Raw genomic sequence first — 230,686 nt, 5'->3', positions numbered from 1 at the left:
ATATTCCCTTAAAATATCCAATGTTGCCTGAGGCAGCCACTCTCCCGTTTCATTAAACGCCTTCTCTCCGGCCAGTACTTCTTTCCATGAGACTCTTCGTTGGCCTTGGTAGGCTTTCTCTACTGCCTTATCAAAAACACGGACTGCGGCATGCCATAAGTCGGGGCCTATACCATCACCGATAATAAAAGGAATTGTTGGAAAATCCGGAACATGTAAAGTTCCCGTGGTGGACATTGTGATCTTATTTGACATAATCAGCGATTTTAGCGGACAGCAGACTATCCTTTATTAAACATATTTCCTATCTCTTTACTAATCTTCCGGAAGATCGGAGCAGCCTCCACATCCTCATATTCGTCGATATGGGCATTCTCCACCCTACTAGGAAACACCAAAACAAGATTTTCGTTTGCATAGATACGGTCCAATTTTTTAGCAATACCATCCAGGGAATCCCGATAAGATACATCGCCGTTACGCGCCGAAACAAATACAAACATGGCGTCGTCTTGTTTAAATGCCTTTAGTCCGTGCAGATTATCCCAGTCGTCATAGGGCTTGAACGTGACAGGAACTGAGTTTTTTGTTTCGGTAAGATGCGCATCGATTGCAGTAGCTGAACGTTGATTGACCACAAAAGCAATCGAAACGGATAGTTCCTGCGCTAGTTTAATTATTTTTTCAAGCCAATATTCGAAGCCAAACTCGGCCTCACACATGGGCGGCGCAAATACTATAATTGATTTATTTGAAATAAAAGGCTTTTTAAAATGACAAAACATCACATTTGCCGAGGTTCGGTTTAGGATACTCTCAGTTTTCTCGCCGACAAATTTGTCCATAAAATTAGCTGCGCTGGGCCAGCCCAGCACAATACAGTTAGCAGATATTTCCTTAGCCGAACGGGCCACGCCACTGGCGATATTGAGATCGATCGTTGCGCTGATATTCACATTCGTTTCGCTACCGGAAGCATAGCGCACCATACTATCTAAATTTTTTCTGGCCTTTGACATATTCAATTGTGCCTGTTCATTATCTTTTACAACAGACACAATATTTACAGGATAGGTGCATTTTTTACTTTTAATATAGGTCGAGAAATCCAGAATAGGCTCCATGTTGTCCATATTCGCTATGGATATTAAGATATTTTCATCCTTTTCCTTCACAACATCGGTATGTTCTTCATCCTGCTCTCCGTCCATCACCACTTTTTTGGATGCATTTCCCGTCACGATCGTCGCCACGATACAGGTCACCAGAATAAGCAAAATCGTCCCATTTAAGACATTTTCGTCGATAATCCCATTTTTGTGTCCGACCATAATCACGGCTAAGGTGGCTGCAGCATGTGCACTGCTGAGGCCAAAGATCAGATTTCGCTGTCCACGGCTATAACGGAACACCTTCTGTGTAAGCCAGGCAGCAACATACTTGCCGACAATAGCGACAATGGTTAAGGTACCCGCTATAATCAACGCCTGCGGACCTTTGAGAATCACGCTGACATCCACAATCATCCCCACTGAAATCAAGAAAAAGGGAATAAAAATCGCGTTGCCGATAAATTCGATCCGATTCATCAGTGCAGACGAATGGGGGATTAGTTTATTTAAGGCCAGCCCCGCCACAAAAGCGCCGATGATAGGTTCCAATCCGGCGATCTCGGCCAAAAAAGCAGCAAAGAAGACAACCGAAAGAACAAAAATATAATTCGATGTCTTCTCGCTCCCCAACCGTTCGAAAAACCACTTCGCAATCCGCGGGATTATACCGAACATGATAAAGAGAAAGATGGAGAAAGAGATCGCAAGGGTAATCCAGAATTCGTTACCAATGTTGCCCTGGGACACGCCTGTGATGACCGCCAATATGATCAGGACAGCTGTATCGGTCAATATAGTACCGCCAATAGTAATCGCCACAGCTTCCATTTTGGAGATCCCATAATTATTAACGATCGGATACGAGACCAGGGTGTGGGTCGCAAACATACTCGAAATCAACAAGCTAGGAAGCTCGCTATAGCCCAACAGCCAGTGACAGACGGGATAACCAATACTGATCGGGACGATAAAGGTCAAAAAACCAAACAATAAACTTTTATTTTTGGTTTTTTTAAATTCGTTCATATCCAGTTCCAAACCAGCGATAAACATAATGTAGAGCAAACCTATCGTTGAGAATAGCGTAATCGCCGAATTCTTTTCCAGCCAGTTCAATCCGTGCGGGCCGATAATGACGCCGGAAATAATCAGTCCGATAATCCCAGGCACTTTAATCGGCCTTAAGATAATCGGCGAAAGAAGAATGATAAAAAGTACCAATGAAAAGATAAGTACAGGATTTTGTAACGGCGCTTCAAAAGCGTGGGAAATATGCTCAAAAGTCTTATTCATATGTGCTCGTATGCTATCGGTAAAATTTTCTATTCGCCTTCCTTCGCAGCTGAAAAATAGTTAACAGCATTAAAAATACAATTTTTCCGGAAAAATCAGACGTAAAAGAAGGCTTACTTAAAAGAAATTGCTTTAATCGGACTAATCTTGGTAATCAACATGGACGGAATAAACAGCGATATCATCCCGATAAGTACGACAGAAAGGTTCACCAGAATGACGTCTGACCAGTACAGCTTGACTGCAACGTAAGCGATATAGTAGGTCTGCTGATCAAGTTTAAAAAAATGCGTATAGTCTTGAAAAAAATAAAAGCCCAGGCCAATTAGATTGCCGATAACCAGACCAAGTCCAATTAGGTATAACGCGCTATACATAAATACCTGCCTGATGCCGGCATTATGATACCCCAATGCCTTAAGTATGCCGATCATGGAAGTTCGTTCGAGGATGGTAATCAGCAATGCCGAGATCATATTGATAATAGCGACGACTGTCATAAGAATAAAAATGATCTTCGTGTTCATATCGAGAAGATCCAGCCACTGAAAAATATCAGGCACCCGGTCCTTGATATTGATAGCCTGCATATCAATCGGCAGCATATCCTCGATCTGAGCTGTCGTCCGTTCAAGTTGATTAAAATCGTTGATACGGATTTCATATCCGCCGACTTCGTTATCATCTAAATTGCTCAATTTGCGGATAATATCCAGTGAACCGATGACGTACACTTTATCAAGTTCTTCAGATCCGGTGTTAAATATCCCTTTGATCACAAACTTCCGTTTGCGAATCGGTTCCTGTACGAAATACATAATAAAATCATCTCCAACTTTCAGCATGAGACGGTCAGCCAAATATTTAGACACGAGGATCTGATTACCCACATTGTCAGCTTTAAAATCCATTGTACTACCGTCAACAAGCATATTTTTAATGTGTTGTTGATCGTACAGCGAATCAATTCCTTTCAAAATAACCCCTTCCACCTCATCATTAACGTTGATAATGCCGGCCTTTGTCGCAAAAGAATTGATGGAATACACTTGTGGAATACCCAAAATAGCTTTATTGAGCTGAGGGGTCAGTGATATCGGCGAATTTTCATAAGATTTATTAAGATCGTAACGTAACACCAGCACATCGGCAAAAAAATCACGTTGCTTGCTAATAATCTCTCCTTTAAAGCCACGCAAAACTGCAATGGAAATTACAATAGCCGCAATAGCTAGCGCAATTGCCCCTATGGTTACGCGGACGATCAATTTGGAGAACGTACGTTTGCCAGAAAATGCTATTCTATGTGCTAAAAAATAAGGAAAATTCAAGCTTTCAATATATTTATGTAACTTCGCAAAGTTATAAAAATTTGTTATTTACAGAACTGAAATGACAAATAATTAGCAGCCAGTAAGCTTATAGTCTGCGATGGCGCTGTTGTCATTTCGGGGAAATATAAAATCATTCATCGTATGCGTATCATTTTCATGGGAACTCCCGATTTTGCTGTAGCTTCGCTCGAAGCGCTTATTCAATCTGGTGAGCAAGTAGTTGCTGTCGTTACGGTACCTGACAAACCCGCAGGGCGCGGACAGAAAATCCATGAGTCACCGGTCAAATTGTACGCTTTACAACATCGTATCCCCGTCCTTCAGCCTGTAAAACTGCGGGACGAAGCTTTTCTGGCCCAATTGCGGAGCTTTGAAGCAGACCTACAGATAGTCGTTGCCTTTCGAATGCTTCCCGAGGTGGTCTGGAATATGCCGAAATTCGGTACCGTCAACGTACACGCCTCGCTACTACCCCAATACAGAGGAGCTGCTCCGATCAACCATGCGATTATGAACGGTGAGAAAGAATCAGGTGTGACTACCTTTTTGCTACAACATGAAATTGATACCGGCAACGTGCTATTATCAAAAAAAGTGGCCATCCAACAGACCGATACAGCGGGCGACCTGCACGATAAATTGATGGTTGCGGGCGCCGAGACATTGCTCGAAACCATCCGACAACTGAAAGCAGGCACCCTACTGCCAAGGAGACAGGATGAAATGGCCTCGCCGTCACCGCTGAAACATGCTCCAAAAATCTTTAAAGAAGACTGTAAAATAAACTGGAACCAACCAACCAATGTGGTCTATAATTTTATTCGAGGGCTAAGTCCCTATCCTGCCGCTTTTACTTTACTGAATGACAAGGTATTAAAAATCTACACAACAGAAAAAGAACACATCGTAACAGCTGATGCCCCGGGAACCATTCACACCGATAGAAAAAGTTATCTAAAGTTTGCTACACAAGACGGTTACATCCTAGTGTCGGAACTCCAGCTTGAGGGCAAAAAGAAAATGAATATAACAGATTTTTTAAAGGGGTATAGATTCTAATCCAATTTATCCTCATCATCATACTGCAATAAATCCCCCGGCTGGCAATCAAGCGCTTTACAAATCGCCGCCAGTGTATCCAGACGCAATGCCTTTGCTTTTTGATTTTTGATGATGGAAAGATTAGAAAGCGTGATACCTACGCTGTCACTTAATTGGTTAAGTGATACTTTTTTCTCCTTCATGATTTTATCCAGATGAATTATGATTGGCATAGTGTTTTTTTTATTCTTTTACTTTATTCTTGTCACTAAATAAAACAAAAAGATATATGTTTTGTTTTATCATAAAATTATCATTTTAAAATAAATTAGAGGAATGCGGTTTACGTAACATATTTGATATTATGGAATAAAATATTGAGAGCATAAAAAAAATAAAACTTGGTAGCTCTTTAAATATCAAACAGTTGAATATTTACAGCGACGGATGACGTCGAAAAACGAGATTAAATGGAATAGTTTTTGATAGTATATAAGTGGGATACACAAGACCCTAACTCGTTAGATATGAGCGAGTATATAATTCATTTTCCATTAAAAATTCATTTTTTTTTCGTATTTTCGCAAACATTTCTTAGAGAGGAGAATTAATATAAATTAATGAGACAGCTCAAAATTACACAATCTATCACCAATCGTGAGTCGCAGTCTTTGGACAAATACTTACACGAAATTGGTAAAGTAGACTTAATTACAGCAGAAGAAGAAGTAGAATTAGCACAGCGCATCCGCGAAGGTGATCAAGTTGCCTTGGAAAAATTGACTAAAACCAACCTTCGTTTCGTAGTATCAGTAGCAAAACAATATCAAAATCAAGGTTTGACCTTAGGTGATTTAATCAACGAAGGTAACCTGGGCTTAATCAAAGCAGCTAAACGTTTTGACGAAACAAAAGGGTTTAAGTTCATTTCTTATGCCGTTTGGTGGATTCGCCAATCTATTCTTCAGGCAATTGCTGAACAATCACGTATCGTACGTCTGCCTTTGAACCAAGTAGGTTCTTTAAGCAAAATCAGTAAAGCTTTCTCAAAACTAGAACAAGAATACGAACGAGAACCGTCTCCGGAAGAATTGGCAGATATCCTGGAAACTACTGTAGATAAGGTTTCGGACACGTTAAGCAATTCAGGACGTCACGTATCGATGGACGCTCCATTTGTCCAGGGCGAAGAGAACACTCTCCTGGATGTTTTGGAAAACCACGACCCCGATACGGATAGCTCCCTAATTGATGAATCTCTATCAGAGGAAATAAAACGATCATTGGCAACATTGACAGAAAGGGAGCGTGAAATTATCGTTCTTTTCTTTGGCTTAGGTTCTAACCATCAATTATCGTTGGAAGAAATCGGTGAGAAGTTCAATTTGACCCGGGAGCGTGTTCGTCAAATTAAAGACAAAGCTTTACAACGCTTAAGACACACCTCGAGAAGCAAAATCTTAAAATCTTACTTAGGTTAAAAGAAATATTTATTGAAATTTTTGGCAATCCCAATCAGAAATGATTGGGATTTTTTTTAAAGAAAGGCGGCCAGCGATAGCTGGCCGCCTTTTAGCGCAGTAAATTCCAGGCTCTTATTTAGCGTCAGGCAACAAGATAAATTCGAACAGCCGGTCTTTTTTTAGGTATTTTACAGCCAAGTCCTGCACAGACTTCGGCGTAACCTTGTTGAGGTTTTCTAGCCGTCTTGTATATCTGTTGAGATCCAAATCATTTTGATAGGAACTCGAAATATAGTTTAACCAGTAACCATTCTCACGTAAGTTCAATTCATTCTGCCGCTTTTGTTCGGCAACAAATTTCTCAATATCCGCTTGATCCGGTCCGTGATCCTGGATTTTCCTGACCTCATCCAAAGCGGAAGCGATCAAAGCATCATTTTTGTCGACCGCCGATCCGAAGCCTATGGAGAACGCATAGCGCGGCTTCGGTAGCTTCGCGAAGCTAGCACGCGCTCCTACCCCATACACCCCGCTTTCTTTTTCCCGAAGCCGTTCCAGCAATTTAATGGTCAATATGCTTTCTAAGGCTTCCATGTTCACATTTTCACCCTCATTATAGCTGTAATCACCATAATAAGCAAGCTGCGTACTCGCTTTTTCTTCTTTACCTTTATGGACAACTACACGCTCCCCTTTCGTCGGCTCAAGAATGTTTAAATCTTTGTAATTTTCTGCCCGTTTTGTCGCCGGTAAAGAAGCTAGATAAGTTTCAATGAACGGCATTATTTGAGCTTCATCAAACGAACCCACAATCGTAAATACAAAATCTGAAGCATCTGCAAAACGCTCCTTATAAATTGCAAGGGCGCGATCACGGTCAATTTTAGCGATTGTTTCCACCGTAGGATTTTGTCTGCGTACATTGTTGCCGTAAAGTACCGATTTCACTTTATCTGAAAATACATTATTCGGATTGCTGAGCCTATTCTCCAATGCACCTTTCGTTCTGGTCATTGTACTTTGAAAAATATCCTGATCCAATCTCGGTTCTGTGAAATAACCATAAATCAATTCAAAGGCACTTTTCAGACCCTCCTTGTCCGTGCTTCCCGAGATGCCTTCATACCGTTCAGAAATATAGGGTGAGATAGAGATATCTTTTCCTGCCAGATATTTGCTCAGTTCCACGTTGCTCATCTGGCCGACGCCGCTAGCATCAACCAAGGAGGAGGCATTTGACGCAGAAAAATAATCTGCATCAGGATATAAAGACGTTCCCCCAGGGCTATATGCCATGATTTGTATCTCATCATTCTTAAAATCTGTCGGTTTTAAGATCACTTTCACCCCATTGCTCAAGGTCAGCTCTTTGGCATGCACTGCGTCAATCTCTTTTGCAGCCATCAGTCTTCCCCTAACAGGCTCCTTCGAAAGCAACGGAAGTTTTGAGACCTTATCTTCATAAGCTGAAACAACGCCTTCTTCAACTGATTTTACCCATGCTAATACAGTCTGTTCTTTCGGCAAACTTGCTTTATCTTTTTCAGGCCCCATAATTAAGATATCCCGGTTTAGATCGGTATAATACTTCTTGAACAAGGCATTCACTTCCTCCAATTTCAATGTGGGTAACAGTTGCTTTGTCAGACGGTAGGCATCTTCGTTACTCAATGCCGGTTGATCATCAATAAAATAATTCAGATAGCGGTTTACATAACTGTCAGACTTTTGTTTGTCGCGTTCGATATAAGCCATCTCATTAGACTTTTTCATGTCCGCTAATGCTCTTTCCAACTCTGTCTGCGTAAAGCCATACTTCTGAATACGTTCGAATTCGGTCAACATAGCTTTGAAGCCTGATTCCAGTTCGCCCGGTTTGGGAACTACCAGGAGGGAGAAGGTATTCAGATTGGCCAAGAAATCGCCAATACTACCTCCAGCCTGCATAAAAGGAGGATTGGGCTGTTGCATCAGCTCCGAAAATCGGCCAGCAACGAGTTGGTTAAAAACGTTTTTAAGCAGCTCATTCCGGTAATCACTTACCGTAGTGACTTTCTCTTTTTCATTTTTGATCAGGATCTGCGCTACAGTATACGGCAGCTCGGGATCTGAAATCGCTAAAAACTGGTTTTTGTTTAAAAGGTCTACCCGATGTTCTTTGCGTGGCAACACCTTTTTGGGCATCGTCATATCCGAAAATAAGGTTTTCACCTTTTGCTCCATTTCTTGGGGATCGATATCCCCCACAACAATCAGCGCCTGTAGATCAGGACGGTACCAATCCTGATGAAACTTTCTGATTTCAGTATGCGGAAATGTTTTTAAAATCTCCTCGGTACCGATCGGCAAACGTCGAGCATACAGCGATCCATTAAGCAACATCGGAAAATATTGATCTTGAAGGCGCTGCTGTACGCCTCTGCCGCCACGCTTCTCTTCCAGAATGACGCCACGTTCCTTATCGATCTCTTCACCGTCGAGCAAGGCATCCTGTGCCCAGTCACGCATGACCTGAAGACCGTTTTTAAGGAGCTCGGGCTCATCTGAGGGAATCGGAAGCTGATAGACAGTCTGGTCAAAACCGGTGTAGGCATTCAGGTCAGAACCAAAACGCACCCCTGCTTTCTGAAGATAATTAACGAGCTCATTTTTCGGAAAATGCTTCAGTCCGTTGAAATTCATATGTTCTAAAAAATGCGCAAGCCCCAACTGTTTTTCGTTCTCCAGAATAGAACCGGCTTTCATGGCCAGATACATCGTGACGCGGCCTTTTGGTTCAGCATTTTTGCGGATAAAGTATGTAAATCCATTTTTCAATTTACCGGTAACAACTTCGTTGTCAAAGGGCAGCTTTTGGTTTAAAGTCAAACTGTCCTGAGCCAAGATAGCCCGGGCACGGGCAGTTAACGTTGTAGGCATTTTTGCTTCTACGTTATACAACGTAGCAGGCAATAAAAATACTAATGCAAGTGGTTTAATGAATTTCATACAAATGAAGTCTCTATTTTGATCAGTCAATTATTTTTTCAAGCTAAAATTATACAATAATCTTCGAAAAGAACGACAGTTAATTGTAATTTTGTTGCAAATGGATGCAGACAATTGGAATGTTATTAAAAAAGAATTCGAGCAATTTTTGAAGTTCGAACGAGGTCTGAGCATCAACTCAATAGATGCCTACTTAAATGACGTTTCCAAATTTCAGATCTACTGTGAGGATAACCACCTTCCTCTTCATCAGGTTGTGCGTAAGGATATTCAAAACTTTCTACATTGGTTACAGGAATTCAACATTTCGCCTTACACACAGTCACGATTGATATCAGGATTAAAAACATTCTTCAGCTTTCTCATCATTGAACACAATCTGGAAAACAATCCGACAGAGCTCGTGCAAGCCCCCCGGTTATCCAGAAAACTACCCAGCGTACTTAGCATTCATGAAATAGATCAGCTGATTGCGGCGATAGACTTATCCACAGTTGAAGGAGAGCGCAATCGGACAATCCTTGAAGTCCTGTATGGTTGCGGACTTCGGGTATCCGAATTGATCAATCTTAAAATATCGAACCTTTTTCTCGATGTCGAATTTGTTAAGGTAGAAGGGAAGGGCAGCAAAGAACGCCTCATTCCGATCGGACAGCAAGCCATCAAACATCTAAAACTTTACCTAGACACGATCAGGCCGCATATCACCATCAAAAGTGGCAACGAAGATATCGTTTTCCTCAATAGAAGAGGTTCGGCCCTGTCAAGAGTCATGATCTTTTTGATCATTAAAGATCTCGCGCAGAAAATAGGACTACAAAAAACAATTAGCCCACATACCTTTCGGCACAGCTTTGCCTCTCATTTGGTAGAAGGCGGAGCTGACCTACGCGCTGTACAGGACATGTTAGGACACGAGAGTATCACGACTACCGAAATATACACCCATATTGATCGGGACTACCTGCATTCGGTCATTACACAGTATCATCCGAGGTCTTAGTCCTGCACAAAACTCAGGAACAAGCGATTAGCTTAATTGTCGGTAACAACATAGACACACCATTTCAAAACGGCGAAATGGAACATAAAAACCCGGCTGCCGATTCCGCTAAAAAAGATAAAATTTATGCCAAAGATTATTTGTAAGATGTAGAAAATAGTATATCTTTGCGACACGTCCCCGTAGTTCAATGGATAGAATTTCAGATTCCGGTTCTGACGATATGAGTTCGAATCTCGTCGGGGACACTTGTCAAAAAAAGACGATCGTTAGATCGTCTTTTTTTATGACAGATTTCTCTGCAACAATCTGTGTTGGGATGCCGTAAAAATGTTCCGAAATACAATATTAATTTCGCTGTCGGTAGCTGCTCCTGCAATTCCGCTGTGCGGATATAACTTAATGACATTGGCTAACATAGTATCCACAAAGTTTCTGCTTTCATCGGCTATGCGGTCATACCACGGGCTATTATCCTTTCCGTTGACCAGATTTTCCCAAGAATCAGCTGCTAAGTCAAGTAGGCTGATTTTTCTTTGACTGTAGTCCTGTTGTATTCGGTCCAATACGCGAAAAGCCGCTTTGCTTTCAGGACTTTGCCATTTCCCTTCGTTTGATCTTAAGACAAATAATTTATCCATGAGGTCAAGAAACCTACGATACATGCCCATAAAGTTAGCCAGCAAGGTTAATTCAGCAAATGGTATAAAAGGATACTGATAGAGCAGATCGACATGTGTACTTTTTGAGCCATCTATCTGAAAAGAATGATTTTCAGGGACCAACACATCATCTAGCGAAAAAGAATGGGATGCCGTCGCCTCCAGTCCAAATGTATCCCAGTCATAATGGACGAGAACATGATCCCTCGACACAAAGAAAGATTGGGAAATCGGGTTTCCCGCGTTGTCTAGCAGGGGCTTTCCCTGATCGTAAACAAAAGCATTTAAAGTAAAATGAGTCAGGTGTGGTGCGCCAGTGGCATACTTCCAATGTCCTTTTAACCGATATGCAGATCCTTCCCGAGAAGCAATCCCTGCGATCTGTCCACTTCCTCCCAAACAGACCTTGTCCGATACAAAAAGATCGGTGGCTACAGCAGGATCAATATATCCGACAAATAGATTTGCGCCCGCACACAAGGTCACCGTCCAAGCCAGTCCTCCATCCCAATATGCCAATTCCTCCAATAACGAAAGCCCTTGGCTTAAGTGAAGCCCCAGCCCGCCCAAGGATGTGGGCACCCACATCTTAAACCATCTGTTACGGTAGATCAAGGCTAGTTGTTCGTCAGATAAAGTCTTTTGGAGAATACCCTTTCGCTGACAATCCATTAAGCAAGCGATATCTTCATGGCTAAGTTGCATATATTTTTTCGTCATTTAGTATCTTCCTCCAATTAAAATAACCACCAAAAGCCATTACAAACAAAAACAGCGTTAGCCCCGCATAAAGGAACAATCCTTTATGCAACAACAGGGGAACCGCTACAAGGTTGCTCAGATTCAATAAAAGCCAATTTTCCAGTTTACGCTTCGCCAGTAGCCACATGCCTGCCCAAGCTGTGCAGGACACAATGGAATCCCACAAGGGCACATCGGAGTCTGTCAGATGCACGAGTCCAAAGTAAAACGCCAGAAACCCGACGATGCAGATCAATCCGACGATCGACCAGTCGCTTTTCGCACACCGGCTTATTGGTATCACTGTTGCACTGCCATACCTCCAATAAAACCACCCATAAATGCTCATGATCAGATAATAAAGATGGAGTAATATTTCAGCGTATAGCTTTGCATGAAATAAAACATAAACAGAAATTATGATTCCGATTAGACCAAAAATATAGTGGATGGATTTATTCAATCGGGAGAACCAGACCTGTAAAATACCGAAGATCACGGCTAACCATTCTGCGGCTGTAGCCTGTTGTATTTGCTCAGTAAAGGATTCGAAAAAGGAATACTCGGTCATTAAAAAGTGTTTATCTTCTAAATTACTCTAATAAAACACTTAGGAGAGAAAACCAGCTGTTTTCTTGAAATTAGCTCCCTACGCCAGCATTATCTGGATCAGGTATATAAAAGCGATTATACAGGGACTACAATCGCTTTTATTGGGTATAATCTCAGCCCAAAATGATTCATCATTTTAAGCACCCCATAAGTATATCTGTTAAAGCGAATTAATCAAGCAATATCAATTAATTTCAAGGCTTTATGTGTACGAATTCGGGTTTCCCGACAAAGTTCAGCGTCGTCGTTTAAAGATTTCCCATGTGAAGGAATCATTTCGCGCAGCTTTTTACGATACTCATCGGATTTTGCCCGGTCCGGAAAACACTTCTTCAACAGGCTGATCATGATAGCTACCGAAGTAGAGGCGCCCGGAGAAGCCCCTAATAATGCTGCAATAGAACCATCTGCACTCGATACCACTTCAGTACCAAATTCCAGAATGCCCCCTTTCTTCTTATCTTTTTTAATTACCTGAACGCGTTGTCCGGCTTTCTCAATCACCCAATCCTCCAATTTGGCGGTAGGCATAAATTGTTTGAGAGATTCCAGTTTATCTTTAGGTGATTTCATCACCTCCGTAATCAAATATTTGGTCAAAGGCAAATTATCGAGTCCTGCAGACAACATTGGCCGTATATTGGAAAGTTTAATGGATGCCGGCAAATCAAAATAAGATCCCTGTTTTAAAAATTTGGTTGAAAAACCAGCATAAGGACCAAAAAGTAAGGCTTGTTTGCCGTCAATATAGCGGGTATCCAAATGTGGTACTGACATTGGCGGTGCGCCTACCGATGCTTTACCATATACTTTAGCGTGGTGCGCATCAATAATCTCCTGGTTAGTGCATCGCAACCACTGACCACCAACTGGGAATCCGCCATAACCTTTCGCTTCGGGGATGCCAGATTTTTCGAGCAGCAACAAAGAATGTCCACCGGCACCGATAAACACAAACTTCGCTTTTATCTCTCTCTTCACCCCTGTTTTTAGATCCTTCACCTCGACTTCCCAGCGGTCATCATCCTCGCGTTCGATGTCCACCACCTCATGACTCAAAGAAATCGAGATATTATCTTTTTTCGCAAGGTTGGCAATCAGATCACGCGTGAGCGAACCAAAATTCACGTCCGTTCCTAAATCCATTCGGGTAGCAGCCATCTTTTCATCCGCTGCTCTTCCCTCCATCATCAAAGGAATCCATGATTTCAGGGTCTCAGGATCCTCGGTATATTCCATTCCTTTAAATAAATTTTGGGTCGTCAGCGTTTCCCATCTTGTTTTCAGAAACTTGACATCTTTTTCACCAAATACAGCACTCATATGGGGAATGCTCCGGATAAAATTTTCAGGCTGGGGAATGATGCCTTTATCAACCAAGTATGACCAAAACTGTTTCGATACTTCAAATTGTTCGGCAATTTTTACTGCTTTATCAATCTTTACTGAACCATCTTTTTGCTCTGGAGTGTAATTCAATTCGCAGAGGGCGGAGTGACCCGTGCCAGCATTATTCCAAGCGTCAGAACTCTCAGCAGCCACAACATCCAAACGCTCAAGAATTTCAATATTAACGTCTGGGCTTAATTCATTGATCAAGGTACCTAAAGTGGCACTCATGATACCGGCGCCGATGAGAACAACGTCAACTTCTTTATTTGATTTTTTGCTCATGTTTTTGTGATTGATGCAAATTTAATATAGTTTTTGGTAAACGCCCAAGCCTTTTGTCAAAAAACTGTACTTTTTAGAAGCACTTATTCAAAAATACCACTGATTTATTAAAATTATCCTAAGCTAGGCTCAAAGCCTTTGCATTTAATTCTCAAAATAAAGTTCTACGCCGCATGTGCAGCGATAAGGATTGTATGTATCGACATTCCAGACATCAAAGATAAGGACCATGTGCTTGCTTTTTAAATGGTTATTTATCGAAAGATTTTGTGTTATAATATAGTTTTAACATTTTTGCAGAATCGACAAACAACACTATACTCAATATATGAAATTACTTGAAGGAAAAATTGCTTTGGTTACTGGTGCATCAAAAGGAATCGGACGGAAAATTGCTGAGGTGTTTGCGCAACATGGAGCGAATGTTGCTTTCACTTACCTTTCATCCGTAGAGAAAGGACAAGCCTTAGAGAAGGAGCTTCAGACCTATGGCACAAAAGTAGTCGGCTATCGCTCGGATGCGTCTAAATTTGAAGAAGCCGAACAGCTAATCGATGCAATTGTCACTGATTTTGGGAGTCTGGATATCGTTGTCAACAACGCCGGGATCACCAAAGATGGTCTACTTATGCGTATGACCGAAGAAAATTGGGATGATGTTTTAAATGTAAACTTAAAATCTGTTTTTAATATTACGAAAGCAGCTTCAAAAATCATGATGAAGAAACGTAGCGGTTCGTTTATCAATATGTCTTCCGTCGTCGGTGTACAGGGAAATGCTGGACAAGCAAACTATGCCGCTTCGAAAGCGGGAATTATTGGGTTTACGAAATCCGTGGCAAAAGAACTGGGCTCACGTAACATTCGTGCAAACGTTGTAGCGCCTGGGTTTATCCGTACTGAAATGACCGACATCCTCGACCCCAAGGTGATCGCTAACTGGGAAGCAGGTATTCCTCTAAAACGTGCCGGCAGTCCCGAAGATGTAGCCAATGCCTGTCTATATCTCGCTTCAGATTTAGCGGCTTACGTAACCGGGCAGGTGCTTCCTGTCGATGGCGGTATGCTATAACAGACATTATATGGCGTCAGGGAGCCTGGCGCCATTTTTATCTATTGAGGAAGCCGGTCTGCAACGACAAGCTCCATAAGATTTTCCTTTTCAACCATATCATCATATCTCTAAATTTTAGCTAATTTTGTGCATCAAAAAACATATGCTATGGGAAACTGGACGAATATTTTCGGCATTCAAACAGAAGATGACTTCAATCGACATTGTTTAGAAACTTACGAATTCCAGTTGCAGCATTGTCAGGTGTATAGGAATTATGTTTCGTTACTTCGTAAGGAAACGAATAAGCCTCAGCACTATGCAGAAATCCCATTCATGCCGATTGAGTTTTTCAAAACCCAACAGGTCCTCGCTACAGGTATGCGGCCACAGGTGGTATTTAGCAGTTCGGGCACTACAGGAATGGTGACTTCCAAGCATTTCGTTGCAGATGTAAAGCTATATGAGCATACATTTAGAACGATTTTTGAAGATTTTTACGGGCCGCTAACGGATATAGCTGTCTTGGCGCTTCTGCCCTCCTACCTTGAAAGGAGCGGTTCGTCGCTTATTTATATGGTTGATGATTTGATGAAACAAAGCCGGCAGCCTGAAAGCAACTATTTTCTCTATAATCATCAGGAACTTTACAACACCCTCTTACAACTTAAAAATAAAGGTACCAAAACGATTCTTTTTGGAGTGACTTATGCATTGCTAGATTTTATCGAAAGGTACACCCTCCATTTTCCAGAACTTATTATCATGGAAACCGGTGGTATGAAAGGCAAACGAAAAGAGATGATCAAACAGGAAATTCACCATCTTCTCAGCGAAGCTTTTGGAGTCAGGGAAATTCATTCGGAATACGGGATGACGGAATTGCTTTCCCAGGGCTACTCTTACGGTAATGGTATTTTCCATCTGCCAAAATGGATGAAAATCCTCATCCGGGACACGAACGACCCTCTGAGCGTACTCTCTTCGGACAAAACAGGTGGAATCAATGTTATTGATCTAGCCAATCGCTTCTCTTGTTCATTCATCGCAACACAGGATTTAGGGAAAAAGTATCCAGACGGTTCATTTGAAATATTAGGACGCTTTGACCAAAGTGATATCCGCGGCTGCAACCTGCTCGTACAATAAGCATCCTATCGATTAGATATTTCACTGAAAGATGGAAGGTTAAAATACATTAGATACCTTCCATCTATTGACATTACATTGAATAAGTAAAGGACTTTCCTGCGGAATTCAGCTAACGTAAACTTGGGTCTTCAAATGTATTCCCCGCACGCATATCGCCTGAATCATAACCTTTTTTGAACCATTCGCGACGCTGTGCAGAGGTGCCGTGTGTGAACGATTCAGGAACGGCATACCCCTGTGCTTCAGTCTGTAACTTATCATCACCAACAGCTTCGGCTGCTTTCATGCCGTCCATAATATCATTGTAGTCTATTTTAATATCCGTAACTTCGTTTAGATAGTGCGCCCAGACTCCGGCATAAAAGTCAGCCTGAAGCTCGGTCATGACCGATATTTTATTATTTTCACGCTCGCTTAATTTACCCCGTGCCTGATTGGTCTTGGGTAGCAGCCCGACCAGCTGCTGTATATGATGTCCAACTTCGTGAGCAATTACATAGGCCATTGCAAATTCACCTTTCGCGCCGAACTTCTCGGATAGCTCACGGCTAAAACTGAGGTCAAGATAGATTTTTTGATCTCCTGGGCAATAAAATGGCCCATAAGAAGCTTGTCCCATACCGCAACCATCGGTTTGGGTACCTCCATCGTAAAAAACCAAGGTCGTTGGCGTATAGTTCGTCTGCATTTGTTCTTTAAAGAGTTTGCCCCAGACGTCCTCAGTACTTTGAAGTACAGTCAGTGAAAATTCGGTGAGTCTTTTTTCTTCGGGATTCAGTTCTCGCGGCTGCCCAGATTGCTCGGTCTGAGGCCCCATATTTTGGGTCTGTTGCAACAATTGCATCGGATCGCCGCCCATCAGAAAACCAATTACAAGCACAATAATTCCACCGATTCCGCCTAGTGCAATTTTTCCACCACCGGACATCCCTCTTCGGTCTTCAAAATTGCCACTTTGTCTACCTCCTTGCCATTTCATGTGATTTGTTAATTAAAGTCAATAATTTTTTCTCTGAATCGAGTACAAATTCGATACCAATATCTTTGCTGGACAGAAATTTGTTTTTTGTCGTCGATTATAACTCAAACGGGGCCAGCTTATATGATTTATTTATTATTTTTGCGGCCTTATAAAAATAAGATATGAAACTTGATGAACAACTATGGGCGAGAGCGGGCGGAAAATGTGAACTGACAGGTGCCACTACTGAGCTCACGAGCTATACCCTACCTCCAGAGACTCCATCTCAACTGGACAATACGCTGCTGATTTCTGAGCGGCTCGCCAACCAACTCAAAAAAACAGAACAGCTAAACCCAGAAGACTGGAAATTTTTGCCCAATGTGATGTGGTCAGAGCATCCAGCTATACAAATTGTATCCTGGCGTATGTTGAACCGCCTGAAAAACGAAGGCTGGGCATCAGAAGCACTGGATATCCTATATCTTGATGATGAGACCTTAGCTGAAGCTAAAAAAACCGGAGATCACGAAAATGAAGGTTATGTTTCTTTTCATGAGGATAGCATTGGTCAGCGCCTTTTTGAAGGTGACACGGTGGTGCTGACTAAGACCCTTGATGTAAAAGGTTCTTCTCTAAAAGCTAGCTTGGGGACGGTAGTGAAGAATATACGCCTAGTCGCCGATAATATCGAGCAGATCGAAGGAAAAATTGAAGGTCAAACTATTGTTATATTGACCAAATATCTGCGCAAACAGAATTAGTATTTTTCTAGCATATATTCATGTACGGGGCTGCATGAATATATGTAAATATCGAGGGATATCGCTGACCGAGTTATTGCGGATAATTACGCATAAATTCAAAGTGGTAATTAGGGTGCTGTTTAAGGCTATCGATTAAATCGCACAACAATTTTTGGCCTTTTTTTGTCTGATACATGTTATCATGTGTCAGGAGCACTACATTATTCTTCGTATAGGAAGTTCCCTTGCGGAGCAGGTTTTTCATTCGTGTATAGAGCTGGCTAACGGACAGGTCCGGTTTGCCTGTGACACCGTTAATCTTCCATTCGCAGTCCCAGCCCATAATTTTATAACCATTTTGGTGCAAAAGTTCAGCGGTGGACGCGCCGCTCTTCAAATCGATCTTTTTTCGGCTTCCCACATACCATATATTTCTTCCTGGCAACCTGACGATTTTATGTGCTAGACCCAGCGATTGTTCTGCCAGTTCAAAATCTTCATAAGCGGCCTGTGCGTCAGAATAAAAGGAACTATACTTATTATGGGCATGCCAATAACTGTGGTTATAACAGTCTACCAATGGATTATTTTTGTAACGCTCCGTATAACCATGTAATTTTTTGCTCATCTTATCATGTTCCCCAATCAGAAATGCGTTTATTTTCACGCCTTTGGCAGTGGCTATGGAATCTAGATACTGACTCCCATTTAAAGGGCCATCGTCAAAGGTCAAGTAAATATATCGTGGAGATACAGAATCCGTCAGCAAAACGGTCGTATCCTTGGTTCCCTTATAGGAAATAGCAGCCTCCATTTTAAGAATTGAATCCTTGTGTAGGGAGTCGGTTCTACGTATTGAATCCTGCACAAGAATCAGGCTATCTCTCCGCTGCTCTACCGAATCATGTAAAAGCTTTTGTACTCTATTATCCGTGGTATTTTGATTACAGGCACATATCCCAAATCCAACGGCTCCTAAACCCATGATCACAACAATTGCTTTTCCTATCTTATTCATTATAAAAATTAACCAAAACATTACAATTCAACATCAAATGCAAATCAACCTCCTTCATGGCCAATTATTGCTGTCGACACCGCAAAATTAAGATAATTTTCATCAATCATCACTTTAAATTCTTTAATTTATCCGTTACATTTATTTTCCACATTTACTAGCACATGAAAAGTCTATGATAAATTAAGCTCTTCCTTTATTGCGCATAAGTCAACTTAAATTTAAATCCATGTTACCTTTCTTGTGCATAAAAAATGCCCCAGAAAGTGTATAACTTTCTGGGGCACCAAAGAATAGATTCCTTTATGTATACGAAAAAATCGTATAAGATCAACTACTAATCCCAATGTCTTCCATGATGATCATGGCCACGTCCATGTCCTCTTCCTTTATCGTGATGTCTTCTGCTTTCCTGCCACGAAGCGTCACGGCGTCCCCGACGATCGTTTGCAAAAGAATAGCCACTGTGGTGGTGTCTATCCCGGATTGCGACCTGTCTACCACGCACATGAGCATACCTGCTTCTGTAGCGGTCATGATGATGCCAAGGGGTACGATCATTGATCACTACTTTATGAACCCGGTAGAAATCATAATGCCGATATCTTCTCGGTAAACGTGTTCTTCTGACCCATCCTCCATTATCATAATAAACATAGCATCTTGCCGGAACATCGTAGTACATGTTGTATTCCGGAATATAATAGTAGCGAACGTAATCGTATCCAACAGGCCCCCAGCTTGGCTGGCTGCCTATATTCACGCTAATACTGACCTGTGCCTCAGCTGTACCTGCCGTAAAAAGACCAGCGATGACCATAGCTGTACAAAACAATTTTTTCATAAGTAGCTCCTCCCTTAGTAATGTAATTTCTTCTTTACACTACGACATCAAACTGTATGCAAAAGATTAATGATCAAATGTTAATTTTTGTTAACATTTCCTTAATCTACTCGGCATAAACGTGTTAATTCCAAGTTTACAGTAATATCGGGGAAACTTTTTGTGGGATCAAATTGTTCAGCTTCTAAACTATATCGTATATACAATGGCAAATTACAACATAGGAATACTGGTTGGAAGCTTAAGAAAAGACTCCTATAACAAAAGAATCGCACATTTTATACTCGAGCAGCAATCGAATAATTTTCGCTACAGTATCATCGAGATCGGAGATCTACCTTTGTATAATCAGGACTACGACGACCATGGAACTGTTCCTGAAAGTTATATCCGGTTTCGGCAGGAGATTACGCCTATGGATGGTATTCTTTTTATTACACCAGAGTACAATCGCGCCGTCCCCGCGGTACTCAAAAACGCTATAGATGTTGGTTCCAGACCTTACGGAAGAAACAAGTGGGACGGCAAACCCGCAGCGATCATTTCGTCTTCAATAGGAGCATATGGCGGTTTCGGTGCGAATCATCAGCTTAGGCAATCGTTGGTATTTGTCAATCTCCACCCTTTGCAGCAGCCGGAGGCTTATCTCGGGAATATACAAGAATGTGTAGGTGTAGACGGCAAAATTGGTTTACAGAAAACAAAGGATTTTCTGCTCAGTTTTAAAAATGCCTTTGAACAATGGGTGGATCGCATACAACAAACCAAAGGCTGAGCCTAATAACAGCCTCTGATTTGCTTCTTATCTGATATTCAACAAAAATCAATCCTCACTTGAATCATAATTCCATGTCAGTAATTTGTCCTGTAAAATTCTGGATATCCTGTTGAAGTAGCGCTTTTGCTTGTACCCCATTACCCATTGTACGCCCTGTACTGCATTTGTGCAGAAAATTTCATCTGCCCTTTTCATGATCTCAGGACTTATTTGGGCTTCGATCACTTCAATTCCCTCAGCCTTTGCCATATCCATCACAACACGACGCATTACCCCCTCGATACAGCCTTCAGACAGTGCAGGAGTATAGAGAACCTTTTCGTAATACACAAAAATATTTGACGTCAGGGATTCACAGAGAAAACCTTCCTGATTTAGAATCAATACATCGTCAAAAGCCATTTTTTTCTTATAAATACCCGCTAGTACATAGATCTGCGCATTAAGAGATTTTATCTTGGAAAGATCACTATACGGTTTTTTGAATTCATTGTATAAGCCGACTATCAAGCCCACCTTTTTATCCCTAAGATTAGGTTCTAATCTTTGTACCTGCAAAACATATCCTGGCTTATTTGCGGTCGGACTATATAATCCCCCTCCCGCACGGAACACAATCAACCTGATGCGTACTTGTTGCCCCAGCATATTATTCTTCCGAATAAGCTCTTCCGCTTTCGAACGGATAAAAAATTCATCGAACAGATTGGCATCGTCCAAATGAATTAACTCCATTCCCTGCTGTAGCCGTTCGACATGAAAATTCAGAAAACGGATATCGCCATCTTTGTACAGCATGGTTTCAAACAATCCATCGCCGTAACGAAAACCTCTATTTTCTATACTAAATATTTCCTGTTCTTCCGGCACAATATTGCCGTTAAAATTGATATAGTTTGTCGGCATCTTAACTTATTTTTCTAATTTAATCCTTCTCTATAGCCATCGAATTAGCGGCATAACCGCGCCATTTTTCTAAAGCTAAACGAAAATCTTCGGGATATGGTACTTCAAAATACATATTTTCTTTTGAAGTCGGATGAACGAACCCCAAGACTTGTGCATGGAGGGCCTGACGCGGCAGTAGGGCAAAACAATTGTCGACAAATTGTTTATATTTTGAAAACACAGTCCCCTTCAGTATTTTATCACCCCCGTACATTGCATCATTAAAAAGAGGATGTCCGATGGACTGCATGTGGGTGCGAATCTGGTGTGTACGGCCGGTTTCCAATTGGCACTCAATCAATGTCACATAACCCAGCCTTTCGAGTATCCTGTAATGTGTGACCGACCATCGCCCCTTATCTTCACTATCGTACATCGCCATAATTCGTCTGTCCTTTAAATGGCGGCCAATATAACCGGTAATTGTGCCATCTTCTTTTAGATCGCCCCAGACCAGTGCGATATATTTACGAGTGATGCTATGATCAAAAAATTGCTTGGCTAAAAAAGCCATGGATTTTTCGTTCTTCGCGATTACAAGAAGCCCTGAAGTATCTTTATCTATCCGATGAACCAAACCCGGGCGGTCAGAATTTCCCGGTAACTGAGGTAGCTGCTGTATATGATAAGTCAGCGCATTGACCAATGTACCTGTATAGTTATTATACCCCGGATGTACAACCATTCCGGCCTCTTTGTTGACAATTAAAACGTCGTCATCTTCATATTTAATATCAAGTGGAATATTTTCGGGATAAACTTCATTATCGCGCGGTGGATCCGGCAACACCAAAGTAATCAGGTCACCGGGTCTGACTTTGTAACTGGCTTTAATTTCTTTGCTGTTCACCATGACAGAACCCGCCTCGATAGCATGCTGAATTTTGCTACGTGTAGCATTCTCCACCCTGTTCATCAAATACTTATCAATACGGAGCAGCGCCTGTCCCTTGTCTACCTCAATGCGTAGATGCTCAAATAACTCCTGTTCTTCTTGATCATGCGATCCTATTTGTCCTGTCATCCTGCAAAAATAAACCAAATGAAACAATTTCGTTAAATTTGTTTTCATTTAATGTTATGCTGTCATTCAACATCCATAGTCCAGAGACCGAAATCTCATTGCCCGCATGGGAAAGAAAGCACATTCGGGTAACGTTGAAACGGGATGACCTGATTCATCCATTTATTTCGGGCAACAAATGGCGGAAATTAAAATATAATCTACAGGAGGCACAACAGCTTCATAAAAGTCATATTGTCACCTTCGGTGGTGCATGGAGCAATCACCTTCTCGCAACGGCCTGTGCTGGTGCCACCTTCAAATTTAAGACGACTGCTTTTGTACGTGGCGACGAACAAGTTAGTAACCCTGTATTAACGATGTGTCAGCTATTTGGCATGAAGCTTATTTACGTAGATCGCGATGCCTATAAAGACAAAGAAAAGCTCTATCAAGACCACTTTGGCGCTGATGTAACTAGCTTTTGTATTCATGAAGGTGGGTACGGTCTTCTGGGAGCAAAAGGCTGTGCTGAACTCCTGGATGAACTCCAGCAGGACTACCAGCATATCTTTGTTGCCTGCGGTACTGGCACCACCCTGGCAGGTATCGCAAAGGCTGCCGACAAAAAGGATCTCTTTGCCAAGGTGCACGGTGTACCGGTGTTAAAAAATGGCAGTTTTATTCAGAAGGAGGTTAGCGATCTTTATGCAGATCTTCCGGATCCCACATTACATCTGGATTATCATTGTGGCGGTTATGCAAAAACCACGCCCGATCTCCTGAAGTTTATACAGCAATTTATCGCCACAACAGGTATCATGATCGAAGCGACATATACGGGTAAGCTTCTTTACGCGGTCGATGATCTTATCAAACACGATTATTTTACACCAGCGGATCATCTGCTTGTGATCCATACCGGTGGTCTCACTGGACTGCTGGGTATGTACGAGCGTTTCGTTTTTAATTGACCTAGATCAAGAAATATCACTGATGGCATCCTGAAGACATTTCATTGACGTTTTTTTGGCGATTATATTGTAAGTTTGACCCGGTTAAAAATAAAGCTTTTTAAAACATGAAGATATTAGCATTTGCAGGAACAAGCAATAAAAATTCGATCAATAAAACATTCGTGACAAGCACTGCCAAGTATTACAAAGAAGCGGACGACAGTATAGAACTTCTGGATCTGAACCATTATGAAATGCCCATCTATTCATACAATAAGGAAGTAGAACAAGGCATTCCACAGCTCGCCTATGACTTTGCCGCAAAGATGGACGCCGCTGATTTTCTTATCATTTCGCTGGCTGAGCACAATGGCTCCTATACTACAGCGTATAAAAATATTGTGGATTGGGTGTCGCGTATTCCGAGCCGCAAGTTATTCAATGGCAAACCGGTGTTTTTGCTAGCGACCTCACCGGGTCCTTTGGGCGGGGCTACTGTTCTCAATGCGGCGGTAAACCGCATTTCCTGGGATGGGGCCGAGATTCTCGAATCTTTTTCTTTACCCGAGTTCCATAAAAACTTTGAGGAGGGAAAGGGAATCATCAATCCGGTCCTGCGTAGTCAGCTTGAGGCTAAAGTACGCAAAACAAAACGTATTCTTGCTGAAAAATTGACCGTCCAAGGTTAACAAAAGATTGACAAAAAGCCGTTGCGAAAACCTCTTTTAATACGTAAATTGATAGCCTATTAAAAGAGGTTTTTTGATATGGCAAAAAAAGTATTATTACTTGTTGGAGACTTTGTAGAGGACTACGAAGCAATGGTTCCCTTCCAAGCGATGGGATCGATAGGAATAACCGTTGATACGGTGGCACCTGACCGGAAAAAGGGTGATGTGGTACCAACTGCAGTACACGATTTTACCGGCGACCAGACGTATAAAGAATTAAGAGGCCACAATTTCGCGATCAATAAAGATTTTGATCAGGTCAATCCCGAGGAATATGACGGTCTCTACATAGCAGGTGGCCGGTCGGCAGAGTACATCCGCCTCAATTCGCGTGTACTGGAAATCACCAGACATTTCTTTGAGAAAAACAAACCGGTGGCAGCAATATGCCATGGCATTCAAGTGCTGACTGCAGCTAAGGTTTTAGCTGGCCGCACGCTGACAGCCTATGTTGCTGTTGGTCCTGACATTGAGCTGGCAGGGGGCACATGGAAAAATATCCCGGCAGATCAGGCCATCGTGGATGACAATCTCGTTACCTCTCCTGCCTGGCCAGGCCATCAGGCAATTTTGAAAGAATTTTATAAATTGTTAAACATAAACATTACATTTTAAGCGTATTTTAATGAAGAAAAATAAAAAAGTATGGTTGTTGATCATACCGGTTTTAGTGTTGTTGGGTTTTATTTTGAAAGATAGTTTCAGCCAGAAGAGTATAGAAGATCTTCCGGGCGGCTTTAAGGAAGTGGCTTTCGTGAGAAATGAACAAAACAAAGGCGGTATTATTCGTATATACGCCGTTACTGTCGGAGATGTGCTGAATGCTGATTATACTGGCTGCCTTGATCTCATGCCAATTAATGATTATGGTAGTGTCACGACAGTCTACTTTTTTGACCGCAGTGCTCCTTACCCCACTACGCTGATGATCGATCCACCATATTTTGATACAACAAAATACAAAGCCATCCAAATTTCGAAAAAGTACGGAAAGAAAAAATAAAAAAGCATTGCGCGCTAATACCTCAGAAAGCTGTCTCTTTTCTGGGGTATTTTTTTTTGCAAAAAAGGTGAAGAAAACATAACTTAATAATTCTTTAACACGAAAAAATTCATTTATCACCTGTATAGCTCTAGTTTTGCTTCTAAAATTTATTTATATTTAGCTATGGCGAAAAAATTTATTCCTAGAGACGTGAGCTGGCTGAGCTTTAACGGCAGGGTACTACAGGAAGCAGCTGATGAAACTGTACCTTTGCCATTAAGAATCAAATTTTTAGGTATATTTTCCAATAACCTGGATGAATTTTTTCGTGTCCGGGTCGCAGGGCTCAAAAGAGCTATTGACCTTAAAGACAAAATCGCGAATCAAGCATTTTACGAAGATCCACAACTGATTCTGGAAGAGCTCAATATCCGTGTCATCAAGCAGCAAAAGAAATTTGATAGTACCTGGAACCGTGTTCAGAAGGATATGGCCAAACAGAACGTCTTTATTAAAACGAGCGAGGAGCTTAGTCCCGAACAGCAACAGTTTGTCGGCGAATTTTATCAGGACGAAGTAGAATCCAATGTCATTCCACTGCTTTTAGACGATATTCGGCCAATGCCCTACATCCGCGACAAAAGTCTGTACTTAGGCATAGCTATGGGAAAAAGCGAATGGAAATATGAGACGCGATTTGCGGTAATCGAAATTCCTACGAGTCAAAATGGGCGTTTTCTGCAGTTGCCTGCACCAAAAGATGAAAAACACATCATCCTTTTGGAGGATGTCATTAAGTTTAATCTGCCCTTGATTTTTTCCTATTTTGGTTTTGACGTCTTCCATGCGCATGTATTTAAGGTGACAAAAGATGCTGAATTTGACATTGATAATGACATCAACACCTCACTGGTAGAAAAAATAAGTAAGGGTGTTAAAAACAGACGTAAAGGCAAACCTACAAGATTCGTATTTGACCAAGAAATGGATCCAAAATTGGTTGAATTTCTGATCAAAAAGCTTAATCTTTCCAAAAAAGACAGCATCATACCGGGACAAAAAATCCATAATTTCAAGCATTTCATGGATTTTCCAAATGTGTTTAAATCATATCATCAACCGGAGGAACGCACATCTTTTCCACATCCTTACTTCCAAAATTACGAAAGGGTAACCGATACGGTGTTAAAGAAAGATGTACTTCTATCATTTCCATATCACGAATTTAGGCCGATCATTGATTTGTTGCGCGAAGCAGCGATGGATCCTGATGTCAAAACTATACAGATTACAGCCTATAGACTGGCTTCAAACTCCAAAGTTGCGAATGCACTGATCAATGCTGCACGAAATGGAAAGGAAGTCACTGTGATGCTCGAATTACGTGCCCGGTTTGACGAGGAAAACAATTTGGACTGGAAGGAGAAACTCGAATTAGAAGGCATTAGGGTACTTACTGGCATTCCCAATAAAAAAGTGCATGCCAAATTATGTGTTATCAAAAAACGGAGCGGAACGAAAACCATTCAGTATGGTTTTGTGAGCACCGGAAACATTAATGAGAAAACAGCTAAATTGTATGGCGATTATTGTCTGTTAACCAGTAATCGGGACGTCATTGCAGATATTAATAAAGTATTCAATTATCTGAAACGCCCCAAATCAAATCCAGCAGACATCATCAAAAATTGCAAGAGTTTGTTGATCTGCCCGATTGACATGCGACGGGAATTACTTCATTTTATCGATCAGGAAATCACCGAGGCCAAAGCAGGCCGTAAAGCTCATCTTATTGTTAAAGTAAATTCAATGAGTGACAAGGAAATGATCAAAAAACTCTATGAAGCCGCCACTGCCGGCGTAAAAATCGACCTTATTGTGCGAGGAATTTATTGCGCGACCAACCAAAAGACATTTAAATCTCCAATGAACGCCATTTCGATTGTAGATGAATATCTTGAACACGCACGGGTCATGTATTTCTACAGTGCAGGCAAAGAACACTTTTATATCTCATCCGCGGATTGGATGACACGGAATCTTGACCATCGCATAGAGGCAGCCGTCAAAATCACCAGTAAAAAGATCAAAGAAGAATTAAAAGATATGCTACATATTCAGCTTAATGATAATGTCAAAGCGCGTATATTAAATAATTCATTGAGTAACCACTACGTTGAGAATAAAAAAGTGCCATGCCGCTCGCAGATTGATATATACAATTATCTGAAAAAGAAACTAAACGATCATTGAGGCTGTCCTCGCGGTCACGTACTATTGAAGAACGAGCCTTTCATTTTTTTTATTTTATTTATGCCACAAATCGTATCTTCAACCCTATGAAATTCAATTTGTGTCTATCGGTTTGTATCGGTCTTTTTTTATCGGCAGCGAAGGCGCAGCAGCCGTCGATGCCAGCAAATTTCGTTTACGTCAGCGACATCATTCCCAAAATCAGTCTGGATTTGCGTTATTGTGGCACACATAACTTTACAGGAAACCGTATACGAGGTTACGAAAAGCCCGTTGCGATATTGACCAGAAGAGCAGCCCAGGCACTGCAGTTGGTCGAAAAGCACCTGAATAGTAAAGGAATGGGCCTAAAAATATTTGATGCATACCGCCCCCAACGTGCTGTTGATCATTTTAAGGCTTGGTCGCTCGTGCCTGGAGATACAATCGCAAAAAAGGAGTTCTACCCTTCTTTGGACAAAAGAAATCTGTTCAAACTCGGGTATATAGCCAATAAATCGGGCCATAGTAGAGGAAGTACGGTGGATCTGACGGTAATTGACCTGAAAGACGGCGAAGAAATTGATATGGGTGGTCCTTTTGATTACTTCGGTGCGCTCTCCCACCATAATTTCCCCAATCTCACAGCAAAACAAAAAGAGAATCGAAAAATGCTTCGGGAAATCATGGCCAAATATGGTTTTTTAAAGCTTACGATAAAGAGTGGTGGCATTATACATTGATAGATGAACCTTACCGCAAAACATATTTTGATTTTATCGTTAAATAAACATGTTTTCTAAAGCAGCCAGCGATAAAGATTTTTTTGTGTTTCATATCAAAGGAAACAAATCCAAACCTATATTGGATCCTCAGCAGCAATGTGAACTGAGAAATAAAAACCTATATTCTTTTTGTCTGATCAAAAAGGGTGAAACATCCTTTATCATCAATGACGAACGTATACAAGTAGGACAAAATCATCTGTTGCTGACAACACCTACATCTAATGTGAATGCTTCATCGGTAGCCAAATCTTGGGACTGCGAGGTTTATCTAATTTTCTTCACTACGGATTTTGTTTTCAAACTGGATTTTCAACCGGATTTTTTTGACGTCACCAAAAGTTCGCTGGCCATGAACAGGAATCATATCTTGAAATTGTCTGCACAGGACGCCGGCAGTTTATGTCATTTATTCCGGCAGCTTATGCACTATGACCTACAGGAGCGTAATTTTCTGTTTAAGGATCAGATTATTAAATCCCTTTCTCAGGTATTATTTTGCGAAATAGCTCGGTTAGCCAATCAAACAACAAACATCCCCCCTGCCATACCGTCCCGAAAGAGAGATGTTTTGGCCAGCTTCTACCTTTTGTTAAAAAAATCGTTTAAGGCGGAACATCGCGTAAGCTACTATGCTTCCGCATTAGGCATTACCCCAAAGCATTTATCGGTAATTACAAAAGAATTAACGGGCAAATCTGCCATTGAGCTGATCCATCAGCTTTTGGTCGAAGAAGCCAAACACTTACTTAACCAAGGTATGCCGATTGGAGAAATTGCCCAAAAGTTGCATTTTTCCGATCAGTCCTTCTTCGGCAAATTCTTTAAACGAAATGTAGGCATCACACCTAAAGAATTCGTGAAGAGAGTTGGTTAAACAAAGTCCATTAAATCAAAAATTGAAGTAAACTGCCTGTCGGCAGCCTCCGTATCCTGCAGTTTATCCTCGCCCCAGGTCTGACCTTTTAACCACAGTGTCTGGCAGCCAACAGCTTTCGCCGGAGCCATATCTTTATTATAGGAATCTCCGACTACCAAAATATCTCCAGCGGGTAATCCTATCTCTCCGACTCCCAGCGCGTATATCGCGGAATCAGGTTTACGTACACCCACCACAGCAGATTCTACGACAGATTTGAAATAGGATAAAATTCCGAAATCAGCCAATACTGTTCTCAAATTACCATAAAAATTGGAGACCATCACCATGGGATATTTATCTGCTAGCGTTGCTAACAGGGTTTTGACTTGTTCAACAGTATTTTTCGCCAAACTGTATCCGTCAAATGCAATTTCGTAGGCCAGCTCGATATCGAGTTCGTAACCCGCAGCAATTAAATATTCAAACTGAACCTTTAGTTTAGCCTCAAGTACCTGCAAAAAATTAAATTCCGGCTTGATAATAGGATGTATGGCCATCTGCCGTTCAGCATATGCATATGCCTCTTGAAAAGCACTTAGGTTCACAGGTACTTGGTATTTTTCATATCCAGACCATAGGACCGCTCCCCAATGGCCGCCATTGGTATCCAATGTTCCACCGTAATCGAAAATAATACCTTTAATTATAAATTTTTCCATTGTTATTTCTTTTTTACTATACTCATCCAGCCCAGCCCAATCATAATCCATACGATCTCCCGGATTCTGGTGACAATCCCCATAAAAATTCCAACCGAGGCCGGCAAGCCAATACTCATGACAGCCATTGCCAGTCCACCTTCTCGAGTTCCGAGCTGCATGGGGAAGAAAAATACCAGATTAGCAAATAGCGAAGACCCAGAGCTGATAATCATGGCGTCAACAAAATCGATATCGATAGCTAGGGCAAGGCCGATAAAATAAATTTCGAAACACCCCACCACCCTAGCAAAAAATTCCCAAAAAAGAGCAACATAAAAGCGATCTCGCCGGTTTTGAAATAAATTCCTAACCTGTTGATCAACATCATTCAAGGTTTCAAATTTTGCCTGAAGAACTGTATTAATTTTTTTTCCCACCACAGGTAAACGCGATAGCGTAGTCAAAAGGGAAACCGTAATCCCTTTTTTATAGAACCTGGTAAATAACCAGGTACAGACAATGGCCATGATGACGATAACCGCACAAGCCAGATTGACCAACGTGCTCGCCGGTACGAACCACAAAATGAGAAAGACTGAGGCGACCCAAAACAAAATATGCGAAAGAATATGCATGACACCATATAGCAGCACCGAGGAACCCGCTTTGGAACCGCCAACATAATTTTTCAGTTCCATAATCCGATAAGGCTCCCCTCCCAACGCGACAAATGGCGTAATATAGTTGATGGCGTAGCCCGATACGGTCAACTGCAGCACTTTCCAAAATGGTACATCTGTCTGACGAAGCAAAGGCTCTTGGATAATGGCTTTAAAGGCCAGTGCATTCATCCAATAGAGGATAGCCCAACTGCCCAATACCGGCAAAAACCACCAACCAATTTTTTCAAGATTGGTCCAGATCTCCTGTATGCCCATGGCATGTATCATATAGGCCAAGGTACCTATACCGATCAGCATGAAGAGCACTTTATAAACTTTACTGCCCATACGATGGATCATTTGTTAATTTATCGACAAAATAGCCGCTTACTTTTTCCTGCCTGTTGCACATGTAAATTAATATAGGGTTTAACACAAACATGTCGAAGAAAAAATAAATCCACGGCTGACCGATAAACAGCCAAACGAACAAAAAGATAACCCGTGTGTTGAACTGTACAATATTTGTGTACTTCATTAATGGTTTATTTTTCATCCTAAAGTCGACCATTAACTGCGTGGGTAAATTTTCTTTATATCTTGATTTAACAATATGTAGCAATTTCTGTAGCTTAGGAGATAACTTTTCCTGATTTCTGGTGTATCCCATATAACCGTTCAGCACAAACTTGCTAAAAAAGTTTTTACGCCACGAGAGCGCATCGTAATCAGCTTTCAGATCCCGTGTATTATCCAGTTCACTACCGGCCTTACCTTTGATAAAAAATAAGTGCACATTGCGATAGTAATCAGCCATAGCAGACTGAATCATATGAGAGACGCCTGCCAGGACACAAAACACCCAGAGCCATTGCGACCAGCCTTCATTTATACTACGCAGACAAATAGCAATATGGATGGAGGCAAACCAAAAATCGCCGGCGAAACCATCCAAAATTCGGCCGAAACGACTTTTGTTGTCCGTCATCCGGGCCAACTGTCCATCTGCACTGTCCAAAGAATTAGCAAAGACCAATAGCAACATACCGATCACATTGATCCATAAATCGTTATAATAAAATAAGATACCAGCGGCAACGCCAAAAAAGATGCTTATTATAGTTACCGCATTAGGTGTTATTCCGATTTTTGCACACAGCTGTGCTATGCGAAATCCGATGGGTCTATAAAACCAGATATCTATTTTCTCTTCTGTATCGTTGGATTTTAAAGATTGTTCGAATGCACTTAAATTTTCTTCGTCTATTACCTTAACTTGTTCTCTCTGCATTGTGATTCTTTTCAGTAAATTTATGGTAAACCATTTGAGCAATGGCTTCAGCCGCTTCTGTACGGCAGGGCGCAAAACTGGGCCAGTCATTTAAATCAATAATATGGAAGTCACCATTTGAATCGATAATAACGTCGCCGCCATAGATGTGGACATCCAATAGCTCTGCTGCCGAATTAGCAGCCTGTTTCAGTTTGACTAAGTCAAATGGGAAATGGACCACCTCGTCATTGATCTGTTGATAGAGATCATACTTGTGGTGATTATGTTCATAGGGATAAAAATAAAAAAAGAAGTCGGTATCCCTTACGGCATAGAACTTCAGTAAATCACCGCTCAGGTGCTCAGAAATGACAGCTTCTTTGATTCCTCGGAGAGCGTATTCATTCAAAATATGCTGGGCCTCTCTCAAACTGCCCGCAAATGTCACGTCCTCTTTATGGATCGCATGGAAGTCACCACGTTTGATCCAGACCCCTTTTCCTTTGAGTTTTTCAAAAATTGACTGTATATCCGCCACGGTAGAGATCACGATGCTCTTCGGATAGGGAATTCCTCCTTCCAACAGCTTAAGCGTCATATTCTTTCGAAAACAGTTTTCAATTCCAAATCCCGAATTCAGCACGTGAGCACCACTACTCTGAAGTATCTGTAATTTTTTCACTAATGTTTTGGTCCTGCCCATCGTCAGGATATTTTCCTGCTTTACGGTTGTGGCAGCCAAAAACTCATCCTCGTTACAAATTTCAACTGATGCTCCTTTTTCAGTCAACTTCAAAATAACCTCATTGAATATTGCTGCATCGTTTCCGACGTGATTGGGCGAGAATCGGCTTTTACGGGTTACACCTAAAATAGAAATCATTGCGCTCATTGTACTAACTAACTTCCTCACTTAAAAATTGTTCGGCAACAATACGATCTTTTAGGTGATCAATATCTACCACTTTTTCAAAGACAAACGCTTCGACACGCAAATCTTTTTTCAACAATGCTCGCTGAAAATTACGCATTCTGGAATTGCCTGTTTCGACCGATTCTAAGGCACAGTTCATTGCGGCTTTACGAAAACAATAGATACCACCTGAAACAAAACTAGACGCGGGTGTGGACTGATCGACAAAGGCCTCCACCTTTAAATCTTGATCCGTATTTACATAAAGCGGACTCTCATCGTCCACAAATGGGGTTACCGCCATAAAAGCGTCTACGTCAGCTTTGCTCCTAAAAGCCGTTAAATATTCATGAAATTCATGAGGTTTAAAAACGGTATCTGTCGTTGTCAGACAGCAGGACTCCCAGTCCGGATTGTTCTTCACCAATAAAGCAAAACTGTGCAATGAACTAGGCGTATCTTCTTCGATAAGCAGAATGGGGAGTTCAAATGCCGTATTTTGTAAAAATAGTTTTAATTCTGGCGATTGCTTATTTATGATCACATGAACCTTCTTCGCTCCTTCCTGCGCAAACAGACGAATCAATCGTTCAATCAATGGAACCCCATGTAAAGGCAGCATGGGTTTTGGCAAATTAAAGCCCTCCTTTCGCAATCGAGATCCTTCTCCCGCTGCAATGATAGCAAATTCCATTCCTTCTAATTGCAAAATAAAATCATTCATTACAAAAATAAACCCTTTGTTACGGCCCCAGTACATTCGTACCAAGGTCTACAGAGGGAATCTTAATTCCTGGCGGCCACAATCAGGTAACGACCAGAAATCATTTTGAGTTCTACCGTTCGAGTAAGTAAATTTTACCTACTGATAGCAATTGACCGTTTAAAAAGCCGAATGCGAGATGCAAACTCAAAAATCAATTATCTGAAGAAAAAGGGGAAAAATCACATCCAGCAATTATTCCCCTTTATACTAAATGCACTTTATTGGATACTATCTACCAACTCTTGGTAATAATCCAACCCCAGGTGCGTAATCAAATCTTCGCCCATAATGTGGCGTAAGGTATTTTGTAACTTCATCAACTGTTTAAAGATGTCGTGTTCAGGAGGTAACCCAGGCGCTGTCTGAGGTGATTTTAAATAAAATGACAGCCATTCTTGGATACCAGACATACCAGCACGTTGCGCTAGGTCAATGAATAAAGCCAAATCCAAAGCGACGGGAGCGGCTAAAATAGAGTCACGGCACAAGAAGTTGATCTTGATTTGCATTTTGTATCCCAACCAGCCGAAAATATCGATATTATCCCACGATTCTTTATTATCACCGTGCGGAGGATAATAATTTATGCGCACTTTGTGGTAAAGGTCCCCGTATAATTCTGGATTCTTTTTCGCATCGAGAATTTCTTCCAAAACGGATAATTTTGAAACTTCTTTTGTTTTGAAATTTTCTGGATCGTCCAATACCAATCCATCACGGTTACCCAAAATATTCGTGGAGAACCACCCCTCAACGCCAAGCGCTCTGGCCTGAAGACCTGGTGCCACGATGGTCTTCATCAAAGTCTGACCGGTTTTAAAATCCTTCCCAGCAATCGCTACACCAGTCTCTTGTGCCAATTCAACAATAGCAGGCACATCGCAGGTTAAGTTCGGCGCACCATTTACATAAGGAGCACCTTCCTTCAAGGCCGCATAACAATAGATCATGCTAGGAGGTATGCGTTGATCGTCATTATCGATCGCCGCCTCCAGCTTCGCCAAAGTAGAAAACGCATCATTTGTTTCGATATAGCGCTCTGTAGAACCACACCAGACCAAGACAACGCGATCCAAGCCATTTTTTTCTTTAAACTCGCGAATATCACGCTGTACCGCTTCGGCCAGCTCACGACGAGTTTTCTCGGATTTCACGTGTGTCCCATCGAGATTTTTCACAAAATTACGATCAAATACGGCTTTCATTGGTTGAATAGCTTCCAATTCAGCTTTTACGGCATCCAATTGACTCTGTTCCAATACCTGTGCCTTCGATGCAGCTTCGTATACATTATCTTCGTACACGTCCCATCCACCGAATACGATGTCTTCCAACTTTGCTAAAGGGACAAAATCCTTAATCAATGGATTTCTGTTCTCAGTGCGTTTGCCCAGACGGATTCTGCTCAATTGCGAAACGGATCCAATTGGCTTTGAAAAACCTTTGTTTATCGATGCCACCCCAGCGATTAAAGTTGTAGCCACCGCCCCTAATCCCGGAATAAGAATGCCCAATTTACCCTTGGCATCTTTCACTTGTTGTCCCATATTAATTCTATATACTTAATTTGTTATTTAATTGATGTTTTATGATAAAATAATTCTTAAAATTAGCTTAAAAAAACATATTTCATATTCTTCACCACGGAATTTATAAATTCGTGACAAACACAGTTTCTGCTTACGTTCAAAAATGCCAAATATGCTGAATAGTCCAAGCTATCTGCCGCATCAGCATATACTTTCACGTTCCATTTGACTGAGATATAATGCTTTCAGCTCCATGAAGCAAAAATAAATATTATCATAACTAATTTTATTCAATATATTAACATTAAAAAATTAATCCAAATACAATTCAAAAAAAGTTGTTCTTTCCAAAAAATTGGTCGATTTTTCTTTTTACATACCACATAAATATGACAATAAAATTGGAAAATGTTTGCCGGAGCGCTACCTTTAGACTGAAATCTACACCGAGGCAAAACGATTATCTATGGATGTGAACCTGTTTTGATTTAAATACAATCAGGTTATCAAAGAAAATAATGGCGTTGCCCCTGTAAACGAATATGAACAAATACCATTAAACAATGAAAGCGACCATTTCTATAGTAACCTTGGCAATTTTAGGTAGCACGCGGCTATCCGCACAGTCCGCTGCGGATTCGGCCTATGTGAGGGATTATTACGAAAAGACTGAAATAGAAATCCCGATGAGAGATGGCAAGAAATTATTCACGGCCATTTACAGTCCAAAAGACAAATCAAAAAAATATCCGGTTCTATTAAACCGGACACCTTACACTGTAGGGCCTTATGGACAAAACGCATACAAGAAAAGCTTGGGAAACTTCCCTTCCATGATGCGTGACGGTTATATTTTTGTTTATCAGGACGTGCGCGGCAAATGGATGAGTGAAGGAGATTTTGAGGACGTCCGACCGACGAGTTTGAGTAAAGACAAAAAAGCAATTGATGAAAGTACAGACACCTATGACGTACTCGAATGGCTACAGAAAAACTTGAAAAACTACAATGGAAAAGCTGGGCTTTACGGCATTTCCTATCCCGGCTTTTATTCTACTGTGGGTTTAGTCAAAACGCATCCTAGCCTTAAAGCAGTTTCGCCACAAGCTCCTGTGACCGACTGGTATATTGGCGACGACTTTCATCACAACGGGGTACTATTTTTACAAGATGCCTTCACGTTTATGTCTACATTTGGCGTACCTCGACCCAAGCCCATTACACCTGACCAGTTTAAGAACAACATTCAGATTAAAGAAGCGGACAAATATAACTTTTTTCTCCAGGCGGGGACGGCCAGAGAGCTCAAAGAAAAATATTTCGGAGACTCCGTACGCTTCTGGAACAACCTTTTTAATCATCCTCATTATGATGAATTCTGGAAATCCCGTGTAATAACCAATTATATTGGCGATGTCAAACCAGCGGTCATGGTAGTCGGCGGTTTTTTCGATGCCGAAGATGCCTACGGAACCTTTAAGACCTACCAGTCCATAGAAGAAAAAAGTAAAGCCAACAACTCGATTTTAGTCGCGGGTCCCTGGTATCACGGGGGCTGGGTACGTGCCGAAGGTGATTATCTGGGCGACATCCACTTTGAAAAAAAAACAAGCATCACCTATCAGGAGAAATTTGAGCAACCTTTCTTCAGATACCACCTAAAAGGGGAAGGCGACTTTGATGCTGCTGAAGCAAACATCTTTGTTTCGGGAAGCAATGAGTGGAAACAATTTGAGCAATGGCCCCCAAAAAATATAGAGACCAAAAAGCTTTACTTTCAGCCGCAGGGCAAATTGGGTTATGAAAAGGTGCAGCGTACGGATTCGTGGGACGAATATGTGACCGATCCCAACAAGCCAGTACCGCATCAAGGTGGACTTATCGAGAACCGCACACGGGAGTATATGGTCGATGACCAACGCTTTGCCGCTAGCAGGCCTGATGTCATGGTTTATCAAACGGAACCGCTAGCGGAAGATATTACTATAGTAGGACCTATTCGGAATTTCCTGAGGGTATCTTCAACAGGTACCGATGCTGACTATGTGGTTAAATTAATCGACGTATATCCTATTGACGCGCCAAGTTATCAAGGAAAAACCATGGCTGGCTATCAGATGCTGGTTCGCGGAGAGATCATGGCCGGAAAATATAGGAATGGTTTCGAAAAAACAGAAGCCCTGACACCGGGAATGGTCGAAAAAGTGAACTTTGTGATGCCTGATATCGCTCACACATTTAAAAAAGGGCATCGCATTATGATTCAGGTACAAAATTCCTGGTTTCCATTAGCTGAACGAAACCCGCAAGTTTTTATGGAGCCTTATACAGCTACCAAAGCTGATTTTCGTAAAGCTACACAACGGATCTTTCATGATGTCAACAATCCAACTTATATTGAGTTCGATATCCTAAAAAATTAATGGGTCTATACCTTCGGATCGCTTTCAACAATAGATCAAGCTCATTATTCTTTCTAATAATGAGCTTGATGATTCGAACATTAATGCTCTTCCACATATTTGTTATCACCTGCTTTTAAACCAGCAAACAAAAGCACAACAGTACCAGCTGCGAGGAAAAAAAATGAGTATCTCCAGGATGGATCCACTTCATGTAATTTTCCGAAAATCGGTGGCCCGAAAGCAGCAATTAAATAACCTATGGACTGTGCCATGCCTGAAATTTTGATTGCATTGCCCGCAGTTTTGGCCCGTAATGTAAAAAATAGAATAGATAAACTAAATGATAAACCGTTGGAAAACCCTAAAAGTATAGCCGCAAAATAAATTCCTTCAAGTTTATAGAAACAGAATAACAGTATACTTCCGAGCATTCCGATAGCGACAACTGCAGCCAATAAGCGCTGTTTTCTCATACGGTAGGCCATGACAGGGCCGACAAACATACTAGGAATCATCGCAATCTGAATTAAAAACAGCAGCCAACCTGTATCTTTTGACGCCATTCCGTAGTCGATAAGGACCTGAGGAAGCCATGAAATTAAGCTGTAATACACCAGTGATTGGATCCCCATAAAAAGACTAATATACCAAGCGAGCCTTGATCTAAAAATATGTCCGATACCTTTTTGTGTCTTTTGGGATGAAACTTTGATAGCCTGCCGTGTGTGTCGCCAATCAAATAAAATGGCAATAATGGACAATAATACCAGACCCCCCCAAATACCCAGCGATCCCTGCCAACCTAAAGCTGTCCATTCGCCGAGGCGTACGCTGAAACCAGAAGCGAATGCAGCAGTCAAGTTCATCGCTACTGCGAACAGCCCAGTCATCAATCCAATATGATCTGGAAAACTCCTCTTGATATATCCAGGTGCCACTACATTCCCAACGCAAATTCCTAACCCGATCATTACTGAGCCGGCAAATAAGCCGAATAAGCTTCCCGTAACGCGGATGAACAGACCTGCGCCAAGAACGATAAGGCCCGTCAGCAGAAAATGATGCATACCTTGTGCATGTGAATATCTGCTCACGTAAACAGAACAGCTGGCGAACATAAAAAGCGGGATAGCCGTCAATAAACTGCTTTGAAAAGCACTTAGATGAAGGTCCAAACTGATCTCTTCGAGAACTGGCCCCACGGCAGTAATAGGCGAACGCAGATTGGTGGAAACCAAGATAACGACGAGCACCGGCAACCAGCTCCAGGCCACAACAGCTGTTTTTTGATTTTCTTTCATTGTCATTAAGTTTTACGGCTCAGAGCCATCTGAAGAATGTAAATAGATGCATTATCATTTCTTGCAAAGATATACCGAGGTATTTAATTAAATTTGTCATTAATTTAACGCAAAACGACATGAGCTGTTCCGAACATATAGCAATTATAGAAGGCATAAAAAAATCCAGTTTTGTCTGGTTTGAGGAAAACTGGATTCACGATGACCAGCCGCATACACATCGCAAAGCCCAACTTATCTACGTAGAGCAGGGCTTTCAATACTTAACTGTAGAAGGAAAAATGTATCTATTACCACAGAATCACGTGGCTTGGGTACCCGCGAACGCATTACATAAAACCGACACGCAGTCGGAGCGCATCAAGCTGATGATTCTTTTTTTCGACATGGAAGCAGAAGATATTTTTTTCAAAAACGTTCAGATCTTCGCTGCGCCGAGGGTATTAAAAGAGATGATTCTGTATGCTGAAAAATGGTCGAAACTCACAGAGGAGAACGAGCACGAAAATGTTTTTCTGCGTGCCCTATTGAACGAACTCCCCTATTTTGGAGCTAAAGTGGTACATTTGGGCATCACACTCCCCAAAGAAAACAGACTACAGCCTGTCTTAAACCACTTACATGATCACTATATGCAGTCAATCAAAATGGATGAAATTGCATTGTTATCTCATTTATCACTTCGCACCATTGAGAGGCTGTTTAAAAAGGAGACCGGCATGACCTTGGCAAAATATCAGCAATTACTGCGGATTGTTAAAAGTCTTGAACTTTTAAGTACGAAAGATCTGACTATATCACAAATCGCCTATAAGGTGGGTTACCAGAGCTTGCAGGCTTTCACAAATAGCTTCTACGCTGTGATGGGTTATCGCCCCTCGGCATTTGTCGAAAATTAGACGGACCAGTTCATTGTAGTCATAAATTTACATAGATGGAATTATCTCAAAAAAAAATATTAAATAGTTGCAAAAGTGTAAAATACACACTATCTTTGTTCTATCATAATTTAGGTTTATAATTGGTTATTTAAGGTTTTCATTCTCCCCGTTTGAAAACCTTTTTTATGCTTATGCAATCAAAATTCACCGATGTTGTTCCACATGAGGGTCGGATTTTTTCAGTTTTACTCATAATAACAGGAATGCCATTTTTAGTTTGAGTAAATAAAATGACCGAAAATTCATTATTATCCTCAACAATAACGTATTTTAGCCATAAGTTCGAATAAGCTACTTATTTGGAGACTAAACAGTAAAATACATTGAAAAAATAATTAAGTATATGGCAGAACATGGGGACTTACAAATTGCAATATTAATCGATGCAGACAATATGTCTTATCGGAAGATAGAAGAGATTTTGAATGAAGTGAAGAGGTATGGAATACCGACCATTAAGCGAATCTATGGAGACTGGACGAATCCCTATGTCGAGAAATGGAAAGATAAGCTCCTTACCCACGCCATTACGCCTATACAACAGTATAGTTATACGCAGGGTAAAAATTCTACAGATGCTGCTTTAATTATCGATGCTATGGATATTCTACACTCTGACCGAGTTGATGGCTTCTGCATTGTTTCCAGCGACAGTGACTTTACGCGTTTAGCAACCCGTCTCAGGGAGTCCGGCAAATTGGTCATCGGTATCGGCGAGAAAAAAACGCCAAAACCGTTTATCGCCTCCTGCGACAAATTCATTTATGTTGAGATTTTCGAAAAGAATCCAAAAAAAGAATCCAATGCAAAGAAAAAGCAGCAGAACCCACCCAAGCCGATAGATCACCCTGCCAGTATAGCTGTGCTCGATGAAGAAACACTCGAATTGCTAAAAGACACTGTTGACGATACGGCGGATGAAAACGGATGGGCATTTCTGGGTGAAATTGGTAGCCTTTTTAACAAAAGGAAGCCGGATTTTGATGCCCGGAATTATGGCTACGACAAGATGTCTCATCTTTTTAAAGCCTATAAAGAAGACTTTGAAATAGAAGAACGAAATACGGACAAGTCCAGAATCAAGCATTACTATATCCGTAATATCATCAAGCGCCCATTAGCTGCAACGCAGACTTCAGTAGCGGCAGAGGAACGAAAAGAACCTATGCAAACAGCTCCTGTTTCTAGTATAGCAAAAGGAGAAGTCAAACCCTCAGGTCAAAATGCACGCAAAAAAGGCCGTCAGGAAAAAAAACGTCAAGGCATAGTTTCGGAAAATACAATACCTGAAGTAACGGTGGAGCAGCAGCCAGTAGAAGCTCCACAAGAACAGGCTGTCACCGCGTCCGATGCCCCATATCGCATGCTTTTCCCTGCTAAGGGAAATAAAATCACAGCAGACGATGTTAAGAAGTCTCAGATCCGAATTACGAAAGACTTTAAGCCTTTATTTCCCACCAAATCACAAAAATTGAGAATCGCGATTGACACGAAGGAATACGAATGTAACTTCAATTACCGTGGCCGAGGATTCCATGTACTTAAATTAGGAAAGGAAGCCGCGACACAGCTGGGTTTGGCCGAAGGAATTCAACTAGAAATCACCAAGCTCAATGACCATAGCTTTAGCTTCCGGAACTCCACTATTTAAGAAAAAAATTACATGCGCTGATAGCATAGACGTGATCAGCGCATAAAATAAAATTCACTGAAAACAACGAGTATTAACTGAACATTTTCTCATTATATTTGGATTTAAGACGACTGTAAGTGATGAATATGTTTAAATGTTGTATTTCAGCATCTGTAGTACTCGCTGTCTTATTGTGCGGCTGTGATCCAATACGTACGGTGCAAATCCGGCCACAAAAAGAAGATAGGCGCATCTTGGTTTATTTAAAATCAACAGATGTCACACATGTGGGGATCTCCTCTCCAGAAAATCCGATCGACATATCGTTAAGAAGCAGCCCTGAATTTAGGCAACATTACACTATTGGAAAATGGGATTCCCAATCTATTCACGATTTATTGGTCAATCAAATTGATTCCATAGTGATTTTCAATGGCACACAAAAAAAATCCTATAGGACAGCGACTTCGCTTCAGAAGTTTCTGGAATCAAAACGTCAAACATTTTCAAAACATGTTATATTACTAAAATAAACAGATAATTACCTCGGAGATGATGAGGTAGCCATTTGTTTCACTATCGGCTACCTGCAACTTCCATTGTAAAATGATAACTTTCGTCAATCGGAACAACTTTTCTATTTACTTTACAAAGTCACGAACTTGTTCGTTAATCTGTGCTTTTAGCAGTTCTTCGTCAGCGCACTTTGGGTTTCGAGGTAGCACCTCATAGGTGTTACTTACAGTTTTCATCCATTCGACGAAGAGGTTCCATCCAGACTCCTCTGTATTAATCTATTCGTTTAAACTCTTCATCCTTATCCTAAATGTTCAAAATAGGCTATCGCGTTTGAGCCCTGTAGCGTACAACGAATAGCACTGACAAAAGCCGAAATTACCATAATTCTTCCTTTCATCCAAGCAGTCCAGAACAGCGCCCAAAATCATTAAAAGGCATGATCTTTAGAATTTACATATAGAGATGAGGAACCTTACATCATTTTTCACTAATTTTAGCTATGCAACATGAATTAGAAAAACTAAGATATCCCATTGGCCGTTTTGCCGTACCTGACTATATCGATACCCAATTGCTGCAGGATTGGATAAAAACGATTGCCAATTTTCCAACGCGCATTAAATCCGAAGTCAGTGGGCTCACGGACACCGACTTAGAGAAACGTTATAGACCGGATGGCTGGACAATCAAACAAGTGGTGCACCATTGTGCTGACAGCCATATGAATAGCTTTATCCGCTTTAAGCTCGCGCTGACGGAAGATAATCCTACGATAAAATTATATGAAGAGCAACACTGGGCAGAACTTGCGGATGCAAAAAATGTCTCGATTGATAGTTCTGTTAAATTGCTTGAAGGTTTGCATGAGCGTTGGGAAACGCTTTTGACCAATTTAAGCAACGAACAGCTTGAAAGGACCTTCGTTCATCCGGCAACCAAGAGACTGATCTCATTGAAAGTCAACATAGGACTATACGCATGGCATTGCAACCATCATCTGATGCATATCGTGAACGCTAAAAATCGTTAATAGTTTTTACCATAGCGATGTATGAAGTGTTATCGCTATCGAATCGCAATAACACTTCTGTGCTTTATCACAGGTCTAGAGACAGTAACCAGATCACCACAATTAGCCCCCAAAACGTGAGGCCAATCACCCCAGATACCAAAAACATACGTAGATAATAGGCCAGGCTGTTCGTTTTTTTCTGGACAATATGAACTATTCCTAAAACGAGGCTATAGAATACTCCAGCGCTCCCGAAGAGCAACAGAGCAAGATGTATCAGCAAAGATGTAAAATCCAGATTCGCAGAAGATAGCATACCGAACCGTTATTTTTCCACATCTACATTATTCTCTGCTGCAAAATTCAGCCAAAAAGCATATTTCTCACTATTAGCGAAGCTGCTGCCCGTTTGATAGTAGTACAATAGACGATTTACTGCATATGCATACACTGCATCATTGTTTGCCTGTTCATAATACTTTAATGCCTTGGAAATGCTTTGCTTTACACCCAATCCTTCTTCATACAGAATACCATAGTAAATCGCTGCGTACTGTCCCGCTTCATCTTTTTTTAGACAGCGTATCAAATTAGAATAATCCTGTTGCTGGAAGTAAATTTCAGCCATCTGTGCATAGTTGGCAATTCCGCCCTTCTCTGCCTGTTTAAAATAGGAAAGAGCACGTGCATAATCTTGTTCGACATGCTCATCGTCGAAATACAGATTGCCCAGATTGCTCAAGGCTTGAGGTTCACCCAATTCCGCTGCTCTCGAATAGGCTTTTATTGCTTGTTCAATATTCAGCTCCACGCCAAAACCTGTCGCATGGAGGAAGCCCCAATTGGTCCATGCTTTTGCGTGATCCTGTTTCATCGCCTGTTCATAAAACTGCCGTCCTCTTGCGATATCCAGAGTCTCTTCATAATCGGCATCCGTATAAATATTTCCCAACACATACTGACAGTCTGCACTTCCCCTAGAGGCACCAATGGTCAACAGCCGAATGGCGTCTTTTATATTTTGTGTATCATAAAACCGCTGGCCTTGCTCATAGAGCGTTTCATTATCGAAATAACTTTCATATCCAACACCTTTTTGTTTTGTCCATCGCTGATAAAAAGCAATAAAATAACTTTGGTCATGTCCTTGAAGACTGTACCGTTCCTCGTATAAACGCCCAAATGCCGTTTCGGGAATCTCGACAGGATGGCGTGCTGGGTTGAGATAAAACAATTGTGTTCCTTTGAATAACAGCAATAGCGCAGCCTCATTATCCTCCACTTTAGGGTAATAAAAAGGAGCACAAATATAATCATACAACTCACCACGCACATTTACTTTGGTGTCATAATAAAACATGCCATCGGCCTGCTGAATACGCATAAACTCCAAAAAACAATGTTCAATCTTCTGATAATTGGGATCAGGGCTGAGAAGCCAATGATCGTGATAGGCGTCATATATCCCCTGGCCCATCGGCGAGACAATAATGAAAATGTCTTTTCGATATTGTTGTATACTATCAATCAAAACTTTATTAATCTGCAGATCCCGCAGTCGATAATCATGGTGTTTCAGAGACAAGACAAACCAACCTTTTTCCTTAAGATAAGCCACACTACGATAATCGTCCAGTGTAACAATACGGTCAATATCATTGTCGAGAATAGCCCCGTCCGGTTTAATAATAGCGATCTTCTTCTGCAATTTATTAGGTTTAATCCAGAAATAACCATTAAATAGAGGCAATAGGCTATCTTCCAGAAATTCACCTAGATACTTCCCATCCATACGGAAGTACTTTCGCTTCATGCTGCCTTTTTGACGACAATAAAAAAGCTTATGATAATCATAATTAAAAGGCGAAGTCGCAGGCTCACCAACCACCAATGTGCCTTTAGCAGAAAAAAGAAAATTCTGTTCTCCCCGCATTGCATTCAAATACCCGTATGTCAACCAGCTCAATTCGTCATATGCTGCAGGTATACACAGCCGATTACCTTCCACATGTAACAATCCCCATTTGCCCATCACTTCTACTTCGCTGTAATTTATTCCATTGATATACCGTGCATCAAAAGCTTCTACATACTGACAAGGAACCAATTCTACTCCAAGATCATTGATGTATCCAAATAGCTGATCCTGTTGGACGACAGCCACACCAGCTTCATTAAACTCAAATATTTCCTCGTATACGGCAGGAAGCAATAACTCGCCGTTGGCATCTTTTAGTCCGTGTTTTCCATTTTCTTCGAATACTTCAGGACCTCTACCTACGAGAACATCTTCTTCCCATAAGCCAAGTCCGTAATTGATCCAATCCGTCTGAAGCATCTCGAGAAAACTCGCATATCCTGAATTTTGCAATATTGGCAGCAAAGGATCTAAAGACCGTTGTTCTACTGCCTGTGCATATAAAAGTCCATTCGCCTTTATCTCTTCCGCCCAAGCGTGCGCCTGCAGCGTATGCTTCTCCTCGTTCATATTGAAAACGTCCCTCCCATCGACACAAAAGGTATCAAAAGGTAAATTTTCCAAAAAAGCAAACATCCTGTCTACCGGTTCGTAGTACTGTTTTTTATAATGAAGCTGATACTGGTCAGCCAACAGGACAAAAAAGTACCGAAGACGTGCAATACCATCTTGCTTATCTGCATACAGCTGGGTTCCTTTAGACCGAATATTCGACGTAAACAAAGGAAGCATCAGCGCAGGAATTTCATATTTCCATTCGGCCAGATATGATGAAAATCTTTCGTTCGTCTTAAAATCTACATTATAAATATAAATACGGTGTGCCATAGTGTTGTATTGCGAATTCCTATCAAGTTTTATGGAAATTTCAGCAAGGTAAAAATACGGTTAATATAAAAAAAACAGATTCACTGAAAACAGGGATTTTTCTATTGAAATGCAAGCATCTGCACCATTCGCTGCACATTTTTTCCGATATAAATCGGATCTCCGGCAGGATAAGAAATTGTTTTTCGGAGTTCTTTTAGATCTGTAGTACCGTCCGCTAAAGAACCGTTTTACTTGATAAATGTCGCATAGCTATATTTCTTTCGCAGCAATCGGTATAACACTATAAAATTACGTCGGTCGAATTTTTGATCTGTATTCCATATTTTTCTTTCATTGATTCAAAGGCCTGTTGCGTCACAGATTCAAACCCTGAGATCGGCGACATACAATCGATCAACAAGGTTATTCGGGATGTAATGGCTTTATCTTCTTTAAAATATTCCAATATTTGAGCAGCAGATGCGAGCACGCAATGGCTTGATGCCTGCCCCGCAATATAAATGGCATCGTATGCTTGTATGGCATCGAGCACGGCATGGTTAATAAATTCATTAGCGTCATATTCTGCTTTAATAATTCCATACATCTCGGTATATGGATCCTGCCCTTTGTAGACGAGCAGCGGTTTGGCCTTACGCACAGCACTATGAAAATAAAGCATATTGGTAAACTGGGTTTCCAGTTGAGCTCCGAAGCTACCCTCCAAGCAATGGTACGGCCAGATGCACAGCTCTTTTTTACCTTCAGCAGCCAAATTTTTAAGGTAGTTTTTAGACTGCTCTAAGCTATCCGCATAAGTGACGGTCCAGATTCCCTCCACAACATCCTCGTAGCGTATGATCGTAAAAGGCTGGGGGTGGTTACCCGCTTTGTCCATCCACCAGCCGGCATGGAAAATCTGTAGGAGTGAATGTGAGTCAAGGCTACACATGATCTGGGTCAGAGAAGCCATATTTTTGTACATCCAGCGTGTGAGGCGCTGCACATCACTTTTGGAGCCGGTGACGGGAAGGCTGCCGATCGATTCCATAAAATCGTTCTGTACATCAATTGCCAAAAGCAGGTTCCGCTTTTTGTCCAATGCTGCTGATGGGAGATCTTCTTGTTCCGCTAATGCCAATATGTCCTGAATATCGCCTCTTTTTTCAGAGGCGATCTCATTTACATCGACAATCCGTTCATATGTTGTTTTCATTTGTCAATAAATTAGTATCACTTCCACGATATCTATCCATCTTTTGTCCAGCCGGTCATTTTCCATGCTGCTATCTCCTATGCATGCCGATAAGCATGCGGCTAAAACTTAAAACCTGCCAGACCTACTTGCCTGGCAGGTATTTAGCCTTTAAAGACTGGGATAGCCGCAAACTTATGTGCAGACTGTTCCTGGCGTTTGCGGATAAGTTCATCAACCGCTAGATCGCCGGATGTTCCCGTTAAAATAAAAGCATCAATCTGCGCATAAGTCATGCCCAGTTCATCTTCATCTGTCTGACCTTCCCATAGCCCTGCTGAAGGACGCTTCTGCTGAATGGATTCCGGAATACCGAGAAATTTAGCCAAAGTATATACTTCTTGTTTGGTGACGAGTGCCAATGGATTGAGGTCATAGGCACCATCTCCCCATTTTGTGAAATACCCTACGGTAGCCTCAGCCATATTGCCAGTGCCGATGACAAAGCGGCTACCCAGTTGCGCAAATTCATATAGGTACGTCATACGGACACGGGGGCGAATATTAGCTAAACTCAATACACGATGAGGCGTACTCGAAGCTACAATATAAGTCTCATTGCGGATTACCAGGGCATCAACAGCCGACTGGATATCAAAGATATGGTAAGGAAAATTAAACTTATCGATCAGTTCCATGGCATGTGCATGGCTCTTGCTATTGTGCATATCGCTTCCATAAGGCATCATAATCAAATGGATATCCACTTTCGCCATGAGGCAGAGACAAGCAACCACGCTGCAGTCGATGCCGCCGCTCATGCCAAGTACCACTCCACGACGACCAGCGGCAGTCACCTGTTCCGCAATCCAGGTTGCCATTTGCCGTGCATATTGCTCAACATTTTCATCGGTGATGAAAAAAGATTTCCTTAGGTTATTTTCCATATATGCTCTGATTGTTTCCGTTTTAATCTGTTTCTTATCTCCTCAAAACTTTCTATGCTGACAAACATTCCATCTACGTAATTTATCTGCAACAAATTTCGGTCCGTTAATTGAGCACCCTAGTAGGATTGAGATCCTCTTGAAGATATTTTTATTGATTCGCTTTGATAGAGATCATTGGGAATAAATAAACAATGGACAGCCGAGGTAGCGCGCTACCTCGGCTTCTGCAATAAAATAGGTACGCCTCCACTTAATTTACTTTCCTCTGCCGCATCAATAAAGGCACATATCGCCAAGGTTTCTTTCTCATCCACCGGACTGATCCCTGTTTGGAAAAACGGAAGAATATGATCAAGCAGGGGACCGTACCCCATAAACTGTCCTAGATGCACAATTTGATCTGTTAGGAAGACCGTGCCTCCAAAATCATCTTTTCCCTCCCGGATTCCACGTAACGACGCTATCCGGCCATCATCCCACTGCCCAACGTACATGGAAACACCGCGTTCCTGTATAGTGCGCACCTTTTTGCATCCAGCCCCCATTAAAGCAAACAACATTTCCACACCATGGATGCCATACCAGTACAGGTCTTTATGTGATGGATCGGTCACAGCTGGACTATACAGCTCAGCACCTACTACCCGATTTTTGTCTATATCTTGTAAACCGACGATGTAACGGAGAGAACTTGAGGAAAAAACAGGACAATTATACTTCTCTGCAGCTTCAAATATCCTGACGGCATCATCGTATGAATTGGCAATTGGCTTATCTATGAAGAGCGGCTTTCCTGCCCGAATTACCTCTAAGGCCTGTTGCAAATGAAGGTTACCATCGTTTGTTTCCAGTAACACATAATCGACTTTTTTGAGCAGCTGCGCGATACTGGAAACAATTGTGACGCCATATTGCTGGATTTCGGCGGCAATTCTAGGTATTCGTTCAACACTCAGAGGGATTGTCAGACTCCCATAAGGGTAGGCAGCAACAACTGAGAACTGTGCATAGAGACTATCCGGAACAGCGGTATTAATTGCTTTTGTAAAAGCAATTGAATGCGTACTATCTAAGCCTATGATGCCTATCTTTTTCTTACCCTGCATTGACGCCACCGCCAAGGCTAGGTCTGCAGACGAGTGAGTAGCGTTCGCTGGAAAAGATAATCCCAATACCAACATCGACAGTAAAAAATTCTTTCTATCCATTCGGCCGGTTCAATAAATAAATCGTACTGTTCACTAAAGCCGCAATGCCTATTTCGAAAGCTTTTTCATCGAGATTGAACTGCGGATTATGAAGTCCGTACTGGGTGGCACTATCGTTATTGTCTGTACCCACCAACATAAATAAGGCTGGATACCGATATCCGTAATAGGCAAAATCTTCTGCTGCCATCCATATGTCCAGATCTTGCACAACTCCATCTCCCATGCTTTGCTCTATCCCATTCTTGACCTGCCGGGTCAGCTCGGGATCATTATATAAAGCCGGATAACCATGCCGTACCTCGACGTCCACAGCTGCTCCTAATGCAGTAGGCAATGTATGGGAAATTTCTGCAACGGTTTCTAACGCCTCTTTACGCCAGGTCTCATCCATAGTCCGAAATGTACCTGCCAAGCTGACTTGTTGAGGGATAACATTTGCAGCGCCGTCACCGATAAAACGGCCAAATGTCAATACCGAAGGTGTATCCGGATTGGCTTTCCGACTGACTACCTGTTGTAAGGTTGTCAGCAGCTGAGCAGCGATCATAATGGGGTCCACGGCACGGTGCGGTTCGGCCGCATGGCCCCCACTCCCCGTGATCGTCAAATAAAACTCATCGCTAGACGCCATAAAGCGTCCTTCACGCAAGCCTATTTTCCCTAACGGAACACGCGGACTAACATGGATTCCCAAAACAGCCTTGATCTTACCTCCAAAAGATTCCAAGATACCAGACTCCAGAATTTGGATCGCGCCCCCCGGAATTTTCTCCTCAGCAGGCTGAAATAACAACACAATTTTTCCCGAAAATTCAGCAATATATTTCTTTAGAACGGACGCAACACCCAATAGGTTTGCCGTATGGAAATCGTGTCCGCACGCATGCATAACACCTTCATTTACAGATTTATAATCAACTTCGTTCTGTTCATGAATAGGCAATGCGTCCATATCGGCCCGCAACACTACGATATCGTCAGCCCCTGTTCGCTCTCCTTCAATCAGGGCGACGACACCAGTATCTGCCACCACCTCATAAGATATGTCAAGTATAGCCAGCTGTTTTTGAACATAGGCACTTGTTTTATATTCCTCAAAAGATAGTTCAGGGTAACGATGGAGGTGACGGCGGATCTCCACAATCTTTGGGAAAAGCTGTTTAATTTCAGCACTTAAATTAGTCAGCAAACGGTTCATCAGGTCATTATTAGTGTTAAAAACAAGTTATACCAAGATACTTTCGCGCGAATGGTTCATCAAGTTAAGTTAAAAATAACGGATATAAAAATATAGAACCATCACTGTAATAATTAACCACCAGAGGACAGGGTTCTTAACACCTCGTTGAAATGTACGGTCATTCAGCGGCATTTGAAAGGACTCACGGCTCAATACCAAATTTTTCAAGCGCACTTCGGGAACTGCCGGCGTCGATAAACTGACCAGTACACAGGCGACCATACAAGTCCAAAACACGATACCTGTCCTGTTAAAAAAAGGCATTTCTGGAAGAGCATACTCTAACAACAAAGACAGTGGAATGGTCAGCAGACCTGCCACCAAAGCTCCTTGGGCGGTTGTCCGTTTCCAAAAGACACCCATCAAAAACATCGTTGCGATCCCCGGAGTAAATAAACCATAAAGATTCATTAGATATAGAAAAACCGGCTTGTCCGAGAAACTGATCAGTACGACAGCGCTCAAAATGCCAAGTACAATGATAGCTACCCCAGCTCGTTTACCGAAACGCACAGCCTCGCGGTCGCTGGCGTTTTTATTGATATATTGACTATACACATCCACCGTAAGTATCGTTGTACAAGAATTGATAGCTCCCGAGATATGCGACATGATTGCCGAGATCAGGCCTGCCATAACTAAGCCAACCAAACCTTTGGGCAATAGTGTCTCTACCAATGTTGCAAACAGCAGATCCGGCTGATCTAGGTGCGGCAAAAATCTGGGCGCCACCAAAGCCGGAACCGTTATAATTAGCGGAACCAAAAATTTGAGATAATCGCCAAAAATCACTCCCATACGGCCATGCCATTCATTTTTTGCTGCCAAGACACGTTGCACGATAAACTGATTCGTTGCGCAATAAAACACGCTGATACACAATAGGCCTCCCAAATACATAGTCCAGGGAAAATCGGGATCGGAAGCAGGATAGAACATTTTCCAGTTCTTGGAGGAATCTACAACGGACTGAAATCCCCCTGCGGCATTGATAGTAGCAAAAGTGAGCACAATACCCCCAAGAACCAAAATCACAAGCTGTACCATTTCGGTCCAGATAACAGCTTTTAATCCGCCCAAAACGGTATACATGCCGGTTAAAATTGCCATTCCGAAGATACTGTAAAGAAGAGGAATACCAAATAATGCATGTAAAGACAAGCCTCCCAAATACAGAACTGCACCAATTTCAACAAAAACGTAGGTAAACAATATCAATATCGCATAAAGGACACGTGTCGCGTTCCCGTATCTTTTTTGCAAGTATTCAGGAATCGTATAAAAACCGTTGCGAATGTAAAATGGCAAGAATAACCAGAGCAAGGCATTAAAACCGATCAATATCGCCCCCCATTCCAACGTAATGGCTACAAAACCTCGGCTGTAAGCCGCTCCCATAGCGCCGACAAGATGATGACTACTGATATTTGCGGCAATAATACTACCACCGATCATCCACCAGGGCAACTTATCGCCTGCCAAAAAATAGTCCCGTTTGGAAGAAGAACTTTTTTTCGACGCATACAGCCCCAAGACAACGATACCGATTATATATACCGCAAAAATAATGATGTCAATCCAATCCAGTTTCATCAGTCAGCAACGTTTGAATTCCTAATTTTGTTTCTTCTATAAGTATCTCAAGGCTCCCCCGGTCATAGGGGCTTTGCCATACGGCGTATATATCTTTATCATACAGATCCGATGGCGCAAGATAGCCTACATAGCCATTCGCTATGTTGATAAAGATAATGGTATGGTCGGGAAATTCAGCTCTTATTTTTGTCTGGTAACAGGAATAAGCTTCATTGGCCTGAGCCACCAAAACAGCATCCCCCATCTTCCAGAGCCATACAGGAATATGAGCTTCGCTCTGATCGCCTATCGCCCTGCGAGTATTGTACTTTCGCCAGAGACGGTCCTTTATCACCCGATCTGAACATATTTCATATTCTTCAAAAATTGCTTCAAGACTGGGCAATTTTTTATAAGGTACCCGCACCGACAACATGACCTGTCTAAATGCTGTTGCCGGTACCTGCTTTTGAAACCCCCAGCAGGCGAGCGGGGCTCCCGAAATTAACGGTCTTTCAAAAACCCAGTCTTCAACCGCATGACTTTCCTGAGCCAAGCTAGCCAGCACAGCATAGCCTAACTGTCGACCGTTCGCCTCCACCAAAGTCGCATCTTTAACGTACTGACGTTTGGGTGCCAGATCACCTGACGCCCCCTGTAAAAACAAACAGGGCACTTGTAGCGCTCTTTCTACTGTATATCGCATTTCACCTATAAAATCTGGGGAAAGCAACTCATTTTCATGAGCGAAACTTGTTGGATGACAAGCATAATTACATATAACCGCCTTCCGTACTTCCATACGGTCATACAGTTGCCCTACCAACAAGGTATGATCAGCTGTCTGCGAAGGATTAAAACCAATAAGAAATTGGCCATTCACTTCCAAGTCACGGTTGCTCGCCAAATCACAAACTCCGTAATGCCAATGCAGACTACCCTCGAACAAGCCATCTTTTGCCAGCTCAATGCATCGGATCGCCTGTTTTTTTAAGAACTCAAGATAAGGAGGAATCAGCTGCCCTCCCGGCTGGTGTATATCTGCAGAACAGATGCTTGGACCTGCATGCGTATGAGAAAGGGTAAAAACGAGCTGCGACTCAGACAGGTTGAAATAATCAAGCAGTGCATAACGCAGTTTTCGTTCGTCGTCTGCGTTCTTCCACCAACCCAAATCTGCGGTCAATAGAATCGCAGGTGAGCCATACATAGGAGATATATAGAGGCAATGCATCAGTAAAGGCTGATGTATACCGACGGCCTGATCGAAAGTTGCCGCTCCCCAATTTCGCGAATAGATTCCCAAAGGCGGTGTAATATCCAATTGACTGAGTCCAAATTTAGCCTGTAAACTGCCTTTCGTTTCCTTTAAGTATTTTTGTTCCATGGTCTACGGCCTAATTAATGATAGCCCTCCATCCAGCACAACGGCTGCCCCCGTCATATGCCTGCAGTTATCCGAACATATCCAAAGCACCTGTCCGGCTATTTCGTCCGTTTCAATTATGCTTCCCAGGGGCACTACAGTGGCTGCTTTTTTTTGAAGCGCCGCATCACGCGACCAGACCTCTTTGCTCAGTCCGGCATTAACATAACCGGGAGCGAGTTCGTTTACGCGGATGCCATTTTCAGCATATTCCAACGCCATGGTCTGACAGAGCATACGTAGTCCAGCCTTAGAAACACTGTAAGCAGGCAGTTTTCGATGTACTGCGTGTGCAGCCCAGCTACCCAGAAAGATAATATTTCCCCGGACGCCAGCAGCAACAAATGATTTGGCGCAGGCATTTGCGAGAAAAAACGCGCCATCGAGATTGATCGCCATCTCATTTCGCCAAGCGGCAGAGCTCAGTTCTCTTAAGCTCTGGATCGTCACACAAGCCGCATTCGCGATACACACCGACAGCATGCCAAACTTCTGCTCCACACGGGCAACCCAGGACTCCACCTGCTCAGCATCCGCAACATCCACTTGGTCGTAAGTTAAACGGTCCGGGGTATCTGCAAGCATTGGCCATCTCTCCAGGGCAAGCCTTGGCGCAAATCGATCTGCTATACAGACAATGGCGTCCTCATTGAGGAAGGCTTCGGCTATTGCCCGACCAATATCTCCGAGCCCACCGCTGATCAAAACCACTTTATTTTTATATTCTGCTCTCATATCTGCTAAAACTACCAGTCGCCAATACTACCATCCCTGTAAAAGGTGCGTTGCAAAATTTCCTGCTGGAACGGATGCTTTTTCACCTCATCTTCATTGATTTCAATACCAAGACCAGGGCGAGAATTGGGATGCACAATACGGCCTTTCTCCTGCACTGTAAATCCTTCATTAACCACATCCTGCCGCCATTCAACATCTTTATGCACACTTTCACAAATGATATAGGAAGGGGTGGCAAACCCCAGTTCAATGGAGGCGGCTGTACTTACAGGTCCCTGCGGGTTATGAGGAGCCATAGATACCCTGTACGCATCTGCTAATGCTGCAATCTTCCTCGCTTCAGACAAACCGCCACAATGGGTAATATCAGGTTGAATCACACTTACAGCACGTTTTTCAAGCATATCCCTGAACGCATGAACACCAATCAGGCGTTCACCAGACGCAATTGGTGTAACGACTGACCGCTGAATCAGCGCTATATCTTCCATGGTTTCCGGCCAGCATGGCTCCTCAAAAAAATATAAACCGTAAGGTTCCAGCGCCTTAGCGAATTGCATGCCCATACGTGGACTGGGGCGGGCATGGCAATCTACCATAATATCGATATCATCGCCTACTGCTTCCCGCATTGCTTGCACACAAGCTTCCGCATATTTAATCGGCCGAAGTCCCTCAAGAGACATCGTTTCGGGGACTGCCATGGATTTAAAAGCCGTAAACCCTTCATCTACAGCTTTCAACGCCAAATCGCCAAAACGCTTGGCATCGTCCGGAGCTGTTTCGTAAAAATCTTCCATACGGCCGCCGCCCAAGTGGCAATAAAGACGGATATAGTCCCTTACCCGACCACCCCACAACTCATGACATGGAACATGATGAATTTTACCTAAAATATCCCACAAGGCAATATCGATTCCACTAATGGCTGTTCCACGAACAATACCGTTCCCATGCCAAAAGTGCTGACGATACATCATCTGCCACAGATATTCTATACGACGCGGGTCTTCTCCGACCAGTAACTGGGAAATATCTTGAATAGCACCCACGACACTCTTGGTGTGCCATTCCAGAGTCGCCTCGCCCCAGCCCCAGAGCCCCGGCTGATCGGTGACAACTTTGACAAAAATCCAGTTTCGCATGCGCGCATGGCACACATAGGTTTCGATAGCGGTTATTTTCATAGTTAGGATTACAAAGTTTTTATTACACGTGCCGTTGCTTCCAAGGTGCGGTCAATATCATCTTCCGTATGCGCAAAGGAAATACTTCCCTGTTTGATTGCTGCCGGAAAATTAAACACTCCTTCCTTTATCAGATTTTTGCGGTAGCGGATATCCAGCTCAAAATCGTGATTATCCAGGATATCGTGAAAGTTGACAGGCGCATGATCCATAAAGTAAGTACAGAAGGCCGACCCTTGGCGAGCCACATAAAATGGTACACCTAATTTAGGAAATATTTCCCGATATCCCTGTTCCAAACGTTCACCCAGGCGCTCGACATGGCCATACACTTGATGTTCAGGACTTGAAAGTTTTTTCAATGTCGCAATTGCTGCTGCAGTTGTAAGCGGAAAAGCATTGAAGGTACCGGCAATCATAACCTTTTTTCTTTTATCTGGATCCACAAAATAATCCATATATTTTTTCTTTCCGGCAATGACACCTAATGGATAACCATTGGCTACAGCTTTTCCGAAGGTAGAAAGATCGGGTTGAACACCACAGATGGATTGATACCCTCCTAAAGCATGTCTGAAACCAGTTTTTACCTCATCAAAGATCAATAGAAAGCCATGCGCATCAGCCAGTTCACGAAGCCCTTCCAGATATCCTGGCTGCGGTTTAACAATACCGATATTCTGTAGAATCGGCTCCAATAGAATACAAGCGACTTCGTACTTCTGCAGCACGTAATGAACGCTATCCAGATCGTTATAGTTGATGACATGCACTAAACCGCTATGGCTCTGCGGGACGCCTGCACTTAGTGAGTCAAATGGATATTCACAGGGACTTTGATAGTCTCCGATATCGGCCTTTCGGCTAATAACATTGCAGGCTACATCATTATGCCAACCATTATATCCGCCCTGCATAACAATAATGTGATCGCGACCTGTAACCGCGCGGGCAATACGAATGGCATGATAAGTAGCTTCAGATCCTGTTGTGGTAATCTGCAGACTCTCAGCATTGGGTACGGATGCACAGAACAACTGCGCAAACTCGCCCTCCAATAAGGTAGGCCCCGCCCCCATCAACACCTGTTGCTCCTGAAGCGTTTTTAATACTGCAGCATTGACATCCGGATCATTATGACCAAGAAAGGAAGCTGCAAATCCTGCTTGATAGTCTATATAGCTATTTCCATCAATATCCTCTACGTGACATCCAGCCCCTCTGACGAAGCAGATATTCGGGTCCGACTTTCTGTTTAACGACACCACTCCCCCTGGTATCCATTTGGCATTCTCGCGCAGTATCGCGGCTGATCTTTCGTTTTCTTGCATGCTAATAAACATTTTGCTTTGTTATTTTTATAATCGGGACTGCCCCGTTTGCAACATGGGACAAGTCTGTTTTCGTATTCTAAAAATACGTTTCAATTTTATGTATACCAAATTACAATATTTTTGTATACATTTAAAATAAATTTAAAAAATAATTTCTATGAATATACTTATTGATGAGATCGACTTTCCGGAAGGTCCGGCCTTCGACCGACATGGAAATATTTGGCTGGTCGAAAAACAAGCCGGAAACCTTATACGATACAAAGCAGGTTTATATGAACGCATCAGCGTTGACGGACACCCAAACGGAATCGCCATTGCTCCAGACCAGACGGTATGGTTCTGTGACGCATTGCAAAACAGTATCCGCAGATATTCCCCTACCACAAACACTTGTGACACCATCGCAAACGAACTGGAAGGCAAGCCGTTAAAAATGCCCAATGACCTATGCTTCGACACAGCAGGTAATTTACTGTTCACCTGCCCCGGAAGCGAGCTGACAGACGGAACAGGCTACGTCTGCTGCCTACAGACAAACGGACGACTCCGCATTGTATATCAGAACATGTACTACCCCAACGGATTAGCTTTTGCTCCAAAAAGCAACAATCTTTTTATTGCGGAGACAGGCAGCAAATGGATCTGGAAAATGGAATGGAATATAAACACAAGGAAAATGGAATCACCCGAAAAATTTGCGCCAGCAGGTGGCAAAATTGGCCCCGATGGACTCGCTTTTGATGAAGCAGGAAATCTGCTGATTGCTATATATGGCTCACAACATATTCTCCTACTAAATCCAGCCAACAAAACGACCGAAAAGTTAATGACACCCGGACACAATCCGACCAACTGTGCTCTGGACCCATCTGGGGAGCTAGGCCTAATCGTCACCGAGGCCGAAAAAGGACAATTACTGCAGCTGAACTACACAAAAAAGGGGATATTATAATACATCCCCTTCATATCAATATATAAGTTGTCAGACAAGTTCAAGAGCTTCCTGCTCACCTCGATCAAGATGGTGAACAAGAGTCTCATATGCCTTATTCCAATCATCCGCTTTCAGCGCATCCACAATGGCACGATGCTCCTGATCGGTATCCAGATAATCCTCCATCTGCCCCAGAATAGCACCCAACTTCATATGAAACAGAGGAATATTGCTATTTTTATAAATAGCGATCAATCTGGAATTACAAGTACCTTCAATGATACGTTCATGAAAACGGACATCCGCCTCGCAGGCCCCGCCGTAATAACCCTTGCTGACCATGTCGGAAAAATCGTTGCATATCAACTCCAGATCATCAATAAGCTGTTTATCCTTTTTCGAGAATAAGATCTTCAGTGCTCCGACCTCAAGCAGTTCACGGAGCTCACGGATATCCCGGACATCCTCCACTGTCATCTTTTTTACGAAACAACCACCCTTCTCGCCAAACTCTACCAAGCTCTCTCCCGCCAACCGCATAAAAGCCTCCCGGACGGCAACCCTACTCACAGCAAGCTTATCAGCCCAAGCACTTTCAACCAACCGTGCTCCACCGGCCAGCTGGCTGGACAAAATTTTTTTACGGACTTCTAGATAAACCCTATTGGCAAGTGAATCTTCTTTCATATTGTATACAATTTTACACAAAAATAAGAATACAAAATCAATTAAAAAATTTAAACATCATATTGCTTACCGAAACAGTCCTTCACGGGCATCATACGGTCTGCCCGGAGATAAGTAAAACAACTCTGCTCTGGATTTCCAGCTGACTGTATGATTCCCCTTCAAGATATTTATATTAAAGCTACTATTTTTCGACGGATTTTTCACATTCCAAAAACCATCTTGTAGCCCTACAACAACCACCTCATATTCACGATCTGCGGGCACAGCGATTTCAATTGCCTTTTCAAGATAGCGGTCCGGCTTGACCGCCACCACCAATCGGTCTGCGATCCGAACCAAGTAGTAATCCTCCCTTTCCTCATAATGCACCTGCAATTTTGCTTCATCACCTTCCACCATCTGAAAGACTGTCGCATAACTCATTCGATCACTCTTACCTTTAGGACTAACAAGGATACGCGTCCCACGTGCTTCGGGCCAAGGTGATTTCACCTGATACAGATCTCCGAACACATAAGCTGTAGAATCACCTCCAAAGAGCGCCACTTCCCGATCCGCTGCCCGTGGCTTAAACATATCGACGTAAGTCGTACCCTTCATCCCCTTAAACTGACTATTCAAAATAAACCCCTGCATCCCCACTTTGGGCTCGTTAAGTGTGTTAATCTGCCAGAACGGTCGAAATTCATGATTATTGCTTTTTAACTCATCCAGCAATACGATTGCCGCTGGCACATCTTTGCGTTTGAGATTCAAAAAGATAAAACTTTTTGCATAGGTCTTTACTTTAGGCGAATAGGCAGCAGTGAGATCAACATTGAAATAGCTGTAAGATGGCCGAATAGGATCCGGACCGAACGCTGAAGCCCTCACCGCTCCAGTGTGAAACCACGAGTCGCCCAAAACTTCCTGAACAGTTCGCGGAAAGCGTTGACTAAAACGCACTCCCCCATCATTTGTCCGGGTACGGAACAATAATGGTTCATCGGGATCGCGCACCAAAAGCATGCTATGTGCGACGGAACGTTTATTAAAGTTAAAATCGTAAGGTGAACCATACGAAAGATACAGGCCAAGGTCGCCGACCTGAATACCGTGATGATAGATCTGTAAAGCCCCCGCATCGGCATGCTGATGATTCCCGAAATGATAACCACCACCTTTTATTTCAGCAATAACATCACTACTCGTTTTTTCCTCTCCCCAGCCCGTACGAGCCACCATAGACCCGAGGACAGGTCCAAAATCTTTGGTCAAGGGCAATTTTGAGCGATCAAAATCAGCTTTTAGACCAGGATCATTTAACAACAGGAACAATACCGGATTATCCGGCAGACCTCCCTGTTTTAAGAATTCAGCCTTTATCATTGCGTTCCCTGAATAAGCATAACAGAGCAGCATCGTCTGCGGATTTTTCCAATAAAAATCGTCACTGGAATTGTACTTCACGTTGAACATATCCCCATCACGCAGCATCTTACCATCCGGAGTACGCATATACAGCCAGTAGTAAGGCATATTCTTGATATTATCGTCAAAGACAGCATGCCCTAGCATGCGGTAGTACAGCCAGGCCGCATGCATCTCCCAGCCAAATCTGTAACCGCCGTAGTCTACGCCCTGATTATGTCGCGGTGATTGGTATTCAAACTTGCGCATTGGTATCAATTGCTCCAGTACTGTATATGCAACATATTGATAAGGTTCAGGGTCTTCATCATAAACAGCCAGACTCCAGGAGAGCATATCCCGACAGATCTGCGCCTCATTTCCATGCCCATTAATTATACTCTCCAAACCATAAAACGGAGGCCAGCCGACCTCCATATCCATAACCAGCCTCTTAAAGTCCTTTTGCATCTGAAACTTGACATCTGTACTCAATAATGGATAACACCAATCGTAGACCAACGCTCCAATATAGATCGCACGCCCCAGTTCCCGGGTGATATCGCCATATGTCACGTTTCCAAATTGCAAAACCGACAGATAACGCGATACCAGATCTACAGCTTCACGGCCAATACGTTCATCTTGCGTCATCAGGTAATAAAACGCTTTCTGTTCGATGACACGCTCCAGCACCTCGTCGTAAAACATCTCTTGCTGGTTATTGGTCAAAAACCGATACGGTTCCAGAGCGAGAGCTTTCACCTTTGCCCAGGCCGGAGCATTTTCCGCCGACAAAAGCCGTCCGCGGACAACCGGCAGACTCTCTTTATTCACCCATAGCCTTGGTCTCTCTTTTGACGGTACAACAGCAGGCTGGTAACGGATCGCTTCAAGAGGAGCGACCGGCGGGACATAAGGCTTGATACGCAAACCATACAACACCAAATGAGCAGGTAGCCAGATTTTTAATCTTTCTGCCGTATTGGACAGCTCAAATTTACCCAGTTCTTGCCGTCCACCCTTCAGCTTGTCGTATACTATACGCTTGGTCACCCGTTGTTTACCCAGCTGAAAATAGGCAACCGTTGTTAACATCCCTGTGGTATCCTGTTGCTTTAGGCGTTCAGGATCCACAGGCCCTGACTCAGTCTCGAGAATATACCAGCCTGTTTTGGGCACAGCAAGCGTTACCTCGATATCCGCCGGACGGGCAGGATAACCCGCCCCGGGAGCCAAAGCCAGCCACCAGCCCTTTTTTCCTCGGATTTTTCCGGACACAACCATCTTTTTATTGAAGCGGCCATAGCTCAGGTCCACCGAAGCTGCATTGTCCTGACCATAGGAAGCTGACATCACAAGTAGCATCAGAAACAAAGAAACACACCTTTTTATCAAATTCATTACAAAAAAAAATAGAACACAATATTTAAATAACAGACAGAAACCGGTCTACTCCCAGCCCGGGTTCTGGGTCAGGCTTGGATTCACATCTCTTTCAGCTTGGGGAATCGGCCACAGGTAATAATGATCCGGAAATCCACGTTGCCGGATTTGCGTCCCATTAAAATCAGTCATCCAGACCTTATCCACAACATCCTTTGCAATCCTCCAGCGCCGGATATCTGAGTACCGCTGCCCCTCACCTGCCAGTTCCACCATCCGCTCATGCCGTATCCGCTCACGCATTTGCTCCTTTGTAAGAGCAGACGGCAAATCTGGCATCTTAGCTCTTTTACGGACTGCATTTACCGCATCATATACCGTCTGATCGGGAGCACTCAGCACTTCATTCCTTGCTTCTGCATACATCAACAGCACATCGGCCAGGCGGATCAATGGAAAATTCTGAGGCATATTATCCTGCAAGGTATAAACAGAGCCTGTCTCCACAAACTTACGCCAAGCATAACTTCCATTTGTCCATACCGGTACATAAGCATTTGGATCTGTGGTTGCAACTGGAAATTTATACAGATAGGCAACACCACCACGCCCAACAAACGTCGACCATGGCACCACAATTGACTGTTGTAGACGCGGATCACGCTTTTCAAACAGCTTACGGACAGAAGCCTCATCTTTCCAGTCTTCGACACTGTTCGGATTGAATGGCTGACCATTTGCATTGGTATAGTTCGCGAAGTCAAAAGGTGTACCGTCCTCCATTTCAAAAGCATTGACAAGCTTCGGTGTTGGCCGGGTCCGCTGCGATCCCGTGGTCGCCCCGCGTGCATTTCCGTAATTACGGTCAGTCGCAATCCCATGCCCCTGTTCAGCAATATATTGAACATCAAAAATCACTTCACTATTATTATTTCCGGCAACCCGGAACAGCGTATGAAAGTCGGCCAGCAGCCTGCGATCGCTTTTCTCCATCAGCTCTTTAAAATCTGCTGCAGCTTTCGCATACTCCTTTGCCCAGAGATGCGCTTTACCACGCATTGCCAGCGCAGCCCACTTAGTCACACGTCCTTTATTTGAAGCATCATACACCTCCGGCAGAGCCTCGTACGCTTCGGTCATATCCTTTACAATAAACTCATACACCTCTTTATCTGTATTACGCGGCTTATAGGATTCGTCCACATTGACAGGTGTATCATACAAAGGCACCCCTCCAAAATAATCCCACAATTTAAAGTAAAAATATCCCCTAAAAAATTTCGCTTCGCCTATACTTCTTTTTTTTACCGCCTCGCTCATACTGATGGCTGGAATATTTTTCAATGCTGTATTCGCCCTGTACACGCCCTTAAAAAATATTCCCCAGGACGTCAGGTAGAAACCCGCATTAGCAGGAAACACACCTGTCGTCAGCCCTGTCGCAAAAGACTGGTACGAAATATCGGTAAAATCATCCATCATCCCATAAATGACAATACTATTGGTAAATTCTCTATTCGCATGATACAAGGTGTTTACCCCCATCACAGCATCCTGTTCAGATTTCCAAAAACTCTCTTCAGACAAACCGACCAAAGAGTTCCGGTCCAAAAAATCGCTACAGGAGCTCAAAAAAACAAGTGCGAGTGACGCAACTATTATCTTATTATATTTTTTAATCATGGCTTTTCATCTTAAAATGTTACATTTAAACCGATCACCCACTGCTTCATTAAAGGATAGGAAATACTGGCATTTTCAGGATTATACCCCTTGAACTTAGTGAATGTAAAATAATTTTCCAGGTTGGCGAAAACACGGAAACGTTCCACTTTAAACCTTGTTGACATCTCTTTTGGCAACGCATAACCCAATTGCACTGATTTAATTCTCAAAAACGAGGTATTATGCAGCCAATAGTCGCTGTACACCGTGTTGAGTGCACTGCCCGAGGTACGGAGACGCGGATATTCGGTGGAATGGTTCTCAGGCGTCCAGCGATTCAAAATTTCAGCATTCTGCAGGAAACCTTCATTAATATTAAATGTATTGAAACCGTCGTTTCCCCAATACTGTTTCACCCCGCTTACGCCGTGCGCCACAACATTTAGATCGAAACCTTTATAACCCGCATTGATATTCAAACCGTAGGTCACTTTTGGCAATCCCGAATAATCCTTTACAACACGGTCTTCTTCATTAAACACTTTATCGCCATTAACATCTTTGTACAACATATCCCCTGGCTTCGGTTCTCCACCCACGTAAGTACCAAAGGTATACCCCTCGGCCTTCAGCTGATCAATCTCACTTTGCTCTTGAATGATCCGGTCAAACTCCAGCATATAGAAACTGTTGAAAGGCTTACCTTCCATCGTTATATAACTTTCATTGATAGACTTATTACCATTGAATTTCAACACCTTATTACTCAAAAATGATACATTCCCACTGATACCGTAGGACCAGTCCGTTCCGGTTTTTGCAAAATATCCTGCCTGAAAATCGACGCCCCTATTGCGCATTTCGGCAATATTCTGCCAAGGCGGCGAGAAGTTGCCCATCACCATCGGAATAGGAATTTTGGTCAAGATATCCGATGTATTTCGATCAAAATACTCAGCACTGAATGTCAGTCTATTATTTAACAGCGCCAGATCCAAACCTATATTGGAGATCGTTGTCGTCTCCCACCGGATCTTGCTATTAGCAATCTCCTTGGGCGCAACACCCTGAGTTAGCTGACCTCCGAAAGGATATAAGTAAGATCCATAGACAACTTGATAAGTGTAATCCCCAATCCTATTGTTACCGAGCCTACCCCATGAACCGCGGATTTTGATTTCATCGAAGACTGTTTTTAACGGCCGCGCAAATTCCTCTTCCGTCAGTCGCCATCCAGCCGAAAACGACGGAAAAAATCCCCAGCGGTTCTCTTTTGCAAATCGGGATGAACCATCATAGCGCGCGTTTGCCTCAAACAGATATCTTCCTTTAAAATCATAGTTCACGCGACCAAAATAAGACTGTAGAGCATCATCGGTACCCGAACCATTGATAGCTTCGAGATTCGCACCCGCATCCAAAATATAGATTGCATCATCACCCAATATATCGTTCTTTTTCGCGTCAAACTTATCCATCCGGTTATATTGCTGATCAAAACCTATTAGCACAGCCAAATGATGCTGTTCCGCAATTGTTTCATGATAGCGCAGTAGTGAATTCAATACAGTGGTATAATTTCGGATACTCCCGTTGAACAGACTGCTAACGCTCGGCTTCTTTTGATATTCCAATCCCGTTTGCAAATTCCATAAGGAATAGGGCCGCACATATTCCCAGTTCCGGTTATTATTATAATTAAAGCCAAAACTGCTTTCCCATTCTAGATTTTCCATCAAATTCAGAATACCAAAAAACTTTAGCCCTAACTTTTGCCGTTCGTAATCGCCGCGGATATTATCCACATAAGCTCTCGGGTTGGCACCCTGTGGCAAGCCGGGAAACATCTCTCCACCGTACCTTCCGTCCTCATATTGGGGTATTACACCCGGAGTAGTATTGCGGATTGCGGCAAAAAAATTACTCACATCCAGCGGCTGTCGATTAGACCAGGTACCGAAGACATTTCCACCTAAGGTCAGCACATTTTTGATTTTGGTATCCGCGTTGATCCGGAAATCATATTTCTTATAACCCGAATTGTCTACGATCCCTTTATTATCCAGAAAACCCAGCGACATCGCGAAATTACCCTTTTTGCCGCCACCGCGAACCGACAGCGTATGCTCAGTCAGCGGCGACGCCTGCAGCATTTCTTTATACCAGTCGGTATTAGGGTACAACGGATTACCAGCTGCAGACTCTTTACGCCAAGTATCAATTAACTCCGGACTGTATTTTTCACGACCTTCAGACTCGTTCACCAATTCCATATGGGTAGCCATATCGGTAATAAAGTCAATATTTTTCGCTACCTGTTGTCGCCCGAAATAACCATTGTATGTCACCGAAAAATCCTCACCCTTACCACGTTTGGTCGTTACCAGAATAACACCATTGGCGGCACGCGAACCATAGATCGCCGCAGACGATGCATCCTTCAGCACAGAAATACTTTCGACATCATTGGGATTGACATCGTTTAATGCCCCGGGCACACCGTCAATCACTACCAGCGGTGAAGCATCATTCATGGTGCCCTTTCCCCGTACCAACAGATCAAAGCCTTCTGCACCTGGACTGCCCGAAGTCTGCGCGATATTGAGCCCAGAGGCTTTACCCACTAACGCAGATGCCAAATTCATATTTGGGCGGCTTACCGTCGATTCATCAAACTTCACACTGGAAACCGAGCCTGTCAGATTCTCTTTCTTCTGCTGACCATACCCCACCACCACCACTTCGTCCAGCGTACTCTCGACTGCCTCAAGTACCATTACCTCGGCATCCTTTGCCGCCACTACCCTCGTACTAAAGCCGATGAGCCGAAACTGAAGCTGATCCATAGCGGCTGCACTCAGTCGGAAACGCCCCTCCTGATCAGTCACTGTTACCGCCGAATTTTTGAGATTACGCACTTCCACACCAGCCAAAGTGTTACCTTTGACATCGAGCACTTGCCCAATGACCTGCTGCTGAAAATTTACCGCTCCTCCAACTGAAGGAAGAGTACGCTGAATCGGGACCTTTACATAAGAATGAAAAGACGGCGCAGCAGCAAATGCTGCTGCGGAAATAAAAGGAAACCCGACCAAAAGACAATTCCTGTTTATTACATCCCGGATTTTAATCTGTTTTAGTATCATGAATACTCAGGTTAAAGTGGTTAAATAAATGATTTATAAGCTCTTTAGTTTATTGGCAATTTTAAAATGTAGTACTTTGTTTTGTTTTATCAAAACAAAGTACTACATTTTCACTTCATCATAGTGAATACAATAATATATATTTTTTGTATACAATTCAATATTTTTTTTACTTTTTTACAAAAACAACTTTCTTAGAGACGGGAAAAATACCATTATCATCAGCTCGACAACCTACAACAGCACACCATAACATACACCTTTCTAATCTCACATATAAAATTGTATACAAAATAATTTATTTTTTGTATATTTATTTATAATAAACTATTTTTGACCTAACCACATAAATCAAAAAATAACCATTGACCGACAATGAGAAAAAAAATAAAATATGGCTGGCTATTGATACTGTTACCGTTCTTGCACGGCTGTTACAGCGACAAAGAAAAAGAGACGCCTGTAATCAATAGTATCCAACTGAAGGAAAGTGTACTTTCTTTGTCCAAAGAGGCGAGCGGACTCCGGGTTCCTTGGGATTTGCAGTACGATCGTTTCAATCAGACCATTCTATTTTCGGAAATTGACGGAAGCATCCGGAAACTGGATATCCGAACAAAGCGTGTAAGCTTGGTTGACAGTCTAAAAGATGTTTACCATCAACGGACTCTAGGTCTATTGGGCATGTCCTTATATCAGCCAGAGGGCGGACAGGCCTTTCTCTATCTTTCTTATACCAGCAAAAGAGACAGTCTTATTTTTTCAAATTTATACCGTTACCATTACAGTGCTGACGGAAAGTTATCCAATCCCAAACTGATGCTGCAAATACCGGGCAATACGGGACACAATGGCTCGCGTGTCATTGTCTCGACCGATGAGAAAGTTTATTGGGCAACTGGAGATGCAGCAAACGATACGTTTGCGCAGGACAGCAGCTCTTTAAACGGAAAGATCTTACGGCTCAACCTAGATGGCAGCATACCAGCAGACAACCCTATCCCAAACAGCTATGTTTATGCCTGGGGCTTTCGTAATATGCAGGGGCTGACCTATAATGCAAAGGGCACCATCTATTCATCTGAGCATGGCGATGCCATTGAAGACGAAATCAACCTCATCCAACCGCTCAAAAATTATGGCTGGCCGCAGATTGAAGGTAAAATCGATACCGAAAAAGAAAAAGCCATTGCAAAACGAAGCCCCAGAACTGAGCCTATTAAATCCTGGACACCCGTTATCGCACCTTCGGGAATGGCTTATTATGGCTTACAAACTATTCCTGAATGGCAAAATAGCCTCATTTTGGCCACGTTAAAAAATCAGTCTTTACGCATTCTGAAATTATCGGCGGATGGAAAGAACATAATCGACGAGCAGATCTTATTTAAAGACCAGCTCGGTCGTCTACGTTCAGTATTGGTGTTACCGAATGGCGATATATATTTTTGTTCAAGTAACCGCGATTGGAACCCACAAAAGGGATTTCCGAAAGCGGATGATGATGTAATCTATCGCCTCCGCCTTTCAGACAGGGCGACCGCTCCGGTGCTGAAGCCACAAGCTGCTGGCAATGACGCCCTGGAGAAAAAAAACGGTCAGGTCTTATACGATGCCTATTGCGCATCCTGCCACAAAGCCGATGGCAAAGGACTGACCAACACATTCCCCCCATTGGCACAGTCTAAACTGGTGAACGGGAACCCCAAGACACTATTAAAACTGCTTTTACATGGTCTTAAAGGACAAAAGGTCCAAGGCATTAAATACGAAGGAGCCATGCCGGCCTTTGCTTTCCTAAAGGACGAGGAAATCATCGAACTAGCTAATTATATCCGCACACATTTTGGAAATAAAGCCACGACAATTAACCAACAAAACTTAACTTCTTTACGCTAATTTATGGAACAGCAACAAGTTACCAAACCTCCTCTACTCAAGAACTGGCTATCTACTCTTGGCCCAGGGATCATTACCGCCGCGCTGGTCTTCGGTCCGAGCAAAATGACGATTACGTCGAAAATGGGTGCAGATTATGGATTTTCACTGCTTTGGGTAGTGTTGATTGCCATCTGTTTTATGACCGTCTTTACCAATATGGCGGCGCGCATAGGTATCGCCCGTGAGGAGTCGCTTCTGACCCTAATCCGTACTAAATTCGGTAAACCGACAGCCATCATTATCGGTATCGGCATCTTCCTTGTTACCACTTGTTTTCAGTCAGGCAATGCAACGGGTGTCTCGATTTCAATTTCAGAAGCCACAGGCACGAACCCACAAATATGGATAATCGTATTCAACGTCATCGGAATCCTTTTGCTCTTCTTTCGATCTTTCTATGCATTGCTGGAAAAATTAATGCTGGTATTGATTATTTTGATGCTATTTGCCTTTCTCTCCACTGCAGTCATGATTGAAACTCCTGTAGTTGATTTTTTTAGCGGCTTTGTCCCTTGCATCCCAGCAAGTTCAATAGGTCTGATTATCGCCTTTACAGCTTCTTCCTTTTCGATAGTAGGTGCTTTCTATCAAAGCTACCTCGTGCAGTCCAGACGGAAGTTGTCTACGGACCAGCAGACCGTTCAAAGACAGCTGATGGGTAGCCGGATAGGCATCATTATTCTTGGTGTTATGAGTGCGGCAGTGATGGTATGCGCCGCCAACACACTTCATCCGCAAGGAATTAAACTAAGTTCGGCCGCCGAAATGGGAAAAGCATTGCAGCCTCTTTTAGGCACTTATGCCTCACACCTCTTCTTCGTCGGACTCTTTGGAGCATCTTTTTCTTCCTTGATAGGGAATGCGGTATTGGGTGGCTCCTTACTAGGCGATACTTTTGGATATGGCAACAACCTCAATCATCCAAAGGTCAAATTATTTATTTCCCTGGTCATGATCTTCGGTTCTATCATCGCCCTTATTTTTGGAAAATTGCCACTCGAACTGATTGTTTTTGCACAAAGCGTCACCATTTTCCTTGTCCCCTTTATTGGAATCATCATGGTCCTGATCGCCAATGATAAAGCACTCATGGGAAGCTTGAAAAACAAATCACTCACCCAAGTTTGGGCAGTCTTGGGAGTTATGTTACTTATCGTTCTCGCTATTAGTAATTTTTACAATTTAATTAAATAAAACCACCTATGGATAACAACAATTTAGCAGTTTTAGAGCAACAGCTGCTTGCGCCATCGACAGCACTCATTGAAGACATAAAAAAAATCCAGGGCGATATCTTATTTTTGGGTGTCGGCGGTAAAATGGGACCTAGCATGGCTAAATTAGCCGTTCGTGCGATCGAAGCTGCCGGCATCGAAAAAAAAGTCATCGGTGTATCCCGTTTTTCGACCAAAGAACTTCAACAGGAACTGGAAGATTTCGGTATCACTACCATTGCCTGTGATTTATTGGATTCCAAACAGCTTCAACAACTCCCTCAGGTCTCCAATGTCATTTATCTCGCCGGGCATAAATTTGGGACCACTGGAAATGAAGATTTCACCTGGGCAATGAATACCTACCTACCGGGAATGGTCGCCTCACATTTTGAAAAGTCCAATATAGTCGCCTTTTCTTCCGGAAATGTACTCCCTTTTGTGCCCATCAGCCGTGCTGGTGTGTCTGAAGAAACAACGCCTGAGCCTGTAGGTGAATATGCACAATCCTGCTTAGGCCGTGAACGTATATTTGAGTATTTCTCCAAAAAAAATCATACTCCGACCCTGATCTACCGACTGAACTATGCCGTGGACTTCAGGTATGGCGTTCTGTTGGAGATCGCAAAGGCGGTCAAAGCACAGTCCCCCATAGACCTGACCACGGAAAACGTCAATGTCATATGGCAAGGTGATGCCAACGAAATCGCTCTAAGATCTCTATTGCATTGCCAATCTCCTGCCAAGATACTCCATGTCACCGGACCGGAAATTTTATCCGTCCGTTGGATTGCCGAACGCTTTGCCGAACACTTTCAAACGAACCCCGTATTTGTCAATGAACCAGCCGAAACAGCCTTACTTAATAATGCATCCGAATGTCACAGGCTCTTTGGCTATCCAAAGACAACAATCCGTGAAGCAATCGACATCACAGCCCATTGGCTGATAAATGGCGGAGAATTGTGGAACAAAGACACACATTTCCAAGAAAGAAAAGGTAAGTTCTAAATGGACCTGTTGACAATAAAAATAGAAATAACAGACAAGCCGAGGAGCATGCTGGTTGACACTGCAACCAACAGTCATTCAAAAACATCATACACATGAAAAAATTAGATGCCGATTTAAAACAACATCTCTGGGCGGGCACCGTCATTCCAGCCCATCCGCTTGCGCTTCATGAAGATCGCAGCATCGATGAAAAACACCAGCGCTTGCTGACACAATATTATATAGCCAGCGGAGCTGGTGGAATTGCCGTAGGCGTACATTCAACACAGTTTGAAATCAGAGATCCCGAAATCAATCTGTTCGAAACCGTCCTAAAATGGGCGAGTGAAGAGGTAGAGAAAGCAGCACTTCAACGTCCTTTTGTCAAGATTGCGGGTATTTGTGGCCCTACCGATCAAGCCATAAGAGAAGCAGACCTTGCACTTCAATATGGTTATGATATGGGGCTGCTGAGCATGGGAGGGCTTACTGACTGGACAGAAGAGGCGATTCTAGAACGGGTACGCGCAGTTGCAGCAGTCATACCTGTGTTTGGTTTCTATCTCCAGCCTTCAGTTGGCGGGCGTATTTTTTCCTATGCCTTCTGGCGTGAATTTGTCGAAATAGAAAATGTCGTTGCCATAAAGTGCGCCTCTTTCAACCGCTATCAAACCTTGGACGTTATGCGTGCGCTGGCAAACTCCAGCCGCAGTGATCAGATAGCCATGTATACGGGCAACGATGACAATATAATCAATGATCTGATGACCACCTATCAATTTCCAGTCAACGGGAAGATTGTGAACATCGATTTCAAAGGCGGCTTACTCGGCCATTGGGCGGTCTGGACCCAAAAAGCCGTCATACTTTTAGAAGAAATCAAGGCCTACAAACGCAATCCCGACGATCTGAGCGCTAGCCGGCTTTTGAGCAAGGCCATTGCCGTAACCGATACCAATGCTGCATTTTTTGATCCGGCAAATGCTTTTCACGGCTGTATTCCCGGTCTTCATGAGGTTTTGGTTCGTCAAGGTTTGATGAAGGGTATCTGGTGTCTGAATCCTAACGAACAGTTGTCTCCTGGACAAAAAGAAGAAATCGATCGCGTCTACAGGGATTACCCCGAATTAAATGATGATGCATTTGTACAAAATTTCTTACTAACAAAATAACCATCAGCCAAGATTACACTGCTCTTCTTCCTTGTCCGACAGGCGGAAATGGAGATAGTGAAGAAAACCGTCCCGGACAGCCCCCCCCCACGTAAAAGTATCATTATTCACAGCAATGTCAACAAGGCACATTGCTGTGAATACGGTCCGCCATAAAACCTGTTTGATTTTAACAATAATTTGTTTGAATTGTATATTCTTTGTTTCCCATATTGCGATTATTTTTGTCGACAAATTATCAAAATGGAAAATCACATGAACCAGGAAAAATCTTTCATCCCGACCATATTGGCTTTTGCATTAGTTCCCATCACTGGACTAGCGACAGACATCTATTTGCCATCGATGCCACAGATGGCTCAGGAACTCGGACTCAATGAAAGTAAGATCCAGCTGACACTATCTTTATTTTTAATCAGCTATGGAGTAGCTCAATTCTTCACTGGTGCATTGGTAGATGCCTGGGGGCGATACCGGATCAACCTGATATCGCTTTTCCTTTTTATCCTGAGTTTTTGGATCACAGCCACGACAAACGATATCTGGGTAATTTATCTGATGCGGATTCTTCAGGGAATCCTGTCCGCATTTGTTGTTATCGCCAAGCGGGCCTATTTCGTCGATGCGTATGAAGGCGATCAACGAAAACATTATCTCAGTATCATGACGATCGTATGGTCCATTGGTCCAATCGTCGCGCCATTTATCGGCGGCTATCTGCAGACGCAATTTGGCTGGCGCTCCAATTTCCTCGTATTGGCGGTGTACAGTGCGGTACTTTTTGTGCTGGAACTGATCTTTTCAGGTGAAACCATCAAACAGAAAAAGCCGCTCCATCTCAATTATCTTATCAGCGAATTTAAATTGATGCTGCGTAGCAATGATTTCACTCTTGGCGTTTTGATGTGCGGCATTTCCTATGGTCTTGTGATGTTCTATAATCTAAGCGGTCCTTTCTTCATTGAGCACCAACTGGGCTACAGCGCCATTACGACCGGATACACATCCCTGATAATGGGCTTGGCTTGGATGTGTGGCGGTTTCATTGGGAAAGCATTGATCAAAAGAACCCTAATTCCAAAGCTACGCATTGCCAATATGATACAAATCACCCTCGTACTGCTAATGGTACTCGTATCGGCCTATATGGAAAGTCTCTTTTCCCTCACATTTTTTGCGTTTTTGGTGCACTGTACAGCTGGCTTTATCTTCAATAATTATTTTAGTTATTGCCTGGGACGGTTCCCTTTATCAGCAGGTATCGCCGGTGGACTGGTCGGAGGCATAACCTATCTCGTAACCTCCTCGCTCAGTTATACAACAGTTAGTTTAATTGGCCCCACTTCCCAACTTCAGATCGGACTAGGGTATGCCTTGTTTGCCATATTGGGATTGATTATACTGTCTCTCATCAGCAAACTGGCGAAAACAAATAGGCTGTAACTTTTCATATCTGCAAAAAGAACTGTAGAATTTAAGCTACAGCATGAAATATGTTTAACGATTCATTATCTTACAATCTTGAAATTTGCTATGTTTGCATCATCATAATTTAGGTTTATAATTGGTTATTTAAGGTTTTCATTCTCCCCGTTTGAAAACCTTTTTTTATGATCTCTCCCTCGGGCCCTCCTTCTTTTATTTATGGGCTTCTTCTGAAAAGCTTTAATTTCATAATTTCACCTGTTTTTAGTGTTTTCTGATTTATATTTAATGTCCCATTCTGCTCGAAGCAAAATATTAGAATCCTATCCGATCTTAGCAAATCAGTCAAGTCATAGTCGTGTTATCCTCTGTCGTCCGAGTCCAAGGCTGGTAAGAAAGGAGCGGCGAAAACGATCTCAACAAATGGTGGAAAAATAGCTTCTGAAAGGGTATAGACAAGGGTTATTACGTTTTAAATTATTGGGTTTGGGATAAAATCGATATATTGCTTTCCAGATCAATGTAAAAGGGGAGATTCGATGATATCAAAAAAATATAGCCTATCCTATATCTTTTGGTTATGTGCTTTTATCATATTTAGCCCGAACGCGGGCAGAGGTCAGTCCATCATACCTACCGGGACGCCTTTTGTAAAACAATATAAAAAAAGTGAATATAAAGCGGGCAACCAGAATTGGGCATTGGCTGTGGACCAGGAAGGAAGAATCTATAGTGCCAACACCGAAGGATTGCTACGTTTTGACGGTCAATACTGGCGCCTGCATCCACTGCCCAATCATTCCACCGTACGCAGTGTTGCGGTTGGTAAAGAGGGGAATATCTACACCGGCGGTCGCGGAGAATTTGGTTATTGGACGACCAAAGGGTTTGGCGATATGACTTACCATAGCCTGTCTAAATTGGTCAAAGACAAAATTTATTTTCCGAAAGAAGAAATCTGGAAAATTATTGTGGACAACAAGCGCGTATTTTTCCACACCTTTTCCAAATGTTATATTTGGGAAAACAACAGCATTCGGTCCCTCACAGCTGAAGGGGAACCCTTTTTATTCCCACATAAGGTCGGTAAGCAGCTATTTTTTGAACAGCTGCCTAGCGGGCTACATGAATTTAAAGAAGGCAAATTAATTCCTGTAAAGGGAAAAGGAATACTAAAGGACAAAAATGTATTGGCCATATTGCCTTTTGACAAAACTTACTCTCTGGTCGCTACTTCCCTGAGTGGGCTTTACCTGATGGATATGCTGGGCAATATTGCACCATGGTCAGTTCCCGCAAACGCCCTCCTGAGCCAATCTCAGATCAATAACGGGATTTATTTATATGACGGGCAGTATGCATTCGGTACGATTCAGAATGGTGTGATTATCATCAATAAAAAAGGAGAAGTCGTCCAGCATATTAATAAAAATAACGGACTTCAAAATAATACGGTGTTAAGCATCACCAAAGATAAGCAGCAGAACATCTGGGTCGGTCTGGATAATGGCATTGACCGTATTGAAGTCAATTCGTCCCTATCCTTCTACACCGATTTTGCTGGTGAAATCGGCACCGTATACACATCGGTAATCTACAGAGGCAGCATTTATCTGGGAACAAATAAAGGTTTGTTTGTCAGTAAATGGAATGGATTAAATAATTACAATTCACTGAATTTTACACAGGTTCCAAATTCTAAAGGCCAGGTATGGACATTAGCAATATTTGGCGAAGAGCTCATCTGCGGTCACAATGACGGTACGTTTAAGTTATCCAATGGAAGACTGGAAAAAATATCACAGATTACCGGTGGGTGGGTTTTCAAACCCATATTCGGCACAAAGAATATTCTTCAGGGCAATTATACGGGTTTATCTAAATTTACTTTTGACGGAATACAGCTTAAATTTGTAAAACAATTCGCTTCACTCAAAGAACCTGTCCGCTTTCTGGCCCAAAAAGATAACTATTCTTTTTGGATCGGTGATTGGGGACAAGTTCAACTGCTCAATTTTGATGCGGGATACGAGCTGGCTCAAATTCAATTTTCATCGACCCAGGATAGCCTCACTACAAGAAGGCAGTTCATGGGGATATATACCTTGGAGAATAATGTTGTATTTGCGACGGATAGTGGGTTTATGGAGTTCGACAACATTGTCAAACGTTTTAAGTATGCCAATGAATTAAATAAAGCTTTGGGCAGTTATAAAAACGCAAACAAGATTATTCCGATCAGTACCAACAGCTACTGGTTTATCCAAAAAACTAAAATAGCCAAAGTAGATTTCGATAGCAAAGGCAAACTTAAAATAGATTCCAATCTGCTCAGTCCGCTACAGGACCGTATGATGAGCAATTTTGAAAATATCCTTCCGATCGAAAATCAGTACTATCTCATCGGCCTTGACGATGGTTTTGCCATATACCGCCATACTGGCCAAAACGCCAGCCGGATATTACCTGCTCCGCAAGTAGCACAGTTGACGAATCTAGCCACAGGAACCCTGATTATTCCCAACGCCGAATTTAAACTATCCCCCTCTGAAAATAACCTCAGGATCAGTTTTTCCAGCCCGTATTATTCGTCCTCCCCTGTGCAGTACCAATACTACTTAGAAGGCTATTCAGACAAATGGTCCGAATGGAGTGAGACAGCATACCAAGATTTCACCAACCTCCCGTATGGTGACTTCCAGATCAAAATAAGAGCTAGGACCAATTCGGGATTAGTATCCGAAACACAAATGCTTTCTTTTACTATCGAACACCCCTGGTACCTGTCGTGGTGGGCAAAAGCGATCTATACCCTTTCAATGATCGGAATCATTTACCTAATTTATCAGTTCAATCTACAACGGGAACGCAAAAGGCAATTTCAGGTGAGGCGGAAATGGCTGGAGGAAAAGAAAATCGCACTTGAAAGGGAAGCAGAGCAAAAAGAAAAAGAATGGATCAAGCTTAAAAATCAACAGCTCGAAGATCAGCTCAATCTAAAGAGTAAAGAGCTCGCCAATGCTGCTCTGAATATTGTTTATAAAAACGAAATGTTAAACAATCTGCATAACCAGCTGAAACAACTAAAGGATGCCGAAGGCAATAAACTGAGTTCGGACGAATTAAAAAAGATTAATAAGCTAATCGAAGATGCACACAACGATGATCGAGACTGGCATATTTTTGAAAAGAGCTTTAATGAATCACATGAAAATTTCTTCAAGAAATTGAAACAGGAATTTCCAGATCTCGTACCCAATGATCTAAAACTATGCGCCTATTTAAGACTCAATATGTCCAGTAAAGAAATCGCCTCGCTTCTGAACATCAGTACCAGAGGTGTTGAAATTCGACGGTATCGATTACGCAAAAAACTGGGGCTTCCAACCGACAAAAACCTGTCCGAATTCCTAATGGAACGTTAATTTTTTGCTACAATCACTACATCATTACCACACAAGGGTATTAGTGTACCATTAACACTAATACCCTTATTTTTTTTACAAAAAAACTTTAAAAATTGCTAAAGTAGCTTATAGTGTGTAGTTTATAAGAGTGGCAATCGCTGTAGGTAACGATTTAGTAATGGTGCTTATTACACTCCTTTTGATTAAATTTCCATTGTAATACTACAATGACAAAGATAATAAAATTAGTCAGATAGCAATGAAATCCATTGTTCAAAATCAATTATCACCCAAGGTATATCGTTGATTTAGCTAATAATGACGTTCATAAAACAAAAAATAACTTATGCAATTCTATTGCACGAATTTTTTTATTATCTTTGTCAGCAAATATGAAATGGAAGGCAACAATATTTTTGGTTTACATCATGGCACTTTTTCTAGTACCATGTAGTGATGCGAATAATAGTTGCGAAAGTTCTGTCGGAGTTACGAAAGTAACATCTCACGATCATGACCAGGACAAAGATGATTCCTGCACACCTTTTTGTCAGTGTGCCTGCTGTAGTGTTTCAGTAGCATTTTTCAATTTTGAACTGCCAGAATTTGGTATTCTTACACACATATTTACTTCTAAAAAAGTTGTTATCAGGGATTCTAGCTTTATATCCCACTACTCTGGTACAATCTGGCAACCGCCGAAATTTAACGTTTAATTTTATTGGGAATATTATGTCTATTGGCGTAATGTATATTCATATACATTGCCTCTAATGTTGTATTGATACTTAGCACTTCTAATTAGTGTAAATGTTTCTAGTTATCAATATTTCAACCTGATATTAATTTCCATTTTTTCCGCCTTTTCAGTTACAGGTGGATTTCACCTCTATTTCTATTAAATGTTAAATTAATAAAATACATTGTGTTAGACAATATCATAAAATTCAGTATTAAGAACAAGATCATTATTGGCTTAATGACGTTGTTACTTATCATCTGGGGAGCATGGAGTGCAACCAAACTGCCCATAGATGCCGTACCTGATATTACCAACAATCAGGTTCAAATATTCACTTCCTGCCCTACATTGGCTGGACAGGAGGTTGAACAGCTCGTTACATTCCCCATTGAACAGAGTATCGCAAATGTTCCCAAGATCGAAGAAATTCGAAGCATTTCCCGTTTCGGTTTATCGGTGATTACGGTCGTTTTTGATGAAGATGTAGACATCTACTTTGCGCGGCAGCTCATTAATGAAAGATTAAAGGAAGCTGTTGACCAAATCCCACAAGGGATAGGTACCCCCGAAATGGCACCGGTAAGTACGGGACTTGGAGAAGTTTATCAGTACATTATCCATCCCAAAAAAGGTAGTGAAGACAAATACAACGCAAAAGACCTGCGTACAATGCAGGATTGGATTGTGGCAAGGCAATTATACGGAACTCCCGGGATTGCTGAAGTAAACAGTTTTGGAGGTCAATTGAAGCAATACGAAGTTGCTGTGAATCCAGATAAATTAAGAGCAATGGGAGTCAGCATTCCGGAAATTTTCACTGCTCTTGAAAAAAACAATCAGAATACGGGCGGAGCGTATATCGATAAAAAGCCCAATGCCTATTTCATTAGGGGTATAGGATTGGCAACCTCTATTGATGATGTAAAAAAGATAGTGGTAAAAAATTCGGGAGCTGTTCCTATTTATATCAATGACGTCGCAGATGTAAGGTTTGGAAGTGCCGTCAGATATGGTGCATTAACCTATAACGGAGAAGTTGATGCAGTAGGTGGAGTTGTTATGATGCTAAAAGGCGAAAACAGCAATGAGGTTGTTAACCGCATCAAGGAAAAATTACCTACGATTCAAAAATCTCTTCCCGATGACGTGACCATTGAGCCTTATCTCGATAGAACAGATTTAGTGGGAAGAGCAATGAGCACCGTAGAAAAAAACCTTATAGAAGGTGCACTGATAGTAATATTCGTTCTTGTACTATTTCTCGGAAACTTTCGCGCAGGGCTTATTGTTGCATCGGCTATACCTTTAGCGCTACTCTTCGCCCTTGGTATGATGAACGTTTTTGGGGTCAGCGCCAACCTAATGAGTCTCGGCGCAATTGATTTCGGATTGATTGTTGACGGTGCTGTTATCGTTGTTGAAGCGACAATGCATCATCTGGGTCTTCGTAAATCGACGAACAGGTTGACCCAGAGCGAGATGGACGATGAAGTATTTGTATCTGCCTCTAAGATACGTGCCAGTGCTGCTTTTGGAGAGATCATAATTTTAATTGTATATATACCTATACTAACATTGGTAGGTGTAGAAGGAAAAATGTTCCGTCCAATGGCACAGACCGTCGGTTTTGCCATATTCGGTGCGTTAATTCTTTCGCTGACCTATATCCCAATGATGTGTGCTCTGTTCCTGTCCAAAAAGCCAAATCATAAAAAGACATTCAGTGACAAGATGATGGACAAGCTTTCCAGTTGGTACCAACCTATACTGCAAAAGGCAATAAAAATCAAATATATTGTTGTAGGTGCTGCTGTAGCACTGTTTGCAATTTCTTTATTTTTCTTCAGCAGGATGGGTGGAGAGTTCATACCTCAGTTACAGGAAGGTGATTATGCGTTTCACTGTATTTTGCCACAGGGAAGCTCACTGAACCAAAGTATCGAAACGTCGATGCAGGCTTCGCGAATTATTAAGGAGTTTGATGAAGTTAAGATGGTTGTGGGAAAGACCGGGGCAGCTGAAGTTCCTACCGATCCCATGCCTCCTGAGGCTACCGACCTAATGGTCGTCCTAAAGCCACAGGATGAATGGACTTCTGGCAGGGACTATAAAGAACTTGCCGATGCAATGATGGAAAAACTGGAAGTAATACCAGGAGTTTTCTTTGAGAAGAACCAGCCGATACAGATGCGTTTTAATGAGCTGATGACTGGAATCAGACAGGATGTAGCAGTCAAGATATTTGGGGAGAATATCGATACGCTAGCATCTTATGCGCAAGAAGTAAGTGAGGTTATTCAAAGTGTACCCGGAGCAACTTCTCCTCAAGTTGAACGGGTTAGCGGGCTTCCGCAGATCAATGTTGAATATGATCGCACCCGAATTGCCAACTACGGATTGACAATACAGGACGTAAATGATGTGGTAAGTACTGCTTTTGCTGGCAAAAGCTCGGGCCAAGTGTATGAAAACGAAAGGCGATTTGATTTGGTTGTCCGGTTGGATAGTGCACATAGAAGTAGCATAGATGATGTAAATAACCTGATGATACCTACAAGTACAGGCATACAAATACCTCTATCACAGATTGCAAATGTTGAATACAAGTTGGGGCCTGCGCAAATAAGCCGGGAAGCAGGAAAACGTCGTATTGTTATAGGTTTCAACGTTTCGGGCAGAGATGTACAGAGTGTCGTGGAAGATATACAGCAACAATTATCAGCTAAAGTCAAGCTGCCTTCAGGATATTACTTCACCTACGGTGGACAGTTTGAGAATCTGAAAAAAGCGAGTGACCGCTTGATGATCGCAGTTCCTGTTTCACTACTGCTAATTTTTATGTTATTGTATTTCACGTTTCACTCCTTTAAGCAAGCTACATTAATATTTACCGCAATTCCTATGAGCGCTATTGGAGGCGTCTTTGCATTAATGCTTCGGGGGATGCCTTTCAGCATCAGTGCTGGTATCGGATTTATTGCCCTGTTTGGGGTTGCTGTATTAAATGGTATCGTGCTAATAGGAACGTTCAATCAGTTAAAAAAAGAAGGTATGAATGATGTGTTCCAAAGGGTCAAGGAAGGTACGATGACCCGTTTGCGACCGGTATTAATGACGGCAACAGTGGCTTCTTTGGGCTTTTTGCCAATGGCAATCAGTACCAGTGCCGGTGCGGAGGTACAAAAGCCCTTGGCAACCGTGGTAATAGGCGGATTGATTACGGCGACATTTTTGACACTGTTTGTATTGCCACTCCTTTACATCATTTTCAGTTCAAAAATAAAATTAAAAGGGAAAGGCAATATGAAAACGACAGCGATGGTGATTTTGCTTTGCATGATAGGTCTATCATCCGCCAATGCCCAGCAACAACGGATAACAATTGATCAAGCAGTAGGAACCGCATTAGGAAATAATCAACAATATGGCGTTAATAGTGCTCAGATCAAAAGCGCCTCTCTAAACGTTAAGACCGCAACTGATATTCCCAAGACTGGCGTATTTGCAGAAAATGAGGATTACCGTCCCTCAGATAAGGTAGGTATATTAAAAATTGGTGTTTCACAAAGCATAGCCTGGCCGGGGCTATATGCTGCCCGAAAGAATTATTTCAGGGATCAGCTTAAATATGCAGAACTCAATACGGATTATTTAAATGCCGTAATCAAAAGAGATGTACGCACCGCATATTATCAGCTTTGGTATCTACAAGATAAACAGAAACTCTTTCAACGACTGGATAGTATATATACTATGCTGTTCAAGACTACTGAAATCCGGGTCAGAACAGGAGATGTTGCAAAGCTGGATCAGGTATCGGCAGAGGCTAAACTCAGAGAGCTTCAAGCCTTTCTTGAACAGAACAAGAAAGAAATGACAGTGCAGCAACAACAATTAATGATGCTCTTGAATCAAAATGAGTGGCTGCTACCCGTTGCTGACTCGCTTAAAAAGATAGAAGTACAATTGTCAGAAAACAACACCTTGCATCCAGTACTAGCGTTACAGGAACAGAATGTAAATATTGCATCTTCCAATATTAAAGTTCAGAAGAACACGAACAAGCCCGAGTTTTCCGGAAGGTTTTTTAGCCAACGTTTATGGGGTGCTAAAGATCCTTTCACAGGCTTTTCAGTCATGGCATCAATTCCTGTGTTCGGAACCGGAGCTTATCGGAATAAGGTAAGGGTTGCGGTTGCTGAGAAAGAAGTGCAGGAAAAAACACTCTCCTACCAGACACAGTTGTTACAGACCCAACGGGCATCCGCTATTGCTGAAATAGAAAAAAACTATTCCCTGTTAAATTTCTATGAAACCTCAGGTTTAAGGCAATCTGAAGAAATTATCAATGCGGCCAGCCTGAGTTACAGAACGGGTGAGATAAGTTTTGCAGAATTGGTGCAGTTTCTTAACCAGGCAATTGGCATTCGTCAAAACTACCTGGATGTGCTGAATCAGTACAACCAATCAGCAATTCAATTCAATTACTTCAATAACAAATAAGATAAAATGAAAATCATAGGAAAAATATTAGTTGCAGCTATTCTTATAACGTCTTTATATAGCTGCGGTGGAAAAGCTAAAAAGGAAGAAGGCGCTGAAGCTCCAACAGAAAAAAAGGCCGCTGAAGCCAGCGGTGAAGAAGGACATGGAGATGAAGAATCGTCCACTATTGCCTCTCTTACGCAGGAACAGATTAAGGCAGTTGGCATTACACTTGGCAACATCGAAAATAAGAATCTAACGGCTACAGTTAAAGCTAATGGCGCACTGAGGGTACCTAACAACAAGAAGGCAAATGCGACTTCCCTTTATGGTGGTGTTGTTAAAAGTTTAAACGTACAGTTAGGCGATTATGTCCGTAAGGGTCAGGTAATTGCTACTATAGAAAATCCACAATTTGTTCAGCTGCAGGAAGAATACATTACCATTGATAGCAGGATTACTTTGGCACAACAGGAACAAAATCGTCAGCAGGAGCTCAATCAGGGTAGCGCCGGAGCTTTGAAGAATCTCCAAACAGCTACTGCTGATCTGAATGCATTGATGGCCCGTAAAGCTTCGTTGAAAAAGCAGATACAGTTAATGGGAATAAATCCCTCTGGTATTAGCAGAGATAATCTAAAATCTGCATTAGTAGTTACTAGTCCTGTTAGTGGAACTATAAGTAATGAGTTCGCAAAAATTGGAAGTTATGTGGATGTGTCATCTCCTGTAGTGGAAATTGTGGATAACAGCTTGTTGCATCTTGACCTTCAGGTTTTCGAACGGGATCTGCCTTATATGAAGGTTGGACAAGTGGTGAATTTTACTATCACCAATAACCCACAGGTAACTTACAGTGCAAAAGTGTTCAATATAGGTTCTTCTTTTGAAAATGAAAGCAAAACAATTGCTGTACACTGTACAGTGATTGGCAATAAAGCCGGATTGATCGACGGAATGAATATTACAGGAATGGTGAGTGTTGACAATGTTATGGCATCCACCGTACCGAATGACGCTATTGTAGAAGCAGATGGCAAGTTTTATATTTTTGTTCACACAGACAAAGAGCCGGAAGCCGGTCATGAGGAAGGTGGTCATGAGCATGCTGAAGGTGAAAGTCACGACCAGAAAGCAGAGGAAGACCACGATCATAAACCAGGTGAAAAACATGATCACGCGGCTGAAAACAAGCAGAAGGAACTGAAAATGAATTTCGAAAAGATTGAAGTGGCAAAGGGAGTTTCTGAATTGGGATATACCGTGATTACTACTGTGAACGCAATTCCAAAAGACGTTAAAGTTGTTACAAAGGGGGCATTCTTTATCAATGCCAAATTGAGTAACACAGGTGGTCATGAACATTAATTCTCAATATAGGTAAGGCTATGAATGATCTGGTAAAATCAGTTGAAGACTATGTTTCTACATTGTTGAAAGAGAACCTTTCTGTAGACCTTGATTTTCATAGCCTTACTCATACGCTTGAGGTTGTGGAAGCGGCCTTGGAAATTGGACAACTTTGCAATTTGGATGATTCCGAGATTGAAATATTGCTTATTGCAGCATGGTTTCACGACTGTGGGTATATTCATACTTATATCGGTCACGAGGAGGAAAGCAAGCAGATCGCTAAAGGTTTTCTTGATAAATATAATGCCAATACTGAATTAATTAATTCGGTATTGGCTTGTATCGAAGCCACAAAGTTTCCGCAATTCCCTCAAAATAAGATTGAAATGGTATTGTGTGATGCTGATCTGTTTCACTTTACTAAAACCTCTTATCCAAAGTATGCCCATGCAATAAGGAAAGAATTTGAAGTCTTCCTCCAAAGAGTGTATTCGGATAAAGAATGGAAGACGCTAAACTGTGGCATGTTGTTGAACCATAGTTATTGGACTAATTATGGGAAAAACATTCTGGACAGATTTAAAGAAGTCAATATCGGATTGTTGAATTGCAAATGACGGTCAAAAAAGTACGATAAACCTACATTATGAAAAATTAATAAAATTATGGCATTAAAGGAAGAGTTTGAAAAGCAGGGAAACTGGCTTTTCAGATATAGGAGTTATATACCGATTGGTATTTTAATTATTGCCCTTTCCGTATTGGTGTATGAAAACAAACAAAACAATAAGCCTATTTACTGTTCCTCGGCTTATGAAATCATCTGTTTGTCTGTTGGGATCATAGGATTGGGAATAAGGGTTTACACTGTTGGATATACACCTAAAAATACATCGGGGCGAAATACACATGAGGGACAGGTTGCTGATACTTTGAATCAAACAGGTATTTACAGCACCGTAAGACACCCTCTATATTTAGGTAACTTCCTCATGTGGCTTGGACCAGCTTTACTAACTGGAAACATGTGGTTTGTTATGGCTTTTATTTTGTTCTATTGGATTTACTATGAACGGATAATGTTCGCTGAAGAACAATTTTTGGAAAGGAAATTCGGTGAAGTGTACACAAAGTGGGCGGCTAGTGTTCCTGCCTTTATTCCAGATTTCAGTAAGTTCAGGAGACCTGAAGTATCATTCAGTATAAAAAAAGTATTAAAAAAAGAAAAGAACGGATTATTTGCACTTTTCTTGATCTTCGGCGTATTTGATTTTATTGGAGAGTGGCTAAACAACCACGCCCACTTCAATATTTTAATTATTGCCGGTATTGTTATTACCATGCTGATGTATGTCGTCTTGAAATTCATAAAATCCAAGACTAGCTTGTTGAACGAAAGCCGATAAATAAGTTCGAAAAAGCCTGTGTTCAATTGTATATTTAAGTTACAACTATTTAAAAACAGAAAAATGATTATTGTTTCCAAACAACCTCCAATGTTTAGTTATGTTATTAAATCGAAAAATATCAATTTGGTACTTTGTAAATGAAATCAAGGCACAGATTATTCTGATCTGTGTCTTTGCTATATCCATTGGTTTACTGGATATGCTACCGACTTTCAAAAAAGTATCCCTGCCATTGAGTATCCCTGCATTGGTAGGAACTGCGGTTTCCGTACTCCTCGCTTTTAGAACAGCACAGTCCTATGAACGCTGGTGGGAAGCAAGAACTGTCTGGGGTGGCATTGTAAATGATTCAAGAAGCTTGCTGAGGCAGTTCATTCAGTTTGCACCCGAAAATCCAAAATACGAAATTAGGGAGTTTGCTGACAGACAGATCGTCTGGACCTACGCATTGGGCGAATCCCTACGAAATCAGCAATTTTCGCCCAATGTTCAGGCTTACCTGAACATCCATCAAATAAAAGCGCTAAATATACCGAACGCAATCCTGGATAAACACTCTGAGACTATCAAGCAGCTTGCTACTACAGGGGCAATTTCAGATATTCAACAGGTTCAGCTAAATGAAACAATCGCCAGGTTATGTGATAGCATGGGTAAGTGCGAACGTATTAAGAACACCGTTTTTCCAAGATCATACAGTCTGCTGGTGCATACGTTGATTTATGTTTTTGCTGCCATTTTACCCTTCGGGCTCGAAGATTCTCAGCTAACTGTCGAGATAGTAATGACTATCCTCATTCCTACGCTCTTTATTGCCATCGAAAAAACAGCCATCATTATGCAAGATCCTTTTGAGGATACGCCTGTGGATATACCAATGACTTCACTGGCGCAGACGATTGAGATAAACTTATTGGAGATGATCGGAGAAAAAGATATTCCGGCAAAGCCTAAAAGCGATTCTTATTATGCAATGTAGCGTATTTGTAAATAATATAAACCAAAAATATTATGGATATCAATTTTGAACTCTTACTCTCGGCCAAACTTTTGTTGGCTCTTCTGTTAGGAAGCATTGTAGGTATTGAACGGGAAAAAGAACAACAGAATATGGGCATCAGGACTTTTGCCTGTATCTGTGTTGCTTCATGCCTCTTTGTATCTGTTGCTGCCCATCTAACGGAAGACAGATCCGCAACCGCCAGAATGCTGGCAGCGATTGCTACCGGACTGGGCTTCATAGGTGCAGGCATAGGTTTTCGTAGCGAGAAAGGTATGCCAACAGGCTTAACTACGGCAGCTGGCCTATGGACAATTGCTGCCGTCGGAATAGCAATCGCACTGAATATGTTTGTACTGGCTGTATCAGCAACAGCTATTACCCTGCTGATTTTTGGCATGAATCAATTTGCATGGTACAAGAGATTTATTAAAAAATTATCTAACAACAAGAACAGCGATCATGAAACAGAATAATATTCAATTCAATCTGCATCTGCAAAAAATATCCACTTTATTAAAAGAGGCGCAAAAAGAAGAAAACCCTGGCCGTTATCTTTTTCAGAACGATCTGAGAACACCGTTATTCCAAGTTGAAGCATTGGCAAGGATATACCGTGTTACCGGTCCCAAAAAGAAACGGTTCGGTAAGATAGGGGAAAAATTCAAGCAGTTGGAAGACATGCTCGGGAGTATAGATTATTTTGAGGCCATTAGTAAAGAATACTCGGACAATAAGAAAATTCCCGAAGACGTCAGGTCTTACTTTTCCGGTCAAGAAGAAAAGGTTTTAAGAAAGTTCAATAAATTACTCAAAACCAAGAACTGGTTAGACGGGAAGCAATTAAAAAAGATCAGCCGTGACCTTGAAAAAATAAATTGGAAAGGAAAGGACGAGCAGCACAGCCGTCTTGTTAAATTCTACCGGTCGGAAATTGAAAAGATAATGGATTTTGCGAAGAATGGCAAGCAGGCTTTTAAAGATGTGGAGTCGGGAATCCATGAGTTTCGGAGAAAATTACGCTGGCTGAGCATTTACGCGCAGGCGCTACAGGGATGTATTGAACTTGTCGATATCGAACAAGAAAGGTTAGACCTGGAGAACTATCTTACTGACTCTGTTCTGAGTTCTCCTTACAATAAGCTGCCACTTGTGGAAGATAAAAAAATGCATCCCCTGGCCCTTTCTAAATTTTGCTTTTATGCAATCAGCTGGATGATCGAACAGTTGGGCATCCTGAAAGATCAGGGGCTTGGATTGCTCGCTCTAGCGGAAGCGGTGAAAGAAACTGAAGGTATAAAGATCGACAAGGCTATAATTCGGGCAAGTGAATATTTGGATAAGAATGAACCATCAATTGCAGACATATTAAGTGAAGCAAATGGGATTACTAAACAGTTTTTTAAAGATAAAATATTGATAAATCTTTTAAAATAGAATATATGAAATTCTACCATCAACATAGTGCACGTGTTAGAGACTTATGCTTACCGCAGATAAGAAAAGAACTTGAAGAGGCTGGTGAGAAAATATTGACATACAAGATAATGTTATTGACAATACTTCTTATGGCATTTTTGAATCCCGCGAAGGCTGAATCTCAAACAAGAGCTTCGAAATACTGTATGGATAATGTAAAACTCTATAGATCCTATTCGGAGTATAGTGAAGGAAAATTTATTGACAGCATCTGCCTTTCAGGTAAAAAGCACAAATTCAGTGTTTATTATAATAAGCTTACTTTAAAACATGGCCAACAGAAGCAAAAATACCCACACGGTAGTTTATGGGGATACGAAAGAGGTAAAGATGTATTCCGCTATTTTAATAAAGGAACAACCTTTGGCACCTATGGGTATCATAAAATTATTGTGAGTAGTGGATTGATTATCTATTCTAAATACGAACGAGGAGGCTACAGGTACGCAAGTCGCACCTATTATTTTTACAGCAAGGATATAAACGCTCCCCTTGAGAGGCTCAGTGTTAAAAACCTTGAAAAGGATTTTTCCAATCCGTGGTTCATAAAGGAAGTAAAAGCTTTGAAAAGTCTGACCGAATCAGATAACGACGGTAATTTATTAATTAGTGCCATTTACAATAAATACTATCAATAAGAGTAAATGATTGGTAAGCAATTTAATGAACAATAATGAAGTTTATGAATATAGATTAAAAAACGTCTCAAAAACAAAATATTATGGAACACAAGCACAAATACGACGCCCGGGGCAAACAGATTTGTTGTACACAGACCGAAAAGGTCTATACCAAAGCGGGCGCAAAAGAATTGGTGAAAGAAGAACACCAAAAAAATGACGGACACGATCATGGTCATAGCGATGATGATGGTCACGACCACAGTAGTGCCAGCGGGAGTCCATTTAAAATGTTTCTTCCATCCATCCTTTCCCTGTTACTCTTACTTATTGCCATAGCATTCGATAACTGGATGCCTCAGGAATGGTTTAAAGGAACAGTGAGGTTTGTTTGGTATCTGGTAGCCTATGGAATCGTAGGTTTCCCTGTTATTAAAGATGCTGTTAAAAGTATTTCGAAAGGTGAAGTATTCTCGGAGTTTTTTCTGATGAGCATTGCAACAATAGGTGCTTTTTTTATAGGGGAATATCCTGAAGGAGTAGCAGTAATGTTGTTCTATGCAGTTGGTGAAGTCTTTCAAACACTGGCGGTTTCAAGAGCACAAAGCAATATAAAAGCCTTACTGGATCAACGCCCGGATGAAGTAACCATTCTTGAAAACAATCAGACTAAAGTTATTAAAGCTGAAGAAGCACAGATCGGCATGACAATTCAATTAAGACCGGGAGAAAAGCTTGGACTTGATGGGGAACTACTCACGGATACTGCTTCTTTTAATACTGCCGCACTGACAGGTGAAAGTAAACCGGATACAAAAAATAAAGGGGAAACAGTACTTGCAGGCATGATCAACCTGAATACCGTTGCCCAGGTTAAAGTAACTACCGCTTATACGGATAGCAAGCTGAGTAAGATTTTGGAACTGGTCCAGAATGCAACGTCTCAGAAAGCACCTACAGAACTTTTTATCAGGAAGTTTGCGAAAGTATATACACCTATCGTTGTTTTTCTGGCAATAGGCATCTGTTTGCTTCCTTATTTCTTCGTAGACACCTATGTGTTCAATGACTGGCTGTACAGGGCTTTAGTCTTCCTTGTAATTTCATGCCCTTGCGCACTGGTAATTTCTATTCCTTTAGGCTATTTCGGTGGTATTGGTGCTGCCAGCCGTAATGGTATTTTATTTAAAGGCAGTAACTTCCTTGACGCCATGGCGGCCATACAGAATGTGGTGATGGATAAGACCGGGACGATGACCGAAGGCGTGTTTAAAGTACAGGAAGTAATCTTTAATCCTGAATTCGATAAAGATGAAATTCTAAAACTCGTAAATGCCATCGAAAGCCTTAGTACCCACCCTGTGGCAACAGCCATACACGAGTATGTGGGAGATATTGACAATTCCATAAAATTGGAAAATACGGAAGAGATTGCCGGTCACGGGTTGAAAGCCCGGATTAATGGAAAAGAGTTACTGGTCGGGAATTTTAAACTGATGGACAAGTTCAATATCAAATACGATGTGGACCCCTCATCAATCGTCTACACAACTATCGCAGTAGCCAACGATGGTAAATTTGTTGGCTACATTACCATTGCTGACAGTATAAAAGAAGACTCGCAACAGACGATTGATTTGCTGCATAAGCTCAATATCAAAGTAACAATGTTGAGCGGAGATAAAACTACGGTTGTCAAATTTGTTGCCGATAAGCTGGGAATCGATAATGCATTCGGGGACCTGTTACCTGAAGACAAAGTGAACCGGGTAAAAGAAATCAAAACTAAGAACGAAACGGTAGCATTTGTTGGAGATGGCGTAAATGACGCACCTGTAGTAGCCCTAAGTGATGTAGGTATTGCTATGGGGGGGCTAGGAAGCGATGCAACGATTGAAACCGCTGATGTAGTTATTCAAGATGACAGACCATCTAAAATTCCTATTGCAATCAATATCGGAAAGAAAACCAAGAAAATAGTGTGGCAGAATATAACACTGGCATTTGTAGTAAAAGGCATCGTTCTGGTCTTGGGTGCGGGCGGTCTGGCTACAATGTGGGAAGCTGTCTTTGCTGACGTGGGCGTATCATTGATTGCCATATTAAATGCCATCAGGATACAGCGAATGAAGTTTTAGCTTTCAATTCAACAATTGTCCTTCAGCATGGAAACGTGTGTTAAGGTTTAAAGATAAGAGGTTATGCAAAAAGACAAAGATATTTACATCTTAAAAGCTTCCGGTCAGCGCGTGGCTTTTGACAGTAATAAATTAAGACAGTCACTGTCCCGGTCTGGAGCGCCTCCGCAGCAGGTTGAGCTTGTTCTGCAAAAAGTGCAGGACAAGCTTATCGATGGAATGGCGACCCGAGATATCTACAAGACGGCTTTCAAATGGCTAAGAAAAATAGCAAAACCTGCTTCGGCCAGATATAACCTGAAAAAGGCGATCATGGCGCTGGGCCCTACTGGTTTTCCATTTGAAAAACTTACCTCAGCGATATTAGAATCTATGGGATATAGCACACGAACAGGAGTAATTGTTCCGGGGCATTGTGTAAAACACGAAATAGATGTGATAGCGACTAAAGATGATCATCATATTATGATAGAATGCAAGTTCCATAATCGGCAAGGATTTGTTAGTGATGTCAAAATTCCGTTGTACATCCAGTCAAGATTTCTCGATGTGGAAAAACAGTGGCAAGATAGCGGTTGTCACGGTCCCCAGTTTCATCAAAGCTGGATAGTGACCAATGGCCGCTTTTCTGAAGATGCAATTCAGTACGGTACATGTATGAAAATGTCTTTGGTCGGATGGGATTATCCAAGAGATAAAGGGCTGAAGGACCTCATAGACCGTTCCGGGCTGTATCCGGTAACCTGCCTGATCTCCTTAACAGAGAGGGATAAAAAGGTTCTGTTGGCTAATGATATAATTGTGTGCAGCACTTTATTACAACAACAGGAAATGTTAATCCAGATAGGTCTGACACCGGCAAAGATCCGGGAAGTGGTTAATGAGTGCCGTATGCTTTGTGAACAAACAAAATAGATAATAATGGACACCATCAACCATAAAGAAATCAAGACAAATTGGTACGTAATTACCGGGGGACCGTGTACAGGTAAAACCACTGTAATAGAACTGCTGGCAGAACGGGGATATGCGACTATTGCCGAACAGGCAAGACATTATATTGACACCCAAAAGATAAAGGGCCGTACGATAGAAGAAATAAAAAGCAACAAGGAGCAATTTCAAATGGATATTCTGAACATGCAGATTAGTGAGGAATCAACGCTGGACGTAAACCAAGTGGCTTTTTTGGATAGGGCGTTGCCGGACGCGATGGCATACTATGAATTTCTTGGTATTGAATATGACGCAAGACTTGTGACAATGTGTAAGAAGTTCTGTTATCAGAAAGTATTTATCCTTGACAGACTTCCGTTGATCAATGATTACGCTAGACTGGAAGATGAGGATGAGCAGATTCGAATTCATAACCTGATCATCGATGTTTATAACCGCTCCCCATGCCCAGTGATCCAGGTTCCGGTATTGCCACCCGATGAACGTGTTGATTTCATCCTTCGTAATCTTTAAAATTTTTATTAGTGACTATTATCAAATGATTTCAAGAATAATTTTAATTTTTTTTTTACTTACCACATCTAAACTAACCATAGCTCAGGATAATGTGATGACGACCGAACAGCCGGATTCGATTGTTAACGATTCGAATAATTATAAGTTAGGTTATCGTAAACTCATTCTTCCGGTGTCGTTAATCTCGGCTGGCGCAATCAGTTTCGCCATTCCGCCAATGAAAGAACTGGATCTCTCTGCCAAGATAGAGGTTGCCCATGACAGGCCTGGAAAGACAACGTTAGACAATTATACCCAATATTTTCCAGCGGTAATGGTGTATGGATTGAATTTGGCCGGGATAAAGGGTAAGCACGGTTTTAAAGACCGTACAATTATCTATGCAACTTCCCAACTGATATCGGCCGCTATCGTTACACCCGCGAAAAACCTAATTGCAGAAGAAAGACCAGATGGTTCCAATAGAAAATCATTTCCGTCTGGTCATGCAGCCACAGCGTTCTCAACTGCGCATTTTATGTACAGGGAATATAGGGATAACAATTTGCTGTTGAGTTTGTCGGGTTATCCGTTTGCTGCGTTTACGGGTGTATACAGAGTCTTGAACAACAAACATTGGATGACAGATGTGGTTGCGGGAGCTGGAGTCGGAATTCTTTCAACCGAACTCGCTTATTGGCTATATCCAAAGATGAATACCCTGATAAGCGGAAAGAAAAAGAATAACAAAAGTGTGGTCGTTCCATATTATCAGTCGAAAGGGCTTGGAATGTCTTATCTGTTGGTTTTTTAAAGGATTTAGAATGAAAAAAAACAAAAAAATACATAGAAGACGATCACCCGTCAAAAAGCGGAGGACTAATTCATACCAGAGTTCACAGAACCAAAAGTATAGAAAGAAGAAAAAATCCCCGTTTATGATTTTTTTGATCGTGATCATGTCCATCATCCTGATAATTGCAATAATTGTGCAGGGAAAGCATGTTTATCTTCACCTTTCAGGAAAGGGGCATCCAAAAGCTACTGTTCGGTAGGAGCTTTTTGAGTGCAACTTTAGAAATAATGTATTTTACTAAAATTGCACGCTTTTGATTATAATTTAATTCACCGATTTTCAAACAATAAATAATAAACTTAGTGATTGAATATTGCCAAAAACTTATTACCGAACTCGATGAAGAAACCAATTTTTATTCTTCTGAAATTGGAGACACCCTCCAATTGTCGGAAAAGCTCATAGAACTGACTTTAAAGAAGATTTCATTGTTAAAAAGGTTTATCGATGATAAAGGTTTTGAAAAAACTGAAGATGAAATCTACTTCTTTAAAGAATTGAAGCCTAAGATTGTTTCTAAGCTGATATATTACAATGCCATTTATAAGATTGAATCTAAGCGTCCTTACGGAGGAGAACGAAATATTAAAAAATACTTGAATAATGAGCTTTCCAAACTGAAAAGATTTTTTGATAATAATCTTGAATTTTATAAATATTACCGCACTAACAGTAATTATCTTGATCACAAATATTTTGTACGGGGGAATTTCGATATCAAACTTAATCTGGATACTTTCTTTTTCGAGTCAGATCATTCTTTTTCGACATCCCATGACTATAAAGTTTCAAAGATCATAGCTAATGACCTTATACAGGTTTATCTGGAGGACAAACTAATAAATACTCTAGGTCTACCACTAGTGAAAGAAAACAAGGAGCAGAAAATTAAATGGACGGCAAGTAAATCTGCACTGGTAGAACTTATATATGCACTAAATGCCTACGGAGCATTCAATGAAGGACGGTCAGACATTAAAGAGATATCCAGGACATTTGAAACTATGTTTGATGTTGAATTGGGGGATATCTACCATATCTATCTGGAACTGAGAAATAGGAAAATTAACAGAGTGAAATTCCTTGACAATTTAAAAACTGAATTGTTAAAACGAATGGAAGAATTGGATTAACAAAATTGTAAATAAAAACAGGAAACTATATGGCATCTTATTTGTTCTTTTTATATCCAGAAGGACGTAAACATATAGTATTCACTTTTAAATTAAATTGTTATGAACAACGAAGAGCAAAAAAAGGAATCACACAAACATCCTGAGCACCACGAACATCAGGAACACCATCCGCACAAGGAGCATCATGAGGGTAAGGAACACGCTGATGAGATGGAGCATCATAAAGAAAAAGAGCACCATCCAGAGGATGAGCATCATGATGAAAAAGAGCATCACGATAAGAATAAAGAAAAGTAGCACAACATAAAATTAGACTGAACCAAAAGATTCAGTCTAATTTTTTTATATATCTTAACCCCTTTTCCAATAGTAATAATTAAGGGGGTAGCACTAACGCTCTTTACCTGCAGAGAAAAATAGATTTAGAAGTTCCATATCAGATTTATAAAAAAGTTTCTGCCAATTCTAGGAATTCTGTTCCAATCCGCAAAAGTCGTATAGTTACGATCGAATAGGTTCACCACCCCTGTTTTCAAAGTAAGTGCTTGTGGGCCATTGAATTTAAAGCGATTGGCGAGAGAAAGATTAAAGACAGCGTACGCAGGCAAACCTTTTTCACCAAACTCAGGGTTGTAACGTGTATGGCTGGAAGAGCCGTTGATTGACGCATCAGCGGAGAAGGATTTTCTGAAAAATGTTACACCCGAATTATAGGTAAATGGTTGCATCAATGGCAATAACAGGCCATTTTCGCCCGTACCTCTCCGATATCCCAATTGGCCGGTCCATAGAAATTCCTTTGTAACCTGGTACCCTAAGTCAATGGAAGTATTGAGGATGGTAGCGTATTTTAGCTGTTCGTATACTTTTATCCCATAGGCACCAATTGTCATTACGCTCAGGCCGTTTCTTGGTCTGCCTAAAATGTAATCATCTATATAGAAGTACGAACCACTAATTTTGGCCGTAAAGGCTGCTTTCTGATAGGCTAGACTTGCATTTACACTTGTGGATTTTTCATTACGCATATTAGGGTTGCCGATATAATCAAATCGGTCAAAACTGTTGAAAAGATAGAAGCCATAACCTTCTGAGACACTTGGAGCACGCTCTCCATAAGCCGCACCAAAAGTATAGCTCCAATTAGCGGCATCATGTCTAACGGAAGCTGAAAGCCTTTTCAGTAACCGGATTTTGCTGCCGGGCATCTCAGGATAAAATATCCTTAAGCTTTCCAGTCCAAATTGATTATCGATGTTATTATGATGTACCGCCAGTCCCGCACTAAATGTTGCATTCCATCTATCAGATAGCGCATACTTGTCTTCAATGAACAGGTCTCCGTAATAGGTCTGTACTCCCGGCCACGTCAGCATGAACATGTCTTTTTCGTTTGGCGTATTCGAAAACATGGTCATCTCAGCCAATGATTTGTTATAATGACCACTGAGGTTAGCTTTCCAGTCATGCCGGTTGGAAGTGCCCTGCAACATCGAATAAAAGCCAGCAGTCTTACTCCATCCTGGCATATCCATTCTAATGGGTACATTGGGCCGTTTAGTATCGTCCATGACATGTGTAACATCATTGTAATAAACCTTGGTCTGCCATTGATATATCAGCGGCGATATGTGATGACGGGTGTAGGAGACTGAACCAATAAGTGCTTTGGCAAGGGAAACATCCATGGGCAATGCGGGGTAACCTACATCTAATGCCTTGTCATAGATTAATGACGCCTCTATTTGTTGGTGTTCTTTTATTTTATAACCAGCCTGTGCTGAGATATTGTATTTGGTAAACTGTGAGTACTGTATCTCCTGACCGCCCCCTGCACGATAATTAACTGCGTCCCGAATGGTGAAGTCTACATCTGAGAAGAATTTAGGATGTGAGTAATTCAGAGATCCTCCTACTATTTTTTGTTTATTGTTAGTCTCAAATCCGGTAAAAGCCATGCCGTTCAATGCGCTCTGACCAAATGAACCCTTTTTTCTGACAAGATCCAGGGTCCCGGCGATGGTTGATCCACCCGTTGAACTGGCAGATCCGCTGTGGATGGTCGCTCTTGCCAGATTGGTAACCTCAACATAAGATGTAATAGGGTCCATCTTGTCAGTGCAAGCAGCGTAGATCCTCATACCATCAATGGTGATGACACTGCGTTCTGTAGCCATACCGTTCAGAAAAGGTTCCCAGGCATAGCTGCCCCGTCTGATCATATTGACCATACCAGACTTTTCAAGGTAATGGTCCAGTGTTGCCAGAGGCTTGGTTGTGTTATCTTTCAGGTTGCGTTGGGATATAACGATAACCTCCTGTAACTGTTCAGATCGGAGTGAATCTTGTCTCCGTGTTGTATCTGTCTGGGAAAAACCTTTCCCTGACCACAACACCATAGTTATAATAATTATGAATGATCGATACATGATAAAAAAATTAGGTACGATACCGGCAGAAAGCGAAGTCTCTGCCCGGATCGTTACGCACTTTTAGAGAATGTTAGAATTCCAACTCAAAATAAATACTGCTACCTTCGTTTGTTTCCGTTACTTTCTCCCCCTTTATCACTGTACCAATCGAATCAAGTAGCTGTAAATTGATTTTCCAGTACCCGGTCATTGTGAGGCTTAATTTGCCCTGATACATTTTGTCTGTCCCCTGTACCAGGTCTGTATTATTAGGCGAACTATGGTTGGCCATACCGGGCATTCTCGGGTCTATTACAATTTTGTAGTTGTCCACTACAGGAAAATTCATCATCCCATCCATACGGTACAACACGGCTTTCATATCATTAATGGCAACCTTAGGAGCCGTTGGCTCTACCATGGCCAATATATACCGTTTGCTGTCACTGCCCTGAAAAGATTCAACTACCCGTCTGTTTGCTTCAACTACCGATATTCTGTCTTTAATCGTATAATCCTTACCATTTATAGAATAGTTCAGGTTCAGGTCCCAATATTCGCTTTCACTTCCCGCCATCTGGAAGACAATAAAGCCCATGTAGGTAGATGTTGAATTTTTGGCTTTGCTTATCTCTGAATATGGACAGGAATGTTTCATGCTCATCATATTCATTTCCGGAATCCAGGATGCCGTGGCATTATCGATTGTCGTACCATCTGTATTTTTGATCTGAAAAAAGATATTATTGAAGCCTGTTTGTAATTTTCCATTGAGGGTATACAATTCCACCTTATGTGTTGTATTGGATAACGTTGTTACCAATTTCAGGCCATTAAGTTCATTCTCAATAATGGGATTATCATCTTTAGAACAGGAAATAAGGAAGCTGCCCGCAATTATAATAAGAAAGTATTTTAATATTTTTAGAGTATTCATTTTCTGAAAATTTTTATAGTTAACTACGTTTAGCTGGAATCGGATGTATTCCAACTGAAATTTATTTTACCGGGCATATCAAATCTAATAACCGCAAAAAGTTATCAGCTATCTGCACGCCGAAAAAGACAAGTCTGACTGCTGTTTAATCGTAATGCCGCATACCATTAGCATTCAGAACAAAGAAAGTTCTGGTATCTAAACAGCAACCACACCTAATACTATAGAATTATATGGATGTAAAATATTCCGGAGGTTTGTCATTCCTCATAGTGAACAGGAATGAATACAAACTTTGATTGCTCAAAGGATGTTTCCTTTTTACCTCTTCAAACTTTTCCGGTCTGGAAGGATAGGTAAATACAGGTTGGGGATAGTATAACACCTCTGTTTGCAGCTGTTTCAATACTTTTGCTGCCTCTTCTTCTTTCTGCTCTTTAAGCATTTTGGCAAGCTTACACTTCCCATTACACTTGAGTTGAGGTTTATTTTGGTTTTCACAAAACAGGCTGATGAAAAGAGCCGTATCGTACTCATAAATAACATACAACAGATTGTTCCTCATAATTCCAAAAAGCATTATGAAAGCCAAAAAGGGAGTTGCTATTTTAGAGAATTTTCTCAAATCTATCGCCGCATATTTATGGCCCAAAGGTAGCTTTTTTTAATCAATGGATGAAGTTAATAGCGACATTTCACGCCGCATCAAAGTATTCAAGAATAAGATCAACCGAGCATAAAATCCTAATGTCAGCTGCAAATATGTGCAGCAATTTTTCACAACTTGGGTTAAACTTGGGGAAATTGAAAATTAACCATTCAGTAGCAGTTCTATATGATTTAATTCAGCCGACCATTTTTACTACTTGTAAAAAAAAGATAGTAAGAACGGTTCATCGTAAATTAAGAGACAATGACTTTATGTTTGATAAAATCTTACACAAGTTGGGTTGAACTTGTGTGACGTTTGTATATGGAATACTCATCTTTGTAATTGGTAAATAACGCAATTGAGAATCAACTTAAATAAATTAATAGCTATGAAATACATTCTACAAAACGTTATTTTAGAGATTCACAAGAAAGAAGACCTGATTTCTTCGCAAAGTAAAAGATTGATTGATGAAGCTTATGAAATGACAATTTATCTCCAGGATCTGCTATTTTCAATCAAAAAATTTATAGTGGAAGAAGGATTTAAAGACGAAACAGAAGAGATGCATTTCTTCCGTACGATAAAGCCTCAGGTACTCGGTAAATTGATTTATTACAATAAGATTTATCGCATAGAAACGACCTGTCCTGTCAATAATGGAAAAATGGGGATGAGTTATTTTTCGATACAGTTGGCTAATCTTAAACGGGAATATATCGAACATGTCTGCAATTCGGATTTTTATCGGTATTATCGTTCAGGTCGCACAGACAGGGACGAAACTTATTTTAAGCGTGGACAGATCAACTATCACGATGGGTTGAACAGTATTGTGTTTGAGATAGATCCTTCTTTTTCTACTTTTTACGACTACAAGGTAGCTAGAATTATTTCCAACGAATTGTTATATACCTATCTCCTGACGAAAATAAGTCCCGATGAAAATCCAGATTCAATTTTGCAAAATTCGGAAAGTTCAAAAGATGTTTTCTGGACGGACAGTAAAAATGCCCTTATAGAGTTAGTCTATGCGCTTTATGCTTCAGGGGCAATATCGCACGGTAAAATTGGCATCAGAAAAATAAGCCTGATGTTCCAAATTATCTTCCGTATTCCGCTCGGCGATCTACACCATGCTTTTCACCGGATGAAAACAAGAGCAGGCTCACGAACTGCATTTTTAGACCAACTTAAAACCTCATTGGAAGAATATATGGATAGAGACCTTTAGCTAAAGGTTAAACAGTAAATCCAAAGCAGTACACAAAATGTACTGCTTTTTCTTTGCCCATACCTGCCAATTGGCAAGTGTTGGTAAAACTCCTTTGCAAAATATCTTAAATGCTCCAAAACCCTTATTAAACAAGGGTTTTCCCTATTTGTAAAAATTTTTAAAAACCCGCCAAACCAATGGGTAAGGCTTGGCAGACAAACACTGCCACCTTTAGGAATTTTGCATAGTGAATATTTAAAAACTATGCAATGAAAATAATAACTATCGAAGAAGATGCGTGGCAACAGCTCAACAGCCGCATAAACGCGATTGCCGATTACCTGAAAAGATTGGACAATACAAGTTATGATGACTTGTGGCTCAACAACCACGAGGTATGCCAATACCTGCACATCAGCGAAAAGACCTTATGGCGCATGCGGACCAAAGGCGAGATTACTTATTCAAAAATCTATGGGCAGTATTTCTATACCATTGGAGCAATAAAGGATATGCTTAAAGCCAATGCCATACAGAGCAGTGACGATTATGTGCAGCAGCTTATGGCAAAAGGCAAAAGTTATATCGAAAAAGGCAGAAAGCTAAAGACAGACAGAAAATAAGCATGAACCTTTAAAATTATATTCCTATGAATATTGACAGAATGGAATTTTTGGCGTGGATGGAACGCCTGATGGGTCGCCTGGATATGTTGGGCGATAATATAGATGAGCTGCAAAGGAAACGCAACAGTATAGACGGTGAGGAACTGCTGGACAATCAGGATTTGCTTCAGATGCTCAAAATTAGTAACCGCTCGCTGCAACGTTACCGATCCATCGGCAAGCTGCCGTATTATACCATAAGCGGAAAACTGTATTATAAACTATCTGACGTACATCAATTTATACGGGAAAGTTTTAATCCGCCGGCAACTAAGTTGAACGCCATTAAGTGACAAACACTGCCTTTGAGTGCCATATAACAAAATGCGCTCACGGCTTTATATAAATTCGGCTATGAACTTTAAAATTTTCGGAACATGAGCGAGGAAACCAAACATAGGCAAGAAATGCCAGAACAATTCTCAGATATATTGTTGGTGCTGGATAAAGAGAAAAAGAAAATCCAGGCTGTAAAAAGCATTGACGAGAACGGCAATATGGAAACCGTTGATCCCACGAAGAAAAACAAAAATCAGTTTATGCGTGTGGATAAGCATGGAGATTTCTTTTCCAATTTCTTCTCCAATTTCTTCAGCCAGTTGAAGAACCCGACCAATTTCTCTTTTTTCAAGGTACCTGCACCTGTAGCTATTGATACTGCAGATGCAATGCAAAAGCAGGTTGATAAGCCTACTCCTGAAGGTGAGCAACTGATGAAGCAGCATGAAGTGAAGGCTGAAACGCAACAGGATAAAAAACAAGAAAATAAAAATGATATGGAAACAACACAAACAACAACGGACACAAGCGAATATCGCTTTAAGCCGGAACAGATTGATTGGGAAACAATGAACAATCTTGGATTGGGTAAAGATCGCCTTGAAAAACTGAATTTGTTAGACCCTTTGTTGAAAGGCTATAAAACCAATGAGCTTGTGCCCGTAAGTGTAAACCTCGGTGGTGCGATTGTACGCACCGATGCCCGTTTGTCTTTACAGTCTACAGAAGATGGACAAGTGGTGGCAGCAATACACGGTATCCGAAAAGAACCCAATCTGAATTTTGAGTTTTTTGGGCACAAATTCACGGATGAGGATAAAAAAAATCTACTCGAAACCGGCAATATGGGCAGAGTGGTTGATTTGAAAAACACTAAGACGGGAGAAATGATGCCCTCCATTGTCAGCGTGGATAGACTGACCAATGAACTTATTGCTCTTCGGACAGATTTCATAAAAATCCCCGATGAGATAAAAGGGGTAAAATTGGACGACGCACAAAAGCAAACCTTAATGGAGGGCAAACCGCTTCAGCTGGATGGTATGCTTTCCAAAAAAGGAACTGAATTTTCTGCAACGGTACAGTTCAATGCAGACAAACGTTATGTAGAATTTCTGTTTGACCGCAACAACACCAACAGACAAACGCAAAACAACGGACAGAATACGCAACAAAGCAATCAGAACGATCAACCGCAGGAAGCCCCGAAAACATTCAGGGGAAAAGAACTGACAGACGAACAATACAAGGATTTCAAAGCTGGGCAAACCGTTTACATTGATGGGTTGAAGGATAAGAAAGGACAACCGTACCAAGGTTATATTACTTTCAATGCCGAAACCGGAAAAACGAACTTCCAGTTTCCAAGCCAGGTTAAGGCACAGGCAAAACCTGTTGAAACCCATAAAACCCAAACAGCGGTTAATTCGGAAGGTAAAACTAATGAAGCGACCAAGAACATCAAAGAGCCTTTGAAGTCAGGACAGCAAGCCCCAAAAGACAAAAAGCAGCAGGAACAACAGGAAAAACCTCAAACACCCGCAAAATCTAAAGGCAGAAAAATGTAGTATAATATGAAAACAATCATCGCAGAAAAACCAAGCGTAGCAAGGGAAATAGCCGGACTAGTTGGGGCATCCGATAAACAGGATGGCTACCTGACAGGTAACGGCTATTTTGTTACGTGGGCATTCGGTCATTTAATTGGATTGGGAATGCCCGAAGATTACGGTATATCGGGATTTGACAAATCAGCTTTGCCCATAATCCCCAACCCTTTTTTACTGACTGTCCGGAAAATCAAAAAGGACAAAGGTTATACCGCAGATCCTGGAGCTTTAAAGCAGCTCAAAGTCATAGAACGGCTTTTTAACCAAAGCAACAGCATCATTGTGGCTACCGATGCAGGTCGTGAGGGCGAATTGATATTCCGCTATATTTACGAATACCTGAAATGCAACAAGCCCTTTGAACGCCTTTGGATTAGTTCGCTTACCGAAAAGGCCATTAAGCAAGGGTTTGATAACCTGAAAGACGGTGCTGCATTTGACGGACTGTACCAGGCGGCACGAGGCAGAAGCCGTGCCGATTGGCTTGTGGGTATCAATGCCACACAGGCCTTAAGTATTGCCGCGGGAAACGGCATTTATTCGCTTGGAAGGGTACAGACACCTACATTGGCTTTAATATGCAAACGCTATTTAGACAACAAGCATTTCTCGGTAACGAAATATTGGCAGATCCAGTTATTGCACAACAAAGAACTGATAGATTTTAAAAGCATTTCCAAAACAAAATGGGAGGATCAAAAACTTGCCGATGATACACTGAAGGCCATTCAGCGAAATGAAACGGCAACAGTTATATCGGTAGAAACCAAAAGCGTTACAGAGCAACCGCCTTTATTGTTCGACCTTACCGGATTACAAAAAGAAGCCAATAAAAAGTTGAACCTCTCAGCCGAAGAAACCCTCAACATTGCGCAAAGTCTGTATGAAAAAAAGTTCATTACGTATCCTCGTACGGGAAGTAAATACATTCCTGAAGATGTATGGGCAGAAATTCCCAATCTGGTGAGGGCTTTGCAAGATAGGGAAACCTGCAAGCAGGCCGTATCAAAAGTAAAATGGGGGCGTTTCAATAAACGGATCGTGAACGATCTGCGTGTTACCGACCACCACGGATTACTGATTACGGATAAAATCCCGTCAGCCCTGAACGCAAAAGAAAATGAGGTATATGATATGATTGCATTTCGATTGCTCGAAGCGCTTTCGCAAGCCTGTATCAAAGAAATAACCGATGTGGGTTTACAGGTGTTGCATTACGATTTTTCAGCAAAAGGCTGTAAGATTATGGAACCTGGCTGGCGTTCTATTAAAGGAAGTTTTACAGACGATGATACGGAACCTGTACAGGATTTGCCTGAACTGAAAAAAGGCAATGAACTCAAAATAAAAGAAGCCTCCGTTCTCGAAAAGAAAACCAAACCGCCTGTACTTTATACCGAGGCGGGGCTATTGTCGGCAATGGAAACCGCAGGAAAAGAAATCGAGAATGAAGACGAACGTAAAGCCCTTCAAAATATCGGTATAGGTACTCCGGCAACAAGGGCGGCAATCATCGAAACCCTGTTTGCACGCAATTACATCCAAAGGGAAAAGAAGTCCCTGATCCCTACAGAAAAGGGATTGCAAGTGTATGATTTGGTTAAGGATCGCAAAATTGCGGATGTGTCAATGACGGCCGAGTGGGAATTGGCTTTACAGAAAATAGAAAATAACGATGCGGATGTCGGGGCATTCCAAAAGGAAATGGAAACTTATGCGTCTACTATTACCAATGAATTGCTGCAAACTTCCATTGCCCATAACAACCTGCCTCAACTGGTTTGCCCTAAATGCAAAAGTCAGCAACTCATCATTCGTGATAAGATTGTCAAATGTCCTGATGAGGGTTGTAGCTGGGTGCAGTTCCGCAATGTGTGTGGCGTACAAATTTGCATAGCCGATATTGAAAGCCTTGTCAATAAAAAGAGTACTTCGCTTATCAAAGGAATGAAAAGCAAGGCAGGAAAGAAATTCGATGCGTATATCGTATTGGATGATTATTGCAAAACTACCTTTGAGTTTGAAAAGAAGAAAAAGAAATAGTTTATATAAGTTTATTATAACGGCGTTAATCGCCGTTATTTTTTATGGGAGCAATAAAAATATTTATGTAAATTTGTTTTCACGGCGATAATCACCGTCTAAATTAAAATTTATAAATATGGCGCTTAACACTGAACGACGTAAACTATTGGAGCGAATAATGCCTGAAAGTATGATTGTTACGCGAAAGTGGCTGACGGACCAGGCTGCTTTAGATACACATGCTATAGATAACCTGGTTAAGAGTGAACAACTGAAGCTGTTGTGGAAAGGACTTTATATACGGGGGAAGGTTCAGCTTTCGTGGCAAAGTATGCTGTACACGCTACAAACCGTGATGAAAACAGATCTTGTTGCAGGAGGAATGTCAGCACTGGAATTAAAAGGTTTTTCCCATTATCTGCCTACTTCGAAAAAAGAAACAATACAGCTTTATGGCAATGATAAATTACCTGTATGGGCCAATGAACTATCGGAAACGATAACATTTGTTCGCCATACCCGGAATAAACTGTTTTCCGGTATGGAAAGGCAAGTATCCGACAGCTACACTTCTACTGTTTTCTGGAAAGAGGGTTTGGACGAACTTAAAATATCCTGTCCGGAAAGAGCCTGCCTCGAAATGCTGGACGAAGTACCGGATAAAATCTCGTTAGAACACGCTGATCAGCTTATACAGGGTATGACCTCCTTATCGCCCCGCACTTTGCAAAAATTACTGGAAGCCTGTACCAATGTAAAGGTTAAACGGCTTTTCCTTTGGTTCGGTTCACGACACAACTATACCTGGTTTTCAAAATTGAATACCGATAGCATAGACCTCGGTTCCGGAAACCGGGTAATCGTCAAAGGCGGCGATCTCGATAAAACCTACAAAATAACCGTTCCTAAAAATTTCCAATCCTAAGATGAAAAAGGACAGCATATATTACAAACAGGTGCAGTTGTTGGTGCGTATCCTACCGCTACTGGATAGTGAAAAATGTTTTGCACTAAAAGGCGGCACGGCTATCAATCTTTTTTACAGGGAGCTGCCACGGCTTTCTGTAGATATAGATTTATTGTACCTGCCCTCCGAAGGCCGTGAGGAAGCATTGGTCAACATTCGTGCTGCATTAACCCGATTAAGTGAGTTGATTAAGAAAACCATTCCTGGCATTCACATACAAAACGCACACGAACAGGGCAATGCGCTTCGCTTACTTCTGCAAGTGGAAGATGTAAGGATTAAGGTGGAATTGTCGCCGGTGATCCGTGGAACGGTATTCTCCGAAGTACGAATGGAGGTAAGTGAACCAGTGGAGAGGGAGTTCGGATATGCCGAAATACAGGTAGCTTCGTTGCCCGATCTGTATGCCGGAAAGATTGCAGCCGCCCTGGACCGGCAACATCCCCGTGATTTATTTGACGTGAAATTCCTCCTCGAAAACGAAGGCTTTACTGAAGACCTGCGCAAAACGTTCCTTGTATTCCTAATCAGCCATCAACGGCCAATGGCAGAACTTTTGGCTCCTCACCGTAAAAATATAAGAGAAATATATGAAGCAGAATTTGCACAAATGGCCGAAGTGGATATTCCCGTTGAAGCACTGGAAGCCACAAGGGAACAACTCATTGAAATTATCAATACGGATATGACCACTAATGAGCGGAAATTTTTGTTATCGTTCAAAGAGCGAAACCCACAATGGGAACTACTGGGGTTGCCTAATATGGCAGAGGTTGCCCAACTACCATCCGTTCAATGGAAATTGTTCAATCTCTCAAAAATGGAAGAAAAAAAACATAGCCAGGCAGTAGAGAAACTGAAAGAAGTACTGAAGTTATAGAATTGGTTTGCCTTTTCGAAAGTATATACTGAATTGATCATCAATAACAACAAAGTTTACGATCAGAAAATTTTACCCAAGTTAAACCCAACTTTAGTTTTTTATTCAATTATATATTTGAAATTTGTATTTCTCATAATAAGCTCCAATGCTATTGTAAATGATTTCCAGTGAATTGGGAAAACCATTGGCCTATGAAGATACCATATACGTTGTATTCTAAAAATGAGCACGTAAAATCCAAGAATGAGCCTCATAACCTCTCCGAACCGAGCAGGTACCTACTGACCTTTGCCCAGAAAACACATCATTTCCAAATACCTGAAATGGATCTTTTCAGCCAACAACTGAATTACAAGCCTTTTTTTGTCGATCTGGTAGAGATTAATGTTAAAGAGCCAACCCATATTCCCTTTGATATCCATGACAGGCAACTGTTCATGTTCTTTATGCTCAAAGGCAGCCTGCTCTATACCACATCTTCAAAAATTCCTATAATTAAGATACAAGCCAATACATTCCTGATGTCGTACTATGACGAGGGATCATATTTAGCATACGCTGAAAGAGGACAACACATTGCCCTAGTGCTGAGCATACATCCCGATTGGATTGAAAGTATAGATCAGGAGTATTACAATGTGCAACAAATTCTGCAAAGGTTCTTGGATGGTAAAAAATCTTATGAAACAATGGGGCAATGCCGTATGGATAGGAAAATACATCGTTGGCTGTATAAGATTTATAGTTATTCGCAAAATAACAAAGGGGCACTTGATGGCAATCTGCGCAAATACGTAAGTTTGCTGCTGGAGTATTACGATAGCTTGTTGGAAGACCAGGATAAGGATGCGGCTTATCGGATCAAGGGGTTTATAGAAGAGCATTATTGTGATGTCTCCTTAAACGTAAGGCAGTTGGCAGCGCAATTCTTTGTTACCGAGAGAACTTTGCTGAATATATTTAAGCGTACCTATCATGTAAGCGTTCAGCAATTTATCACCGATCTGCGTATTGGCCATGCTTTACTTTTATTGGATCAGGGGATCGGGATCAAGGATGTGTATATGGAAGTGGGTTATGCTGATGAACGGTCCTTTCGCTCTGCCTTGGAGCGTTATCAGAAACGCAAAAAATAGGGATATTCCAAGATATTGTCAAAATCGGAAAATTCTCGACACAAACCTGCTCAATTTTTACCGATTTTGTCTTTCCCACGCTTAACGCTTTAGTGAACTTTGTATCAAAGGATGGTGAGAACCCTCACTAAGATACAAAGGCAATGGAAACAACGGCTATATATCCAAACCAACTCAAAAGAAAACGGATAACACTCAATATCGTTATTATTCTTTTGCTGCTTCTTTGGATACCTGTAAGCATTGACAAAATAACAAACTTTGCAGCATTTAAAAGCGGTATCCTCCGTCAACCCATTTCAGATAGTTTAGGGTACATCCTTATTTACATGCTCCCGGCATTGGAATTAATAACAGTACTGGCATTGATAATGGAAAAATATCGTAAAGCGGGTTTAATCCTCTCAACTGGATTAATGACTGCTTTTACGGCTTATATCGTTGTGGCTCTTATGGGCGCATGGGAAAAGCTACCATGCGAGTGCGGATCGGTGATAAGCGGCATGACTTGGTTGCAACATTTTTTCTTCAATCTCTTGTTCCTTTTTTTAAGCGGTTGGGGGCTTTACTTATGGTACAAATTACGAGGTAGCAACGCTGGAGGCGAAACTACTGAGGGCGGGTCGGCCAAAAGACAAATAAAAAAGTATTCTTTAACATCAAAATTTTAAAGCAATGAAAAAATTAAAAATGAACCTCTTTGCTGTAGTGGCATTAGCAATTGCAGCGGTTACTATGTCATTTAAAATGGCAAGTACAGCAAGCACCTATCATTATACAGATGCAGTAAATCCCGGTGTATTTGCTGACCCTGCCAATTGGCAACCCGGAACTTCAGAGGAATGTGGTTCAGGTGAAGAGTTACCTTGCCAAATAACGGCAGAAAATGAATTGGATTTACAAAGCAAACTGTCGGGGAAAACCAATCCCCAAGTTATGGCTATCGTTGACAGTAAGCGAGAATGATTTCTCAAAAACATTTTAAAAAGCAAAAAAGGGGCATCACAAGCCCCTTTTTATGTTTACTATAATTTATCTCGGATTTTGCTGGATGCCGCCTATTTCTATCACCGTTTCAGGAATAGCAATAGCGTAACGCAAGTCATTGGGTGGCAATGTTATGGTTTGACCGTTTACGGTTCGTGTCAATGTTATATTATATCCGTCCCTGTTCAATCTTTTGATATCTGACCATCTAAGCCCACGATATACCAATTCTTTTCTTCTTTCTATTAAAATCGTATTCAGTGCAGCATCTTTATTAGTAAATGAGTATGGTATAAATTGATTGACATCCCATCTCTTAATCAGTAATTTATTAAGAGTGTTTGCAGCTTCACTAATGTTATCTAATCGGGCATTACATTCTGCAATAATGAGAAGCAATTCACTTGTTGTAATTCCAGTGATTAATCCTGTATTGCCCGTATGTGTACCTTTAAATCTATACTCCCCAACAGCTACTCCACGAAAATAAATACTCTTTCGCAAATCCCCGGCATCATAAAGGTTATAGAGTGATGGTGAAATTCTTGCTACATTAAAGTTGTTAATGGCAGATGAAAACATCCGTGTTTGAAATACGATTTCTTTACTTATTTGATTTACTGACGGTATTGGATAATTTGCGTTTGGGTTCAATCCATTAAAATCAATCAACTCATTACTAATTTCAAATGCCCTTTCTGCATTTTCCAGTGCTTCGACATAATTTCCGATTATCAAATGTGTTCTTGCTAATAGTCCGTAAACTGCCGCCTTAGTGGGCAATGTAGGAGAAGTAATTGTTGCTGGTAACAATGGAAGTGCATCATTAAGGTCTTTTAATATCAAGTCATAGGTTTCCTGTACGGATGACCTAACAGAGGGAATATTTATATCAGGTTCTAACCTTAGCACCATACCCAAGTCCGTATTTGCTGTTGCTCTATTATAAACGGGCGACCATACCTGTACACCGTCCAAATAACGTGCTGCTCTGAAAACCAAAGCCTGCCCTTTGATATAACCTGCTTCTTGTCCAGTCAGGTTGTTCTCCTCAAGTCCTTGTAAAACAGAATTACAGATATATATTACCTTGTAACAATTATACCATTCATCACCATTTGAAGATAGTGGACGGGTTACATAATCCGCTTGCCATGTATATTGACGTTTATCACTTTCGTAATTTAATCCATTGTAATCTGCATCTTTCAAAAAGTGGTCATCACTGCTTGCTTCACCCATTGAGCAAAATACGTGATTAACATCAGAGGCATTATTCAGCAATGATTGCAGGTCACGCAGCGTTGTAGGGATGGCTAAACTTTTATCTGATTTTTCTTCAAGAAACTTTTCGCATCCCGAAATAAGCAATGTCAGGAATAATAGAAACGTTATTATTTGAGTGTTTTTTTTCATTGTAATAGCTTTTATAATTTGGCTTTAAGACCAAGTGAATAATTTGCAGGAGTTTTTAGATTGAAATAGCCTAAGCCAAAGTCAGGGTCAATGCCTGCTTTATTAGCTTTCCATAATAACCCAAGATTACTTGCGTTGAAAAACACCTGTAATCCTTTGATACCTTTTGTCTTGTTTGCTGGCATTATGAAGTCGTAAGCAAGATTGATATATTGGAGCCTGATATGGTCGCCTTTTTCTACCAAAACGCTTGAGCCGTTATAAAAAGCATCCCGGTTGGTATTTGTGGTATATAGATTTACAGGTACGTTGGTATTTACTTCATCACCCGGTTTTTGCCAGCGTAGTGCATAATCGGAATGTCCCCGCCAGTTATAAAACAGGTTGGTATAGTTAATAGAGTTACGTCTGAACCAATATCCAAATTTGAATGAAACGCCAACTTGTAAGCTGATATTCTTGTACGATACCGCATTGATTAACGAACCGAATTTAGTCGGAATAGAAGAACCAAAGTATTCAAGGTCTTCTACGTTAGTGCCTGTGCCTACAATACTGCTATAATCTTTACTTACTTCTCCATTGAGGTATCCCAGTGCTTCACCTGTATTGGGGTCAAGTCCCGCCCATTTATAAGCATAAATGGCATATACAGGATTTCCCTCAATCCCGGATATGGGCGGTGAGGAAACATTGACATATTCCTGTGCCAATGTCCTTTCTACTTGATAGCTAACAATTTTATCCTTGTATAAACTAAAATTCAGTATGGTACTCCACTTAAATGTACGGTCTACGTTTATACTTTTTAGCTGAATATCCCAACCATCCCCTTTCATACTGGCTACATTCCGTAACATATAGGGGTCAACTCCAGTTGTGTAATCCATTGGAGCCATCCCAAAGAGATTAATACCTTTTTTGTGATAATACTCTATTGAACCTGTTAAACGGTCGTTCCGCAGACGAAAATCTACCGCAAGGTTGAGCATTTTTGAGGTTTCCCATTTTAGTAGTGGATTGTAGTAATTATTAAACTGTGCGTATGCTGCACCTGTAAAAATATTCACATTGTTGGGATACCAAATTGTGTTGACTGCAACCATTGCGGGGTCAATATTGCCACTAAAGCCATACGTTGCCCGGAGATTGAGGTAAGGCAAGAAATCAACTTTATAAAAATTCTCGTTCGATAGTTTCCATGCAAACCCTGCCGACCAAAAGGGGTTCCATTGGTCATTCGTTTTTAGACCAAAAAGATTACTTGCATCCCGGCGGGCGCTTGCCGATACGACATACCTATTATCAAACGTGTAAGCAGCATTAGCGAAGTAAGATATAAACCTCGTGGTCGTTTCCCGCAGGTATTGACCTCTTTGAATTAAAGAGGCGCCCCCGCTAATAATTGTTGGATATGTTTTTGTATAATCCACGTTGCCCGTGGTTAAAGTGTTAGGGTCATAACCGTAGAAACGTGCCTGATTTGATTGCATGTTAGCGGAACGTGCTTCCCCACCAATCAGAGCTGTTATATTGTGCTTGCCGTAAGTGTTGTCAAAGTTTAGCTGACCTCGTACATTATTTGCATTTAATAAGTTATTTGATTTATCTAATATGCTACCATTGGGTACGATGTAAACTACATTTCCGTTCACAATTTGGGAAAAGAGATTGATGTAGTCCCTTGCCATATAACTGTTTTCATCGGCAAGGTTGGTATTTAATCCAATTTGTCTTTCGTACTGGTAATTTACGGTTGCATTCAACCCCTTTATGATTTGGTAATCGAGCGTAGCAGTTGCCAGTATATCGGAAACAGTGCCATTAGATGTTTGGTGTTGCCAATCTGTAAGCGGATAATAATTCCAGTCAAGCAATTTTCCATCACCGAGATTTTGGATATAGCTTTGATTGTAGTCCCTTGCAACGGGTAGCGCATTTCCATTCGCATCAGCCATTTGCATATACGGTGCAAAAGTCCCGCCTCTCATTGTTACATTATTATAACCTAAGCGACCCGATTTATTTCTGTTTTGCGTATAATAAAGCCCGGTTGAAAGTGAAAGCTGTCTTATTGGACGATAAGTGTTTTGGAAACGAAGGTTCATGCGCTGGTAAGTGCTTCCCAAATTATCCTTATTGTGGTCGTAACCCACCGAAGATGTCCAAGAAAACTTATCTGCCCCGCCCTGCGCACTTAAAAAATATTGCTGATTGACCAATGGTTTGTACATATATTGATTGAATTGCTTCCTTGCATCTATGGTTCTCAAAGCGGTTATTTGCTGCTGTGCCTGTTCTTGGGTTAATGCTCCACTACGAGCTTTTTCCAAAAGGTCAACTACCGGACTGATTATCGGGTGGCTTGTTGAATTAATATCGCTATTGTAGTAGCCTCTGTTGAACAATTCTTGCTCCACGTCAATATAATCACTGGACGACATCTGACGGATGTAGTCTAAATCGGGTTTTGCCCCGATAGTAAGATTGGAATTGAACGATAAAGTAATCGGTTGATTGAAACGTCCGTTCTTGGTGGTGATAACGATAACACCATTTGCCGCCCTTGCTCCCCAAATGCTGGAAGCCGATGCATCTTTGAGGATGGTTATATTTTCTACAATGTTGGGATTGATATTGGTAATATCACCGTCATAAGGAAAATTATCGACAACAATTAGCGGGTCTTTTTGTCCGCTTATTGTACTCAAACCCCGTATCATCATTTGTGGTGTGCCTTGCTTTCCGGCATCCATTACCATGCTATTAGCAATAGCTGGTAGCCTCGAAAGGATGTCTGTACCCACCTGTTGGTTAAACAGTTCATTGCTTACAGTGGCAAATGAACCTGTTGCCCGTTCTTTGGGTATTTTCTGATACCCTGTTGATACTACTTCTACTTCCTCCAACAAGCGAGTTGATGCTTGTAGAATGATGTTTAAAGTATCTTTATATGGCAGATTTACTGTTATTGTTGTTGGTTCAAAACCCACATGATTAACGACCAAAATAGCGGTACTTGCATTTGTCGCAGTTTGGATGGTAAAGTGTCCTTTACCATTGGTGCTTACTGTTCTGTTGGCTCCTTGCAGGGATACGCTGGCTCCCTCAATAGGTAAACTATCGTTGTGAGAAACAACTGTGCCTGTGATGGTTTGTTGTGCAAACATGCTAAAGGAAGCAATAAGCAATGTAATAATGAGTATAAAAGATTTCATTCATTAATTGAGTTAGATTGTAAAAAAATAGAAGCAGCTACTTGTCTTTTAAGACGAACATATTAAGGCTTCTTTTTGCGGGTACGAGGTCAAGGTTATACCTGTTGAGTTCTTTTTTTAAGCTGGTTAAGTCCTTAATACCTGAAACTTCTATATCAACATTATCTGTATAGCCAGTTTCATCTACTATCGGTAGCGTAATGACTTTTTCCTCACTAAGCATGTTAATCATCGAACCAAGTTTTTGATTAGTCAGGATAGATGGCGAAGCTGGAAAAGTGTTTTTAGGCTTTCCTCCTTTGCTTTTAATTTTGTCTATGGTAGAGGTTCTAATCAAAACAAGACAATCCACCATACGCTTTTCGATTGAGCCTATATAATCCGAATAACGGTTAAGGTCTGCCAACATATAATAGTACAAGCTGTCAGCCTTTTCTTCAGGAACTATAAGTTCGTAGTTGTATAGGTTATATCTTTCGCTTTTACCATCTTCGTTTTTTATAACGTCTAACAATGCTGGCTCTTTTACCTCTATTATCATACGCTTTGAACTAAATTGGTCGCCTTTCTTATCGAATAATTCATATAGTATCGGGTTGTAAATTCGCATCATGGTGGTATTGGTCATTTGCCTGCCATAAATTTCACCATCTTCGGTTTTCTTGAAATTATTTCCTGACGGTAGCCCCGGATAATACCCTTTAACAAAAATAGAATAGGATTTTAATTGCAAGTCGTTACTAAAATGTTCGGAAAGAAACAGGGGTCTATTTTTGTCAATATCGACTTTGGCAACCATCTGTGTTTTTTGATTATCCAAAATGGCTTGTATGTTGGCGGTGGTGATGTCCTCCGCTTGGGTGGTGTTCAGCACTTTACCGTTGGGATTAATCCATGCGATATGGGGTACACTTCGGTAAGGAAAGTATTTTGAAAGAACGCTGTCATTAATTACTGAATTGACGTAAGTGTGTTCTTTCCCTACGCCTGTTTTAAAAAACTTGGCTATTTTATCCGTGTCTTCTTTGGTTATTGCCAACACCTTTATTTTGTCGCCAAATTCATTCTGCAAAGCGTGAAGTTTAGGGAAGTTTTTGATACAATTGCCGCACCATGTAGCCCAAAAATCCAGTATTATCAGCTTGCTTTTATAGTCGGCAAGCGTAGCGGTCTGTTTACCCTGTGGATGGTTCACCACCTGCAAAGGAGTGTTCCAAAGTGCTTCGGGGATTTGGTCGCCGATGTTTAAAGCGGTGATGTTTTGGTTGTTTGCAGTCCCGGGTTCTCGGGACTGCGGACGGGCTACCTCGACACCAAACAACATGAAACAAATTATGGATAGAAAATACCTGCCGCCCGTTACCAGTTCCGGGTGATGGCAGGTTGTGAAAATAGAAATCTTGTTACGTATAGTTTTGCTCATCATCAATCGTAGTTAGGTTACACAATAGAATACTGCTCCGTTAGGAGGTTTTACATGTGCTAATCCGGGCGTTTAATAATAGAGCGAAGACTGAATTTGAGGCAGAAGAACAAAACAATGGCTTTTGCTTGTCCATTAGTGGACAAGCAACAATATTGCTTATACTTGTAGGTCAATCTTCCCATGTTTGTTCTTGTCAATACAAAGGAAATTGTTCAGTCAATTTTTTAGAAGAAAACAGCTTCCCGCATTGGACGAATTTGTACGAACTTGGAAGAATTTGTTCCATATTGGAAGTTTTACTATATTTGGAGAAACAATAAGCATTGAATATGAAAATTGGAAGTAACATCGGTCAGATAAGAACTGCTCAAAAGATTGAAAAAAGTTTTATTGCGCAAGAGCTTAATATCAGTGTGGAAGAATATGAAGCAATTGAAAGTGATGAGCGAGACATAACGCTTTCTATGCTTGACGCAATTGCACGCTTATTATCCCTCGATGTTGCCGATTTGATTACGCTCAATAAACCCGTTACAGGAATTAGGAATTTCTTTTTTAATCATAATGGAAATTCCGGTATCAATATTCATGTACAGGGAATTGACCAAGAAAAAATCCGGATGGCGTACAAAGAACTTTACCAAGAGGAATTGAACAGAATACCAAGATTGGAAAAACTTTTAAGGGATAATAATATCGAATTTAATTTTTGACAACCGGTTATGTGATATTGCAAGCACATCTTTAACGAACATTTTTTATGTAGTTATGAGAGTTGGAGATAACATAAGGGAAATACGGGAAGTTGAAAAAAACTTTAAGAGAAGCCATGTTGCTGAAAGGCTGGAAATTTCTACCCGTGCTTATGCGAACATAGAAAATAATGTTACGGATATTTCTGTGGATAGATTAGAGCAAATTGCAGAAATTTTTGGATGTAGCCCTGAGTATATCCTCCATTACAAAAGTTCAAAAAAGGAGTTCTTCAATTATTTTCATAATAACAATGGAAACAAAGGTGTAAATATCATGTATCAGGGCGGAGAACCAAATCTCGCTAATCAAGAATATCTAAGAACTAAAGAAGAACTTAGAAATAAGGAGAAGTTATACAAATTGCAGCAAGAGTTATTGGAAAGTGAACGTAAAAGAATTTCATTATTAGAGGCTTTGCTCAAAAATAATAGTATTGATTTTTAAACACATAATCAGCATATGAAAATCGGAGATAATATTCGTGAAATACGAGAAAAGGAAAAAAAGCTATCTAAAGAAAATGTAGCAAAAGCGTTAGGCATCACTCCCAAAGCGTATAGCAATATAGAGAACAATATTGCAGACGTTAGCGTTTCAAGACTATACGAATTGGCTGATATTTTTGGTGTTGCTCCGGAGTACATTCTCAATTATCAGGAGAAATCCTCCTTTACTAATCATTTCAACAATTACGAGGGTAATCAGGGCGTAAATATTATGTATCAGGGATGCTCAAATGACCAAATTAAGAATATAGAGGAACAAATTAGAAAGAGCAAACAGGAAGCCAGTCGTCTGCAGGCAAAGACAAGGAATAACTAAATTTCAATAGTCAGATTAAATGACAAACAAAGAGTTAAGCGTATCACAAGTTGCACAATTTGGTCCTCCGTTAAGTTAAGTTTACCCGTTATATCAAATTCATATTTACAACATGTGATTTACATCTTTTAATGTCGCACCTAATTTTGATTGAGCAACTGAACGAACTGATCAAAATTACCATTCATCTTCGGCGTCATCCAATTCATGAGCGTTTTAGCCTGATCTTCGTAAAAATGTTCCTTGGGATCATTTTCCAATGCCAAATACTCCTTAACGCTGATATGCAATATCTCAGCAACTTCTTCTGGTTCTATACCTAATGCTAAGCGTAATTTCAATAAAAAGGGTGCTGCCATAAAGTAAAGTTAAAATTTAAGTTATCTTAATACAAAATGTTCATCAAAATTATTACCACGTTGTGATCGCCTTAATGCCCAATGTTATAATCGCAATTGTGCGGTAATGCTCTTATAATAAACTTTCAGCGCATCACGCTCATCTTTGCCAACATAACTATTATGAGCAACTAAACATCGTATCTTGTACAGTTCATCCACCATGACATTCAACCAGTGTTCATTCTGTTTCGGGAAATACTTTCCGAAAATTGTCCAATTCCCAACAATTATTTTTCCCAACTCTATAAAATCGCAGTAAAAGAGATCACTGTTTCCACGTATGGGCAAATATTTACTTTCCTGCTCACTTTTCTTCAATTTGTCTACAGTATCCTGCACCTTTCTCGGTATGGTTACCGCTTCCGTCTTCATTATTTCCTCGATAAATATTCGCAGCGAATTTTCAATACAATACAGATAAAGGTAAACTTCCGACATTTCCCGTCCTTTTTGTTGTATATCTTGGGGCAAAAGGTTCAGATGACCAAAGTTTATATTTTGCTGTATTTCCTCTATACTGTCCAACAGGGAATTCTCATCAGAGATCAGCGGGTAGAAGAGTTGATTGATATATTTTCTCCTTTCGGCATAGCCTCCTTTGGCCTGCATCTCTCTCCTAAATTCCTGGAGAGTAACACATATTTTAAATTCTTTTGGCTCGTTGGCCTTAAACTTAGCAGATTGTTTCAGTTCGTTTTTTAGCCTTTTATATTCTGCTTCATTTTCACTGGTTATCGTAACATCTGTGGAGGCTCCTGTAAGCAGTATTTTTAAACGTTCAATGTTTTCTGTATAATTCATTTAGATTAATATTTTTGTAGGTTATTCTTCAGTCGTATGTATTTCCTCTTCTTCCTCTTCGAGCATAAATTCAAGGAACAGTAGTTCAGCCTTTGCAGCTTCATTTTCAAATTGCAGATCCCAACGTTCTTCCATAAATTCCAGCAGTTTGTTGCCTCTATCAAGGATAGCATCAGCATTCCAAACAGCATAGCCTGAAACTTCAATTTCAGAATGTGAACCATCAGCATAACCTTGTCTTATTTTCTCTTTCTTCTCGTTATACTTAGCGCTTTTCTTGTCATCAAAGCAATCATTTTGCAAACTAGAATTAATACTCTGTGAGAGTGGCAAGAGATTTCCTAATGTTCCTTGAAAAAAGGGTAGCTGTGATTTTTTATAGCCCTTAAAATTGGATTTCCAACCCGTATGTGTTGGCGTTTGAGGATAAATGTGCTCAATGGAAACTTTGTCTTTTTCGCTCCTTACAAAAAGCTTCCAATCTATTTTTTGACTTCCTCTTCGTCTTACCTTTTCCATTTCATATTCATACAAGAAGTAGCGAAGTCCATTCCAATAATAAAAGCCACCGCCGCTTTTAAATTTCTTGTCGATGAATTTTTGGAAGTAAGTATAGTCGAAATAAGTTTCACTGGAATTTTCTGGCGTATAAAAACAGTAATTCATTCTATCATTCAAACGCTGGATAATTTGCTCAATTGTCAATTCGCTATTTCGCAATTGTCTGGCCGCCCGATAAAACTCACTGTTTCTATACGTAGAGAAAGCCCGGCTAAGCCGGAATGTGATAAATATAAAGCGCTCGATTGCTTTAAATAATTGAACTCGCTTATCCGAATTAACATCCTTGTTCAAGAAAGCCACCGTTACAAGCGGGCGGAAATAGATAATGCCTATTCTGTTCAATCGGTCTATCCACAAGCTTTCCTGTGCAGTCAAGTCTGGATTGTTGACCGGATTATGGGTGTTGTACCAGTGAACGGCAGCAGCTTTTAAACTGTTTACATAGTCTTCAATTTCTTTAGGAGAGAGTTGCGAACGCAATACTGTTGTTTCTTCTTCTCCATTTGTCTCAACTTCTTCCTGATCGTTATCTTCATCTTCCCTGACTTCTTCAAAATCCTGTAAAGAACTAACCTTCACTTCTGTTTTTGCATAAATACTTTGCGGTGTAAATTTCTGCTCCAACAAAAACCTGATATAATCATCGCCTTTTTCTCTTGTGTATTGAAAATACATTATCCAATGGGCAACTAAAAAATCATCATCGTTGAGTGGATTTTGTTTATTCCGTCCCAGTTGATAATAGACTTCCTTCCAGGCATCATTAATTTTCTCACGCAAAGAAATCCGCTCATCATTTTTAAGTTCCTTCTCATCGTATAAGGTCGTTAAATAGATTAGGCGATTTTTAAGAAGCTCTAAATTTGATAGTTTTTTCCCGCGGTTATTCATGGTCTCAAATGCAACGAATACATCAAAGTCATCACTTATTTCATAGACGTTGAACATCAGGTTCTGCGTGACTTTCTTGAATAAGATCTCGATTTCACTTAACCCGTATTTGTCAAGGAAATTTTGCAGATTTTCTTTGAAAAAGCGTTTCGCATTTTCAAGGTTGAGCGTATAGAAGGTTTCTTGGATTGTTCCACTATTGGGTTCCAGAAAAATCCTGTGCCTTAGAAATTTGAAGCTTGGGTTATCAACCTCATAACCAAACTTGTAGGTTGTAATGATCAACTGCGGCGGTCTTTCTATGACCAAATACTCTTCCTTAATCGCCTTCAGGCTAAAAGAGCCCAGATAAATATCTTCATCTTTCTTATCCTTATTTTCCGGAACAAGTCTCAATTGTTCCGAAATAGCCTGAATAAATATGACAAACGTAGTTAGTCTTTGTTGTCCATCAACAATATGAAAAGGCTTGAAGGCTCTGTCTTCAATGAGCCACCGTTCATCATTCCAGTTAGACCAGGTATTCTTGTCCACTTTTTTTAATGAGAGTAGTCCTGTGTAGTGAAACCTATCGGCTGGGAGATTGACCAAATCCTCCCAAAAATCTTTGAGTTGGCGTGTAGTCCAGGCGTACCCACGCTGGTAATCGGGAATTTTAAATAATCTGTCTTTAAAAATGCTCTTCAGAGGTTCTAATTCATTCATTATCTAATATCTGTCGCTTAAAAATGTTTGGTTTGATAACTAACAAAAATACAAATTAAATCCCTCACTACTAAGTTTATTGCGTCAAATCCTGCCTCTAAACGCCAAACACTACCACCTCTTAGATGCCGGGGTCTTCCTGCTTTAATTTTAGACTTCAAGTAGCATTCTAAAATCAAATAATTGTATGGATACACAGCAAAAAGACCTTTCTTATTTCAGGATACGACTGAAGGAATTACTAAACAGTAGCTTTCCCGAAAAGGCAAACGATGAAAAGTTTATAACGCAACGATCATCGTGGGCTGCCAACGCGTATGACGGAGCTTTCCGTTCGGGAAACGCTATAGCGCAATGCGATGAAATTGCCAATTATATCCTTTTTGAAGGCTTATACTTCTCCAAATTCGATACGGTTTTTCAGATCGTATGCAATGAATTTGATACCATCATGGCCGATGAAGAGCTGCGGCCCTTCGCCCTGAAAATGCTTCCTGTTTGCGAGGCTGTTTTTGCAAGATATGAGCTAACCGATGATTTCGCTTATGGCCCGGAGTACGAGCTGCTCTATACCGAAATAACAGGGACCATCGCAATATGGATAGAGGAAAATGGGCTTCAGTAAAAAGCTACATCTCCAACAGAATATCTATGCCCTGCGAATTGCTTTTAAACTGGAAAAGGAGAAACGGCAAGCCTCCGTAGGGGAAAGACTGCCAATGATGCAATACAGCGGATTTGGCGGTCTTAAATTCGTACTGAACCCTATAGCCAGCGCATTAGACATTAATAATTGGAGAAAGACCGAACACGAGCTTTTCCCTGTTACGCAGGAACTTCTCCAGCTGCTCAAAGAAAATTCCGAAGACGACAAGCAATACCGCAGGTATGTGGATAGTATGAAAAGTTCTGTGCTCACGGCTTTTTATACACCTCCTGAGGTAATAGATGCAATTTCTGCCGCTTTTAGAGACAGCGGCCTGCACATCCGCAAATTCCTCGAACCTTCGGCGGGTATCGGTTCATTTATACAATCTTTTTCAGCGAATACAAAAGCAGATGTTACTGCTTACGAAAAGGATCTGCTCACCGGCAAGATTTTAAAGCAGCTATATCCCGAAAGCAATATTCGTATAGGAGGCTTTGAGGAAATTTCCGAAAGGGAACAAAACAACTATGATGTTATAGCCAGCAATATTCCTTTTGGCGACACCTCGGTATTCGACCTTACCTATTCCAGAAGCAAGGACAGTGCGAAGGTACAGGCAGCCCGAAGCATACACAATTACTTTTTTCTGAAAGGCGCTGATATGCTCCGTGAGGGCGGTTTGTTAGCTTACATCACTTCACAGGGTATTCTGAACAGCCCGAAGAACGAACCGATACGCAGGGCTTTGATGCAACAAAACAACCTGGTTTCAGTTGTTCGATTACCTAATAATCTGTTTACTGATTATGCCGGGACAGAGGTTGGCAGTGACCTGATTGTCCTGCAAAAGAATACGGCTAAACAAGGCCTTAACGAAAGGGAAGAACTATTTTGCCAAAGTAAGCAGACCGAATACAATACGCCTGGCAATGCACTGTTTTCAGACAATACACGGATTGTACATACAGACCGCAAACTGGATACAGACCCTTATGGACAGCCAGCGCTCATCTATTTCCATAGAGATGGCACCAGCGGAATTGCCAAGGACCTCAAACAGATGCTTAATGAAGATTTTGGAAAGCACCTTAACTTGAATTTGTACCTAGGCGAACGGAACGAAGAGCCGGTGATACAAATTCCTATTGAACCAAAGGTTACACCGCCGGTTATTGAACCCGTAATCATCCAAAAGGGAATACCATCTCTGTCTGCACAGGTAGCTCATCGTGAAAGTCCACCGGAACTTAAACAACTGAGCATTTTCGACCTTTTTGACACTACGGACGAACCGGTAGCAGTTCTTGCTCCGCCCAAACGGACCACATCAATCAAAAGGCAAAGCACCAACAAAAGAAGAGGTGCAATAGGTCGCCAGCCTGACCTTTTCAGTAGTGCAATGCAGCAACCATACACAACTTCCATTACCAATAAAGCAGTTAATGGAACGCCATCTAACGATGGCAAAAAGCAGGAAACTATCGGAGATTTGTTTTCAGGTGTAAACGGAAGCAGCCAGCCTGTTAAAGCAGCTATTCCCGAAGTTGCCCCGTATAGTGGCGAACTGCAATCGTTCCACCGTAATGATTGCCTTGCCATGGATAAAGGTTGGGTCGGTCACTTGCAAGAAGTGGATACCGCAGAAGGAAACGCCATATTTCATCCCTTGCAACTACCCAGCTTGCAAAGAGCAAGAGCTGAAGCATATATCGAAGTCCGTGATGTGTACCAGCACCTTTACACTAACGAGGCACAGTATCAGGTCGAACAAAAGGAAGAAAGGGAAAACCTGAACCGCCTTTATGATGCTTTTGTCAAAAGGTATGGCAACCTTAACAATGCAGATAATATTAAGCTCATTAAAACAGATAGTTCGGGTAAGGAAATGCCTTACCTGGAACGTGTAATCGGTGGCGTTGTACACAAAGCGGATATCTTTAGCCGACCTGTAAGCTTTTCGACAGTAACCATAGCAATTGACAATCCTGAAGAAGCCTTAGCAGCCACGCTCAATAAATATGGAAGTGTGGATTTGGCGTATATGTCCGAAATCAGCGGTATGAACGCTGACGCCCTGAAAGAAGCCTTACATGGCCGCATTTATTACAATCCTTTGCAAAAGGGATACGAAATAGCCGAACGCTGGACTGCGGGGAACGTTGTAGAGAAAGCTGAAGAGGTACGCAGCTATATCGAAAATAATCCGGAGGATACCGAAGCCAAAACAAGCCTCAACGTTCTGGAAGAGGCCCGACCAAGGCGGATCGAATTTGAAGAACTGGATTTTAACCTTGGCGAACGCTGGATACCCACAGGTATTTATGCCCGTTTTGCTTCCCACCTGTTCGATGCAGATGTTAACGTTTATTACTCGGAAAGCTCCGACGATTTTTCCGTAAAGTGTCACCAGGGCAATATGCACATTTGGGAAAAATATGCCGTTAAGTCCGAAAGCCGGACGTTTGACGGGATAGCCCTGCTCAAACATGCTTTGGTCAATACCACGCCAGACATTACCAAGAAAATGAGGGTTGGCGATCAGGAAGTAAAAGTGAGAGATATGGAAGCCATACAAATGGCTAACACGAAGATAGACGAAATACGCACCGCCTTTACCGATTGGCTACATGCGCAAAACGACCAATTTAAAAACAGGCTGACCGATCAATACAACGACACGTTCAACTGCTTCGTTCGGCCGAACTACGATGGCAACCATCAGGACTTTCCAGGCTTAGATCGTAAGGCTTTGGGTATTGAAGACCTGTATTCAAGCCAAAAGGATACGGTTTGGATGATAAAGCTGAACAACGGTGCTATCTGCGACCACGAAGTAGGTGCAGGCAAGACATTGGTGATGTGCACTGCCGCACAGGAAATGAAACGTTTGGGACTTGCCCACAAGCCAATGATTATTGGACTGAAAAGCAACGTTCACGAAATTGCCGAAGCCTATCGTACCGCTTATCCACACGCCAAGATCCTGTTTCCGGGCAAAGAAGATTTTACGCCCCAAAAGCGCCTGAGGATTTTTGGGGACATTAAAAACAATGATTGGGACTGTGTGATATTGACACACGACCAATTCGGGATGATACCGCAATCGCCCGAAATACAAAAGGAAATCCTTGAAATAGAGCTGGACAGCGTAGAGCGCAATTTAGATGCCTTGCAATCCCAAGGAAAGGAAGTGACCAGGGGAATGCTAGCAGGCGTAATCAAACGGAAAGAAAACCTGGAGGTGAAACTTAAAACCCTTGAACACGATATTGAAAACCGAAAAGATGACGTCGTAGATTTTAAAATGATGGGTATAGACCACTTGTTTGTGGATGAGAGCCACCAATTTAAAAACCTGATGTTCAATACCCGTCACACACGGGTAGCAGGATTGGGCAACATAGACGGCAGTCTAAAAGCCATGAACCTGCTCTTCGCCATCCGTACCATTCAGGACCGTACCAATGCGGACATGGGCGCAACCTTTCTTTCGGGTACTACCATTAGCAACTCCCTGACCGAACTATACTTGCTGTTCAAATACCTGCGGCCAAGGGCAATGGAAAAACAGGGTATCCATTCTTTTGATGCATGGGCGGCTATCTATGCTCGGAAAACTACCGATTATGAGTTTTCGGTGGCTAATAACATTGTGGCGAAAGAGCGTTTTCGCTATTTTATCAAAGTGCCGGAATTAGCCCAATTCTACTCAGAAATCACGGACTACCGCACAGCAAAAGATATTGGCATCGATCGCCCGGTTAAGAACGAAGTGCTGTATAACATACCGCCTACACCAGATCAGGAAGTCTTTATCAAAAAACTGATGGACTTTGCTAAAACAGGTAATGCGGAACTTCTTGGGAGAGCACCTCTATCACAAAGCGAAGAAAAAGCAAAGATGCTTATAGCTACGGATTATGCCCGCAAGATGTCGCTCGATATGCGGATGGTAAGCGGTAGGTATGACGACCATCCCGATAATAAGGCATCGCACTGTGCGGCAAACATCGCTAAATATTATAACCAGTATAATACCCAAAAAGGAACACAGTTCGTTTTCTCTGATCTCGGTACTTACAAGCCTGGCGAATGGAACGTGTATTCGGAAATCAAACGCAAGCTGGTAGAGGATCATGGCATACCTGCACATGAAGTCCGGTTTATACAGGAAGCTAAAAGTGATAAGCAGCGCAAAGAACTGATTAAAGGAATGAATGAGGGAAAGATCCGTGTGTTGTTCGGTTCTACAAGTATGTTGGGTACGGGCGTTAATGCCCAGAAAAGAGCCGTTGCCATACATCATCTCGATACACCGTGGCGACCGAGCGATCTTGCACAACGTGATGGGCGAGCCATCCGTAAAGGCAATGAAATAGCTAAATTCTTTGCCGATAACCAGGTAGATGTGATTATCTACGCTGTCGAAAAGTCTTTGGATAGCTACAAATTCAACCTGCTGTACAACAAGCAGCTTTTTATCGATCAGTTAAAGACCAACAATCTCGGCAAGCGAACTATTGATGAAGGCAGTATGGACGAAAAATCAGGAATGAACTTTTCTGAATATGTGGCTATCCTGTCGGGAAATACAGACCTGCTGGATAAAGCCAAACTGGAAAAACAGATTGCCGGACTGGAAAGTGAAAAACAGGCATTTAACCGTTCCAAATTCAGTGCGAAATATAAACTGCAGGACTATACGGAAATGCTGGAAAGTACGCAATCCCGACTGCATCGAATGAGCCTTGATTGGGATAATTTACAAGGGCGCTTACAAAAACGTGAGGATGGCACTGTTGCAAACCCTGTTTTACTGGAAGGACTACCGCCGAATGCCGATATGAAGCAAATCGGCACCAAGCTTAATCAACTTGCAGACAATGCCCGCACCGGAGGGCAGTATGAAGAAATCGGTACGTTGTACGGATTTACACTATTGGTCAAAACTGAAATGTCTGAAAAGGAGGGCGTGGACATTCGGGTAAACCGATTTTTGGTACAGGGCGAGGGCAATATCAAATATACTTACAACAACGGCATAATGGCCAAAGAACCGGAAACTGCATCCATGAATTTTTTAAGGGCACTGGAAAAACTACCAGGCTATGTAAAGCAGGAACAGGAGAAAATTGCCGAAATAAAAAAGGATTTGCCTATTCTTCAGGAAGTAGTAGATGGTACATGGTCCAAGGAAAACAGATTAGGCGAACTTAAAACGGAACTGGCTGCTGTGGAAAGAAAAATCCAGCTATCTATCATGCCTGAGCCTAAGGAAGAACCCGTGGAAGCGCAAGAGGAAAAGCAAAAGGAAGCTTCATCTGTTTCAGAGGATATTTTAAGAACAAAAGGTGTCCATTTGCCAAAAGGTGTACTATAAGATAGATTGTTAAATTCTTTCCTAATAATCTTTAAAAAAAATAACCGTTAACATAAAATGTCACAGTAATTTTTTATTAAATAATTTAAATGCTTATGTTTGATAATGAGAGCGTTAATGAACGGGGATTAAATCAGGTTTGATTTTTCCCCGTTATTTTCACTCGGATATGTAAATGTCTCCAGCAAAATGGTATATGTCAATAGCAACAATGTATAACTATTGTTTAACCCAGTCTAACTGCAAATGCTTAATATCGAAAGTCTTTCCCAATTTAAAACTATCCCCATAGAGGAAATTAAAACCGGTGATTTTGTTATCAATTTAGGTGAAGTTGTAGAAATTGATAAATTTCCTAATCATATTGATCTCATAATTCTTAGGTTAAATGAGAAATACGTTATAAAATTCAGCCTTGAAACATTAATTGTAATAAAATGATTTTTAATGGCGATAGTCAAACTAACTAGCTTGAGTTTTAGCAATGAACAAAATGAACAGATGATGCTACAAAAATTATCCCTCCTGTACCAAATGCTGCAAATCAGGATCATTCTTTATCCGTTCTATTTCACTCACAACAATATGCAGGATGTCTGACTTTATACGTTTGTAATTGCTTTCAATTTCCTCTTTCATTTGATCTTTTCCCTGCTCATTTACAAAAGAAAGGATTTGTGGTATCTGCTGGTAAGCTTTGGTTTCAGCGGCTACCCTTTCATTGTCCACTACAATTTCTGCATGAAAAATCTTTTGCTCGATACGTTCATCAAAGTTGTCTGATACAGAACCCACAAACATACCTTGTGTCAAGGTTGATATTTTGGATGCAGGTATCAGGCTATCTAATTGTGTGGAGATAGATGTTGATTTATCATTTCTATTGATGGTCATACTCTGACGTTTCTGTAATACTTTTCCAAAGCGTTCCGAAAGGCTCTTTGCGGTCTCTCCTACAACCTGACCACTGAATACATTACCAACGGTATTCTGAATTACCTTACTTTCCTTGTCGCCGTAGTCCCTTGTTAATTGCGAAAAATCTTGAAATCCTAAACATACTGCTACTTTGTTTGATCTGGCAGTTGCGATCAGGTTGTCCAGTCCTCTGAAATAAATCGTAGGCAGCTCATCTATGATAACAGAACTCTTTAGCTGTCCTTTTTTGTTAATCAGTTTGACGATCCGTGAATTGTACAAACCTAATGCGGCAGAGTAAATATTTTGACGGTCAGGATTATTGCCAACGCATAAAATTTTTGGTTCTTTGGGGTTATTAATGTCCAGCGTAAAATCATCACCTGTCATCACCCAATAGAGTTGCGGACTGATCATTCTCGATAAAGGAATTTTTGCCGATGCAATCTGACCTTGCAGTTGATCTTGTGCACCACCTTGCCACGCGTCCATAAATGGCGATAGGTAGTTTTCCAAATCGGGGTACGAGGTAAGAATCGTGAATACATCCGAATACTTTTTATTCAGTAATTCGATGGCGTGTGGGAATGTACAGTACTTTCCATTCTCATAAATTTTCAAATACCAGATTATCGCAGCCAAAAGAATAATTGGGCTTTCCACGAAAAAATCGCCCTGCTTCTGTATCCACGACCTGTTTAGGTTCAGCATTATCGTGTAGGCCGCTTCGTAAGCATCTGAAATGTCCGTCATAAAGTCGGGATTGAGTGGGTTGCACCGATGGCTTCTGCGAGGGTCGTCGAAATTGATGACGTAGAATTTGGGCTGCACTTTGTACTTGTCCCGGTGTTTCAGTAAGTGATTGTAGGCGATGGTAGAAAGGTCGTCGAATTTGAAATCGTATATATACATACTAAAGCCCTTTTCTATCTGTTGCTTGATGTAATTATTTACGATAGCATATGATTTTCCGGAACCTGGAGTACCGAGTACAATAGATGCCCTGAAAGGATTTACAATGTTTATCCAACCGTTGTTCCATTTGCCTTTGTAGTAAAACTTGGTGGGCAGATTGACGGAATACTCGTTTTCCATCAGCTTGGTTTCCTGTTGAAAGCTTTCGTTTTCATTATTGAAAACATCGTCCATAAGATTGGTGCGGAGCAAGCGGCTCATCCATACCCCAGCCATAAGCAAGGCGATATAACCTAACGAAATAGTAAGGATATACAGAAATGTACCTGTTGCGGGAGATAGTATTAACAATGGTGTGTTCAGGAAAAACAGCACAAAACCAACGCCTAAAGCCGCGTAAATTTTTGACCATGTTATTTTTTCATTCTTTACGCCCTTTGTACCTAAACAACTCAAAGCTAACAACACCAGAGCAAATGCTTTGGTATAAAGGGTATGTGAAAACAAACCAGCAGTTCTGTCAAAATTCCCTAATATTTTGTTGATTACTTCCAACGTCCAGCCACGCTCTAAAAAGAAACCGTAGCAGAACCAATAAAGGTGCATCAGTACCAAAAGAATACTCACTGCCCGCATAAAAGCCATTATCTTGGCTAACCCTCTTAAATCATCTTCCCCTTGCATTATTTTAGTTTTAATGTTCGGGCGTGAATTTAAACGCTATAAGGGGTGGCTATAGGAATGTGGCAGCCAGTGGCATCGAGTGGCAGTATTTGGCGGGAAGACTATAATTTTCAGATTGATTTTAGGAATTACCTTCAGCTCCTCTCACCAGAAGTTTGTCGCAGACTTTGCTGCTCAGCATCTCATTTTGTCTTTTATCATAGGAAACCGACATTGTTCCATCGAATGGTTCTATGGACTCAATAAACAAAACAGTACCCAGTACAAGTTCCTTGCTGTTCAGGAATTTCAGCAAATCTTCGGAAGAATGGGAAACTGCCATAAATTCGACCTTATCTCCTTTCTTATGGTCGCTTAACCTCAGATAGTGTTCGGTTGTGATCTTTCCGTTTATGTCCGGTATCGGTGATCCGTGAGGGTCAACATTCGGATGCCCAAGTAATTCATCCATTTTCTCGAAAAATGCCGTTGACCGGATATGTTCGATCTGTTCGGCAATAAGATGAACCTCTTCCCATCCAAAGCCCATCTTTTCCACTAGGAACATTTCGGTAAGCCGGTGCTTCCTGATTATCAGGGCGGCTTCCTTTTTTCCTTTCGCAGAAAGCTTGACTGGCTTGTAGCTTTCATAAATGACCAGCTCTTTCTCGGCAAGGCGTTTCATCATGCTATTAGCTGTAGGTATCTTAACTTCCAATTGCTTACTCAGCTCCGATATATTCACTTCACCTTTGTCAATGGATAAGACAAATAAAGCTTTCAAGTAGTTTTCTTCAGTTTCCGAAATCATATAACAAATCTACAAATTATTAGACCGCTCTAACATTTTAAACAAACTTTATTTGTTAGTATAGTCTAGCTTATTATTTTTGTAAGACTAATTTATATTTTAAATTAGTCTGTGAATATTTTTTAGTATTATCTTATAGAGTATTCCTGTTATTTAATGAGCCAAATTGAAAAGTAATGAATAAAAAAAGTAGCAAATGAGAAAATCACAAATTATCATCGGGGGAATTATAGCCCTGATAGTCGGGATACAGGCCTGCGAAAAGTTTGAGCCCGGATTGCCCTTGGAAGACAGCTTGCTGGACGGTCCGATTGAGGGGCTTAGTCTTTCGGAAATGCAACGCTTCAATGATGGCGACAGAACCTTTAATGATGAAGTATTTACCGTTGAAAAGGGGCTAGGTCCTTTGTTTGTTTCCAACAGTTGCGTGAGCTGCCATGCAGGAGACGGTAAGGGAAATCCGTTCAGCACATTGACACGTTTTGGCCAGGTAGACGAAACGGGTAACCAGTTTTTGCATCTGGGCGGTCCACAGTTACAGAACAGAGCTATCCCAGGCTATCAACCGGAAGTTTTACCTCCGGGAGCGGCCTTTTCAAGGTTTACGCCCCCCGCAGTTACAGGACTGGGGCTTCTTGAATTTGTTCCTGATGATGTACTGCTCCAAATGGCTGATCCAAATGATCTGGATGGGGACGGCATCTCCGGCAGGGTAAACTGGATAAATATCCCATCCTATATCAATCCCCGTAGCGGAAGCGTTTCTCACAATGGCAGGTATATCGGGCGGTTCGGTAAGAAGGCTAGTGTTTATGATCTTCTTCAGCAGACGGTAGACGCACTCGCACAGGATATGGGGATATCTACGCTCTACCATCCCATAGATGTGTATTCCGGGCAGAAAGTAGATCCAGAAATTTCCACCCAGCGAGTGAACAACCTAGGTTTTTATTTACAAACCTTGAAGGCACCCATCCCCCGTAATCAGACCGATGCGGATGTAATAAAGGGGAAAGCCCTTTTTACGCAAGTGAATTGCAGCAGTTGCCACAAACCCAAACTAACTACAGGCAATGCCCCGATTTCGGCACTTGCATTCAAGGATTTTTATCCATACACCGATCTGTTGCTACATGATATGGGTTCGGGCCTGGATGATGGATACACCGAAGGTACTGCAAAGACCAATGAATGGAGGACACCGCCATTATGGGGGCTGGGTCTTTCACCTAATTCACAGGGCGGAAAGTATTTCCTGATGCACGATGGCATGGCAACCAGCATTGAACAGGCAATAGAACTGCACGGAGGAGAAGCGGTAGCTTCCCGTCAGCAGTACAACAACCTGTCTCCAACAGATAAAGCCGCGATTATCAAATTCCTCAAATCATTATAATATGGACAGAAAGCAATTTATCAAACAATGTGGCTTTGCCTGCCTCGGTACAGGTCTGGCACCTGTACTGTTGGAAGGATGTGCTACGGGGAAGTCCATATCAGGTAAGATTATGGGCTCCGATCTTTCCGTTCCGTTGAGCAGTTTCCTTTCTGGTAAGGGCGGAAAGGAAATCTATAGAAAATACATTATTGTGGAACACGGCCAACTGAGGTACCCCATATATGTATTCCGTTTTTCAGAAAGCGAATACAGTGCGGTGCTTATGCAATGCACTCATCAGGGCGCTGAATTACAGGCTTTCGGCGATATACTGCAATGTCCTGCACATGGCAGTGAGTTCAACAACAAAGGGCAGGTACAAAATGGGCCAGCCCGGGAGAGCTTGCGCTCTTTTTCTGTAAATATCGTTAACGACCAACTCAACATATCACTTAAACATGCATAAAAAATACTACGTCACACTTTTAATCAGTGTTAGTCTGTTTGTACCGGCGCTGGTTCATGCTCAGATTGATTCTACCCTGTTCAGGAGAGCGGAAAACAGGGATTCACTGAACAATACAATGAATATGGATGCGATATATAATAGACCAATGCTTTCAGCAGGCAAACTGCCCATATCTGTGGGTGGATATATGGAGGCCAACTGGCAACATATTGGCCAGGACGGGGTAAGCCAAGGAAACCAGTTCCAATTCAGGAGGTTCACCATTTTTATGGCATCCACGATCAGCAAGCGCATCAAGTTCATGAGCGAGCTTGAATTTGAGAATGGTACCAAGGAGATCAACATCGAATTTGCGGCATTGGACATGGAGTTTCATCCTTTGCTGAACTTGCGTGGGGGGATTATCCTTAGTCCGATCGGTGCATTCAATCAAAACCATGACGGGCCTAAGTGGGAGTTTACAGACCGTCCAATTTCAGCGACACAGCTTTTGCCTTCCACCTGGAGCAACGCCGGATTCGGATTGTATGGTAAACATTACGATGACGACTGGATGTTCGGTTATGAAGCTTATGTTTCGGGAGGATTTGATCAATCCATCATTAACAATGAACAGGGCAAAACGTACCTGGCTGCGACAAAATCCAACACCGACCGTTTCGAGTTAAGTCTCACCGGGCAACCACTCTTTTCAGGAAAACTGGCAGCAAGAAATAACAGGATAGGTGAAATTGGCATTTCTTACATGGGTGGTATTTACAACAGGTACGTTGACAATGGCAACGTTATCGACGAAAAACGGACATTGAGTGTATATGCAGTTGATTTTAACACGAAGATTCCGCACATAAAGACTTTTATTACCGGTGAATGGGCATGGATTAAACTAATGGTTCCGGAAAGTTATACTCAACAATATGGTGAGCGGCAACAAGGCGGATTTGTCGATATCGTCCAACCTGTTTTACAACGAAAAATATTGGGATGGCCAAAAGCATCCCTAAGCCTTGCCTGCCGTTTGGAATATGTGGATTGGAATGTGGGGAAGCTTAGGGAAACTGGCGATAATATTGGTGAAGATCTGTGGAGTGTGGTGGGAGGATTGAGCTTCCGTCCAAATTCTGAAACCGTATTGCGATTGAACTACAGGCACCAGCGTAGCCGTGACTTCTTTGCGAATCCGCCTGTATTGCTCGGTGGTTTTAGTTTTGGTATCTCAACCTATTTTTAATTCAGCATCCGTCTTAATATACCAGTGTATTTAATTTGCTTATCCAGAATTTCTGCGGTGTTTTCTTTTCTTTTTCATTTGGTTAGCAAAATCCTGTTCCTCGTAATCTTCGCCTTGAGCTTCGGGAAGCAATCCGCCCAACGCTTCGATCAAACCATCTTCATGTTTGTCAGTATTTAAGAAATTGAACAGATGGTGTGGGGCTTCCTCGGGAAGATCTGCATCATCTGATGTGGGTGTTTTTGACTGTCGTATGCCTGATTCTTTTTTCTCCGATTGACGACTACTATTCCAATAATCGTTAAAAGCGTTGGCAGAAAGTTCTGTTGCCAAACGTGAACCATTCCATACAGCTTTTGAGTTGTGGTCTATAAATGTCATTCCGTATATTCGGCCCGTATCATTTCTTCTTACCACGACATTAATACCTTGTTCTGCCAAATGCTTTTTAAAGCTCAATTCATCAGTTGTAGATTGCAGGGCAATGCTAACGGCGGATTTTAAGGTCTGTTTGGTGGGGCTGGTTTTCAAAGCCGTTTTGCATTTCGCAAAATGCAGTTCCAAAGCCGAAAGCCCTGCGCTCTTCCCGAATAATGAAGCCTTAAACGGATGCCCGGCTCTATCACCATTTTCATTCAATGGAATGTACAATAAGCCCTGCTGCATTTTCCCTTGCAATTCGCCCTCTATTTTCTCGGCGGTAATATTGAACAGGGAAAGCAGGGCATTATATTCTCCCAATGTTTGATATTGGTAATAGTTTGGCAGGTGACGAACGACTGAAGCGATTTGGCTCTTAACATCGCCTGCCCGATAATCAACCGGACGGAAAACCTTATCAGTCTGATTACGCTCTTTGTCGGTGGCGGGTATCAACCCGTGTTGTTTTTCCAGTTCACGGCATACATTCATCGACCGCATTTTCTCGAATTTGTCCGAGATCTTTTTTCCCTGCTCATTCACGCAAACTGATACAATGTGTATATGGCTGCGGCTGGTATCGGTATGTTTGAACACCACAAAAGGCTGTTCGCCGTAACCCATTTCCCGCATATACTGTTCTGCCATTTCCCGATATTTTTCATTGCTTACCTTATCATTCGGGTCGGGATTGAGCGAAATATGCAGCGTATGTTTCTCGGTATTGCGGTTGGCTATTAGGTAAGGCGCAAAAGATTGGGCTAATTGTGCTACGGAATAATGCCCGTTAGCGGTTTCAATCATCTTACTGGCAAACAAAATTTGTCCGTTTTCATGCTCCACTTTGAGTTGATTGTATGCCAATGCCCCATATAAATTTCCGCTTCTACCGATTTTTGCTATCATTTCTAAGCTTGTTTTTTCAGGTGTTTTGCTTCAAATTCTTCGGTAAGTTGAATGATTTTTTGGCATAGCATCGCCATTTCAACCGTCTGTTTTTCCAGTTTGTACAGGAATGCAGCCGCTTTTTTCTCGGTAAAATGCTTATACAGCAGCTTTACAATCTGGTTATAGTTCACACCAACGGAGCGAAATTGGCTATGAAACGAAGTCAATCGCATATAAAAATCAACCGTTCCTTTGTCAATTTTTACTGATTTCATTTCCTTACCGAACAACAAGCCGATGATAAATTTTGCTTTATTGGTCATTCCCGATGCATCAAAAAGCGATAAAAGTTTCGTGTTTTCTTCGTCTGTAAGACGGAAAACGTGGCGGTGGATGCTTGGGTCTGTTTTGGGTGTCCGTCCACCCTTATTCTGTTTTTTGTTTCTGTTCTCGTTCATCACAAATCCATTTTAAAATTCATACAAAACCCTGACTTCGGAAGGTGTTTTCTGCCCCCTGCAAAGGGCAAGTTGTTTTGAGGCACTAACTCGGTTTCGAGTGCCTCAAAACACAACTTGCCGTGTTCCGGTGAACACAAAAATCCGCCCTGCGGGACGGATTGAATGTAACAGGGAAAAACGGCTCGATGCCGTTGCTGTTACCCTCCGATTTGTCAAAAGTCTTTTGCATAAATCCGTTAATAAAAATCATTTTACAAAGTAAGCAACTGTATGTAAGAGTATTGCAATGCAATACCCGGACAAACACTGCCTTTGAACGCCAAACACTGCCATATATCGTACAGCAGGTAAATTATCCGTTTTATTTGCCTTACAGTTTTAATGCAGGCAGTAAAAAATGTATTTAAACAGGAAAGAAAATCGGGTTTGCAAACAGGCAGTTTGCCATAAAAGCATAAGGTTTTAAAAGCATAAAACTATAAAAACGTAAAAGCATAAAAGCGGTAAAGCATTTTGTTTTCTGCAAGGTTTACAACCTGCCAAATCATACTCCTTACAAGGTTGTAGGGAAAGCGTAAAACGGCACAGGAACATTCCAAAATGCCAATGCAGGAATACAGTGAAAAAGGAATATTCCAATAGACAAATATTTAAACCTGTAAAACAAGCAAGGCGTGTAACAATAAATTTTTAAATAATGGAAACAAAGAAGAAAACCTTAAAAATCAGCTTTTCTACCCAAAAAGGCGGCGTGGGAAAATCAACAATGACCACCTTGCTAGCAAGTGTGCTTCATTACCGTTTAGGATATAATGTGTTAGTAATGGACTGCGACTTTCCACAGCACAGCCTGACCAATATGCGTGAACGGGATAAGAAAACCTTGATGCAGAATGACTACCACAAAAAAGCGGCAATGAAGCAATTCCAGACCATCAACAAGAAGGCATATCCGATTATCAAAAGCAAGGCTGAAAATGCTTTGGACAAAGCGTCGGAATATGTAAGCCAGTCGGCAGTTGCGCCCGATGTTATTTTCTTCGACTTGCCTGGAACTGCCAATACTAAAGGTGTATTGACAACCTTAAAAATAATGGACTTTATCTTTTCACCCATTACAGCCGACCGCTTAGTAGTGGAAAGCACATTGGGCTTTACCAAAGCCTTTCTTGAACTGCCCAAAACTATTGAGGGCAATGAGCAACAAGAGCTGTGGCTGTTCTGGAACCAAGTGGACGGTAGGGAAAAAACAGGTTTGTACGAGGCATATCAAAGTGTCATTAAAACACTCAACCTGCCCATAATGGAAACAAGGATAATGGACAGTAAGCGTTTCCGAAAGGAAACGGACGATACCGAAAATTATGTGTTCCGTTCAAGCCTGCTACCCGCAGAACCTCAATTGATGAAGGCAACCAAAATGGATTTGTTTGTCGAAGAATTTTTAAAAATCATACATCTATAAAGTCATTCAGCTATGAGTTCAGATAACAAAAACGAAGATTTTAAAAAGCCAAATGTTGATGAAGATTATTTGATGAACATCATCAGCGGTGATGAGCCAGTTGCTCCACCTCAAAATAATCAGCAACAGGAAGAACCAAACGAAATCAAGCCCAAAACCAGGGAAAAATCCCGAAGCAATTCGTCAAAGAAAGCGGACTATGACGAAACATTTTTGGTCAACCGCTTTCCGTCAGGTCGAAGCGGCAAAGTGGTTTACATACGTCCTGAATATCACGAAAGGCTGCTCCGCATTGTGCTGTTAACGAGGGAAGAAAAAACAACACTCTACTCATACATTGACAATATCCTTGAACACCACTTTAGGGAGTTCGGGGACGATATTACAGATTATTTCAACGAACGCTTTAAACCCATTTTATAATGAAGAATGCAAATAAAAAGAGGAACGCTATTGTTGCAGACAATACTTCCGCCATCACAAAAAACGAAGTACAAACAAGCTATGAGCAAACATTTCTGCAAATGGATACAGTGCAGGCACGAGGTAACAAGAGCATCTACCTAAGCCCGGAGCATCACGAACGATTGACTCGTATTGTACAAATAATTGGCGATGACAAAATACCGTTGTTCGCCTATCTGAACAATATACTTGACCATCACTTTGAAGCGTTTGAAGATGCAATTTCAAAGGAGTATAAAGAAAAATACAAAGCGCTGTTTTAAAATTCTCGATTTATGGAAATAGTAATTGTGATATGCCTGCTAATCGTGATTGTACTGCTTTTGCAGGATAAGATTGTCATTCATAAGAGGTTGGAGCAAAAGCCCAAACAGGAAAAAGTTAACCTGAACCTGCCCGGTATTATGGGACAACCCAAGCCAATAAGAAGCCTTTCACTGCCAAACACTGCCGATGAAAGCCAAATAGCAGAACCGGAAATAAACCCAGCTAATTTAGACATTGATTACGACGAGAACGAAGATGTAAGTATTCAGGTTCCGCAGGAAGAGCTGGACGATGTTTTCAGAAATATGCCTGATTTGGAGGAAGAGGAAGAAGAATGGAACAGGTATGGAGTATCCGGTGGCGATAGCAGTCTTGCCCAAGGGGTTACCTATGAAGAACTAAGCTCCGTAGGTGCATTGCTCCAAAAAGAAAGTTTGGAACAAGCTCAAAAGGAAACAGCGGTAGCCATAGTTCAAAGATTACAAGGGACTGAATTATTCGCCCTGCTGGAAAATTCCATTGAGGGTGCATCCCGAAAGATTGCCGAACTTTTGGACAGCACAATCACTTCTGAAACGGAAGTCCGCTCTTCCTTAATGCGGAAAAATAATCTCGAGGATTTTGATATCGGGGAGTTTGTCTGAAAGGCAATTCCCCTTTATTGTTTATGAACAAATAACAACATACGATCATGAAAAGAGAATTGCCAATCATCAATATTCATGGTACTGATTTCTTTATTGATGTAGAAAGTCTAAGCTTGAAAGAAAGAGCAAATGAAAACAACTTTATTCCTTTTGGTTATATGGCCGATGTACCTGGGGGATATGAATTTGAGTATGGGCTGGATAGCAGGAACATCCATACCATCTGGACAGACGAACAAAGTGTAAGGATAAAAATACCTGAGTTGGTAGAACTTGATCCCTTTGGTATGTCGCAAAGGTATCAAGTACCAATGGAACAGCTAAAAGGGAAAACGGATTTTGAAATTATGGTAGACCAACAGGCCTTTGATCTCAGAGTAAATAAAGGTGTTCTTCCGACCATAGATATTGCAGGAGATTTATTTTATGTGGTGCTCGACAAAGATCGGCTTATTCCGAAGGACGATCCACAGTCCGTGGGAATACCTATACCGTCTTTCACACAGTATGACCAGGTACTCGGAGAGAATGTATTTGCCTACGACCCCAAAAAACGGGAAATAAAAGAACTCGATTATTTGAAGATAACGGAAATTCCAAAAAACCTTATAGCAGTCAGACTACCGTACAGTTTCTCGCTAGATCCTGTAGGCTGGAATTGGCAGAATAATCGGGACGCAAAAACTGCTTTGAAAACATCAAACCTCAGGATGCACTTCAGCTCCCCCAAAATACCCTGGGAAAAAACAGATCTGCCCGATATTATCAAAGAAAATCTGGAAGAATTGAGACAAAGAAAAGTAGAAAAGATAAAATCTGGTCTAACGAAACCTTTAGTCAATAAGCGTAATCGTGGTCGCAGAATGTAATCATTGCAATAATTTAAGTATAGAATTATGATTAAAAAAGATGATCCCGATTATATTCTGGAAGAATATAGAGGGCATATAATAGCAAGTCACAAGAACAATGTACCGGAAAAGTCTACAGACAATCTTATCATCACCTACCGAAAAGAGGACTTTCCTGAATATGGGTATATCGTTGGACTGGACGACAGCAAAATGTCAGGAAGTAGGAAGACATTTCCTCATAATATTGACGACGCAAAGGGCTATATTGATTGGCTGGAAGGGAAGCCGGAAATCGAAATTGACGGAACTAAATATCTTTTCGATATAAACCAACTAGCATTAGTCGAGAAATACCGACCTGAAGAAAGGAAACTGTTTTTTGACGAGATGAAAGACTATGGTACACATTATGAGTTTGTGTACAACAGAAACTCCAAACGCCTTGATGCAGACAGAACAGAAAATGGAATAGATGCCTACATTACCGGAAAACACAGCTTTGCTATTATTACCGTACCAAGAATGGGCGATATTGACCCGACGGGTATGAGCAGTAAGTACAATTGCTCCCTTGACTATATTCGTCAAAATAGCGATTTGGATATAATGATTAAGGAAGCTTATGACATGCGGGTAAACAAGGGGATGTTACCTACGATTGAAATTGAGGAGCACACATTCTATGTGGATTTGCGAATGGATAAACTTAGGCCCAAAGATGATTTTTTATCCAATGGTATTGGGTTCTCCCAAATTGAAGACTATTTCAATGATACAACTGAAAAATATGTCATACCCTATAATCGTCAAAAAAAAGAATTGGGTGAGATAGACTATGAAACCATTACCAAAATTCCTAAAGATCTGGTAGTAGTGGAAATACCAAGCGAGATTAAAATGGACCCGATAGGTTGGAACAGACTGCACGGATTCGATCTTAAAGACGGGTTGAGGGAAACAGGATTACAAATGAATTTTACCGCGAAACAAGCCAAATGGGAAGACATCTATGTTCCTCAAAAAATCAAAGAAAATTTAGCGCAACTAAAAAGAGAAAAGCAGCAGAACAAACCCATTAAAACCTCACAGAACCAACAAAGTAAAAAAGGGCGGAAAATGTAGAATACCTCCCTGGTCAACCAACGTCAAACCGTAAAAAGTTTGGCGTTTTTTTATGGCTAAGCATCTGCTGTAATGCCACTCGCGGCCAAATACTTCCTCTGACTGCCACTTTAGGGCAATGCCTCTTTTTCCATTAGACATTTGTTCCGAAAGCTCGCAAGGTGCGGGATAAACAGTAACAAATTAATGTGTTTCAATTATGGAAAAACAGAGAAAAAAAGTTTTGCTGGCAGCAGTGGCAACGTTGTCAGCAATGGGTGCTCTTGCACAGGGAAATGGTTCTGCAGGTATCAACGAAGCTACCCAAATGGTAACAAGCTATTTCGACCCCGCAACCAAATTAATATACGCCATCGGCGCGGTGGTTGGGCTCATCGGAGGCGTTAAGGTGTACAACAAGTTTAGCTCCGGCGACCCCGACACTTCTAAAACTGCCGCAAGCTGGTTTGGTGCGTGTATCTTCTTGATTGTTGCAGCTACTATCCTGCGCTCATTCTTCCTTTAATCCTGTGCCTTATGAATTATCATATCAATAAAGGCATCGGAAGAACGGTGGAATTTAGGGGCCTCAAAGCGCAATACCTTTTCATTTTCGCCGGCGGACTGCTCGGTACGCTGATCTTCGTGATGGTACTGTATATGGCGGGTGTAAATTCCTACATCTGCTTGTTCCTTGGCGCAGGTGGAGCTTCGCTCATTGTATGGCAGACTTTTTCGCTAAACAGGAAGTACGGCGAACACGGCTTGATGAAAATTGCAGCAAACAAAAGGCACCCCCGCTATATCATTTGCCGCAAGCCTGTACACCGCTATTTAAAATTCACACCTAAACAGAACACCGTATGAGAAACGTAGCAAAAACCACTACACTGGAAAACAAATTTCCTTTGTTGGCAGTAGAGAACAATTGCATTCTTTCCAAAGATGCAGACATTACCACTTGTTTTGAAGTGCGTTTGCCGGAACTGTTCACAGTAGCTTCTGTTGAGTATGAAGTGATACATTCCGCCTGGCACAAGGCGATTAAAACCTTGCCTGATTTTACGGTCATTCACAAACAGGATTGGTACATCAAAGAAAGCTATTCGCCGGATTTGGCAATGGAAGACCAGAGTTTTTTATCAAAATCCTACCAACGCCATTTCAATGAGCGGCCGTTTCTAAACCATTACTGCTACCTATTCCTGACCAAGACTACTAAGGATAGGATGCGGATGCAAAGTAACTTCAGTTCGCTTTGTAAAGGCACACTGATACCAAAGGAAATCAGGAACAAGGAAACGATACACCACTTCATGGAGGCGGTGGCCCAGTTTGAGCGTATCGTGAACGATAGCGGGTTTATAACCCTGAAACGCCTTACAGAAGAGGAGATTATCGGAACGGAGGACACACAGGGATTGTTAGAGCAGTATCTCACTTTATCAAGGGAAGCAGGAACACCGATGCAGGACATCGCGCTCGGTACAGAAGAAGTACGCATCGGAAACAAGAGGCTAAGCCTGCACACGCTTTCTGACACAGACGATCTACCCGGAACTGTATCGGCAGATACCCGTTTTGAAAAGCTCTCTACCGACCGGAGTGATTGCCGTTTGTCATTCGCCGCACCTGTAGGTCTGCTCCTTAGCTGTAACCATATCTATAACCAGTATTTATTTTTAGATAACAGCGAAGACAATTTACAAAAGTTTGAAAAGTCCGCAAGGAATATGCACTCACTGGCAAGGTACAGCCGTGCCAACCAGATCAACAAAGAGTGGATAGAGAAGTACCTGAACGAAGCCCACAGCTTCGGGCTGTCTTCTATCCGTGCGCACTTTAACATTATGGCTTGGTCAGAAGACCCTTCGGAACTGAAACAGCTAAAGAACGATTGCGGTAGTGCGTTGGCGCTGATGGAATGTAAGCCACGCCACAATACCACGGATGTAGCCACTTTGTACTGGGCAGGTATGCCCGGCAATGCAGGCGACTTTCCGAGTGAAGAAAGTTTTTACACATTTATTGAGCCTGCACTGTGTTTCTTTACGGAAGAAACCAACTACCACAATTCGCCCTCGCCGTTCGGTATCAAGATGGCCGACAGGCTTACTGGAAAACCTATCCATTTGGATATTTCTGACCTGCCAATGAAGCGGGGTATCATCACCAACCGGAATAAGTTTATACTTGGTCCGTCTGGTTCGGGTAAATCATTTTTCACAAACCATATGGTACGGCAGTATTACGAACAGGGCGCACACGTACTGTTGGTAGATACGGGTAACTCTTATCAGGGCTTATGCGAACTCATTAAAGGGAAGACCAAAGGCGAAGACGGTGTTTACTTCACTTATACCGAAGATAATCCCATTGCCTTTAACCCATTCTATACCGATGATGGCGTGTTCGACATTGAGAAGCGGGAAAGTATCAAGACTTTGATACTGACCTTATGGAAACGTGACGATGAGCCGCCAACCCGTTCAGAAGAAGTTGCGCTTTCCAATGCAGTAAGCGGGTATATCGAACGCATCAGAGCGGAGAATGTGTATCCGTCCTTCAATGGCTTTTATGAATATGTAAAAGGTGATTACCGCAAGGTATTGGAGGAAAAACAGGTAAGGGAAAAAGACTTTGACATTGCCAATTTCCTGAATGTACTCGAACCTTACTACAAAGGTGGTGAATATGATTACCTGTTAAACTCCAATAAGCAATTAGACTTACTTTCCAAACGCTTCATCGTGTTTGAAATTGATGCCATCAAGGATCACAAAATTTTATTCCCGATAGTGACCATCATTATCATGGAGGTCTTCATCAACAAAATGAGAAGGCTAAAAGGTATCCGTAAGCTCATCTTAATCGAAGAAGCCTGGAAGGCGATTGCGAAGGAAGGAATGGCGGAATATATAAAATATCTCTTCAAAACGGTTAGGAAGTTTTTCGGTGAAGCAATTGTCGTAACGCAAGAGGTCGATGACATTATCCAGTCGCCTATTGTGAAAGAAAGTATCATCAACAATTCCGACTGCAAGATACTCCTAGACCAACGCAAGTATATGAACAAGTTCGATGATATACAGGCAATGCTAGGACTTACCGATAAGGAGAAAGGTCAGGTGCTTTCCATTAATATGAACAACGATGCCAGCCGACTGTACAAGGAGGTTTGGATTGGCTTAGGTGGTACGCACTCGGCAGTCTATGCCACCGAAGTTAGTTTGGAGGAATACCTCGTGCGCCCATAAGGGCATATAGTGAATGTGGTTTGGCAACCACTGGGCAAGTGTTTATAACGCCCATCAACAGCCGACTTATCCGAACGGGAAACCCGACGGGGAGTGTAGCATGTCGGAAAAGCCATAAGTCAACTAATTGTCGTGTTGCGACTGAATGGCGAGTTGAAAAGTTAGATATAAGGATGAAGTCTTGATTGATTGAACGACAGTCCGAACGGTCAGTTCTTAGGCAGTGACGGAAGACAGTTACCAACGTCACTTTGTGGTAATATCCTAATGACAGGTAGTAGTGATAGCATAAACAGACCACAACGTAACTGCAATAAGCAGAAAAGGGCGAACATCGCATCCGACAATCTAACGTGCCAATAGTTGCTGTATGTCTAAATGGGGATTGCCTAAGTCGGAATGCCACAGGCGTGGCTATGGAAAAAGCTCCTGAATATCCGATACGGCAACGGAGTCTCCGTAGTAGTCCGAGCAGGGGAAAGCCCTGTACATGGCGAAGGGAGACAGTCAATTTAGTTTAATACGATTAACGGAAAATGTGAGAGACATTATGAGAAATCCAGAAAAAGTATTGAACAGTCTAATAAGGCACAGCGGAAACACGGACTATAAGTTCGAAAGGCTGTACAAGGTTCTGTTCAATGAAGAGATGTACTTTATCGCCTATCAGAAAATCTACAGTAAAGTAGGCAATATGACGGCAGGAGTTGATGGAAAGACCATCGACGGAATGAGTATATCCCGCATTGAAAGGCTGATTGCATCGTTGCGAAACGAGACCTATCAGCCAAACCCATCCAAGAGGACATACATTCCGAAAAAGAACGGGAAGAAACGTCCGCTTGGTATACCATCTTTTGATGACAAATTAGTGCAGGAGGTTATCAGAATGATATTGGAAGCAATTTATGAGGGTAGCTTTGAGCATACTTCACATGGGTTCCGACCCAATAGAAGCTGTCACACAGCCCTATTAAGCGTCCAACAGTCATTCACTGCTGTACGGTGGTTCATCGAGGGCGATATAAAAGGCTTCTTCGACAATATCAATCACGAAATATTGATTGGTATCCTAAAGGAGCGTATCGTTGACGGCAGGTTCATTCGGTTGATACGAAAGTTCCTCAATGCAGGGTATATTGAAGATTGGGTGTACCACAAAACATACAGTGGCACACCGCAAGGTGGGATTGTAAGCCCCATCCTTGCCAACATTTACCTTGATAAACTCGATAAATATGTCAAGGATTATATCAAGGACTTCGATAAGGGTAAAAGAACTACGGCAACACGCCAGTACAGGCTACACGAACAGAGACGATACCGCTTGGCCAAGGAACTCAAATGTGAGACAGACGAAACTGTCAGAGAGCAGATGATTAAGTACATCAAAGAGTCGAGACAGGAAAGAGACAAATATCCAGCTTATGACAAGATGGATGGCAGTTTCAGAAAGTTAAAATACGTTAGGTATGCGGACGATTTTCTTATCGGGGTCATAGGTAGCAAAGAAGACTGCAAAAAGATAAAGGAAGACATCAAGGTTTACCTTGATGAAAAACTGAAACTTGAACTGTCTGATGAAAAAACTTTGGTGACTAATGCTAAGAAACCAGCCAAATTCTTAGGCTTTGATGTCTCCGTGCGAAACTCCGATGAATCCAAGAGAGATAAGCACGGTAGAACCGTAAGATGTTTCGGAGATAAGGTTGTACTCCGTGTCACAGCAGACGTGATGAAGAAAAAGCTACTGAGATATAATGCCATGAAACTGGTAAATGAAAAAGGCACAGAAGTTTGGAAACCACGCTCACGCTATTACATGAAAGACTTGGATGACTTAGAAATCATCAGTCAGTACAACGCTGAAATACGGGGCTTTTACAATTATTACTCAATTGCCAACAACAGCTCGTTTGTCCAGTCATTATCTTACATCTTGGAGTACAGTATGTACAAAACGTATGCACTTAAATACCAAACTTCAATCAGTCAGGAAAAGACTAAAAGATGTATCAACGGAGTGTTTTCCATTCCCTACAAAGACAGGAAAGGAGATATAATGTACAGACGCTTTTACAAAGAGGGTTTCAAACGCCAAAAAGCTGCCCGTGGTGCTTACGTGGATAGTTTACCCGTCACGGTTACCATTACAGGGGGAAGAAACAGCCTTATAACAAGGTCGCAAAACCAGAAATGCGAATTATGCGGTGCCAACGAGAAATTGGAAATGCACCATATACGCAAATTGAAAGACCTGAAAGGTAAGCAAGACTGGGAAAAACGAATGAGTGCAAGGAGAAGAAAAACCTTGGCAGTATGCTCAAAATGCCACGATAAGATACACGCAGGCAAGTTAGACTGAATAAATTGATGGAGAGCCGTATACCTGGAGACAGGTACGTACGGTTCGGGGGAGAGTTCTTGGAAACCTACCATAGTCAATATGGCAAGGCGCCGGGTCCTTATCCTACGCCTACACGACTGAAGAAACCGAAAAAATAGAAGTGATGCAGCTTGCTGCTGAACTCGACGGCAATGTAGAACTCGCCATTAAGCATATCGCAATGCAAAGGCGTGACAAAGCAAATCAATAGTCATTAACATTTAAAATTTCAAGAACAATGAAAAAAGTATTGTATCTGGTGTGTACGGCCTTAATGCTTGCCGCAGCACCGTCAGCAAATGCCCAATGGGTCGTAACAGATCCGGCTAATCTGGCTTCGGGTATCATCAACTCTGCAAACGAAATCATACAGACTTCTTCGACTGTGAGCAATGTTGTAAAAAACTTCAACGAAGTGAAGAGAGTGTATGAACAGGGCAAGGAGTATTACGACAAGTTGAAAGCCATCAACAACCTGGTGAAAGATGCACGCAAAGTGCAACAAACGGTATTGTTGGTAGGTGATGTGTCGGAAATGTATGTGAACAACTTCGGGAAAATGATGAACGATCCAAATTTCAAACCGCAGGAATTGGTAGCTATCGGCAATGGCTATTCGGCACTGCTCAATGAAAGTGCCGAACTACTAAAAGAGTTAAAGCAGATTGTAACCTCTTCAAGCCTTTCGCTGAACGACAAAGAACGTATGGATATCATAGACAGGGTTTACAAAGAAGTAAAGGAATATCACAGTTTGGTACGCTACTACACCAATAAGAACATTTCTGTGAGCTACTTGAGAGCGAAAAAGAAAAACGATGCCAAAAGAGTGCTTGAACTCTACGGAACTGCTAACCAAAAATACTGGTAAAAATGGAATGGGATAATCTTCACGAACTCCTGCGGTCGCTTTATGACGATATGATGCCGCTTGCAGGCGATATGGCGGCTGTTGCTAAGGGTTTGGCAGGATTGGGTGCGTTGTTTTATGTGGCATTAAAGGTTTGGCAGGCCTTAAGCCGTGCCGAACCTATCGATATGTTTCCATTATTACGCCCGTTCGCTTTAGGATTGTGTATTATGTTTTTCCCGACCATCGTATTGGGAACCATTAATGCGGTGCTAAGACCGGTTGTAACCGGAACCCATGCCATACTGCAAGACCAGGTACTTGACCTGAATAAACTTCAACAGCAAAAAGACCAATTGGAATACGAAGCAATGGTCAGAAACCCCGAAACTGCCTATATGGTATCAGACGAAGAGTTTGATAAAAAACTGGATGAATTGGGTTGGTCGCCATCCGATATTGGTACAATGGCGGGTATGTATATGGACAGGCAAGCCTACAAGATAGAGAAAGCTATAAAAGATTGGTTTCGTAATCTACTGGAAATACTCTTTCAGGCGGCGGCTTTGGTCATTGATACCATACGAACGTTTTTCCTGATAGTCCTCTCCATACTTGGACCAATAGCCTTTGCTATTTCCGTATGGGACGGCTTTCAGTCCACGCTTACGCAATGGCTCACCAGGTACGTCAGCGTTTACCTGTGGCTTCCTGTTTCGGATTTGTTCAGCTCAATGCTCGCAAGAATACAATCCCTCATTTTAGAAAGGGATATAGCGATGCTTGCCGACCCAACCTATATACCTGATACGAGCAATACCGTGTACATCATTTTTATGATAATCGGCATCATCGGGTACTTCACTATACCGACAGTAACAGGTTGGGTAATCCAAGCCGGAGGCGCAGGAAACTTTACCCGCAATGTAAATACAACTGCAATGAAAGCCGGAAACATCGCCGGAGCAGGCGCAGGCTCAACAGTTGGAAACATCGGCGGTAAACTGATGAATAAATAATCATTAATCATTCTAAAAAATGGAATTTAAAACGTTAAGAAATATCGAAAACAGCTTTAGGCAGATAAGATTATATGCCATTGTGTTTGCTGTTCTCTGTACCAGTGTGGTAGGATACGCCGTATGGCGTTCCTATCGCTTTGCAGAAGAACAACGTCAAAAAATATATGTACTGGATAATGGTAAATCCATGATGCTTGCCTTGTCGCAGGATGCGGCCATCAACCGGCCCGTTGAAGCAAGAGAACACGTCAGGAGATTTCACGAACTTTTCTTTACGCTTGCCCCCGATAAGAACGCTATTGAAAGCAATATGAAACGGGCATTTAACCTTGCCGATAAAAGTGCTTTCGATTACTACAAAGACTTGTCGGAAAAAGGCTATTACAGCCGCATCATTTCGGGGAACGTGCAGCAGCGTATAGAGGTAGATAGTGTGGTGTGCAATTTCGACAACTACCCGTATGCAGTGCGTACCTATGCCAAACAGTTCATCATCCGGTCAAGCAATGTAACCAGGCGAAACCTGATTACTTCCTGCTATCTCGTCAACTCCGTTCGTTCCGACAATAATCCGCAGGGCTTCAATATTGAAAAATTTGCAGTCGTGGAAAATAAGGATATAGAGGTTATCGAACGCTAAAAAACAATCTTATGGAAGCATTATCAGATTTAAGCACGTTCGCAAAAATCCTTAGCAACAAAGGATACAACGGGTATTTCCATACGCAGGGTGCGTATGCCGGAAAGCTGAAAGACAGCATCCGCGACTACCTCGAAAGCTGCCAAAAAGGTGCAGACAGTTTGCCTAAACAGGACTTGTTGCTGACAGGCTACCTGCAATGGTCGGGCGATGACAAACCCCATGTAGAGTGTAATATGTGGATAAAGTACCTGAATGGCAAATTCTCACTGAGCCGAATGGAAATAGCCAAGAAGGACGGCTTTGGGCAACTGCTCAAAAAAGCGGAACTGGCAAACCTGTCCGTAATATCTGCACCTAAATTAACGGAAGCGGTCGCATTGGTCAACGATGCGCCGAAGCAACAGGCCGGGAAAAGTCCTAAACGTTTCAAGCTCTAACATAGAAATAGTAAAGCTATGAAAAAATTAAGAGCAAATATGGACAGGTACTTTGACAAGTTGGATGACCGTTGGCGGGCATTGCCAGTACGCAAACAGCACCAATATACGCTGTACTTCTTTGTGGGTTATCTGCTGCTTACCGTAGCGGTCATCGGCAAAGTGATGTACGATACCTCAAAGTCTGGCAACGATATGGTCATAGAGCATATCGAAAACCCTGTCCTAAAAAGTAAAAATCCTGCAAGGTTGCAGGATAGTGTATCAACAATTTTAAAAAATAGGATTTATGAAAGAAAATGAGAACAAAAAATCGGTTGTTCGGGTAACCGAGGGAAATCCGGCTGCAACTGCTGATGTGCTACAAAATGGCGCACAGAATAACAAGGAAAAGCTGAAAAAGCCTTTAATCTTTGGCTTAATGGCGATTGTCTTCGTGGGTTGTATGTACCTCATATTTAAGCCCTCCGAAGATAATAAGACCACTGAGAATATCGGACTGAACGATGCCGTTCCACAGGCAACGGGAGCAGGAATGCCTGACGATAAAGGCAAGGCTTATGAACAGGAAATGTTGGAACGTAAAGACCAGGAAAAACGTAATGCTCTGGCAACGCTATCAGACTACTGGAATTCGGAAGAAAAAGAAGAGCCTACAGAGGAGCTATTTACTAATGAGGAGGAGAATTCTGGCTTTGGCAGTAATAGCAGAAAACCTGGAAGAAACGGAAATCCCACATTGAACAGCTACCGCAATATGCAAAGTACATTGGGTTCATTCTATCAGGACGATAATTCGGAAACAATGCAACTCCGAAGACAAGTAGATGAACTGAAAGAAAAATTATCAGAAAGAGATGTGCCGCCTGTAGCAACAGTAGATGATCAATTAAAATTAATGGAGAAGTCCTACGAAATGGCCGCAAAGTATTTGCCACAAAATGCCAATACCGGGAGCGCTGCCCCCACTGGCGGTACAACTCCCGCTGCTGCGGGTATAAACCAAAAAGAGCATTTTGTAGCGTTTACACCGGCACGGAAAAATACTGTTTCAGCCCTTTATCGAGAACCGACGGACAGTGCTTTCTTAGAAGACTGGAGCCAATCCAAAAATCGGGGTTTCTACAGCGCAGGTGCTACCGGACAGGTAGTACAGCCCAAAAATAGTATTAGAGCCTCCGTACACGAAGCGCAAACGGTTATAGGCGAAACTGGAGTGCGTTTGCGTTTATTGGAGCCAGCCCAAACGCCACAACGTACCATCCCTAAAGGAACAATTGTGACCGCAAATGCCAAATTTCAGGGCGGGCGTTTACAGTTAAAAGTAATGTCTGTAGAACTGGAAGGTAATATCATTCCGGTAGATATTACGATTTACGACATAGATGGACAACAGGGCTTATACGTTCCGTACTCGCCGGAAATGAACGCGCTGACAGAAATGGCGGGCAATATGAGCCAAACTTCGGGGACTAGCCTCATGTTAAGCCGCTCGGCAGGGCAACAGATCGCTGCTGACATGAGCCGTGGCGTAATACAGGGAATTTCTGGCTACTTCTCCAAAAAAGTAAGAACACCGAAAGTTACACTCAAAGCTGGTCATCAAGTCTTCCTTGTATCAAAAAAATAATGTTCAACTCAACTAAATAAGAAATTGAAACCTGCTCCGCACAACGGAATATGCTTCATTACCATTAAAAATTAAATATTAACGACAATGAAAAATCATTTAAAAACCTTTTGGGCTTTTGCCCTTATACTCGGCTTTGCCGTACAGTCTTATGCTCAGGATAGTACCAGAACGCCACTTGCATTAGGTAAGATAGAACCCTACCGTTTGGAAGTCACTTACGACAAAACTTCTCACCTGATTTTTCCGACCGCTATCCGTTATGTGGATTTAGGCAGCGAATACCTGATTGCAGGTAAAGCAGAAGATGCCGAAAATGTTTTGCGTGTAAAAGCATCGGTAAGGGATTTTGAGCCGGAAACCAATTTTTCTGTGATTACCAATGACGGACGTTTTTATAGCTTCAATGTGCATTACAGTTCCTACCCGGAGGCAATGAGCTATGACCTGCTCACGATGCAAAAGGCAGTGGATAAAGCTAACGGTAATGATGTGCTTTTTGAGGAACTGGGTAACAATTCCCCCTCATTGGCCGGATTACTACTGGAAACCATTTACAAGAAAGACAAGCGCATTGTAAAGCATATCGGGGCTAAGAGTTTCGGCATTCTGTTTATTCTCAAAGGCATTTACATCCACAACGGCAAATACTATTTCCACACGGAATTGAGAAACCGTACCAATGTGCCTTACGAGATTGATTTTATCAATTTCAAAGTGGTGGATAAAAAGGTAGCTAAACGCACCGTAGTTCAGGAACGCCCACTAACTCCTTTGAGAACTTACACGCCATTGAATGGCATTGCCGGAAAATCGACCGAGCAAAACGTGTTCCTGTTAGACCAGTTTACCATTGCCGATGACAAGGCGCTGCTGATTGAGATTTTCGAGAAAAACGGCGGCAGGCATCAAACATTGCAGGTCGAAAATTCGGATCTGATCAAAGCCCGTTTGATAAACGACATGTACCTGAAATTTTAATAACCCTTTAAAACAAGAATATGAAAAAGTATATCTATAGTGTGCTGCTTGTTATGATAGGCATCACGGCTGCACAGGCGCAAAGGATGCTGCCAAAGCAGAAAGGATTGGAAATAAGTGCAGGCGTATTATCCAATGATAAAATCGGCAATGATTATTACATCAGTGCTGCAATGACCGTAAACGGAAAGAACGGTAACTACCAGCTCTGGGCGTTTGAATATTCCCATCAATACCACAATTATAAAGATGTGCGTATACCACAAGAAACGTACTCCGCTGAAGGCGGCTATAGTTTCTTTTTGTTGGGCGATGCCCGAAAGAACATCACGCTGAATTTAGGGATAACGGGCGTGGTCGGTTACGAAACCATTAACCGGGGAAAAGCAATGTTGTATGATGGTGCGAAAATATTGAGCGAGGACAATTTCATTTATGGTGCAGGTGGTCGTCTCACCTTTGAAACGTACCTGTCAGACCGTTTTGTATTAGTCCTGCAAGGACGCACAAAAGTCTTATGGGGTACGGATTTACAGCAGTTTCGCCCCTCTGCAGGTGTGGGATTAAGGTTTAACTTTTAAAACGTGAAACAATGATAGCAATATTCAATAAATTCAGAACAGGGCTAATGCCATTATATATACTGTTGGCAATCCTCACAGCCTCGGTAACATTGGTATCTTGCAGCAAAGATGACGAACTCGAAATACAGAACGATTTCCCTTTTGAGGTAAATGTGATGCCTGTGCCAAAAGACGTTCCCAATGGACAGACGGTAGAAATACGTATGACCATAAAACGTACTGGCAATTATAGCAACACGCAATATTACCTACGTTATTTCCAGTTTGATGGTCAGGGAATGTTACAATACTACGATGAACCGCCTTATCTGCCCAATGACCTTTACCAATTACCAAAGGAGCAGTTTCGGTTATATTACACTTCAACATGTGCCGTATCACAGTCCTTTGATGTTTGGATTTCAGACAGTTTTGGGAATGAAAAACAGATAAATTTTCAGTTTAATAGTAGTGATTGACAACCAAACAAATGAAGATGAAAACCGGCTTTTAAAGTCGGTTTTTGCTTTTTAGTTTTCGGCGGGAAAAACTTTCAATTTTGCAACGCGCCCTCTAAACAATACTGTGTTAGCCGTTTGTTATTACTTACATTATGCCAGCGTTTGCTCCTGACATAGTCGCTATAAAATAGTTTACAGAATATATGCCAAGCATTACGAGTAGCATTTCCTCTGGTTTATTTTGATATTCAACGTTATACGAGATGTCATGAGTGTATTGAAACGCTCTCCAATTGAATTTTGACTTAATTTCAATGAGCTTTTCTTTGTCTTTGTTTTCAATGGTGTATTTGTCGGAAAAAATATCGTTCAGTTTTAAGACAAATTCTTGTCCGTCTTGAAATGTAATGATAATCTTCCCATTCCAGCTTAATGACAAACTTGCAATCGGTGTTTCGTTTTGGGTTACAGAAATACTTGTTCCAAAAAATCCAACAGGTGCTACTTTATATTTTTCGGTATTTACAAGATTGATTTCTGCTTTAAGAAAGAATAGATTTTCGTAACTTATTTCTCCTAAACGCTGACCGTTTTCAGTCAGTTGAAAGGTTTTTTTGTCAGTTGAATGTGCATTCATAGCTATATTATGTTGAGTTATTTGAAATCGGTATCTTCTAATTGAAAAATTTCTTCTACCGGTGTCCCAAATGCATGGGCCAATTTTAAAGCTAAAAGAGTGGAGGGAACGAACTTGCTGGTTTCAATCGAGTTCATCGCTTGTCTTGATATGCCAATTTTTTCTGCTAAATCTGCTTGTGTCCAATTTTTCTTTGCTCGCTCAACTTTTATCGTATTTTTCATCTGTATTTGCGTTTTGAAATGAAAAAGCCAATGAAATAGAAAAAGAAGAACAAAGGAAATATGTACAAGTAACTTATGTTATCTAATCCCAAGTTTTTAACTAATCCTACCATTCCTAAAATCATTACCAAAAGCAACGACATAAAAAATGCAACAGATACGGCTTCCAATTGAATTCTGATTTGTACTTCATCCAAAGAGCTTATGCTTCGTATACTTTTGAAGGTATATACCCCGAACAAAAGCGAATTAAACACAATAATTAGCAGTGCTAGCGGTATTGGTAACGAATATTTGGACAGGCAATACACACCAACTGCGAAGCTAACAGAAAAAATCAAGGCCCAAAATATACTTTTAATATGCATTCCATTTTTCATACTAGGTCTTATAAAATTATCATAAAGATAATAAATCGTTACTAAATGTAAACTATATACGACATTTTTTTTTAATTTTCCTATTTTCAGTTATAGGTAAATCGATATGTAACCAATCGTACGATTTGTACCTATTACAAAAGGATTAGCCATCTCTAGCACACTTAAACGACTGCTGTGACAAACATTGAGATTTAGATTTCAGACAGCTTTGGGAATGAAAAACATATGAATTTTCAGTTTAATAGTAATGATTAGTGAATAGAAGAAGTCCTGCCCAAAAGCAGGATTTCTTTTTTAAGGCACCTCGAAGCTATAATTTTTGTAAATTTAAAAGATAGATTTAAAGTGTTTTTGTTATGGTCGCATCATTGGTTATTGGTATCATATTTTTGGTTGCAGGCTTGGGACTTCGCTATTGGATTAACCGGAGAAAATTTTACAGGCGTGGGCCGATGGGCGCAGAAGGCTTTTCCTCTTACGAAAGTTCGGTTTTCATTAAATTGATTGAACGGGTTGGTAAATGGGTAGCTTATGCTTTGATTGTCTTTGGATTATTGTCGTTATGGGTTTATTCTCGTGAGAAAAAAGATAAGGAAAAACAGCAGCCGCAAGTGAAAACGGAACAATTACGATAAGCAATCCAGTAGCTTTAAAAACTACCAACCACAGGATAATGAAATATAGAGAATTAAAACCTACCATAGCATTAGAACCGTATATCCATTCTTTTTGGGAATTAAAGGGCGACGAAACCGATAGCCAATGGGAACGGAATTTCCCCGACGGATGTCCGGGGTTGGTCATCAATTTAGGAAATGAATGTATCACCGACAACGGGGTGCTTCGTATGGATTTCGGTAAAACGTATGCTGTGGGAACGATGACTTCCTTCAAAGACAGTTTTATTGAAGAAGGTACCCATTTGTTTGGGGTATGCCTTAAACCTGCGTCTTTCTCAAATTTCTACAGCTTTGCGGCACTAAACGAACTGACTGGCAAGACGGTTCAGTTTGAAAAGTCAAATTCATTTAGCATTGAAAAACTTATTAGAAATCCAGCCGATTATCTTAACAGTTTTTTTGTCAACAGGCTACAAACCACCCATAATGGCTTACTTCAGTCGGTGATTGCGGATATTCATAGATCAAACGGTCAATTGAGTATAGACCATCTTGCTAAAAGAAACTTCGTAACGGTAAGATGGTTAGAACGGAATTTTAAAACATATATTGGAATTACCCCGAAAGCGTATTCAAATATCGTACGTTTTCAAAATGCCTTTGCCCTGATTAAAAGTTCTTCCAATGAGCAAAGTTTATTGGATATTGCCTTTGAGTGTGGCTTTTATGACCATTCGCACCTTGCCAATGAAATAAAAAGAAACACCGGTGTTTTCCCTTCCCAACTTTAATTTTGTCGCATTTTTCCAAAGTATGAGTATAGACCAATTTCTAATTTTGCTAAAAATAGTTTGATATGAAAAAAGTGATCTTAAATTTAGCAGTTAGCTTAGATGGGTTTATAGAAGGAGCAAACGGCGAAATTGATTGGTGCATTATGGATGATGACATGAATTTTAATGCCTTTATAGAAAGCATAGACACGATGTTTTATGGCAGGGTTAGTTATGATGCCTGGGGCAATTATCAGCCTGATGAAAGTATAAGTCCAGCGGAAAAAACAATGTGGAATGGAATACATTCAAAAAATAAATTTGTTTTCTCGCACCACGATAGAAGAGATCAGAATGCTACTTTCGTCACTTCAGGCATAGCAGATAAAGTAGCTGAGCTTAAACAGCAGGGCGGTAAAGATATTTGGCTTTACGGAGGAGCAAATCTCATAAAGACGTTTATTAATCTGGGACTTATTGATATCTACAAAATATCGGTACATCCGGTTGTTTTGGGAAGTGGGAAACCATTGTTTGAAGATTTGAAAGGCCGCATCGGATTGAAACTAATCAATACCAACATTTTTAAATCGGGAGTTGTTGAACTTACTTACGAACCTGAATAAACAAGGAGCCATTAATAGTCATTTTTGAAATAATAAACACAGCCCTGATTTTTGGGGCTTTTTCGTCTCAATAGTACCAACAGTTCAACTATTGTTCGAGTTTACAGGTTCATTAAAATAGAAAGGAGTGTTTCGATTTTTTTAACTTTGTCAATCTCTGTTAGTGGCGTTCCAGTTGAACCCTGGCTAGAATTGTTAAGCGCAACGGGGCAAAATACTTTTTTATTTCAGAACTTGGACTTTAAATGATTAAAAGAGAAACGCTTGAAGAAAAACAAATCGGCATATATTTTATCACGCTAATAATTAGTGTTTTTGTCGGGCTATATTGGAAGGAGACTAACATACTTGAAAAAGCCATTGAACCAGTAATTGGGATTTTGCTATACAGTATGTTTTGCCAAATTCCGTTTTTACAGTTGAAGCAAGCGCTAAAAGACCGTTCTTTTTTTAAGGCTATATTGTTTGGAAACTTCTTGCTGATCCCTTTATTGGTTTGGATTTTAATAAGGATTTTTCCAACAACGTCAATAATAACGCTTGGAATACTCTTAGTGCTGCTAACTCCCTGCATCGATTATGTCATTGTCTTTTCGCATTTGGGAAAAGGAAATTCTAAAGCTGTTTTGGCTTCCACTCCGTTGCTGTTTATTCTTCAAATGTTATTATTACCTCTTTACTTATGGATATTTCTTGGTAAAGAGACAATAGGGATCATTGAAATAACCCCGTTTGTAAAAGCATTTCTTCACTTAATTGTCATTCCATTTCTGCTTTCTATCATAACACAAGTATTATCGAAGTCAAACAGCAAATCCGGAAAAGCAATTTTGGATTTTTCAGGCTGGTTGCCTGTTCCTTTGATGGCTTTGACCTTTTTTGTGGTTATTGCTTCTCAAATCGGCGTATTGTATAACAACCCCGAACCAATTTTAAAAGTTGTTCCGATTTATGTAGCATTTGCGATAATTGCCCCATTTATCGGGAAATTATCAGCCAAAATATTCAGGGTTAATTTTTATGGATCTAGAGCTATTTCATTTTCAACAAGTACACGAAATTCATTGGTAGTATTGCCGTTGGCACTAGCTTTACCTGCTCCCGAAAATCAATTGGTTGCCGTGGTTATTGTAACGCAGACAATTGTTGAAATTTTCTTTGAACTGCTTTATATAAAAGCAATTCCTCTCTTAACAAAAGCAAAAGACAATTAGCTTTTAAAACGTACTAAATAACAATTCCGTAAGTGGGCCCTCGGTGGAACCTAATCTGATTATCAAACGCCAAACACTGCCTCTCAACGCCAAACCCTGCAACATTCCCCAATGCAGCACTAAGCCTTTATAAATTCGACTTCCACAGCAAAAATGAGCAAACTATGGAAGTTATCGCAATACAAAAATCCACACTGGAGGGAATGAAAAATGAGCTGAAGGCACTTTTGGAACTGACCAAAAATGCCACGAAAAGATACACACCAATTTTCGCAGAAGAACAATGGCTCGATCACCAGGAAGTATGCCTGATGATGAACATTACCAAACGGACTTTGCAGACGTATAAAAACAAGGGCTTATTGCCTTATTCCAGACTGAACCGTAAGAATTATTATAAACGCTCGGATGTGCAGGCTTTGCTTGAAGCCGGGCAGCCGTACAATACCGCCGATAATGGATTTATTGACGAATGACAAAGAAGAAATCGTTGCCTATCAGGAAATGATAATACAGCTAAAAAACCATATCGAAAGTATATTGAAAAATTACCGTCCGGTAATGAACGGGGAAATATACCTTTCGGGCGAAGACATGTGCAAGCTGTTACATATTAGCAAACGTACGTTACAGCAGTATCGTGATGATAATATCCTACCATTTATACAGATTGGAGGCAAGATTATCTATAAGGAAACCGATATTCTACACATACTGGAGCAAAATTATATTTCCACTAAAACCGATCGACAATAACCATTATTGTCCCAAATAACCTTCCATTTAGGAACGATTTTTGTATCTTTGCGGCAACATTTAGAAAAATCTTAAAGTGTTTTTGCTTTAAGTCCCACATTGAAAACTGGTAATTTTTAGACAACGGGACGATAAGGAAGAACGCTCATGCTATAGGCGTGGGCGCTCGCTTATTCGTTGTCGGGTATACCAGTACCTCAATGTGCGTTAAGTGTGGTTGCCTGCGCCTCTTTTTGTGCCATGCTCTACACACAAAACATTGAGATTATGGACAAAAAGGATATTTTTTACCCCGATTTTAATTATGCTGCCCCACAGTTATCAGCATTTAGCCTCTGCATCGATATTTTTATCATTTCTCTCCAAAATGGCGACATTATCCGCTTTAAGCCTCCTGATATTACCAATTTTGGTGATTGGTTAATAGCTAACGGTGTAAGAGATATCGCAGTTGATGACGGGATTACCAGCAAACAACAACCTGAACCACATGTATCTTTAAAATCCAAAAGGAAGACAAAATGAGTATAGTACAAATCATCAGGGTCGCTCTAATCGACGATCATGATCTGCTTAGGGGTGAACTTTGTAAGTGTCTTGAAAGCTTTGGTTTCCAGACCATATTTGAAGCCGAAAATGGAAAAGTAGCTTTAGCAAAAATGGAAAAATGTGATATAATGCCGGATGTATGTATCCTTGATGTGAATATGCCGGTGATGAATGGTATCGAAACCGCTAAGTTTATCAAGGAAAAGTATCCAATGATAAAAATATTAGGTTTTAGTATTAATGATGATGAGAGTGATGTTTCAAGGATGTTGCAATCAGGTATTGATGGATATATTTTAAAAGGTGCAGATCCTGATGAATTGAGAGCAGCTCTTCAAGTACTTTATAGTGGTGGTAGATACTTTAGTCCGGGAGTAAAGGAAATGGCAGAGCAGTATTTTAGGGATGTTCATTGAAGTGATCAGGCAGTAGTGATTTAGGTATTTCCGATATATTTATTGTAAATATTATTAGCTCTTAAGGCAGCCACTCGTTGTATCATCAGGTACACTAGTTTTTGAAGCCTTATCCAATTACATCCATCAATACCACCAAAGGAACCTCTAATTGCACCGATGGAATATCATTTTAGATGTTTTCGATCTTTCTTACTACTCGCATAACGACAGAAATGTGACACCTTTTTGTCTACTTTAATTGTTTCAAAAGCTCACAAAATTTCAAATCCTCGTAATTTGATGGAACAGGAATATTGAATTGATGAAGTCTTGCAATTAAGTTTCGCTTCAGTGAAAAGCTAAAAGCCTTTTGAATTCTTTGAAGCTTATAGCTAGGTTTGTAATAAATAAAACTACTTGATTTGCAGTAACAAATATCAACATCCTCACTACATAAAATGTAAAATTCTTCCCTTTCTTCCAGTATTTTAAAAGCCCTTATAACACTTTTTTTAGATTTTTGAACTAAGAGAAATTGTTTTTTTTCCCATTCTATAATCTTATTAGGAAAGGCATCTTTTGGTAAAACACCTTGTCTGTATAGATTATTTGTAAGAGATTTATTTTTATGCGGTATATGGTACTTATAAACTCCTGGTATTTGAGCTTGCAAAAACATTGGAGAAATAAACAAGATTATAAGTGCCAAAATATATTTAACCATCTTTTTTTGATATGTGAAATTCATTTTTTTGGAAAGTGCGTTCTGTATTTTGTGTTGAATTCACTAATTGCAGTTTGTTTTATCGAGCTACTTTTGTTTTTTGATAAATCCTCAACAGTTGCTTTAACATCAGCAATAAAATCTGCATTCTGTATATCCTTTGCAAGATTACTAATGGTTAGCTCTTTTATTGGAGATTCTAAGTCTTTACTATATTGGTAGTGAATTTTGTATGTTCCCCTAATGCCATAGTTATAACCTTCCCGAAAGATATAAATGAACAATCCATCTGAATCAACTAATTCGGAGTAACCATATACAATTTTAAAAGTTTTGCCGTCGTCAGAATATCTATATAAAGTCTCTCCTATTTGATATCCCCATAAACTGCCATGGCTATATTTTTTCTTTTCTTTTTCTTTTTTGAGTACTATTCTCCCCCAATATTTTTCAAGTTCATTTCCTTGTTTTGATAGACACGCACTATCAAGAACTTTTCCTTTTGAATAGTCTTCATACGATTTGTAAAGCTTAATATTATTTACACAATCAATTTCTTTTACATGTCCTTGAGCAAAAATAAATGCAGGACTCAGTACTAATAAAAATCTAAATAATAATGACATAAAATATTTATTTATAAAAGCATAAGTCAATTAATCGAATTGACATGTGCAAATAATTAACACTTTTTTCTCTGGAAAATACCGCTGCTATTTAACTGACCAATGCTTTACCAACAGCTCCTAGCAAGTTCTAATAATATTAAGGGAGTCACCTAGTTATACTAAGCTCAAGCAAGATGCATGAAATTAATGTTTGTAAAATTTGTTGTAGATATCGTTAATCTTCAGGTTAGAGTCGGCCTGTGTAACCGAAAGCTTTTTCAATTTTTTCAATTCGGCAATAAACTCAGGATTAGGAAAGTCGGCTTCCAAATTCTTTATCGTTAACTTTTTTAAAGGCGAATTCAAATCCTTACTGTAGAAATACAGTTTATACGTTGAAGACATCCGGTAACCACCTGATTCCTTTTTGGAATATATGATGAGCCCTGCTGTATCTATAATTTTGTGATACCCGTACGTACCAAAAGTGGTAGTTTTGTCGAAATAACGAAATAAATCATTGCCTTTTTGATATCCCCATAAACTTCCATGTGCATATTTACGTTTATTTTGTCCATCTTTCAATACCAATTTATTATAGAAAATGCTGAACTTTTTAGATTTACCCGAAAGACAGATGCTATCGTTAGCTTGGTTATTTTCATAGTTCTTAAAGCTTGTGTAAAGCTTGATACTCTCAATGCAATTTCCACCAGCCTTTGTTTGAGAGAATAATAGCAAAGGGTTTAACAGAAGCACAAACAAAATTCTCGATAACATATTTTCAATATATTTGAACAGTAAGGCAATTTTTAACAACTGCCTTACTTAAGTTAGCTTTTTAAGATTTAAATTCAACAGTTATTATTTGATAAAAATCGCTGCTATTGAAGATCCGAGCCCACCACCGATAGCTCCCAGTAATGCCCCTATGCCTACACCAGCCAAGCCGCCACCTATTCCGCCGATAGCACCACCAATTGCTCCGCTTATTGCTCCTTCAGCATCTTTTTTCCAGGGCCAGCTAAACTTTCTTGCAGTTTTGATCTCTTTCCATTTTGAGTTAGAACTCGTTTCCTGTAGTTCACCATATTGGGCACTGTATTTTGCAACAGCTGCATAAAGAAGAGGATAGGATTGTTGTTCGACACTCATCTTACTCGATAGAATATCATTTTCAATGCTGTCGATCTTACTTACTACTTCGCTTAACGATAGATCGTCTGATAAATCATTAATGGAGTTTATAAAATCTATCCCTTCTTTTGTAATTAAATCTTTTTGCTGTAACCAGTCGATCATACCGGACAACTGCAATTTTTCAGTTCTGTTAATTGATTCCGAGATGAATGCGTTCCAATTTACGTATGCCTCAGAACTGGAATTGTCTGACAATTTTTGAACATACGATGCGCAAGACTGAACAATCTGTTCTATGGTGGAAGACGGATTAATATTGCCGATAACAAATTGCATTCCGTCGTTGTGCATTTGCCCAACTTGATTGTAGGGATTGCTTAAAATTGAGGTTGTAGCCATAATACTTAAATTTTAGAAATTAAATAATCATAATTATTCATCATTGTAGCTACCGAATGATCTATTTCAAAATTAGCGCACCCTGAAATCCTGTACAATAGGTAAAATAACTATTTATTCGAGGCAATTGATTTTAAATCAATGATGTTATGGTGGACGCAGTATAATATGGCAGACATGATATTTTCGAAATTGTATTTATGCTGAATGTTTTGTTTGTGTGCGTTTACCGTCTTAGTACTAATGAATAAAGTTTCAGCAATTTCCTTAGCTTTCATTCCCTGAGCAGTTAATAAGATAATTTCAAGTTCACGATCAGTGAATTGAACATTTTGTTCATAGATCTTACTATCGGGATTTGCAAGTATTTCATTTATTACCGAAGTGAGGCTCTTTTCAAAATAGAATCCATTGTCTTCCAATTTCCAAATAACATCTTCCAGCTCTTTGGGCGGGGTATTTTTTGTAAAATATCCTTGTACTCCCATGTTTACAACGTTTCGAATAGTATCGATCTCATTCATAAGAGTAAGTACCAAAATTTTGATGCTGGGATACAATTGCTTCACTTTTCTACACGTTTCAAAACCATCCATTTCTGGCATTTGCAGATCCAGGAGTATGATATCGACAGGCTTACTGTTAAGTTTATCGAGTAGCTCTACGCCGTTCGAAGCTTCGATAACCACAACCATTTCAGAAAAACTATTAATTAAGAGAGCCAAACTTTTCCTAAAAAGTGTATGATCATCCACTATTGCAATTTGTAGCATTATTTTTCGTTTTCTATATGAATTTGTAATTTGTTGCCTGTATCTGTATCCAGCTGAGTCAGATTTGCACCGATATGCCTCATCCTTGAAGTTATGTTTTTAAGACCCATTCCATTTGGTTCTTTTACACTTTTATAAAAATCAAAAGCAGTACCATTATCGGAAATTTCAAAAACGATCCATTTATCAGTCCTATTGACGGTAAAATCAATTCTGCTGGACTTCCCATGCCTGATCATATTATTAATGAGTTCTTGAATTATACGATATAGTTCATAGGCTTTCGAAGAAGGGACGTACACATTTTCTACAACACATTCTTCATAAATTGTTACATTATTCCATTTTCTTATTCTTGAAAAGTAGCTTCTTAGTGTAGAAATAAGGCCTAAAGATTCCAACATCGGAGGCATTAGGTTATAGCTTATATCCTGAACATTTTCTAATACATTTCCTAAGGCTGTCTCAATCTCCAGGAATATTGATTTTTTAAAAGTGTCCTTTTCCTTATTATGAAGTATGGTTATGTAATTCTGGATCGCACTTAGATCCCCACTGATACTGTCGTGCAGATCTGAAGCAATTCGTTTTCGTTCTCTTTTTTCCGACTCCAGAGAGCTGCGCAACAGGCTTTCGGATTCTCTACGATTCACATAATTGATCTTGCTTCTGTATGCAACGATAAGGAGTATAACAGCTAATACAGATAGTGCCATTACTGCGGTTCCTATATAAAAAAGTATTTTCAATTCGGTTTCATTTTCCATACACCAACAGTTAAACAGATTCTTAAAATTATCGTTGCTATAATATTGATCACCCAAAAATCATAGAAGTAATCACTGCTATTTGCTATATAGTAGCCAAACAGGAAAAGTAAAAATGTTATTGAGTAGTACATTGATAGCCCTGTTATAAAATAAAAAGTAGAGGAGTTTTGAGGCGCATCAATAGCCATTTCCCCAAAAAGATCCTTCACCCACATAAATGAAAAGCCAAGTACGAATACTGTAATCGGTAGTTTATTGATAGCCTTTGCCAGCAGACTATTGGTCGAAGTCCAAAAAAAGGCAGAGACGCAGTAAGTAACAACCAAAACGACAAAAGAAAGAATGAAGAGGCTTTTATATTTTCTTTGGAATGTCTTATTATAGAAATAATAAATTGTACACAATTCGAAAAGAGAATAAGCTTGTGACCAATACGAACTATTTACATTCAATAAAAGTGAGCAGAAAAACTCATAAGCCGTTGCAGTAGCTGTGAGGTAGATAAATGGCATAATATGCCCTTTTACTAAAACGGACTTGTATCTAATGACAAGTATTGATAACGGCAATACTCCAGATAATAGCGCTATGTATGTAAGAGCATCATACAAAATCAGGATCAATTAACGGGCTTAGTTTTGAGCAATGGGGAGGACAGGGAAACAAATCTTCCAAAATAATTCCTTCCGAAATATCTTCCCCTTTTTTATCGACACCAACTAAAACAAGATTATTTTTGTCTAACGTTTCATTGTACCCGTTGTATACCCGTATGCCAATACAGTTTTCTTGTTGCAGGATCATGTTAACTTTTTCTGATCCAATAAAGAATGCTTTAATGGAATCTGGGTTGTTTTTTTGAAATGTTGCCGTGTATGACATTGCTTCTTCTAAAGAAATTACCCTACCTGTATTTTCATTTATCGTCATTTTCCTATATTTTAAATAACAAAGTTCTTTTTAAGTAGAGTAAAAAACAATAGGTAAATTACCTATATTATCCAAGCTTTTAGAATCCTGTATGTTCGCTTTTTTAGCTGTAGAAGGTCGCTGTATTTGATAATTTGCAGTCCTTATATATTTTTATGGGAGTCGGTTAACTCATTTTACTTGCGGCATTTTATCATATAAAATGGGTATTTTTCGTTTACTTCCGCTATTTCAAATAGACCGAAATTCCCGAATTCTTCTTCTACAGTTTCTCGATCGTAAAAAAACATTTTAAGATCACCAAACATTTCGAAGCGATCTTTACCAATTTCCTTTCCTTGTCCGTAAGTTATTGCCTCCTTTGTGATGGCTGTAAAAACCATATAGCCGTTTTTAGCTAATTGTTTATAGCAATCAGCAATAAGCTTTGATCTTTCCTTACCATCAAGCAAATGAATTAAGGCATAGCAAAATATTCCGTCATATTCGTTGGTATCAAAAGGCATATCTGTTACAGAGCCATGATGAATGGTCATTTTCGTCCCATAATGTTTTCTCGCAAGTTCAATGGCCGCTTTAGAGATTTCGATGCCTGTTACATCCATTCCGCTGCTTACGAATACCTGTGCGTTTCTTCCGTAACCAATGCCAGGAATAAGAATATTCCTCAAGCCATTTGCTAGAAAGAAGTCTTTTGAGCGTATAGCTGAGTCAGCAGGCTGAAAGCCCCATATAGCCTGTTTTTCGATGAAATTTTCTTCCCAAAATTCTTTCATATTGTTGCCTTATAAAAATCATAATAACAAAGTGTAAACTTGTATCTTTAAGAAACATGTTTCTAAAGTTTCAGCCATATTACTGCCTACATTTTTGCATCTGATATAAGCAGGAAGTAGTCAAGCAATTTAGCGTTGTGGATTTTTGCCAAAATGATATTGCTTCGAAAACTCTATTTTAGGTAAATGTAAGAAAGATTTCAATTGTTGCGACACCATTGCAATAATTTAATGCGATTTATTTGCATTAAATTTGCTATTGAAAATATCAGAAATGAATCGTAGAAATACACCCTCAAAACATGCCGTACTTGATTTATTGGTTAGTGCCGGAAAAGCCCTGAGTCGTGAAGCAATTGAGCAGAAAATAGATGTCGAAATAGACCGGGCTACAATTTACAGGGTCCTTAACCGCTTTTGCGAAGACGGCTTAGCACACAGAATTGTAGCCGAAGACGGAAAGCAATATTTTGCTGCACGTATGAAATTCGATGAGAATAAGTTTACAGATAATCATTTTCATTTCCAATGCTCAAAATGCCAGACTATAGAGTGCCTGGCTATGCCAGTCAATCTACCTTTAGATGCTGGCTACCGTATAGAAAGTGTGAACTGCATACTTATGGGAACATGTAAAGATTGTTCTTTGTAGCAAAGCGTTAATAAAGTTGCTTTCATTGAAGATTGATGTCTTACTGCTTCTGTATGTTTATAAACCAGTACATTTTATAATTAAGCCCATCGTTACACAGATAGTATGGCAAAAATGACCCCTAATCAGGCGGCGTTCTTTTGCTTCTTTTCTTTGGTCGCCGTGTAGAAAGAAAAGAAGTCTGCTAAAACAATGAAGGGATAATAAATATCCCATTAAAGACGTAACAACCTATTTGCTAAAATGCAAAGAAAGGAATATGCGGAGTGGTACATTTTGGCAAAGTGGTTGCACCGCTTAGATGCAAAAAGGCTGCCCCGACCATCGGGAGGGAGTGTCTTTTTGCCGCCCGACTTTTCGGGTCAGGCGACTTTTAGGGGTTGGGTATGAAAATTCTTCAGATTAAGAAAGAACCCCCTGTTTTCGGTCATTCCATAACGGAACATAGACCAAAGTAATGAGCAACCCATTTGAGCCAATGTCGCATTGATATACAAATCCTGCTTTTCTAATGCTTCTGCTAAACTGCAACTTGGCGTATCGTCCGACTGTTCGGATGTCTTGAGCAACTCGCCAAATTCATCCGTAACCATTGGCAGGCTTGCCACGGTTTCGTATTTCTCGGAGTTGGGTTGTTTAATCTCTCCGATAGTGGATAGGATGACTTGTCCTGTCTGTTGGCTGTTACCAAAGTCTAACCAATACTTAGGCTCATCACGGTTGGTTCTGCGTTTGCTCATAGCTTTGAGCATTTCGGCAATGTCAAATCTTGCCTGTACATTATCTACACAAGTAATGTATATCGTTGCCTTTGCATTTTCGGGCAATCTACCCAACACATTATGTTCAAACTTTTGGGTTTCGGCTTTCCAATTTGTTCCCATAAACCGATTGACACGGTTTATCAAGGCTACTGATTTGTACAATCCTGTTTCACTTGGGGCAAATCGCTGTCTTCCCAAATTGGCTTCCGTAATAATATCATCGTCCCATAAACGCACCTGTAAACCTGCGTGTCCCAATTCCGTTAGGCTATGGCCCATTTCCATTAAGGCGGTCAGCACCTTTGAGCCTGTGCCACCTGCACCAATCAAATTGACTTCTATCGGGTTGGTAGGACTTATCAAATAGTTGTCCGTAAAATGGACTGCTGTTTTTACTGTTTCCATTATAATAGATTTTTGAGGGTTTTGTTATTTGTTTTCAATACTTCTTTTGGAAAATTTTTATCTGTGTTAATAAGGTCTTTCCAAAGGTCTACGCAATTTCCTTTTATCGGATTGTGGTTACCTAATAAATGGCTGAAATAGGAATTGAAAAAATAGTATTCCCAAGCCTGTATAAATTCTTCCACCGAAGCGGATTTTTTAATATCTACACTTACCGTTCCCATACAGACTTTACCGTCTTCGTATATATTGAAATATGGTGTATGATACAGCGTTGTTTTTTCTGTTGGTCTTCGATCGCTTGCAAGGGCAAACACACTCAAACTGTTTTTACTCGCTTTCCAAAGCATTGGCGGTACTTGTGCTTTTCCGCTTGGAATGTGCAGACTATCCACAAAATACAATTGCCGTTGCTGTGCTTTGCTGTACCAAATTACCGCTCCCTTATTTGCATTGGGATTGATGTGCAGAATGTTGGTAGGCAATATTCCGTTTGATTTCAGAAAGGCTCTGTTCTTTTCCTGTTCGGTGTTGAGTGCCTTTGCCAATACACTAGCTTCCCTTACTGTCAATGGGTGGGCGTTGATAGGATTGCCGTTTTTATCCATATCAAAATGCTCTACATATACATCGGTATTGTTTCCTTTGGTTTCGTAGAATACCAAAGCGGATTTTGGATGGTACAATGTGCCAAAATCCTTTGTTATATCATTTACCGTTTCCATAATTCCAATTTTAAAAGGTGTGTAAAATATCACTTAGCTTGTGCAGTAGTTCAAACAATCGGTTTTCAAAACAAAGGTTATTGGTAGTTATATCCCTGCCGTCAAACTGTTTTTGGATAATGGGTTCTTCCATTTGTCCATATTCCTGTATTTCGTTGTTAACCGATTCTATGAGCGTTTCATTTAGCCAACCTTTGTGGTCTGCGTAGAAGGATATGTATTTTTCCATTCCGATAATGTTTTCCATATCTTCCTCTGATGCTTCTCCGTTAGGTTTGGCATTGCGGAATACGTTTTCATTCGGGTAGGTCTGATAGAGGGCAAAGGCTTCTTTTGCTACGCTCAAACATTCTCCGTCAATATCATCTTTAACTTTAAACCCATTTATACGCTGTTCAAATACGGTCAGATTAATGCGGTTATAAATCCGCTGTTCCATATAATCCCCGATGTATTCGGCTTGTTTGATTTCCGAAAGATAAACCTCCGTTTCGTCAGTATAGTCGTCCTGTTCAACCCAATCGTTCATCATTTCATACATCCAATACAGATAGCTTGCTTCCTGTCTATAATAAGGAATATCGGCTATATGATAGAGATAGGCACAAACGGACAATAGTAAGTGAGCGTTTGTTTTTCGTTTGGGATTGTGCAACATTCGGTATAGGGAAGCAACGGGAATATAAAATAGTGTTGCTCCCGTATTGTAGCGTTCTTCACTTACAAAATAGGTTTTCTTACTGTCCTGTACTAAACGGATTTCTTCCCAATCCAATACCTTTTGTTTTAGTTTTTCTTCCATATCCGACATTGCCAATGCCATATTGTAGGGATATGAAAATTGTTTACTGTGCATAGGTTCAATTTGGTAATGCTCGGCAAGTTTGGAAAGGGACTGAAAAAAATCCCTTTCCGTTTTATCCGATTTCCTGCAAGCCTGTACGGTTTTTGTTTCTTTCAGTTTAGGTAGAAACGTGCAGTTTAGAAAACCATTGGCAACATTGCTGTCGGTACTGATTTGCGTTTGTCTTTCCGTACTTCGCTTGCATCTTTTGGCTTTTGCATCCAATTGGCGAACTCGTTTAACTGACGGTGCAATTGCCGTTGTCGTTGCTGTTCGGGTATTGTGATAGTTCCCGATAGGATATGTTTGTGCATAGTTCATTGCTTTAAATATTTGGTTCAACCTTTCGTTCCCATTACGCTCTCAAATTTGTATTCTACCGCATCATCTTTTATCTGTGGTGCAGATGCTTTTGCGGTTGTGAGTATCGGGTACATATTGGCGTAAAAATTCATTACGGCTTCCACGCTCCAACGTGGTTCGGGGTCGGTCAGTCTGATGTCCTGTCCTTTATCTTTGAGTATAAAAACTCGTTCTAATTGCGTTGCTAATAACATGACTTTTCGATTTTGGGATTTACACTTTATTCTTCGTCTGTTTCATCTATAGGATAATCGGCTATAACTTCTGCCACCTGTGGCGGTTCGGGTGTTGCTTCTTCCATTGCTCCGAAAAGGTTTGGTGTGGCAAACTTGTCGGACAATGATGTTTTACGTTTGCGTATCTCGTCTGCTTTTTCGGGAAACTCCGCTATATCGGGAACTTTCATCCACGCTTCACGGAATTTGCCCTCTTTCTCCAATTCGTCAGCCTTTGCCATTCCGTCTTTAAACTTCTTGTCTTTGGCTTCCTTTTCCTTTTTCGCCTTCTCGGTTTTTTCTTTTTCCATTGCCGATTGCTGCTTTACTATTTCCATTTGTTTAAGGAATTTATCCATATCGACCATTACACCCGAAATGGTTTGGATAGGTGCTGATATCTGCTGAAAAAATCCCTCGTCAAACTCCTGGGGCGTGGCGTTAAATGTCAATGGGGGAATTAGGTTTTTGGCGTTATCTCCGCACTGCTCGTTGTTGAGCAGAACCGATACGATAAGGTTGTTTTCTGCTCCTTTGGAAATGTTCAGTTGCAATACTCCTGTAAAGTCCAACTGCTGTATCTGATTGAAAAAATTGCTGTTCATCGTTCTGAAATTTTAATTGTTTGCTATTCGTTTTTTTATTGCTGTCAATTTCTCGTGTATGTCCGTCCAATAGGCTTTTTGCCTTTTATCGAACTCTGAGAAACTTTTGTCCACGTGACTGTAGCCTGTGTTCCTTTTAGCTGTCTTGATAGCTTCCCTTAGGTCGGTTACTTCAATTTCGCAACCGTGTAAATCTGTTATTTTCATTACTGGTCTGATTGTTATTTACTGATTTCTGCTATCTGGTCAATCCTGCCGTAAACAATGCTTCTAAGGCTCGTTTTATCGGGAGCATTGTATTCTGCCCAATTGCCGAACTGTTTTACCACATAGGTTTTTAGCACATCTTCAAACCCGAACCGATAACCTTGCAAGGGAATGGCTCTTTTAAAAAAAGCATTTCTGTTTACGGCTTCGGCAAGCCAATTCTTTTCGGCTCTGTTCATCTTTTCGCCTTTATTTAATTTTTCCCTCAATAGATAGACTTTTGCATTTTGCAGGGATTTCAATTCGGGAACATCGTGGCGAACAAACTTTGTAGCTATTACTTTAGTTTCCATTGCATTTGCTTTAAGGTTATGACTGTGATTTCTCAGCGGTATAAGTTCCATTTTCATAGTAACCTATCAGCTGTTCCCATAGCCGTATAAGGCTGTCGGTATCTATATAGAAATACTTGGTTCTGTTGCAATAGATGATGTATATCGCTTCAGCTTTGTATTGCTTTTCAAGGCTCTTGCCTTTGGCCAAACTTTTGGCTTCCTCTATCGTCTTTGCTTTCATTTCATCCTGTATTGTATTTTTATCAATCTGCACTATATCTGCAATGGCACATTCGGGGCAACCCTCTGCGGTTTTTATCTGCTGTATAGCTCCCTGTTTTCCACTTAGTGATACCACTGTCAGCGTTACCGTGCCTGTGTCGTGTTTCAGCGTTGCTTTATAGGTTTCCTTTGTCATAGCTGTTGTTTATAGTAGGCTACCACCGATTAAGGCGGTAGCCTGTGGTTACTTAGTTAAGATTTAGGATTTCCGCACCGTTCAAAGCAAATGCGGTGCACAATTCAAATGCTTTCTGTGATTTGAGTTGAGCAGTACCACCCAATACAATACTCTGTAGCTTGGCTTCATCGTTCTTGTAGTTTCTTACGTTCTGATAGTAGCCTGTCACAGCGTTGTACGCTCCGAACAATGTACCTTTGGTCGTGTCCATTTGTTGTGTGTCGCTTATCATCGCATAGCTAAAAGCATCATCAACCACATTTTTAAATACGGTCGATACTTCATCCTCTGCACCTTTTTTGAGTAGGTCAAGTGTTTCCTTGTTGGGGCAAAGTGCCAATTGGATTAGCTTTTTTACTTCTCGGTCTGATACTTTTACTTTTGTCCACTCGTTGAAAATGCCCTCTAATTGGTTGCTCAACGTGTTGGCAAGTCCCATAATCTTGTGAGCGTTCTCAATACGTTGTTTTGCTCCCGAAGTATGTTTTATACGGACTACGTTGGTCATACTACGTAAGGAGGCATTCAGCGTATTTTGGCATACAATCCTGATAGGAGTAAATGCGGCTGTAATACTTCCGCTACCATCGTGCGAAGTGGTTAGGAAAATGTACTTTTCCGTTACATCATCGCCATTGCCTACACGGATATAGTCGGGCAGTTTGGCTGTGATAAAAATGCGTTCTCCGTTGCCTAACGCTCCTGCGGTTTCGTATAAAATTCCCTCGCCACCGCCTACAATGGCATCAAAGAAATTAAAGGCTTCACGGTTCTGTACGATATGGTAATCTTTACCCACTACGCCCAATACTGCATTGTTATCTGCGCGTATGTTGGCGAAATAGTTAGGTACTTCCAATTCGCTACTGCCTATCTCGATACCGCCCGAAGTTTCGATAATACCCGAACCTTTGGTAAACAGTGGGGATTTTACGACTTCATAATCTAACCCTGCATACTTGATAGCTTCCTCGCTTGTTGGGTATTGTTCTACAATTTGCCCCAAACCGTGCCACGCTTTTTGTTGTACGCTAAAGAATGAATAACGTCCTGTTCTCTCGTTGAAATTGATATTATGTGCCATGATGCTTAAAATTTTGATGTTAAAAAATGATTGAATACTTGTTGTTAAAATGGGAGATCATCCTCTGTGCCTTGTCCCGCTGTACTGTTACCTGCCGTTTGTGCAGTAGCTTGTACGGTTTCTGATTTCTTGCTACCTCCGTGCAGTTTGATGTTTGAGGTATGGAAATTCAGTCCTGCGTGTGCTTCGCCGTCATTGCCTGTCCACGCTCTTGCACTTACCCTGCCTGTGAGTTCCACCAAAGTGCCTTTGGTTAGTATCTTGGCTACTTTCGGGCTTATCCAATAGGAGCAGTCGAAATAGGTCGTTTGCTCTATGCGCTCGCCCTGTTTGTTTCGGTAGCTGTCGTTTGTCGCTATCGAAAAGTTTACTACTTGTCTGTCCTGTGACGTTGTGCGTACATCCGCATCCTTTGTCAGTCTTCCTGTGATGTTCATGATTTCTACTTTTTTGCGTTATGAAATTTGTTCTGATTTGTTTTTTTTAGATTTATTCGGTAATGAGAGGAGGTGCTGAAGTTTCGTTTCACTCTGTTACCATTTCCAATGCTGTATTTTTCCATTACTGACATTTTTTTTATTCGTCTAAAGAGCCGGAGTATGCTTTGTTTCGTTTCACGAGCATAAAAGGTTAGTGTTTAGCAGAAACAAGGTTTTGTCAAACAAATACAACCCGCATGGGTGGAGATTTTTTGTCAAACCCAAGGGCCATGACCTTGTTTCTGGGTTAAGAACACGATCATACCTTTGCTCTTGAAATGGGACAAAACCAGCATACCGGTTCTTGAATAAAAAGCACTGTGGAAGCCTATGGAAAAGGCATTGGGAAATGGTCTAAGTGATTACAAAATCTGCATTTTTAGGTAACAGAATTTTTTAAAGACCTTTTGCTGTTTAGAAGTATTTTGGTCTAGGAAGCTACCTAAACGGTAATGGAAAATGTTGTTGGGGATAGAAGTAAAGATTTTTTTGATTGATCGATACGTTCTTTCAAAGCTTCTTCATGGCAATAGGAGTGTTCCGTAGAAGTGAATGTGCTTTAAGTAATAAGTATGTTCATAAAAAAAGACGGATCAGAACTGTCCGCCTTTAAATGTTATGATTGTGCTACTTAGGCTAACCGAAACAAGTAGCGGGATATTATTTCTACCTGCCCATTAGCTTGAAGCTGGGAATAAGCATCTATAATCTGCTTAAGATACTCTATATCATTACTTACGACATATTTTTTAGCCTGATGGAACATTGCTAAATCCTTATTAAGATAGAATGCAATATTCTGAACACGTTTTGTCTGCGAATCATTGCAAATAAATGTTTCGCTGCTACTAAGTGGTAATATGAAATTGCCAAAATCTTCAAGATTATTAGTGTCGCTTTCTATCAATGGGGCATCGCCAAGAATTGATTTGATGTTGGGATTGGTATTTACATAACTATTGCGGTGTACCTGCAGTAATTTTTCTTTACTGATGTTAAGGTTGTCATAGAAAGGAAGAAAGGGAAAGATCAATTTTTTTGTTTGTTTAAATAATTCTGAGTTCATTAGATATTCCAATGCTTCCTTGTGGTCGGAACCATCCTCCCTTTTGATTACAATGTTGATAGGGAGTTTATCATAAGGGTATTCTTTATGTTTGGCATCAAAGAGATCATCATTTGATGGTAATCGCCATTTCATGGATGATGCCATGACCAATATGGATGTTAACGCCTCTTCAGTAATAATGCCTGTACGTGATATTTCTACTATATCTTTTGAAAATTTCTCATCAAGTTCGGCATAGAGTTTTTCCATGTTGTCATTAGGCGTTCCTTCAAAGTACCAGGTATTTCTGTTCATTTCGAAAAAGACAGATTTGGGACTTCTTTTTTCTTTTGCAAAAGCCTGTTTCTCCTTGTCGTAGAGATAAAGCATATTGTCTTTGTCAGCAAATCGCTTTATGAGGAATTGCGGGATATAGTGATGTCTCTTGGAAATACCCATACTAGCTATTAGTCTGTTTTAGATTTTCCAACTCCTGAAGATACAGGCCATACAGGTTCAGCTCATTAAGAGCCAGCCTGAATGCTATACCATTAATTGGCGGCGGCGTGAACTTTTCAAAATTATCACAATCAGGATCTCTATCAGGAAAGGTGTACTTAGCCTTTTGGTATGCCGGTCTTGATGCAATACGGTTTGTTCGCAGGCTTTCAAAAATTTCGTAAGTAGCCAATATCAACACAGTTGCTTCACCAAAGGTCGTAAGCTTATCGATGAAAAAAAACTGCTTGTCTTTAAGTATAAGAGGCGGCGTAAAGAGGTTTATTATCCTCGAAAGTTCCAGAAGGAATTTCTGTTTGTATTTGATCGTGTTTTCGTCCGAAACAAAGAATGGTCTGACAAAGAAAAAGAAATCATTTTCCTTTACTTTCTGCGCCACGTAAAATTTATCGTAATAATATTTTAATGCCTGTGATATATGGATGCGTCCTTGCTGGGATGTTAGGTCAGCAAAATACTTTATGTTATTGAGTACGTCGTTGTACTGCAGTGTTTCCGAGAAATTAGATAGTAAATATGTCTCTGGGTTTTCCTGAAATGGCTCATAACCACCATCTCTTAATTTTTCCAATATTTCGATAAGGACTACCGGGGGATTTGATGAGTTCAGGGCAAAGTATGCAATAAGAATTTTTTCAAATGCTGAAGGTCTTTTCATTCCATAAAATGAAAGGATTTCGTTAAAAAAGCAATATGGATAAAAAGGCCTTTGACTGAGCATACTCGGATTTATATCCGATAGGTCATTTTCAAAAAGGTATTCATCGATTGCGGAACTTAAAAATTCGTCAATAGCACCAAATGTCAGGTTAAAGCTATGTATATTGATAAGACCTGTAGTATGTATGGTAATAAAGTGTCTTTCCCCCGTATGTTGCACTCCACCTACAATAACTTCCATTGACCGGTGAGTCTTTTCTATGGATGCAATCCCGAATTTTTTATTCGTTGCGTTATTTGTATCCTCTACAACTTTATAATCAATATCATCTTCGGAAAATGTTGCAACTGCATCGTTCCAATAATCTACCATGTTCTTACAGCTTTGAAAAGTGTTTGTGTTGATGGGATACGCATTGATTCCTTCGGTGGCCGTTAAAATGGTTGATGCACGAAACCTGTCGCAAAAATTCAGGCAAAACTGACGAATGCCAGGCAATGTAGCTATGTTGGTAAGGTAATGATAATATTCGTGAATGAATATGGATTGATGTTGACCAATTTGCAGGTCGGTTAGGAAATCCGTTAGATTTTCAATATCAAAACCGTCTAAACAGATATAAAATCTATCAGGATAATATTTGATTTTTGTGAGGTCGATTTCTTCCATTATCTCGTTGTTTTATATCTTCTTTAGAAGCTGGTTTATATTTGCTTTAGCTATGTAAATTTAAAAATATCAGTCGAACTTAATGCAGTATTACATCATGAAATGGCAAATAAAAAAGCAGGACTTAATCCTGCTTCAATTTATACCAAAACAATGGCTCTAAACAAGAACATCACTTTCCATGTCAATAAAGGCAGCTTCCATTCCAGCAAATTTATGAGATACCAAATCCATATCCTTACTGATTTTCTGGCTTGTAATCTTTGCATAGATTTGTGTGGTCGAAATATTTTTATGACCCATCATTTTGCTAAGGCTTTCAAGGGGTACACCTTCAGTTAGAAACATTGTAGCGAATGTATGACGTGCGGTATGGAAGGTAACTTTCTGCTCAGTAACAATCTCAGCCTCCTTAATAAGTTTAGCAACATGGCTATTGCAGGTTGCGTTTGAGGGCATAGGAAATACATAATCATTCCTGGTTAACCCCCGGTATTTTTCTATAATACGTTTGGGGATTTCCAGAAGTCTGACATTTGAAGAAACGTCAGATTTCTTCCTCCTGCTAATGATCCATTGATGGCCATCAAAGAAAGATTGGATGTTACTCCATTTCAGCTTCTTAATGTCAATGTATGAAAGGCCAGTAAAACAACTGAAAATAAAAAGGTCTTTTACAAGTTCGTATTTAGGTTTAGAAAGCTTCAATAACATGAGCTTTTCTACATTTTCCTTTAGGAGATAGCTACGATCAATTTCTTGCATACTGATTTCATAATCTTCAAAAGGATTTTGTTTTATTAGGCCTTTTTTAATTGCTAGATCAGCCAAGGCAATAACAGGCATCGTATAAACCCAAACCGTATTGTGTGTACATTCCTTATCAATGCGAAGAAAAAAATCAAATTCACGAATAAAATCACCTGTTAACTCCCTAAAGGCCATATCATCTCTATGGTATCGCTCTTTGATAAATTCGGAAAGGTGATTGAATACTGTCTTGTATTTATTGTAAGTGTTCTGTGATCGCTTTCCTTTTGAAACCATTTTTTCAAAATCTTCATTTTGCTCTTTAAATACCCTTAAGATAGCGTCTTCCATAACACCCACACCAAGGAAAGACAGCTTTACTTTTTGTGAGGTCGCAAAGCCATCATCTTTCATCATGTCTTCATAGATTTTGTTGATGCGAACGCGTATTTTATCGAGTTTCTGGTTGATGTCGGTTGCCAGATTGCTCTTTCCCAAAACACGACCGTGTTTTAAGTCCCACGTCTCAGGATTGATTTCTAATTTGGTTCCAAATGTTTTCGGAGTTCCATCAATGGTAATACGGCCCATAACAGGGACATTTCCGTTTTTCTTAGGTTCGTTCTTTTTCAAGTAGAACAATAACTTGAAAGTGGATCTTTTCTCACGCTCCATAACTCAAAGATTTAATGTTTAAAATTAATTTTTTATGAGTTACAAGGGAATATGAAAAGAGGTGCAAAAGACTGAAATATAATCACTTATATTTACGTCTATTAATTTAAAACAGGTAATGATTTAGTAACCTAACCCTGCCTATTTAAGCCCCAAACCTATCAGACACCGACTTCCAAACAAAGACTGCTATTTTATAAACTACTGTTTAGTAACAGTTTTAACCGTTTTGCTTACTTTTACTTTTATCTAAAGTTTTTTTTCAAAAAAATAACATAAAAATCTAATAACAAATAAATTACAAGCAAACAAATTATCAGCTGAGAAACCGCATATTTTGTGTAGTAGTGATGTGCAAATGTTAAATTTTGGCAAACTTATACTACATCAACATATTTGCTGTGGGAATAACCAATGAATTTTTTTAAACAAACACCAAAACTTTACGATATGAGGAATCTATCCGCATTATTTCTGACATCCATGGTCGTTTCAGTTGCCTATGGGCAAACTTCCATCCAGGGAGTAGTCAAAGATGGCACCAGCATGATATCCATGCCGGGCGTCACTGTCAGTATCAAAGGAAAGGCTGTATCTACAAAAACAGATGCAACGGGGAAATTTCAGATCAGTGCTGCTCCGACTGATTCGTTAGTATTCAACTTTCTGGGCTATCGGACACAGACGGTCTACATCGGAAACCAAACGCAGCTTAGTGTCTTTTTAGAGAACGAAAATAAGGCGCTTGAAGAAGTTGTTGTCATCGGCTACGGTACACAAAAGAAGGCTGATCTAACAGGTTCTATTAGCTCGTTAAAATCATCCGATATTACCAAACAACCGGCGATGTCGGCCATGCAGTCCATACAAGGCAAAGCAGCCGGCTTAAATATCGTTGCCAACGAAGCGCCAGGCTCATCACCGAATGTTATTATCAGGGGTTTAGGAACAGCTTTATCCGGACGTAATCCACTATATATCGTGGACGGTATTGCACAAGATGATATCAACAATATCAGCCCTTCCGATATCGAATCTATGGATGTTCTGAAAGATGCCTCTTCAGCTTCAATTTACGGATTGAGAGCAGCAAACGGTGTTATCATTGTTACAACAAAAAAAGGTAAAGCTGGATCGGTTAATATCAATTATGAAAGTTACGCGGGTATGAAGAAAATCCTCAACCGCGTTAAGATGGCCAACGGAGAACAGTTTAGGACGTATTTCAATGAAAATTTGTCGTCATTGGGGATAAAGGAGTGGTCACTAAAACCAAATCAACCATTTGAAACGGATTGGTATGACGAACTTATTAAAACGGGAACTGTATTTAATAATGCTATAAATATAGCGGGTGGTTCAGAAAAAATCGACTATTTCGTTTCGGCAAACAACTACACTGAAAACGGGATCCTTGAAGGCTCTAAATATGTGCGGAATACTATTCGTAATAACAACGTTTACAAATTTCTGAACAATCGGCTAAAGTTCTCACAAAATCTAAATCTGACTTTAACCACCTCAACCCCAAAACCTAATAGTGCGTTTACTACAGCCTATAAACAATCCCCGTTGGTCCCCCTACAATACTCCAATGGTCGATATGGTATTGGACGCGTTAATCAATCAACGGGTTTAGTAGGTATAGAAGGGAGTTCCGGCCAGAAGATTGGAAATTTAAACTCCATAGGAAATCCGGTTTATGAAGTACTAAGACAAAACGAACGCCTAAACACCTTAAGGCTTCAAGGAAGTTTTGAAGGAGAATTCAAAATTACAGACTATCTGAAACTGAATTCACGCATCGGTGCTAATAAATTTTATTCAAAGCAGCGTGTTTTTACTGATATAAAAGACAATTGGCTGCAAGCAAACCCTTTAAAAACGGAGGCTAATTTCTATGAAGAAAAAGCCAAGGGTAAACCGGGAAATGTCACTTTTGCTGATAATAGTCTGAAATACGAAAATCTCGAACAGTTCAGATGGTCTTGGGAAACGTTTTTAACATTTAATAAGACATTTGACAAGCATAATCTCGAAGCTGTTCTGGGAATGTCACGTGAAAAATATGATATCAACAGTATGAACAGTCAAACAGGCTACAATGTCCCCGGAAAGGAGCAGTATTGGAATATCGACTTAGCGTCGGATGAATATCAGCTCATCACGCGTCAAACCTATTACACGCCACGTGCATTAGCTTCTTATTTTGGAAGAGTTCAGTACAACTATGATAGTCGTTATTACGTGACAGCAACGCTACGTCGAGATGCATCAAGCGTGTTCCGAAATACAGGCAAATATTGGGGCACTTTCCCTTCCTTTGGCATAGGTTGGACAGCTTCCAATGAACAGTTCATGAAGGACGTCAATTGGATTAGTTTTTTTAAAGTACGAGCTAACTATGGGCACTTAGGAAATCAGAACATTCCATTAAATGTCTTTAATATATTTTCTAGTCCAGTAAGCTCTAATTATAACTACGTCTTCGGTCCAGAGCAGAACATGGTTTATGGAAGTGCCAAGGGGACACCCCCAGTTGACCTAAGCTGGGAGATCACCAAAGAGGCTGGCGCCGGAATTGACTTCACATTATTTAATAATCTGTCCGGATCTGTGGATTATTATCACAAGAAAAATACTAATACGATCTTAGATGTAACGCCCATATATTCCTCACCTGACGAAAAGAACTATTATGCACATGGAGCTAAAGTAGTTAATCAAGGGGTCGAAGTTACGTTAAATTGGAACAAGACAATATCACCAGAATTTAGCTATTCTGTAGGGGTCAACTACGCTTATAACAACAACAAGGTAACAGAAGTTGTTCATACCTTTGACGGCGCAACCGGTGGTAGTTTAAACAATGGCGAAATCACCAAACAACTACGTGTCGGACAACCAATTTATGCTTGGTGGATGTTTGAATCCATTGGTGTGTATCAGGATGAAAACGATGTCGCAAGCCATCCTTCTTTTGGGCCGGCTAAGCCAGGATATCTAAAATATAAAGATCAAAATGGTGATGGTGTAATCGATACACGCGATAAAAAGTTCTTTGGTTCGTTCATTCCAAGCTCCACCTATGGCATCAATCTTGGCATTAATTATAAAGCGATTGACTTCAATGTTTCTGGATATGGCGTGGCAGGCAATAAAATATACAACGGGATGAAAAGCACACGTATAGATGGCGGAGAGAACATTGCACTCTCGACCTTTGAAAACCGTTGGACAGGGCCAGGATCTACGAATGTACATCCGGGGGCCGAGCGGGCAATATGGGCTTCAAATTACTTTCTGGAATCCGGCAGCTATTTTCGCATAAACAATATCACCCTAGGGTATACATTTAATAGGCTTTATAGTACAAAATAAAAATTACGTCTTTACGTGACGGCACAAAATCCATTTATGTTTACCAAATATAGTGGATTCTCTCCAGAACTTGCAGGTGATGGCAGCCCAAATCTAACATCAGGTATTGAACTTTCAGCCTATCCGACAACACGCAACTTCTTAGTTGGACTTAATATGCAGTTTTAATATTTAAAATGAGAGCACTATGAAAATTAATAAACTTTATATAGCGATTGCAATCACAGCAGGTGTAACCTTGCAAGGTTGCAAGGACAGCAAATTTTTAGATGTACCTTCTAGAGAAATTGTAGAAGCAGAAGATAGTGGAGAAGTTTATACTCCAGAGCAATTTGTCAATGGAGTATACGGTATGTTTACCGACTGGGATTATGCGTTCTCTTTCTTGGGAATTACTGAGATGATATCAGACAATGCCGATAAAGGTAGTTCCGCAACTGATTCCGGCGGTGATAAATTACTATTGGACAACCTCACCTATACCTCCACCGCTGGCTCTTTTCAATCGATGTGGGCTCGGTGGTATAAATCCATCGGACGCGCTACCCGAGCAATAGAGTACACCGAAGAGTATGGCCTGACAGATGAATCTTATAAAAATAGACTTATTGCAGAGGCTCGATTTCTTCGCGCCCTTAACTATTTCTACCTCGTTCGTGGTTGGGGCGATGTCCCAATCCAAGAACGCGATTTTATCAAACGCGAACCAGCGGCAGAGGTTTATGCCCATATCGAAGCCGATCTGCAATTCGCTATCGACAACCTTCCTGTGAAGTCCGCTTATGCCGCAAAAGATTTGGGAAGAGCGACCAAAGGGGCTGCTCAAGGATTGCTATCAAAAGTGTACTTGTATCAAAAAAAATGGCAACAAGCTGCTGATATGGCCAATACGGTCATCAATTCGGGGGAATATGGGTTAGAAACAGACTATGCGAAAATCTGGCGTTTAGAGGGTGAGAATGGACCTGAATCACTGTTCGAGTGGCAGGCTCGAGGTACTTCCATCGCACATGGTATAAAACAGTACAGTCAGGTACAAGCTCCACGGGGCGGAACTGTGGCGCTCGGTTGGGGATTTAATATTCCCAGTCAAAATTTATTGGATGCATTCAACGCGGAAAAAGATAATATTAGACGTGATGCAACCATTATTTTCAGAGGTGAGACCCTTTACGACGGCAGGGTGATTGACAACGGCGTAGAAAACCCAATGTATAATGAGAAAGCCTATTCATCAGCAAATGGAGGTGCAGAACATACCGATAAAAATGTGCGCTATCTACGTTTAGGTGAAATTTACCTCATCCTTGCAGAAGCAGCCAATGAGTTAGGGAACAGTAATGAATCGCTTGACGCGTTGAATGCAATTCGCACACGCGTAAAACTGCCCAAAATCACAACGACAGATCAAACCCAACTCCGCCAGTTAATCTGGAAAGAACGCAGGCTTGAACTAGCATTTGAACATGATCGTTGGTTTGACCTTGTGCGGACACAACAGGCTAAAACTGCCATGACAGCCAATGGGAAGACATTTCAGGATAAAATGTATTTATTCCCGATCCCAGAGAATCAACGTATTCAAACACCAGAGATGCCCCAAAATCCAGGCTGGTAAGATGCACAAACACGTATTTGTTCAAACGGCAATGATGCCGTTTGAACATTTTTTTAAGATTTTAAAACAAGAATATCCATGAGAAAACCAACAACATATTCTGCGCTAACCGGTATTGCCTTGGCCCTTCTTTTCAGTAGCTCATGCCAAAACTCATCTAATAAAGACCAAGACAATATCTCTAAAACTGATTCGGGCAGCTGGGAACACAACCTAAATGAAGACTCCTTGCTGACAAGTATTCAGCAGCAGACCTTCCAATATTTTTGGGAGGGTGCCGAACCCACGTCGGGACTTGCCCGTGAACGCATCCACATGGACGGTGTGTATCCGGAGAATGACCGCAATGTCATTACAATCGGTGGTAGCGGATTCGGGCTTATGGGGATGATTGTCGCTATGGAGCGTGGGTTTATTACGCAAGAACAAGGCGTGAAAAAGCTCAACCATATCATGGATTATTTGAGCAAAATAGAAAGATTCCACGGCGCATGGGCACACTGGTACGATGGAGAGCTAGGAACAGCTAAGCCTTTCAGTGAAAAGGATAATGGTGGTGATATTGTGGAAACGGCATTTCTAGCTCAAGGATTAATAGCGGTCCGTGAATATTTAAAAGACAAAGATAATGTGGCTAAGTCGGTGGCACAAAAAGCTGATAAACTTTGGAAGGAAATTGAATGGAGCCATTATACAAATGGAAAAAACGTGCTCTATTGGCATTGGAGCCCAAAATTTGACTTTCAGCAAAATCATCCTATTCAAGGATATGACGAATGTCTGATCACTTATATCTTGGCAGCGTCCTCCCCCTCCCACCCCGTTTCCCCCAGTGTATATCATGAAGGCTGGGCTAGATCGGGAGCGATTAAAAGCGCTGCAAAAAAATACGATATTCCGCTGATCTTAAAACATAATGCCAAGGATCGCGAAGTTGGACCGCTGTTCTGGGAACACTATTCTTATCTTGGATTGAGCCCCAAAGGCTTAAAGGACCAATATGCGGATTATTGGGAGGCTACGAGCAATCATGTGAAAATTAATTTGGCGTATGCAGCCAAAAATCCAAAAAATTACAAAGGCTATGGCGTCGACAAAGGTTGGGGCTGGACTGCCAGTTATTCCATTAAAGGCTACGATGCACATCATCCTGATAATGACCCGGGGGTCATTTCACCCACAGCGGCGCTATCATCCATGCCCTATACACCACATGAAAGCATGCAGTTTGCGCAGTACCTCAATGCGCAACTCGGCAGTAAAGTGTGGGGTAAATATGGCTATTATGATGCTTATAGTGAAACTGCAAACTGGTTTCCGCAACGCTATCTCGCCATCGATCAAGGCCCCATTATTGTCATGATCGAAAATTATAGAACAGGAAAAATCTGGGATCTTTTTATGCAGGCTCCCGAAATTCAACAAGGGCTAAAAAAACTTGGTTTTACTAGTCCTTATCTAAAGTAGTGGCTATATGGGATCATTTTCAATCCGTCACACGTTGAAAATGGTTCCAGCCACAAAAGATAATAGCCGGCAATAGATCCAGTTATCACGCTCATTTCTCATAAGTACAACATGGACGTAACATTACGTTGCGCACAAGCATAAACAAAAGTTAATTCATGAAAAAAGTTGTAGGAACATTCCTTCTGGCCCTTATTTCCTGGCATACAGGGGTAGCGCAGTCTGATCAGAAAATGAATAGGTTCATTGATCAGCTCATGGCCAAAATGACGGTCGAAGAAAAGATCGGCCAGCTCAATCTCGTAACCGGTGGAGAAGCGACAACCGGTACAACAGTTTCGACGGATGTAGAATCCAAGATCCGCAATGGACAGATCGGCGGCATATTTAGCATGAGCACGCCATCTAAAATCCGCAAAACACAGGAAATAGCAATCAAACAGTCAAGACTTAAAATTCCAATTATCTTCGGCATGGATGTCATTCATGGCTACCGTACTGTTTTTCCAATACCATTGGGCTTAGCAGCAACCTGGGATATGGGATTAATTCAGCAATCCGCTCGTATTGCCGCCGAAGAAGCTACTGCGGATGGCATCAATTGGGCTTTTTCTCCCATGGTTGATATTTCTCGTGACCCCAGATGGGGACGAATTTCTGAAGGCGCAGGCGAGGATACTTACCTGACTTCTAAAGTAGCTGAAGCTATCGTTTATGGCTTTCAAGGAGATAATCTGGCCGCCCACAACACCATGATGGCCTGTGTCAAGCATTTCGCTCTATACGGCGCCGCCGAAGGAGGACGTGATTACAACAGCACCGACATGAGCCTTCACCGCATGTACAATGAATATTTGCCACCATACAAAGCTGCAATCGATGCAGGTGCAGGAAGCATCATGACCTCCTTTAACGATATCAACGGCGTACCGGCCTCAGCCAACAAATGGTTGTTAACCGATCTGTTGCGCGATCAGTGGGGCTTCAAGGGCCTAGTGGTGACAGATTATACTGCAGTAAATGAATTAACAGCGCATGGGCTGGGCGATCTGCAGCACGTTTCTTCACTGAGCCTAAACGCAGGTGTCGACATGGACATGGTGGGCGAAGGCTTTCTGACAACCCTAAAAAAATCATTGGATGAAGGAAAAGTAAATTTGGAGGCTATTAACCGCGCATGTCGCTATGTTCTGGAAGCTAAATACAAATTGGGACTTTTTGAAGATCCTTACCGTTATTGCAACGAACAACGCGCTGAATCAATCATTGGATCCGCAGCTAATCATGCCAAAGCGAGAGAGGTCGCGGCCAAATCATTTGTGCTGCTGAAAAATGCAAATCAGCTGCTACCATTAAAAAAATCTGGCACTGTGGCGGTAATCGGCCCATTGGCAAACTCAGGACCAAACATGCCCGGAACTTGGAGCGTGAGTGCAGAGCTCGATAAGACATCCTCATTGGTAGATGGAATGAAAGCCGTATTAGGCAATAAGGTCAACATGGTCACCCACCTTGGAAGCAATCTTCTCGAAGATTCAACTTATCAAAAACACGCGACCATGTTCGGTCGTACAATACCTAGGGATCTCCGAAAAGAAGAAGAAATTATTGCCGAAGCTGTGAAAGTCGCTCAACAGGCGGACGTTGTGGTGGCCGCCCTCGGCGAATCGTCAGAAATGTCAGGCGAGAGCTCAAGCCGCTCAGAGCTGAATGTTCCTAAAAATCAGCAAAACCTTCTTAAGGCCTTATTGGCAACAGGGAAACCAGTCGTGCTAGTCTTGTTTACCGGTAGACCGCTTACACTCACTTGGGAAGACGCGCATGTGCCTGCTATACTCAATGTCTGGTTTGGTGGCACTGAAACAGGCAAGGCGGTAGCAGACGTTTTATTTGGAGATGTGGTCCCTTCCGGGAAAATTACCGCAACTTTCCCTCGCAATGTCGGCCAAATTCCGATTTACTACGCACACAAAAACACAGGTAGGCCATATGGTAATTCGGGCGACTTCGAAAAGTTTAAATCCAATTACCTGGATGTGAGCAACGATCCGCTCTACCCGTTTGGTTATGGGCTCAGCTATACTACGTTTTCTTATGGCGATATCCATCTGGACAACGATATACTTGAAAATAACGGTTCTATTCATGCAAGTATCGATATTACAAATACGGGCAATTATGACGCCGAGGAAACAGTTCAGCTTTATATTCAGGACCTAGTTGGATCTGTAACACGCCCGGTCAAAGAATTAAAGGGTTTCCAAAAAATATTCTTGAAAAAAGGAGAGCGAAAGACAGTAAAATTTGAAATCAGAGTGGACGATTTAAAATTCTTCGACAGCGCGCTCAACTATGTCGCAGAACCTGGAGACTTCAATGTGTATATTGGCCCCAACAGTCGGGACGTCAAAGTAAAAGCATTCAAATTGCTTTAATTTTAAACCGGTACTTAGCAAAAAAAAGGGCGCCTAAAAAATAGGCGCCCTTTTTTTGGAATCAATTCATGTTCCCATCAAAGCGCTCAAATAACAAGCGAAGCTCCGTTGCTTTTTCCGGATAGTCGTTTAAAATATTAGATCTTTCACTGGGATCCCAAGCTATGTTATATAATTCTTCAACGGCGTCGTACCGTTTTCCAGATATCGAATTAATTCCCGCTGGTATCCTACGATACTTCCAGTCGCCTGACCTGACCGCCTCAACCTGTCCATAATTCACTAAAAATATAGGTCTATGGGCACTCTTTAAATCTTCCGACCGACCGTTCAACAAAGAATCGATAGCCTGACCGTCTAGCGCTTTCTTGGGAAGAGGCGCACCAGCCCATTTTACGACAGTTGGCAAAACATCCAGATTACTTATTGCTTGACGTATGACTTTACCTTCTTGCGCATACCCCTTGCCGTAGACAATGAAAGGCACCCGAACTCCGCCCTCTGTCGTTTCGGCTTTGGACCCTCTAAATACACCGGCCGTACCGACATGCCAATTTTTGGTTGCCTGATCGTCTGACATGCGTGCTGGGTAAGATATCCATGGACCATTGTCGCTCGAAAAAATCAAAATCGTATTGTCTGCTAGCCCGTTTCTCTCAACAGCCCTCCAAAGTTCCTCAAAATTGTGGTCCAGTTCACGCATTACTGCTCCAAGAGGCCCAGCATTTTGCTGATCTTGATATCGGTTGTTTTTAGTAGAGAATGCTAAGGGAAGATGTGGAAAATTGTGCGCATAATATAAAAAAAATGGTTGCTCTCTGGTCTGTTCTTCTATAAATTTTAGGCTTTCCTGATGATATAAAGCACTCAAATCCGAGTCGTCAGGAGCAATAACTTCTGGCTTCCTATTTCTAAAAATCTTTATAACCGAATCAGTCTTTACATATGGAGCACGATAGTCATGGCTGTAAAGCATGCCATAAAAAGAATCGAATCCCTGCTGGTTGGGGTGATGGTAAGACTGCTTGTCACCTAGATGCCACTTACCAATTAAAGCGGTTCGATATCCGACTTTTTTTAACAATTCAGCGATTGTTTCTTCGTCGTCCGGCAACCCCAGATCTGAACCGGGCCCGATTGGAGCCGGTAAATTATACCGAGAAGCGTATCTTCCTGTAAGCAAAGAAGCTCTTGAAGGCGTACAGGAAGGTGTAGAAACCATAAAGTTCGTTGCCCGCACTCCTCGACTGGCTATCGAGTCCAAAAAAGGGGTCGAGATATTGGGACTACCGTAACAACCAATGTCGCTGTATCCTAAATCATCGGTAAGGATTAAGATTATATTGGGCTTGTTGTGCTGTCCATTGACATAAGTTATAGCAAGCAATAGGACTAATAAACTTAGAAATTTTGTATACAGCATAATAATAATGAATTAATTGGAATCCTCGGACAAGATAACGAATTTTACCAATTTGAATGCTACTCTAAACCGCAATTTCCGACATGTGTCAAAGTAATCTTTTTTTATGCAATAGACATTGGGGAAGCGAGCGCTTCCCCTGTTGTCAATTTGAGAAAAGATAAGGGAAATCTAAAAATATAAAATTTATTTCATATAATCTACTAAATCTATAGATGTTATTTAAATAATCAAAACTTGTCTCATTCACGAATCATCATAGTTCAGATCTGACATTATTCTATTGCTCGGGACAAAGCACATAGTCGGAGCTGATCCAAAATCGCACCGACGATGGAATGACAACCTTGTCTCCTACAAAAAAAATAATGCTCGGCTGCAAGATACATGAATAAAATGGTTATATTTAGTTGTCATTTAACCAAAATCGAATCCATGGAAGACATGATTCTTTATAATCGGCTCCAGTTTGCCTTTACGATCACATTCCACTATCTGTTCCCCCAATTGACCATGGGATTATCGTTAATGATCGTATATTTTAAATGGAAATTTTTGCGCGCCCAACGGCAAGAATATAACAATGCGTCCAAATTCTGGATGAAAATCTTCGCACTGAATTTTACAATGGGTGTCGTAACTGGTATACCGATGGAATTTCAATTCGGTACTAACTGGGCAAAATTCTCCGAGCTCACAGGCGGGATCATTGGTCAGACATTGGCAATGGAAGGTATGTTTTCCTTCTTCCTGGAATCTTCCTTTTTAGGGATGTTTCTTTTCGGAGAAAAGCTGTTAGGACATAAACTGCATTTCCTGTCCGGTCTTATGGTATTTATCGGTTCTTGGGCCAGCGGCTTCCTGATCATCGCTACACATTCTTGGATGCAGCATCCTGTCGGTTATGAAATTCTTGAAAACGGTAAGTTTGTACTCAACAATTTCAGCGCTCTTTTTAACAATCCTTGGCTGTGGCCATCTTATCTCCATAATCAGGCTGCATCCTTGGTCACAAGTTCCTTTTTCGTTGCTTCTATAGGCGCCTTTTACCTACTCAGTAATCAGCACAGCTCAGCTGGTAAGATTTTCGTGAAAAGCGGCGTAGTATTTGGCGCCATCTCGTCCATATTACTGGCTTTTCCGACGGGCGATCTCGCGGCTAAAAATGTCGTTAGATATCAGCCAGCCGCTTTTGCTGGAATGGAAGGTATTTTCCACACAGAGAAAGGCGGATCCGAAATTATTCTTATCGGTCAGCCTGATATGGAAAACAAAAAGCTGGACAACAAAATAGCGGTACCCAATGTACTGAGTTTTCTGACCTATCAACGCTGGGATGCTGAAATTAAAGGCTTAAATGAATTTGAAGAATCAACGCATCCGACAAATGTTCCGGGGTTGTATTATAGCTATCATATTATGGTTGGTCTCGGCACTATATTCATTGCTATCATGGTGCTGGGGCTGCTTTTACTTTGGCGAAATAGACTATATCAGACCAAATGGCTTCTATGGATTATCATGTTTATGATCCCGTTTCCCTATATCGCCAATACTGCCGGGTGGTATACCGCTGAGCTCGGACGGCAGCCCTGGCTGGTCTATAATCTGATGCGCATGGTGGACGGCGTATCCCCGACAGTGTCTTCAGGGAATACATTATTTACATTGCTAGGATTTGTAGGATTGTATATGCTCCTGGGTTTGCTATTTCTAATATTGGTTTTGAAAATTATTAAAAAGGGTCCCGAACCTTTAATCGCTTTAAACTAATCGCTATGGAAATATTCTGGTTTATCGTGTTGACTTTTATGCTGGGTATCTACATTGTCCTCGATGGTTATGACTTTGGGGCGGGAATAGTCCATTTATTCTTTGCCAGAACCGAGCAAGAGAAAAGAGCCGTCACAAATGCCATTGGACCTTTTTGGGATGCCAATGAAGTTTGGCTTATAGCTGCCGGCGGCGTCTTGTTTTTTGCTTTTCCAACCCTTTATGCGTCATCCTTTAGTGGGTTCTATCTGCCTTTAATGCTGGTTCTATGGCTCCTGATCTTTAGAGCTATGAGTCTGGAACTAAGAGGCCAGGTCCATCACCGTTTATGGGAAGCGTTATGGGACAGGGCGTTTGGTCTGGCAAGCTTCCTACTGGCCTTATTTTTTGGGGCTGCTTTGGGCAATGTTGTCCGTGGTGTCAACCTGGGCATGGTTGAAAATGGGATGTCTACCCAAGAACCACACTATTTTTTTCTTGCACTTTGGAACCCTACATTCGACCCGTTGGCTGAACACCAGGGAATTATTGACTGGTTTACCATCATATTGGGACTAGTCGCTGTAGTGACATTAACCATACACGGTGCAGGGTGGGTGATTTTAAAGACCTCAAGCAGCTTAAACCTACGTCTAAAAAATATTATATTCAAACTCAACTTTGTGTTACTTACGCTGGTTATCCTGTCAGCTTATGTCTGGCATTATGTAAAACCTATTTCTCTGCACAATTTGCAAAATCATTATTGGCTTTGGATTTTTCCTACCATAGCGATGGCTGGTTTGGTCGGGCAATTTTGGATCCGGAGTTTCAAAAAAGACGGCATTGGTTTTCTGTTTTCATCCCTATTTATCCTAGGCAGTTTCGCCACTACGGTGGCTTCCATGTTCCCAACGATGCTTCCATCGACCAATACGCTCAATCCATCTTTGACCATCCACAATGCGGCTGCACATGAATACGGTTTATCCGTCGGACTCGGATGGTTTATTTTTGCTGCCGTATTGGTGGTTGCCTATTTTATCGTTCAATTCCGGGTGTTTAAAGGCAAGTTGGACGATGTTGGCTATGGAGAACATTAACTTCCTGCAGCATTTACATTCCTAGCAAATGATTTTTCATCGCAAGCCGAACCAATTCAATCATATTTTTTACTTTAAATTTTGTGAGCAGATTGCGACGATGAGTTTCTACCGTCACCGGACTCAGAAATAGCCGTTCGGCGATCTGATTACTCGTCAAGCCATCTGCTATCAACTGCAAAATTTCCTTTTCGCGGGATGTCAGCCTTGGTAATGCTCGAAAAGTTTCTTCCGCCTCTGAGTAGAGCTCCCTCGCGCGGTCACTGAATGCTTCTTGCCCCGCCAGCCCAAACCGTATACAGCGCAGAAATTCTTCATTGGAAGCATCCTTTAGAATATAACCGTCCCCACCTTTTTGTATAAACTGGTAGATTAGGTTACGGTCCGCAACATTACTTAATGCAAGCACCGGAATCGTAGGACGGAGCTGCTTTAAACGCACACATACGTCAAGACCGCTTTTGTCCATCAGCTGCATATCCAACAGAACCAGATCAACCGTATTAATCGCCAAAAATGTATGGAGAGTCGCCTCCTGCGAAAAGGGGTACACGGTATAACCACCCTGTTGGCTGAGAAATGCGACGACCCCTTCCAATAATAAAGGATGGTCGTCCAATATCGCTATAGCATTCATAACTTGATGGTCTTAAACGGTGATTTGCATTTCAATTTGTGTGCCTGCTCCGACTTCACTCTGTATAGCCATCGTCCCATTGATCCAGTGAATTCGATTTATCATGTTATTCAGACCTATCCCATGAAATTGTTCCGAAGTATCAAAACCTTTACCGTTGTCTTCTATTAATACACATAACTTCTCTCCCACCTTGCTGACCTGTACAATAATCAGATCCGCTTCCGCATACTTTAACGCATTCGAAATAGCTTCCTGGACGACACGGTATATCACTAAGCCTTTTTTAAAATCCAAGTGGACTTCTGTTTCATAATTTTCGAATTGGATCGTCACCTTATCATTTTTCATGACTAAGCACAACTGGTCCAACGAGGCTATTAATCCAAATCGTTGTAAGGATTCGGGCATCAGATTGTGCGATATTCTTCGTACTTCCCCCAAGATTTCATTCAATTTATTTGGAAGGACATCCTGTAAAACATTTGCTTCGGGATTGCTTCCGGCAATCTTAAACTTCAAACCTGTCAGCATACCTCCGATACTATCATGCAGATCTTGTGCAATGCGCTGCCTCTCCTGCTCTTCTGCCCGGAGCATAGATTCTGAGATTTCCAGCTGCTTTTCTTTGGCTAATTTTTCCAGTACAATCTGATGATTGATTTGGATCTGCTTATTAAGCTTGCGTTCTTTCTTGTAAAAGAACAAGGTAAACAACGCAGCGACAAGCAACAAAACAGCTATGCCTAAAAAAAGGAAAAGCTTAAACTGGCTACGGCTCTTCTCTGCACGTAAATTTAAGATCAGCTTCTCTTTTTCTACAGTTTTATATCTAGCCTCCATCTCATTCATTTTTTCTAAAAGCTGCACCTTTTGTATGCTGTCAGAGAGCTTATTAGCGATATTAGCCATTTTTAATGCTTCCTGATAGTTGCCCATTAATTCGTTGACATTTGTCAATTGCGTGTAGACGATTTTGCTGTTATACAGATCTCTGGTCAACAAGCCGTTTCTCACAATTTCTTCCAGCTGTTGTTTCGCCTGAACATATTTCCCCTGCATTAAATACACGTTAAATTTTCTAAACAGCATCATCTGAAACAACTTCCAATTATTCATTCTCCTTGACCAGTCAAGCCCGATATCCAGCATTTTCAACGCTTTATCTGCCTGCTGCTTCGTCGTAAAATAGAGTGCTTCGTTATAGTAATAATTAGGTAGCTGAGAAGAGTTTGGTTGCTCTCCCATAAGTATCTTAACCTTATCCAGTAATTGGCGCGCGTCACTGGATTTGACCTGATAGCAATAATTACTGACCGCATTTAAATAAGCCGTCAACAAAGCGGCACTCTTTGGCTGTTGTTCCAGCTGTTGGATAGCTTTCTTGTGATATTCTTCGGCTTTATCCAACTGGTTGGAAGACATAAAAGCCACACCGATCATCGAATTTATGGTGCCCTCCATCACTGGATCATGCGCTTTGGCATACGGCATACATTTTCCGTTGAGTATATCCAAAAGGTCCGCAAATCCTTTTTTTGGAAACCGGATCAATCCCAGATTATACCAGGCCTTAGCTAAAAGCTGTTGCTGAAAAGGGTGATTAGCTTCATCGAGCAGATCAACACACTTTTGGGCTGCTATCCCAGCACGGGTTGCGTCCAAAAACTGTCCATAATAAAAACTCTTGTAAAGCGAGCCCATTGCCTGCAGCGTACGAAAAGACTTAGCCAACCTCTCTCCGAGGCGCATGTTTTCCCAGAATTTAAGCGTGTCCCGAAACCTGTAATAATCTGCCAGATAAAAATACTGCATTGCCCGCACACTATCATCTGAACTCGACTTCAATAGCGCTTCTGCGTCAGACCGGTATTTGTTCTCGTCCAGTGGCAAAAAACTCTGTGCACTTGAGAAATGACACGTCAAGCAACAGATAAACATCGCGACCGTCCTACAAAGATAAATTAAACGAACCTTCATGCATCCTATAACATATAAGCGTAAGGCAAAGTCATATTATATCGGCACTTATAACTATCAAAAAGCATTGCACCCTATGATTTGCTCTAGCTACCAAAGATACGTTAAACTTTCGAATCTCTTTATCGTTCTTGTTTCTGAGACTTCCCCATAAGATTGTCTGGGGAAGTCTTCCCGATGTCTTGTCAAGAGCCTGTTCCACGATTAAGGATATACAAACGGCGGGTAGCGTACAATTATGTTTTGATTGACCAATGCATGTTATTGGTCGCAATATCGACTAATACGTCAAACTTGTACGCGTAGCTAGAGGAAATTACTCTTGGAGAAGCACTTTCAAATAGCGTGGACTTTACAATAGGAACGCTAAAAGGCAACGACCAGGCTCTTAGCGATTTAGCTATAGCATCCATAGTGTTGATCCCCTGCAAAGCATGCGCTCCGTCAGCCCAACATATCATCCCCACCCGTTTGTCAGTAAGATAGGCAGGCTTATTCTTCGCACTTACTTCAAGCCAGTCCAGACAGTTTTTCATGACTCCAGGGATGCTTCCATGATACAAAGGAGCCAGCCAAAAATGCACATCTGCTTCCAGAAAAAGATTGTTCATGATTTTGACACTATTCGGGATTCGATGTAGACTCATATCAAACAGCGGAATGCCAGCATCCGCCAGATTAAAAACAGTATACTGGATATCACGCCGCTGCAATTGCCCGGCGATGTATTCCGATACTACGCCTGAAGTAGACTCTAGTCTTCTTTCCAAGGCACCATTAAATATCAATGCTTTCATCATTAATCAATTCGTTTAAAAATTACCTTGGGCATACCGACCTCTCCATACATCAGTGCTTTTACAATTGGAATCAGCCGTCCTGCCGCAAGCAGATAAAGAGATTCTGGGATGTCGGAACGCGCTCTAATAACGACTTTTTGATCTTTATAGGAGCTAAAGTCAGCCGCTAAAATTTGCTTTTTCCATAAATCCAATCTCAATAATTCAACAGTCTTAAAATCATAATAGGCCACGGCTTTATGAAACTTATCTGCTAGAGACAGGTAGATCCACGAGGGAATAATAGCATCAGTGGAGCAGGTGAACGCTACTGCCTTCCCAGCGAAGTTAGCCATATCAACAGCAGCCAAAGCTGCTTTAAATTCTTTCTCTTTGACAATTAAACCTTGAAAAAGCAGGTTTTTAATATCAAACGAAACAATTTCGAGATCGGTCCTGAAATCAATCAGATCTAAAGGCAGGATCCCAGAGTTCTTTACCTTGTTGACAAACATTATATATCCCTTTACCTAGTTAGGAAATTTGCGTAATAACAGATTCATAATTGTTCTCAACTACAGACCAATCCAGAACCGACCAGAATGCGTCCAGGTAATCAGCTCTTCTATTCTGATATTTTAGATAATAGGCATGTTCCCAGACATCAATACCCAAGATGGGATATCCCCTATTTACGATCTGTGTATCCATCAAAGGATTATCTTGGTTTGCTGTAGCAGCGATATTTAGCCCTCCATTATACTTCACGTACAGCCATACCCAGCCCGAGCCAAACTGCATAAGCCCAGCCTCTTTCAATTTCGTCTTAAGCTCGTCCAAGGAACCGAAAGCTGCATTAATTTCATCTGCAAGCCTGCCAGTCGGTTTCTTTTTGGCATTCGGCGACAGTGTTTGCCAAAATAACGTATGATTATAATGGCCTCCAGCATTATTGCGGACTGCATATCCATATTTACTCACAGCTTTTAAAATATCAACTAACTCTGCTTCTTCCACTTCAGTTCCCAAGATAGCCTTGTTCAAATTATCAACATAAGCTTGGTGATGGCGTTGATGGTGGATATGCATGGTCTGCTGATCAAAATAAGGTTCAAGCGCCGCATAGTCGTAGGGCAGCTTAGGTAATTGAAATTTGTTCATGTTGCTTAGTTTTATGTTAGGTCAAAACTAAATAATTGCTTTCAATAAAACAACTATTTAGTTGTTTTATTGAAAGCAATTATTTCCCACTATACTTAGCCGTATAACGCAGTAGCGCTAAAAAACCAAATAAAATAAAAACATTATATTTGTAGATATTAATTAAACAACTTTTTATTTGTAAATGCAAAAAAACCCGACCGATCGGTTATTACTGTTATTGAAAATGCGTACACAGGCAACTGCCGCCTTGGTTGCAACTGAATTGGGTATCACAAAAGAAGGAGCTCGCAAACATTTGCTGAACCTTGCCGAACAAGGACTCATTACATCTGATACAAAAAGTGAGGGCAGAGGTCGGCCATCAACCTACTATACACTTACATCCCGCGGGATGGCAAAGTTCCCAGATAGCCATGCCGATATCACAGTGCAGTTGCTGCAGTCGGTCAAGCAGTTGCTTGGTGAAAATGCACTGGAGCTATTAATCGGCGACCGGGAAGCAAAAGTTTACCGGAAATACGCAGATGCACTGTCCAAAGCCCGATCAATCGAAGAAAAATTACACATCATTGCAAAAAAACGGACTGAAGAAGGGTATATGGCGTCTTGGCAAAAGGAGGACAATACTTATCTTTTTGTGGAGAATCACTGCCCCATATGTGCTGCCGCAACAGAATGTCAGGGGTTTTGCCGTTCTGAGCTAAACAATTTCCAACAGCTCATTGGAGCTGATTACAGCATAACAAGAGTTGAATATATTATTGAAAACGGATCTCGGTGTTCATACCTTATTCAAAAAAAAGATTGATAATCGTCCCTTTGAAAAAAGATATTTTTTTCAAAAATAAACTTGGCAAAGTGTAAAAACAACACTATCTTTGTTCTATCATAATTTAGGTTTATAATTGGTTATTTAAGGTTTTCATTCTCCCCGTTTGAAAACCTTTTTTTATATTCTATCCAACGGCATAAACATGTTCTTAACTGTTTTCCATAAGCGGGACTCCAAAGTCAGATGTTTTTTCTTCAACAGCAATGGAGCAAACATAGAGTTCTGCTACAGCCAAAAAATCATCCAACGGCAGATACAATGCGCCATCTGTAATAGCAGATGAGTGCCAAGATGTCAAACAAATGAATTTAGAGTCTGCTTATATTGTTGCACATATTCTTTAGGATTACATCCCATGATTTGTTTAAAGACTCTGTTAAAGTTGGTGATGCTGTTAAACCCACAGTTATAAGCAATAAAAGACACACTGTCCAAGCGGTCTTCATTAAGCTGATTGCATACCTCTTTAACTCTTATTCTGTTGAGATAAGAGACAAAAGTAACACCACAATGTTTCTTAAAATATCTACAGAATGCCTGAGGGGTAAGATTTGCATAATCCGCCACGTCTTCCAAACTGAGCTCATCTTTATAATGCTCTTTGATATAATTACAGATCAGCTTAACGCGATTGGTACTGGTTACAGTATCAATGTCCACTGCAACTCGCTCTGTACATAGAGCGTCTGCCTCGCGGGAAATATTAGCTAAGGCTCGCAACAAGTAGAAAAAATGCATCAACGTGTCCATTTGATCAGCCGCTTTTAACTGATTGACGCGCTCTGATATCTGAGCAAAATATCTTTCCGGAATCTTAAACCCCCTGGAATTATTATGAATAAACTGATTTAACGATTCAAACTCATCTAAGCAAAATAAATATTTTAGCTTACCATACGGATCAAAGAAAATAGAAATAGATCGCGATTCATTTGAAAACCCATCTGGTGTTGCTGATTTAAAAACATGAGGCTGATTAGCACCTAAAAAGAAAATGTCATTTTCCTTAAAAGGATGCAGGCTATCTTCGACAATCAAAACGCCCTGTCCTTTTTTTATCCACATCAGCTGCGCTTCTTGATGGCGGTGAAAGTAAGGATAAAACGTTTCTAAAACATCTTCTTGTATAGTCAAACTTTGTCCTCGCGTCGTAGGTACATTGAACTGGAGCGTTTTCATAGGTGTCTTAAGTTTATGTTTACAAATGTTTAGTGTTTAGTTAACATAAATATAATAAACTCCAACGAACAATCTTTCTCGAGTGCAATGTGGGAAAATACTATACCAAAATATGTTTAGCATTCGACAATATTTAATAAAAAACGAAGCGGAAAGAAGAATGCGGTTAAAATACAATTAAACTTTGATAAATTGTGCTAATTAAAAGTCGACAGAAAGATTGACCTTTAGTGACGTCGTTATTTATCTTTTATTATGTACCTCCAACCCACCATTAGATGGTAAAACAGCGTGCTATCAATGAAATAATCAATTGCCCTTTCAAGGATATCACTTTGGAGCAGATAAATTTTACGATATTGGCATATAAATTTGCTTAACGCATAGGCTCAATGACCTCGTAAAAATAAAATCTTATGGGGCTGCCAGCAAAAATTGTTTTAATTCCTCTAAATTATGTTTGAGAAATATATATACATGGCCCGGCGCACTCAATTGATGTCGAAAATGATGACCGGACGTATTCTGTTACTGGGTAATATCGAAAACCCAATCAACTTTGAACACAACACTTATCCTTTTCGCCAGGATAGTAGCTTTCTATATTATATCGGAATCAAGAGCCCTAAACTGGCCGCTGTACTAGATCCGGAAAATGGCGAAACAATCTTATTTGGCGACGAAATGTCCATTGATGATATCGTCTGGATGGGGCGGCAGGAAACCTTGGCTGAAAAAGCCAGTCGAGCAGGGATAGATAAAATTCGTCCTTTTGATCAGCTCTTCGAGTACCTGCTTCACTTGGGTACGCGATGTACTATACATTATCTTCCTCCATATCAGTCCCATAACAAATTGCTGCTCGAACAATTGTTAAACTGTCCGGTCAACAAGCTGTATCCATCTATTTCCCTTATACAAGCGGTAGCTGCACAACGCAACATTAAGTCTGCTGAAGAAATTGCCGAAATAGAGAAAGCCGTTGATGTCGCAGTGGATATGCACCGGCTTGCCATCCGCATGGCAGTCCCTGGCTGTTTTGAGTATCAGATCAGCAATGCCATGCAACACTTTGCTCAAGACCAGGGAATGTGTTTCTCGTACCCGCCGATTGTAACAAAAAGAGGCGAGATCTTACACAACCACATGCAATTTCATCAGCTTCATGATGGCGATATCCTTCTTAACGATTCAGGCGTAGAAACACCGTTGGGTTATGCTTCCGATTTAACCAGGTCTTTTCCAGTAGGCAAGCGCTTCACTTCATTGCAAGAAGACATGTATCATATTGTACTACATGCTTTTAAAACAGCAGAACAGTTGTTAACACCCGAAGTTGGTTTCAAAGATATCCACCTAAGAGCTTGTGAGGCATTGGTCGAAGGATTGAAACAAGTGGGGTTTATGAAGGGCAACGTCCAGGACGCTGTGGCTAACCATGCTCATGCCCTATTCTTTCAATGTGGACTAGGGCATCTTCTCGGCCTGGATGTTCATGACATGGAAGATCTAGGCGAACAGTATGTGGGCTATACGGCTGCTGAACCAAAGGATACAAACACTTTTGGAATTAAATCCCTGCGACTTGGTAAGAAATTAGAAATAGGTAATGTGCTCACCGTCGAGCCAGGAATTTATCTTATCCCAGAACTCACCCAACTCTGGGAGCAGCAGAACTTACATCGAGATTTTATCAATTATGATTTTCTAAAAAAACACCTTGGATTCGGTGGCATCCGGATCGAGGATAATTATGTCATCGAAAAAGATGGTGCTAGACGTCTCGGCAAATATCTGGAACGGGAACTTCAGGAAATCTATCAGCTTAAGGACCAATATTTAGATTAGATATATGAACGCATGTAACGATTTGAAAAAATGAAAAGAAATAGAGCTTTTATCGTATTCTTATTGTCTGTAATCCTGTATTTTCCACATCCGGCCAATGCTCAAAGACTCTGGGCCGAATATGGGGATCATTACTATGAATTTTCCGAAAAGGGAATAGAGACTGTAGACCCACGAAATAGGACAAGAACGATTTTTTTACCCCAACAATCGCTGATCCCTCAAGGAACAAATAAACCGATAGAGGTCGAAAACTTTACCATTTCCAAGAATAAGGAATTTATATTAATCTACACCAATAGCAAAAGAGTCTGGCGCGAAAACACGCGCGGAGACTATTGGATCTACAGCCAACGTTCAAAACAGTTAAGACAGCTGGGACAGCAGTTTCCCGCCTCCCAGCTGATGTTCGCCAAGTTTAGCCCGCGAAATGATAAGGTGGCCTATGTAAACAAAGCGGATCATAACATTTACATCGAAGATCTGACAACTGGAAAGATTACAGCGGTCACCACAGATGGTACTGACCGAATAATTAACGGCACATTCGACTGGGTATATGAAGAGGAATTTGGATGCAAAGATGGTTTCAGATGGTCTCCCGACGGTCTCTCAATTGCCTATTGGAAGCTCGATGCCCGCCATATCCGCAACTTTTTAATGATTAATAACACAGATAGCCTTTACTCCTATACTATTCCGGTAGAATATCCGAAGGTCGGACAATCTCCAAGTTCATGCTCTATCTGGATATACGAATTAACCAACAGTCGAAATAACCAGGTCCTTATTCCAGGCACTCCAGACCAAAATTATGTTCCACGAATGGAGTGGTGTATGGATAGCAAACAGCTCATCCTACAACAGCTCAACAGGAAACAAAACGAAAGTAAGATCTATACGGCTTCTGTCACAACGTATGAAGCTCAGCTCATATATCAGGAAAAAAGCGATTCTTGGATTGATATTAAATCCAGATGGAATAATAATGATCCTGCTGGCTGGGACTGGATTCAGAATGGAAAAGCATTTATCTGGGTATCTGAGAAAGATGGCTGGCGAAAAATATATCAGATTGACCTGAAAGGTAAGGAGAAACTGATCACCCAAGCCGATTACGACGTGATCAACCTTGACTTTCTTGATCCAAAGGGAGAAACGATTTATTTCACAGCTTCGCCAACAAATGCAACTCAGAAATACCTATATAGTGTACCTACGAAAGGAGGAATCCCAAAGAGACTAACGCCGATGTCCTATGAGGGAACTTGCGATTATGATATTTCAGCGGATGGCAGCATTGCACTTTTTAGATTCAGCAATCGTGCTGAACTCAAATATGATGCCGTAGTTGCCCTACCTAGCCATCAGGTGTTGACGGACTTTGAACTAAAACGCCAAAAGAAAACAAGCGAAGGTATAGCAGAGTTCTTTAAAGTAAAAACCGCAGACAGTGTGGAACTGGATGGCTGGATGGTTAAACCACTCAACTTTGATCCCAGCAAAAAATATCCAGTAGTATTTATGGTCTATGGTGAGCCGGCGTCGCAAACGGTGCTAGACAATTTCAGCGCGGGCTACAACAGTTTGTATAAAGGAAATATGGCCCAGGACGGTTACCTCTATATTTCGCTCGACAACCGCGGTACGCCTTCCCCTAAGGGCAGTTCATGGCGCAAAAGTATCTATAGAAAAATCGGACTGCTCAATATACGTGACCAAGCGCTGTCGGCACAGGAAATACTGAAATGGCCCTTTGTGGACAGCTCGCGCGTAGCCGTATGGGGCTGGAGCGGAGGTGGTTCCAGTACGCTTAATCTACTGGGACAATATCCACAGATCTATAAAACAGGCATAGCCATTGCAGCGGTCGCGAATCAGCTGCTTTACGACAACGTCTATCAGGAACGTTATATGGGATTACCCCAGGAAAACAAGGAAGACTTCGAAAACGGCTCGCCTTTAAAACACGTTAAAAATATCAGAGGAAATCTCCTCTATATCCATGGGACCGGCGACGACAACGTACATTACCAAAATGCAGAAGTCCTGATCAATGAGCTTATTAGAAACAATGTGCAGTTTCAGCTGATGTCTTACCCTAACCGGAGCCATTCCATTAGCGAAGGCGAAGGTACACATGAACATTTAAGAACATTATTTACGAACTATCTAAGATTACATTGTCCTCCGGGCGGCAGGTAGACCTTCTAAACAATATTGACAAATGAAACGATTATTATATGTATTGGCAATCATCGGTATATTAACTGCAGACTTCCGGACGTCTTTAGCACAGCTAATGGAAGCAAAAAGTGAATTCACAAGAGAGGACTCATTGCGGGGAAATCTTACCCCCTTGCGGACTTGTTATGATATTCAATACTATCACCTGGATGTTAAAGTTGACATCGACAATAAATTTATATCCGGTTCAAACCTCTTCCGATTTAAGGCCACATCAGATTTCAAACGTCTTCAATTCGACCTGTTTGCAAACCTTAAAATCAACAAGATCGTATATAAAGGCGCAGAGCTTCCATTTACCAGGGAATATAACGCTGTATTTGTAGTCTTCCCTACCTCAATAAATCGGGGAACAGAGGATGAATTTACTGTATATTATGAAGGGCACCCTACAGAAGCAGCGAGGGCACCTTGGGACGGCGGTTTTGACTGGAAGAAAGACAGCAACGGAAAACCTTGGGTAGCCACTGCATGCCAGGGAATGGGAGCCAGTGTGTGGTGGCCAAACAAGGACCATCAATATGATGAAGTTGATAGCATGTTGATTTCTGTGGCTGTTCCAAACGAGGTGATGAATGTGTCCAATGGGCGCCTCGTAGACAGGGAAAAATTGCCGGGCGGCTATACGAAATACTATTGGAAAGTCACTAATCCGATCAATAACTACAACGTTGCCATTAATATTGGTGATTATATCCATTTCAAAGAAAAATATAAAGGTGAAAAAGGTCTCTTAGATGTGGATTATTACATCTTGCGGGAGAATGACATCCCTGAAAAAAAAGCTCATCTTCAAAAAAACGCGAGACAGACCCTGGAGGCTTTTGAGCACTGGTTTGGCCCATATCCTTTTTATGAAGACGGCTATAAACTTGTCGAAACACACCATACAGGTATGGAACATCAGAGTGCCGTGGCCTACGGCAATCATTATCAAAATGGATATCGGGGCAGGGATGATTCAGGAACGGGCTGGGGGCAAAAATGGGACTTCATTGTCGTCCATGAGTCTGGCCATGAATGGTTTGGTAATAATATCACTTCCGCCGATCTAGGTGACATGTGGATTCATGAGAGTTTTACCAACTACTCTGAAGCATTATTCATTGACTATTTCTATGGAAAGGAAGCCAGCCAGGCCTATGTACACGGCATCCGACGAGGTATCCGAAACGATGCACCCATTCAGGGCCCTTATCACGTCAATAAAGAAGGCTCAGGTGATATGTATCCCAAAGGAGGTGTCATGCTGAACATGGTGCGTACCATCATCGACGACGACAAGCAATGGCGTTCCATCCTCCGGGGCCTCAATAAGAGATTCTACCACCAACAGGTTGATTACAAAGATATCACCACCTACATCAATCAGACATCGGGAATCGACCTATCCAAAGTATTTGAACAGTATGTAAAACATGCCTCCATTCCTACCCTTGAAATCCAGCAAGATACCAAGGGTAAAATCCTGGGCAGGTGGATAAGTGATGTCACTGGATTTCAAATGCCTATTCACATCGGAATCAGGGGACAGCAAAGGCAACTGATACAGCTGGATCAACAGTTTCGGGAAATTAAGATTCCGGGACTCAGCAAAGAAAATATTGATGTCGACACATTCAATTATTACGTCGGCCTGCTGATAGAATAGCAAATCGATAAGTGCTGTCATCAGCGCATAACGTATCATAAATAAAGGCTGCACTGTACTTTACAGGCAGCCTTCGTAGTATATAATAATTAAAATGGGTACGTTAATCTTCTCTTCCTTTTTTATAAGCGAAATAGAAAGCAATGGGTAAAATGGAAAAAGAAAGAATCATACAGATAATCAGTCCGCCAACAATCATGATAGCCAACGGCTTCTGGATTTCCGAACCCATCCCGTTTGATAGTGCTGCAGGAAGCAATCCCATCGCACCCATCAGCGCAATCATCAAAATAGGCCTGATCCGGCTTTTTACAGCCTCATAAATCGCCGCCTTCAGCCCCATTTTGTTTAATAAATTCTCCTTCATAATTCCAATCAGTACAATACCATCTATTGTTGCTACACCAAACAGGATAATGAACCCAATACCTGCAGATATTCCGAATGTCGTACCTGTGACCCACAAAGAAACAAAACCACCGATAAATGCGAAAGCAAGAGTTAATGAGGAAATCAGCGTATCTTTCAAATTCCCAAAGTTGGCATATAACAGCATCAAAATTAGAATCAGGGATATGGGAACAACCCTGATCAGCTGTTTTGTTGCTCTCTCCTTGCTCTCAAACTCACCGGCCCAAACCACCTTATAAGATTTCGGCAACTTAATATCGCGCTCAACCTGCTCCTTTGCATCAGCAATAGTGCTACCCAAGTCTCGTCCCTCGATATTAAAACCTACCCCAATATAACGCGAGTTCCCCTCTCGATAAATAAACGCCGGCCCGGTGTGATAATCAATGGTAGCGATCTCCCGTAATGGGACCTTCTGCTCATTCATCGTCGGGATAATGATGTTACCAATTTTCTCAGGACTGTCGCGATAGGACTTCTGAAAGCGTAGACGTACATCAAATATGCGTTCATTTTCATAAAAATGCGTCACTGACTGCCCTCCTATGGTCATTTCAATAACCGATTGTACATCTTTCGTCGAAACCCCATATTTAGCCATCTTCGAGTCGTGTAACTGAATACGGAGCTCGGGCAGACCTATGTTTTTGAACACATTAACATCGGTAATACCATCTACGCGTTTGAGCGACTCAGCAAACTTATTGGCTTTGTTCTCCAGATCCTGCAAATCCTCACCAAAAATTTTGATGACCAATGGGCTTTTCACCCCAGCTACATATTCTTCCACATTGTCTTGAATGGGCTGACTAAAGCCAAAATTAATACCCGGAAAAGTCTGCAAGCTATTACGCATCTGACTGATCAGTGTTTCTTTAGTGATCTTTCGCTTCCACTCCCCCTCGGGCTTGAGTTCAATATTAAATTCTATATTAAAAAAGCCCGTTGGGTCCGTACCGTCATTGGGTCTCCCTGTTTGCGTCATGATAAAATCTATTTCATCGAACTGCCCCAATAACTTGGTTTTCATACTTTTGGTAAGCTTAACAGATTCTTCCAGATTGACGCTATTCGGTAGGGTTGCGCGCACATAGATAGCCCCTTCATTCAGTTTTGGAAGAAATTCTGAGCCATAATGGCTAAATCGTATGGCGCAGATTACTAAAACCAAGGCGAAAATAGACAAAGTCCATTTTGGATGATCAAAAGTCTTTCTGAATCCCTTAAAAATAATATGGCGGCTATATTTCGTGATTTTGTTTTCTTCTTCTTTAATATTCCCTTTTAAGAGGTACTTGCACATGGCTGGCACGTATGTCAAACTCAATACCAAAGATCCCAGCAGAGCATATCCAAGCGTAAAGGCCAAAGGTGAGAACATTTTACCTTCAACTTTCTGAAAGGAAAAAATTGGCGTAAGGGCGACAATCAAAATTAACAGCGCAAAGAAAATATACCCGGCTACCGACCCTGCACTTCTTTTGATAATTCCAAGCTTCGCAATTTTATTAAAACGGGCGGTTCCGAGTCGATGGGCTTCTTTTTCCAGCGAAACAAAAACTGTTTCTACAATAACGAGCGTGCCCTCCAGCAATAAGCCAAAATCCAGCGCCCCCATAGAAATCAGATTCGCTGGAAGCCCCTGTATTTTCAACAAAATGATTGCAAATAGGAATGCGAGGGGAATTACAGATGCCACTATAAAGGTGGTTTTCCAGTTGTTCAAAAAAATAAACACGATGATAGAAACCAGTATTACCCCTTCAATCAAGTTCTTTGATACCGTATGGACCGTATTGTTTACCAACTTGGTCCTGTCGATCACCGGTTCGATCTTGACATTCTCTGGTAGGATCCGCTGATTGAGCTCTTGAATTTTATCTTTGAGACGAGCGACCACTTCGGAAGGATTCTCGCCACGGAGCATGATCACGATCCCTTGAACAAGATCGTCGTCCGCATTGAGCCCCACCTGTCCAAGCCGGGGCTTTGCTCCCAACTCAATCTCTGCCACATGTTTAACCAGAATAGGCGTATTCCCCACCACCTTGATTAGAATATTACCGATATCTTCAATTTTGTCCAATAAACCTACTCCACGCACGACATAGGCCTGATTTCCTTTCTGTATGACATCGCCCCCTACATTTATATTCGAACGGGAAACTGCTTCATAGACGTCCAAAGGTGAAAGATTGTAATTGGCCAGTTCGGTGGGATTTATTTTTATTTCATAAATCTTTTCTTCGCCGCCGAAGCTCACGATATCTGCCACACCGGGTACACCGACAAGCTCCCGCTCGATCACCCAGTCCTGAATAGCAGATACTTCCTTGATCGGAAGATCACTCTTAACGACATAACGGAAGATCTCGCCAGTAGCTCCAGAAGGAGGCTCGACCGAACTCTCGGCTCCTTCGGGCAATTCAATTGAACGCATTTTGTTACCCGCATATTGCTGGGCATAAAAATCTGTCACCGTTTCTTCAAACTGAACTGTCACCACCGATAGCCCAAACAATGAAATAGAACGCACCTCGGTTTTTCTGGGTATTGTGTTCATCTCCTTAGTCACCGGCAACGTCACAAATTTTTCAATTTCTTCCGCGCTACGTCCCGGCCATTGAGTGATGATCCGAACACGCGTATTTGTGACGTCCGGAAAGGCTTCAATCGCCGTGTGCAAATAGGCATATATACCGCCGAATAAAAGCACAAGTGTAAAAAAAAGGACGACCAAAGAATGTTTCAATGAAAATGAAACAATATTTTGTACAACTTTCTTCATGCTATCTACTCATCAATTCATCAAACACAATCAGTTCATTTTCAGTAAGCACACGGTCTCCTTCCTGCAGTCCATCCTCCACAAACGCATAGCTCTCATTTTCAGAAACAATAACGACCGGTTTGACCGACATCTCGCAATCGCCTCTGTATGTCACCACATAATTCTGGTTATTATACAAGATGATAGCATCCTTCGGAATAGCTAATAACAACCGCCCGCTGCTCGCCGAAGCTTTTTCAACAAAAACATCCACGCTCATCCCCGGCTTCAGCCTTAAATCTTTGTTCGCCATTTTTACCCTCGCTTTAACAACACGTTCATCTGGATCAAAAAAATTGGCGATCTGATCAATATACCCTTCAAAGTATTCGCCTTTATAGGCTAAAGTGGTCACCCTGACCCGAGCCCCGTTTTTGACAAATGGTAAATTATTAGCGTAGATGTTAACTGCTACCCATACTTCATTCAGATTGCTGACGGACAATAGATCGACATTGTCATCCACTGTCATACCCGGACTGACTTTCTTATCGACTATATATCCCGATTTCGGAGCCCTGATATAAAAAGTTCCGTTTTCTGATGATCCGTTGAGCAATTGCATATTTGACTTCACATGCTGGATGCCTATATTCGCAGCTTTCAATTCGTTTTCCATTTCATCCACTTCGCGCTGGGAGGCCATGCCATCTTTGAGCATGCTCCGCAAGGTATTCAGCTTACTAACGACCAGCCGCCTGCTGTTTTCCAATTCGCGTAGATCCTTTGCAAGGTCATTAACGGAAGTACCTTTTAGTGTAATCAATACTTGTCCCTTCGTGACAAAGTCCCCCATCTTCACCGCCACAGATTGCACAATCCCCTGAACCGGTGTCTTTAGTACAGCGAGCTCGTCTTGGTCGTATTGTACCGCCCCATTTAAAGCGATCTGTTCGGAGACAGCTCTTTTTCGAATCGAATCGATTTTAATGTGCTGCTTGAAATCGTCGTTCAGACAAAATCTTTTCATCTGTCTGTCAGACTTCTCGTTTTCCTGTTCGGATTGACAAGCTATTAGTAAACCTACAAAAAAGACGAAGTATAGTGCTCGGTAACGCTTCATTCTAATATATCCTTTCCAATTAAATAAATGAGTTCTTCTTTATACTGAAGATATTTCGCACAACGTTCAAGAATTGCCTCTTTGTTTTCCATATAATTGTTGATGAAATCCGTAAATTCGACGATGGTAAGTCTCTTTTGCTGAAAGTTGCGTACGTAGCGCTCAAGAGCAGTATCCAACCTTTGGGCAAAGGTGCTATCGGTGGATTTCAGGCTTGTCTCGAGAGCACCAAGACGCGCTGTTAAAAAATCTATTTCCCGTTCGATGTCAAGACGGAACTGCTCGGCTTCGACTTTTTTCTTTTCAATTTCCAGCTGGGCGATTTTGATATTGCCCTGATTACGGTTAAACAGCGGAAGATCCATGCTTACACCGAATCCCACAAAATCGCGCATGATATTTCCGCCACGGTCGTAATTCATGGATACTTGTAGATTAGGGACCCGTTCCGCCCGCTCTATTTCGAACTGCGCTTTTCCCTTTTCTAGTTCATTGCGAACCATTTTGTAGTCGCTCCTATTTTCGAGTGCTGTCAGCTTCCATTCGCCTGGTTTAGCTTGGACAAAATCCGGCAAACTCAATGTGTCGGTGATGCAAAGCATCTTAGCCTGATCACCGAGGTATTGTGCAACTGCGTTTATTTTCTCTATCTTTTCTTGATGGATTTCGGCGAGCTTATTCCTAAAGGCCGTCGCCTCACTTTGGATACGCAGGTAATCCATTTCACTCACGTTCCCCTCCTTCCATTGGTGCTGATAAGATGCACTGATCCGTTCAAATATCTCCATCTGACCATTGTATAACCGCTCTTTCGCCTGCATCACCTGCAAATCCAGCATTTGGTTTCGGAGATCATAACGAAGGTTCCGGAGCAACTCTTCAAATTGAAGTCTGCTGTCTTCTTTTTCCAGGAGCTGCAATTGGACTCTTTTCTTTCGTTTTCCGGCTGTTTCGATCGTCTGTTCCAGCTCCAGTGCGACTTGCTGATATTTGCCATAATTTCCTATGAGTGACGAAAAAGATTCACTGGATGGATTTTTCCAAAGGTTAACCTCCGAAATGGAGACTGTCGGGTTGGGCCATAGCTTTGCCTGCAATATAGCAGCTTCTGCTTGTTTAAGATGAAAGCGCTTGGCCAGCAACGTCAAGTTGTGCTCGAGAAACAGCTGCTCCACCTGCGATTTCGTCAGGCAATCTGTCCTTGGTTCCTGAGCGGATAGATAACTATTGAATCCAAGAAAAAAAATTAATGCAATCTGTATTTTTCTCACGTTGTTCTGATTTTGCACAAAACTAAACGACCAAGATTACAGATGACTTTAAGATAAATTAAAGTTTGATTAGAAAAGGTTAGAGAACGATTAGAGTTTTGGAAAGAAAAGTGAAACGGTAGTTCCGGAATCATCCGAATCAATCTCAAATTCTACTCCCTGGTCTTTAAAAACGATCTGCGCAAAGGATAATCCGATACCACTGCCCTTGATCTCACCTACGTTGGAGGCACGGTAGAAAGTTTGTTTTATCGCTTCCAGTTCGGCAGGCGGAATACCGATACCATGATCAATAATCTGCAATGAAAGCCGATCCGACAATGTCATTAACCGCACGAGCACTTCTTTACCATTTCCATACTTCAGCCCATTTTCGATCAGATTAGAAAGTGATAAAGCGATGAGCATTTTGTTCCCACGACAGTTAAAATACATTGGATCACTTACCTGCACATCTATCCTTATCGGAATTTGAAATGTCTGTTTAAACTTGGCTACGAGATCCCACACAATCTCATCAATTCGAAATACCTCTTGTGACCGCCCCACTGTCCGATCTTCCGTTAAGAGTAAAAAATTGCTGATCAAGTTATTCAAAAAATTGACATGTTCGGTGATGGTGTTTACCAGCTCCTCGTATTCTTCCGGACTTCTGGCCTTGCCCCCAAACACTTCCATTGATCCCAAAATACCCGCTAACGGCGTGCGGAATTCATGCGAAACATAACTCACAAAGTTCCTGCGGATGATCATGTTCTCACTGATTCTTCGTAGGAGCGCATTATAACTTTCTACGAGATCCTGCAGTTCATCTTTACTCTTAACAACAGTAAGCGGTTGTTGTATAGTATTAAGGTCCTTGTTTCGAATTTCGTGAATAACATTCCGGATCGGCAAGTAAGCATATTTTCCGAGCCAGATTGAAAATAATATTATACTGATCCATGCCACAAAGAAGACTAGTGTGAGTGTGATGAGCAAACGGTTTAATTGGTGATTGAAATCGGTTTTTGGCTCCTTAACAAAAACAAAAAAATCCCCCTGATTGTCGGGATAATACAGTCCAAAATAAAAGTTATCGTCTGTTTTAAAATAAATAGTCTTTTCCCTCTTTAGTCGTGCGAGCAGATCCAGCTCAATTTCGTTGTCTTGACGAAGACCACCGTAGCTTATCTTACCTTCAGCATTAAAAACCGCTACCATCGCCCGTTTGACAAGGCTTTCGTATTGTTTTTTGGACTCCTGATGTTTTAAGGGACTCTGCTCATCCGCCTCCAGATAATAAATACCCGCAATTTTTGCGTTTTTTTCAAGCGAATTTATAAGGTATCGTTCCGACGAATTGTAAAATAACCAGTAAATGACTATCGCTGCCAGTCCAAATATAATAGCAATCGCCAGGGATGAGAAAAAAGCCAGTCTGGTCTTCAGATTCATAATTAATCCGTTTTAAGCATGTACCCCACACCTTTGACTGTCTTGATCAATGAAGCCTCGCCATCAGGGTCGATCTTGCCTCTAAGATAGGATACATATACATCAACTACGTTAGTATTATTGTCGAAATCAATTCCCCAGACAGCCTGAAGTATGGCTGTACGCGAAAGCGTTTTATCACGGTTTTCAATTAAAAATTTAAACAGCTTAAATTCTTTGGGAGACAAGTCAACAAGTTTGCCATTCCTATATACCTCATATTTCTCAAGATCTATTTTAAGATTACGAATTTCAATCAAATTCTGTTTGGTCATGCTCTTATAACCATCTCTCCGGACTAGGGCCCGAATACGGCTAACCAGTTCTTTGAAAGCAAAAGGTTTGACTAAATAGTCGTCTGCTCCGCTCTCCAGCGCCTCCACCTTGTCCTCGACTTCACTGAGCGCGCTTAAAATCAAAATCGGAATCCGATTTTTTCGATAACGTATCATTTTGGTAAACTGAATCCCGTCAATACCCGGCAACATGACATCAAGCACGATTATATCCACCGAATCGGCGCTAATCCACTCCCTGGCAGCTTCTGCAGATTCCACTAAGATCACCTGATACCCCATTTCCTCGAGGCCCTTCACAACAAAGCTGCTGATACGACGATCATCTTCCACTAAAAGTATCTGCATAGACAAACTCTTTATACAAAAAAGAAATTATTAATTGCTATATCCCATGATGAGATCTTACAAGTATACAAAATTACCGATAAAGTCCACCAGTATTCAACGGCAAGATGGGCAACAACCCTAATAGCGCCTCAACTATTTTTTTATTAGATTTTAAAAAAAATTTGCAAGTGTATAAAATACACTGTATATTTGTACCATCATAATTTAGGTTTATAATTGGTTATTTAAGGTTTTCATTCTCCCCGTTTGAAAACCTTTTTTTTATTCTATATCGAGCATATCTAGCTTTCAGCACGTATGTAAAGTTATTCGTTGTAACAGATCTACAGTAATTGTCGTAAAAAGTTCGAATTAAGATTCCTACCCCTACTATCCGATTGTTTGACGCATTTTCCTCAATTAGATGATAAACAGGTCGTAGATAATTGAATTGGTATCGCCTTTCTGTCATATGCAATTAGGAAAGAATTGCCGCTTATTTGTCGTTTGACTTCGTAAGGTACGTGTATAATGTCACATAAAGCATACAGATGCTTGGAATTTGTTGCATTAATTGCTTTATCCATAGAAAATCGAGACATCAAAAAAAAATAAAAATAAAGTTGCATAGTGTAATAAATACACTTACCTTTGTGGTATCATAATTTAGGTTTATAATTGGTTATTGAAGGTTTTCATTCTCCCCGTTTGAAAACCTTTTTTTTGTCAGAGCCAAACCTTCATCGTTCGTAAATACACAGAATATATAGCAGTAAAACATAAAGTGCCGGCCGAAAGCAGCCGGCACTTCACCTGTATAATGTTGTCGTTTCCGAACTACATTTTGTAATACTGTTCCCATCCTCTGGCCGGCGGTGGACCTGCCAACAATGCATTAGCAAATTTATCATTGCTGATTTCTTTCTTGACCGGATCAAAAACAAGCTTCGAATTCAGTCGCTGTGCGATAACTCCCAGGCAAAATACTTGGCTCAATGGACCGGCTATTTCAAAAGCAGACCTGGTCCTCTCCTCTCCCCTGCACGCTTTTAAGAAGTTAGCAAAATGATTTGAAGGGGATTTTTGCACATCGGGTAGGCGCGCTTCCATTTCTTTAGCTTTTGCCTCGGGAATAATCTGTAATATACTTGCGTGAGACCCGCCCTTGAATGTCAGGTCTTTTCCATAGATGATCTTACCGGGATTTAATTTTGCTGGCTCAAGTTTTCCGGTACTCGGTGCCGGAATATTGGGATCAAGCCCCGAAATGCCATAACCCTCTGGTATAGGTGGCAGGTTATCCAGGCCATCATACCAGTTGATATCCACTGCAGGCATTTTTTTTCGCTTGGGAAAGTGGAATTTCAAGGTGGAAGACATGGGGAAAAAGTAGGAATTGTGGCCATCCAGCTTCACTGCGGTAATTTCTGTCGGCAATCCAAGGTCCAGGAATTCGTGTGCTGTATCTAAAATGTGCGCACCCCAGTCTCCGAGAGCGCCCATTCCAAAGTCATACCAGCAGCGCCATTGCCCGTTTACAAAATCCTTGTTATAATCATGCCCCAAAGTCTGCATCTGCCAAAGCTCCCAGTCCAACGTTTCTGGCACCGTCTCTGCAGCCGGAAATCCTTTTATATTGATATTCCAGCCATGCCATCGACGAGGCATGTTCATATGGGCATCGATACGTGTTACGTCCTTGATAATACCTGCTTCTTTCCAAGCCTTGAATTGAAAATAGTTTGCCTCGGAGTGCCCTTGATTTCCCATCTGCGTGGCAAGTTTAGGATTTCTACGTGCCTTATCAGTCATAAGTTCGACTTCTAAGAAGGTCCGGGCCATCGGTTTCTCTACATAAACATGCTTACCAAGATCCAAGGCGAGCATAGTTATGGCAAAATGGGAAAAATCAGGCGTACCGATACTAACAGCGTCAATCTGATTACCGACTTTATCAAACATCACTCTAAAATCGCTGAACCTAGGTGCGTCAGGGAACATCGCGAGGATCTCCTCTGTGTGTTTAGCCCCCAGATCCACATCGCAAAGCGCAACAATATTACAGAGCCCTGTTTTATATAACTCTTTTATGATCTCCGCAGCGCGGTTTCCCAACCCCACACAGGCAAGGTTGACTCGTTCATTGGGTTTTGCAAGACTCACTTTACCCAGCACACTATTTGAAAGCATGACTGCGCCAGCTGCCATGACAGATTGTTTCACAAAGCTTCTGCGTGATAAATAATGGTTCATATCGTTTATTGTTGGTTTGGCTTATTAATTTTTATACTACGAAACGAAACACGGTCTCCATGATCCTGCAAAAGGATAAATCCTTCCTTGGCTTCACCAAAATTTTCCCAGTCTTTATATTTGCTGATAGCTACCAGATCCCTGAATTGTTTCGAACCTCTCTCATAGGTCAGCATTTTGATTCCGTTTAGGTAATGCTCCACTTTATTGTCAGCAGTTACGACTATACGTCCGCGATTCCATTCACCGATTGGCCTGCGGGCGCGTGCATCGCGATTGGAGGTAATTAGATCATACAACGAGGCTAAAGTACGGTTTCCATCTCTGCCCAATTTCGCGTCGGGATGAAGTGCATCATCCAATACCTGATACTCCAGTCCAATAGCTGACCCCTTGGATTTCTCCTTTAGCGTCACGAAATATTTCACCCCGCTATTGGCGCCGGCGCTGAGCTTAAATTCAAAAGAAAGGTCGAAAACAGTATATTTATCCTTTGTGACGATATCGCCACCATTCGTCGATTCGCCCCCATCAGATTTCAGGACTGTCAGCTGACCATCTTTAACTTCCCAACCACGATCAGGAAATTTGTCTCCATGAATACTTCGCCAACCGTTACTTGTCTTGCCGTCAAATAATAACTTCATACCTTTTTTCTTTTCGGCATCCACAATTTCATTCGGTTTTAAATTCACGATATAAATATCGTTTGGAAAGCCTTTAGATCTAAGGTCGCTAGTCTTAATCTTGACATTTTTGAAATACACCTTCTTTCCATCAAGCTCTGCTGGAATACTATGCACCTGCAAACCGATAAAACCGGCTCGGTCAATGGTATCCACAACATAAGATACAGGAATATCGTTGATCCACGTGCGCAGTTCATCCCCAATCGCTTCAATGCGTACATGATTATATTCCTCTGGCCTGTAGGCTTTCTTGGCGTTTTCGTTAAGATCCAAAGGATACAGCCAGCCTCGGCGCGCTTCATCATATATACCTCCCGTCCAAGCACGGTCAGACGGATCTATCTCAACTTGACGGCCATATACGCGACCTCGGCCTTCATTTGCTTTTGGATCCAAATGGCTCCGTGTCTGTATTCCCGAGTTCGTTTGACTACCCTCAAGCTTAACATCGAGTTCCAATATAAAGTCGCCGTATTCTTTTTCGGTAATTAAAAATGAATTTGGTGTACCTTTTGTCATGCGCCCGACGATAGCATCGCCTTCTACGGTGTAAGGGGCTTTTCCGCCCACAGCTTTCCAACCATTTAACGTTTTTCCGTCAAAAAGATTTGTCCATCCTGATTCTGTGTCGCCATGGGACTGCGCATACGATAATGGAATATTGCTCAGTGCCGCTACCATTAGAACAGTCTTGATTAATGTGTTTCTTCTCATTGTAATAATTATTTCTGGAGCATCTTGCCCGGTTTATTTATTAAATATTGGTTGTTTAGTGATCAGGATACATCCCATGTCGGCTTATCAGCGTCACAGCTGTATACCTAAATTTCTTTTATCAATTTGAGAAAATTCCCGCATGAATAACGATTGGTTATTATCCTTGTTTTGCAAAACAATATATTAATTTATATAAGCTAAATGAACCAAATTACGTGATTTATTTACGAAAACGTTTGAAACAATTGGACACTCAACACCAGAAATATAGTTTCAAGCTTTGCAAGACAATAAACGGATAAACTGGTACAATGAATATAAACATGAGCATAACGAAAAAGAAACTATTATCATGAGATGGATTATGCAGCTCGCCTTTTTCATGGGTTAAAGCCTGATTTATGAGTATACACGCAACCGCTTTTGCTATAAGCCGTCCCAAAAGTAGCCAATGTGTACCTTATTGTAAGAACCATATCAACACCATTTTTTGTGTCGCGAAAAATAAAATCAAAACAATCAGTAAAAAATTTGGAGAATACAAAAATTATACACAACTTTAAAGCACAAGAAGTATCCCAAACTAGGCTACAAAGGAGATAAAGGAAATTTTTTTATTTTAAAACAACGGTTTCATTTCAGATTACCCTGTATATCGAAATCAATGCCAGTTTTTTTTGCAGAAAAAACTTCACTTAACATATAAACAGTAGCATTTTAAATATGACAACCGATCCTATCAAGGTGTACGCAGTAGTGTCTAAAGAAGTTAAAGAAGATCCAGATATATTCACTAATCTGGAAGGTATTTTTTCAACTTATGAAAAAGCTCAGGAATATATCGATCATTTTTTTGGTGACGCCAAATATGGCTATCGTACTATAATAGCCACTATTCTAGATCCTTTTCAGGAAGAGATCAAAAATAATGAATCATATTACAGTATCTCTTCACAATTGATTAATAACAAATTAGAAATTGAAATCTGCAAAACTTCCTTTGCTGTTATTCTGTGCGAATTAGGTCAATTAAGGGTGGAGGAAGCAACGGATGAAAAACCTCTTGAGATAAACCTACATTGTTTTGCTATATCCGAGGAAAAAGCGATAGAGAAATTTCATCAGCTGGTTGATGACTATGCGGCGAATAACAATTTGTATTTTCAAATCAATCCATACCGTATCGTTAGTTCTGATCAGTGTTATTAATACCCTTAACGCATATACGAGTGAGGTAAATCCATCCCAGTCAGAAATTAAATTTCCTCCTAATTTCACTTAAATATTCTGGTGTAAAACCTAAAAAAGAAGCAATTAGATATTGAGGAACACGTTGGACAAATTCGGGGTATTTGTGTAAAAAATCGCGGTAAAATTCCTCCTTTGAGAGCGAAAAGAAATACTTGACACGCATCTGAGCAGCCGCATAAGCCCTTTGGTACACAAAACGGAAATAACGTTCCATAACGGGAAACGTAGCAAGCAACTTTTCCTGATTATCAAGACTGATATACAGTATTTCTGATTTCTCGACCGCCTGAATGTAAAAACAACTCACCAATTTGTGTTCGTAAGCAATGTTGTCGGTGATCCACCAGTTTTCTATCGCAAACTCAGTTGTTTGCTCTACTCCTTTCTCATTTACAAAAAATTTGCGCAATATCCCTTTTATTACAAAATAATGAGATCTGCACACTTGCCCTTCTACTAACAGATTTTCTTTTTTTGCCACTGACTTGTTTTGAAAAAATGTTAATATATCTTCAAAAGCATCATCATCTATTTGAATGAATTTTGTTAAGTGTGCCCTGAATGCTCCGGCTCCGGCTGTCCTGTTATGATCCATGATTCTTTGATGTAAGTTAACACAAAAGTTTGTCTCAGCAAAATACACACTGAATAAACAAGCATGATAACGAATCTTGACAGCTTGCACCGAGCCCTGATTCAGCGGGATGTCTACAAAAAATCAGCTCACCACTTGACAGGTAAGCTGATTCGCCTTTAACAGTTTAACAGAATTATTAGAAACTAATACTGTAAGTATAACGATGATATTCCTGTTTTCTGTATAACCTCGTTTACTTTTTGACTTCATTTGCCTGATCTCCGATCCATAGGCTCCGTTAAGGTATTGCCAGTTAATCGACAACATATAAGACCTCATGCGCTTCTGTCAGCAACGGCACTTCCAAGTTATGCAACATCTTGTCCAACACCACCTCGGAAAGAGGATACGCACGTTGGTTATTCTGGTTTCGCCACTGATCATAGGGTCTTTCGATATAGACCAGCTTTATGTACGCCCGATAACTGACAAAAAGATCGATTAGCTGTTTACGCATCATAGATGTGATATTTGTCGCGTTCCATACGAAATTCTGCCCGCGGCGCAGATAACCCTTCGCTTGCTCTTTCGCCTGTTGGACAACCCATCCATTTCTTCTTCTATCAGTCGGATCTATACAGTGTTTGCGGCGGATGTCGTCAAGACTGATAACGGGCACATCTTTAGGAAGCGTACTGATATAATGATCTTTACCCATCCCCGGCAAGCCTGATAACACGATTACTGTAGATCTAAAGCGATCAAAAGGTACATAATCCACGTAACCTTCTTCCCTATTGAAATAAGTAAACCGTGCATTCGAACTTGTAAAAACACGCGGTGAATGCCAACACGCCAGCTCCTTGACATATAATTCAAACAGTTCAAGAGCCTCGAGCAATCCACGCTGATCCTGACAAATCCGACCCTTTACGTCTGCTTCCGCCAGCAGTTTTAGTTCAGCCATATCGAGCTGCAAGGAAGCTTGCAGTGCTCTCTTCATGGGATCCACCTTGTCCAGCAACCATATAGGGAGCCCATGATAATGTACCAACGCCACAATTTCCTCCCGCAAAACGAAAGGCGTCTCGACGTCCCGGAATAAAATTTGCCGTGCTGTTTGCGCTCCCTTTCGCGCATGGCCCGGCGAACTAATCCGTCCTTGAGCGTCGATTAATGTTGTTGACCGTTTCTCGACGTCATGTAAAAGAGCAGCAGCCCATAAAACTTCCTGCCGTTGAATGCTCATCCTTTGATAGGTCTTTGAGTGCTGCAATTGCTCCAAGACCATTTGGGTGTGAATTGCTACATTGCCTTCAGCATGATGTACCGGATCTTGAGCGACATACTGCATATCGCGTATCCATGAAAACTGATCATGCAGACTCTGCCAATTTTTATTATCTGTTATTTTCCAGTCCATTTTTTGAATTCCTTTCCCAGATGAGCTTTGTTCTTTTCCATGACTTTGACCAATGCTCATCTGTCTGCACATGACCTTGTCGAACGTACTTAAATACGTTATGATTAAATTCCGAAACAGAATAACCGTCTGTATTCCGGCAGACAATCCCTTCACGGGTACAGTACTGCCCAGTCCTTGGATCGATAGACCCAAATACCGAACCCCGTGCTGCAAAAGTTTCAATAATATCCTGTAGCCGTATGGGCGTCAAGTCTTTCACGATATCCACTCGTAATACGGGGACAGTCGGCAGATCAAATAAAGCAGCATAAAATTGAACTTCATCCCAAGAAAGCCACATGTCTTTGATGCGAGCAGCAAATACGTAATAGTAATGTTCTAATTTGATGTATTCAATGGAGTGGACGGCATAAAGATTTTCTCCGAAAAACTCCAGGTCCCCCAGATCATTTTTTAATCTTCCCCAGTGTTCCCGTAATGCCGCCGTCCACGGAGAGATTGTCGGAGCTGCATGCGAACGTGCAAATACCCCTCTTTTAGATAGACAGTTGTTTTCCCCATCAAGTTTCTCTGTATAGAGCAAACCCGGGAAGGATTGGATATCTGTCCAATATTGATGATTGAAACGATCGTCACTGCTTGTTCCGGGAGAAAAAGGAAAATGGTAGGTACGACCATATTTAGTTGATTCCATCTTTTGATAAATAAAATAATAATACAACGATATGAGTATAGCGTATAGGTTCTCTTAACCATTTTGGATTTCTCCATATGGTTGCTTCACCCCTAACATATTTTAAGTTGTATTACATGACTTTTTTTTCTAAAAATGTCCAACAAAAATGATCATTGGCAGCAAAAGTAGTGATTTCGTAGCAAAATTAAAAGTTGTCCGCAGCATAATACGCTTCGTTGCATTCTTAAAACTCTGTGTGACTCGCCTAAGATGGAGAATCATTAAATCCGGATCAAAGCGTCCCAACCACCGCGGGAATACATGAAATGACTATTCAAAAATTTTTTCACATTGTGCCCTCTGAGCCCTCTACCTGTACGCAATATAGTATTGAGTTCATCCTGCCCGATATTCTGCAACAGCATTTTTTCCACGAAGGTCTGCAACTTTAGGTCTTCCGCCACCCGCTTGATCGGATATCGCACAAAAATCATGTTAACAGCATAATTCTTTGATATTTTAACAACCCAATTATCCATACCGATACTCCTGAGCTGTTCAAAAATAGTCGGGCAATCAAGCATGGTCCCATTTCGCAAAACAATACATTTAGTTTCTGCTGTCACATAAACAGCCACAATATCAATAAAGCGCAGAGCGCTCAAGTTGACTTGTTGCTCGAATACGCCTTGTTTCGCCAATAGATCGGCCAATAAATAAATATCAACGTTCGTTATGTCCAGGCCGTACGTTCGATCATCCTTTTTCACCCTCCTGCCCTTTAACATCACAATGGGTGCTGTGTAAGACAGTTTTTCCACCGAAGGTCTGACTCTACCCTGGACTTTCCTTTTTGTCACAATAGGCTGAGGAACTGGAAGTTCCTTCTCAAACTCCATACTACGGATGACCTCCATAAAGGGACGATCGTAAATCACAGCCAGATTGTGGCGCTGACCAACCGAATGATATAGCAACGACCAGTTTTCCCGCATATAAATCATCAGGCTATAGGATACAAAAATAGTTGCATAACGGATCCCATAAGTTTGCATGTGGGATTCAAAAAGGAATGAGCGCTCTACAGATGACTGACTATAGACAAAAATGACAGCAACGTACAAGAGTAAAAATGGGAAAACAGACACAAGTAGAAGGGAAAAGAAAGCGACAAAATGCAAGATGACATCCAATCCCGGTATATGTTTTACACCTTCCCCCAATCGCTGCCGCATATAGGATACGCTCCAATAGGTCGGTAAATTGAGCATCAGTGACACTATTGTGGCCCCGATCCAAAAAACAAATACCATAATAACTACTAAAACCCAATATTTTAACTGAACTGTGCGTTCCAAAAATCCCTGTATCGATATTGTTTTTAAGTTAAAGACAATGGATAGCATCAGCGAACAAAAAAAGTAAATAATAGATTTCATAATGTTCCTCCAAAATGCGTGGCTAGGATAATAATAATAGTTGTATTTAGATAAATCTACACTAAGATAATCATTTCAATCAAAATTTTAAAACAAATAGTTTTTTTTATAAAATAATTATACCTAAATTAATTAAGAGATCCAAAAGCGCTTCTTATCTTCAAATAAAACAAGCAGATTTATCACCTTAGATAATAATCTTGATTATAACACGGCAACCCATTGCCAACAACCTGCATCGGACTGCCGTGTTATCAATTTTTTTGGTCAAGAAACAGTGAAATTTGATGAAATATCTACATATTGTCTTATAATAAATTTAAATAATGAAACAGCAATTTAACAACAGTGGAGTGGCTAAAGTACAATCTCGAATCTTAGCACTACCAGAAACATTACTAAAAAATGAAACCAGCGCCATCCGTCAAGATTTTCTGGCTTGGATGGAAACTAACTTTGCACTGACAACGAGTCAAAAGTTCCAGCTCATGACGATGCCCGATGAGCTACAGACAAATTTGGGCCTAGCTATCGCTAATTGTTACGAAATGGGACAGGCTGTACAATTTTTTAAAGAAACCCGTTCGGACCACGACCAACCGGATCTGAAAGATATTATGATCCATGGGGCTGAAACGATGGCCGAAATCGACAGCATCAGCATGCAAAAAACAGCATTTGTCGGGCAGCTTGCTATCAATATACGTTACAAAGTCAGGATGTGACCAATCGTGTCGCCTTCGATGTAAACAAAAGATTATACAGTCAATTAACCATGTCGTTTATCGCCACTATAGAAAGTAAACGGCATGGTAAATTTATACACACTGACCTTTTCATTTCCTTCGACGCAATAATCAGCATGAGAACAGCATACAATAAGATAAGGAAGCACCTAAGTTCGCTATTGGTCAGGCTCGGCCACATTCAGAAGCAATTCCAGCATCAAGTAAAAGTAGAAGAACTTTCGGTAGGACAATATGATCCATGCCTGAAAAACATCGCGGATACACTCACACGATGGTCATCCCCAAACACGAAAAGAGAAGCGGTAGCACAACCAGTTATTAGTTTGGGGCCCGTCACTACGAACGGACGAATTCCATTAATCAGTAAATCACATTATTCGATCTGTATCTGGCATCCCTATGTCTGGCTAACAGAAACGTACAGCATATGGATACGGAACAATCCTCGTCTCCAGCTGGTCTCTCATGAAGATGTCTGTACCGCTGCGAGGTGTTCGGAGATCCTTCTATTTAGTTGTGGCAGCAACTACGCTGTTAACTCCCTTTTAGAACAGATCGATATTAGCAACAAATTTGTCATTATTGTCTCCACTAACAGTGAAAAGAATATCCGTCTGCATATAAGATCCCGGATCGACCATTATCAAAATGCGTATCTGATTGGATCACAACATCAATTTGATCTATTCATAACACAAATACTCTCCCAGGCGATACATTGACATTATCTCAAAAAATATGAAATCATATTACCAAGTCGGCAATCAGATCCTTAAATATGCCGACAAAAGGGTGGGAAGGTAATTGCTTTTTAGCCGGAACGAACTAAGTCAAAACAAGATGTCTTGAAAAATAATTTCAATTTACTTATCTTCGTTATTCAATATAAACTTTACAATTAGACAGTCTTTTCCACCTGCGACATGGTTGATTCCGGACTGACTGATTTCAGGCTGACTGATCTCAGGCTGACTCTTTTTCACGATTTATAAAGTATAAAAATGGGAAATTTTCCTAAGCTCGAGACACAGCGACTCATCCTCAACGCCATAACTGCCGCGGATATTCCTCAGATTGTAACTTATCTCCAAGAGAAGGTATTTTCCGACTTTACCTCGAATATTCCCCATCCGTACCGTAAAGAAGATGCAGAGTTTTGGATCAAAATATCTGATGAGGCCTTCAAAAACCGCAAAGCTTTTAACTTCGCTATTCGGGATAAAAGCGGAGAACTGCTAGGGGCTATTGGACTACAGGATGAGGGCTCTGATAAAGCGGAGTTGGGCTACTGGATAGCTATACCCTATTGGAATCAAGGCTACGTGACAGAGGCCGCTAAGAAGATTATTGAATACGGTTTTAAAGAATTGAAGTTCAACAAAATATTTGCTACTTTTTTTCCGCACAATGTCGCATCGGGAAAAGTGATGAACAAAATCGGCATGAAGCCCGAAGCGATCCTAAAACAGCATTTAAAGAAAGACGGAAAATATTATGATATTCCAATGTACTCGATTTTTAGAAACGGTGTAAAATAAAATTGATTAAAATTACCTATTTTTAATAAACAAAGAAGCACGACAGACCATGAAAATATTCGCGTTCGCAGGAAGCAATTCTTCTACCTCCATTAATAAACAGCTGGTTAAATTCGTTCTCAAAAGTTTTGAACAACAGCATGATATTGATCTCATCGACTTAAACGATTACGATATGCCGGTATTTTCTGTCGACAGAGAAAAAAAAGGTTATCCCGACGCAGCTTACCGTTTTTTAGAACATATTGCCGCCTGTGACATCATCGTATGCTCTTTAGCAGAGAACAACCGTTCTTACAGTGTGGCATTTAAAAATATCTTTGATTGGGCATCGAGAATAAATGTAAAAGTATTTCAGGACAAGCCTATGTTGTTGATGACGACTTCTCCCGGTGGCTATGGAGGGGACAATGTGATGGCAGAAGCGCAGAAATTCTTTCCTCAATTTGGCGCGATAATCAAAGACTCCTTCTCATTGCCTAAATTTTACGATAACTTTGATTTGGACAATGGCACCATAACTGACCCTATACTTCTGGAACAGCTGAATGAGAAAATAGAGCATTTTAAGGAAACTCTGGTATAGATATAAGCATATTGGTCCAACAATAGATGCAGCCATCCAAATACACCAGCCGCCGCCGATTCCAAATTTTTGCGCTGGGCGGTGAATCAGATTTTAGCCTCGGTCAACAAAGAGGTTTCTACCCATATAGTACACATTCAAGGCGAAAAAGATCATATCCTACCCATAAAGTACTTATGTGCTACGTTATCACTAAAAGAGCGGAGCATTTTCTGACTGTAACTTCTTCGAAGGATGTTGAACATGTTATAAAGAAAACTTTACAATACAACAAAGTAAGCTTAGAACGGTGTCGCTAATTTCGTATAATTCGGCAAAACAATAGACTTAAAAAAGAGGTTTATATTTAAAACATGCTGGAATAATGATTAGAAAAACTTTATTTCTTTTACCGTTGATCCATGCCTTTTGTATTAACATCTGGGCACAAGAAAAGCTTCCATTGGATCCTAACCTCGAAATTGCGGCTTCTTTTGGTCCCTACCGCCCTATTGGAGTCAGTGTAAGTTCAAATAACAGATTATTTGTTTCGTTTCCGAAGCAAAAAGAGGATCACCAATACGGCCTGACAGAAATTATAAATGGTAGACGCGTCCCCTATCCCAACGAAGACTGGAACAAACAGGGTGATGAAAAGTCTCATTTTGTCAACGTTCAGGATATATTTGTCGACGCGCAGGACTATTTGTGGGTACTGGACTCAAAACCATCTTCTTCTGGTTCCATCTTTGGCGGTCCAGGTAAGATTGACGAAGGACAATTCAAACTGTTGAAAATTAATACACGTACGGATCAAGTCGAACGCATTTATACGTTCAACGACATTGACAAAGAAAAATCAGGCCTAAATGACGTCCGCATCGATGTTCCGAAAAACCTAGCTTATCTTTCGGATCCCGGACAGGCGGCAATCATTATTCTTGACCTCCGGACAGGAAAAACTAGAAAAGCGCTGGAAAACACCTCCTTTACACTTGCCGATCCCGGACTTGTGCTCAGCTATTCTGGTACAGCAATGCGCAATACAGCCGGCAAACCGTTTCTTTCCAATGTCAACGGAATTGCCTTAACTCACGACTTTAATTACCTTTATTTCAAACCCATAAACAAGGAATATTTATACCGCATAGCAACTAGGCATCTTGCGGACTCATCCTTATCTTCGACAGTGTTGCAAAAAAAGGTGGAAAACATGGGAAAGGTTGGAGTCACCCACGGTTTACTTGCGGATAGCCAAGGTAACATTTATCTCACAACTTCAATGGACTACAGTATCAAGTACCTGTCTTCCGATGGAGAGATCCATACACTCACACAGGACCCAAGATTGCTATGGCCGGATTCTTTAGGGATCGGAGGCGATGGCTATCTTTATTTCTCGTGTGCACAGCTTTCCAGAGACCCGCAGTGGAATAATGGGATCAGCAAAGTTGAACTGCCATACAGGGTTTTTAAAGTAAAACTACCACAGCGAAAATAAAAAAGTAATAATGAAACTATTTGTAAAGACGCTCTCTGCGATGTTACTTGCGTTGACTTATTTCACAGGTCATGCGCAAACTGGCCGTCCCGTCCTTGATATTATGCTCAGCAATTATCAATATCCTTATCCCGTACATTTTCTCGAACTGAAGAGCCAGGGCGAAAACTTAAAAATGGCTTATATGGATGTCAAACCTCTGCAGCCGAACGGGCAAACCGTTATGCTTCTCCACGGCAAAAACTTTAATGGTGCCTATTGGAAGACCACCATCCAGGCACTGAACGGGGCAGGCTACCGGGTTATTATCCCAGATCAGATTGGATTCGGTAAGTCTTCCAAACCGACAGCCTATCAATACAGTTTTCAGCAATTGGCTGCAAATACAAAGCTGCTACTGGATAAATTGAATCTCAACAAAATTAGCCTGCTCGGCCATTCAATGGGCGGTATGCTCGCTACGCGATTAGCACTGACATATCCCGAAACTGTCGAAAGACTTATCTTGGAAAATCCTATCGGTCTGGAAGATTGGAAAGTTGTGGCACCCTATACCACCATTGACCAAAATTTTCAAACCGAATTAAATGCCAGTTACGATGCCGCAAAAAGATATCAAAAAGGATTCTATTACGACAACAAATGGAAGCCCGAATATGATGAATGGGTATATTTGCTTACCGGATGGACCAAAGCCAAAGACTACCCTACCGTTGCACTGGTGAATGCCAAGACTTCAGACATGATATTTACACAGCCCGTAATGTATGAATTTCAGCATATCAAAGTCCCAACTTTGCTAATTATAGGTACCCGGGATCGGACAGCCATTGGCAAAGCTAACGTAAAGGATCCAAAAATAGCAGCAGCCATGGGGCAATACCAGAATTTAGGAAAAGAAACTCAGCAAAAAATAAAAGGCTCAAAACTCGTGGAACTTGAAGACGTAGGACATTTACCCCATATTGAAGCTTTTGGTCAGTTTATTCAGCCACTGCTCTCTTTTTTGAAGGATTAGCCCACATTTCTCGGCTAAAACCTGCGAACTATTGTTTCGTAACACCTGATCTTGTATTACGAATTAATTTAGCTATCTGTCTACCACGCAAACAGGACACTTACATAGCTTTCGATATTTTTGTTAAAAAAAATAGCACAAAAATTTCCATAAACTAATATTTTTAGTATATTTGACTATCAATTTTAGACAGTATCTTTATGGAACAAGCGAAAGTATACGACAATAGAGATCTCCATGTAGGTGATATTGTTCGTTTTCATACACCTTACCCTGACGAGGATCCCCATACAATTTTTATTGTACTCTGGTCGTTCTACGATCCTGATGGAAAGTCATCACGTGCTGAAGTCGTGAAGTTTGACCCTACGTTGAAGCAATACCCGATTATTCAAAAATGGTTTATTCGGGACTTGGAAAGAGTTCCAGAAATCAGTCCAGAATTACTTAAACAGATCGAGTTATTCATGAAAAGCAAACTGGGTAATACCATTATTAGTAAGTTGGCTTTTTAAAGAGATATGATGAAAGGGACGATAGAAAACAGATTCAAGACCAGCCGTACACTTGGCGGGATTCCAATGCGGTCAGACTGGCGTGAACAGCTCAAAAACAGCGAATTAACAGGTTTAATGCAACGGCTTGAAAGCATGCCGCGGGAGACACTCGTTGAGTGGCTACAATGGCATAAACCGAAAGGAAACTATACGGACCGAAAATGTCTTGATAATGGTGCGCCCCTTCTTTCCAAAGCAAAAGCTGTTGAATATACTTACAAAGAAATATTATACATTCATTTGAGGAAACAGCATAACGATTTCCCTGCTGCAACGGGACAGTTACTATTCAAAAATTAATAATTTCATTATGGAAATGTTTATCAAACAAATCATTGGTCATCAATTGCCCGACATAGCTGCCATGGAAACGCGGCAAAAAGATTGGCGCTATCAGCTTCTAAACCTTAAAGACCAGGCGCTATTCGAGCGACTCTCCCTAATGAAGCGCTATGAGTTGCTTGAATGGTTGCAGTGGCATGATTGTCACGGGTGTTATGCAGATCGCGATCGTATCAGAAAAGGCATACCTTTATTTACCAAACTTCAAGCACTGACAAGTGTTTACCACCACATCATGCGTGATCACGAAACTTGGGACGGGTATATGGGCAACAGATATATTCGCAACAGCTATTCTCTCATCATATAACCTTCCAATGTACGAAGATTGGCAATCGCCGCACCGATCGTGTTATTGAAATAGGTATAAACTGTTTTTCCTTCAGCAAGACAATCATTAATATAGCTGCTGTACTCATAGAGTAATGTATCTTCATAGCTTTCGCGATAGTCTCCGTTGGGCCCATGAAAACGTATGTACACAATACCTGTACCATTGCGGGAAATGCTCAGGCCTTTACCATCTTTGTCATGCAGTACGCGATGTGCATTATAGGACTGCAACAGTTCTTCCGTTTCTTCACGGTACCAAGAATCGTCCCTGAATTCTACACACACTTGCCAGCCTACACTCCTTTCATCAGACGCGATCACGCCCAAAAGCCGGTCCAAGTTGGTGATTGACGGAAACTTGGCCGACGGTGGTAATTGTACCAGCAGGCATCCTTTTTTATTTGCTGCACCCTGGATTACCCCTAAGAACTTACGCACATCGTCAGTATCAAACATCAAGTCTTTTTGATGTGTAATTCCCTTCCATAATTTAAAGGTAAAACGAAAATCAGGACCTGTCTCGTCACTCCAGCGCTCAACAGTCTCCAATCTGGGCATCTTATAAAATGAGCTGTTCACTTCCAGAGAATTAAACAATAAACTGTAGACCGATAATCTGCTCTTATCCTGCAGTTCTTTTGGATAAAAGTTCTTGTTTTTGTAGGGCAAGAGAATACCGCTCGTCCCCGAAAAATAATTTCCCTTCATACATATATAACAATAATAAATACCATAAGGGTTCAGGTCTTTAGCTAAAATGCTTATATTTAAAAATGATGATCGATGACTTATAATGAAAGTACCAACCTACGTATAGCAAATATTTTTTACATTTTATGAAAAAGACACTAACTCTGCTTACACCGATGTGGGCATTTTTTTTAATCGGATGCGGAGGAAACAACAAACACTCTGCACCCTCCTCAATCGATAACCAACCCGAACATGCGCCTGTCATTAGTTTGGAAGGCATCAAACAAAAGTACACTCAGGGGGAAGAAATCGACATTAAAATTGCGGAATCCAATCGGCTACATATAGATTCTGTGCAATATTATATCAATGATCATCTTATTGCAACTGTAAAAGATAGTAGGCCCGTCCGATACACGTTGAGCAGAGAAAAGTTTGGTAAACAGATCCTTAAAGTTAGCGTATTTAACAAGGGGGCATCGATTGAAAACGCGATAAGTGTTGACTATCTGCCTCCTACACCGCCGAGAATACTGCGTTACAAGATTATCAACACATACCCACATGATATCACAGCGTTCACGCAGGGACTGGAATTTTATGGAGATCAACTCATGGAAAGTACGGGAAACGGTATCGGTGTCAGCGGACATAAAGGCAAATCCAGTATCCGGATGGTAAATCCTAAAACAGGAATACCGACCAAAAAAGTAGAACTACCAGATGCAATTTTCGGTGAAGGAGCAACGATATTAAACGGGAAACTATACCAGCTGACGTACAAGAACAATCTAGCCTTTGTCTATGACATCAACACATTCAATAGAGTAAAAACACTGCCTTATTTTCAACAGATGGAAGGCTGGGGCCTTACTTGTGACGGCCAAAAACTCTACATGTCAGACGGATCCGAGCACATTTACCTGATCAATCCTGAGGATTTTTCCAAGATTGACTATATACGGGTTGCTACCGACGAGAAAATCGTTGACCATATCAATGAGATGGAATGGGTGCACGGAAAAATTTATGCCAACTTTTTTATGGAGAATATCATTGGTATTATTGACCCCAAAACTGGGGCAATTGAAGCTTTAGCTGATCTTTCTGAATTACGCGAACAGGTCACCCAACATATAGATCTGGACGTGCTGAATGGAATAGCTTATAACAAAAAGTCAAAAACTTTCTTTATTACCGGAAAGAATTGGGACAAAATTTTCGAAATCAGCTTATTTGATGAGTTACCGTAGTCAGGTTAGATGCACCAAAATGCAAGGTATCCAGTATCGGCATTTGCTCTTTTATAGAGACAAGCGAAGTTTAAGAAGAATGAACAATTAGATCATATTTATGGAAAATACAGATTTAAGCAATATCGTGATTGAAGCATGGAGTGAACCAGATGGAAAGACAATCTCCGAACTGGCCTCACTAACATTGGATGTCGTCCGCGGAGGCGCTTCCGTAGGGTTTATGGGCAACTTAAGTCATGAGGAAGCGAGGAACTTTTGGCAACAGATTCTGGTTAAGGCTACCGCAGGAAAAATTGTGTTGCTCATTGCAAAAAACACCTCGTCCGATCAGATCGTGGGCACGGTACAGCTACAGGTAGATCTCCCCAGAAATCAACCTCATCGCGCCGATGTTGCGAAGATGCTGGTACATTCATCTTTTAGGCGCCGGGGCCTGGCGGAAAGCTTACTTAACCGTATCGAACAGCTAGCAAAAACGCTCGGAAAGTCATTATTGGTACTCGACACAGTAAGTTACAGTCCCGCACATGCGCTATACTTAAAATGTGGATGGAAGGTCGTTGGGGAAATTCCCAACTATGCACTCCTTCCGGATGGTACGCCTTGTGGCACAACCTATTTCTATAAATCCCTGATAGCTGATTAAATGCTAAAATACAGAGCCTCCATAGCGCGATTGCGCTGCGGAGGCTCCATAATAAAGACTACTTGTATTAATTTATCGAGTTTTATACCATACCGGACCGGGCTTATTGCTCATCTCAAATACGAGGTTTGCGCCCGACATGATTTGTTCATGTGTAATATAACTTGTTTCAAGTGGTTTTCCATTTATCGTGACTGACCTTATATAGATATTTGATTTATTCACCCTGTTAGCTTTGACCGTAAATTTTTTACCATTGGCCAGCTTAAGTTCGCTATATGGAAATATAGGAGTGCCGATTTCGTATCTGCCACTCACAGGATCAACCGGATAAAAACCAAGTGCACTAAAGACATACCACGCTGACATTTGACCACAGTCATCATTTCCACTCAGACCAGAAGGATTATTCAGATACAACGTTTCCATGACCTGCGCAGCATAGTGTTGCGTTTTCCAAGGTTCCTCAACGGCATTGAAAAGGTACAAGGCATGATGACTCGGCTCATTTCCATGCGCATATTGCCCTATCATCCCGGTACTAAAGATCGGGAGTTTGCTGCTGTCCACGGGATGCATGGTGAACATACTGTCTAGCTTCTGAGCAAATCGGGATTTCCCACCTACGAGATCCATTAATCCCCGAATATCGTGCTGAACCGACCAAAAATACTGCCAGGCATTGCTTTCACAGATATGTGTACTATATTCTTCAGGGTCAAAAGGCGCAACAAACTTGCCGCTGCTGTGACGGGGCTGCATAAAAGAACTAGCCGGATTATAGACATTTCTATAATATTTTGCCCTCGCAGAAAATGTTGCAGCAATAGCTTTATTACCCAGCCTATCCGCCATAACAGCGATACAATGATCGTCAAAAGCGTATTCCAGTGTTCGGGACAGTGACCAGTTATCGCTATTATATGTATCTTGAACATCATAAGGAACATAACCTATTTTTTTATAAAGGCCTATTCCTCGATAGTGATCGATATTTGCTGTCGCCACACAGGCAGCCAACGCCTTGTTAGCATCGAAGTCGCCAATCCCTTTTAAGTACGCATCCACAATAACTGGGATAGCATGATTACCGATCATCATATCAGTTTCGCTTCCATAGATATTCCAAACGGGTAGCCGGCCATTTTGTTCATAGAATGCAATAAAGGATTTGACCATATCATTGACACGGTCTGGATCAGTATACGTAAATAAGGGATGTGAAGCCCGGTATGTGTCCCATAACGAAAACGTACTATAATTGGTCCACCCCTCAGCTCGATGAATTTTCCGGTCCGCACCGAAGTAAGCCCCATCGACGTCTCCAAATATTGTAGGAGCTAACTTCGAATGATATAATGCTGAATAAAATTTAACTTTGGCATCTTTATCCGCTGTCCGGATGGCAATTTTTCCCAGCTCTTCGTTCCATCTTTTTTCCGTTTGCTTTAGATAATAGTCAAAGTCATCTTTCGGGACTTCCGCTTTTAAGTTTTTGGACGCCCCTGCCATGCTTACTCCTGAAAGGGCTGTACTGAGTGTTACTTGTTCACCGGCAACTGTCTTGAAGTCAAAACGCGCCTTGTATGCGGTACCGATACGCTCTGTGGTCTTTTTTACAGTATCCATAACCGACAAGATGGCCGAGCTGTCGATATGCACGGCGCGAAAGGGCTTTGAAAACCGCGTTTCAAAATAGACACGCTGTCCCCTAGCCCAACCCTCAGAATAACGATAACCACGAATTGTCACTGAATCCACCACCTCAATATAGGAGTCTGTCGTAACATCCCAGTTCATCGCTTTTTTCAGGTCCAGAAATACTGCGGCGTCTGCTTCTGGAAAAGTATACCGCTGAATGCCACAGCGAGGGGTTGCTGTCAGTTCTACATGAATGTCATAGTCGGTCAGCTTGACCCGATAGTATCCTGCATGGGCCTGTTCGTTTTGATGCGAAAACTTAGCATGAATACCTAGAGGAGCTTCAGCTTCGTGATAAGGTAATGTTACCGGCATAAAAGAAATATCATATAAGTCGCCGGCTCCTGTACCGCTCAAGTGTGTATGACTAAATCCGGCGATCGTGCTATCTGGATAGAAATAACCTGAGATACGGTCCCAGCCCGGTAACCCATTGTCTGGACTTAATTGTACCATACCAAAGGGCGCCTGTGCCCCAGGGTATGTATTTCCAGTAAAGTCAGTGCCGATAAATGGATTGACAATCTGTGCATATCTATCAACACCCATATTCTTTTGCGATGCACAACCCACCAAAGCCAGCAGCCCCGCACCCATCAGGTATTTTATATTTTTCATTTAATTAATGGTTTACTCTAATTTTTAATGAACATTTCTCTCTCCGGTAACAATGGTAATTTCCTTACTATTTACAAGTACATCGTGGCTGATCTTAACACCATTCAGGGACTTTCCATCGACTAGAATCCGCTTGATATAATCTCCTGTGTCTTCTTTTTTACGTCTGATGACTACTTTATCCCCATTAGGATAGAACTGTTTATCCAGCTGTATGGTAACCTTATCAAATACAGGTGTAACCACAGTATAGTCGGGTCTACCGGGACAGAAAGGATAAATTCCCATCATATTCATTAATGCCCAAGTCGACATCGTTCCTGTGTCATCATTCCCCGGAATACCACCTGGGCTATTCGTGAAGTGCTGGTCAAGTATCTGTTTCACCAACTTCTGTGTGCGCCACTCTTCCCCTTTTATTTCCGAAAATACGTGTGGATAGAGCATATCCGGCTCGTTTGTTACGTCAAAGAAGCCTTTATCGAAGGTAGCCTGCAGTTTATCAACAAATTTTTTCTTTCCGCCCATTAATTTGACAAGCCCCAGGATATCAAAAGGAATCGCAAAACTATAATTCCATGCGTTGCCTTCGTGAAAACCGTGATTGGGTTCGAAATTAGCTCCCATCAGTGGGTCAAAGGGAAATAAAAACGATCCATTTGCAACGATAGGACGGAATGTACCATATTCTGCAGAATAATAATGCCTGTATCCCTGTGCCCGCTTACCAAAGAGCTGAGCATCTTTATTTTTCCCCAATGATTTAGCCAGCTGCGCCAGATTCCAATCCGCAACATAGTATTCAATAGCATGAGATACGGAATTGTCAAACGAATCACGTAGTGGCACATAACCGTACTTTACATAATCAGCGTTGTCCGGACGAATTCTGTTGCTCGAATCCGTAGTCGTAGCTGACTTCAAAAACGCTTCATAAGCTGTGTGGATATCAAAATCCCGAATACCTTTCATCCAGGCATCCACGATCACCGGAACCGCGGGATCTCCGTCCATCGTATAGCTTTCCCGGCTGTACAGCTCCCATTTCGGCATCCAGCCATTTTCCTTATAAATATCAATCATGGAACGTATCATGCCCGTTTGCTTCTCCGGATACACGAGCGACATGAGTGGCTGTACATTTCTATACGTATCCCATAATGAGAATACTGTATATCGATTGCGCCCAGTGACGAGTGTCTTTCTACTCTCCATGGCAGGATATTCGCCATTGACATCCTGTAATATGTTCGGATGGATCATCGCGTGATAAAGAGCAGTGTAAAAGACAGTTTTCTGATCGTCGGTACCTCCTTCTACTAAAATTCTCGAAAGCTGTTCATCCCATAAGGATGATGCCCGGTACCTCGTTTTTTCAAAGTCAAACACCGCTTGCTCCGCTTCTAGATTTTTGCGCGCATTTTCAACACTTACAAAAGAAACTGCAAGCTGCACTTCCACAGTTTCGTTTTCCTGAAGATCAAAGCTCAAAAAAGCGCCCAGGTCATCGCCCGATAATTGGTCTGAATACTCCGTAAAGATTTTGTATTTGCCCGCATCTTTGTTCCAGTCATTCTCCCATTTCTGCCCCGCGCGCTGATACTTCCAGTAACCTTTCCTTGAAGGTTTCTTGTTGACACGCATCACAAAAAAGATCGGATAGACCGCTTGATTGTTGGTATAACAGAACGAACCTAGCAGCTTGGACCCTTCAAGCTCGGTATCGCTGACATACCGGACTGAAGCACCTGTCTCATTTGTAAGTCCTTCCCCTAGATTGAGTAGAATATTGGCCTGTCCTTTCGGAAATGTGAATTTTGACACCCCCACCCGAGTTGTCGAAGTCACTTCTGTTTTGATACCATATTTTTTTAATACATTACTATAATAGCCCGGATGAGCTACTTCTTGAGCGTATGTACTTCCATATTCGCGATAATCAACTTCCAATCTTCCGGATGTCGGCATCAACAGCAAGCTTCCCATATCCGGACAGCCTACGCCACTCAGATTTACATGGGAAAAGCCGGTAAAATAGCTATTACTATGCTCATATGGTGTGGACCACCATCGTGCATCTTTGTCAATAGCATTGATTGATGACCCCATGACATTAAAAGGCGATACGTTCATCAGTCCATGAGGCACTTGAGCTCCCGGATTCGTCGTGCCATAATTGGTTGTTCCAATAAAAGGATTGACATAATCTGTCGGAAGTTTTTGGGCAGATACATTATCCCAAATAAATAATCCCAGAAGGATATAGCGAAAAAACTTAATCATATCATCTTGATAAGCGCCTTACTAATCGTATTCTTCATCAGCGGACAGCGCATGTTAGTGTGGTCACAATACTACTGATAATACCAAAAATATACAACTATCAGCAGGAGTAATATCGATCATTTTACAATGTTAATAGGTTTTAGCAACACAATGGTAGCTATCAAAATGAAACTTGCAGAAGCCAGGACCGAATATGATGGCCGTCAGACAAAAAAAAACTCCTGAAGCGGGGAACTTCAGGAGTTTTTCAACTAACCAATTATTAACCTATTTATGAAACTATATTTATAACTCCTTTTGCAGCGATTTGTTATCAGCAATAGCTGGGTTTAACCAAACTTTAACATCTTAATTTTAGTTATATAAGAGTGCTATCATCGGCTGTGGTATAGTTTTCTTCTAATTGCGACGCCTTAGCGCAAAAGCCCCCACTGCATATTTGGTTTTTCACCCATTTCCAGGATGAGCTCTCCACCTTTTAGGAGCTCCGAAGCCTCAAAGTAAAATGTATCCAGTGGTCTTCCATTTAAACTGGCACGTTGTACGTACATATTTTTTTTGCTTGCATTTTTTGCTTTTATCGTAAATTGCGCCCCCCGTCCATATTTCTGTCCTAATTTGATTTTTATCTCCTCAAACAATGGGCTTCCGATTTCGTAAATGGGATTCATCCGTGTGCCACCATCAAGCTGAAACAGTCCAATGGCATTCATGATATACCAAGCGCTCATTTGACCCTGATCTTCGTCACCTAGATATGCATTTGAAATTCCCTGACCATAGTATCGCTCTGAAATGGAGCGGCTCCAACGCTGCGTTAACCAAGGCTTATTTAACCAATTAAAGATATAGGCAAAATGCATGGATTGCTGGTTTCCCTGAACGACAGGATAATCCCAGTACTGATCATTGGGCCCATTATATCGCCATTTTTCACTCTCTTGAAATCCCCATTCCAAACGTTTTAGAACGACCTCTTCACCAATTATTTTGGCCAGCTCCCGAATATCCTGAGGCACAAAAAAGGTCAGCTGCCAAGCATTCCCCTCTACATAATGATGATTTGCGCCAGACTTAAACGGATCAAAATCTTTAAACCATTCCCCCTTAGCATCCTTCATCCGCGCATATCCGCTTTCACTGTCTATCGCGTTCTTCCACCAACCACCTCTTTCATTGAAATACGTATAATCCTCATTTTTTCCTAGAGATTTTGCAAATTGCCCCACAGTCCAATCATCAAAACTGTATTCCATCGAATTGGAGAATCTTCCTAGATCGTAAGGAACATATTTATATTTTAAATATACATCCAGATCGCGATTTCCAGCGAAGCCGCCCTCAAATTTCAGGGGCCTTGTCGTCTGCATTTTCTTTACGGCTTCAAATGCCTTTGTGACATCGTAATCGCGGATTCCCATCTGATAGGCGCCTACAATCAGCGGTATCTCATGCTCGGCGACCATTACAGGAATATATTCCATGCCCGCGGGTCCTTTTGCCAGCCAACCGTTAGCCTGATACATCGCCAGCTGAGAACGTACCCACCTGCTCGACCATTCTGGTGTCACTAAGTTCCAGAATTGGTTTAAATTCCAGAAAGTGTTCCAGAAGGCGTCACAGCCCAAAGCCAGATCGTCCGACCGGGTTAATGTTCTGACGACTTCGTCGGAAGATCGCCACTGCCCATTGACATCGCTGAAGGTATTTCGGCTGGCCAATGTACGATACATATTCGTATAGAACTTTTCTTTCTCCAGATAATCTGTACTTTTTATCTCGAGTCGGCCTAACAGTTCGTTCCAAACCTGACGCTGGTTATCTGCCACTCGTTCAAACGACCAACCAAACGGATCCGAAAGCTCTGTTTTCAAGTTTTCTGCAGCATTGGCAATGCTTACATAAGATATGCCGGTCCGGAGCTGCAGAGTTTTATCTTTTCTGACATCAAACTCTACATACATTCCCGCAAAATTAGCACTATCTGCCGCCAAGTCGGATCTGTTCCTTATCTTATCATTATGCCAAGTTCCATAGTTGACTATCGGCTTATCAAACTCCATAACAAAATAGATAGCATAATCCTGCTTTGCATCAGTGGACCACACATTTTCAGACAGCTGCTTACTGTGACCGACAATCTTATAATCGGATACCTTTCTCAGTGACAGATCCTTTAGCTTATAGTCATATTCCCCGTTGACCTTAAGATCGACCATAACGCGCCCCGTATCCGACTGTCGATACGTATACCTCTGGAAGCTAGATCGTGTGCCAGCCGTCAGTTCGGCATCAATATCGTAATCAAGCAGATGAACCTCATAATATCCAATAGGCGCTTTTTCGCTTGTCTTATCGATGGCAGAACGATAGCCGTCCGTTGCACTGTACTGATCGCCAACACGGGTTTTTAATGGTCCTGCGGTCGGGAAAGTACCCAAGCCTGCCATCGTCCATTCATGTATATGACTAAAGGTACCGATAGATTCGATTGACGGTTCATAGCCCGCCTGCCACCCTATATTCTGATTATCTGGACTGATTTTCACCATTCCAAATGGCATCCACGGCCCGGGGGCCAGCATCCACCTCGAATGCGCCGCACCTATCATAGTATTTACATAATCCGC

202 protein-coding genes and 1 tRNA gene (2 of these 203 only partly in view) are annotated in these 230,686 nt (G+C 41.2%); 110 read left to right on the top strand and 93 right to left on the bottom strand.

Features of this window, described 5'->3' with window-relative positions; genetic code table 11:
* The 3 genes from icd to FGL37_RS16645 form a co-directional block, all read right to left on the bottom strand.
* On the bottom strand, nucleotides 1–255 hold the beginning of the coding sequence (gene icd / locus FGL37_RS16655; RefSeq protein WP_028068901.1) for an NADP-dependent isocitrate dehydrogenase. Its footprint begins 1,008 nt before the window's first position; only the first 255 of its 1,263 coding nucleotides appear in the window; the start codon lies at nucleotides 253–255; its stop codon lies beyond the left edge, outside the window.
* A gap of 26 nt (nucleotides 256–281) precedes the next feature.
* Complete coding sequence (locus tag FGL37_RS16650) at nucleotides 282–2,405, bottom strand: cation:proton antiporter (protein ID WP_028068902.1); 2,124 nt, start codon at nucleotides 2,403–2,405, stop codon at nucleotides 282–284.
* Nucleotides 2,406–2,518: 113 nt separating this feature from the next.
* Complete coding sequence (locus FGL37_RS16645; protein ID WP_028068903.1) at nucleotides 2,519–3,736, bottom strand: ABC transporter permease; 1,218 nt, start codon at nucleotides 3,734–3,736, stop codon at nucleotides 2,519–2,521.
* A 144-nt stretch (nucleotides 3,737–3,880) separates the two neighbouring features.
* Here FGL37_RS16645 and fmt point away from each other — a divergent pair, with 144 nt between their 5' ends.
* Complete coding sequence (fmt, locus tag FGL37_RS16640) at nucleotides 3,881–4,798, top strand: methionyl-tRNA formyltransferase (RefSeq protein WP_028068904.1); 918 nt, start codon at nucleotides 3,881–3,883, stop codon at nucleotides 4,796–4,798.
* On the opposite strand, the gene FGL37_RS16635 is transcribed toward fmt, so the two are convergent.
* Nucleotides 4,795–5,013: a helix-turn-helix domain-containing protein gene (locus FGL37_RS16635; RefSeq protein WP_028068905.1), complete on the bottom strand. Its 219-nt coding sequence runs from the start codon at nucleotides 5,011–5,013 to the stop codon at nucleotides 4,795–4,797. The genes fmt and FGL37_RS16635 overlap by 4 nt on opposite strands.
* Nucleotides 5,014–5,400: 387 nt before the next feature.
* Between FGL37_RS16635 and FGL37_RS16630 the strand changes: the two genes are divergently transcribed.
* Nucleotides 5,401–6,261: a sigma-70 family RNA polymerase sigma factor gene (locus FGL37_RS16630; protein WP_028068906.1), complete on the top strand. Its 861-nt coding sequence runs from the start codon at nucleotides 5,401–5,403 to the stop codon at nucleotides 6,259–6,261.
* Between the two features lie 114 nt (nucleotides 6,262–6,375).
* Here FGL37_RS16630 and FGL37_RS16625 read toward each other — a convergent pair whose 3' ends face one another.
* Nucleotides 6,376–9,231, bottom strand: a complete 2,856-nt coding sequence (locus FGL37_RS16625; RefSeq protein WP_028068907.1) for a M16 family metallopeptidase — start codon at nucleotides 9,229–9,231, stop codon at nucleotides 6,376–6,378.
* 100 nt (nucleotides 9,232–9,331) lie between these two features.
* On the opposite strand from FGL37_RS16625, the gene xerD reads away from it, so the two are divergent.
* Together xerD and FGL37_RS16615 are read left to right on the top strand one after the other, a co-directional pair.
* Entirely contained in the window at nucleotides 9,332–10,234 is a 903-nt protein-coding gene (gene xerD, locus FGL37_RS16620) for a site-specific tyrosine recombinase XerD (RefSeq protein WP_028068908.1), read from the top strand.
* A 176-nt stretch (nucleotides 10,235–10,410) separates the two neighbouring features.
* Nucleotides 10,411–10,482, top strand: a tRNA-Arg gene (locus FGL37_RS16615).
* Between the two features lie 36 nt (nucleotides 10,483–10,518).
* Here FGL37_RS16615 and FGL37_RS16610 read toward each other — a convergent pair.
* The 3 genes from FGL37_RS16610 to FGL37_RS16600 all read right to left on the bottom strand — a co-directional run bounded on the left by FGL37_RS16610 (nucleotide 10,519) and on the right by FGL37_RS16600 (nucleotide 13,923).
* Nucleotides 10,519–11,601 carry an acyl-CoA dehydrogenase family protein gene (locus tag FGL37_RS16610; protein ID WP_028068909.1) on the bottom strand — a complete coding sequence of 361 codons (1,083 nt, stop codon included), beginning with the start codon at nucleotides 11,599–11,601 and terminating at the stop codon, nucleotides 10,519–10,521.
* Entirely contained in the window at nucleotides 11,591–12,208 is a 618-nt protein-coding gene (gene pnuC / locus FGL37_RS16605; protein ID WP_028068910.1) for a nicotinamide riboside transporter PnuC, read from the bottom strand. Before pnuC ends, FGL37_RS16610 begins: the two co-directional genes overlap by 11 nt.
* Before the next feature lie 215 nt (nucleotides 12,209–12,423).
* Nucleotides 12,424–13,923 carry a malate:quinone oxidoreductase gene (locus FGL37_RS16600; protein WP_028068911.1) on the bottom strand — a complete coding sequence of 500 codons (1,500 nt, stop codon included), beginning with the start codon at nucleotides 13,921–13,923 and terminating at the stop codon, nucleotides 12,424–12,426.
* Nucleotides 13,924–14,251: 328 nt separating this feature from the next.
* Here FGL37_RS16600 and fabG point away from each other — a divergent pair, with 328 nt between their 5' ends.
* Together fabG and FGL37_RS16590 are read left to right on the top strand one after the other, a co-directional pair.
* Nucleotides 14,252–14,995, top strand: coding sequence for a 3-oxoacyl-[acyl-carrier-protein] reductase (fabG, locus tag FGL37_RS16595; RefSeq protein ID WP_028068912.1), 744 nt, complete (start codon nucleotides 14,252–14,254; stop codon nucleotides 14,993–14,995).
* A gap of 150 nt (nucleotides 14,996–15,145) precedes the next feature.
* Nucleotides 15,146–16,126 (top strand): LuxE/PaaK family acyltransferase, encoded by a 981-nt coding sequence (locus FGL37_RS16590; protein WP_028068913.1) that lies wholly within the window; start codon nucleotides 15,146–15,148, stop codon nucleotides 16,124–16,126.
* Nucleotides 16,127–16,238: 112 nt separating this feature from the next.
* On the opposite strand, the gene ypfJ is transcribed toward FGL37_RS16590, so the two are convergent.
* Complete coding sequence (ypfJ, locus tag FGL37_RS16585; protein ID WP_028068914.1) at nucleotides 16,239–17,108, bottom strand: KPN_02809 family neutral zinc metallopeptidase; 870 nt, start codon at nucleotides 17,106–17,108, stop codon at nucleotides 16,239–16,241.
* 164 nt (nucleotides 17,109–17,272) lie between these two features.
* Between ypfJ and FGL37_RS16580 the strand changes: the two genes are divergently transcribed.
* Nucleotides 17,273–17,854, top strand: coding sequence for a PhnA domain-containing protein (locus FGL37_RS16580; RefSeq protein ID WP_028068915.1), 582 nt, complete (start codon nucleotides 17,273–17,275; stop codon nucleotides 17,852–17,854).
* Nucleotides 17,855–17,927: 73 nt separating this feature from the next.
* On the opposite strand, the gene FGL37_RS16575 is transcribed toward FGL37_RS16580, so the two are convergent.
* Nucleotides 17,928–18,854 carry a polysaccharide deacetylase family protein gene (locus FGL37_RS16575; RefSeq protein WP_028068916.1) on the bottom strand — a complete coding sequence of 309 codons (927 nt, stop codon included), beginning with the start codon at nucleotides 18,852–18,854 and terminating at the stop codon, nucleotides 17,928–17,930.
* A gap of 337 nt (nucleotides 18,855–19,191) precedes the next feature.
* Nucleotides 19,192–19,698 carry a hypothetical protein gene (locus FGL37_RS16570; RefSeq protein WP_081817801.1) on the bottom strand — a complete coding sequence of 169 codons (507 nt, stop codon included), beginning with the start codon at nucleotides 19,696–19,698 and terminating at the stop codon, nucleotides 19,192–19,194.
* A 205-nt stretch (nucleotides 19,699–19,903) separates the two neighbouring features.
* Here FGL37_RS16570 and FGL37_RS16565 point away from each other — a divergent pair, with 205 nt between their 5' ends.
* Nucleotides 19,904–20,473 carry an NADPH-dependent FMN reductase gene (locus tag FGL37_RS16565; protein WP_028068918.1) on the top strand — a complete coding sequence of 190 codons (570 nt, stop codon included), beginning with the start codon at nucleotides 19,904–19,906 and terminating at the stop codon, nucleotides 20,471–20,473.
* Nucleotides 20,474–20,521: 48 nt separating this feature from the next.
* On the opposite strand, the gene FGL37_RS16560 is transcribed toward FGL37_RS16565, so the two are convergent.
* Nucleotides 20,522–21,382 carry an aminotransferase class IV gene (locus tag FGL37_RS16560; RefSeq protein ID WP_028068919.1) on the bottom strand — a complete coding sequence of 287 codons (861 nt, stop codon included), beginning with the start codon at nucleotides 21,380–21,382 and terminating at the stop codon, nucleotides 20,522–20,524.
* Between the two features lie 19 nt (nucleotides 21,383–21,401).
* Nucleotides 21,402–22,448 (bottom strand): RluA family pseudouridine synthase, encoded by a 1,047-nt coding sequence (locus FGL37_RS16555; protein WP_028068920.1) that lies wholly within the window; start codon nucleotides 22,446–22,448, stop codon nucleotides 21,402–21,404.
* Between the two features lie 56 nt (nucleotides 22,449–22,504).
* Between FGL37_RS16555 and FGL37_RS16550 the strand changes: the two genes are divergently transcribed.
* The 8 genes from FGL37_RS16550 (at nucleotide 22,505) to FGL37_RS16520 (ending at nucleotide 28,993) form a co-directional block, all read left to right on the top strand.
* Nucleotides 22,505–23,401 carry a 1-aminocyclopropane-1-carboxylate deaminase/D-cysteine desulfhydrase gene (locus tag FGL37_RS16550; RefSeq protein WP_028068921.1) on the top strand — a complete coding sequence of 299 codons (897 nt, stop codon included), beginning with the start codon at nucleotides 22,505–22,507 and terminating at the stop codon, nucleotides 23,399–23,401.
* 107 nt (nucleotides 23,402–23,508) lie between these two features.
* Nucleotides 23,509–24,072, top strand: coding sequence for an NADPH-dependent FMN reductase (locus FGL37_RS16545; RefSeq protein ID WP_028068922.1), 564 nt, complete (start codon nucleotides 23,509–23,511; stop codon nucleotides 24,070–24,072).
* A 78-nt stretch (nucleotides 24,073–24,150) separates the two neighbouring features.
* Nucleotides 24,151–24,729, top strand: a complete 579-nt coding sequence (locus tag FGL37_RS16540; protein ID WP_028068923.1) for a DJ-1/PfpI family protein — start codon at nucleotides 24,151–24,153, stop codon at nucleotides 24,727–24,729.
* A 10-nt stretch (nucleotides 24,730–24,739) separates the two neighbouring features.
* A complete protein-coding gene (locus tag FGL37_RS16535) occupies nucleotides 24,740–25,117 on the top strand; it encodes a hypothetical protein (protein WP_028068924.1) in 378 nt (125 codons plus the stop codon).
* A gap of 165 nt (nucleotides 25,118–25,282) precedes the next feature.
* Nucleotides 25,283–27,352 (top strand): polyphosphate kinase 1, encoded by a 2,070-nt coding sequence (gene ppk1 / locus FGL37_RS16530; protein ID WP_028068925.1) that lies wholly within the window; start codon nucleotides 25,283–25,285, stop codon nucleotides 27,350–27,352.
* 86 nt (nucleotides 27,353–27,438) lie between these two features.
* Nucleotides 27,439–28,074, top strand: a complete 636-nt coding sequence (locus FGL37_RS16525; protein ID WP_232048720.1) for a M15 family metallopeptidase — start codon at nucleotides 27,439–27,441, stop codon at nucleotides 28,072–28,074.
* The gene (locus FGL37_RS26120; RefSeq protein ID WP_232048787.1) at nucleotides 28,071–28,121 is read left to right on the top strand and encodes a hypothetical protein; all 51 of its coding nucleotides are present in this window, start codon (nucleotides 28,071–28,073) and stop codon (nucleotides 28,119–28,121) included. Before FGL37_RS16525 ends, FGL37_RS26120 begins: the two co-directional genes overlap by 4 nt.
* A 2-nt stretch (nucleotides 28,122–28,123) precedes the next feature.
* Nucleotides 28,124–28,993: a helix-turn-helix domain-containing protein gene (locus FGL37_RS16520; protein ID WP_028068926.1), complete on the top strand. Its 870-nt coding sequence runs from the start codon at nucleotides 28,124–28,126 to the stop codon at nucleotides 28,991–28,993.
* Here the strand turns inward: FGL37_RS16520 and FGL37_RS16515 are convergent.
* From FGL37_RS16515 to FGL37_RS16490, 6 genes are all read right to left on the bottom strand, one after another.
* A complete protein-coding gene (locus FGL37_RS16515; protein WP_028068927.1) occupies nucleotides 28,990–29,697 on the bottom strand; it encodes an HAD family hydrolase in 708 nt (235 codons plus the stop codon). The genes FGL37_RS16520 and FGL37_RS16515 overlap by 4 nt on opposite strands.
* A gap of 2 nt (nucleotides 29,698–29,699) precedes the next feature.
* On the bottom strand, nucleotides 29,700–30,689 hold the full coding sequence (locus FGL37_RS16510; RefSeq protein ID WP_028068928.1) for a lysylphosphatidylglycerol synthase transmembrane domain-containing protein: 990 nt from the start codon (nucleotides 30,687–30,689) through the stop codon (nucleotides 29,700–29,702).
* On the bottom strand, nucleotides 30,679–31,632 hold the full coding sequence (locus FGL37_RS16505; protein ID WP_037532456.1) for a CDP-alcohol phosphatidyltransferase family protein: 954 nt from the start codon (nucleotides 31,630–31,632) through the stop codon (nucleotides 30,679–30,681). Before FGL37_RS16505 ends, FGL37_RS16510 begins: the two co-directional genes overlap by 11 nt.
* Nucleotides 31,613–32,497 carry an ATP-grasp domain-containing protein gene (locus FGL37_RS16500; RefSeq protein ID WP_232048719.1) on the bottom strand — a complete coding sequence of 295 codons (885 nt, stop codon included), beginning with the start codon at nucleotides 32,495–32,497 and terminating at the stop codon, nucleotides 31,613–31,615. The genes FGL37_RS16505 and FGL37_RS16500 overlap by 20 nt, the downstream gene beginning before the upstream one ends.
* Nucleotides 32,498–32,510: 13 nt before the next feature.
* Complete coding sequence (locus tag FGL37_RS16495) at nucleotides 32,511–33,251, bottom strand: nucleotidyltransferase family protein (RefSeq protein WP_197734478.1); 741 nt, start codon at nucleotides 33,249–33,251, stop codon at nucleotides 32,511–32,513.
* A 260-nt stretch (nucleotides 33,252–33,511) separates the two neighbouring features.
* Nucleotides 33,512–34,840 carry an inositol-3-phosphate synthase gene (locus FGL37_RS16490; RefSeq protein WP_028068932.1) on the bottom strand — a complete coding sequence of 443 codons (1,329 nt, stop codon included), beginning with the start codon at nucleotides 34,838–34,840 and terminating at the stop codon, nucleotides 33,512–33,514.
* A 545-nt stretch (nucleotides 34,841–35,385) separates the two neighbouring features.
* Between FGL37_RS16490 and FGL37_RS16485 the strand changes: the two genes are divergently transcribed.
* Complete coding sequence (locus FGL37_RS16485) at nucleotides 35,386–37,245, top strand: CocE/NonD family hydrolase (protein ID WP_037532458.1); 1,860 nt, start codon at nucleotides 35,386–35,388, stop codon at nucleotides 37,243–37,245.
* An 80-nt stretch (nucleotides 37,246–37,325) separates the two neighbouring features.
* On the opposite strand, the gene FGL37_RS16480 is transcribed toward FGL37_RS16485, so the two are convergent.
* Nucleotides 37,326–38,528 carry a CynX/NimT family MFS transporter gene (locus FGL37_RS16480; protein ID WP_028068934.1) on the bottom strand — a complete coding sequence of 401 codons (1,203 nt, stop codon included), beginning with the start codon at nucleotides 38,526–38,528 and terminating at the stop codon, nucleotides 37,326–37,328.
* Nucleotides 38,529–38,647: 119 nt separating this feature from the next.
* Here FGL37_RS16480 and FGL37_RS16475 point away from each other — a divergent pair, with 119 nt between their 5' ends.
* The 3 genes from FGL37_RS16475 (at nucleotide 38,648) to FGL37_RS16465 (ending at nucleotide 42,651) form a co-directional block, all read left to right on the top strand.
* Nucleotides 38,648–39,427, top strand: coding sequence for a helix-turn-helix domain-containing protein (locus tag FGL37_RS16475; RefSeq protein WP_028068935.1), 780 nt, complete (start codon nucleotides 38,648–38,650; stop codon nucleotides 39,425–39,427).
* Between the two features lie 385 nt (nucleotides 39,428–39,812).
* Entirely contained in the window at nucleotides 39,813–41,120 is a 1,308-nt protein-coding gene (locus FGL37_RS16470; protein ID WP_081817802.1) for an NYN domain-containing protein, read from the top strand.
* Between the two features lie 1,000 nt (nucleotides 41,121–42,120).
* The gene (locus tag FGL37_RS16465) at nucleotides 42,121–42,651 is read left to right on the top strand and encodes a YfiT family bacillithiol transferase (RefSeq protein ID WP_028068937.1); all 531 of its coding nucleotides are present in this window, start codon (nucleotides 42,121–42,123) and stop codon (nucleotides 42,649–42,651) included.
* 67 nt (nucleotides 42,652–42,718) lie between these two features.
* Here the strand turns inward: FGL37_RS16465 and FGL37_RS25775 are convergent, their stop codons facing one another.
* The 11 genes from FGL37_RS25775 to FGL37_RS16410 all read right to left on the bottom strand — a co-directional run bounded on the left by FGL37_RS25775 (nucleotide 42,719) and on the right by FGL37_RS16410 (nucleotide 56,274).
* Nucleotides 42,719–42,949 carry a hypothetical protein gene (locus FGL37_RS25775; RefSeq protein ID WP_028068938.1) on the bottom strand — a complete coding sequence of 77 codons (231 nt, stop codon included), beginning with the start codon at nucleotides 42,947–42,949 and terminating at the stop codon, nucleotides 42,719–42,721.
* A 9-nt stretch (nucleotides 42,950–42,958) separates the two neighbouring features.
* A complete protein-coding gene (locus FGL37_RS16455; protein WP_028068939.1) occupies nucleotides 42,959–45,439 on the bottom strand; it encodes an SEL1-like repeat protein in 2,481 nt (826 codons plus the stop codon).
* 283 nt (nucleotides 45,440–45,722) lie between these two features.
* Nucleotides 45,723–46,637 (bottom strand): cysteine hydrolase family protein, encoded by a 915-nt coding sequence (locus FGL37_RS16450; RefSeq protein ID WP_028068940.1) that lies wholly within the window; start codon nucleotides 46,635–46,637, stop codon nucleotides 45,723–45,725.
* Nucleotides 46,638–46,780: 143 nt separating this feature from the next.
* Nucleotides 46,781–47,563 (bottom strand): NAD(+) synthase, encoded by a 783-nt coding sequence (nadE, locus tag FGL37_RS16445; protein WP_037532467.1) that lies wholly within the window; start codon nucleotides 47,561–47,563, stop codon nucleotides 46,781–46,783.
* 215 nt (nucleotides 47,564–47,778) lie between these two features.
* Nucleotides 47,779–48,774, bottom strand: a complete 996-nt coding sequence (locus FGL37_RS16440) for a Gfo/Idh/MocA family protein (RefSeq protein WP_028068942.1) — start codon at nucleotides 48,772–48,774, stop codon at nucleotides 47,779–47,781.
* Nucleotides 48,767–49,975 (bottom strand): M20 metallopeptidase family protein, encoded by a 1,209-nt coding sequence (locus tag FGL37_RS16435; protein ID WP_051606588.1) that lies wholly within the window; start codon nucleotides 49,973–49,975, stop codon nucleotides 48,767–48,769. Before FGL37_RS16435 ends, FGL37_RS16440 begins: the two co-directional genes overlap by 8 nt.
* A gap of 69 nt (nucleotides 49,976–50,044) precedes the next feature.
* Nucleotides 50,045–51,610 (bottom strand): SLC5 family protein, encoded by a 1,566-nt coding sequence (locus tag FGL37_RS16430; RefSeq protein WP_028068943.1) that lies wholly within the window; start codon nucleotides 51,608–51,610, stop codon nucleotides 50,045–50,047.
* Nucleotides 51,591–52,979: a hypothetical protein gene (locus tag FGL37_RS16425; RefSeq protein WP_028068944.1), complete on the bottom strand. Its 1,389-nt coding sequence runs from the start codon at nucleotides 52,977–52,979 to the stop codon at nucleotides 51,591–51,593. Before FGL37_RS16425 ends, FGL37_RS16430 begins: the two co-directional genes overlap by 20 nt.
* Nucleotides 52,980–52,982: 3 nt before the next feature.
* Nucleotides 52,983–53,753 carry an SDR family NAD(P)-dependent oxidoreductase gene (locus tag FGL37_RS16420; RefSeq protein WP_028068945.1) on the bottom strand — a complete coding sequence of 257 codons (771 nt, stop codon included), beginning with the start codon at nucleotides 53,751–53,753 and terminating at the stop codon, nucleotides 52,983–52,985.
* A gap of 11 nt (nucleotides 53,754–53,764) precedes the next feature.
* Nucleotides 53,765–54,943, bottom strand: a complete 1,179-nt coding sequence (dgoD, locus tag FGL37_RS16415; protein ID WP_028068946.1) for a galactonate dehydratase — start codon at nucleotides 54,941–54,943, stop codon at nucleotides 53,765–53,767.
* An 8-nt stretch (nucleotides 54,944–54,951) separates the two neighbouring features.
* On the bottom strand, nucleotides 54,952–56,274 hold the full coding sequence (locus FGL37_RS16410; protein WP_028068947.1) for an aspartate aminotransferase family protein: 1,323 nt from the start codon (nucleotides 56,272–56,274) through the stop codon (nucleotides 54,952–54,954).
* Nucleotides 56,275–56,434: 160 nt separating this feature from the next.
* On the opposite strand from FGL37_RS16410, the gene FGL37_RS16405 reads away from it, so the two are divergent.
* Nucleotides 56,435–57,232, top strand: coding sequence for an SMP-30/gluconolactonase/LRE family protein (locus tag FGL37_RS16405; RefSeq protein ID WP_028068948.1), 798 nt, complete (start codon nucleotides 56,435–56,437; stop codon nucleotides 57,230–57,232).
* Between the two features lie 30 nt (nucleotides 57,233–57,262).
* Here the strand turns inward: FGL37_RS16405 and FGL37_RS16400 are convergent, their stop codons facing one another.
* From FGL37_RS16400 to FGL37_RS16385, 4 genes are all read right to left on the bottom strand, one after another.
* Nucleotides 57,263–57,901 carry a GntR family transcriptional regulator gene (locus FGL37_RS16400; RefSeq protein WP_028068949.1) on the bottom strand — a complete coding sequence of 213 codons (639 nt, stop codon included), beginning with the start codon at nucleotides 57,899–57,901 and terminating at the stop codon, nucleotides 57,263–57,265.
* Nucleotides 57,902–57,967: 66 nt separating this feature from the next.
* Nucleotides 57,968–60,697, bottom strand: coding sequence for a hypothetical protein (locus tag FGL37_RS16395; protein ID WP_028068950.1), 2,730 nt, complete (start codon nucleotides 60,695–60,697; stop codon nucleotides 57,968–57,970).
* Nucleotides 60,698–60,745: 48 nt separating this feature from the next.
* Nucleotides 60,746–62,362 carry a RagB/SusD family nutrient uptake outer membrane protein gene (locus tag FGL37_RS16390; RefSeq protein ID WP_037532471.1) on the bottom strand — a complete coding sequence of 539 codons (1,617 nt, stop codon included), beginning with the start codon at nucleotides 62,360–62,362 and terminating at the stop codon, nucleotides 60,746–60,748.
* Nucleotides 62,363–62,373: 11 nt separating this feature from the next.
* Nucleotides 62,374–65,490, bottom strand: a complete 3,117-nt coding sequence (locus FGL37_RS16385; protein WP_051606592.1) for a SusC/RagA family TonB-linked outer membrane protein — start codon at nucleotides 65,488–65,490, stop codon at nucleotides 62,374–62,376.
* 375 nt (nucleotides 65,491–65,865) lie between these two features.
* On the opposite strand from FGL37_RS16385, the gene FGL37_RS16380 reads away from it, so the two are divergent.
* The 21 genes from FGL37_RS16380 to FGL37_RS16285 all read left to right on the top strand — a co-directional run bounded on the left by FGL37_RS16380 (nucleotide 65,866) and on the right by FGL37_RS16285 (nucleotide 92,609).
* Nucleotides 65,866–67,389, top strand: coding sequence for a PQQ-dependent sugar dehydrogenase (locus FGL37_RS16380; protein WP_037532474.1), 1,524 nt, complete (start codon nucleotides 65,866–65,868; stop codon nucleotides 67,387–67,389).
* A gap of 3 nt (nucleotides 67,390–67,392) precedes the next feature.
* The gene (locus FGL37_RS16375) at nucleotides 67,393–68,625 is read left to right on the top strand and encodes an Nramp family divalent metal transporter (protein ID WP_028068952.1); all 1,233 of its coding nucleotides are present in this window, start codon (nucleotides 67,393–67,395) and stop codon (nucleotides 68,623–68,625) included.
* Nucleotides 68,626–68,633: 8 nt separating this feature from the next.
* Nucleotides 68,634–69,656 carry an NAD-dependent epimerase/dehydratase family protein gene (locus FGL37_RS16370; RefSeq protein WP_028068953.1) on the top strand — a complete coding sequence of 341 codons (1,023 nt, stop codon included), beginning with the start codon at nucleotides 68,634–68,636 and terminating at the stop codon, nucleotides 69,654–69,656.
* Nucleotides 69,657–69,751: 95 nt separating this feature from the next.
* A complete protein-coding gene (locus FGL37_RS16365) occupies nucleotides 69,752–70,810 on the top strand; it encodes a dihydrodipicolinate synthase family protein (protein WP_028068954.1) in 1,059 nt (352 codons plus the stop codon).
* 255 nt (nucleotides 70,811–71,065) lie between these two features.
* Entirely contained in the window at nucleotides 71,066–72,253 is a 1,188-nt protein-coding gene (locus tag FGL37_RS16360; RefSeq protein WP_197734477.1) for an MFS transporter, read from the top strand.
* A gap of 521 nt (nucleotides 72,254–72,774) precedes the next feature.
* Nucleotides 72,775–75,660, top strand: a complete 2,886-nt coding sequence (locus FGL37_RS16355; RefSeq protein ID WP_028068957.1) for a helix-turn-helix and ligand-binding sensor domain-containing protein — start codon at nucleotides 72,775–72,777, stop codon at nucleotides 75,658–75,660.
* Nucleotides 75,661–76,034: 374 nt separating this feature from the next.
* A complete protein-coding gene (locus FGL37_RS26115; protein WP_407695579.1) occupies nucleotides 76,035–76,358 on the top strand; it encodes a DUF6660 family protein in 324 nt (107 codons plus the stop codon).
* A gap of 209 nt (nucleotides 76,359–76,567) precedes the next feature.
* Nucleotides 76,568–80,887, top strand: coding sequence for a CusA/CzcA family heavy metal efflux RND transporter (locus tag FGL37_RS16350; RefSeq protein ID WP_028068958.1), 4,320 nt, complete (start codon nucleotides 76,568–76,570; stop codon nucleotides 80,885–80,887).
* A gap of 6 nt (nucleotides 80,888–80,893) precedes the next feature.
* Nucleotides 80,894–82,237, top strand: coding sequence for an efflux RND transporter periplasmic adaptor subunit (locus FGL37_RS16345; protein WP_028068959.1), 1,344 nt, complete (start codon nucleotides 80,894–80,896; stop codon nucleotides 82,235–82,237).
* A 20-nt stretch (nucleotides 82,238–82,257) separates the two neighbouring features.
* Nucleotides 82,258–82,839 (top strand): HD domain-containing protein, encoded by a 582-nt coding sequence (locus FGL37_RS16340; protein ID WP_051606595.1) that lies wholly within the window; start codon nucleotides 82,258–82,260, stop codon nucleotides 82,837–82,839.
* Between the two features lie 48 nt (nucleotides 82,840–82,887).
* On the top strand, nucleotides 82,888–83,628 hold the full coding sequence (locus FGL37_RS16335; RefSeq protein WP_028068960.1) for a methyltransferase family protein: 741 nt from the start codon (nucleotides 82,888–82,890) through the stop codon (nucleotides 83,626–83,628).
* Between the two features lie 100 nt (nucleotides 83,629–83,728).
* On the top strand, nucleotides 83,729–84,610 hold the full coding sequence (locus FGL37_RS16330; RefSeq protein ID WP_028068961.1) for a bestrophin family protein: 882 nt from the start codon (nucleotides 83,729–83,731) through the stop codon (nucleotides 84,608–84,610).
* 32 nt (nucleotides 84,611–84,642) lie between these two features.
* On the top strand, nucleotides 84,643–85,107 hold the full coding sequence (locus tag FGL37_RS16325; protein WP_028068962.1) for an MgtC/SapB family protein: 465 nt from the start codon (nucleotides 84,643–84,645) through the stop codon (nucleotides 85,105–85,107).
* Nucleotides 85,094–86,068, top strand: a complete 975-nt coding sequence (locus FGL37_RS16320; RefSeq protein ID WP_028068963.1) for a hypothetical protein — start codon at nucleotides 85,094–85,096, stop codon at nucleotides 86,066–86,068. Before FGL37_RS16325 ends, FGL37_RS16320 begins: the two co-directional genes overlap by 14 nt.
* A 5-nt stretch (nucleotides 86,069–86,073) precedes the next feature.
* The gene (locus FGL37_RS16315) at nucleotides 86,074–86,748 is read left to right on the top strand and encodes a hypothetical protein (RefSeq protein WP_103292780.1); all 675 of its coding nucleotides are present in this window, start codon (nucleotides 86,074–86,076) and stop codon (nucleotides 86,746–86,748) included.
* Nucleotides 86,749–86,831: 83 nt separating this feature from the next.
* Entirely contained in the window at nucleotides 86,832–88,868 is a 2,037-nt protein-coding gene (locus FGL37_RS16310) for a heavy metal translocating P-type ATPase (protein ID WP_028068965.1), read from the top strand.
* A 63-nt stretch (nucleotides 88,869–88,931) separates the two neighbouring features.
* The gene (locus FGL37_RS16305; protein ID WP_028068966.1) at nucleotides 88,932–89,783 is read left to right on the top strand and encodes a restriction endonuclease; all 852 of its coding nucleotides are present in this window, start codon (nucleotides 88,932–88,934) and stop codon (nucleotides 89,781–89,783) included.
* A gap of 6 nt (nucleotides 89,784–89,789) precedes the next feature.
* Nucleotides 89,790–90,338, top strand: coding sequence for an AAA family ATPase (locus tag FGL37_RS16300; RefSeq protein ID WP_037532479.1), 549 nt, complete (start codon nucleotides 89,790–89,792; stop codon nucleotides 90,336–90,338).
* 25 nt (nucleotides 90,339–90,363) lie between these two features.
* The gene (locus tag FGL37_RS16295) at nucleotides 90,364–91,134 is read left to right on the top strand and encodes a phosphatase PAP2 family protein (protein ID WP_028068968.1); all 771 of its coding nucleotides are present in this window, start codon (nucleotides 90,364–90,366) and stop codon (nucleotides 91,132–91,134) included.
* Nucleotides 91,135–91,478: 344 nt separating this feature from the next.
* On the top strand, nucleotides 91,479–92,309 hold the full coding sequence (locus FGL37_RS16290; RefSeq protein ID WP_028068970.1) for an RteC domain-containing protein: 831 nt from the start codon (nucleotides 91,479–91,481) through the stop codon (nucleotides 92,307–92,309).
* A 102-nt stretch (nucleotides 92,310–92,411) separates the two neighbouring features.
* A complete protein-coding gene (locus FGL37_RS16285) occupies nucleotides 92,412–92,609 on the top strand; it encodes a hypothetical protein (RefSeq protein ID WP_028068971.1) in 198 nt (65 codons plus the stop codon).
* Between the two features lie 125 nt (nucleotides 92,610–92,734).
* Here FGL37_RS16285 and FGL37_RS16280 read toward each other — a convergent pair whose 3' ends face one another.
* The 3 genes from FGL37_RS16280 to FGL37_RS16270 all read right to left on the bottom strand — a co-directional run bounded on the left by FGL37_RS16280 (nucleotide 92,735) and on the right by FGL37_RS16270 (nucleotide 96,312).
* A complete protein-coding gene (locus FGL37_RS16280) occupies nucleotides 92,735–94,711 on the bottom strand; it encodes a TonB-dependent receptor plug domain-containing protein (protein ID WP_081817803.1) in 1,977 nt (658 codons plus the stop codon).
* 103 nt (nucleotides 94,712–94,814) lie between these two features.
* Complete coding sequence (locus FGL37_RS16275; RefSeq protein ID WP_037532483.1) at nucleotides 94,815–95,660, bottom strand: hypothetical protein; 846 nt, start codon at nucleotides 95,658–95,660, stop codon at nucleotides 94,815–94,817.
* 229 nt (nucleotides 95,661–95,889) lie between these two features.
* The gene (locus FGL37_RS16270; protein ID WP_123868141.1) at nucleotides 95,890–96,312 is read right to left on the bottom strand and encodes a hypothetical protein; all 423 of its coding nucleotides are present in this window, start codon (nucleotides 96,310–96,312) and stop codon (nucleotides 95,890–95,892) included.
* A 388-nt stretch (nucleotides 96,313–96,700) separates the two neighbouring features.
* Between FGL37_RS16270 and FGL37_RS16265 the strand changes: the two genes are divergently transcribed.
* From FGL37_RS16265 to FGL37_RS25770, 10 genes are all read left to right on the top strand, one after another.
* Nucleotides 96,701–97,546: an RteC domain-containing protein gene (locus tag FGL37_RS16265; RefSeq protein WP_028068975.1), complete on the top strand. Its 846-nt coding sequence runs from the start codon at nucleotides 96,701–96,703 to the stop codon at nucleotides 97,544–97,546.
* A 251-nt stretch (nucleotides 97,547–97,797) separates the two neighbouring features.
* Nucleotides 97,798–98,151 (top strand): helix-turn-helix domain-containing protein, encoded by a 354-nt coding sequence (locus FGL37_RS16260; RefSeq protein WP_028068976.1) that lies wholly within the window; start codon nucleotides 97,798–97,800, stop codon nucleotides 98,149–98,151.
* Nucleotides 98,152–98,177: 26 nt separating this feature from the next.
* Entirely contained in the window at nucleotides 98,178–98,486 is a 309-nt protein-coding gene (locus FGL37_RS16255; RefSeq protein WP_028068977.1) for a helix-turn-helix domain-containing protein, read from the top strand.
* An 84-nt stretch (nucleotides 98,487–98,570) separates the two neighbouring features.
* A complete protein-coding gene (locus FGL37_RS16250) occupies nucleotides 98,571–100,040 on the top strand; it encodes a DUF3945 domain-containing protein (protein ID WP_028068978.1) in 1,470 nt (489 codons plus the stop codon).
* Between the two features lie 6 nt (nucleotides 100,041–100,046).
* Nucleotides 100,047–102,125 carry a type IA DNA topoisomerase gene (locus FGL37_RS16245; RefSeq protein WP_028068979.1) on the top strand — a complete coding sequence of 693 codons (2,079 nt, stop codon included), beginning with the start codon at nucleotides 100,047–100,049 and terminating at the stop codon, nucleotides 102,123–102,125.
* A gap of 118 nt (nucleotides 102,126–102,243) precedes the next feature.
* The gene (locus FGL37_RS16240) at nucleotides 102,244–103,032 is read left to right on the top strand and encodes a type IV toxin-antitoxin system AbiEi family antitoxin (protein WP_028068980.1); all 789 of its coding nucleotides are present in this window, start codon (nucleotides 102,244–102,246) and stop codon (nucleotides 103,030–103,032) included.
* A gap of 1 nt (nucleotide 103,033) precedes the next feature.
* Nucleotides 103,034–103,954 (top strand): nucleotidyl transferase AbiEii/AbiGii toxin family protein, encoded by a 921-nt coding sequence (locus FGL37_RS16235; protein WP_028068981.1) that lies wholly within the window; start codon nucleotides 103,034–103,036, stop codon nucleotides 103,952–103,954.
* A gap of 194 nt (nucleotides 103,955–104,148) precedes the next feature.
* The gene (locus FGL37_RS16230; RefSeq protein ID WP_028068982.1) at nucleotides 104,149–105,093 is read left to right on the top strand and encodes a helix-turn-helix domain-containing protein; all 945 of its coding nucleotides are present in this window, start codon (nucleotides 104,149–104,151) and stop codon (nucleotides 105,091–105,093) included.
* A gap of 143 nt (nucleotides 105,094–105,236) precedes the next feature.
* A complete protein-coding gene (locus tag FGL37_RS16225; protein WP_028068983.1) occupies nucleotides 105,237–105,764 on the top strand; it encodes a MauE/DoxX family redox-associated membrane protein in 528 nt (175 codons plus the stop codon).
* A gap of 4 nt (nucleotides 105,765–105,768) precedes the next feature.
* On the top strand, nucleotides 105,769–106,059 hold the full coding sequence (locus FGL37_RS25770; protein WP_028068984.1) for a hypothetical protein: 291 nt from the start codon (nucleotides 105,769–105,771) through the stop codon (nucleotides 106,057–106,059).
* Between the two features lie 66 nt (nucleotides 106,060–106,125).
* Here FGL37_RS25770 and FGL37_RS16215 read toward each other — a convergent pair whose 3' ends face one another.
* From FGL37_RS16215 to FGL37_RS16205, 3 genes are read right to left on the bottom strand one after another with little or no spacing between them, the layout of a single operon-like run.
* Nucleotides 106,126–107,496: a RagB/SusD family nutrient uptake outer membrane protein gene (locus FGL37_RS16215; protein ID WP_028068985.1), complete on the bottom strand. Its 1,371-nt coding sequence runs from the start codon at nucleotides 107,494–107,496 to the stop codon at nucleotides 106,126–106,128.
* Nucleotides 107,497–107,507: 11 nt separating this feature from the next.
* Nucleotides 107,508–110,714 carry a SusC/RagA family TonB-linked outer membrane protein gene (locus FGL37_RS16210; RefSeq protein ID WP_037532488.1) on the bottom strand — a complete coding sequence of 1,069 codons (3,207 nt, stop codon included), beginning with the start codon at nucleotides 110,712–110,714 and terminating at the stop codon, nucleotides 107,508–107,510.
* A 37-nt stretch (nucleotides 110,715–110,751) separates the two neighbouring features.
* Nucleotides 110,752–112,140 carry a TlpA family protein disulfide reductase gene (locus FGL37_RS16205; RefSeq protein ID WP_081817804.1) on the bottom strand — a complete coding sequence of 463 codons (1,389 nt, stop codon included), beginning with the start codon at nucleotides 112,138–112,140 and terminating at the stop codon, nucleotides 110,752–110,754.
* 329 nt (nucleotides 112,141–112,469) lie between these two features.
* Here FGL37_RS16205 and FGL37_RS16200 point away from each other — a divergent pair, with 329 nt between their 5' ends.
* From FGL37_RS16200 to FGL37_RS16190, 3 genes are read left to right on the top strand one after another with little or no spacing between them, the layout of a single operon-like run.
* A complete protein-coding gene (locus tag FGL37_RS16200; RefSeq protein ID WP_028068986.1) occupies nucleotides 112,470–112,853 on the top strand; it encodes a helix-turn-helix domain-containing protein in 384 nt (127 codons plus the stop codon).
* 55 nt (nucleotides 112,854–112,908) lie between these two features.
* Nucleotides 112,909–113,340 (top strand): helix-turn-helix domain-containing protein, encoded by a 432-nt coding sequence (locus tag FGL37_RS16195; RefSeq protein WP_037532491.1) that lies wholly within the window; start codon nucleotides 112,909–112,911, stop codon nucleotides 113,338–113,340.
* A 15-nt stretch (nucleotides 113,341–113,355) separates the two neighbouring features.
* Nucleotides 113,356–113,718 (top strand): helix-turn-helix domain-containing protein, encoded by a 363-nt coding sequence (locus tag FGL37_RS16190; RefSeq protein ID WP_051606599.1) that lies wholly within the window; start codon nucleotides 113,356–113,358, stop codon nucleotides 113,716–113,718.
* Between the two features lie 140 nt (nucleotides 113,719–113,858).
* Here FGL37_RS16190 and FGL37_RS16185 read toward each other — a convergent pair whose 3' ends face one another.
* From FGL37_RS16185 to FGL37_RS16175, 3 genes are all read right to left on the bottom strand, one after another.
* Nucleotides 113,859–114,077: a helix-turn-helix domain-containing protein gene (locus FGL37_RS16185; RefSeq protein WP_028068987.1), complete on the bottom strand. Its 219-nt coding sequence runs from the start codon at nucleotides 114,075–114,077 to the stop codon at nucleotides 113,859–113,861.
* Between the two features lie 84 nt (nucleotides 114,078–114,161).
* Nucleotides 114,162–114,920 carry a Swt1 family HEPN domain-containing protein gene (locus FGL37_RS16180; protein WP_037532493.1) on the bottom strand — a complete coding sequence of 253 codons (759 nt, stop codon included), beginning with the start codon at nucleotides 114,918–114,920 and terminating at the stop codon, nucleotides 114,162–114,164.
* 21 nt (nucleotides 114,921–114,941) lie between these two features.
* The gene (locus FGL37_RS16175) at nucleotides 114,942–117,080 is read right to left on the bottom strand and encodes a DUF262 domain-containing protein (protein ID WP_028068988.1); all 2,139 of its coding nucleotides are present in this window, start codon (nucleotides 117,078–117,080) and stop codon (nucleotides 114,942–114,944) included.
* A 187-nt stretch (nucleotides 117,081–117,267) separates the two neighbouring features.
* Here FGL37_RS16175 and FGL37_RS16170 point away from each other — a divergent pair, with 187 nt between their 5' ends.
* Nucleotides 117,268–117,705 carry a DUF1896 domain-containing protein gene (locus FGL37_RS16170; protein WP_028068989.1) on the top strand — a complete coding sequence of 146 codons (438 nt, stop codon included), beginning with the start codon at nucleotides 117,268–117,270 and terminating at the stop codon, nucleotides 117,703–117,705.
* Complete coding sequence (locus FGL37_RS16165) at nucleotides 117,692–123,109, top strand: helicase-like domain-containing protein (RefSeq protein WP_028068990.1); 5,418 nt, start codon at nucleotides 117,692–117,694, stop codon at nucleotides 123,107–123,109. Before FGL37_RS16170 ends, FGL37_RS16165 begins: the two co-directional genes overlap by 14 nt.
* A 516-nt stretch (nucleotides 123,110–123,625) precedes the next feature.
* Here the strand turns inward: FGL37_RS16165 and mobC are convergent.
* A complete protein-coding gene (gene mobC / locus FGL37_RS16160; RefSeq protein ID WP_028068992.1) occupies nucleotides 123,626–125,626 on the bottom strand; it encodes a conjugal transfer protein MobC in 2,001 nt (666 codons plus the stop codon).
* A gap of 121 nt (nucleotides 125,627–125,747) precedes the next feature.
* Nucleotides 125,748–126,416 (bottom strand): metal-dependent transcriptional regulator, encoded by a 669-nt coding sequence (locus FGL37_RS16155; RefSeq protein ID WP_028068993.1) that lies wholly within the window; start codon nucleotides 126,414–126,416, stop codon nucleotides 125,748–125,750.
* 196 nt (nucleotides 126,417–126,612) lie between these two features.
* On the opposite strand from FGL37_RS16155, the gene FGL37_RS16150 reads away from it, so the two are divergent.
* From FGL37_RS16150 to FGL37_RS16140, 3 genes are read left to right on the top strand one after another with little or no spacing between them, the layout of a single operon-like run.
* Nucleotides 126,613–127,812 (top strand): di-heme oxidoredictase family protein, encoded by a 1,200-nt coding sequence (locus FGL37_RS16150; protein WP_028068994.1) that lies wholly within the window; start codon nucleotides 126,613–126,615, stop codon nucleotides 127,810–127,812.
* A 1-nt stretch (nucleotide 127,813) separates the two neighbouring features.
* Nucleotides 127,814–128,260: a QcrA and Rieske domain-containing protein gene (locus FGL37_RS16145; protein ID WP_028068995.1), complete on the top strand. Its 447-nt coding sequence runs from the start codon at nucleotides 127,814–127,816 to the stop codon at nucleotides 128,258–128,260.
* A complete protein-coding gene (locus FGL37_RS16140) occupies nucleotides 128,253–129,494 on the top strand; it encodes a hypothetical protein (protein WP_028068996.1) in 1,242 nt (413 codons plus the stop codon). The genes FGL37_RS16145 and FGL37_RS16140 overlap by 8 nt, the downstream gene beginning before the upstream one ends.
* 39 nt (nucleotides 129,495–129,533) lie before the next feature.
* Here the strand turns inward: FGL37_RS16140 and mobB are convergent, their stop codons facing one another.
* Nucleotides 129,534–130,820 carry a conjugal transfer protein MobB gene (gene mobB, locus FGL37_RS16135; RefSeq protein ID WP_028068997.1) on the bottom strand — a complete coding sequence of 429 codons (1,287 nt, stop codon included), beginning with the start codon at nucleotides 130,818–130,820 and terminating at the stop codon, nucleotides 129,534–129,536.
* Nucleotides 130,821–130,822: 2 nt separating this feature from the next.
* On the bottom strand, nucleotides 130,823–131,260 hold the full coding sequence (gene mobA / locus FGL37_RS16130) for a conjugal transfer protein MobA (RefSeq protein ID WP_028068998.1): 438 nt from the start codon (nucleotides 131,258–131,260) through the stop codon (nucleotides 130,823–130,825).
* A 700-nt stretch (nucleotides 131,261–131,960) separates the two neighbouring features.
* Between mobA and FGL37_RS16125 the strand changes: the two genes are divergently transcribed.
* The 19 genes from FGL37_RS16125 to FGL37_RS16025 all read left to right on the top strand — a co-directional run bounded on the left by FGL37_RS16125 (nucleotide 131,961) and on the right by FGL37_RS16025 (nucleotide 148,310).
* The gene (locus FGL37_RS16125; RefSeq protein ID WP_028069000.1) at nucleotides 131,961–132,728 is read left to right on the top strand and encodes a ParA family protein; all 768 of its coding nucleotides are present in this window, start codon (nucleotides 131,961–131,963) and stop codon (nucleotides 132,726–132,728) included.
* Nucleotides 132,729–132,740: 12 nt separating this feature from the next.
* Nucleotides 132,741–133,151 carry a DUF3408 domain-containing protein gene (locus tag FGL37_RS16120; protein WP_028069001.1) on the top strand — a complete coding sequence of 137 codons (411 nt, stop codon included), beginning with the start codon at nucleotides 132,741–132,743 and terminating at the stop codon, nucleotides 133,149–133,151.
* Complete coding sequence (locus FGL37_RS16115) at nucleotides 133,151–133,456, top strand: DUF3408 domain-containing protein (protein WP_028069002.1); 306 nt, start codon at nucleotides 133,151–133,153, stop codon at nucleotides 133,454–133,456. The genes FGL37_RS16120 and FGL37_RS16115 overlap by 1 nt, the downstream gene beginning before the upstream one ends.
* 12 nt (nucleotides 133,457–133,468) lie before the next feature.
* Nucleotides 133,469–134,104 (top strand): hypothetical protein, encoded by a 636-nt coding sequence (locus FGL37_RS16110; protein WP_028069003.1) that lies wholly within the window; start codon nucleotides 133,469–133,471, stop codon nucleotides 134,102–134,104.
* Between the two features lie 47 nt (nucleotides 134,105–134,151).
* Complete coding sequence (locus FGL37_RS16105) at nucleotides 134,152–134,976, top strand: hypothetical protein (protein WP_028069004.1); 825 nt, start codon at nucleotides 134,152–134,154, stop codon at nucleotides 134,974–134,976.
* 27 nt (nucleotides 134,977–135,003) lie between these two features.
* Nucleotides 135,004–136,083, top strand: a complete 1,080-nt coding sequence (locus tag FGL37_RS16100; protein ID WP_051606601.1) for a hypothetical protein — start codon at nucleotides 135,004–135,006, stop codon at nucleotides 136,081–136,083.
* A gap of 199 nt (nucleotides 136,084–136,282) precedes the next feature.
* A complete protein-coding gene (locus FGL37_RS16095) occupies nucleotides 136,283–136,588 on the top strand; it encodes a DUF4134 domain-containing protein (RefSeq protein ID WP_028069006.1) in 306 nt (101 codons plus the stop codon).
* Between the two features lie 11 nt (nucleotides 136,589–136,599).
* A complete protein-coding gene (locus tag FGL37_RS16090; RefSeq protein WP_028069007.1) occupies nucleotides 136,600–136,929 on the top strand; it encodes a DUF4133 domain-containing protein in 330 nt (109 codons plus the stop codon).
* Nucleotides 136,926–139,319 carry a TraG family conjugative transposon ATPase gene (locus FGL37_RS16085; protein WP_028069008.1) on the top strand — a complete coding sequence of 798 codons (2,394 nt, stop codon included), beginning with the start codon at nucleotides 136,926–136,928 and terminating at the stop codon, nucleotides 139,317–139,319. The genes FGL37_RS16090 and FGL37_RS16085 overlap by 4 nt, the downstream gene beginning before the upstream one ends.
* A 550-nt stretch (nucleotides 139,320–139,869) precedes the next feature.
* Nucleotides 139,870–141,684, top strand: a complete 1,815-nt coding sequence (locus tag FGL37_RS16075; RefSeq protein WP_028069009.1) for a reverse transcriptase domain-containing protein — start codon at nucleotides 139,870–139,872, stop codon at nucleotides 141,682–141,684.
* A gap of 259 nt (nucleotides 141,685–141,943) precedes the next feature.
* On the top strand, nucleotides 141,944–142,576 hold the full coding sequence (locus tag FGL37_RS16065) for a DUF4141 domain-containing protein (protein WP_028069010.1): 633 nt from the start codon (nucleotides 141,944–141,946) through the stop codon (nucleotides 142,574–142,576).
* A 2-nt stretch (nucleotides 142,577–142,578) separates the two neighbouring features.
* Entirely contained in the window at nucleotides 142,579–143,574 is a 996-nt protein-coding gene (gene traJ / locus FGL37_RS16060) for a conjugative transposon protein TraJ (RefSeq protein WP_028069011.1), read from the top strand.
* Nucleotides 143,575–143,593: 19 nt separating this feature from the next.
* On the top strand, nucleotides 143,594–144,217 hold the full coding sequence (traK, locus tag FGL37_RS16055; protein WP_028069012.1) for a conjugative transposon protein TraK: 624 nt from the start codon (nucleotides 143,594–143,596) through the stop codon (nucleotides 144,215–144,217).
* Between the two features lie 11 nt (nucleotides 144,218–144,228).
* On the top strand, nucleotides 144,229–144,657 hold the full coding sequence (locus FGL37_RS16050; protein WP_028069013.1) for a hypothetical protein: 429 nt from the start codon (nucleotides 144,229–144,231) through the stop codon (nucleotides 144,655–144,657).
* 18 nt (nucleotides 144,658–144,675) lie between these two features.
* Nucleotides 144,676–144,960 carry a nitrogen regulatory IIA protein gene (locus FGL37_RS16045; RefSeq protein WP_028069014.1) on the top strand — a complete coding sequence of 95 codons (285 nt, stop codon included), beginning with the start codon at nucleotides 144,676–144,678 and terminating at the stop codon, nucleotides 144,958–144,960.
* The gene (gene traM, locus FGL37_RS16040; protein ID WP_028069015.1) at nucleotides 144,947–146,287 is read left to right on the top strand and encodes a conjugative transposon protein TraM; all 1,341 of its coding nucleotides are present in this window, start codon (nucleotides 144,947–144,949) and stop codon (nucleotides 146,285–146,287) included. Before FGL37_RS16045 ends, traM begins: the two co-directional genes overlap by 14 nt.
* An 87-nt stretch (nucleotides 146,288–146,374) precedes the next feature.
* On the top strand, nucleotides 146,375–147,268 hold the full coding sequence (gene traN / locus FGL37_RS16035) for a conjugative transposon protein TraN (protein WP_028069016.1): 894 nt from the start codon (nucleotides 146,375–146,377) through the stop codon (nucleotides 147,266–147,268).
* 20 nt (nucleotides 147,269–147,288) lie between these two features.
* The gene (locus FGL37_RS16030; RefSeq protein WP_028069017.1) at nucleotides 147,289–147,849 is read left to right on the top strand and encodes a conjugal transfer protein TraO; all 561 of its coding nucleotides are present in this window, start codon (nucleotides 147,289–147,291) and stop codon (nucleotides 147,847–147,849) included.
* Nucleotides 147,850–147,860: 11 nt separating this feature from the next.
* The gene (locus tag FGL37_RS16025; RefSeq protein ID WP_028069018.1) at nucleotides 147,861–148,310 is read left to right on the top strand and encodes a DUF3872 domain-containing protein; all 450 of its coding nucleotides are present in this window, start codon (nucleotides 147,861–147,863) and stop codon (nucleotides 148,308–148,310) included.
* 127 nt (nucleotides 148,311–148,437) lie between these two features.
* On the opposite strand, the gene FGL37_RS16020 is transcribed toward FGL37_RS16025, so the two are convergent.
* Both FGL37_RS16020 and FGL37_RS16015 read right to left on the bottom strand, forming a co-directional pair.
* A complete protein-coding gene (locus FGL37_RS16020; RefSeq protein WP_028069019.1) occupies nucleotides 148,438–148,929 on the bottom strand; it encodes a hypothetical protein in 492 nt (163 codons plus the stop codon).
* A 17-nt stretch (nucleotides 148,930–148,946) separates the two neighbouring features.
* The gene (locus tag FGL37_RS16015) at nucleotides 148,947–149,153 is read right to left on the bottom strand and encodes a helix-turn-helix transcriptional regulator (RefSeq protein WP_028069020.1); all 207 of its coding nucleotides are present in this window, start codon (nucleotides 149,151–149,153) and stop codon (nucleotides 148,947–148,949) included.
* Between the two features lie 739 nt (nucleotides 149,154–149,892).
* On the opposite strand from FGL37_RS16015, the gene FGL37_RS16010 reads away from it, so the two are divergent.
* The 8 genes from FGL37_RS16010 (at nucleotide 149,893) to FGL37_RS15975 (ending at nucleotide 154,490) form a co-directional block, all read left to right on the top strand.
* Nucleotides 149,893–150,171, top strand: coding sequence for a hypothetical protein (locus FGL37_RS16010; protein WP_028069022.1), 279 nt, complete (start codon nucleotides 149,893–149,895; stop codon nucleotides 150,169–150,171).
* Between the two features lie 38 nt (nucleotides 150,172–150,209).
* Nucleotides 150,210–150,947: a helix-turn-helix transcriptional regulator gene (locus tag FGL37_RS16005; protein ID WP_028069023.1), complete on the top strand. Its 738-nt coding sequence runs from the start codon at nucleotides 150,210–150,212 to the stop codon at nucleotides 150,945–150,947.
* Between the two features lie 65 nt (nucleotides 150,948–151,012).
* Entirely contained in the window at nucleotides 151,013–151,555 is a 543-nt protein-coding gene (locus tag FGL37_RS16000) for a dihydrofolate reductase family protein (protein WP_028069024.1), read from the top strand.
* A 245-nt stretch (nucleotides 151,556–151,800) separates the two neighbouring features.
* Nucleotides 151,801–152,769, top strand: coding sequence for an arsenic resistance protein (locus tag FGL37_RS15995; RefSeq protein ID WP_028069025.1), 969 nt, complete (start codon nucleotides 151,801–151,803; stop codon nucleotides 152,767–152,769).
* Nucleotides 152,770–152,933: 164 nt separating this feature from the next.
* A complete protein-coding gene (locus FGL37_RS15990; protein WP_028069026.1) occupies nucleotides 152,934–153,245 on the top strand; it encodes a helix-turn-helix domain-containing protein in 312 nt (103 codons plus the stop codon).
* Complete coding sequence (locus FGL37_RS15985; protein WP_028069027.1) at nucleotides 153,226–153,525, top strand: helix-turn-helix domain-containing protein; 300 nt, start codon at nucleotides 153,226–153,228, stop codon at nucleotides 153,523–153,525. Before FGL37_RS15990 ends, FGL37_RS15985 begins: the two co-directional genes overlap by 20 nt.
* A 267-nt stretch (nucleotides 153,526–153,792) precedes the next feature.
* Entirely contained in the window at nucleotides 153,793–154,050 is a 258-nt protein-coding gene (locus FGL37_RS15980; RefSeq protein WP_103292773.1) for a hypothetical protein, read from the top strand.
* On the top strand, nucleotides 154,047–154,490 hold the full coding sequence (locus FGL37_RS15975) for a response regulator (RefSeq protein WP_051606603.1): 444 nt from the start codon (nucleotides 154,047–154,049) through the stop codon (nucleotides 154,488–154,490). Before FGL37_RS15980 ends, FGL37_RS15975 begins: the two co-directional genes overlap by 4 nt.
* A 232-nt stretch (nucleotides 154,491–154,722) precedes the next feature.
* Here the strand turns inward: FGL37_RS15975 and FGL37_RS15970 are convergent, their stop codons facing one another.
* The 9 genes from FGL37_RS15970 to FGL37_RS15930 all read right to left on the bottom strand — a co-directional run bounded on the left by FGL37_RS15970 (nucleotide 154,723) and on the right by FGL37_RS15930 (nucleotide 160,592).
* Nucleotides 154,723–155,196: a hypothetical protein gene (locus FGL37_RS15970; RefSeq protein WP_150113821.1), complete on the bottom strand. Its 474-nt coding sequence runs from the start codon at nucleotides 155,194–155,196 to the stop codon at nucleotides 154,723–154,725.
* 20 nt (nucleotides 155,197–155,216) lie between these two features.
* Nucleotides 155,217–155,822, bottom strand: a complete 606-nt coding sequence (locus FGL37_RS15965; protein WP_123868140.1) for a hypothetical protein — start codon at nucleotides 155,820–155,822, stop codon at nucleotides 155,217–155,219.
* A 186-nt stretch (nucleotides 155,823–156,008) separates the two neighbouring features.
* Complete coding sequence (locus tag FGL37_RS15960; RefSeq protein WP_103292772.1) at nucleotides 156,009–156,584, bottom strand: hypothetical protein; 576 nt, start codon at nucleotides 156,582–156,584, stop codon at nucleotides 156,009–156,011.
* Nucleotides 156,585–156,668: 84 nt separating this feature from the next.
* Complete coding sequence (locus tag FGL37_RS15955) at nucleotides 156,669–157,343, bottom strand: hypothetical protein (protein ID WP_037532502.1); 675 nt, start codon at nucleotides 157,341–157,343, stop codon at nucleotides 156,669–156,671.
* Between the two features lie 110 nt (nucleotides 157,344–157,453).
* Entirely contained in the window at nucleotides 157,454–158,116 is a 663-nt protein-coding gene (locus tag FGL37_RS15950; protein WP_028069032.1) for a response regulator transcription factor, read from the bottom strand.
* Complete coding sequence (locus FGL37_RS15945) at nucleotides 158,116–158,883, bottom strand: sensor histidine kinase (protein ID WP_028069033.1); 768 nt, start codon at nucleotides 158,881–158,883, stop codon at nucleotides 158,116–158,118. Before FGL37_RS15945 ends, FGL37_RS15950 begins: the two co-directional genes overlap by 1 nt.
* A complete protein-coding gene (locus FGL37_RS15940; RefSeq protein WP_103292770.1) occupies nucleotides 158,862–159,398 on the bottom strand; it encodes a hypothetical protein in 537 nt (178 codons plus the stop codon). The genes FGL37_RS15945 and FGL37_RS15940 overlap by 22 nt, the downstream gene beginning before the upstream one ends.
* Nucleotides 159,399–159,489: 91 nt before the next feature.
* Entirely contained in the window at nucleotides 159,490–159,816 is a 327-nt protein-coding gene (locus FGL37_RS15935) for a hypothetical protein (RefSeq protein ID WP_028069035.1), read from the bottom strand.
* A gap of 176 nt (nucleotides 159,817–159,992) precedes the next feature.
* The gene (locus FGL37_RS15930; protein WP_028069036.1) at nucleotides 159,993–160,592 is read right to left on the bottom strand and encodes a class I SAM-dependent methyltransferase; all 600 of its coding nucleotides are present in this window, start codon (nucleotides 160,590–160,592) and stop codon (nucleotides 159,993–159,995) included.
* A gap of 274 nt (nucleotides 160,593–160,866) precedes the next feature.
* Here FGL37_RS15930 and FGL37_RS15925 point away from each other — a divergent pair, with 274 nt between their 5' ends.
* Nucleotides 160,867–161,244 carry a Fur family transcriptional regulator gene (locus FGL37_RS15925; RefSeq protein WP_028069037.1) on the top strand — a complete coding sequence of 126 codons (378 nt, stop codon included), beginning with the start codon at nucleotides 160,867–160,869 and terminating at the stop codon, nucleotides 161,242–161,244.
* 362 nt (nucleotides 161,245–161,606) lie between these two features.
* On the opposite strand, the gene FGL37_RS15920 is transcribed toward FGL37_RS15925, so the two are convergent.
* From FGL37_RS15920 to FGL37_RS15860, 12 genes are all read right to left on the bottom strand, one after another.
* The gene (locus FGL37_RS15920; protein ID WP_028069038.1) at nucleotides 161,607–162,413 is read right to left on the bottom strand and encodes a PRTRC system ThiF family protein; all 807 of its coding nucleotides are present in this window, start codon (nucleotides 162,411–162,413) and stop codon (nucleotides 161,607–161,609) included.
* Nucleotides 162,413–163,138 carry a PRTRC system protein B gene (locus FGL37_RS15915; RefSeq protein ID WP_028069039.1) on the bottom strand — a complete coding sequence of 242 codons (726 nt, stop codon included), beginning with the start codon at nucleotides 163,136–163,138 and terminating at the stop codon, nucleotides 162,413–162,415. The genes FGL37_RS15920 and FGL37_RS15915 overlap by 1 nt, the downstream gene beginning before the upstream one ends.
* Before the next feature lie 10 nt (nucleotides 163,139–163,148).
* The gene (locus FGL37_RS15910) at nucleotides 163,149–164,303 is read right to left on the bottom strand and encodes a hypothetical protein (protein ID WP_028069040.1); all 1,155 of its coding nucleotides are present in this window, start codon (nucleotides 164,301–164,303) and stop codon (nucleotides 163,149–163,151) included.
* Between the two features lie 17 nt (nucleotides 164,304–164,320).
* The gene (locus FGL37_RS15905; RefSeq protein WP_002978317.1) at nucleotides 164,321–164,539 is read right to left on the bottom strand and encodes a PRTRC system protein C; all 219 of its coding nucleotides are present in this window, start codon (nucleotides 164,537–164,539) and stop codon (nucleotides 164,321–164,323) included.
* Nucleotides 164,540–164,565: 26 nt separating this feature from the next.
* The gene (locus tag FGL37_RS15900) at nucleotides 164,566–165,165 is read right to left on the bottom strand and encodes a PRTRC system protein E (RefSeq protein ID WP_028069041.1); all 600 of its coding nucleotides are present in this window, start codon (nucleotides 165,163–165,165) and stop codon (nucleotides 164,566–164,568) included.
* Nucleotides 165,166–165,386: 221 nt separating this feature from the next.
* Entirely contained in the window at nucleotides 165,387–165,725 is a 339-nt protein-coding gene (locus FGL37_RS15890; protein ID WP_028069043.1) for a hypothetical protein, read from the bottom strand.
* Between the two features lie 16 nt (nucleotides 165,726–165,741).
* Nucleotides 165,742–166,125: a hypothetical protein gene (locus tag FGL37_RS25765; RefSeq protein WP_232048717.1), complete on the bottom strand. Its 384-nt coding sequence runs from the start codon at nucleotides 166,123–166,125 to the stop codon at nucleotides 165,742–165,744.
* Nucleotides 166,126–166,177: 52 nt separating this feature from the next.
* Nucleotides 166,178–167,251: a DUF932 domain-containing protein gene (locus tag FGL37_RS15880; protein ID WP_028069045.1), complete on the bottom strand. Its 1,074-nt coding sequence runs from the start codon at nucleotides 167,249–167,251 to the stop codon at nucleotides 166,178–166,180.
* Between the two features lie 44 nt (nucleotides 167,252–167,295).
* The gene (locus tag FGL37_RS15875) at nucleotides 167,296–167,688 is read right to left on the bottom strand and encodes a single-stranded DNA-binding protein (protein WP_028069046.1); all 393 of its coding nucleotides are present in this window, start codon (nucleotides 167,686–167,688) and stop codon (nucleotides 167,296–167,298) included.
* Between the two features lie 673 nt (nucleotides 167,689–168,361).
* Entirely contained in the window at nucleotides 168,362–169,237 is an 876-nt protein-coding gene (locus FGL37_RS15870) for a DUF4238 domain-containing protein (RefSeq protein WP_028069047.1), read from the bottom strand.
* Between the two features lies 1 nt (nucleotide 169,238).
* Entirely contained in the window at nucleotides 169,239–170,627 is a 1,389-nt protein-coding gene (locus FGL37_RS15865) for a hypothetical protein (RefSeq protein WP_028069048.1), read from the bottom strand.
* Nucleotides 170,628–170,786: 159 nt separating this feature from the next.
* Nucleotides 170,787–172,052, bottom strand: a complete 1,266-nt coding sequence (locus FGL37_RS15860) for a site-specific integrase (protein WP_028069049.1) — start codon at nucleotides 172,050–172,052, stop codon at nucleotides 170,787–170,789.
* 450 nt (nucleotides 172,053–172,502) lie between these two features.
* On the opposite strand from FGL37_RS15860, the gene FGL37_RS15855 reads away from it, so the two are divergent.
* The 4 genes from FGL37_RS15855 (at nucleotide 172,503) to bglX (ending at nucleotide 180,953) form a co-directional block, all read left to right on the top strand.
* Entirely contained in the window at nucleotides 172,503–175,433 is a 2,931-nt protein-coding gene (locus FGL37_RS15855; RefSeq protein ID WP_197734476.1) for a SusC/RagA family TonB-linked outer membrane protein, read from the top strand.
* A 187-nt stretch (nucleotides 175,434–175,620) separates the two neighbouring features.
* On the top strand, nucleotides 175,621–177,051 hold the full coding sequence (locus FGL37_RS15850; RefSeq protein ID WP_028069050.1) for a RagB/SusD family nutrient uptake outer membrane protein: 1,431 nt from the start codon (nucleotides 175,621–175,623) through the stop codon (nucleotides 177,049–177,051).
* 78 nt (nucleotides 177,052–177,129) lie between these two features.
* The gene (locus tag FGL37_RS15845) at nucleotides 177,130–178,518 is read left to right on the top strand and encodes a glucoamylase family protein (RefSeq protein ID WP_051606604.1); all 1,389 of its coding nucleotides are present in this window, start codon (nucleotides 177,130–177,132) and stop codon (nucleotides 178,516–178,518) included.
* 158 nt (nucleotides 178,519–178,676) lie between these two features.
* A complete protein-coding gene (bglX, locus tag FGL37_RS15840; RefSeq protein WP_028069052.1) occupies nucleotides 178,677–180,953 on the top strand; it encodes a beta-glucosidase BglX in 2,277 nt (758 codons plus the stop codon).
* A gap of 61 nt (nucleotides 180,954–181,014) precedes the next feature.
* Here bglX and FGL37_RS15835 read toward each other — a convergent pair whose 3' ends face one another.
* Entirely contained in the window at nucleotides 181,015–182,376 is a 1,362-nt protein-coding gene (locus tag FGL37_RS15835) for a sulfatase-like hydrolase/transferase (protein ID WP_028069053.1), read from the bottom strand.
* 435 nt (nucleotides 182,377–182,811) lie between these two features.
* On the opposite strand from FGL37_RS15835, the gene FGL37_RS15830 reads away from it, so the two are divergent.
* Nucleotides 182,812–184,149: a cytochrome ubiquinol oxidase subunit I gene (locus FGL37_RS15830; RefSeq protein ID WP_028069054.1), complete on the top strand. Its 1,338-nt coding sequence runs from the start codon at nucleotides 182,812–182,814 to the stop codon at nucleotides 184,147–184,149.
* A gap of 5 nt (nucleotides 184,150–184,154) precedes the next feature.
* A complete protein-coding gene (gene cydB / locus FGL37_RS15825; RefSeq protein ID WP_028069055.1) occupies nucleotides 184,155–185,231 on the top strand; it encodes a cytochrome d ubiquinol oxidase subunit II in 1,077 nt (358 codons plus the stop codon).
* Between the two features lie 13 nt (nucleotides 185,232–185,244).
* Here cydB and FGL37_RS15820 read toward each other — a convergent pair whose 3' ends face one another.
* From FGL37_RS15820 to FGL37_RS15800, 5 genes are all read right to left on the bottom strand, one after another.
* Entirely contained in the window at nucleotides 185,245–185,868 is a 624-nt protein-coding gene (locus FGL37_RS15820) for a response regulator transcription factor (protein ID WP_028069056.1), read from the bottom strand.
* A 12-nt stretch (nucleotides 185,869–185,880) separates the two neighbouring features.
* The gene (locus FGL37_RS15815) at nucleotides 185,881–187,794 is read right to left on the bottom strand and encodes a sensor histidine kinase (RefSeq protein WP_160169465.1); all 1,914 of its coding nucleotides are present in this window, start codon (nucleotides 187,792–187,794) and stop codon (nucleotides 185,881–185,883) included.
* A 290-nt stretch (nucleotides 187,795–188,084) separates the two neighbouring features.
* Nucleotides 188,085–188,648 (bottom strand): NADPH-dependent FMN reductase, encoded by a 564-nt coding sequence (locus tag FGL37_RS15810; protein ID WP_232048716.1) that lies wholly within the window; start codon nucleotides 188,646–188,648, stop codon nucleotides 188,085–188,087.
* Nucleotides 188,648–189,142: a DUF2480 family protein gene (locus tag FGL37_RS15805; protein WP_037532508.1), complete on the bottom strand. Its 495-nt coding sequence runs from the start codon at nucleotides 189,140–189,142 to the stop codon at nucleotides 188,648–188,650. The genes FGL37_RS15810 and FGL37_RS15805 overlap by 1 nt, the downstream gene beginning before the upstream one ends.
* A 19-nt stretch (nucleotides 189,143–189,161) precedes the next feature.
* Entirely contained in the window at nucleotides 189,162–189,788 is a 627-nt protein-coding gene (locus FGL37_RS15800; RefSeq protein ID WP_028069060.1) for a superoxide dismutase, read from the bottom strand.
* Nucleotides 189,789–190,014: 226 nt separating this feature from the next.
* Between FGL37_RS15800 and FGL37_RS15795 the strand changes: the two genes are divergently transcribed.
* Nucleotides 190,015–190,599, top strand: coding sequence for a helix-turn-helix transcriptional regulator (locus FGL37_RS15795; RefSeq protein ID WP_197734475.1), 585 nt, complete (start codon nucleotides 190,015–190,017; stop codon nucleotides 190,597–190,599).
* Between the two features lie 318 nt (nucleotides 190,600–190,917).
* Here FGL37_RS15795 and FGL37_RS15790 read toward each other — a convergent pair whose 3' ends face one another.
* Nucleotides 190,918–191,802 (bottom strand): AraC family transcriptional regulator, encoded by an 885-nt coding sequence (locus tag FGL37_RS15790; protein ID WP_028069062.1) that lies wholly within the window; start codon nucleotides 191,800–191,802, stop codon nucleotides 190,918–190,920.
* A 456-nt stretch (nucleotides 191,803–192,258) separates the two neighbouring features.
* Here FGL37_RS15790 and FGL37_RS15785 point away from each other — a divergent pair, with 456 nt between their 5' ends.
* The 3 genes from FGL37_RS15785 to FGL37_RS15775 are packed head-to-tail and all read left to right on the top strand — an operon-like array spanning nucleotide 192,259 to nucleotide 197,548.
* Entirely contained in the window at nucleotides 192,259–193,650 is a 1,392-nt protein-coding gene (locus FGL37_RS15785; protein ID WP_028069063.1) for an aminopeptidase P family protein, read from the top strand.
* A 30-nt stretch (nucleotides 193,651–193,680) separates the two neighbouring features.
* Entirely contained in the window at nucleotides 193,681–195,855 is a 2,175-nt protein-coding gene (locus tag FGL37_RS15780; protein WP_028069064.1) for a S9 family peptidase, read from the top strand.
* Nucleotides 195,856–195,877: 22 nt separating this feature from the next.
* Nucleotides 195,878–197,548, top strand: coding sequence for a M1 family metallopeptidase (locus FGL37_RS15775; protein WP_028069065.1), 1,671 nt, complete (start codon nucleotides 195,878–195,880; stop codon nucleotides 197,546–197,548).
* A 103-nt stretch (nucleotides 197,549–197,651) separates the two neighbouring features.
* Here the strand turns inward: FGL37_RS15775 and FGL37_RS15770 are convergent, their stop codons facing one another.
* The 7 genes from FGL37_RS15770 to FGL37_RS15740 all read right to left on the bottom strand — a co-directional run bounded on the left by FGL37_RS15770 (nucleotide 197,652) and on the right by FGL37_RS15740 (nucleotide 208,881).
* Entirely contained in the window at nucleotides 197,652–200,747 is a 3,096-nt protein-coding gene (locus FGL37_RS15770) for an efflux RND transporter permease subunit (RefSeq protein ID WP_028069066.1), read from the bottom strand.
* A gap of 1 nt (nucleotide 200,748) precedes the next feature.
* On the bottom strand, nucleotides 200,749–201,759 hold the full coding sequence (locus FGL37_RS15765) for an efflux RND transporter periplasmic adaptor subunit (protein WP_160169466.1): 1,011 nt from the start codon (nucleotides 201,757–201,759) through the stop codon (nucleotides 200,749–200,751).
* 89 nt (nucleotides 201,760–201,848) lie between these two features.
* Nucleotides 201,849–203,123, bottom strand: a complete 1,275-nt coding sequence (locus FGL37_RS15760) for a TolC family protein (RefSeq protein WP_051606608.1) — start codon at nucleotides 203,121–203,123, stop codon at nucleotides 201,849–201,851.
* A gap of 90 nt (nucleotides 203,124–203,213) precedes the next feature.
* Complete coding sequence (locus FGL37_RS15755) at nucleotides 203,214–204,560, bottom strand: sensor histidine kinase (RefSeq protein WP_028069067.1); 1,347 nt, start codon at nucleotides 204,558–204,560, stop codon at nucleotides 203,214–203,216.
* Nucleotides 204,561–204,562: 2 nt separating this feature from the next.
* Nucleotides 204,563–205,243 carry a response regulator transcription factor gene (locus FGL37_RS15750; RefSeq protein ID WP_028069068.1) on the bottom strand — a complete coding sequence of 227 codons (681 nt, stop codon included), beginning with the start codon at nucleotides 205,241–205,243 and terminating at the stop codon, nucleotides 204,563–204,565.
* Between the two features lie 819 nt (nucleotides 205,244–206,062).
* Nucleotides 206,063–207,478: a Gfo/Idh/MocA family oxidoreductase gene (locus FGL37_RS15745; RefSeq protein WP_028069070.1), complete on the bottom strand. Its 1,416-nt coding sequence runs from the start codon at nucleotides 207,476–207,478 to the stop codon at nucleotides 206,063–206,065.
* 5 nt (nucleotides 207,479–207,483) lie between these two features.
* Complete coding sequence (locus FGL37_RS15740; protein WP_028069071.1) at nucleotides 207,484–208,881, bottom strand: 3-keto-disaccharide hydrolase; 1,398 nt, start codon at nucleotides 208,879–208,881, stop codon at nucleotides 207,484–207,486.
* A 726-nt stretch (nucleotides 208,882–209,607) separates the two neighbouring features.
* Between FGL37_RS15740 and FGL37_RS15735 the strand changes: the two genes are divergently transcribed.
* Complete coding sequence (locus FGL37_RS15735) at nucleotides 209,608–210,093, top strand: hypothetical protein (protein WP_037532512.1); 486 nt, start codon at nucleotides 209,608–209,610, stop codon at nucleotides 210,091–210,093.
* Between the two features lie 40 nt (nucleotides 210,094–210,133).
* Here the strand turns inward: FGL37_RS15735 and FGL37_RS15730 are convergent, their stop codons facing one another.
* The 4 genes from FGL37_RS15730 to FGL37_RS15715 all read right to left on the bottom strand — a co-directional run bounded on the left by FGL37_RS15730 (nucleotide 210,134) and on the right by FGL37_RS15715 (nucleotide 214,127).
* On the bottom strand, nucleotides 210,134–210,820 hold the full coding sequence (locus FGL37_RS15730; protein ID WP_232048715.1) for a Crp/Fnr family transcriptional regulator: 687 nt from the start codon (nucleotides 210,818–210,820) through the stop codon (nucleotides 210,134–210,136).
* Between the two features lie 205 nt (nucleotides 210,821–211,025).
* Nucleotides 211,026–212,135 carry an AAA family ATPase gene (locus FGL37_RS15725; protein WP_028069073.1) on the bottom strand — a complete coding sequence of 370 codons (1,110 nt, stop codon included), beginning with the start codon at nucleotides 212,133–212,135 and terminating at the stop codon, nucleotides 211,026–211,028.
* Nucleotides 212,113–212,832 carry an RNA ligase family protein gene (locus FGL37_RS15720; protein ID WP_028069074.1) on the bottom strand — a complete coding sequence of 240 codons (720 nt, stop codon included), beginning with the start codon at nucleotides 212,830–212,832 and terminating at the stop codon, nucleotides 212,113–212,115. The genes FGL37_RS15725 and FGL37_RS15720 overlap by 23 nt, the downstream gene beginning before the upstream one ends.
* 263 nt (nucleotides 212,833–213,095) lie before the next feature.
* Complete coding sequence (locus FGL37_RS15715) at nucleotides 213,096–214,127, bottom strand: hypothetical protein (RefSeq protein ID WP_138096900.1); 1,032 nt, start codon at nucleotides 214,125–214,127, stop codon at nucleotides 213,096–213,098.
* A gap of 452 nt (nucleotides 214,128–214,579) precedes the next feature.
* Here FGL37_RS15715 and FGL37_RS15710 point away from each other — a divergent pair, with 452 nt between their 5' ends.
* The 9 genes from FGL37_RS15710 to FGL37_RS15670 all read left to right on the top strand — a co-directional run bounded on the left by FGL37_RS15710 (nucleotide 214,580) and on the right by FGL37_RS15670 (nucleotide 220,833).
* Entirely contained in the window at nucleotides 214,580–214,978 is a 399-nt protein-coding gene (locus tag FGL37_RS15710) for a hypothetical protein (protein ID WP_028069076.1), read from the top strand.
* Between the two features lie 137 nt (nucleotides 214,979–215,115).
* Nucleotides 215,116–215,724 carry a hypothetical protein gene (locus FGL37_RS15705; RefSeq protein WP_138096898.1) on the top strand — a complete coding sequence of 203 codons (609 nt, stop codon included), beginning with the start codon at nucleotides 215,116–215,118 and terminating at the stop codon, nucleotides 215,722–215,724.
* Nucleotides 215,725–216,003: 279 nt separating this feature from the next.
* On the top strand, nucleotides 216,004–216,540 hold the full coding sequence (locus tag FGL37_RS15700; protein ID WP_028069078.1) for a GNAT family N-acetyltransferase: 537 nt from the start codon (nucleotides 216,004–216,006) through the stop codon (nucleotides 216,538–216,540).
* Between the two features lie 49 nt (nucleotides 216,541–216,589).
* Nucleotides 216,590–217,126 carry an NADPH-dependent FMN reductase gene (locus FGL37_RS15695; RefSeq protein ID WP_028069079.1) on the top strand — a complete coding sequence of 179 codons (537 nt, stop codon included), beginning with the start codon at nucleotides 216,590–216,592 and terminating at the stop codon, nucleotides 217,124–217,126.
* A gap of 364 nt (nucleotides 217,127–217,490) precedes the next feature.
* Nucleotides 217,491–218,606 carry an L-dopachrome tautomerase-related protein gene (locus FGL37_RS15690; RefSeq protein ID WP_028069080.1) on the top strand — a complete coding sequence of 372 codons (1,116 nt, stop codon included), beginning with the start codon at nucleotides 217,491–217,493 and terminating at the stop codon, nucleotides 218,604–218,606.
* A 10-nt stretch (nucleotides 218,607–218,616) separates the two neighbouring features.
* A complete protein-coding gene (locus FGL37_RS15685) occupies nucleotides 218,617–219,624 on the top strand; it encodes an alpha/beta fold hydrolase (RefSeq protein WP_028069081.1) in 1,008 nt (335 codons plus the stop codon).
* Nucleotides 219,625–219,824: 200 nt separating this feature from the next.
* Nucleotides 219,825–220,139, top strand: a complete 315-nt coding sequence (locus FGL37_RS15680) for a hypothetical protein (protein WP_028069082.1) — start codon at nucleotides 219,825–219,827, stop codon at nucleotides 220,137–220,139.
* 6 nt (nucleotides 220,140–220,145) lie between these two features.
* On the top strand, nucleotides 220,146–220,481 hold the full coding sequence (locus tag FGL37_RS15675) for a hypothetical protein (RefSeq protein WP_138096896.1): 336 nt from the start codon (nucleotides 220,146–220,148) through the stop codon (nucleotides 220,479–220,481).
* Nucleotides 220,482–220,491: 10 nt separating this feature from the next.
* The gene (locus FGL37_RS15670; RefSeq protein ID WP_028069084.1) at nucleotides 220,492–220,833 is read left to right on the top strand and encodes a hypothetical protein; all 342 of its coding nucleotides are present in this window, start codon (nucleotides 220,492–220,494) and stop codon (nucleotides 220,831–220,833) included.
* On the opposite strand, the gene FGL37_RS15665 is transcribed toward FGL37_RS15670, so the two are convergent.
* Nucleotides 220,815–221,564, bottom strand: coding sequence for a DUF72 domain-containing protein (locus FGL37_RS15665; protein ID WP_028069085.1), 750 nt, complete (start codon nucleotides 221,562–221,564; stop codon nucleotides 220,815–220,817). The two genes, FGL37_RS15670 and FGL37_RS15665, sit on opposite strands and share 19 nt — an antisense overlap.
* 128 nt (nucleotides 221,565–221,692) lie before the next feature.
* Here FGL37_RS15665 and FGL37_RS15660 point away from each other — a divergent pair, with 128 nt between their 5' ends.
* Together FGL37_RS15660 and FGL37_RS15655 are read left to right on the top strand one after the other, a co-directional pair.
* Nucleotides 221,693–222,802, top strand: coding sequence for a glutaminyl-peptide cyclotransferase (locus tag FGL37_RS15660; RefSeq protein ID WP_028069086.1), 1,110 nt, complete (start codon nucleotides 221,693–221,695; stop codon nucleotides 222,800–222,802).
* 100 nt (nucleotides 222,803–222,902) lie between these two features.
* A complete protein-coding gene (locus tag FGL37_RS15655) occupies nucleotides 222,903–223,451 on the top strand; it encodes a GNAT family N-acetyltransferase (protein ID WP_081817808.1) in 549 nt (182 codons plus the stop codon).
* Nucleotides 223,452–223,523: 72 nt separating this feature from the next.
* Here the strand turns inward: FGL37_RS15655 and FGL37_RS15650 are convergent, their stop codons facing one another.
* The 3 genes from FGL37_RS15650 to FGL37_RS15640 all read right to left on the bottom strand — a co-directional run.
* On the bottom strand, nucleotides 223,524–225,770 hold the full coding sequence (locus FGL37_RS15650; RefSeq protein WP_028069088.1) for a GH92 family glycosyl hydrolase: 2,247 nt from the start codon (nucleotides 225,768–225,770) through the stop codon (nucleotides 223,524–223,526).
* A 24-nt stretch (nucleotides 225,771–225,794) separates the two neighbouring features.
* On the bottom strand, nucleotides 225,795–228,053 hold the full coding sequence (locus FGL37_RS15645; protein WP_037532519.1) for a GH92 family glycosyl hydrolase: 2,259 nt from the start codon (nucleotides 228,051–228,053) through the stop codon (nucleotides 225,795–225,797).
* A gap of 416 nt (nucleotides 228,054–228,469) precedes the next feature.
* A protein-coding gene (locus tag FGL37_RS15640) for a glycoside hydrolase family 92 protein (RefSeq protein WP_028069090.1) crosses the window boundary here: on the bottom strand, nucleotides 228,470–230,686 show its 3' portion. The gene runs 915 nt beyond the window's last position; only the last 2,217 of its 3,132 coding nucleotides appear in the window; the start codon falls outside the window, past its right edge — the gene reads right to left on this strand; it ends in the stop codon at nucleotides 228,470–228,472.

The organism is Sphingobacterium thalpophilum, from assembly GCF_901482695.1.
GTDB classification, from domain to species: Bacteria; Bacteroidota; Bacteroidia; order Sphingobacteriales; family Sphingobacteriaceae; genus Sphingobacterium; species Sphingobacterium thalpophilum.
Note: the sequence above shows the minus strand (reverse complement) of the source record. Positions and strands in the feature narration are given on the sequence as shown.

Excerpts from the sequence above, each read along its gene's own strand:
- FGL37_RS16650 (WP_028068902.1), bottom strand. The coding sequence starts at position 2,405 with ATGAATAAGACTTTTGAGCATATTTCCCACGCTTTTGAAGCGCCGTTA.
- fmt (WP_028068904.1), top strand. The coding sequence starts at position 3,881 with ATGCGTATCATTTTCATGGGAACTCCCGATTTTGCTGTAGCTTCGCTC.
- FGL37_RS16635 (WP_028068905.1), bottom strand. The coding sequence starts at position 5,013 with ATGCCAATCATAATTCATCTGGATAAAATCATGAAGGAGAAAAAAGTA.
- FGL37_RS16630 (WP_028068906.1), top strand. The coding sequence starts at position 5,401 with ATGAGACAGCTCAAAATTACACAATCTATCACCAATCGTGAGTCGCAG.
- FGL37_RS16625 (WP_028068907.1), bottom strand. The coding sequence starts at position 9,231 with ATGAAATTCATTAAACCACTTGCATTAGTATTTTTATTGCCTGCTACG.
- xerD (WP_028068908.1), top strand. The coding sequence starts at position 9,332 with ATGGATGCAGACAATTGGAATGTTATTAAAAAAGAATTCGAGCAATTT.
- FGL37_RS16610 (WP_028068909.1), bottom strand. The coding sequence starts at position 11,601 with ATGCAACTTAGCCATGAAGATATCGCTTGCTTAATGGATTGTCAGCGA.
- pnuC (WP_028068910.1), bottom strand. The coding sequence starts at position 12,208 with ATGACCGAGTATTCCTTTTTCGAATCCTTTACTGAGCAAATACAACAG.
- FGL37_RS16600 (WP_028068911.1), bottom strand. The coding sequence starts at position 13,923 with ATGAGCAAAAAATCAAATAAAGAAGTTGACGTTGTTCTCATCGGCGCC.
- fabG (WP_028068912.1), top strand. The coding sequence starts at position 14,252 with ATGAAATTACTTGAAGGAAAAATTGCTTTGGTTACTGGTGCATCAAAA.
- FGL37_RS16590 (WP_028068913.1), top strand. The coding sequence starts at position 15,146 with ATGGGAAACTGGACGAATATTTTCGGCATTCAAACAGAAGATGACTTC.
- ypfJ (WP_028068914.1), bottom strand. The coding sequence starts at position 17,108 with ATGAAATGGCAAGGAGGTAGACAAAGTGGCAATTTTGAAGACCGAAGA.
- FGL37_RS16580 (WP_028068915.1), top strand. The coding sequence starts at position 17,273 with ATGAAACTTGATGAACAACTATGGGCGAGAGCGGGCGGAAAATGTGAA.
- FGL37_RS16575 (WP_028068916.1), bottom strand. The coding sequence starts at position 18,854 with ATGAATAAGATAGGAAAAGCAATTGTTGTGATCATGGGTTTAGGAGCC.
- FGL37_RS16570 (WP_081817801.1), bottom strand. The coding sequence starts at position 19,698 with ATGAAAAAATTGTTTTGTACAGCTATGGTCATCGCTGGTCTTTTTACG.
- FGL37_RS16565 (WP_028068918.1), top strand. The coding sequence starts at position 19,904 with ATGGCAAATTACAACATAGGAATACTGGTTGGAAGCTTAAGAAAAGAC.
- FGL37_RS16560 (WP_028068919.1), bottom strand. The coding sequence starts at position 21,382 with ATGCCGACAAACTATATCAATTTTAACGGCAATATTGTGCCGGAAGAA.
- FGL37_RS16555 (WP_028068920.1), bottom strand. The coding sequence starts at position 22,448 with ATGACAGGACAAATAGGATCGCATGATCAAGAAGAACAGGAGTTATTT.
- FGL37_RS16550 (WP_028068921.1), top strand. The coding sequence starts at position 22,505 with ATGCTGTCATTCAACATCCATAGTCCAGAGACCGAAATCTCATTGCCC.
- FGL37_RS16545 (WP_028068922.1), top strand. The coding sequence starts at position 23,509 with ATGAAGATATTAGCATTTGCAGGAACAAGCAATAAAAATTCGATCAAT.
- FGL37_RS16540 (WP_028068923.1), top strand. The coding sequence starts at position 24,151 with ATGGCAAAAAAAGTATTATTACTTGTTGGAGACTTTGTAGAGGACTAC.
- FGL37_RS16535 (WP_028068924.1), top strand. The coding sequence starts at position 24,740 with ATGAAGAAAAATAAAAAAGTATGGTTGTTGATCATACCGGTTTTAGTG.
- ppk1 (WP_028068925.1), top strand. The coding sequence starts at position 25,283 with ATGGCGAAAAAATTTATTCCTAGAGACGTGAGCTGGCTGAGCTTTAAC.
- FGL37_RS16525 (WP_232048720.1), top strand. The coding sequence starts at position 27,439 with ATGAAATTCAATTTGTGTCTATCGGTTTGTATCGGTCTTTTTTTATCG.
- FGL37_RS16520 (WP_028068926.1), top strand. The coding sequence starts at position 28,124 with ATGTTTTCTAAAGCAGCCAGCGATAAAGATTTTTTTGTGTTTCATATC.
- FGL37_RS16515 (WP_028068927.1), bottom strand. The coding sequence starts at position 29,697 with ATGGAAAAATTTATAATTAAAGGTATTATTTTCGATTACGGTGGAACA.
- FGL37_RS16510 (WP_028068928.1), bottom strand. The coding sequence starts at position 30,689 with ATGGGCAGTAAAGTTTATAAAGTGCTCTTCATGCTGATCGGTATAGGT.
- FGL37_RS16505 (WP_037532456.1), bottom strand. The coding sequence starts at position 31,632 with ATGCAGAGAGAACAAGTTAAGGTAATAGACGAAGAAAATTTAAGTGCA.
- FGL37_RS16500 (WP_232048719.1), bottom strand. The coding sequence starts at position 32,497 with ATGATTTCTATTTTAGGTGTAACCCGTAAAAGCCGATTCTCGCCCAAT.
- FGL37_RS16495 (WP_197734478.1), bottom strand. The coding sequence starts at position 33,251 with ATGAATGATTTTATTTTGCAATTAGAAGGAATGGAATTTGCTATCATT.
- FGL37_RS16490 (WP_028068932.1), bottom strand. The coding sequence starts at position 34,840 with ATGGGACAACAAGTGAAAGATGCCAAGGGTAAATTGGGCATTCTTATT.
- FGL37_RS16485 (WP_037532458.1), top strand. The coding sequence starts at position 35,386 with ATGAAAGCGACCATTTCTATAGTAACCTTGGCAATTTTAGGTAGCACG.
- FGL37_RS16480 (WP_028068934.1), bottom strand. The coding sequence starts at position 38,528 with ATGAAAGAAAATCAAAAAACAGCTGTTGTGGCCTGGAGCTGGTTGCCG.
- FGL37_RS16475 (WP_028068935.1), top strand. The coding sequence starts at position 38,648 with ATGAGCTGTTCCGAACATATAGCAATTATAGAAGGCATAAAAAAATCC.
- FGL37_RS16470 (WP_081817802.1), top strand. The coding sequence starts at position 39,813 with ATGGCAGAACATGGGGACTTACAAATTGCAATATTAATCGATGCAGAC.
- FGL37_RS16465 (WP_028068937.1), top strand. The coding sequence starts at position 42,121 with ATGCAACATGAATTAGAAAAACTAAGATATCCCATTGGCCGTTTTGCC.
- FGL37_RS25775 (WP_028068938.1), bottom strand. The coding sequence starts at position 42,949 with ATGCTATCTTCTGCGAATCTGGATTTTACATCTTTGCTGATACATCTT.
- FGL37_RS16455 (WP_028068939.1), bottom strand. The coding sequence starts at position 45,439 with ATGGCACACCGTATTTATATTTATAATGTAGATTTTAAGACGAACGAA.
- FGL37_RS16450 (WP_028068940.1), bottom strand. The coding sequence starts at position 46,637 with ATGAAAACAACATATGAACGGATTGTCGATGTAAATGAGATCGCCTCT.
- nadE (WP_037532467.1), bottom strand. The coding sequence starts at position 47,563 with ATGGAAAATAACCTAAGGAAATCTTTTTTCATCACCGATGAAAATGTT.
- FGL37_RS16440 (WP_028068942.1), bottom strand. The coding sequence starts at position 48,774 with ATGGATAGAAAGAATTTTTTACTGTCGATGTTGGTATTGGGATTATCT.
- FGL37_RS16435 (WP_051606588.1), bottom strand. The coding sequence starts at position 49,975 with ATGAACCGTTTGCTGACTAATTTAAGTGCTGAAATTAAACAGCTTTTC.
- FGL37_RS16430 (WP_028068943.1), bottom strand. The coding sequence starts at position 51,610 with ATGAAACTGGATTGGATTGACATCATTATTTTTGCGGTATATATAATC.
- FGL37_RS16425 (WP_028068944.1), bottom strand. The coding sequence starts at position 52,979 with ATGGAACAAAAATACTTAAAGGAAACGAAAGGCAGTTTACAGGCTAAA.
- FGL37_RS16420 (WP_028068945.1), bottom strand. The coding sequence starts at position 53,753 with ATGAGAGCAGAATATAAAAATAAAGTGGTTTTGATCAGCGGTGGGCTC.
- dgoD (WP_028068946.1), bottom strand. The coding sequence starts at position 54,943 with ATGAAAATAACCGCTATCGAAACCTATGTGTGCCATGCGCGCATGCGA.
- FGL37_RS16410 (WP_028068947.1), bottom strand. The coding sequence starts at position 56,274 with ATGCAAGAAAACGAAAGATCAGCCGCGATACTGCGCGAGAATGCCAAA.
- FGL37_RS16405 (WP_028068948.1), top strand. The coding sequence starts at position 56,435 with ATGAATATACTTATTGATGAGATCGACTTTCCGGAAGGTCCGGCCTTC.
- FGL37_RS16400 (WP_028068949.1), bottom strand. The coding sequence starts at position 57,901 with ATGAAAGAAGATTCACTTGCCAATAGGGTTTATCTAGAAGTCCGTAAA.
- FGL37_RS16395 (WP_028068950.1), bottom strand. The coding sequence starts at position 60,697 with ATGAATTTGATAAAAAGGTGTGTTTCTTTGTTTCTGATGCTACTTGTG.
- FGL37_RS16390 (WP_037532471.1), bottom strand. The coding sequence starts at position 62,362 with ATGATTAAAAAATATAATAAGATAATAGTTGCGTCACTCGCACTTGTT.
- FGL37_RS16385 (WP_051606592.1), bottom strand. The coding sequence starts at position 65,490 with ATGATACTAAAACAGATTAAAATCCGGGATGTAATAAACAGGAATTGT.
- FGL37_RS16380 (WP_037532474.1), top strand. The coding sequence starts at position 65,866 with ATGAGAAAAAAAATAAAATATGGCTGGCTATTGATACTGTTACCGTTC.
- FGL37_RS16375 (WP_028068952.1), top strand. The coding sequence starts at position 67,393 with ATGGAACAGCAACAAGTTACCAAACCTCCTCTACTCAAGAACTGGCTA.
- FGL37_RS16370 (WP_028068953.1), top strand. The coding sequence starts at position 68,634 with ATGGATAACAACAATTTAGCAGTTTTAGAGCAACAGCTGCTTGCGCCA.
- FGL37_RS16365 (WP_028068954.1), top strand. The coding sequence starts at position 69,752 with ATGAAAAAATTAGATGCCGATTTAAAACAACATCTCTGGGCGGGCACC.
- FGL37_RS16360 (WP_197734477.1), top strand. The coding sequence starts at position 71,066 with ATGAACCAGGAAAAATCTTTCATCCCGACCATATTGGCTTTTGCATTA.
- FGL37_RS16355 (WP_028068957.1), top strand. The coding sequence starts at position 72,775 with ATGATATCAAAAAAATATAGCCTATCCTATATCTTTTGGTTATGTGCT.
- FGL37_RS26115 (WP_407695579.1), top strand. The coding sequence starts at position 76,035 with ATGAAATGGAAGGCAACAATATTTTTGGTTTACATCATGGCACTTTTT.
- FGL37_RS16345 (WP_028068959.1), top strand. The coding sequence starts at position 80,894 with ATGAAAATCATAGGAAAAATATTAGTTGCAGCTATTCTTATAACGTCT.
- FGL37_RS16340 (WP_051606595.1), top strand. The coding sequence starts at position 82,258 with ATGAATGATCTGGTAAAATCAGTTGAAGACTATGTTTCTACATTGTTG.
- FGL37_RS16335 (WP_028068960.1), top strand. The coding sequence starts at position 82,888 with ATGGCATTAAAGGAAGAGTTTGAAAAGCAGGGAAACTGGCTTTTCAGA.
- FGL37_RS16330 (WP_028068961.1), top strand. The coding sequence starts at position 83,729 with ATGTTATTAAATCGAAAAATATCAATTTGGTACTTTGTAAATGAAATC.
- FGL37_RS16325 (WP_028068962.1), top strand. The coding sequence starts at position 84,643 with ATGGATATCAATTTTGAACTCTTACTCTCGGCCAAACTTTTGTTGGCT.
- FGL37_RS16320 (WP_028068963.1), top strand. The coding sequence starts at position 85,094 with ATGAAACAGAATAATATTCAATTCAATCTGCATCTGCAAAAAATATCC.
- FGL37_RS16315 (WP_103292780.1), top strand. The coding sequence starts at position 86,074 with ATGAAATTCTACCATCAACATAGTGCACGTGTTAGAGACTTATGCTTA.
- FGL37_RS16310 (WP_028068965.1), top strand. The coding sequence starts at position 86,832 with ATGGAACACAAGCACAAATACGACGCCCGGGGCAAACAGATTTGTTGT.
- FGL37_RS16305 (WP_028068966.1), top strand. The coding sequence starts at position 88,932 with ATGCAAAAAGACAAAGATATTTACATCTTAAAAGCTTCCGGTCAGCGC.
- FGL37_RS16300 (WP_037532479.1), top strand. The coding sequence starts at position 89,790 with ATGGACACCATCAACCATAAAGAAATCAAGACAAATTGGTACGTAATT.
- FGL37_RS16295 (WP_028068968.1), top strand. The coding sequence starts at position 90,364 with ATGATTTCAAGAATAATTTTAATTTTTTTTTTACTTACCACATCTAAA.
- FGL37_RS16285 (WP_028068971.1), top strand. The coding sequence starts at position 92,412 with ATGAACAACGAAGAGCAAAAAAAGGAATCACACAAACATCCTGAGCAC.
- FGL37_RS16280 (WP_081817803.1), bottom strand. The coding sequence starts at position 94,711 with ATGGTGTTGTGGTCAGGGAAAGGTTTTTCCCAGACAGATACAACACGG.
- FGL37_RS16275 (WP_037532483.1), bottom strand. The coding sequence starts at position 95,660 with ATGAATACTCTAAAAATATTAAAATACTTTCTTATTATAATTGCGGGC.
- FGL37_RS16265 (WP_028068975.1), top strand. The coding sequence starts at position 96,701 with ATGAAATACATTCTACAAAACGTTATTTTAGAGATTCACAAGAAAGAA.
- FGL37_RS16260 (WP_028068976.1), top strand. The coding sequence starts at position 97,798 with ATGAAAATAATAACTATCGAAGAAGATGCGTGGCAACAGCTCAACAGC.
- FGL37_RS16255 (WP_028068977.1), top strand. The coding sequence starts at position 98,178 with ATGAATATTGACAGAATGGAATTTTTGGCGTGGATGGAACGCCTGATG.
- FGL37_RS16250 (WP_028068978.1), top strand. The coding sequence starts at position 98,571 with ATGAGCGAGGAAACCAAACATAGGCAAGAAATGCCAGAACAATTCTCA.
- FGL37_RS16245 (WP_028068979.1), top strand. The coding sequence starts at position 100,047 with ATGAAAACAATCATCGCAGAAAAACCAAGCGTAGCAAGGGAAATAGCC.
- FGL37_RS16240 (WP_028068980.1), top strand. The coding sequence starts at position 102,244 with ATGGCGCTTAACACTGAACGACGTAAACTATTGGAGCGAATAATGCCT.
- FGL37_RS16235 (WP_028068981.1), top strand. The coding sequence starts at position 103,034 with ATGAAAAAGGACAGCATATATTACAAACAGGTGCAGTTGTTGGTGCGT.
- FGL37_RS16230 (WP_028068982.1), top strand. The coding sequence starts at position 104,149 with ATGAAGATACCATATACGTTGTATTCTAAAAATGAGCACGTAAAATCC.
- FGL37_RS16225 (WP_028068983.1), top strand. The coding sequence starts at position 105,237 with ATGGAAACAACGGCTATATATCCAAACCAACTCAAAAGAAAACGGATA.
- FGL37_RS25770 (WP_028068984.1), top strand. The coding sequence starts at position 105,769 with ATGAAAAAATTAAAAATGAACCTCTTTGCTGTAGTGGCATTAGCAATT.
- FGL37_RS16215 (WP_028068985.1), bottom strand. The coding sequence starts at position 107,496 with ATGAAAAAAAACACTCAAATAATAACGTTTCTATTATTCCTGACATTG.
- FGL37_RS16210 (WP_037532488.1), bottom strand. The coding sequence starts at position 110,714 with ATGAAATCTTTTATACTCATTATTACATTGCTTATTGCTTCCTTTAGC.
- FGL37_RS16205 (WP_081817804.1), bottom strand. The coding sequence starts at position 112,140 with ATGATGAGCAAAACTATACGTAACAAGATTTCTATTTTCACAACCTGC.
- FGL37_RS16200 (WP_028068986.1), top strand. The coding sequence starts at position 112,470 with ATGAAAATTGGAAGTAACATCGGTCAGATAAGAACTGCTCAAAAGATT.
- FGL37_RS16195 (WP_037532491.1), top strand. The coding sequence starts at position 112,909 with ATGAGAGTTGGAGATAACATAAGGGAAATACGGGAAGTTGAAAAAAAC.
- FGL37_RS16190 (WP_051606599.1), top strand. The coding sequence starts at position 113,356 with ATGAAAATCGGAGATAATATTCGTGAAATACGAGAAAAGGAAAAAAAG.
- FGL37_RS16185 (WP_028068987.1), bottom strand. The coding sequence starts at position 114,077 with ATGGCAGCACCCTTTTTATTGAAATTACGCTTAGCATTAGGTATAGAA.
- FGL37_RS16180 (WP_037532493.1), bottom strand. The coding sequence starts at position 114,920 with ATGAATTATACAGAAAACATTGAACGTTTAAAAATACTGCTTACAGGA.
- FGL37_RS16175 (WP_028068988.1), bottom strand. The coding sequence starts at position 117,080 with ATGAATGAATTAGAACCTCTGAAGAGCATTTTTAAAGACAGATTATTT.
- FGL37_RS16170 (WP_028068989.1), top strand. The coding sequence starts at position 117,268 with ATGGATACACAGCAAAAAGACCTTTCTTATTTCAGGATACGACTGAAG.
- FGL37_RS16165 (WP_028068990.1), top strand. The coding sequence starts at position 117,692 with ATGGGCTTCAGTAAAAAGCTACATCTCCAACAGAATATCTATGCCCTG.
- mobC (WP_028068992.1), bottom strand. The coding sequence starts at position 125,626 with ATGCAAGGGGAAGATGATTTAAGAGGGTTAGCCAAGATAATGGCTTTT.
- FGL37_RS16155 (WP_028068993.1), bottom strand. The coding sequence starts at position 126,416 with ATGATTTCGGAAACTGAAGAAAACTACTTGAAAGCTTTATTTGTCTTA.
- FGL37_RS16150 (WP_028068994.1), top strand. The coding sequence starts at position 126,613 with ATGAGAAAATCACAAATTATCATCGGGGGAATTATAGCCCTGATAGTC.
- FGL37_RS16145 (WP_028068995.1), top strand. The coding sequence starts at position 127,814 with ATGGACAGAAAGCAATTTATCAAACAATGTGGCTTTGCCTGCCTCGGT.
- FGL37_RS16140 (WP_028068996.1), top strand. The coding sequence starts at position 128,253 with ATGCATAAAAAATACTACGTCACACTTTTAATCAGTGTTAGTCTGTTT.
- mobB (WP_028068997.1), bottom strand. The coding sequence starts at position 130,820 with ATGATAGCAAAAATCGGTAGAAGCGGAAATTTATATGGGGCATTGGCA.
- mobA (WP_028068998.1), bottom strand. The coding sequence starts at position 131,260 with ATGAACGAGAACAGAAACAAAAAACAGAATAAGGGTGGACGGACACCC.
- FGL37_RS16125 (WP_028069000.1), top strand. The coding sequence starts at position 131,961 with ATGGAAACAAAGAAGAAAACCTTAAAAATCAGCTTTTCTACCCAAAAA.
- FGL37_RS16120 (WP_028069001.1), top strand. The coding sequence starts at position 132,741 with ATGAGTTCAGATAACAAAAACGAAGATTTTAAAAAGCCAAATGTTGAT.
- FGL37_RS16115 (WP_028069002.1), top strand. The coding sequence starts at position 133,151 with ATGAAGAATGCAAATAAAAAGAGGAACGCTATTGTTGCAGACAATACT.
- FGL37_RS16110 (WP_028069003.1), top strand. The coding sequence starts at position 133,469 with ATGGAAATAGTAATTGTGATATGCCTGCTAATCGTGATTGTACTGCTT.
- FGL37_RS16105 (WP_028069004.1), top strand. The coding sequence starts at position 134,152 with ATGAAAAGAGAATTGCCAATCATCAATATTCATGGTACTGATTTCTTT.
- FGL37_RS16100 (WP_051606601.1), top strand. The coding sequence starts at position 135,004 with ATGATTAAAAAAGATGATCCCGATTATATTCTGGAAGAATATAGAGGG.
- FGL37_RS16095 (WP_028069006.1), top strand. The coding sequence starts at position 136,283 with ATGGAAAAACAGAGAAAAAAAGTTTTGCTGGCAGCAGTGGCAACGTTG.
- FGL37_RS16090 (WP_028069007.1), top strand. The coding sequence starts at position 136,600 with ATGAATTATCATATCAATAAAGGCATCGGAAGAACGGTGGAATTTAGG.
- FGL37_RS16085 (WP_028069008.1), top strand. The coding sequence starts at position 136,926 with ATGAGAAACGTAGCAAAAACCACTACACTGGAAAACAAATTTCCTTTG.
- FGL37_RS16075 (WP_028069009.1), top strand. The coding sequence starts at position 139,870 with ATGAGAAATCCAGAAAAAGTATTGAACAGTCTAATAAGGCACAGCGGA.
- FGL37_RS16065 (WP_028069010.1), top strand. The coding sequence starts at position 141,944 with ATGAAAAAAGTATTGTATCTGGTGTGTACGGCCTTAATGCTTGCCGCA.
- traJ (WP_028069011.1), top strand. The coding sequence starts at position 142,579 with ATGGAATGGGATAATCTTCACGAACTCCTGCGGTCGCTTTATGACGAT.
- traK (WP_028069012.1), top strand. The coding sequence starts at position 143,594 with ATGGAATTTAAAACGTTAAGAAATATCGAAAACAGCTTTAGGCAGATA.
- FGL37_RS16050 (WP_028069013.1), top strand. The coding sequence starts at position 144,229 with ATGGAAGCATTATCAGATTTAAGCACGTTCGCAAAAATCCTTAGCAAC.
- FGL37_RS16045 (WP_028069014.1), top strand. The coding sequence starts at position 144,676 with ATGAAAAAATTAAGAGCAAATATGGACAGGTACTTTGACAAGTTGGAT.
- traM (WP_028069015.1), top strand. The coding sequence starts at position 144,947 with ATGAAAGAAAATGAGAACAAAAAATCGGTTGTTCGGGTAACCGAGGGA.
- traN (WP_028069016.1), top strand. The coding sequence starts at position 146,375 with ATGAAAAATCATTTAAAAACCTTTTGGGCTTTTGCCCTTATACTCGGC.
- FGL37_RS16030 (WP_028069017.1), top strand. The coding sequence starts at position 147,289 with ATGAAAAAGTATATCTATAGTGTGCTGCTTGTTATGATAGGCATCACG.
- FGL37_RS16025 (WP_028069018.1), top strand. The coding sequence starts at position 147,861 with ATGATAGCAATATTCAATAAATTCAGAACAGGGCTAATGCCATTATAT.
- FGL37_RS16020 (WP_028069019.1), bottom strand. The coding sequence starts at position 148,929 with ATGAATGCACATTCAACTGACAAAAAAACCTTTCAACTGACTGAAAAC.
- FGL37_RS16015 (WP_028069020.1), bottom strand. The coding sequence starts at position 149,153 with ATGAAAAATACGATAAAAGTTGAGCGAGCAAAGAAAAATTGGACACAA.
- FGL37_RS16010 (WP_028069022.1), top strand. The coding sequence starts at position 149,893 with ATGGTCGCATCATTGGTTATTGGTATCATATTTTTGGTTGCAGGCTTG.
- FGL37_RS16005 (WP_028069023.1), top strand. The coding sequence starts at position 150,210 with ATGAAATATAGAGAATTAAAACCTACCATAGCATTAGAACCGTATATC.
- FGL37_RS16000 (WP_028069024.1), top strand. The coding sequence starts at position 151,013 with ATGAAAAAAGTGATCTTAAATTTAGCAGTTAGCTTAGATGGGTTTATA.
- FGL37_RS15995 (WP_028069025.1), top strand. The coding sequence starts at position 151,801 with ATGATTAAAAGAGAAACGCTTGAAGAAAAACAAATCGGCATATATTTT.
- FGL37_RS15990 (WP_028069026.1), top strand. The coding sequence starts at position 152,934 with ATGGAAGTTATCGCAATACAAAAATCCACACTGGAGGGAATGAAAAAT.
- FGL37_RS15985 (WP_028069027.1), top strand. The coding sequence starts at position 153,226 with ATGGATTTATTGACGAATGACAAAGAAGAAATCGTTGCCTATCAGGAA.
- FGL37_RS15980 (WP_103292773.1), top strand. The coding sequence starts at position 153,793 with ATGGACAAAAAGGATATTTTTTACCCCGATTTTAATTATGCTGCCCCA.
- FGL37_RS15975 (WP_051606603.1), top strand. The coding sequence starts at position 154,047 with ATGAGTATAGTACAAATCATCAGGGTCGCTCTAATCGACGATCATGAT.
- FGL37_RS15970 (WP_150113821.1), bottom strand. The coding sequence starts at position 155,196 with ATGGTTAAATATATTTTGGCACTTATAATCTTGTTTATTTCTCCAATG.
- FGL37_RS15965 (WP_123868140.1), bottom strand. The coding sequence starts at position 155,822 with ATGTCATTATTATTTAGATTTTTATTAGTACTGAGTCCTGCATTTATT.
- FGL37_RS15960 (WP_103292772.1), bottom strand. The coding sequence starts at position 156,584 with ATGTTATCGAGAATTTTGTTTGTGCTTCTGTTAAACCCTTTGCTATTA.
- FGL37_RS15955 (WP_037532502.1), bottom strand. The coding sequence starts at position 157,343 with ATGGCTACAACCTCAATTTTAAGCAATCCCTACAATCAAGTTGGGCAA.
- FGL37_RS15950 (WP_028069032.1), bottom strand. The coding sequence starts at position 158,116 with ATGCTACAAATTGCAATAGTGGATGATCATACACTTTTTAGGAAAAGT.
- FGL37_RS15945 (WP_028069033.1), bottom strand. The coding sequence starts at position 158,883 with ATGGAAAATGAAACCGAATTGAAAATACTTTTTTATATAGGAACCGCA.
- FGL37_RS15940 (WP_103292770.1), bottom strand. The coding sequence starts at position 159,398 with ATGCCATTTATCTACCTCACAGCTACTGCAACGGCTTATGAGTTTTTC.
- FGL37_RS15935 (WP_028069035.1), bottom strand. The coding sequence starts at position 159,816 with ATGACGATAAATGAAAATACAGGTAGGGTAATTTCTTTAGAAGAAGCA.
- FGL37_RS15930 (WP_028069036.1), bottom strand. The coding sequence starts at position 160,592 with ATGAAAGAATTTTGGGAAGAAAATTTCATCGAAAAACAGGCTATATGG.
- FGL37_RS15925 (WP_028069037.1), top strand. The coding sequence starts at position 160,867 with ATGAATCGTAGAAATACACCCTCAAAACATGCCGTACTTGATTTATTG.
- FGL37_RS15920 (WP_028069038.1), bottom strand. The coding sequence starts at position 162,413 with ATGGAAACAGTAAAAACAGCAGTCCATTTTACGGACAACTATTTGATA.
- FGL37_RS15915 (WP_028069039.1), bottom strand. The coding sequence starts at position 163,138 with ATGGAAACGGTAAATGATATAACAAAGGATTTTGGCACATTGTACCAT.
- FGL37_RS15910 (WP_028069040.1), bottom strand. The coding sequence starts at position 164,303 with ATGAACTATGCACAAACATATCCTATCGGGAACTATCACAATACCCGA.
- FGL37_RS15905 (WP_002978317.1), bottom strand. The coding sequence starts at position 164,539 with ATGTTATTAGCAACGCAATTAGAACGAGTTTTTATACTCAAAGATAAA.
- FGL37_RS15900 (WP_028069041.1), bottom strand. The coding sequence starts at position 165,165 with ATGAACAGCAATTTTTTCAATCAGATACAGCAGTTGGACTTTACAGGA.
- FGL37_RS15890 (WP_028069043.1), bottom strand. The coding sequence starts at position 165,725 with ATGGAAACTAAAGTAATAGCTACAAAGTTTGTTCGCCACGATGTTCCC.
- FGL37_RS25765 (WP_232048717.1), bottom strand. The coding sequence starts at position 166,125 with ATGACAAAGGAAACCTATAAAGCAACGCTGAAACACGACACAGGCACG.
- FGL37_RS15880 (WP_028069045.1), bottom strand. The coding sequence starts at position 167,251 with ATGGCACATAATATCAATTTCAACGAGAGAACAGGACGTTATTCATTC.
- FGL37_RS15875 (WP_028069046.1), bottom strand. The coding sequence starts at position 167,688 with ATGAACATCACAGGAAGACTGACAAAGGATGCGGATGTACGCACAACG.
- FGL37_RS15870 (WP_028069047.1), bottom strand. The coding sequence starts at position 169,237 with ATGGGTATTTCCAAGAGACATCACTATATCCCGCAATTCCTCATAAAG.
- FGL37_RS15865 (WP_028069048.1), bottom strand. The coding sequence starts at position 170,627 with ATGGAAGAAATCGACCTCACAAAAATCAAATATTATCCTGATAGATTT.
- FGL37_RS15860 (WP_028069049.1), bottom strand. The coding sequence starts at position 172,052 with ATGGAGCGTGAGAAAAGATCCACTTTCAAGTTATTGTTCTACTTGAAA.
- FGL37_RS15855 (WP_197734476.1), top strand. The coding sequence starts at position 172,503 with ATGAGGAATCTATCCGCATTATTTCTGACATCCATGGTCGTTTCAGTT.
- FGL37_RS15850 (WP_028069050.1), top strand. The coding sequence starts at position 175,621 with ATGAAAATTAATAAACTTTATATAGCGATTGCAATCACAGCAGGTGTA.
- FGL37_RS15845 (WP_051606604.1), top strand. The coding sequence starts at position 177,130 with ATGAGAAAACCAACAACATATTCTGCGCTAACCGGTATTGCCTTGGCC.
- bglX (WP_028069052.1), top strand. The coding sequence starts at position 178,677 with ATGAAAAAAGTTGTAGGAACATTCCTTCTGGCCCTTATTTCCTGGCAT.
- FGL37_RS15835 (WP_028069053.1), bottom strand. The coding sequence starts at position 182,376 with ATGCTGTATACAAAATTTCTAAGTTTATTAGTCCTATTGCTTGCTATA.
- FGL37_RS15830 (WP_028069054.1), top strand. The coding sequence starts at position 182,812 with ATGGAAGACATGATTCTTTATAATCGGCTCCAGTTTGCCTTTACGATC.
- cydB (WP_028069055.1), top strand. The coding sequence starts at position 184,155 with ATGGAAATATTCTGGTTTATCGTGTTGACTTTTATGCTGGGTATCTAC.
- FGL37_RS15820 (WP_028069056.1), bottom strand. The coding sequence starts at position 185,868 with ATGAATGCTATAGCGATATTGGACGACCATCCTTTATTATTGGAAGGG.
- FGL37_RS15810 (WP_232048716.1), bottom strand. The coding sequence starts at position 188,648 with ATGATGAAAGCATTGATATTTAATGGTGCCTTGGAAAGAAGACTAGAG.
- FGL37_RS15805 (WP_037532508.1), bottom strand. The coding sequence starts at position 189,142 with ATGTTTGTCAACAAGGTAAAGAACTCTGGGATCCTGCCTTTAGATCTG.
- FGL37_RS15800 (WP_028069060.1), bottom strand. The coding sequence starts at position 189,788 with ATGAACAAATTTCAATTACCTAAGCTGCCCTACGACTATGCGGCGCTT.
- FGL37_RS15795 (WP_197734475.1), top strand. The coding sequence starts at position 190,015 with ATGCGTACACAGGCAACTGCCGCCTTGGTTGCAACTGAATTGGGTATC.
- FGL37_RS15790 (WP_028069062.1), bottom strand. The coding sequence starts at position 191,802 with ATGAAAACGCTCCAGTTCAATGTACCTACGACGCGAGGACAAAGTTTG.
- FGL37_RS15785 (WP_028069063.1), top strand. The coding sequence starts at position 192,259 with ATGTTTGAGAAATATATATACATGGCCCGGCGCACTCAATTGATGTCG.
- FGL37_RS15780 (WP_028069064.1), top strand. The coding sequence starts at position 193,681 with ATGAAAAGAAATAGAGCTTTTATCGTATTCTTATTGTCTGTAATCCTG.
- FGL37_RS15775 (WP_028069065.1), top strand. The coding sequence starts at position 195,878 with ATGAAACGATTATTATATGTATTGGCAATCATCGGTATATTAACTGCA.
- FGL37_RS15770 (WP_028069066.1), bottom strand. The coding sequence starts at position 200,747 with ATGAAGAAAGTTGTACAAAATATTGTTTCATTTTCATTGAAACATTCT.
- FGL37_RS15765 (WP_160169466.1), bottom strand. The coding sequence starts at position 201,759 with ATGAAAAGATTTTGTCTGAACGACGATTTCAAGCAGCACATTAAAATC.
- FGL37_RS15755 (WP_028069067.1), bottom strand. The coding sequence starts at position 204,560 with ATGAATCTGAAGACCAGACTGGCTTTTTTCTCATCCCTGGCGATTGCT.
- FGL37_RS15750 (WP_028069068.1), bottom strand. The coding sequence starts at position 205,243 with ATGCAGATACTTTTAGTGGAAGATGATCGTCGTATCAGCAGCTTTGTT.
- FGL37_RS15745 (WP_028069070.1), bottom strand. The coding sequence starts at position 207,478 with ATGAACCATTATTTATCACGCAGAAGCTTTGTGAAACAATCTGTCATG.
- FGL37_RS15740 (WP_028069071.1), bottom strand. The coding sequence starts at position 208,881 with ATGAGAAGAAACACATTAATCAAGACTGTTCTAATGGTAGCGGCACTG.
- FGL37_RS15735 (WP_037532512.1), top strand. The coding sequence starts at position 209,608 with ATGACAACCGATCCTATCAAGGTGTACGCAGTAGTGTCTAAAGAAGTT.
- FGL37_RS15725 (WP_028069073.1), bottom strand. The coding sequence starts at position 212,135 with ATGGACTGGAAAATAACAGATAATAAAAATTGGCAGAGTCTGCATGAT.
- FGL37_RS15720 (WP_028069074.1), bottom strand. The coding sequence starts at position 212,832 with ATGGAATCAACTAAATATGGTCGTACCTACCATTTTCCTTTTTCTCCC.
- FGL37_RS15715 (WP_138096900.1), bottom strand. The coding sequence starts at position 214,127 with ATGGTATTTGTTTTTTGGATCGGGGCCACAATAGTGTCACTGATGCTC.
- FGL37_RS15710 (WP_028069076.1), top strand. The coding sequence starts at position 214,580 with ATGAAACAGCAATTTAACAACAGTGGAGTGGCTAAAGTACAATCTCGA.
- FGL37_RS15705 (WP_138096898.1), top strand. The coding sequence starts at position 215,116 with ATGAGAACAGCATACAATAAGATAAGGAAGCACCTAAGTTCGCTATTG.
- FGL37_RS15700 (WP_028069078.1), top strand. The coding sequence starts at position 216,004 with ATGGGAAATTTTCCTAAGCTCGAGACACAGCGACTCATCCTCAACGCC.
- FGL37_RS15695 (WP_028069079.1), top strand. The coding sequence starts at position 216,590 with ATGAAAATATTCGCGTTCGCAGGAAGCAATTCTTCTACCTCCATTAAT.
- FGL37_RS15690 (WP_028069080.1), top strand. The coding sequence starts at position 217,491 with ATGATTAGAAAAACTTTATTTCTTTTACCGTTGATCCATGCCTTTTGT.
- FGL37_RS15685 (WP_028069081.1), top strand. The coding sequence starts at position 218,617 with ATGAAACTATTTGTAAAGACGCTCTCTGCGATGTTACTTGCGTTGACT.
- FGL37_RS15680 (WP_028069082.1), top strand. The coding sequence starts at position 219,825 with ATGGAACAAGCGAAAGTATACGACAATAGAGATCTCCATGTAGGTGAT.
- FGL37_RS15675 (WP_138096896.1), top strand. The coding sequence starts at position 220,146 with ATGATGAAAGGGACGATAGAAAACAGATTCAAGACCAGCCGTACACTT.
- FGL37_RS15670 (WP_028069084.1), top strand. The coding sequence starts at position 220,492 with ATGGAAATGTTTATCAAACAAATCATTGGTCATCAATTGCCCGACATA.
- FGL37_RS15665 (WP_028069085.1), bottom strand. The coding sequence starts at position 221,564 with ATGAAGGGAAATTATTTTTCGGGGACGAGCGGTATTCTCTTGCCCTAC.
- FGL37_RS15660 (WP_028069086.1), top strand. The coding sequence starts at position 221,693 with ATGAAAAAGACACTAACTCTGCTTACACCGATGTGGGCATTTTTTTTA.
- FGL37_RS15655 (WP_081817808.1), top strand. The coding sequence starts at position 222,903 with ATGGAAAATACAGATTTAAGCAATATCGTGATTGAAGCATGGAGTGAA.
- FGL37_RS15650 (WP_028069088.1), bottom strand. The coding sequence starts at position 225,770 with ATGAAAAATATAAAATACCTGATGGGTGCGGGGCTGCTGGCTTTGGTG.
- FGL37_RS15645 (WP_037532519.1), bottom strand. The coding sequence starts at position 228,053 with ATGATTAAGTTTTTTCGCTATATCCTTCTGGGATTATTTATTTGGGAT.